Below are 228,402 nucleotides of genomic sequence, written 5' to 3'. Positions count from 1 at the left end.
AAACGAATTACCAAACTAATTGTCTTATTTGAGATTCGCTACGCGGTCTTCTCTTCAAAGCGACGCGCATTGTAGTCATTTATACGAATAGGTCAATAGAAATACTGTAAAAAATTGAATGTTTTTTTATATAGCTGTAGATTAACCTTTTCGTAACAAATATAGTGTTGTCGCCGACATATAGATAGAGCTTTTGTTTAAGGTAGTTTTAATGAATAAAAATTTGGTAAGTTTAGCAACACTGAGTATCTTTGTAATGGTTGCTAAGGTATCGGCAGAACCCAACAAAAGTATGGAACTTAAGGTTGAACCTAGTCATAGCAGTCAATTGTTTGTCAACCAAGTAAGATCAAGCAACTCAGTTGGCACAGCAGTTCGCACTTTTATAGCAAGGTACCCAGAAAAGTCTGTAGATATTGTTAAGATAGCATTTGATACCTACCCAGAGCGCTTTCGTCAGATCTTGTCGGCTGCTGTTTCAACTCAACCAGCTTTTGTAGACGAATTTTTAAAGTTAGCAATAGAGCGAGACCTAGCAGAGCCAACAGAATTATTGAGATTAGCAATAAATGCAGAGCCGAGTTATGCAGAATTTGCTGCTGAAGCAGCTTGTAAATTTTCTCCTGAAAACTTTAATGAACTCGTTAAAACAGCTGTATTGGTAGAGCCCGACTCAGCAGATCAGATTGCAAAAACACTTGTAGCTTCCTACCCCAATAAAGCCTTAGATATCTTGGTTACTACAATTAAAGAAGTTCCTTTGGTAGGAAAGTATGTTATCGATGCGCTTTTAGCACTGTTTCCGATGGACTCTTCCGAATCAGAATCTATGATAATCATATCTGTCGAGCAACTAGCGATGCATCCCGAGGCTATGCATAGATTAACAGAACTGGCTCGTGATAGAGGCATAGAAGAGCAAGCATTTATAGACTCTGCGATGAGGGGTGGTTTGAGTGAGGATAAAGCCCGACAATACACGTCTGTTCACTACTAGGTAGTGATATCAGCAATCATTTATGTTTGGATATACAATCCTAGGCATAAAAAAACCCGCAATTAAGCGGGTTTTTTGTTATTGTGAAGTCTAGTCTTCAACTGTTTCAACTACTTCTTCTTCTGCAGTTTCAACAATAGGACGGTCAACTAACTCAACATAAGCCATTGGCGCATTGTCACCAGCGCGGAATCCGCACTTCAAAATACGCAAATAACCACCTGGGCGAGTTTCATAACGCGGACCCAGTTCATTAAATAGTTTACCTACCACTTCTTTATCAGCAGTTCTAGCCATTGCTAGACGGCGGTTTGCAACGCTGTCTACTTTTGCTAGTGTGATTAGCGGCTCAATTACTCTTCGCAGTTCTTTCGCTTTTGGCAACGTAGTTTTAATAACTTCGTGCTTGACCAATGAACCCGCCATGTTTTTAAACATAGCTTGTCTGTGGCTGCTATTACGATTTAACTGTCTACCACTTTTACGATGGCGCATAGCTATATCCTTCTTTACAAATCAGTCTGAAGACTGATTAATCTTTTTCAGCGATTGACTCTGGTGGCCAGTTCTCTAGGCGCATACCTAGTGAAAGTCCACGAGACGCCAGTACATCTTTAATTTCTGTAAGCGACTTCTTACCAAGGTTTGGCGTTTTAAGAAGTTCAACTTCAGTACGCTGTACCAGGTCACCAATATATTGGATAGCTTCCGCTTTCAAACAGTTAGCCGAACGAACCGTTAATTCTAAATCGTCAACTGGACGAAGTAGTATTGGATCAAATTCAGGCTTCTCTTCTTTCGCTTCTGGCTCAGAGATGTCACGTAATTCTACGAACGCATCTAATTGCTCAGCTAAGATAGTTGCAGAGCGACGAATGGCTTCTTCTGGATCTAACGTGCCGTTAGTTTCCATATCGATAATTAACTTATCTAAGTCAGTGCGTTGTTCAACACGAGCTGACTCTACTGAATAAGCAATACGCTCTACAGGACTGTATGAAGCATCAACTAATAAACGACCAATTGGACGATCATCATCTTCAGAGGAACGACGAGTTGAAGCTGGGACATAACCGCGACCCATTTCTACTTTGATGCGCATGCTGATTTCAGCATCACCAGTCAAAGTACAAATAACATGATCTGGGTTAACAATCTCAACGTCACCATCGTGCTGGATGTCACCTGCAACGACTGCACCTGCACCAGATTTAACTAGTGTAAGTGTCGCTTCGGTTTTTCCTTCGAGAAGTACTGCTAGTCCCTTAAGGTTAAGCAAAATTTCGATTACATCTTCTTGAACACCTTCTTTAGTGCTGTACTCATGTAATACACCGTCAATTTCGACTTCTGTCACTGCACAACCTGGCATAGACGAAAGCAAGATACGACGTAATGCATTACCAAGAGTATGGCCGAAGCCGCGCTCTAATGGCTCTAGTGTTACTTTTGCACGAGTAGGTGAAACGTTTTCAATTTCAACTAATCTTGGCTTTAGGAATTCGGTCACTGAACCCACAATGTTTCCTCTTTAGTTAATCTTTCTCTTTATAATCTTAACGATTACTTCGAGTAAAGTTCGACAATCAACTGTTCGTTAATGTCCGCAGACAAATCCGTTCTTTCTGGAAGACGCTTAAACGTTCCTTCCATTTTAGTGTTGTCAACTTCCAACCATGTTGGTTTTTCGCGTTGGTCTGCTAATTCTAGTGCAGCCACAATACGAGCCTGTTTTTTCGCTTTTTCACGAACAGCAACCACATCTTCAGCTTTAACGTTGAAAGATGGAATGTTAACTACTTGACCGTTAACTACGATAGCTTTGTGGCTAACTAGTTGACGAGCTTCTGCGCGAGTACTCGCGAAACCCATACGGTAAACAACGTTATCAAGACGTTGCTCAAGAAGTTGCAACAAGTTTTCACCTGTGTTGCCTTTAAGACGTGCAGCTTCTTTATAGTAGTTTCTGAACTGTTTTTCCAGTACGCCATACATACGACGAACTTTTTGCTTTTCACGCAATTGAACACCGTAGTCTGACAAACGACCGCGACGCGCGCCGTGTTGACCTGGTGCAGTGTCAATTTTACACTTGCTATCAATTGCTCTTACGCCGCTCTTAAGGAACAAGTCTGTTCCTTCACGACGACTTAGTTTGAGTTTTGGACCCAAATATCTAGCCATGATCTTTCTCCAACTGTCCGTCGATTAAACGCGACGTTTTTTCGGTGGACGACAACCGTTGTGAGGTATAGGTGTCACATCGGTAATATTTGTGATTTTGTAACCCGTTGCGTTTAACGCACGAATTGCAGATTCACGACCTGGACCTGGACCTTTAACGAACACTTCGATGTTCTTAAGGCCGTATTCCTGTGCAGCAGCGCCTGCTCTTTCTGCAGCTACTTGAGCAGCAAAAGGAGTTGATTTACGCGAACCACGGAAACCAGATCCACCAGAAGTAGCCCAAGAAAGAGCGTTACCTTGACGGTCGGTGATAGTCACAATTGTGTTGTTGAAAGACGCATGGATATGAGCCATACCGTCTGCAACTTGACGTTTTGCGCGCTTACGTGCGCGAGCTGGTGCTTTAGCCATAACTTATTCTCCCTCGCTTACTTCTTAATAGGTTTACGTGGGCCTTTACGGGTACGCGCATTTGTTTTAGTGCGCTGACCACGTAGAGGTAAGCTACGACGGTGGCGAATACCACGGAAGCAACCTAAATCCATCAAACGTTTAATACTCATTGATACTTCACGGCGCAAATCACCTTCAACGGTGAATTTTGCAACTTCGTCACGAAGTTTATCAATAGTCGCTTCATCAAGATCTTTGATCTTGGTTGATTCTGAAACACCTGCGTTCACGCAAATTTCTTTGGCGCGAGTCTGACCGATACCAAAGATAGCTTGGATAGCGATAACAGCATGCTTGTGTTCAGGAATGTTAATGCCAGCGATACGGGCCATTAACAGCACTCCTCTAATTAATTGTTGCTAGCCTAAAAAGCCCGATAGGATACTTACCCAGCAACTAAATTGCAAATAAAGGTTTTAAGGCTCGGGCGCCAGTACAGCCCCCGATATTAAAAACCATCTTTTCTCTAATAAAAGAGCTCTTTATAAAAAGAGTTTGATTAACCTTGCCTTTGCTTATGCTTAGGCTCTACACAGATCACTCTTACAACGCCGTTACGTTTAATGATCTTGCAGTTACGGCAAATCTTTTTAACGGATGCACGAACTTTCATTACATCACTCCGTAATTGGCCAACTTAGGACTAGGCGTAGTGCCTAGCCTTTCAGATTGGCTTTCTTAAGAACATCCCCGTATTGATGTGACATCAAGTGGGTCTGCACCTGCGCCATGAAATCCATCACCACTACACAAATAATGAGTAGTGATGTACCACCGAAGTAAAACGGAACGTTAAACCACAATAGTAAGAATTCAGGCACCAAACAAATAAAGGTAATATAGAGAGCTCCAGCTAGCGTTAAGCGTGTCATCACTTTATCGATATAACGTGATGTCTGCTCACCTGGACGAATACCAGGTACAAACGCACCAGACTTCTTCAAATTATCAGCAGTTTCGCGCGGATTAAACACCAATGCAGTATAGAAAAAGCAAAAGAATATAATCGTTGCAGCATACAACATAACGTATAACGGCTGACCTGGAGACAATGCTAGTGATACATCAGTCAAAAACGAGAAAGTCTCATTTTGACCAAACATACCGGCAATTGTTCCTGGGAACAAAATGATACTAGAAGCAAAGATTGGTGGGATAACACCCGCCATGTTCACCTTTAAAGGAAGGTGAGAGCTTTGCGCCGCAAACACTTTGCGACCTTGTTGACGCTTTGCGTAATTAACGACGATACGACGCTGACCACGCTCTACAAACACAACAAGATAAGTTAATGCCATTATGATTGCACCGATGACGAACAAGAACAGAAGGTTGATATCACCTTGTCGTGCTTGTTCAGCAGTTTGACCAATCGCTGTTGGAAGACCCGCTACGATGCCAGCAAAGATAAGGATAGAAATACCATTACCAATACCGCGTTCTGTAATTTGCTCACCTAGCCACATTAGGAACATAGTTCCAGTTACTAAGCTCACTACCGCTGTAAAGTAAAAACCAAGTCCGGGGTTTATCACTAAACCTTGGATTAGATTAGGCAGACCAGTTGCTATTCCGATTGATTGGAATGTTGCAAGTACTAAGGTTAAATAACGCGTGTACTGACTGATTTTGCGTCTACCTGCTTCACCTTCTTTCTTTAACTCCATCAATGGAGGATGCATATGCGAAAGCAATTGCACGATAATCGAAGCAGTAATGTAAGGCATTATTCCTAATGCTAGTACCGAAGCACGCTCAAGTGCACCACCAGAGAACATGTTAAACATCTCTACAATGGTGCCCTTTTGTTGTTCAAATAATTGAGACAACACGTTTGCATCGATACCAGGAATGGGTACATAAGACCCGAGCCTAAACACTATGATTGCTCCAAGAACAAATAACAGACGCGATTTGAGTTCACTCAATCCGCCTTTTGCTCCTGCATCTAGTCCTGGTTTTGCCATTTAGCTTATTCCTCTACCTTACCGCCAGCCGCATTAATCGCTTCAAGTGCACCTTTAGTCACTTTAATGCCTTGCAAAGTAAGTGGGCGAGTTACTTCACCGCTCTTCATCACTTTAACAAACAGAACTTCTTTCTTAATAAGTCCTGCTGCTTTTAAAGTTTCTAAAGAAACGATATCACCTTCTACCTTAGCAATTTCACTAAGTGTAACTTGGTCAGATACAAACGATTTACGTGACGTAAAACCGAATTTCGGTAAACGGCGTTGAATTGGCATTTGACCGCCTTCAAAACCTGGCTTAACAGACCCGCCTGAACGAGACTTTTGACCTTTGTGACCGCGACCACCAGTTTTGCCTAAGCCAGAACCGATACCACGACCAACGCGCTTACCTGAATTTTTAGCTCCTTCGGCAGGAGCAAGAGTATTAAGTCTCATGAATTACTCCTCTACTATCTCAACCATGTATTGAACACGGTTGATCATGCCACGAACTGACGGAGTATCTTCCAACTCACGTACTTGTCCGATCTTACGTAAACCTAAACCCACTAATGTAGCTTTGTGCTTAGGTAAACGGCCGATTGAGCTTTTAGTTTGCTTTACTTTGATCATCTTAGACATGTTCGATTACCCCAAAATATCTTTGACTGACAAACCACGTTTAGCAGCAATTTTCTCTGGTGAATTCATCTCCACTAGAGCATTAACTGTTGCACGAACAACGTTGATTGGGTTTGTAGAACCGTAGCATTTTGAAAGTACGTTCTGAACACCAGCAACTTCAAGTACTGCACGCATTGCACCACCGGCAATAATACCAGTACCTTCTGATGCAGGTTGCATGTAGACTTTAGAGCCTGAATGACGACCTTTAATTGGGTGTTGTAGCGTATTGCCGTTAAGGTCAACGTCAACTAAGTTGCGTCGTGCCTTTTCCATTGCTTTTTGGATCGCAGCAGGCACTTCACGTGCTTTACCGTAACCAAAACCAACACGGCCATTGCCATCGCCAACCACTGTCAAAGCTGTGAAACTAAAGATGCGACCACCTTTAACAACTTTCGATACACGGTTAACAGCGATAAGCTTTTCTAACAAGTCACCTTGTTGTTGAACTTCTACTTTAGCCATAATTAACTCCTAGAACTGAAGACCGGCTTCACGCGCGGCATCAGCCAGTGCTTTCACACGACCGTGATATTTAAAACCACTTCTATCGAAAGCAACTTTTTTAATGCCTGCTTCAATAGAACGTTCTGCGATTGCTTTACCCACTGCCGCCGCTGCTTCTGCGTTACCTGTGTAGCTTAAAGAACCTTTAAGGTCTTTTTCTACCGTTGAAGCTGACGCTAACACTTCAGAACCGCTTGGAGCGATTAACTGAGCGTAAATGTGGCGTGGTGTACGGTTAATAACCAAGCGATGCGCAGCTAATTCACTGATCTTCTTACGAGCGCGAGTGGCGCGGCGTAAGCGAGCTGATTTCTTATCCATCGTATCACCTACCTACTTTTTCTTAGCTTCTTTACGACGTACATTCTCGTCTGCGTAACGAACACCCTTACCTTTATAAGGCTCTGGTGGACGGTATGCGCGAATGTTCGCAGCAACTTGACCTACAACCTGCTTATCAACGCCTTTGACGACGATTTCAGTTTGTGTAGGAGTTTCGACAGTAATGCCTTGAGGCATTTCGTAAACAACCGGGTGTGAAAAGCCTAGAGTCAGGTTAAGTTTGCTACCTTGTGCTTGAGCACGGTAACCAACACCATTCAATAGAAGTTTCTTTTCAAAACCTGCTGTAACGCCTGTAACCATTTGATCTAATAATGCGCGAGCGGTACCAGCTTGAGCCCAGTTATTAGCGAAACCTTCACGAGGAAGTGCCTTTAACTCTGCGTCTTCTTGTACAACTTCTACAGCATCGTTGAATACACGGTTAAGCGTACCTTTTGTGCCTTTAACTGTTACTTCTTGCCCAGCGATAGTAACTTCAACGCCAGATGCAACGGTAACAGGAGCTTTTGCTATACGTGACATATATTATCCCCTTGTTATGCTACATAACCGATGATCTCACCACCCATGCCTGCATTACGCGCAGCACGGTCGGTCATCACACCTTTTGAGGTAGACACGATAGCAATCCCAAGTCCGCCCATAACCTTTGGTAACTCATCTTTTTTCTTGTAGATGCGTAAACCGGGACGACTGACTCGTTCGATTGTATCAATTACTTTTTTACCTTCGAAATACTTCAACGTAACAGTAAGAGTTGGCTTAACGCCTTCTTCTACGCTGAATCCTTCGACATAACCCTCTGCTTCAAGTACTTTTGCGATAGCAACACGTACTTTTGATGAAGGCATAGAAACCGCAACTTTAGAAGCCAATTGGCCGTTACGAATTCGGGTAAACATATCCGCGATAGGATCTTGCATGCTCATAGTCTGCTCTCCTTACCAGCTAGCTTTTTTAAGGCCAGGGACTTCACCACGCATTGCAGCTTCACGAAGCTTAATACGAGAAAGACCAAATTTGCGTAGGAAACCATGTGGACGACCCGTGATACGGCAGCGGTTGTGCTGACGTGACGGTGACGAATCACGTGGAAGTTGTTGCAGCTTAAGAACAGCGTCCCAACGCTCTTCTTCAGAAGCATTTACGTCGTTGATGATTGCTTTTAAAGCAATGCGCTTCGCCGAATACTTCTTAACCAGCTTGGCACGTTTTACTTCGCGCGCCTTCATTGATTCTTTTGCCATAACCCTACACCTTATTTTCTAAACGGGAAGCTGAATGCGCTTAATAGTGCATGTGCTTCTTCGTTATTTTCAGCGCTGGTAGTGATAGTGATATCCATACCGCGTACTTTATCCACTTTATCGAAATCGATTTCAGGGAAAATAATTTGCTCGCGTACACCCATGCTATAGTTGCCTCGACCGTCAAAAGATTTCGGGTTAAGACCACGGAAGTCACGGATACGTGGAATTGTGATTGAGATTAAACGCTCAAGGAATTCCCACATACGCTCGCCGCGTAAGGTCACTTTACAGCCAATCGGATAACCTTCACGGATTTTAAAACCCGCTACAGATTTTCTTGCAACAGTGACAACTGGTTTTTGACCAGTGATAGCCGCCATATCAGCTTGCGCTGCTTCTAGCACTTTCTTGTCAGCTACTGCTTCACCCAAACCCATGTTTAAGGTGATTTTTTCAATCCGAGGGACTTGCATGACGCTTTTGTACCCGAACTGCTTTGCAAGTTCAGCTACTACTGTTTCTTTATAGAAATCATGCAGTTTCGCCATCGTACTCTCCAATTAATTAAACTAGTTCGCCGTTTGATTTGAAGAAACGAACTTTTTGCTCGCCTTCCAAACGGAAACCAACGCGATCTGCTTTACCCGTAGCTGGGTTAACAATCGCTACATTAGACACATGAATGGTTGCTTCTTTATCAATCACGCCACCTGGCTCACCCAATTGAGGGTTAGGCTTAGTGTGCTTCTTGATAATGTTGACACCTTCAACTACTAAACGGCTTTTAGACGGAAGGACTTTTAGGACTTTGCCTATTTTTCCTTTGTCTTTACCCGCTAATACGACTACTTCATCATCACGACGAATTTTATTAGCCATTATCGTGACTCCTTATAGTACCTCAGGGGCCAATGAGATGATCTTCATGAATGAATCTCCACGAAGTTCTCTTGTGACCGGGCCAAAGATACGCGTACCAATTGGTTGCTTGTTTGCGTTAAGCAAAACAGCTGCGTTGTTATCGAAACGAATGGTCGAACCATCAGCACGACGAACGCCTTTTCTAGTACGCACCACCACTGCATTCAGGACATCACCTTTTTTTACTTTACCGCGAGGAATTGCTTCCTTAACAGTAACTTTGATGACATCACCGATATGTGCATAACGGCGATGCGAGCCACCAAGAACCTTAATACACTGAACCCTGCGAGCGCCGCTGTTATCTGCAACGTCCAGGTTAGTTTGCATTTGGATCATGTTAGTGCTCCGCTGTTAAATATTAATGACTCAAATGAGTCTCTAAGCTGCTATATGCGCCTTGATTTTTAAAGAATTTTTAATTATCAATGACAACAAATAGACCATACCCCCACAAAAAGGGCGCGAAACTATAACAGAAAATATGACTTAGTGATAGTTTAATTTGAAGTACTAAGCTACTTAGTCCTAAGGAATCTTATTTTCCTTCGATATCTTTGATATGTGCTCATCTTTCGTAAATTCAATGGGCAATTTTGTATAGGAGGAGGGTATGGTGTTGGAAAGTCGAGAAATCAAGATCTAAGGCGTCATCATCATATAACCACTTCCACGAATCGTTTTTATCAACTGTTGGCATCCGCTCATCGACATTTTTTTCCTCAAATTACTCAAATGCATATCGATACTGCGGTCATATTTTTCTAATGACCTCTTAAATACGCGTTCACTAATTTGTTCTTTGGAAACAATAGCTCCGCAATTAGTTGTCATTAGTTCTAATAAACAATACTCTGTGTCCGTCAGTGGGAGCGGTTTTTTATGAAAGTAAACTTCTCTTGATTTGCGTAATAGGGCTAGCGCGCCAATATGAATATCCTGAGTACTATATTGCTGCTTTGCATAAAGTTCTCTCCTCAATATCGCGTTGATTTTTGCCAAGAGCTCTCTTTCATTGATGGGTTTATTGATAACATCGTCTGCGCCTGATTCAAGGTAAGTAATTTTCACTTGTTCACGTTGGGCATTCGATAATACGATGATTGGTAATTGACTCCTCATTCTTAGTTTAGTGAGCGTGTCAAAGTTCATTCCCCCGTCTAAATTCATGTCTAATAAGCAAATATCAAAACATGATCCTTTTACTGCTTTGAGCCCTTCAGCTTGACTACTGGCACAATGAACAAAATATCCTTCTAAACCAAGCAAATTACTGAGCCGAAATCCAAGGGATTGATCATTTTGAAGCAGTAGTATTTTTGTTTGTTTCTTCATGCACAATTCTTCTTTGCGTTGATACGCCTGGTTCTAAGCTTACTATTAAAAGTAGCGCTGAATAAGTATTCAGCGCATTGTTAAAGACAACATCTGTCGGGATTAGTTAGTTATTTTGAGAAAATAAAGTGAGAACGTATCCGCTTCCCGCATCATCGTCTTGCTCTAGTAATAGAAATTGATCTTCAGTGTCCTCATCTAAGGTAAGCGTCAATTCATCCAAAATGATTTCATTTCCATCGATTTCAGCAACTGCGAAAACAGAATATGTATTGTTAAGTAATGTGATTGAACTAGACACACCTTGCGCTAAACGGCGAACATTACTTGTGGTGCTGATAATCTCATTTGATTTAACAAAGTAGATTGCCACTGTAGAAAAATCATCTGATTGTACTAAATTTAGCAATGTAATCTGCTTGTCATACAAGCGCTGAAGCTCAGAGTTGTCGACTAATACAGAACTCACAATCGGTCTAATTTCATCTATTATACCATCGTCGTTTTCATCGACATTACCATCTCCATCTTCGTCAACGGCTTCCTCTGTCCAGTATAAAAACAATGACTGATTGGTATTTTGAGAGAGACTCAACAAACGATTTTCTAACATAGCTAATTGCGTATCATCATTTGTCACACTGAAACGATAATCGCCACTATCAACCTGAAAAGACTGACTAAATTCGCTATAGTTAAGAGCATCGATTAATGGTATGTCTGTCACACCCTCTATCACAACGTCGACGGCTCCATTATAAGTCAGGTCGTTTTCATTTAAATTTAGGCCATTAAATACTGTTATTTTAGCAAGTGATTCTGCTGACGAATATTCTGTTATTGATGTATTGGTGATTACATCAATAACAAAAGGTGCCCCGCCACTACCTTGGTTTTCACGCAACGAAATAACGTATTGCGCATTAAAACTAAAACTAACATCGTCAGAAGAAAACAACACTTCATCACTGCCCGCCGCGGTCAAGTAGATAAGATATTGATCTTGAGCGATTTTCATATTTTCACCCAACGCTGAAAGGGTGGCAGTATTTAAAAGTGTTGCTTCATTAAACGTTTCATCAGTATCCGAAAAATAAACATCAACGCTGCTGTAATCAGGGTGTAGATTTAGTAATCTGAGATTAGACACATCGCTATCCGCATCCTCATCGATTTCATCTTCATCTCTATCAGCAATTGTAAATATATCAACGGTTGGTGATTCGACAGAGCCACTCATCACCACCCAATAAGTATTATCATCTTGAATATCAATTTGATCTTGAAAGAGTATTTCTAGGTCGCTTCTTTCGCTACTATCCTCATCTTGCCAAGCCAACTCTATATAGTACTGATCAGATTCAAGCTCAATTCGTGACCCAGCATTCCCATAACTTATTGCACTAAAGGTAGATTCGTATTCCTCATCGTCTTCGCTGTCTAGCTCTTCATCAATTGTCATGAAAATACCAGGGGAGTTGGGAGAGGCATTAAAAAACTTGATATGACCAGTGTTGTCACCATCATCATCGTCGCTACTTGAACAAGCAGATAGGGTTATCAACATAAGGGTAAAAAAACATATTTTAAAAAAGGGTGAAAAATTTGATGGCATGGCCATTGAGACTCCGTAAATATACAAAACCCGAGTGGTTTTGTTCGTATCATATGAAGTCTAAGGGGCCTAAAATAAGTGATGGTTCACAATCTTTACAGTACTTTACAAAGCCTTACTTTGGCTTTACGAAAGTATCAAAAAGATTAACGAATAACTGGCTTTACCAGCCCTTTACGCCTCCCGTTGGCGCACAATTTCATATAAACAAACACCTGTGGCAACCGAGACGTTGAGACTAGACACGGAGCCAGCCATTGGTAATTTAACCAATTCGTCGCAATTTTCTCGCGTGAGTCTACGCATCCCTTTACCTTCAGCCCCCATCACCAAAGCGATAGGCCCCGACAATTTACATTCGTAAAGCGATTGAGTAGCTTCACCTGCAGTACCTATAACCCATACACCGCTGTCTTGTATGCTTTTGATCGTCCTTGAGAGATTAGTCACTTGTATCAAGGGAATAACTTCCGCAGCACCGCATGCGACCTTTCGAACAGTTGGATTTAAGGAGGCAGACTTATCCTTTGGCACGACTACTGCGTTGACACCAGCAGCATCCGCAGTGCGAAGACAAGCACCTAGATTGTGCGGATCTGTGACACCATCGAGTATTAAAATGAATGGACTTTTTGAATGACTTAAAATACGGGCGAGATCATTTTCATCTAATACTTTTCCTGGTCTGGCTTTTGCCACAATACCCTGATGCTGTTCACCCTTAACTTTATCATCGAGCGTTTTTCGATTACAAAATTGTATACTTACACCCATTTTGCGAGACAGGTTAATTATATTATTTAAACGCTCATCGGTTCGCCCTTTCAAAACGAATAATTCTATGATTCGTTCTGGCTCTTGCGAAACGACAGCATCAAGACTATGTAAGCCATATAACCATTCATGTTGTGCCACTAATAAATTCCTTGCGGTTTGTTATGGATTTGTTTAACGGCTTTCGCAATTAAACCAAGCATATTAGTTTATCAATATTCAAAGGGGAATTCTTCCAAAAGGTATAAAGCAACGAGGGTTTCTCATGCTTAATTATAAATACACATACTAAACCACTGTTCAAAGTTAGTTACTCTCAAGAAATTAGTATTTAAGTATCCCTGCAACACGACAAATATGACAATTTGAAAATAAACATAAACTTACCCTTATAAGACACGCATGTCGTCCGATATAGAATAAATGAACGTATTACTTGATAAACAATGAATGATTTTTATTAGATGACCGAACAAATAGAAAAGTATCAGTACCTAATAGAAACGCTTGCACCCATGGCTCATGAAGATGATTTCCATGAACTTTTAGCGGAGAAAGCAAAAGACTGTAGCGAAGAGACTCGCTTTTTATTGACCATGGAGATCAAGAGGCTCGCACAGCCGTGTATAAAGTCGATAGATTTGAGAACCTTAGTCGATGATGAATGCACACTTCGAGAGTCAGATGGAATTGAACATTACATTTCAGATGAAGGATTTGAGCTTTATCAGCATCTGATGGCACTTTATAAATATTACGCAGTGGGTGTGCGTGATGGCGTAATAGGATATTTTTCTAAACAACGAGATATAGCGCTAGGCAAAACAAAGCGTGAAAAGCCCAAGCATGAAAATACGGCATTTTCTCACACCTATATTAGCCCCATAGAGCAATTGTTAGACTTTCCTCAAAGGCAAGATGAACGCGTACAATTAGAAGTTGAAATTCGTGTTTTTTTGTCAGCCTCGGTTCTGATTTGTGGTAAGACACTGGACATCTCCAAACGAGGAATAAAAGCGCGTTTGGACGACGAAACCGAACTAACGTTAATTAAGGGGTACCGCCCAGTTCAAATTGTGTTTGTCGGCTTAGACAAAGAGACTAAACTGCAAAGTACAGCAATAGGGTATCGTGTTGCTGGTATTTCGAAAGGTCAATCGCAAGCTGAAGTTCATTTCATCAGAGAGTGGGACGAAGGGCCTAAGTTATTCAATAATTTCATTGAAAGTTACTTAGCAGAACAAAAAACGCCTAAACTTATTGATACCGAAAACACCGAAGCAGCAATCGAAACTAAAATATATGAGCAAGCATTTTCAGTAAATTGTCCAAGCATGAGCCTTTTTGTCAACACTGAAAAGATATCTCGTCCCTTTGTTCAGTTTGCTTGTGTCAACGATATCAACATTGAGATTCTTGATTATTGGCAAGATGAGAACAATAAATCAACCATCGGTTATTTGTTCGACAAGGAAAGGTTAAAAAGGCTTATCCTTGAGAGCGACTCTGATAAAAGCATATTTATATACTGCTTTAGTCATACGAGCGGTGGAAAGGTGTATTTCTATTCAGCAACGGATTACGAACTAGAGAAAAACGCTATATTGAAAGATGTATTTTTGAGTTATGCATCTAGAAAAGCCAGTTGGCGCGTATACAAAATAGTATGTCATCAACTTAATACAAACGACGCTCATCTACCAAGTTCACTTCCCGATGGTGCTAGCAGAGAGTCCTCGCAGCACAATCGACCTATGGTTCCTAAGTTAGTAAGCGCATTGTCTCCATTGTCACACTTGTTGACGCTTTCGGATATTACACATATTCCTGGCCAACAATGCTACCAACAACGCGAACTTGAAAAAGATAAAATAAAGCTCCTATCTGTATTTGGTCACGCAAAAAACCGACTTCCAGCTGAGATTGAAACGTACAAATTCGCCCTACTCGACCTAAGAAGAGAGAGACGGTATCAGCTTCGCACGGATGTTGTGGTCAAAAACAAATCAGAAACGACACACGCCGTCACTGAAGACGTTTCTGTTCAAGGTTTAAAAATAGAACTAGACGATGCCATTGGAGCGACTAAAGGCGCCACAGTGCTTGTTTCATTTACGCGTTTGCAAGAGCGAACGAAAGACTATGATTTACAAGAATTACCCTACAGAGTGATGCATGTAAGTGATGATGGGTACATATTACATTTACAAGCAAGTGAAAACGACAAGTCAAACATGACCAAATCGTTCTTCAAGATGCTTATCAACAAAAACAGAGATAAGCTTTCGGTTTTATCAAGTGATAACGCGACACCAGGTTTAAGGCAAGCTCTAAGGGTCTTGCAAGCAAGGTTTAGCCCACAAATGTGCGTATTTACTAGCCAACAGAAAAACCTCCACATTCCGATAAAGGTCGCAACGAATCGGCCTAGAGCTGCAATTTATTCCTATCTGTATCATCGTATGCCCTCTGAATATCATAACTTTAGTCGGATATTCGATGCTCATTATCAGGGTAAACAATCAATCGGCGTGTTGATCAATCAAGCGAGAAAGCATCACATTGCACAGAGCAGTGAAGTATTTATTTTTTATGATAGCAGTAAAATAGAAATAGAAGATGCAGTGACCGTAAAATGGGAACACGATGTTCCCACACATGTAGAAAAATATAGATTTATTAAGAATGCGATCGCAAATGGAGAATTTTTCGCATGCAAGATAACCGCGCTCGAAACTCAAAAACCCATTACGACCCTCTACGATGACGAATTAAATTACGTTAGACGTGGCAAACCCAAACTAGGAAGTAGACTTGAAGCACTCGCTTGGAATTTCAGTGGTCAAGTATTCTTGACGGATATCACTGAAGAAGCGCTCCATCGCTATCGCCTATTTCAACAGTGAAACAGGCTAGTTCTATAAGTTTTATTTTTTACCCGCTTTGCCTTTTGATTTAGATGGGCCTGCTTTTTTCCGTCCCTTTTTCGTGGGTGGTTTCGCCCGACCACTTTGAGTTTTTTGCTTTTCCGAACGACTTGGTTTTTTATTACTCTTTAGATTTTTTCGCGGTTTATTGGGAGGACGTTTTTTTGTAGATTTGCGCGCGCCACGTTCTTGCGACTCAGAGCCATCAATCAACAAATCGATTTTTCTATCATCCAAATTGACCGCCGCAACTTTTACGTTGACCTTGTCACCTAACCGATAAGACAGTCCACTGACTTCGCCCACCAGACACTGTTTGGTATCCTCAAAATGATAAAAGTCTTTTCCCAAAGAAGTAATGTGAACTAATCCATCGATTTGATATTCAGTAATTCTGACAAACAAACCAAAGTTGGTCACTGAAGCAACGACGCCTTCATATACTGAACCAACGTGGTCTTGCATGAATTCGCACTTAAGCCAATCGGCTACATCGCGTGTCGCATCATCAGCTCTTCGTTCTGCCATAGAACACTGTTCACCTAGCTGCTCGACTTCTTCAATGGAATATGACTTTCCTCCCGTTTTTGATGTTTGTTGAGCTAAACGGTCGTTGATCGCTTTAATTGCTCTGTGAACTACTAAATCAGGATATCTTCTAATCGGGGAAGTAAAATGAGCATAGGCTTTTAATGAAAGCCCGAAGTGACCAATATTATCAGGTGAATAAACTGCTTGCTTCATTGAACGCAACAGCATGGTTTGAATCAATTCTTTGTCAGGTCTATCCTGAATTTTTTGCATGACTTGAGTAAACTGTGCAGGTGTTGGTTCAGATTGAATAAAGAAAGGTATTCCTACTTCTGCTAAATATGCCTTAAATGTTGTTAACCTATCTTCATCAGGTTGATCATGTATTCTGAACAAAGCGTGAGCATCGTGTTTTTCGATGTACTGTGCAGCACACACATTTGCCATGATCATACATTCTTCAATTATCTTATGCGCATCGTTGCGTTCAATCGGAATAATATGAGAAATTTTTCGTTGCGCATTAAAAACGAACTTACTTTCAATCGTTTCAAATTCAATCGCGCCGCGCCCCTTTCGTGCATGATTTAATGCATGGTACAAACGATATAGCTCTTCTAAATCCTGAACGCGATCTGAATAACGCTCGCGTAAGGTCTCACTCCCGTTCAGCAAATCCCAAACTTTATTGTAAGTCAAGCGAGCATGCGAGCGCATAACCGCTTCATAGAAGCTATATTCTTCAAGTTGCCCTTGAGCATCAATACTTATCTCACACACCATGCATAGGCGATCTACATCAGGGTTAAGTGAGCACAATCCGTTAGATAACACTTTAGGTAACATGGGTACGACTTGTTCAGGAAAATAAACAGAAGTCCCTCGAGTCTGCGCTTCTTGGTCTAATGCAGTACCGATTTTCACATAAGAACTTACATCGGCAATAGCAACCCATAACGTCCATCCACCCGACTTGTTAGGCCGACAATGAACAGCATCATCAAAATCGCGAGCGTCTTCCCCGTCGATAGTAACAAGCGGAAGGTCTCGAAGATCTTTTTTACCCACTTTGGCTTCTTCTGGTACTTCTTCAGTTAAACCTTCAATTTGCTTTGTCACGCCCTTGGGCCATTGGTGAGGAATATCAAAATTGCGCAAGGCCATTTCGATTTCCATTCCCGGAGCCATATGCTCACCGAGCACTTCGGTTATTCTACCAACGGCATTTTTGCGACGGTTAGGGCGTTGATGAATATCAACCACCACCACGCTACCTTGCCTTGCACCATTTATCGACTCTGGTGGAATGATGATTTCATGACAAATGCGATTATCATCAGGAATGACGAGACCAACTCCCTGTTCATTATAGAAACGTCCGACTATTGGCTCTTTCCGAGGGTCAATAACACGATTAATACGAAACTCCGTACGTCCTCTGCGATCTGGATGCCCCACCGTCCCCTCTACGATGTCATCGTGCAGTAAAGCCTGCATTTGAGCTTGATGAATAAAGTAGTCTTTCTCGATTTCAGAGTGCTTTAAAAAACCATATCCCTCACGATGACCAATAACGCGCCCACGCACTAATTCGTCTTGCTTTTGGACGATATATTTCTTCTCGCGGGTAAACTTTACTTGGCCTTCTCTTTCCATCGCGCGCAATCTGCGCTGGATACCAATGCGGCTATCTTCGTCATGCGCAGAAACAAGTTCACAGATTTCAAGAAATGACAGAGCCTTAGAGGCATTTGCTAAAGTTTGGAGAAGATATTCGCGGCTTGCGACAGGGTTTTCGTATTTTTGTTTTTCAGTTTTGTAATTCGGATCTTTGGACATTCATTCTTTGTCATTATTAAATTCACCGATAGTATAGCAAGCTTTGCGCGTTAGGTCTGTGATTAATAAAACAACAATGAAGAAAGTTAACTGTCTCTTGGTTTTCGTGCATTTCGAACGGCTCTTGGGTGCATCAATGCTTCAAGCTCTGCCATATAATTCGCTATTTTTAGATGTGTGGGTCGGTCGTCAGTAATCGCGTTATACAACCAGTGATACAAATCTTCAAAGTCATATGGACTTCCATAGCCGTCGATAAAAAGCTCAGCAAGTTGCAATTGCGCCTTTAAGTTACCCAGTGCGGACGCTTCGCGCAAGAAAATAACGGCACGTTTTCTATCTTCCTGCACCAAAACACCTTGTGAGTAATAGCGTCCAAGTTGCTCTAGGGCGCCAGCCAGACCATGGTCTGCAGCCTCACGCATAAAGTACACACCCAGTTGAGGGTCTTTATCGACACACACCCCCCATGCCAACATATCTCCCCATAGAAACTGATAAGCAGGTACTTGCATCACTTCAGCTCTCGCTTCAATGTCTTGAACAAGCTGACAACGGTCTGCAACAACACGCTCTAAATGTTGGTTGTTATTTATCAACCTAATTAATTCATCTTGCGAGTAAATTTGAACGGCTTGAAGTTCTTGTGAATTAACGCGTTGGTTATACATAGCCAAACCAACAAAAACCAGAAGAGAAATTAATATTTTCAATATCTTACCCTTTTTAATCGCCAATAAAGTGTTTAGCTTAACTTAGTCAAAACAAGCCATGGATGTTAAGTTGTATCGGCAAACAAGTGGTTTTCGTGACACATTTTAATAAACAAAAGAGCAAACAAAACTAGTAGGTTATGGTGCTATTAATCACTCCAAGTTTGATATTTAGCCATAATGAACAGCGCATATTTTTCCCCATAACTGATCAATCACACACAAACTGTTGTACTATTATCTGAATCAAATATAGCCCGCCTCTGCACTAACAGAACGAATGGCAATAGCATGTGCCGGTAAAAACGATAAAGGTTGAAATGAAATACAAAGATTTAAGAGACTTTATTGCCCAGTTGGAAAAAATAGGGGAATTAAAACGCGTCAGCATGCCGATTAGCACCGAGCTAGAAATGACAGAAATAGCAGACCGTACACTGCGCGCAGGAGGTCCTGCCATTTTGTTTGAAAATCCGATCGGTTCAGATATTCCAGTACTCGCTAATTTGTTTGGCACGCCTAAAAGAGTAGCATTGGGCATGGGACAAGAATCCGTAGGCGCTTTGCGAGAAGTAGGAAAACTTTTGGCTTTTTTGAAAGAGCCTGAACCCCCAAAAGGAATAAAGGACTTATTCAGCAAAATTCCCGTGTTCAAACAAGTGCTAAATATGCCTGCAAAAGAGGTCAAAAAAGCGCCGTGCCAGCAAAATATAATTACGGGTGATGACGTTGATTTATCCAAATTACCCATTCAAAGGTGTTGGCCAGGTGATGCTGCGCCACTAGTTACATGGGGGCTGAGTGTGACTCGCGGGCCACATAAAAAACGTCAAAATCTTGGGATCTATAGACAACAAGTAATTGGCAAGAACAAAATCATAATGCGTTGGTTGTCTCATCGAGGGGGCGCGTTGGACTTCAGGGAGTGGTGCCAAACTTATCCAGGAGAGAATTATCCGGTCTCGGTTGCATTGGGTGCAGATCCAGCCACGATACTAGGTGCAGTTACCCCTGTCCCTGATACTTTGTCAGAATACGCATTCGCTGGTTTATTGCGAGGCGACAAAACCGAGGTAGTAAAATCGATATCAAACGATTTACAAGTACCTGCCAGTGCTGAAATAGTTTTAGAAGGCTACATCGCGCAAGGGGAAACCGCACCAGAAGGGCCTTATGGAGACCATACTGGCTATTATAATGAAGTTGATGAATTTCCAGTCTTCACCATTACGCATATTACCCATCGAGACGACCCAATCTATCATTCTACATATACAGGTAGACCACCTGATGAACCAGCAATTTTAGGTGTTGCGCTAAACGAAGTATTTGTGCCGATTTTGCAAAAGCAGTTTCCTGAAATCGTAGACTTTTACCTACCACCAGAAGGGTGCTCCTACAGAATGGCCGTTGTTACAATGAAAAAGCAATACCCTGGTCATGCTAAGCGCGTTATGATGGGAGTGTGGTCATTCTTAAGACAGTTTATGTATACTAAATTTGTTATCGTTTGCGATGATGATGTAAACGCTCGCGACTGGAATGATGTCATTTGGGCAATCACGACTCGCATGGATCCAGCCCGAGATACGACACTTATCGAGAACACGCCGATTGACTATTTAGATTTCGCTTCACCCGTTTCTGGCTTGGGCTCAAAGATGGGTATGGACGCAACTAACAAGATGCCCGGAGAAACGGATAGAGAATGGGGAGAACCTATCGTGATGGACCAAGCGATAAAAGACAAAGTTGATAGTATTTGGGATGAACTAGATCTTCTTTAACAAACCCACAAACATTTCTATTTGCGCAGTTTAAAACGCACCAAGCCAATAAATAATTTAGCTTAGTGCGGCTCTGTGACATACAATACGCGCGCTTTATATATTTTTATACAATTGTGCCGATACATTGTTAAGTAAACGGCACGTCGAATAAACGGGAAAGACATGATCAGCACATTATGCAAAGTGGAACGTATCGAACAAGTTTCTTCCACTGTGCACAAAATCACCTTAACGCCCCCCAATACCGTTGAGTTCAAAGCAGGGCAATACCTACAGGTAGTAATGGGGGAAAACGACAAGCGCCCGTTTTCTATCGCCAACGCACCTCATCAAAATAAATTTTTAGAGTTGCACATTGGTGCGACACCGGAAAATGCTTACGCCTACGAAGTTTTACAAGCATGTAAAAATAATGGGGAATTAAACGTTGAAATTGGCCTAGGGCTTGCTCATTTAAGAAATAGCCCACTTCCAGCGATCATTATCGCAGGTGGAACGGGTTATTCCTACGCAAAGTCGATTTTGTATTCAATCTTGGAAACCCAGCCAGAACGTCAAACAATATTTTATTGGGGCGCAAATAGGCTCGAAGATTTGTACGAGCTTGATGAGCTTCTAAAGCTGGAAGTCGCTCATTCAAACTTAAAAATAAAGTCCGTTTTAGAGAACCCACCCGCTGATTGGCTTGGTCACACTGGCTGGGTACACCTAGCTGTTATGAAAGATTTTTCAAGCTTTGAAGCTACACAAGTATACACAGCCGGACGATTTGAGATGGCAGCAGCGATACGAAACGACTTTGTTCCAAAAGGTCTTGATACTGAGCATTTGTTCGGTGACGCTTTTTCATACATCTAAACAAAACTGCATAGGTGCGCTAATTGCAAAGCTAGTTGCAAATATGAAGCGCACTTGTATATCTCCCCTCTGCTAAGACGACACTGGTTGCAAAACATCGACACTTTTCAGACCGCTAAAGTGAACTAAAATACAATTTTCGATGAATTAAGCTAGTATCTAAGTGATTAAACTTTAGCAACGAAGAGGTTTAGAGTGTTTGTCAGTCTATATAGCAATTATCGTAAAGAGATATCCGCTCAATATGGAGCAAGTTTTGTTCGAAAGGGTATTTTCACGCTTGTTCTAGGTTTAGCGTTGGTAGGTACAAGCAAATACACAGTAGCTGATGACATAGCGCTTGCCTACGAAGATAAAGAAAAGCTTCATGAAATCGCGAAAGCCGTATCCGCAAAAAATATCGAACAGGATATTAAAACACTGGTTAGTTTTGGAACTAGACATACGCTTTCTGAGACGGAATCGGAGACGAGAGGTATCGGTGCAGCGCGTCGTTGGATCAAGTCAGAGTTTGATAAAATATCCAACCAGTGTGGTGAATGTTTGGAGGTGTTCTACCAGTCAGAAGTCATCTCTGGAGAGCGCAGAATACCTAACCCGACTGAAGTAGTCAGCGTTATTGCTATTCAAAGGGGAAGCACTGATCAAGACCGATATGTGCTGATGAGCGGTGATATAGACTCTCGAGTCAGCGATGTCATGGATTTCACGTCTGATTCTCCTGGCGCAAACGACAACGCATCGGGAGTCGCTGGCACACTAGAAGCTGCGCGAGTGCTAAGCCAATACAAATTTAACGGCAGTATTGTCTATGCAGCTTTGGCGGGAGAGGAGCAAGGCCTATTTGGTGGTCGTATATTGGCCGAGTATGCTAAGGAGAATAATTGGCAGCTCAAAGCGGTTTTAAACAATGACATGATCGGCAACATTGAAGGTATTAACGGCATCGTAAACAACACCACCGCACGGATTTTTGCAGAAGGTACACGTCAAACTGAGACCGCTCAACAAGCGAGACTCAGACGCTTCACAGGTGGTGAAGTGGACTCTCCAAGTAGAAACTTAGCCCGTTATATAGACTTAATCGCAGACCGCTATATCGAGAATTTAGATACTATGGTGATTTATCGCTTAGACCGCTTCAGACGTGGTGGACACCATAGGCCATTCAATGACCTTGGGTTCCCAGGCGTGCGTATAATGGAAACAAACGAACATTATGATAGACAACACCAAGATTTACGCACTGAAAACGGCATCGTCTACGGCGATACTATCGATGGTGTTAATTTTGACTATGCAGCTAAATTGACGTCCTTAAATGCAGTAAGTTTGGCAGCTATGTCTTGGGCCCCTAAACCACCTATAGAGGTATCAATTTCAGGGGCAGTGCAGCCATCAACGACTCTCTCTTGGTCAGCGTTGCCTAAAGATAAAAACCCTCAACTGAAAGGTTATAAAATATATTGGCGTTATACGGATGCCCCGCAATGGCAATTCAGTCGCTATGTTGGAAATGTAACAACCGCGACACTCGAAAACATCGTGATTGATAATTATTTCTTTGGCGTCGCAAGTGTCAGTGAGGATGGTTATGAAAGTCCTGTGGTTTACCCAGGAGCGGCAGGTGCATTCGGCGAATAAACCAAAGTACGCTTAGTACGCGTATAAACAACGGATTTTAAATTAAGGTGGTGCAATGAAATTGATCAAAAACTTGTGTGTGTTCACAGCGATTTTAGTATCAGGGGCTGGGCTAGAAGCTTACTCTCAGGAACTAAAGCTTGTTGGCAATAAAGTAGAATCATATATCAACGACCATAATCTACCTGCGAGACAGATAGATATTGTAAAAGCTGCTCTTTCTGATGTCGAACTTGAAGTTACCGCCACCACTCAAGCATGGTATGGAAGCGGCTTAAGAAACGGAACATACAACGGCTTTATTGACCATTACTCGTTAAATGCTAAAAAAGATGAGTACCTTTATTCAAAACCGTATATTACCTTTGAATTACATTTAGGCGCTAAGACTCCAGGGATCAAAGAGATTGCCTTATTAGACCAACTGGGTCGGGCAAGAGTCGGCATTGAAACTCGATTTGCAAATACAGATACTGTGAGAGGTGAACGAAGTGTCAGTTGGGCACGATCTCAAGTGTTCTATGAAAACATTCGTCAGTTTGCTGATAAAAGAGTCGACTTTATACTTGCTGACAAAGATATGATTATGCAGTTTAATAACCTTCTTAGCCTGAAAAACGAAGAGTTAATCTACTTATCTAACGAACCAATGTATGTAGTTGAGGTAAGCTTGGGACTGTCAAAATCCGTTCAAAATGCTGCTTCGATTATTAATCAGTTCAACCAAAACATAGATAACTTGAAAGCCTCCGGTGAATATCAAAAGTTACTAACAGGCGATACTTCAAAAGATAGTCTGCTAAATCCCGTTGTCTATGAGGACATTTTAAGAAAGTGGTGAAACGTTAATCTTCACAGTTTTATCAAAAACGAGGCTATAAGCCTCGTTTTTTTACCTAAGCGTTCAATGTTACTCATGCCCAACCGATACAATAAACAATGGCGTAAAGACAAATCTGATAAATGAGTTGGCATCAATGAAAATAACAGGGCTTAGGTTAGGCAGGATCAAAGTACCACTTACAACCCCGTTCAAAACTGCAATAAGGACCGTTAATGAAATAGATGACTTGATTGTTATTCTAGAAACCGATGGCCCTTTATTTGGTATTGGTTCGACGCCTTCTACCCCTCACATCACAGGTTGCGATCACAAGCTAACAAGCCAAATGATTGAACAATTTGTCTTTCCAGCAATTAAAGGGTGCGACATCACTGAAATAAGAGAGAATACCAAACGCGTTCAAGCAAGTACTGAAAAAGCTAATAATGCTAAATCAGCAATAGAGATTGCATTATACGATTTATGGTCAAAACAACTCAACCTACCCTTATCAAAAGCACTAGGAGGATCCTTAGAAGAGATTCAAACGGGAATTACGATCAGTGCTAACCCTGTATTTGATATGATTGCAGATATCGAAAAAGCGATAGCTAAAGGCTATCGACTTATGAAGCTCAAGTGCGGAACGGAGCCTGCGGCTGACCAATCTAGACTCACTAAAATATTTCATTTTGTTGCCACGCTTAGACAAAAAACTGAACTGATGATTGATGCGAATCAAGGTTGGACTACCGAGCAAACGCTTTACATTATGAGACAATTGGAAAGCGCTGGTATGGTTTTTAAAGCCCTTGAGCAGCCAGTAAAACACAATGATTTAAAGGGATTATTAGCCATTAAGGAAGCAATCACGACTCCTTTGATGGTGGATGAAACGTGCTTTAACTTAAAGCAGGCAACTTACCTTTTAGATAAGGGCATCGCCAATCAGATCAATGTGAAACTCGTGAAGAGTGCAGGAATTTCAGAAGCAATAAAAATAGGCCAGTTAGGTGAGCAACGCCTCATACCTTGTATGATGGGGTGTATGCTCGAGGGCGCAATTGGTGTTGCAGCGGCAGCGCATGTTGCAGCTGCCTTTCCTGTTCAATTCAAATATGTTGACTTAGACGGCCCAACGCTTGGACAATACAACCCTATCGACCAAGGCACACGTTTTGAAAAATCAAAGGTTTACCTTAACAAAACGCCGGGCTTGGGAATTAGCAAAATACCCACATTAAGCCCAAATCGATGCTAAAGAATTCTAACCTCACGTTGTGGAAATGGCATCTCAATACCTTGTTCTCGCAAGGTTTCAAAAATGATTAACAGTAAATCGCCACCGACTCTATTTTTTCCATCATCAATTCCCATCATCCAGAATTCAACGAACAGATTGATACCAGAATCACCAAAGCTGTCTATTTCGCAATCTGGTCGATCCTCGATAGGTAATTCATCTCCAGAAAGTACTTGAGGATGTTCTGCGACAGCTGCCTTTATTACTTCAACGATCGCACGAACATCGGTTGAATAAGGTACCGCAAAATCAACGCGATATCGTTGTTTTGGGTCTTTATGCGTCCAATTGACAAACAAGTTAGAAATAAAGCGTTCATTAGGTACAACAATATCTTTACCATCGTACGTCTCCAAAACGGTATAGCGCATTCTAAATTCGCGCACAAACCCTTTTGGACCGTCATCTAATTCAACGTAATCGCCGACTGTTAAAGACCGGTCGAGTAATATAATGATCCCGGATATGAAGTTTGAAGCTATCGTTTGAAGGCCAAGACCCAAACCTACACCTACCGCACCACCAAATACAGCCAGAGCAGTTAAGTTGATTCCCATGACATTGAGTATTAGCAAGCTAATAATACAGAACAAGCCTACTTCGAATAATTTTGTAAAGACTTCTCTCGTTCTGATATCCAAAGACACTTGTTTGCGAATAATATCTTTACCAAAGGTATTGGAGGCTCTCCCCAACCAAAATAAAAGCGAACCAAATACCAGCACCCTTGCAAAACCATAAGCCGACACTTCGATGTTGCCTACGTTAATTGATATCGATTCTAGTGCGCTGATTACAACGACTAACTTTCCGGTAAGGTGCAAAAATAAGATGGGGAGGCCAACCCACCTAAAATAGGTGGCCACTATATGATTGGTAACGAAAACCTTAATTAGCGAGTTGAAGAACATCAGCAGCGCAAGCACCATCGCTATATTTAACAAATAGGCTGAATACTCAAAACCATTGCTAATCCCTACCGATAAACGCAAGAATACTATTGCCAAAAAAGGAAATAAAATACTACCCACTCGATACAACAAGCATTTTAACGGATGAATACTAGGCGATAGACTCTGCGGCGTTATACCAATACTTGCATTGATCCGCTTCGCAACTAAAAACGCACTCAAATAGATACTGGCAATAATGCCAATTTGAATATAAAAATCCGGACTCACAATTGCTTCAATACTATTCGCAAACCAATCAGCAAACAGGCTCTGGAGCTGTTCAACCGTAAGCATTATGTGATTCCTTTAGGTTTTTATAAGCATATAAGTAAGCGCCATACTCAGCAGGATTTGACGAAGTTAGAAGTGGTAGGTCAGACTTACTTCGCAAATATGGAAGATAAGAGCTGCTCAAACCTCCTACCACAAAGCACGGCTCACTTGCGTCTGACCGCTTGCTTTGCAGCATAGTCAGAATATATTCGCAGGCTTCGTCTATTAGGGACAAGGCTACCTTGTTTTGTTGGTTTGCCAACGCAAATATCAATGGCGTTATTTCAGCAAACCTAGCCGGTGCCGCTTTTGCATATCGCTGAACGATCTGAGCACTGCTTTTAACATCATGTGTTTGTGTTATTTGGTGAACAAATTCAGTTGTATCGTTGACCAATATAGAATCATTATTACTACTATGCGTATTTCCGCCAGTAGCATCAAAATAGGCTAGACAAACTTGCAAAGCACGTTTCCCTAAATGGGCACCACTGGCTTCATCACCGAGGAGAAATCCATGCCCTCCATATTGCCTGCATTCACCTTCCCTTAACACGGCAAAAGAAGAGCCCGTTCCAAGAATAACCAAGGAACAGTTTTCTCCGTTATTTGCAGACAAAGCACTTATGTGCAAATCGCTTGTTAATACTTTATGCCTGAAAGGTGACTGCCACTCGGCAAAGGCTTTTGTGGACTCTTCGATGCCCGCACCAGCGCAGCCAGCGCTTAGGACTAGATCGCGTAAATCATATGATGAACGAAGGTTGAGTTGATTAATACATTGAGTTGAGGCATCAATAATTGAATGACATGCTTGTTTAAAGTCTGAAAATACATTTGCTGACCCAGATGTTGCAGAAGCTAACGCCTGCCCTGAAAAATCGTAGATAGTCGCGTTACATTTGGTACCACCACCATCAATTGCGACAATTAGCTCACTCACGACATTCCCCAATGTAGACGCGTGGAACACGCTTTGAAATGCGGGTCATTAGCTCGTAGCCAATGGTGCCAACGTGGCTTGCAATTTCATTTATTGCCAGATTTTTTCCCCATAACTCAACTTCCATTCCCAAGGTAATATCCTTTATATCTGTGACATCAAATGTCAGCATATCCATTGATACTCTTCCAACCAAGCCAGCGCGTTGACCATTAAACAATGCAGGCGTTCCAATTGGAGCATGTCTAGGGTAACCGTCTGCATATCCTATCGCAACAGTTGCTATTGATGTCGCGCGCTTTGCTACCCAAGTATCACCATAGCCTACAGACTCCCCAACCTCGATTTCTCGAATAGCAATAACTTGTGAAAGTAGTCGCATGACAGGCTTTAAATCAGGTTTGATTTCATTTCCCTCAAACGGGCTGCTTCCAAACAACGAAATACCCATCCTGTTCCAATGCTTTCTTGCTTTATCAAGATGAATGTTTGCCGCAGAATTGGCAATCGAAAGCTTATAGCTGGTAGATGCAAGCATAGTTGAAAAACGTGCTAACTGTACACTACAACTATCTTTAGCTGGCTCATCAGCAGCTGATAGATGAGTAGCAATCACAGTGCGCTCGTTAAAAAGCAATGGAAAATCACGCTGATACTCGTTGAATTCTTTCGGCATCAAACCCAAACGATGCATCCCCGTATCAAATTTCAACCAGTGATTACACTTTATAATATGCGCTTCTTGTATCGCATGATGAACCATACTCACTTGTGAGTGGTTGTGTAGCATCCAAACAACATTGAGCTCATCTGTAAGTAAGCATTCACTCTTATCGTATGGACCTTGAAGTACTAAGATTTCTTGTGTGATCCCAGCTTGCCTGAGTTCGTAAACCTCATCTAGAAACGCGACAGCGAACATGCTCACTTGAGATGCGAGTGTCTGAGCAACTTTTACTGCCCCATTCCCATAGGCGTCGGCTTTAATAACCACGACTTGCTGACTATCGGGCGCTAGTGATGACATTGCATCATAGTTGTGTAGTAGTGCGCATAAATCAATTACAGCACGCGTCTTTCTAGGCAAGGTTTTGCTCCATATGTTAATGCATCGAATATTAAAGCACTCTCTCTCTATTTTCATCCTGATTATTTGTTATTTTGTGGTTATACTCAATATGAGCTTCCTAGCAAAGCAGCTTACTTCGCTAAAGCACGTTAAAAAGAACAATAAGAATACAAAGGATATCCAGCTGATATGATTGATCAGTTCTCGGCCTTAGATTGGGCAATTTTTGCAGCATATGGTTTACTGCTCTTAGGCAGCGGTTGGTTCTTAAATGCTAAAAGTAATACTAGCGAAGAGTACTTTTTAGGCGCTAAAAATATGCCCTTTTGGGTGGTCGCAATAAGTGTGCTCGCGACCTCACAGTCTGCAGCAACCTTTTTAGGCGGCCCTGATCAGGGCTACCGCGGAAACCTAACCTACATTGCGACTAATTTAGCTGGTTTAATAGCTGCCGTATTTGTCGCAGCATACCTTTTACCAAAATTTTATCAACATAGGGTATTTACGGTCTACGAACTGCTGGCTAAGCGCTTTGGTGAGCGAGCAAAATATCAAGCAAGTACGGTTTACCTCATCGGTCGGTTGTTTGCCAGTGGAGCCCGTTTGTATATGGCTGCGATCGCCGTCTCAATGATATTATTTGGAGACATCGAATCTTTTTCAGTACTATCGTCTATCTTGTTAATTGCTTCAATTGGTTTTGCTTATACCGTGGTGGGCGGCATTAAAACGGTAATTTATTCTGATGTTATCCAATGTGCAGTTTATATTGGCGCGGCAAGTCTAGTTTTGTATTTTCTAATCACGAGTATTCCGACCGATTTGTCAACGGTTTATCACGCACTTAACACGCCATCAAACGGTGATCTATCTAAACTTACCTTTTTTGATTTTTCGCTTGATTTTGGACCAAGCGGTGTATTTACATTTTGGTCAATTATAACCGGTTTTGTTTTGCTCAACATCGCTGCATTTGGCATGGATCAAGACGTTTCACAAAGAATGTTAACGTGTAAAAATGCTCGACAGGCTACTAAAGCGCTGGCAAGTTCAGTTTTAATGGGCATCCCAGTGGTATTGCTATTTGTCTTCATAGGTATGCTTCTTTACATTTACTATCAACGCCCAGATTTAATGATGCAGGCAGATAATGGAGAACCCACGCCTGTATTTGTCGGAGAAACTGTGACCATATTCATGTACTACGTACTCACCGACCTGCCTAATGGAGCAAAAGCAGTAGTGACAATCGGCATAATCGCAGCTGCTCTATCGACGCTTAATTCTGGACTTAACTCTATGTCCTCTGTTGCCGTTCAAGATATTTATCGCAACTTGTCATCTCGGCGAGGAACCTTCACACAAGCTTATTTGGTTAGAGCAGGGCAAATATCAATGGCCCTTGTTGCGATTGCCTTAAGCCTTATGGCAGCGCTTTGTTATTATTGGCAACAACATTCTGATATGCCATTGCTCGCGTTCGCATTAAGTGTCATGGTATTTTCTTACAGTGGCCTACTTGGTGTTTATTTCACTGCATTGTTTACTCAACGAGGTTCAGCTAATTCAATACTCGCTGCGCTTTTGGTCGGCTTTGGCAGCACCGCTATGATGCAACCATACGTTATGCAAGCATTATTACCCGAATCACTTCATTTCAGTTTAGGCTTTGGTTATCAGCTAATTGTAGGAACATCGCTATCTTTCACAGTATGTATGATCGGAAAGCAGTCTGTATTCAATAAAGACTGGGAGAGCGCTTCATGAACGAAGAACAAAACGCAATACTTGCACAATTGGATGCCATTGTTTCAGAGAGTAGAAATCCAAATACAATGGATATTGATCTGCTTGAACTCCCTCAGATTCTTGAAAAAATAAACCACGAAGACAGCGTCGTTGCGCATGCGGTCAAACAAAACATAAACGCTATTAGCATTGCAGCACAAGCCGCTCTCAAAGCACTAAAAAATGGCGGAAGGGTAATCTATATAGGTGCAGGCACAAGTGGACGGTTAGGTATTTTAGATGCTGTCGAATGTCGTCCAACGTTTAGTGTTCCAGATGGCGTGTTTATCGGTGTAATAGCAGGAGGAAACAAGGCAATTACCGATGCAGTCGAAGGAGCTGAAGATAATGAAAAGGCGGGACAAGAAGACTTATCAAAGCTCAAGTTAAATCAAAATGATTTCGTATTAGGCATCGCCGCAAGTGGCCGAACACCATATGTGATCGGCGCATTGACTTATGCGAATTCATTATCGTGCTCGACAGCTTGTCTTGTCTGTAATCCACAAACTCCGCTGCTTAAGGTAGCTGACATTGGTATTTGCATCAACGTGGGCCCAGAGTGTTTAACGGGATCTACTCGAATGAAGTCAGGCACCGCTCAAAAGTTGGTTTTAAACATGATCAGTACTAGCGTGATGATTAAAATGGGTAAAGCCTATGAGAACCTCATGGTCGATGTAAACGCGAGCAACAAAAAACTGATTGCTAGAGCAGTTCGTATTGTCATGCAAGCGACCCAATGTGACGCAGAACTTGCTCGTCATTATTTACAACTTGCAGATAATAGCGCAAAACTTGCGATTCTGATGATATTGACCGGACTTGAAGTAGATAGCGCTAGAGATTTGTTAGCCAAAAACCAAGGTTACTTAAGATTGGCTCAAAATTCAGTATCATCAATCAACGAGCAACACGCACGGAATAAAGAGGACATGTAATGTCACTTTCTGGTTTAACGCAATACATACGATATCCAGAGCTGAACCAAGGGCACTTAAAATACGCTGACATCGCCGATATTCTTGATAGCTTCAAATCAGCAAAATACATCAGTCACAAGCTTGCCGGTAGCTCTTTTGAAAGACGCAGTATCCATTTATTTACCGTTGGAAATGGTCCTATTTCCGTTTTTGCTTGGAGTCAGATGCATGGTGATGAGGCAACTGCAACTGCTTCACTCATAGACTTGATGAGCTTAGTTGAAGAGCAAAGTCCACTGCTTCCAAGCGGGTTTGAATCTAAGGTGACTTTTCACATTCTTCCTATGTTAAATCCTGATGGTGCAGCAAATTCCACTCGGGAAAATGCGCAATCTATTGATATAAACCGAGATGCCCTAGCGCAACAATCGCCAGAAGGGCAATTATTAATGTCTTTAGTCGACAAGTTAAAGCCTAATATCGCTCTAAATCTGCATGACCAATGCGCATACTACCAATGTGGTGAGAGTGGCATGCCCTCCACATTGGCTTTTCTTGCGCCAGCGTTTGATACTCAAAAATCTGAAAACAAAAGTCGTTTATTTGCTATGCAACTGATTGGCAAATTAATAGAGAAAGCAGAACCTCATATTGAAGGTAAAATAGCGAAATATGATGATACCCATTCAGCACGGTGCTTTGGGGATCAAATTGCAGGAAAGGGAATTAGTACGATTTTGATTGAATCAGGTGCTCACCAACGTGACCCAAATCGGCAAATTGCACGTGCGTTGAATACTAAGTGTATGATCGAAGTGATCAAACAATGTGAGCATAACCCTGTGCTTGATGTAAATGATGAAACATCAATCGAGCGATACAAGGAGTTGCCATTTAACCAAGCAAGGAAAATCTGCTCGTTATTGATCAAAAACCTAAATTTTTGTAGTAACTATCAAGCCGACGTCAGCATCGTTCAAACTCGCCGTCATTCAGCAGACTTTGTTATTGAATCCGTTGGTGACCTTTCGGTCATGGCAGGGTTAGAAGAATTAAACGCTAACGGATATCGATATCAATCAGGAACGCCCTTTTTATTAAGAGAAGAATTAGTTTTAGACAATGCCAGCTACCTTTCTCTTCTTGATGAAGGCTACTCACACTTTGTGGGAGACGAGTTTTTATTAATCAATAATAGCGATTATGACATTTTAATAAACCCTCGTTTTTTTCACTCAAACCGTGCCTTACTCTTAAATACCCCAGCGTACGGCCTGTTAGAAAAAGAGGGAAAGATTGACTTCGCGCTGCTGAATGGGAAACTAGTTAATCTCAATAAATCAAAGGATCCTAAGCATGACTAGAGGTTTATGGATAATTACGAGCGTTTTCTTTCTGATGAGTTGCAATAGCTCTACAAAAATTGAACAGCTACCCTCAGCGAACTCTAGCTATAGAATAAAGTCATTGATTATGCACTTTACAGCCGTTGATTATGCAAATTCTAAGCGCCTGCTTGTTGAGGAAGGTGGATTGAGTGCTCACTATCTCATTCCACAAAGAAACGATCCTAGTTATCCACACAAAACCCTAAAAGTAATTCAATTGGTAAACGAAAATGAGCGCGCTTGGCACGCGGGTGTCAGTCATTGGCAGGGAAGAAACGGATTAAACGATTCTTCAATTGGCATTGAGATTGTAAATGTACCTCAATGCAATGAACTGATTGAACATGCTGAAGATGAGCATCATGCTCCAGTATTAAGTGATAAACATGTTAAACCTTTTTGTATATATCCAGATTTTGATCCTCAGCAGATTGAGTTGTTGATTGAATTGAGTCGAGATATCTTAGGTAGAAATCCAGATATATCACCTACTGCAGTTGTTGGACATTCTGATATTGCACCGTCTCGTAAACATGATCCGGGACCACGGTTTCCTTGGTACCAGCTTTATCAAAATGGGATCGGTGCTTGGTATGACAATGCCACAATTGCCAAGTATTGGCGCTTATTTAAGCAAGTCCCGCTATCGACAAAGCTTCTTCAGCAGGCACTTCGGGACTATGGCTATGACCTCAAACCCAGTGGCGAATTTAATCAAATTACGTATGACACTATTGAAGCGTTTCAAATGCACTTCTTGCCATGGCATGTAACCGGGGTAAATAACCCGAGAACATCTGCTGCAATCATGGCCTTGTTGGAAAAATATTTTCCAAATAAAGCCAAAGCGATATTAGACCAATATGAACGCGATAATATTGATGAAATGCGCTCTGTCTCTCCCTCTTCGGCGAAAGTCGCTGAGCCCAAAGGACAAATTAATGGCACCTTTCCATTACAGTATGAGTCTTCAAGGTCGGCAGTAGAAAACAAAGTGCGTTTTAAAGCTTATGAGGGACGTGGTGAGATTAATATTTTAAGTACGCAACCCACCAGCGCGGATTTTTATGTAAATGGACAAAAACTAACGCTCGACAAGTTATTTAGTGAAAACGTTCAATATCAATACTCTCTTGGCAAAAGAACCCAAGACGGCGTCAATACGCTTTTTATTGATAATATTAATCCACCTGACGCTCGACTAATGATCAACATACCCTATCCATCTTTAGCATACGAGATTGACAGCAAAACAAAAGGGGATTTTGCCCGACTTGATGAACTGATAGAAAATGAAATAGAAAATGGCTTCCCCGGATTGGCATTGCTGGTTGCTCACAAAGGCAAGGTCATCAAAAAAGAAGCATGGGGGCACGCAAAAAAGTTTGATGCTAAGGGCAACGAGTTAACTCAACCCTTAGCGATGAAGCCATCTAGTTTGTTTGATTTAGCTTCAAATACCAAAACAGTTGGCACCACCTTAGCAATAATGCATCTAGCATACCAAGGAATAATAGATGTAAACGCGCAAGTAATCGATTACTTACCTGAATTTAGCGGCGATCTGCGCGAGATGATAAAAGTGAAGGATCTACTTCGACACAATACTGGTTTTCCAAGTGACGTTAAATTTTTTGATAACAATGAAACCGTCAATAATGGACTGTTTTCGCAAAATAGGATTCATACTCATTTTTTGATCACGCAACGATTATCTCCAAGCGTAAACAATCTAATCGATCAATATAGCTCGTATAGCGATATTAACTTTATGATTCTTGGAATGTTGATAGAGCGCGTGACAGGACAAACGCTCGACAAATATATAGAAAAAACAATCATGGCTAGTTTAGGTTTAAAAAACACCTTGTTTAACCCTTTAGAAAAGGGTGTTGCATTAGAAAATATAGCAGCGACTGAGCTCGCTGGGAATACACGCGGTGGTCTAGTCAATTTTATAAACATTAGAACCGATGTTATTCATGGAGAAGTTCATGACGAAAAAGCATTTTATTCTATGCAAGGCGTTTCGGGTCATGCTGGTCTCTTCTCTAACCTGGACGACTTAAGTGTTATCGCTCAATTAATATTAAACAAAGGTGGTTACGGAAATACGCGATTATTTGATGAAGATATATACCGCGAATTCCTTACATCAAAAAATGCTAGTGAAGAATATGCGCTTGGGTGGAAAAAAGCCACCGAACAAAACAGATGGATGTTTGGTCCGTATGCAAGTAGCCAAGCAATAGGGCATAGCGGTTGGACTGGTACCCTTCTGATAATTGATCCTCAACATGATTTGGTCATTGTTATGCTCACAAATAAAAAACATTCACCAATAACCATAAACGATACCCGTGTCGACTTTGCTGGCGATCATTATGAATTGGGTAAGTATGGCAGTATAGCTTCATTGATTTACGAAGCGATCTTGCACTGAGCAAACAAAGATAAGAACCTCAAGGAAATATGATGGATTGGCTAAGTATACTACCTCCCCTTATTGCGATTGCTGTTGTGCTATGGAAAAAAGAAGTTATTTTGGCACTGCTGTTAGCCGTTTTTAGTTCAGAGTTACTGTTAATACTCAATCAAGGGGCTACGACAGCATCTGTATTCCTCGCCCCTGTGAATACAGTCGACAGATTAATTAGCACAGTAGGTGAAGCAGGGAATGCTCGTATTCTGATTTTCAGCTTATTGGTCGGCGCATTGTTGGCTTTCATGCGTGATTCTGGCGGAGTAACTGCAACTGTTAATAAGCTTATTAACTCCGGAATAGCACGTAGTAAACGCAAAGTAGGCGGTATTACTATGTTTACGGGTATCATAGTCTTTATCGAGTCTAATTTAAGTATATTGTCTTCTGGTATTCTTGCGCGCGGGCTTTTCGATAAATATAAAATGAGCCGTGCTAGGCTCGCCTACGTTATTGACTCTACGTGCGCACCGATTTGTATCCTTATTCTATTAAATGGTTGGGGGGCCTATATCCTTGCGTTAGTATCTAATTACCAAACTGAACAAAGTGCGTTTGAAATACTTTGGGGGACCCTGCCCTACAATATTTATGCTTGGTTAACTGTGTTAGTGGTTGCTTACACAATTTTTAGCGATAAGGTCCATGGGCCTATGCGAGCAGCAGAATCAGCATTAGAATCAATTGATACCGAGCTAAATGCGGCCAGTCCCACAAAATCCAGATTTATGCTTTTGCCCTTAGCGGTAATGATCATTGGCATGTTAGGTTTTATGCTGTGGACAGGCGGTGGGGATATCACCAAAGGCAGCGGAAGCCGATCCGTTTTATATGCGACGTTTTTAGCAATCATCATTGGATATTTTCAGTTATTGTGGCACAAACGTTTTGATCACCAGCAAAGTGTTAAAATAGGCTTTAAAGGGATGTCAGAACTGCTGCCTCTGGTCACTATCGTCATGCTTTCGATTGCCTTAGGTGCAAGTCTAAAAGTATTGGGTACAGGCTTATTTGTAAGCTCTATAGTTGGCGAGTACTTACCTACATTCTTAATTATCCCCATGCTCTTTATTGCTGGCGCAATTATTTCTTTTACCACGGGAACTTCATGGGGAACGTTTGCGATCTTGATACCGATTGGTATGCCACTGGTGAGTAGTTTAGGTTTGCCACCTTCTTTGGTATTAGCTGCAATATTGGGAGGCGGTATTTTTGGCGACCACTGTTCACCTATTTCGGACACAACCGCAGTTTCATCATTGGCAGCAGGTTGTGATCTGCTAACGCATGTAAAAACACAATTACCGTATGCTTTGTTTGTCGGTAGCGTAACGGTAGTAAGCTATATCTTTATCGGTTTGTTATTGTAGGTGCTTTTATGCACGCTTTGTAAATTGCACCTGCGTTTAAACTTTAAACTTCTCTATTAGTTTCGCAACAGACTCACTCATGGTCACAATTTGTTGATTGATCGTAGAGCTCTTGTTTGCTATTTCTAAGGTCTTTTCATTAGCGTGATGGATATCCTCTACATTATGACGGATATCACCTAGCGTCTGTTTCTGGGAGTCAGCTTCTTGAGCAATGGTTTTTGCGCCTTTCATATTTTCATTGATCGCCGTTTGAATTTCACTAAAAGTTTGTTCAGCAAGCTCAACTGACGCAACGTTGTCTTCGGCCATTGACTGACCGTTTTTCATCAGGCTGAGTGTTTGGGTAGATTGCGACTGAAGTTTCTCGATGATTTCGGTAATTTGGCCCGTAGAAACTTGTGTACGCTGTGCGAGTGTTCTGACTTCATCAGCAACAACGGCAAAACCTCGGCCTTGATCACCTGCTCTGGCTGCTTCTATTGCTGCATTTAAAGCCAATAAATTAGTTTGTTCTGCTATCTCTTTAATAACATTGATAACCGTTGAAATAGATTGAGAATGGGATTCTAAGAACTCAGTTTGGTTTGTCGATTCTTGTATACTCTCTGCCAAGCGCTTCATCTTTTCGTTGGCACTATTTACCGATGTGACCCCTTGTGAAGCTAAATCACTTGTTTGTTCTGTGATTTTGGCAGACTTTTCAGCCTGCATAGCTACATCTTGGGACGTGTCACTTATTTCGTTGATCGCCGCTTGGATATGGTTAACGCGCTCATTAAGCTCCGTCACTTGACTTTTTAACTGTTCAACATTCGCGTGATTATCATGGGTATTAGTATCTAGTGCGCTGGATACCGCAGCTACTTCTTTTATAATTGTATGGATATTACTGATAAAGGCGTTTATTGATTCTGAGAGTTCGCCTAACTCATCTTCGCTTTTGATGTCTACTCTAGCGGTTAGGTCTCCGTCACCTTCTGCAATCTCTTTTACTCTTTGATTAATTGAATCTAGAGGTTGAATGATTAATTTGTTTAGCATGATGCGCATCATGACAAGAAGCGCTGCAGTCAGCACTGCCAATTGAATAAGTGCACTTATAATGTCACTGACAAATGCTTGATTGGCAGTCTTGTTTGAAAACTGAAGAGTAACGGCACCCGCTTTTAACATATCGCCTTGATCATTAAATTCGATGTCTTTATCTATGCTGTATTTAACTTCGCCACTGAATTTTACATCGTTGATACTTTGTGAATCTTCATTCCACGATAGTTCAAATAATACCTTTCCTTCCGTATCAAAGGCAGCGACTCCGACCAAATCATTACTGCCTAATTCAGCCCCTAAAATTTGTTGTGAAGCATCAACGTTATAGTTCCACATTGCATTGGCAACTGTAATTCCGATGCGTTGAGCGGTGTTATTAGCGGTTTGTTGCAAGCGTGTTTGCAAGCCTTGCTGGCTAATGAAAATACTAAGTATCGAATAAATCATTAAGGTCACCGCGATGACAGTAAAAATACTAATACCCAGTTTTTTTCTTAGCTTCATTATTAACACCTAGTTCACATTTGCCGATACATCTCTATATCGCGCTATTGGATTAATTCTTAAGTGCTATGTTTAGTAGTAAATTGAAGAAAATGAAAGATTTATCTTTGTAGCATGGGTTACCACACCTTTAAACTTAAAATGGAAACCGAATATGTTTAGCACTCGCAAACTGATTTTAGCAATAAGTAGCTTAGTGATAAGCATATTCAATGCTCACGCTGAAACGGTCACCATTGGCGTTTTGACCTCGGCAGGTATCCAAAAGACTGTTTTTCTGCGGCATAAAGAAACGTTCGAACAGAAAAACCCGGGGATCACCTTAGAATATCTATTTAGGTCAGATAGCGAATTTAAAGAGGATTTACCCAAGTGGTTGGCTTCGAATGATGGGCCGGATATTTTGACTTGGCAAGGCGGTCGACGAGTATATCAGTATGTTGAAAAAGGACTTGTAAAAGACATCAGTGACTTTTACCAAACTCATCAATTGCACAATAGCATCGCTCAGGGGGCTATTGCGGCTGCCAGTCTAAATGGCAAGCAATATGGAGTGCCCTACTCATACTATCATTGGGGATTTTATTATCGCGCATCTGTGTTTGAAAAGCTCAATCTAACAGCACCTCAAACATGGGATGAGTTTATTATGGTTGGCAAAACACTAAAACAAAATGGGATTGTCCCCATCACAATTGGCGCCACCAATAACTGGCCAAGCGCCGCTTGGTTTGATTACTTAAACTTGCGCATTAATGGGCTAAGCTTTCACCAATCTCTGCTCAATGGTGAAATTTCATTTAAAGATAATCGTGTTATCAAAGTATTTGAGCACTGGAAACAACTCGTCGACAATGGTTTTTTTACTGACCGATTAAATGGCTGGACGTGGCTACAAGCAATGCCATTCACTTATCATAAACTTGCTGGCATGACCTTGATCGGCAACTTCTTTGCCGGCGAGATGCCTCGCGTTTTAAGAGATGACTTTCGCTTTTTTAGATTTCCCATTATCGATCCTACGGTCGATTTATATGAAGAAGCGCCTATGGATCTTTTTATGGTACCAAGCAATAAACAGATGACATCTGCGATCAAAAAGGTCTTACTGATGCTTGCAAGCGTGGAATTTCAACAAGACTTTAATGAAACTTCAGGCATGATAGCGCCACATTTAAAAACGGCAAAAAACAATGACTATTTTATTCAAGAAGGCCAAAAAACCTTAAATCAAGCCAAGGGTGTTGCGCAGTTTTTTGACCGCGACACCACCAGTGATCTTGCATCGATTGGCACTGTCGCATTTACTGAGTTTATCAATGACGGCGACATAGATAAGGTCACGACTACGCTAGAAAATGCACGTCAAAGATATTTTTAACCCGCATCGAAAAGGCTATTCATATCTTTGAAGCCCTTAAATTCAAGGGCATTTCCGCAGGGATCAAGTAAAAACAAAGTTGCCTGCTCTCCCGCTTGCCCTTTAAAACGGATGTAAGGCTCTATTACGAATTCGACCTTAGCATCTTTTAACTTGTCGGCGAGCAACTGCCAGGAAGGCATATCAAGCACTACACCAAAGTGCGGAATCGGCACTGCCTTAGCGTCCACTTGATTGGCTGCTGGCTTTTCAGGCATCTTGGCAACTTTATGGGTGACTAGTTGGTGGCCATATAAATTCCAGTCTATCCATTGCTCGCTACTGCGCCCCTCACTACACCCCAAAAGGTCGCCATAGAACTTCCTAGCATTGTCTAAACAAGAAACCGGAATTGCTAAGTGAAATGGATTGATAGACACGCCTAATATCCTTCTAGTTGATCAGTTTTAATATGGACAATTTAAACTTGCTAAACGGGGCATAGCGAATAGATGCATCCAATTTGTAACTTCTGTGCATCACGGCTTTACTATGACTAAAAGTATCAAAACCCGCTTTACCGTGGTAAGCCCCCATTCCACTTGTGCCCACGCCGCCAAACGGTAAGTCATGACTTGCCATAAAAATACTGGTGTCATTGATACACAAAGAACCACTTGAAACCTGATCAACAAACGCTTGTTCAAAGGCCTTGTCTTCGGTAAACACATAAGCAGCCAGTGGCTTAGGGCGTTGTCTTACAAAATCGATTAGCTGATGTTTATTGTCGAGCGCTAAAACCGGTAATAATGGACCAAATATCTCTTCATTCATAATAATTGAATCAAGTGAAGGATTTTTGATGATAGTAGGTTGTACAAAACGATTATCTAGATCAACCTCACCGCCAAACACCACTTCTTGGCCTTCGATATAACTGGCCAGTCGTTCTGCGTGTCTACGATTGATAATTCTACCGATGTCTTTGTTGTCTTTGTGACATTCACCATACTGCTCCTTATAGGTCTTAACAAGGATGTCGATGAACTTGTCTTGGTACTCTTTTTCGATAAGGACATAATCTGGGGCGACACAGGTTTGCCCTAAATTCATCATTTTGCCCCATACAATCCTACGCGCAGCCACTTCTAAGTTAGTCTTACCGTCTATTACACATGGGCTTTTTCCACCTAACTCAAGTGTAACAGGTGTTAGGTGTTTGGCCGCGGCTGCCATTACAATTTTACCAACTTGTTCGCCACCAGTGTAGAAGATCTTATCAAATGGAAAAGTCAGCAGTTCAGTGGTTTCATCTTTTGCGCCTTCTACAACGGCGAATGCCGATTGGTCCAAATACTTGGGCAGTAACTCTGCAATCAGACTCGAAATCGCGGGTGCGAGCTCTGAAGGCTTCACGATTGCGCAGTTACCTGCTGCAATTGCAGCCACAAGGGGTGCTAGCGTCAGTTGAAAGGGGTAGTTCCACGCTCCGATTATCAACACTGTGCCCAAGGGCTCGGCTTTCACATAACTAGCACCCGGTTGAGCAAGCATTGGCATTGGCCGCTTTTGCGGCTTCATCCATTTTTTTAAGCGTTTTTTCGTGTCTTTAATATCCGAGATCAAGAAACCCGCTTCGGTTAGCCATGCTTCGGTTTTGCACTTGCCTAAATCTGCAAACAAAGCTTGTTCGATCAAAGCTTTGTTGTCTTCGGTCATCTTTTGAAGTTGAGAGAGTTGCTCTATTCGCCATTCGTAGGTTTTAGTCACTTGTGACATAAAAGTCGATTGCAGTGCCAAAAACTGCTTGTGACTTTCTGAATCGCTCACGCGTTGAGTAACTTGACTGATGTTTACCACGTTTTGTTCTAGCATCTGAGATCCTCTTAACTGCTTTATGGTAAAACACTAACAAAAATGCCGACAAAAGTCGGCATTTTTCAAGAATCACTTGCTAAGTTGTGGTTTGAACCAATTACAGTAATTTAGCTAGCTAGTCGATGCTTAGTCTTTCAGTATTTAACTACCGCAACACTCGCGTCAAAAACCACTTATGCAAATGGGTTGCGCAGTACCATCGTTTCAGCTCGGTCCGGCCCAGTTGAAACAATATCAATGGGTACTTCAGTAAGCTCTTCTAGGCGTTTGATGTAATCGCGTGCAGCTTGTGGCAGTGCGTCAATTGAAGTTGCCCCTACTGTATTGTCACTCCAGCCTGGCATATCTTCATAAACGGGTGTCACCAATTCGTAGCCTTCTGCCGCAAGTGGTGGAACCGCACTGACGTTACCATCAGCATCTTTATAACCAGTACATATACGAAGCGTCTCTAGACCGTCTAAAACGTCTAGTTTTGTCAAACAAAAGCCAGTGATTGAGTTCAGTTGTACTGCACGTTTCATGGCAACTGCATCAAACCAACCAGTGCGACGTTTACGACCCGTTGTCGCACCAAACTCATGACCTTTGACACCCAAATGTTGGCCAACTTCACAATCTAGTTCAGTTGGAAAAGGACCAGAACCAACACGTGTTGTGTATGCTTTAACAATACCCAACACATAGTCGATGTTTAATGGACCAAAGCCAGCACCTGTGGCAACACCGCCAACTGTTGTATTTGAAGATGTAACATATGGATATGTGCCATGATCGATATCAAGCAAGGTGCCTTGGGCGCCTTCAAACATGATTGCTTTATCTGTCTTGCGGGCTCTTTCCAATAAATCAGTAACATCAACGACCATAGATTTAAGTAAATCAGCAACATCTAGCGCTTGTTTGAGTACAGTATCGTAGTCGACTGCTTCAACTTTATAGTACTCGGTTAGCATAAAGTTGTGATAGCTAAGCACTTCTTTTAACTTGCTTGCGAATAATTCTGGATTGAATAAATCACCAACGCGTAATCCGCGACGAGATACTTTATCTTCGTACGCAGGACCAATGCCACGGCCAGTCGTGCCAATCGCTTTATTGCCACGAGCCGCTTCACGAGCGAGATCAAGTTCGATGTGGTATGGCAAGATAAGAGGGCAGGCTTCGCTGATTACCAGTCTTTCTTTCACTGGTACGCCACGTGCTTCAAGCATTGCCATTTCTGTTAGCAGGGCTTCTGGGCTCAGCACCACCCCGTTGCCAATCACACAGGTTACGTTTTCACGCAAAATGCCTGATGGGATAAGGTGTAATACGGTTTTCTCGCCTTCGATTACTAGGGTGTGACCTGCGTTATGTCCGCCTTGGTAGCGAACTACATAAGAAGCTTGATCAGTGAGTAGGTCAACGACCTTTCCTTTACCCTCGTCACCCCATTGGGTGCCGAGCACAACAACATTTTTAGCCATGAAATATAACAATCAGAAAATTAGGCGCGAATTCTACAAAAATCCGCGCAAAAAATCATCCTGAAATCACGGCTAATACGCTAAAGCCCTAAATAAAATAGAATTTAATATAACAGGCTATAGATCTTGCGTCGGTATTGAGACTTTAATGGCTCTCCGTCTGGCAATGCGTTGATCATATCCAGTGTCACTTTTTTAGCATCACCAAAATTGAGATCTTGTTTTAAAACAGCAAGCAATAAAACCAAAGCGTCTTCTGTTTTGTTTGCTTGATGTAATTGAATCGCTAATTTTACTTTTAGTTCAAGGTTGTCAGGTTGTTGGGCGAGCTCGGCCTCTAATGCTTTGATTTCTGGTGATTCTGCTGCTTGTTCAGCTAGCTCGACTTTCCCGACGATAGACTGATAGTAGGTATCTTGGTCAACCAAAGTAATCGTCCCTAGTAGCGTTTTTGCTTGGGTAACTTGACCATTTTCGATAAAACAATCAGCCATCAGCAATTTTGCGGCCCCTAACTCAGGTGCAAGCTCGTATGCTTGCTTTGCAATACTGTATGCTTGTTGATAGTCGTTGGCTTGCACCAGTTCTTGTGCTTGGGCTAATAACAGTTCTTCAGGTTTAGGTAGGTGCTTTTCTAACAATTCGCGCACTTGTGCATCAGTTTGAGGACCTGCAACACCATCAAGTGGCCGACCTTCTTTGACTAAAATCAGTGTCGGAAGACCTTGTACGCCAAATTGTCCGACTATTTCTTGTTGCTGCTCGACGTCGACTCTGGCAAGTATAAGTTGCTCACCATACTCAGATGCAATACCTGTTAAGATGGGGGTAAGCTGCTGACAAGCTTCACTTTGTTGTGCAAAAAACTGCACTAAAATCAGCTTACTTTGACTGTCTTCCATCATCACTTGCTGAAAATTTTCAAGCGTTAAATCAATTATATTTGAATTCATAGACTCGGCTTTTGTTTGGTTTTTTATCTGCTTTACAGTATTGTGATAAAAATAAGTTTTTCAATGTCTATTTGTTGCTAGGACATTGCTAAAGGAAACACTAGTGACCATTAAGCTTGAATAAAAGAAGCGAGCAAAATAAGAAATAAAGAAGAGGCAATCATGGACAACAAATTTCAAAGCTTTAAAGAATTTTATCCTTACTATCTGCAAGAGCATAGCAATCCCACCTGCCGATTAATGCACTTCATAGGTTCGTGCCTTGTGTTGGTGACAATTTTTTATGCTGTCTACACCAACCAACTCGTTTATTTATGGCTTATTCCGGTCATCGGATATGGATTTGCTTGGGTGGGGCACTTTTTTTATGAGCACAACAAACCGGCTACTTTTACGTATCCGTTTTATTCGCTATTGGGCGATTGGGTGATGTTTAAGGATATACTGGCAGGTAATATCGATTTTAAACGATAAGCGTGGCTATTGAGGTTTAGCTCTCAACAGATTGAGCTTGCTCAATAGCCTTAAATAAATGGCGCTTAGTGAACGGCTTTTTAAGATGTTGATGCATACCAACTTGTTTACACGCTTCTATCGTTTCATCAAAAGCATCAGCAGACACGGCAATTATCGTGGGTTCTTTTTTGAGGTTGGTTAAGCTTAAGATTTCCGTAGAAGCTCTGTAACCGTCTTTGACCGGCATATTTAGGTCCATCAATATAACGTCATAGTCTTTATTCAATATTGAAAACGCCAGCGCCTCTTGCCCATCGGCTGCCAAGTCAATGTGAGAGCAATGTCCTTGTAGCATGCTATTGGCTATTTCACGGTTGATTTCATTGTCGTCAACGACAAGTACTTTGCCAAATTGCATTTGTTTTTCAGTTTGACTCTCCTCTTGATCACTGTCACCAGAATCTATACGCTGTGCTCGCAAAATTAGCGGACAAGAAATGGCCACCGATGTCCCAACGCCAGCCTCAGATTGCACATCTAAACCATGTCCTAATTCGCCACATAAACGATTCACGATTTCTAAACCTAAGCCAGTACCAGCTTCATCTTCTCGATTCTGATTCTCTTGTTGATAAGGTTTAAAAACGCCATCAACATCATCGATACCACGACCAGAATCAATCACCGATATCAGCACATTTTGCTCTTGAGTAACCACTTTTAACTCGACAAACCCGCTGCTGGTAAACTTAATCGCGTTATTGACCAAGTTAGAAATGATTTGCGTCATCCTAATTTTGTCGGTTTGAATCGCTAATTGCTCGATTCTTTTAGGCCCAGATACTTTAAACTCAAGTCCTTTTGCATGCGCCCTAGCTTGATACAAGTTAGCAACGTAGTTAATTATTTCGTTGACTGGGACGGGCTCGACGCTTACCGATAATTTATCATCATTCAGTTTTGATAAGGTCAGTAGATCATTGAGTAAGGTTAGTAACTGGTCACCGCATGCAGATATCGTCTCTAATGTAAGCGATAGCTCAGTGTCTTTATTCTTTTCTTTTAAAATGTCAGTTAAACCAATGATACCGTGCAAAGGTGTTCTGATTTCATGTGACATTCTGGCAAAAAACAACTCTCTGGATTTAATGGTTTCGAGTAGTTTTTCTTCTGTGTGTTTGAGTTCGGTAATATCGGTATGTGCACCTAGCATACGCACGGCCTGGCCGTCATCATTTCTTATCGCGATGCCACGACAGCGAACCCACACGGTATGGCCTTTTGCATGGGTATATCTGACTACTTGGTCGTAGGGGTGGTTAGGATCTTCACAATGCTTAGTAAAGTTTTCAAACGCGACCTGCAAATCTTTCTGATTGATGATGTGCTGCCACTCAGAGGCTAGGTGTTGTTTTTCGCTGGGATCATAACCCAAAGTTTGCCAAAACTTTGGGCTCATCCACTCGTGCTCAGGCATCTCAAGGTCCCAGTACCACATACCGTCAAGGCTTGAATGTTCGATAAATTCAAAAATATCGGCATTGCTTTGTATCAGTTGATACAGTTCTTGTTCAAGCCTGTGTTGCATAGCGCCACGTTTCCTTAATATAAAATACTGCTTACAAAACTATCCTTTTGTAAGTTTAAGTACTTTGCCGTCAGGTGCATCTGTCAGTAAGTATAGCGCACCATCTGGCCCTTGCACGACATCTCTGATTCTATCTTCACGTTCCGTTAATAGCTCGTTTTGAGCGACCACTTTACCCTCTTCCATTTTCACGTGATGCAGGTGTCTGAATTTTAACGATCCCATAAATACATCCCCTTTCCATTCGGGGAATTCGTCACCAGTATAAAAAGTCATGCCGCTGGGTGCAATAGACGGAACGTACTTTACTAACGGTTGTTCCATACCATCCATTTCTGTTTTATCTGTAATGATAGAGCCATTGTAGTTAACACCATAGGTAATGGTTGGCCAGCCATAATTTTTACCAGCGCCTAAGATATTGATCTCATCGCCACCTTTTGGACCATGCTCATGAGTCCAGACTTCACCTGTTTGTGGGTGTAAAGTCATGCCTTGTACGTTTCGATGACCGTATGAAAAGACTTCAGGTGCTTTGCCATCTAAAAATGGATTATCGCTTGGTACAGTGCCATCTTTATTCAGCCTGACGACTGTACCGATATGATTGTCTTTATTCTGCGATTCTTCTTTTTTAGAGCCACGGTCGCCTAACGAAATAAACATGTAACCATCGCTATCAAACACAATCCTGCAGCCAAAGTGATGCGCACTATCTACTTTTGGCAGCATCTCAAAAACTTGCGTCACATTTTGCAAAGATGCGCCATTGAGTGTGCCTCTAAAAACCTCGCTGCCTCTGCCATCTTCACCTTCCACTGACATGCAAATATATACGTGGCGATTACTATTAAAATCCGGATCAACAGCAATGCCTAATAAGCCGCCCTGCCCAACTACCGCGGCTTTAGGAACTCCTGAGATCGCTGGGGAAAGTTGACCGGTTTTTGACATCAAACGCACCCCACCAGCACGTTCAGTAATCAATGCATCGCCACTTGGTAAAAAAGCCATGCCCCAAGGGTGCTTTAAACCAGAAGCGAGCTCTTCAACTTTAATTTGAGTTGCAAAAGTAAGTGCACTGAACACACATGAGACAGCACATGCCGCTAGGCCAATAAATTTTTTCACCGATTAAACTCCAAATTTTTTTCTTTTAACTGTTGTGGGCTACTGAGCTCTTGTAAATAGCATGCTCTTATAAATAGCATGCTTCGAATATGGCTTACAAAGTTGCTCTTAACATCCACGCTGTTTTTTCATGAACGCGCATTCGATCACCAATTAGGGCTGCGCTAGATTCATCATCTGCTTCTTGGGCTAGTACTAATGCCGAACGGCATGTCTTTACGACAGACTCGTGAGCACGGGTTAAAATAAGTACCATATCACTTGCATCGGGTACACCGTCGACCTCTTTGATGCTGCTTAATTCTGCAAAGGCTCTGTAAGTCCCTGGTGCGGCCACGCCTAATGTGCGGATACGCTCAGCGATATCATCTACAGCAATTGCTAATTCTGTATAATGCTCTTCAAACATCAGGTGTAGCTCTCTAAATTGAGGGCCGGTCACGTTCCAATGGAAATTATGTGTTTGTAAATAAAGGGTGTAAGAATCCGCCAACAGTTTTTTCAATCCCTCAGCAATGGCTAAACGGTCTGTTTCGGTAATACCAATATCAATTTGACTCATTATTCGTCCTTTAGAATTAATTTAGGTTTCTTGCGTCTTTTACGTTGACCAACAAAGTTAGTTCATCACGGTTTTTAAAACGAAGTGTTAGCTCAAAACTATCACCGTCGTTCAATGGTTTTTTTAGACCTAGTAACATAATATGCTTACCACCAGGCCGAAATTCAAGCGTTTCGCCGACATCCACGTTAACGCCATCGACCATCTCTTGCATTTGCATCATACCGTCATTCATCGCCATATCATGCAGTTGAACTTCATCTGCCAAATCGCTTGGCACCGAGGCAGATAAAAGCGAAACGTCTGTTTCGGTCTGATTGTTAAGGGTTAAATATACTGCTCCTGTTTGAGCCATTGCAAAAGTTGCTCTTGCCCACACATCGGTCACTTCAAATGTTGATGTTTTGTTGGCGCTAACTGCGTCTGTATTCGCCGTGTGTTCACTACTCTGTGGTGAACAGGCTGTCAGCAATAAAAATACAAGCCCGCAGATAAAAATTTTTGCCATCAAATTACTCCTTTTTGATCACTGTACTTAAAACAACATACTCAAGGCCTAACCATAAGTTTAGTCGGTTTTGTATGTTCTACAAAAAAACGGCCAAGCTAAATTAGCAATGGCCGTTACACACTCTACTTAGGAATCACATATTCTGACAAGTCTTAAGACAGGCTATTTGTTTGCATGGTCTCTTACTAATTGGTCCATAAATCGAACACCCCAGCCTTGACTGCCTTTAGGTGCAATGTCTTTGCTTGCATCTAACCAGTCAACGCCTGCAATATCCAAGTGCACCCAAGCTAAGTCTTCATCGACAAAGGTACCTACCACCGCTGCGCCAATACTCGCGCCAGGGTTACCCGCGCCTGAATTTTTAATATCTGCGATCGGTGACTTGATTTGTTCAAAGTGATTTTCGTGCAAGGGAAGCGGCCAAACATGCTCGCCTGAGCGCTTGCCCACGTCCATCATCTGTGTGGACAATTCGAAATCTCGGGTGATCACTGCTGCATATTCATCACTAAGTGCCCTTGCTGCAGACCCCGTTAGGGTTGCTATATTAAGCAACAAACTAGGTTTAAATTCTTGTTGAGCGTAATAAACAGCATCGGCCAAAATTAAGCGCCCCTCGGCGTCTGTACTCATAATCTCAATGCTTGTTCCTTGCATCGTTTCAAGCACGTCACCTGGGCGGATTGCATCTTGGCTTGGCATATTTTCAGCAAGTGGCATCACACCTACTAAATTGATGTTTTCACCTCGTTGAGCAGCGGCATACAAAGTACCCGCAACGGCAGCAGCACCAGATAAATCAGACTTCATTGCCCACATACCGGAGTTGCTTTTAAGACTAATTCCACCGGTATCAAATGTAATGCCCTTGCCAGCAAGTGCGATTGGTGCAACGTCTTTATCCGCACCTTTATATTCAATGACTAACATACGCGGATCGTTGATTGAGCCTTTTCCAACGCCCATCAATGCCCCCATGTTGTTCTTTTTCATGTCACGAACATCTAATACATCGATATCGACATTTTTGACGCCTTTAAACTTGGCTTTTACTACATCAACAAAGGCTTGCGGATACATATTTTTACCGGGTTCGGTTGCTAAATCACGAGCCAGATGTACACCATCTGCAACGTGAATCAAGTCTTGTTGAAACAGCTGATTTGCTGCTTGCGCTTTTTGTGTGAGTAAATTTACCTGTGAAATGCCTTTACTTTTTTCGTTTTATAACGATCAAAGCTATAGTGACGCAAATCATAGCCCAATGCGATATAGGCACTGGGGGTCGCCACATCTGTCATCAGGTTATCCACTGCAATATTGATATTGAGCACTTCATCAACTGAAGCCAGCTTACCAGCAATCACGCCGCCTAAATCTTGTAACTCAGGCGCATCTAATCCATCTTCATCGTGCGAACCTACTAACAAGACGGAATCAAACCCTGCGACCATTTGAAGATGTAAGGTACTTCCCTTTTTTGCTTTAAAATCATTCAATTCAATTAGCTTGGAAATAGCGCCTTGTGATGCTTGGTCAAGCTTGGCTGCTTCACCGTCTAAATTGCTGACATCATCAACAAACACAACGTGAGTGGTTGCAGCCGCAGCCGCTTCATTAGAAAACGTAAAACTTGCCTCACTGTGAGCGAAGACTGAAACAAAAGATAAACCTAACGCAACTGCTATTGGCTTTAAACTCATGAAAGCATTCCTTATTAGTAAATTTTAAAAATTTGACGGACGAATCGTACAAATTAATCACACTAATAAAAATACTGTTTAAATTGGGAGAAGGATCGGGAAAACCGAAGTATTCTAAAAACAAGAAAATTAAGGAATGGTGCCGACTGCCGGAATCGAACTGGCGACCTACTGATTACAAGTCAGTTGCTCTACCAACTGAGCTAAGTCGGCACACAAGGTGCGCTTCGTTGTAGCGAAGCGATGCGTATTGTATTCAAGCCACTCAAAGAGTCAAGCATATAAATGACTAAAATGACTGTTTAACTATTTTTTAAACGTTTTGCTTCTTCGTTTAGCTGCGGAAAATGCGTCATGGGTAAAAACTTTGTTAAGGCTAGCAGGCTTGCACCCAAATTTTGATGTGAATCTGCGACGACATTAATGTGACCCATTTTTCTTTTAGCTCTGACTGTTTTGCCGTATAAGTGCAAATGGGTATTATCAAGCCCCAACAATCCATTATCGATATCATCACACCCGATAATATTTACCATTGCGCTGACGCCATAGGTGCCAACACTGCCTAGTGGTAAGCCAAGCACTGCGCGAATATGTTGCTGAAACTGGCTTGTGTGGCAACCTTGTTGCGTCCAGTGGCCTGAGTTATGTACCCTTGGCGCAATTTCGTTGACCAATAGTGTTTCACCGCACTGAAATAGCTCAACAGCTAGCACCCCAACATAATCCATTGCTTCACTTAACTTAGTGAATATTTCATTAGCTTGAGTCTGTAAGCTTTCATCAATTTGCGTAGCAGGTGCGACTGAGACATGCAGTTGGCCTTCGTGGTGAAGGTTTTCAGCGATACTAAAGCATCTTATTTGTCCCTGCTTATTTCGCGAACCAATCAAAGAGATTTCGCGATCAAAAGCTAGCATTTTTTCGGCGACTAGCGGCACTTTATCTAAATCAAGTGCTTGAAATTCTTTAATTAATGCTTGAAGTTGGCTTTTTGAGGTCAGTCTCCATTGACCGTATCCATCATATCCATCTCGGCTCGCTTTAAAAATAATGCGTTCGCCCAAGCGTTCAGTTATTCCGTCCAGTTGTTGGACAGTGCGGATAATTTCATGCTCACAATTAGCGATACCATAAGCTTGTAAAAGCGCTTTTTCTCGAACGCGGTCAGCACCTGCGAGGATAGAGTCGATATTAGGGTATAGTTTTCCACTATTAGATGCATGCTTTAAGAGATGCTCAGGGACATGTTCAAACTCAACTGTAAGCGCATCTGCTTGAGTAATCGCATCGTTTAAGGAGATATCCAAGATGCTTTTGTCGAGTGGATTAACAACGCTTTCGGTGTTGACGTCTACCGCTTGTACGCTTACGCCTAGAGGCGCAGCCGCAAGGTACATCATTTGCGCAAGCTGACCAGAGCCGTAAACTAATACTTTCATGCATCTAATTCCAAGGTTTGATTGGCTAACACGGTATCCGTTTGTTCCTTCCTAAACTTAATGATGTTGTCGCGTACCGTTTCATCGTGTAAGGCAATCACTTGCGCAGCAAGCAAACCTGCATTTGCAGCACCTGCTTCGCCTATAGCCAAGGTACCAACAGCTACCCCTTTAGGCATTTGTACAATTGAAAGTAAGGAGTCTAAACCGCTTAATTGACTTGAACGCACTGGACAACCGAATACAGGCAAATGTGTGTGAGCAGCGATCATACCTGGTAAGTGAGCTGCGCCACCTGCACCGCCAATAATGACTTGAAAACCTTGTTCAGCCGCAGTTTCGGCAAATTCTGTCAGAAGGTTGGGTGTTCGGTGAGCCGACACCACTTTAGCTTCAAAAGAAACACCTAAGGTTTTAAGCATCAATGCAGCGTTTTGCATGGTTGGCCAGTCTGAGCGAGAGCCCATCACGATTGCAACTTGTGGCATAGTTTGATTTCACTTTTTTGCTTGTATGCGACTTAGTTTATCGCAGTATTAAAAAAGCACGTTATTATACTGAATAACGTGCTTTTGGATACTTAAAATTGTTAGTTCTAGCACATCAAGGCTAAATAAGACTTATTTGTTCGCGTTCATATAGTCCATGGTCATATTAGTTAGCAATTTAACACCTAACTTCATACCGCTATCATCAACAAAAAACTCAGGGGTGTGATGAGCCGGAGATTCTTCCTCAGGCACGTCAAGCGGTTTTCCACCTACCCATAAATAAACACCTGGCACTTTTTCTTGGAAGAAAGAAAAATCTTCTGCCCCTGTTACTGCTTTTGAATTAATCACATTTTCAGCACCAGCGGTTCTCACTAAAGTTGGCAGGACTTCATCCATTAGCTCATGGTCGTTAAAGGTAATTGGGTAGTTGTAGTCCAATGGCAAGGTGACTTCGACTTCAGCTCGCATGCTATCAGCAATACCTTTAGCCTTGCGCGGTATCGCTTCATACATATGATCACGTGCCGCTTTGTTTAACGTACGTATTGTGCCTATCATCGTGACTTCATTTGGAATAATGTTTGAGCGATTACCACCATGGATAGATCCCACAGTCACCACAGCAGCGTCGTCGATTACTTTAATTTCACGGCTGACTACTGTTTGTAAGCCCATAATGATCTGGGCTGCCGTCGTAATTGGATCAACGCTTTTCCAAGGGTAAGCACCATGAGCTTGCTTGCCCTTTACTACAATTTTGAACGGATCAACGGCCGCCATAATGCCGCCATGACGATATCTAACTTTTCCTACATCTGTATTTGCACTGATATGTAGGCCAAATATCACGTCAACATCTGGGTTTGTAAGCACGCCCTCTTCGACCATAACCTCAGCGCCACCGCGCTCGCCAGCCGGCGCTCCTTCTTCTGCAGGCTGAAAGATAAATTTAACCTTGCCATGTAAATCCTCTTTCATTTCAGTCAGTATTTTTGCAGCGCCCATCAACATAGCCATGTGTGTATCGTGACCACAAGCATGCATCACTGGGACTTCGTTACCATCTAACATGCCTTTTTGTTGTGAACGAAACGGTAAGTCATTTTGTTCGGGTACAGGCAGGCCGTCCATATCGGCGCGAAGCGCAACGGTAGGGCCAGGCTTTCCTGAGTCAAGTACCGCTACCACACCCGTAATAGCCACACCTGTTTGTACGTCCAAGCCCAAAGAGCGCAGATACTTTTCAATATACTTTGCCGTTTCAAATTCGCGGTTCGATAGCTCTGGATATTGATGCAAATGATGACGCCACTTAATAACTTGTGGTTCAATTTTATCCGCCATTTTTGCAACAGGGTCGGCGAATGCTGAAAAACTTGAAAAAGTCATCGCAACAGCGATAGGTAATAGACGTTTTAGCATAATAATCTCTGCGTTGTTTTTATTATTTCAGTAACAATATCGCAGAAACTGTTACTTTAACAGTCTGCTGAATGATGAGCGTAGTTTAATGTATTTAGAGTTGGATATAAGTCAAGACAACGCTAAGTGAATACAAGCGGCGCCAAAAAAATCGCGATGCACGATAAAATGACCAATCCCATTAAGTTGAGAAGTACACCTGCTTTGGCCATATCAGGGATACGCATTACCCCTGTTGAGAACACAATCGCGTTAGGCGCTGTTGCAACGGGCAACATAAAGGCACAACTTGCCGCGAGCGTGACAGGAATACACAAAATAAGAGGGGAGATATCCAGTTCAAGCGCAACGGCAGCCACAACAGGTAAAAATGTCGCTGCGGTTGCTAAATTACTAGTCAATTCAGTCAAGAAAATTACCATCGCAGTTGCCGCTATTATCAAAGCAAAAATACCAATGCTGCCAATAGGTGAAATTGCGTAACCAAGCCATTGAGCCAATCCACTTTGCGAAACCGCGGCAGCCAATGACAGTCCACCACCAAATAGGATAAGCACTCCCCAGGGAAGTTTAGAAACATCCTCCCACGCAAGTAAAGATCTACTATTTGGCATACCTGAAGGAATGACAAATAAAAGTAGAGCGGCTGTCATGGCAATCCCAGCATCTGATAAGTTGGAAAGCCCTAAGTATGACGAAGCAGGTTTTCTCAACATCCACGCCAACACCACCAGAGCAAATAAAAGTGCAACGCGTTTTTCTGCTGTAGTCATCACGCCCAAAGACTGCTTTTGCTCACTAAGAAAACGCATGGCAGCAGGTGAACTTGGCATGTCGACTTTAAAAGCAAGCTTAGTCAACACCCACCATGCCAGTGGAAGCATACAACACATTAGTGGCACACCAACCATCATCCATGTAGCAAAGGTAATCGTCATTTGATAATTTTCTTGCATAAAAGCGGCGAGTAAGGCGTTAGGAGGCGTGCCTATTATTGTGCCCATTCCACCAATGGTTGCGGCAAATGCGATTGACAAGAGCATTGCTTTTTTAAAATCACTATGTTGTTTAACATTTAATTGAGGGTTGTTATCAACCAATACTTTTGCGATAGAAAGCGCGATAGGCATAAGCATCATCGTCGTTGATGTGTTTGTCATCCACATCGACAATATCGCTGTCACCACCATAAAACCTGCAATCAAGCGAACGCCGTTTGTGCCAGTTAAAAGTAAAATATTTAACGCAATACGTTTGTGTAATTGCCAACGTTCGATAGCAATTGCTAGTAGAAATGCCCCCAAAAACAAATAGATAATTGGGTTAGCATAAGAAGATGCTGCTTCAGAAATAGGTCTGATATTTAAAAATGGTAATAAGACCAATGGCATAAATGCGGTAGCGGGTACAGGAATAGCTTCTGTCGCCCACCAAATTGCCATCCAAAGCGCTAACGCTGCAACTTTCCATGCATCACTTGGCATAATTGACTGCTGCTCACTAAATACAAGCATAATAATTGCTAAAACTGGCGCTAAAACCAAGCCTACTTTTTGATAAGTAGCCATTTGTTCATGATTATTGTGCTCAGCTTGTTGCTGAGTCGATGCACGTAATGTTGGATTCAAAATGTAGCCCAGTAATTCGGTTAAGCTAACACTATCAATAGTTCAGGTGGATTTCAAAATATCCATTTTTAATTCAAAGCGACGGTGCTCCACCTTCAATTTCCCTTAATACACATTGACACTATTCTGTAATACTTTAGCCACCAAATTGTCACCTAAGCGTCTAAATTTATTCAAATTTTGTTAAGCAAACTGCCACATAAACTCATTATGGTTAGCGCCGTTAAAACACACTATTTACAATTTAGGGACATCACTATGAAAATCAAATTGAGTTTAATCTCACTTGCATGCCTGAGTGCATGGCAACAAAGTGCAATAGCAGAAACATCTGAAATGGAAACCGCCAAAGATGATGTTGAAATAGAAAGTATTCAGGTCATTGGACGCAGTGTTTCTTACGCTAACAACGAAAGCACGCAAGATATGGTTAAGCAACAAAGCGCAATGACAAGTATCTTAGCAGCAATTGATAATTTACCCGGGGTACTTATCAATGAAGGCGATACCTTCGGTTCTGATGATTGGTCAACAACTGTCTCGATCAGAGGTTTTCAAATTAGTTTAGATGAACAACAAGTAGGCATCACCGTAGATGGCATCGCAAATGGAAATTCAAACTATGGTGGCGGAGCAAAAGCAAATCGCTATATTGATACTGATAATTTAGGCTTTATCCAAGTCTCTCAAGGTACAGCTGATATTGCATCACGTTCGAACGAAGCCCTAGGTGGAACGTTAAACTTTACCAGTATTAACCCCACTGAAGATGAGCATTTGGTTACCAGTATCACCTTAGGAGATTTTGATGCTCAACGATATTTCATGCGCTACAACAGTGGTGAGATATTCGGCAATACGCGTATGTGGTTAAGCGCCTCTAACCAAACAAATACAGATTGGGTCAACCAATCTGGAGAAAACAAGAAGTTGCATATCGCCAGTAAATTTATCAGCGAGCTGAGTGATGACCTCACGTTAACAGGTTACTTTTCTTATGACGATGCTGAAGAAGACAACTATCAACGTGTTTCAAAAGCACAATTTGAAACCAATCCTGAATCAGATGGTTTGTTGGCAGAATGGACGGGCATCCCTCATATAGATCAAGTCTATCGTAAAGGCTGGTCAACACTCAGAGAAAACACTAAGCATCTATCTATCCTACACAGATAATGAATCAACATATAAATCAGTTCCCGATGCAGTCGCGACACTACTGGGCATAGAAGTGGGAGAAGAAGTACATGGCTCAGTAAGTGATCAGTTTGTTGTATCACTTGATTGGGAACGCAATCAATATTTTGCCGGCTTATCTACAAAACATGTGGGTGAACGCGCAATCAATAGCGCGACGACAGCTGATGCCTATACAGTCAGCGATGCCTACTTAGGTGTAGATGTCGAAACTGGCGTAAGTGGAATAAAAAATATGCAGATTCGAATGACGATTAACAATTTGTTTGATGAGAATTATCTAGGTGGTATTGCCGGTCAATCTGCTTGGATAGGAGCGCCAAGAACTGCAGCAGTTAACTTACGATTCGAGTTCTAATAGGATCCAAGTATTTAATTTTTGCTAATAAACTCAATAAAAAAGGAGCCTTAGGGCTCCTTTCTTCGAGACTTTTGACGCTTATTCTGCGCTAGTGTCGTCTACCAATACTTTGATATCGTTGAACGACTTAGAAAAATCAGAGATGTCTTTACCGTTACACTTGATAGACCCGTTCAAAATGCCGTGCTTTTGACGAGCAGCTTTTTCGCCCATTACAACTGAATCTAAGCAAAGCTGAGACTCAGGGCTACGGTCTACAGAAGTCAAAGACACGATACGAATCGCAGTATCTTCTTTTAGTGCCAATTTATTTTGATGTTTTTTTGCAAAAGACTTAAATGTAAGGCCGTTGCACGACGTTGTAGCAAACAAGCTTCTTATATTTACATCATTCTCTTTTGCCAAAGCACGAACGGCATCTAAACCTTCGGTCGCTGCGACATAACACGCGTTAGTTTCAAAACGATCATCTGCCTTTTCAAACTTAGCCGCGTTAGCGTTTAAAGATGCGAAAGAAAGAGTTACGGTTGCTGCCAGTGCTAAATACTTCATATGAACCTCAAAAATTATTAATCAACATTAGTTTTTTCGCCTGAGCGAATAGAGCGCATTATCAACATAATTTTTGAAAAGAGAAGTAAGGATGGGCGTGTAAAAATATACCTATGTATTAGTGAAAAATAAAACTTAAGTACTATTTTTGAATTTTTGTATATAAATCAATAAAAAAGCCCGCTGATGTGGGCTTTTTGTATATTCGCTTAATTAAGCTCTTAACTCTTTTGTCGCTTCATTGCTTCAAAGAATTCATTGTTCGTTTTGCTCATTGACAAACGTCCAATTAAAAATTCCATCGCATCTATCTCTGTCATTTCATGCACAATTTTACGCAGTATCCACATTTTCTGTAGCTCTTCTTGCGTCGTCAAAAGCTCTTCACGGCGAGTACCAGAGCGATTAAAGTCGATTGCAGGGAATACACGCTTTTCCGCAATTTTGCGATTTAAGTGCAGTTCCATGTTACCCGTCCCTTTAAACTCTTCGTAGATAACTTCATCCATTTTTGAACCAGTATCTATTAGGGCCGTTGCGATAATAGTAAGACTACCACCTTCTTCCACATTTCTTGCCGCGCCAAAGAAGCGTTTTGGTTTATGTAGGGCATTTGCGTCAACACCACCCGTCAACACTTTACCAGATGATGGTATCACTGTGTTGTAGGCGCGAGCTAAACGCGTAATAGAATCAAGCAAAATCACAACATCTTTTTTATGCTCAACTAATCGCTTAGCTTTTTCGATCACCATCTCTGCAACCTGCACATGACGGCTAGCGGGTTCGTCGAAAGTTGAGGCAACTACCTCTCCTTTCACCAATCGTTGCATTTCAGTAACTTCTTCTGGTCGTTCATCAATCAATAGCACCATCAATTGACATTCTGGGTGATTTGCTGAGATAGATTGGGCAATATTTTGAAGTAGAAGTGTCTTACCTGCCTTTGGTGGGGCGACGATCAAGCCTCGTTGACCACGGCCAATTGGGGATGCTAAGTCCAAGACACGCGCCGTTATATCCTCTGAACTGCCGTTACCACGCTCAAGTCTAAAGCGCTCATTCGCATGAAGCGGCGTCAAATTTTCAAACAAAATCTTATTGCGAGAGTTTTCAGGCTTATCAAAGTTAACTTCACGTATCTTTAATAGTGCAAAGTAACGCTCACTATCTTTTGGCGGTCTAATCTTCCCGGCGATCGTGTCACCAGTGCGCAAATTAAATCGCCTAATTTGACTCGGCGATACATAAATATCATCTGGACCAGCTAAATACGAGCTATCTGCAGATCTTAAAAAACCAAAACCGTCTTGAAGAATTTCTAAAACACCATCACCAAAGATGTCTTCACCACCCTTAGCATGTGATTTTAGAATTGAGAAGATAATATCTTGCTTTCGTGCCCTAGCTAGGTTTTCTAAACCCATATCTTCTGCTAATTTGACGAGTTCGCTGATTGGTTTGCTTTTGAGTTCTGTTAAATTCATAGTGGTGGGGTCTTTTTGTTTCGGCTAGCCTTGCTGAGTCGTCTTTTGAGTTACTTGCAACTGCGGTAGCCTTTTCAAAGATATTTCTCTTTAGTTAATGACTTAATTGAAGTTTTTAAACTTGTAGTGTTTGCACTCTAAGTAACAAAGGCAGCTTTACCGTGTTATTTAATGTACACAACCGCACGATGCGACTGGAATCATTACTGAGGATGCGAAAATAGGTTCACTCGGATGAGTATGGTGTAACGTTAGCACCTAAAGAAGTTATCGTCCAGCTTTACAAAAAAATAACTTTTATTTGGCGTTATTTTTATCATCACTCAAACTAAATGATTACTGAAGCAAATAAAGAAAAACCATTTCACTACGAGAGAGAAATGGCTTTATCACATCGAATTGCTATGAACTTAAATGTTTTCGTTCAAGAATTCTTCTAATTGCGTTTTAGATAAAGCACCGACTTTGGTAGCAGCAACCGCACCATCTTTAAACAGAAGTAATGTTGGAATACCGCGAATACCGTATTTTGGTGGTGTTTCATTATTTTCATCGACATTGAGCTTACCAACTGTTACCTTGCCGTCATAGTCGGTCGCGATCTCTTCTAAGATTGGCGCGATCATTTTACACGGGCCGCACCATTCAGCCCAAAAATCAACCAGCACAGGACCGTTAGCATTGATTACATCGGCTTCGAACTTATCGTCACTTAATGTGATAATTTTGTCGCTCATTCTTTTCTCCAAATTTGGTCTTTTGCTGACTTCTTTCAGCATTACCTGTAGTGTTAATAGAAACTGTTTTTAATGCAAGCAATGATAAGCTATAAGCTATGCCAACAACACATTTAACTGATACGTCTTTTTCTGATTTACCGATTCATCCAACTGTATTAGCAGGCTTGGAAGAAGCAAACTTCAACCAATGCACACCGATACAATCGATGAGCTTACCTCAATTATTAGTGGGACAAGACATTGCTGGGCAAGCCCAAACAGGTACCGGCAAAACCATCGCATTTTTGGTCGCTACCTTTCATCACCTGATGACAACGCAAGCCAGACCTGCAAATCCAAACAAACCCACGCCAAGAGCCATCATCATGGCACCAACGCGTGAATTAGTGGTGCAGATATTTAATGATGCTGAGTTACTTAGCAAACACACCGGCTTGTCACTTGGTTTGATTTATGGGGGCGAAGGTTACGAAAGTCAACGCGAAAAACTAAATTCTGGTGTTGATATCGTAATTGGTACTACTGGCCGTATCATCGATTACTACAAACAAGATATATTTTCTCTTGAAAACATACAAGTAGCAGTACTCGACGAAGCTGACCGCATGTTCGATCTTGGGTTTATAAAAGACATTCGCTACCTATTTCGTCGTATGCCACAACCTAGCGAACGCTTGAGTATGCTATTTTCAGCGACCTTGAGCTTTAGAGTGCAAGAGCTCGCATATGAACACATGAACAATCCAACACATGTGCAAATCGAACCTGAAAAGAAAACTGCCACTCGCGTAAGCGAAGAATTGTTTTATCCATCAGACACAGACAAGCCTTTGTTATTACTAACGCTTTTGGAAGAAGAGTGGCCAGATAAAGCAATTGTTTTTGCCAATACAAAATATGGCTGTGAAACAGTGACAAATTGGCTGCTTGCCGATGGTCATCGAGCAGGAATGCTAAGTGGCGATGTTCCACAAAAGAAACGCCTAAGCATTTTAGAAGACTTTACATCCGGAAAGCTTGATATTCTTGTTGCGACCGATGTCGCCGCTCGAGGTCTTCATATCGATAAAGTAACGCATGTATTCAACTATGACTTACCTGATGATGCCGAAGACTATGTTCATCGAATAGGTCGAACAGGTCGCGCAGGTGAAAGTGGAATAGCAATCAGCTTTGCGTGTGAAAAATATGCAATGAACTTGACTGCGATCGAAGACTACGTAGAGCATCAAATTCCAGTAACGGATTACAATCCAAATAACCTTCTTGAAGACGTTAAGGCACCGAAGCATAACGCAAGAAGACCAAGAGGCAGAACAGGGAATCGTTCAGGTGGAAGAGATAGTCGCGGCGGTAAACCAAGAAACCATAATCGTAATAAATAGGCACTAACGTGGTAATTCAGTCATTGCCAAGCAGCTTTATGGAAGATGAATATTACGCGGCTGTCGATTTAGGCTCTAACAGCTTTCATATGGTGATTGTGCGTTTATTGGGCGGCAGTGTTCAGATTATCAGTAAAACCAAGCAAAAGGTGCGTCTAGCCGCAGGCTTGGATGATGATAACCGCCTAAGCGACGAGGCCATTGCTCGTGGACTCTCTTGCCTCGAAACGTTTAAAGAAAAGCTCAGCGATATTCCACCTGCCAATGTCAAAGTTGTCGCAACTGCAACTTTGCGGCTGGCTATCAATGCAGAGAAATTTTCTAACGAAGCGGAAAAAATCCTTTCCACACCAATTAACATCATTAGTGGTGAGGAAGAAGCTAAGCAGATTTACCTTGGCGTAGCCTATACGTCGGCTAATCAAGGTAACACATTAGTGATTGATATTGGCGGTGCAAGCACCGAAGTAATTATTGGCAGAGATATGCAACCGGTGCACTTGGCCAGCTTCAACATGGGTTGCGTCACCTTCATGGAACAGTTTTTTGAAGGTGGAATTCTCAATCAGGAAAACTTTACTGCGGCTGAAGCTAAGGCCAATGAACTATTGAGCGCTCAATCTGATATGTTTTTGTGTTTCGATTGGCAGCAGTGTTTAGGTGCTTCAGGAACGCCACAAGCGGTTACTAGCATACTGATAAAACAAAACATTAATGACGCTATCAAGTTAGATTACCTATATAAACTCAAAGCACAGTGCATCAAATGTGGCCATATTGACGCGCTCAAAATTGAAGGCTTAGAAGAAAGCCGTCGAATCATATTCCCAAGTGGTTTGGCTATCCTAATCGCTTTATTTGAAACACTAGCAATTAAGAATATGCAAATCGCTGGCGGTGCACTTCGCGAAGGCATTATTTATGGCATGCTTGATAACTTCCAACGAACAGACCGAAGAACTCAAGGAATTGAGAGCCTTAGCGAACGTTTTCATATCGATCGAAAACATGCTAGACGCGTCAGATTAATGTCAATCAAGCTAATACGTCAATTGTGCGGCCAAAGTGACTTTTGTGATCTTGATACCGAATCGATCGTTGCAACTGCGGCCTCATTGCATGAAGTAGGCTTGCATATTGGCTACAAAAATCACAATGAACATGGTGCATATATACTCACACACACAGATTTGACAGGTTTCACCCAACTCCAACGAACTTTTATCCGAGACCTCGTTGGTTTACATCGGCAAGAAATTGATATGGCAGTGCTTGAAACCTACGAAGATGATATGCGGAAAATGCTAGAAAACGCTTTACGAGTACTCAGAGTAGCCGTTATCTTGTGTACGCGACGAAAAGACGAGCACATACCTCAACCAGACTTAATTATCGACGCTCAGGGTAACTGGGGGCTGAAATTTGCAAAAGGTATCCTTAGTGCTCATCCAATTGTACAAGCTGAATTAATTCAAGAAACATGGTTACAACATAAGGTAGGTTGGACCTTAAAGTGCCATTAAGGTATAGAAAATGGCTACTGCGACGCATTACTCACCTTATACCAAGTCACTATCCAACCCGTCGATGCCAATGCACCCAGCGCTAATACTTCGTAGTAAGGCCGCTCAGAAAGGGCAAATATGCAGGTTATAAGGGTAATCGCTAAACTGACCTGCCCTAAAAACTGCGTCTTGCGACTTCGCCTTACAGCTTGCATATATTGCTCGTGTTGCATTTGGCTTTGCAGTGGTAATGATTTTACTGTGCGCAAACTATCGTGCAACAAGTCTGGCATATCAGGCAGTTTTTCAGACCAAAAAGGGAGATTTTCGTAGATACGTTTATACAGTGCTTTTGGCCCCATTTGATCTTTCATCCAGCGCTCTAGAAACGGCTTTGCCGTCTGCCACAGATCTAATTGTGGGTACAACTGACGCCCTAGGCCTTCTACGTATAACAACGTTTTTTGCAACAATACAAGCTGTGGCTGAACGACCATATTAAAACGTCGGGCTGTATTAAATAGCTGAAGCAGTACATTACCAAAAGAGATATCTTCGAGAGGTTTCTGGAAAATTGGCTCGCAAACGGTGCGGATCGCCATTTCAAAGTCATCTATATTGGTTTCGGCGGGTACCCACCCGGAATCCACATGAAGTTCAGCAACTTTGCGATAATCTCGATTAAAAAATGCCAAGAAATTTTCTGCGAGATAGCGCTTATCCTCTTTATTTAATGTGCCTACGATGCCATAGTCAATGCCGATATACTTGGGGTTTTCTGGGTGCTCTGTAGAGACAAAGATGTTACCCGGATGCATGTCAGCATGAAAAAAACTATCTCGGAAAACTTGAGTAAAAAAGACTTCTACTCCCCGTTCAGCAAGTAACTTCATGTTAGTATTTTGTGCATGTAAAGCTTTGACATCAGAAACAGGGATTCCGTAAATACGCTCCATCACGACCACATTTTTGCGACAATAGTCACTGTAAAAATGGGGGACATACAACGCGTCGGAATCCTCAAAGTTACGTTTAATTTGGATGCCGTTGGCGGCTTCCCTAAGCATATCTAACTCATCTAGGATCGTTCGTTTATATTCTTGAACAACTTCAACAGGCCTCAATCGTCGCCCATCAGGTAACCACCGTTGTACAACCTTAGCGACACTTGCCAACAAATCAACGTCGGCTTCAATGGTTTGTCTGATATTAGGTCGGAGCACTTTGATCACAACGTCTTGCTTATCAAGCTTCAATTTAGCACTGTGAACCTGAGCTATTGAAGCTGATGCCAGTGGCTTTTCATCAAATTCGGAAAATAATACACTTAGATCACTGAGTTCTAGCGAGTCTTTTATTATTTGCTCTGCGATTTTTGAATCAAATGATGGTACATCATCTTGAAGATGAGAAAGTTCATTAGCAATATCTGCATTTAACAAATCACGCCTAGTAGAAAGCATTTGACCAAATTTAATATATACAGGCCCCAGCGCTTCTAAAGCCAAACGTAAGCGCCGGCCCTGAGTGTCTTTTTTATGTTGATTAGGTATCCAGAATATACACCTTCTAGCAAACCCTACATACCAAGGCCTAAATCGCTTTGGGATCAAGTCGTCTAGACCGTGTTGAAGCAACACTTTACCGATGTGATAAAATCGTTTTATTCGCACTAATGCTTACCTCTGACGCTAACACTCTCCAAGCGCTTAATTCTTGCTTCTAAACGCTCGGTATCACGTTTTATTTCATCAACTTCTTGATTAAAATTTTCAATCATAATGGCTCTCACTGCGACTGGCTTTTCATCTAACATAGCGTCTGTCAGCGTATCGATACCCAATTTGGCTTTGTTGAGCATGGCTTGATGGAACTGTTTGGCATTTTGAACAACAGTGTGCGCAGCCGCATCACCCAAATATTTTGAAAGTTCTTCTTCTAAATCGATATTCAGTGATTTAAACAACTCACCAAACTCCTGAGCAATTGATAGGTTGCCCTCAAAATCAAGTTTGTCAGCTTTGATGAGTTTTGTGATGTTATCTGTATCTTGAAGCTCAGGTATTGCAAACAACGAGAGCTTAATTCGACACTCATTACTGTTTAATTTTTCTGACGAATCAAAACTTTCTGGGGCACTAATCAATACCTGAGATTCTGTAAAAAGAAATTTAAGGGCAAAACCCAACTCGATTGGCAGTAACTCGCAACTTTTTCCAGCCAGCGCTTTCAAGCGCGTCTCGCTGCATTCATCCAATAACAATACTTTATTAACTACAAGCTCTAGGCCAGCAGATATTATCTGGGCAGTTGGCATTAAAACTTGAAGCCTCTGTGCAATGCTACGATCCCGCCGGTCAAGTTCTTATAAGAGGTCTGTTCAAAGCCGACTTCTTTCATCATGTCTTCGAGTGTTTCTTGGTCGGGGTGCATGCGAATAGACTCAGCCAGATACTTATAACTCTCAGCATCGTTTGCGACCAACTCCCCCATTTTGGGAAGTAAATGAAATGAATATGCATCATAGACTTTGCTCAACATTTCATTGGTTGGTTTTGAAAACTCCAACACTAACAAACGCCCACCCGGCTTAAGCACCCTAAAAATTGAAGCAAGAGCATTGCTCTTTTCGGTAACATTTCTCAATCCGAACGCAATCGTAACAAGGTCAAAGTGATTATCTGGAAAAGGCAAGGCCTCAGCATTTGCTTGTACATAATTTAGGTTGCCTAAAATCCCCATATTTGTCAGTTTTTCTTTGCCAACCATCAACATTGAGTGATTAATATCTGCCAGCGTAACCTGACCTTTTTCGCCCACAATACGACTAAATTTAGCGGCTAAGTCTCCTGTACCGCCTGCGAGATCAAGTACCTTTTGTCCAGCTCGCACGCCACTGCAGTCGATAGTATAACGCTTCCAGATACGGTGGATTCCAAGAGACATTAAATCGTTCATCACATCATATTTTGCCGCTACTGAGTGGAAGACTTCCGCTACCATGTTGGCCTTTTGGTCTTTGGCAACTTGTTTAAAACCAAAATGAGTTTTGTCATTATTGTCGTTGACGTTTTCTACGCTTATATCTTGATCTGTCATTGAATACTCATTGTCCGTGCAGGTGACTGTCTAGTCTATTCTTTAAGTTTAACTGATAGCGCTACTAAGCTGTAGAAATTACACGAAAAAAATCAATTTATTTATCTCGTAATGACTTTCAACTTTATTCAAGTAGACTACAGCGCATCATCTCATATATATAACGATCAAAGCGGATAAAATTTGCATGCAAACCTTAGATGAACTCATATCATTGCCATACGAACGACGCAAACAAGCTTTTGTTAATATAATAAAAGATACTCACGAGCTTTGGATATTAGCAGATCAAGACGGCGCGGTAATGCTAGTAGCTGAAGATGAAGACTGTATCCCAGTGTGGCCAAGTAAAGAAACAGCTGAAGTGTGGCAAGATTCTGAATGGCAAAACTGCACACCTCGTTGTATCAAGGTGAAAGATTGGCAAGAAAGGTGGACCAATGGCATGTTAGAGGACGATTTGTGTGTCGTGGTCTTCCCTGTTCCAGGCGAGTCTGCCATGACAATGTTTCCGGACGAATTTGATGCAATGCTCTCACCGCCCTAGCAAGTTGTTAGGGCGTATTCTTTCAGCGAAGCGCCTAAACTAGCCCTTTTTCATGCATTAAAATTTCGATCTCCGTCAAACTTGAAGGATCATCAATCGTCGAGGGAACCTTATATTCCATCCCATCAGCCATTTGCCGCAAAGTATTGCGCAATATTTTACCTGACCGCGTTTTAGGAAGCCTAGGCACTATAATAGCCTGCTTAAAACATGCGATGCGGCCTATGCGTTGATTAATCATATCGGTGAGCTCATTTTGCAAGGCTTGAGGATCGATACTTGCTCCATCTTTTAAGATGACTAAACCGATTGGCAATTGGCCTTTTATACGGCATCTAACCCCTATTACGCTGCACTCTGCCACCGCCTGGTGAGCGGCGACAACTTCTTCCATCTCACCGGTACTTAATCGATGCCCAGCGACATTGATCACATCATCTGTTCGGCCCATTACAAAGACATAACCGTCCTCATCGATATATCCACCGTCACCAGAGCAATAGTACCCTGGATACTCATCTAAGTAACTTGATTGAAAGCGGTGATGATCTCCCCAAACCGTGGGTAAGCAACCGGGTGGCAGTGGCAATTTAATCGCAATTGCCCCCTGATGGCCCACTTGAACTTCGTCACCTGCTGCATTTAGTATTTTGATATTAAACCCCGGAGAGGGGTATGTTGCCGATCCCGCCTTAATCTTACTTTGCCCAAATCCAAGATAATTGCCACATATCGCCCACCCTGTTTCTGTTTGCCACCAATGATCGATCACCGGTTTCCCCGTTTTTTGTGTGGTCCAATCGTAAGTAGGAGGATCTAGACGTTCTCCTGCCATAAAAATCGTATCAAGCTGACTGAGATCATAGTCTTTGATCAAATCACCATTTGGATCTTCTTTTTTTATCGCTCTAAACGCGGTTGGTGCAGCAAATAAGACTTTGACTTTATGCTCTTCACATACACGCCAAAAAGCACCAGCATCAGGAGATCGGATAGGTTTTCCCTCATACATAATTGTGGTACAACCTGCCAATAGGGGACCATATACAATGTAGGAATGCCCGACCACCCAGCCGACATCTGAAGCAGCCCAAAACGTATCACCCGCACTCACGTTATATAGTGCGCTCATCGTATAATTTAGCGCAACAGCATGCCCCCCATTGTCTCTCACGACACCTTTAGGTGCGCCAGTAGTGCCTGAGGTATATAAAATATAAAGAGGATCTTCGCCTTTCACGGGGGTAGCACCAACAGGGCTGGCGTTTTGCATTTCATAAGACCAGTCGCAATCATGGCGTCTATCTAAAGTCGCTCGCGCCTGTGTCCGCTGCACAACAATAACGGATTCTGGTTTATATGAAGCGCTGTCGATTGCATCGTTGAGTAAGGGTTTATATTCAATAATTTTACTAAGTTCAATCCCACAACTTGCTGAAACAATTACCTTAGGCTGTGCATCATCTATACGCACCGCCAGTTCAGTGGCAGCAAAACCGCCAAACACAACAGAATGAATCGCCCCCAAACGTGCACAGGCTAACATCGCCACTGCGGCCTCAGGGATCATCGGCATGTAAATCAATACGCGATCTCCCTTTGTCACCCCCTTACTTTTTAATACCCCAGCAAAATTCGACACCTTATTTAGCAAATCATTGTAAGTTAATGAGCGCTTACTTCCACTGGCTGGAGAATCGTATAAGATGGCCACTTGATTGCCGCGACCAGAATTAACATGATGATCGATAGCCATAAATGATGTGTTCATCATGCCACCTGCAAACCACCGTTCAACGCCATTATCGTCTTTGCTAAGTATTTGTTTGGGAAAGTCGAACCATGGGAGTGCCCTAGCTTTTTCCTGCCAAAATTTTTCAGGATGTTCGATAGACTGCTGGTATTCTTTTAAGTAGTGCTCACTCATGGCCTTGCCTCCACATGTCACAGTAATGACATATCTAGTTAACGTCTTATTAACCAAATAATAGGAGCGAATACATCACTAAAGCAATGCTTTAAGACTAATGGATTAATTCACATTTTGGTAATCAACGGTTTGCAAATTATTGCAACAAATTAAGTATCGCCCACATAAATTTCTGGGACTGAAGATAAAAAGCATATATGTACGGAAAACTTTATGGCATCCTAAGAGGTGTTGAATAAAACGAATTATATGTACATGCTTTTAATAAGCTTTCAGGTTTCGAAACTTTCTTGCGTTAATCGGATATTCACTTTTAATGTATAAATTAAACTCAATTCCAAATATTGCAATTAGCGCAGCGATACTGTTGATTGTATCCTCATTTATACTCGTACAAGTCTCTCTTTCATATCTAAAAAATCACGTCTTGTCTGACTTTGAGAAATCATTAAATACAGTCTTGGACACGTCGACCAGCGCAGTTGGAATATGGGCGAAGCAAAAACAAGACCTACTCGAGAACATCAGCAACAGTGATGTCGTTTTAAAAGTAATTGAAACAAATCTTGATAGCACTGGCTTTGTTGCGCTAGACAGAACCGACGTTGATCGAACTTTCGAACGTTATCTAAGTGGTAAAGCAATTGATGATTTATTTATTATCAACGATAGAAGTGAACTCATTTATGCACTTTATAATAGAGAATCTGCAGGAGCCATTTGGTCTAACTTTAAAGGCAAGTATTCAACTCTTGTTAGCAGCACTGACAATATAAGTGCAAGATTTTTACCACCCGTCCAAGGGAAAGTTAGTAATAGTGAGAATCAAAGCGAACTAACCTATAAGTATGCAAGCTTTATACGCACTATAGAAAATAAAGGAGAGCGTTATTATATATTGGCTTTGATCAAACCTCAGGCAGAATTAAGCCAGATTGTAAAACTTGGTCGTATAGGAGAGACAGGTGAAACCTATCTTTTTGACAACGATGGTTTTATGACTACCGATTCACGATTCAGAGATGAACTAATACGTTACGGCGTGTTAGAGAAAAACTCTGACGCAGTCTTAAATATCAAATTATACGATCCTGAAGTTAACCTTTATTTAGAGCCTAACGCTCAAGCGAGCAGAGAAAAACTAACTAAAATGGCGACATCTGCCATTCGAGGAAACAAATCCTTTGATGTAAATGGCTATAATGACTATAGAGGCATCAAAGTTATTGGCGCTTGGCAATGGATTGACTCACTCAATATTGGTATCACGACCGAAGTAGATTTACACGAAGCGCTATCAAGCTATCGAAGCTCAAGAAATATCTTGCTCGCGCTACTCTCTTTGAGCCTATCACTCGCGCTCTTGTTGGGCCTTTACGTTGTCAGAGTATCCTACGATACAACAAAAAAGTTACAAAAAGCCGCAGATGAACTTGAGGATAAGGTAGACGAAAGAACCTTTGCACTAGCGGACGCACTTGCTGAGTTATCTACTGAAAAAGCCGTGCTCCAATCTCTATTCGACAATATTCCTGACCCGATCTTTTGCAAGGACCATGAAAGACGTTATATAAAAGGTAATAAAGCGTTTTTTGAGATCTTTGGTAAAGTCGAGCAAGAAGTTATCGGCTCAACCGATGAGGAGTTAGCAAACGCAAAAGACTTGGATGCTTTTAGAGACAGTGATTTACAGGTCTTACAAACAGGTGAACCAGTCGTGTTTGAACGGGTCGCTAATCATGAGGAAGGAAAATATAGTATTTTCCTTTCCAGAAAATTCAAAATCGATTTTCCTAACGAACAACCTCCGGGCATTCTATGTATTGCACAAGATATAAGTGAACAGAGGTCAACCGAAAAGTCATTGATTCAAGCAACACTTGCGGCACAGGCTGCTAGTAAAGCAAAAAGTGAATTTCTTGCACGAATGTCACATGAAATCAGGACACCGATGAATGGCGTAATTGGGATGTTAGACCTTTTACGTGACTCAAAAATAGATTCGCAACAGCAACAACAAGTTGAAATAGCGAAGAGCAGTGCAGACAGCCTTCTGGGCGTAATTAACGACATCCTTGACTTTTCTAGAGTCGAAGCCGGAAAATTAGAACTAGATATTGTTGATTTCGATCCAATTAAACTGATTGATGACAGTATAAAAGCCTTAGCAGTTAAAGCAGATGCTAAAGGCCTTGAACTCATGCTTGATACCACAAAAATAGAGTTCAATTTTGTTAAAGGAGACCCTTTACGTATTCGTCAAATCATCACCAATTTACTCAATAACGCTTTGAAGTTTACAGAGCACGGACAAGTGGTGGTCACTGCTGACATTATAAGACGTAAGTCAAGTTTACGTCTTCATTGCCAAATCCAAGATACTGGCATTGGTATTAACGAGGAAAAAATTCCCTTGCTGTTTGAATCATTTTCACAAGTCGATTCATCAACAACCAGAAACTATGGTGGAAGCGGACTTGGCCTAGCAATTTGCAAACGCCTTTGTGAATTAATGGATGGCGATATTTGGGTTAAAAGTAAAATAAATAAAGGCACTACTGTTGGTTTTGATATCAAATTGGAGGAATCTGAAGTATCGCCCCAAGAGCAACCAATCTTAGATGTTCAAGGCCTTTCCGTTTTAGTTGTTGATGACAACCCCGTTAACTTAGACATCATTCAAAAACAATTGGGTTTAATTGGCCTTGATTCGACCATATGTGCATCAGTAAACGAAGCGCTAAAAATACTCTCAAAGCCAGAAAACCAATTTCAAATTATTATCACTGACATGAATATGCCTCAGCGTGATGGTTTGGAGTTAGCCAAAGAAATCAGGTCAAAATCAGAGTTTGCTGGCATCAAAATTATCATGCTTAGTTCAATGACCTTTACGATGGATCGTATTGAGCTCAAAGCAAGTGGTTTAGACGCAAGTTTACTAAAACCTGTAATTACCGAAGATCTATATAATACGCTTGCACTGGTCACCAAACCACAAAATGACGATGAATTGATCAACGAGCAAAATTTGCTCCAATATCGCCATGCAACACAATCTAAATTTGTTGCGGGAGAGCACCATCAAATATTGGTTGTTGAAGATAATGCAGTCAATATGTTGGTTGCGGAAGGCTTATTAAGGAAACTAAAAATTCGTTTTCAAAAAGCGTTTAACGGGCAAGAATGCTTAGAAATATTGCGTAAAGAAGAAAATGAAAGGCCGTTCACCGCTATTTTGATGGACTGCCAAATGCCAATTATGGACGGATATACCGCAACAGCCAAAATAAGGGCAGGTATTGTTGGCGAGCAATATAAAGACATTCCTATCATTGCAATGACTGCTAATGCACTCAAGGGAGATAAAGAAAAGTGTTTCAGCTACGGGATGACAGGATATGTCTCAAAACCGATTTCACTAAAAACACTTGGTGAACAACTCCAACTTGCGTTGACCGAGCAAGGATTCGAGAATCTAGCATGTCAAGAGCAGACATCCTTCAAAAGTGAGCTAGACTTAAGCGTACCGCATGATAAATTAAAAACAATGGATTGGGTAAACTTCACCCCTAGCTTGCATCAAACGCCGGACTTGTACCTCAAAAGCTTGCGTCTATTCATCGCTGAGAACAAAGGCGTGTCATTCATATTTCCGAAAAGCCTCGATGAACAAGAAGTGCTTAAATCGAAGATTCATACATTGAAAGGAAGTGCGGGCAATATGGGCTTTTATTCGTTGTACAAAGACTGTTTGTCACTAGAAACAGCGCTTAAGGAGCAGGATGTTCGCACCTTAGATTTAGCCACTATAAATGCAACACTTAATAAGGCGCTTAATGACGCTGATTTAATCCTTTCAGCGAATATTGAACAAAGTCGACCTGAAATATCGGCACGCAACATTAAGACCTTGTATTCAGAAATCTACAAATTTACCGAAAACAGTGAGTGGGTCCCAACTGAATTAATAGACGAAACTCATGCTATCGCTGCAACTTTGCCTGATGATGATAAAGTTCATGCGATTATTGGCGCACTCGAACGCTTCGATTACGAAGTAGTCAATCAATTATTAGCTGAAGAAGATTAATGACAAATGATGAAGTAAGACCGGTTATTCTAGCGGTAGATGATGATCCAACGACAATCAGCACCATTGTGTCGCAGTTAAAGACACTTAACCCTAAATTTCTGATTGCCAATCGAGGTAGACAAGCACTAGACGTTCTACAAAAGACTAAGGCCGACATCATCATACTAGACATCAATATGCCCGAGATGTCGGGGCTCGAAGTATGCGAAAATATCAAGAACAATCCATCGTTTTGCGATATTCCTGTATTATTTTTGACCGGCAGTCAAACTGATATTGGAGCAGCATTTGATGTTGGTGGAGTCGATTATATTTTAAAGCCTGTCAAGTCAGACGAACTTATGGCAAGAGTAAAAACTCACTTGGAACTTCATCGCCTAATGCGCTCACTAGACAATGCTAATGCACTCTTAGAAAGTGTGAACGAAAGCCTTGAAGACAAGGTACAAAAGCGCACACTAGAGCTCGTTACTGCGAATAAAAACCTGCGAAGAGAAATCGACGAGCGCAGGCGCTTACAAGACAAACTCAGCTACCTTTCAAGCTATGATTTTATTACGCGTATGTACAATCGAAACTCGATGGAAAATGAGCTTCGGATCAAACTAGAGCAACTGCATATCAACAGCGAGAAGTGGTATCTATACTTTATTGATATGGACCAATTCAAGGTAATAAATGATACGTGTGGACACGTTGCAGGTGACGAGTTATTACGTCAACTGGCAGACTTAATAAGGGGTTTTCAAGTCAATGAAATTCTTTGCGCCCGCATGGGAGGGGATGAATTCGCAATACTGTTAACCGCAAATGATTTAGATGGTGCTATTCAAAAAGGCATGCAGCTTAAAATGTTGATCGAAAATTATCGATTTGAGTGGGAAGGAGAAGTATTCAAGCACAGTATTAGTATGGCACTTGTCGAACTTGATGAAAGCGTAGATTCTGCTTCACACCTATTAAGTATCGCCGAGCGCACTTGCTACGAAAGCAAGCGCAAGGGCGGGGGCGAAATATCGGTTTATAACCACTCGAAGGACTATATCGACAAGTCACAGCAGCAAATGAAGATTATCCCAATCATTCATCACGCGCTTGAAAATGACCTTTTTCTACTCTATTACCAACGAATCAATGCACTGCAAACAGACGGCACTCCTCCCAAAAAGAAAGTCGAGCTTTTACTCCGTTTAAAAGACTTAAATGGTCGAGTAATACCCCCAGGCCACTTTATACCTATCGCAGAGCGCTATCACTTGATCAGTGCGATCGAAAAATGGGTCATTGATGCTTCATTTAAATCCATGGCTGGTTTACCAGAAGACCTTGCAGTCGCAATCAATCTTTCTGGGGAATTTATCGTTAAAAGTGGCGCTTTTGAAACGATACGAAATGGGTTAGAAAAATATAAAATAGCCCCCAAGCGTATCTGTTTCGAAATCACCGAAACATCAGCACTAACAAATCTTAGCGCTACTCAAGAATTAATTGAAAAAACCGCCAGCTTAGGTTGTGAGTTTGCACTTGACGACTTTGGAACAGGCACCTCTTCATATGAGTATCTGAGACAGTTAAAAGTCGATTATGTAAAAATTGATGGAATGTTCGTTAGGGACATTGAAACCGACCCGATCAATCGAAAGATGGTCGAATCAATTGTCGGAATTGCAAAGGCAAAAAACGTAAAAGTTGTTGCGGAGTGTGTTGAGACCCAAGAAGCACTAACGGTGCTTAAAACTTTGGGCGTAGACTATTATCAAGGGTATGTAAGCCACCGGCCGGAGCCACTATCAGGATATACATCAGAATGAGTCAATCGATTGTATAACGCAAAACAAAAGCTTTCGAACTCGCCTAAAAGCCTACATAGTTATCGCCACAACTAAACGAGACAAGTTGACTGAGCTCTTGTAAGCTTCTTCCACTTTGTTGCTGCCACGTTAAAAAGGCATTTTGAATAGTGTTTAAACTGCGTTTTGAGCGCACTGACCCCGTAATTAAACCGTGTTGTGTGAAATAGGCCTCTACATCCCTGCTTAACAAGAACGTGTCTTTACCTAAAAACCTAAGCGCATATGGCCCCGTATTTCCACCTAATCGAGCGCCATGCTTTTTTAAATACTCCCACAGACCAATGATGTCATCACTTGGCCACTCTGCCACAAATGCCGCAAAGCTACCGTGGCTTCTGCGCACCTCGTCAATCATGACGGCGTTATCTCTAATTGTCTTGACCTTGTTTAGATTGCGAATAATGGCTGGGTTTGTCGCCTTTTTTTCAAGCATTTCGTCCGGCATTAGCAGCATTTTGTCGATATCAAAGCCAAAAAACACCTCTTCAAAATCAGGCCATTTTTGCCTAACAACTCGCCACACAAAGCCAGATTGAAATACCTTTTTGGTAAACTCGGCTAAAAATCGGTCATCAGGAATACTTTTTAACTCGCTATTGCTTAGAGGTGTCGATAACAAATCCTCGACCATTTGCGCGCTGCCTTTGCGCTGACAAACGCGATCGTAAAGACTCGCGTATGCTTCTAAACCTACATCGGTATCTATTTTAGTGCTCACGCAGCAATACCTGAATGTCTAAGTAAGGCATCGACTTTGGGCTCGCGTCCTCTGAACGCAACGAAAAGCTCCATAGGCTCTTTAGAACCGCCCATTTCAAGAATATTGTTCAAGAAGTCTTTACCCGTTGACTCGTTGAATATTCCTTCTTCTTCAAAACGCTCAAAGGCATCTGATGACAAGACTTCAGCCCATTTATAACTGTAATATCCCGCAGCATAGCCACCTGCAAAGATATGACCGAAACTATTTTGGAATTTATTGAATTTGGGCGGCATCACAACGGCGACTTCTTTTCTTACCCCATCTAACACTTGTTGAACCGACAGACTATTATCAGTTTGCATATGTAATACAAAATCAAACATAGAGAATTCTAACTGCCTGACCATTTGCATAGCTGATTGGTAATTCTTCGCCGCTAGCATTTTATCAAGCATGCTTTGAGGTAAGGCCTCACCTGTTTCATAGTGACCTGAGATAAAGCTCAAGGCCTCTGGTTGCCAGCACCAGTTTTCTAAAAACTGGCTCGGAAGTTCAACCGCATCCCACGCCACGCCATTTATACCAGACACACCACCAGCAGATATTTTGGTCAGCATATGGTGAATACCGTGTCCAAACTCATGGAATAAAGTCACGACTTCGTTATGAGTAAACAGTGCCGGCTTGCCGTCGACCGGACCGTTAAAGTTACAGGTTAGATAAGCGACAGGGAGTTGTAATTCACCATTAGCCTTGACTCTGCGTACTCGGCATTCATCCATCCATGCACCGCCTCGCTTTTTCTCACGTGCGTACAAATCAAGATAAAATGATCCGCGATGGGCATTGTCTTTGTCATAGATCTCGTAAAACTTAACGTCTTTGTGATACACATCTGCGCTTTCGTTTTGCTTAATAGTCAGTCCGTATAGACGAGAAACCACTTCGAACAGACCACTAACGACTTTTGATTCCGGGAAGTAAGGGCGTAACTCTTCATCTGAAATTGCAAATGTCTGTTGTTTGAGTTTTTCACCGTAATACGTGTAATCCCAAGCTTGCAAATCACTCGCCCCATATTGCTCACGGGCAAAGTCTTTGACCGCTTGAAGCTCTTTTTCAGCTTGCGGCTTTGACTTGGCCGCTAAGTCTGTTAAGAAGCCGATGACTTGCTCAGGCGTTTGCGCCATTTTAGTTGCCAGCGATAAATCAGCATAGTGATTAAAGCCCAATAACGAAGCAAGCTCTTGTTTAAGTGTGAGCATCTCATCGATATAAGCGGCGTTATCAAACTCACCTGCATTGGGCCCCTGATCAGACGCTTTGGTAGCAAACGCAGTATACATTTCTTCGCGTAATTCACGCTTATCTGCATACATCATTACGGGTAAATAGCTAGGAATATCGAGGGTAAATAGCCACCCTTCTTGTTCTTTTTGTTGAGCGGCTTGCTTGGCTGCCGCTTTGGCAGAATCAGGTAGCCCCGCCAACTCAGCTTCGTCGGTCACAAGTTTGCTCCACGCCATGGTGGCATCCATCACATTATTACTGAAACTAGAGGACAGCTCTGACAATCGGCTTTTAATTTGCGCATATCGTTCTTTTTTGGCGTCTTCTAATCCAACCCCAGATAAAGAGAAGTCACGTACTGCGTTGCTCACCACTTTTTGCTGAGCTGTATCAAGCGTTGAAAATTCATCGCTGTTTAATAACTTTTCATAAAGTTTAAACAAGCCTTGATGCTGCCCAACCCACGTTGAATATTCGGATAGTAAAGGTAAACAAGCATCATGAGCTTCTCGCAATTCATCCGAACTAATCACCGAATTCATATGCCCAACAGGCGACCATATTTTACTGAGTCGATCATCGCTATCTTCCAAAACTTCAACCAAACCCGCATAGTTGGCATCGCCAGACGCGACTACTCGGTTAATAGCCTGCTTACAGGTCTCAATCGCGCCTTTGATAGCAGGGACGATTTGTTCGGGGGTAATTTGTGAAAACAACGGAAGTCCGTCGACTTGTTCGATAGCTGAACTCATTTTTTATTCCTAACTTTTTGCTTATTTATTAGGTGGGGATCGTCGATAAGATCACAAGTCTTTACGGCTTGATTTGAAATAAAAACTGAATGAAAACTTGATAAATACGGTCTAGTAGGCATATTTAAGGGATAGGCTATTTTCCCAAGCACATTAATGACGACTTTAGGAAGCAAATGAAACATTTTGATTATATCTGTATTGGCGGCGGCAGCGGTGGAATTGCATCAGCTAATCGCGCATCTCGTTACGGCCAAAAAGCCGCAATTATTGAAGCGAAAGACATTGGCGGCACCTGCGTCAATGTTGGCTGTGTTCCAAAAAAAGCCATGTGGTTTGGCGCACAAGTTGCCGAAGCCATTCATCGCTATGCACCTGACTATGGATTTGATGTGACGGTAAATCAATTTAGCTGGGAAAAGCTTGTTGAAAGTCGCACAGCATATATTGACCGAATTCACGCTTCTTACGACCGCGTTTTAGGCAATAACGGCGTTACCTTAATTAAAGGCTTTGCCAAATTTATTGATAACAAAACGATTGATGTTGACGGCGAAATCTATACCGCAGATCACATCACCATCGCCACAGGCGGTCGCCCAATAAAGCCCCCCGTGCCAGGCGCAGATTTAGGCATTAATTCGGATGAATTTTTTGACTTAAAAGAACAACCCAAGCGCGTTGTTGTGGTCGGTGCTGGCTATATTGGTGTCGAACTAGCGGGTGTGATGCACTCACTGGGTTCAGAAACGCACTTATTGGTGCGCCGCGAAAAACCACTTCGCAACTTCGACGATATGCTATCTGACACGCTCGTTGAGATCATGGCTGAAGACGGCCCAACACTGCACCCATTTACCGAAGTAACCGCGATTGAAAAACAAGCCGATGGTTCACTTAAAGTCAGCTTAAACACAAAGCACTCAATCGAATGCGACGCCTTGGTATGGGCAATTGGCCGAGAGCCAGCAACTGACAAGATTAACCTAGAAAACACAGACGTCGAACTAGACAAACGTGGATATATCAAAGTTGATAAGTATCAAAACACCACCGCAGAGGGTATTTACGCAGTGGGCGATAACATCGGCAAAATAGACCTAACACCTGTTGCAGTTAAAGCAGGTCGTCAATTATCTGAACGCTTATTCAATGGCAAAACAGACGCCCACATGGATTATGATCTTGTACCAACGGTTGTGTTTAGCCACCCAGCAATAGGTACAATGGGCCTAACCGAAAAAGAAGCGATTGAGCAATACGGCGAAGATAATATCAAAGTCTATAACTCAAGCTTTGCAGCCATGTACACTGCGGTCACTCAACACCGCCAAGCTACTAAAATGAAGCTCATTTGCGCTGGACCTGACGAAAAAGTGGTTGGCTTGCATGGCATTGGTTTTGGAATGGACGAAATTCTTCAAGGCTTTGGTGTTGCCATTAAAATGGGCGCGACAAAAGCTGATTTTGATGCTTGCGTGGCAATTCATCCGACGAGTGGGGAAGAGTTTGTGACGATGTAGGTATAAGTTAAACATAGTAAATAAATGCAATCTCAAAAGAGGTCTATGGTTATCACACCATAGATCTCTTTTTTTTCGAGAAGGGTACAAATTGCGATTATGGCACTGCTGGTGTAATATCGCACCAGATACAAGTGGAGAATAACATGCCTAGACAAAGTGTTACATTGACAGAAAGCAATAACAGTTGGCTTAACGCACATGTAGATAAACTCGGGGACTATGCAAATAAAAGTGAATTGATTAATGATTTAATCCGGCGTGCAAGGCGAGCTGAGTATATAAATCAAAAGTTGTCAAAAGCAGAAAACAGCAACTTCGTTACTCAGTCAGCAGATGAAATGCTTGCTGAGTTCAAAGCGGACCTACAAAAGTAAATGGGCAAATACCGCTTAACGGAAGAAGCGAAAGAAGATTTGCGAAGAATTTACGAGTATGAATATAAAGAGTTAGGGGAGCGCTCAGCCGATGAATACTTTTACAGCTTCTTCGATGCTTTCAACAAGCTCGCAGACTCTCCTTTACTCTATCAATCAATCGACGAGATTCGGCCAGGCTACAAACCTTGCCCTCATCGCTCGGACGTAATTTACTACCGAATTAATCAAGGTATCGTTGAAATTATGGCCATTATTGGTGGCCAAGATATTGATGTTTGGCTGTAGAAGTACGCAAACGACTACCTTTCCTAACTTTCTTCCTTAACAAAAACATATACAGACCAGTCAGCATCAACAGAACTGGGAAACTGGACTTAAGCGCACAAAACACAAAATAAGCTTAGATCAAAAACCCACGAAATAAATAATGGGAAATATTTATAGGCGATAGATACTCAGACTATCAGTTCACTAAGCTTGACATCACAAGCACAGCAAACCAACCTTATTGATAATCATTATCATTTAGGTTTAAATAAATGTACTGCTATCAACTAGACTGCTACGAACGTGCAATAAGAGAACCCCACCAGCAATATGGTAAGGAAATTATCAATTGTTACGTGCACTTATCATTAGAGGAAGCCAAAAACGCGCCCTCTTTTGAAAATGCAAAACACGTTTATTTACGAATGATCAAAACCTTTGAAGAAGTCTTATGTGATGATTTGCTCAGTCAGGAATGGAGACATCACAGTTACCGAATTTTCAAACAGGTGAAACCCGTGTTGTATGAGGTATTAGAAAAACCTAATTACCTAAGCATGTGTCAACGTTTTGAAAGCCTTGCCACGTACTTTATCAAAGACAAAACCTCGCAGTTAAATAATTCAAAAGGATGAATCATGTCTCAATTGCAATACTATTTGCTGTTTGACTTATGCGTGATAGTTTTGGTGTTAGCGCTTTATTACTTGGCAAAACTGATATTTTGGCAGTTTAAAAGAGCTTAACTTATTGCATTAACTCTTCTAGTTTATCGCGGTTTCTTCTAGACAGTGTAAGCGTGTCACCATTTTCGAGCATGACCAAGTAATCCCCTTTATCATTAGGCCTAAGCTCGACTATGCTTTTTCGCTTGGCAATGGTAGACCGATGAATCCTCACAAAATCATCTGGGTTGAGTTGTCGCTCTAATTCGCAAAGGGTTTCGCGATGCAAAACGGTGCGCCCATCTTCTAAATGTAACTCTGCGTAATTACCCGCACCAGCAATATACTGAATACAATCCACATCGATTAGCCTTATTCGGCCTGGATCTTTGACCACCAAACGCTTTTTATGAACGTCGGCGTTTCTTGAAGTTAGTTGTGACAATGCTTCTTGTAACCTAGGATTATACGCTTCCTTTTCTTGGCAACGTTGAACCGCTCGTTGAAAGGAAGCTAAGAAACGGGTGTCTTCAAACGGCTTTAACACATAATCAATTGCATTGAGTTCAAAGGCTTCAATTGCATAGTTGTTATAAGCTGTTGCGAAAATCACAACGCACTTTTTGGGTAAATGACGAGCGACATCAACACCTGAGATGCCAGGCATTTCCACATCCAAAACAACAATATCAGGCTGATATTCGATCGCTTTCTGCAATGCCTGATGACCGTCATTAGCTTCAAAGATATCACTTATATATGGAATGTCCTCAAGGAGTAGTTTTACAGATTCTCGTGCAAGGTTTTCATCGTCTGCAATAAGAACATTAAGCACATCGGCCTCCTATTGGAAGTTTAAGTGTGGTTTGAAATAGCTCATTATTTAACTCATCAAGTTCAAGTTTAAAATCACCGTATAGTCGCTCAAGTCTTGCGCGTGTGTTTTTAATGCCAATACCAAAGCCTTTGTGATCTGACACTTGGGCGACTTTGTTTATCATTACAATATTGAGTATGTTGTGTTGTTTAAAAATCTCGATATTGACTGGATTATTGTTAGACTCAAGTTGTGAGCCATGCTGAATAGCATTTTCAACCAAAGGTTGAAGCAGCATATTTGGTATCTCTAGTTCCAAACAATCATCATTAATTTGCATACTCGTTTGCAATTTATCTCTGAACCTAAGCTTTTGAATCTCGATGTAGCTTTGAATGAAAGCAACCTCGTCTTTCACTTTTACGTCTTGGTCATTTTTACTTTCTAATACCTGCCTAAGCATACTACTGAGTTGAGAGAGGGCAAAAATAGCCTGCTCTTGTTGCTTAAGTCTTATCAAACTTGCAATGGTATTGAGAGTATTGAATAAAAAATGAGGGTTAAGTTGAGAACGAAGCGCTTTGAGTTGCTCTTGCGCAAAAGCACCTTGTAAACGCTTTAACTCAACACTTTTGCTTATTGCATTGTGATAAAAGCGCAATGCAAGTGCCAATGCGAGCACTGCAGCAAAAATAATAAGATCTAATTGGGCACTGCTCATTACAATATCAACCAGATCTGTGAGTAACTGGCTGTATGGCAGATCGCGGATATACTGTCGCACTGCCGTTGCAAATAACCAATATAAAGGTAAGAGCAATACACAGGCCGCAAAATAATGCAGCGCACTTCGTATCTTTGAAAATTGCTGCTTGTCGCAATAACGGACTAAACTGAAAATAGCGCTGGTTAACGGGATCCACGAAAGATACCAAGGACTCAAGCGCAGCCAAGTTTGAACCCAGGTCAAACGATATTCTGTCTCGAAAATCGCAGTATATTGAACATGCGTCATTACGCCCAAAACGGCCAACCAAAACAGCGTATTGGTAAACCAAAAATATCGCAATGATTGAGTCTTATCGTGAAGCATAGTTCTGCTTTTTCGTCCTTGTATGATTTCAAAATACGCTTATTTTGATGATAAATCCACCTAAAAAAAGTAAGCATTCGTAACACCAAACCTGCATTTGGTAACAAAGTATTTATAAATTATTGGGCTAAATGGGCACCTGTTATAGCGAATCAACTATCCAATACTCATGATGCCCCATGTTTAGAAAAAAGTTCTCCCCGCTTAACACTGAGTCCCCCCAAGTCATCACATAATCACGGCTGCTTAAGTAATCACTCTAGTGACAAAGGACTTTACGACATAACGTTGCGATGAACACAAGTTAAAACAAGCCTCAACACAGCTCATCTTTACCCTCGGAGCAAAGGATGAGAAAGGGAGAATTATATGTATAAAAAGTCTAATCTATCGCTTGCTGTCAGTCTCGCTTTAGCGATTGCCGGAACAAGTGCGTTATCTACAACCGCAAACGCAGCACAACAAGGTGAACCTGACGGCGTCAAACAGGTTGAAAAAATATCCGTCACGGGTAGTCGTATTCGCGAGCCAGGCGTTGAATCGACCAGTCCGATAATTTCAATCGGCGAAGAAGCCATTGAATTTGCGGGGACCCCAGAATTTGAAAGAGTACTTAGGGCACTCCCAGCGACCATTCCCGCAGATGGCAGTAATGCAAACAATGGCACAGCAGGTGCTGCAACAATTGATCTAAGAGGATTAGGCGCTCAACGTAACCTTGTTCTTTTAGATGGAAAGCGCATGGTGCCGTTTAATTTTAATGGCCAAGTGGATACCACAAATATTCCAACCGCTTTAATTGAAAGAATAGACGTGGTGACCGGTGGTGCATCTGCGGTTTATGGCTCTGATGCGGTAGCAGGAGCAGTCAACGTCATCCTTAAAAAAGACTTTGAGGGCGTTGAATTTAGTGCCAATCACTCACAAACAGATGAATCAGATGGTGACCAAGACAGTATGTCGCTTACCATCGGTGGAAACTTTGCCGAAGACAAAGGCAATGCAGTTGTTTCAATCGGTTGGTTCGAGCGTGAAGCAATTAGATTAGGCCAGCGACCACTTGGGCAATTAGGCATCAATTCAAATACAGGTGCAGGCTACGCTGAGTTTTTAGCCGGGCAAGCACCCGCTGAACCAGTTGCAGGCTGCGGCGGACCAAATGTAGTAGACTTTGTAAATGGCAGTGGTTCTACAACTGCAATCCCTACCCGCTTTGAATTGATCGGAACCGGTGTTAGTGGGCAATTTAGAGATGACCGCACGTTAGATGAGCAGTGTAGTCGATTTAATTTCAACCCGTTTAATTTTTACCAAACACCTGCACAGCGCTACTCTGCGACGGCTATCGTAAACTATATTATTAATGATTATGCGGAAGTTTATGGTTCGTTTAACTATTCAAATAGCTCAGTTGATCAACAGGTTGCACCATCAGGTACATTTGGGGCTCAATTTACTTTGCCGTTGTACAACCCATTTATTAGTGACCAAGCGCTATCTTGGATCCTCGATGGAGCAAATAGCGCAGTTAATGATGGTTCACTAGTTAATGGTGGCAGTTGGACCGATACCAACGCCAATGGCGTGGTTGATAGTGAAGACTCAATTAACGTTAGGTTAAGACGTCGAACACTAGAATTAGGCCCTAGAACAGAGCGTTTTGATTCTGACATTTGGCAACTTAACCTTGGTGTTCGAGGATTCATCGGTGAGAGTTGGGAATATGATGTATCGTATCAATATGGTGAATCGAACCGCACCACGATCCGGGATGGTTATACCAATCTGCCAAATATTCAAGCTGCGCTTGATACCAGAGACGGCGTAACCTGTGCATCAGGTGGTACATGTGTTCCGATCGATTTGTTTGGCGGATTTGGCACTATCACCGAAGAAATGGCAGGCTTTGCAAGAGCAATCGCGATTCAACAGCAAAAGTATGAGCAAGAAATTGGATCGCTTATATTTACCGGCCCGATCGACATGCTTGAATTGCCAAGTGCAACAGCACCATTAGCTGTGAGTGTAGGCTTTGAATTTAGAAATGAAACGGGCCTATTGGATCCTGATGAATGCTTGAAACTGGCCCCCGCAAGTTGCCAAGGCGGCGCAGGTGGTAATTTACTTCCAATCGAAGGTGGCTACAGCACTCAGGACTTCTATTTTGAAGGTATTTTGCCGATTGCAGATGGCTTAGCGTTTGCTGATAAACTGGATTTCGAATTTGGGTTTAGAACTTCTGACTATGACACTATTGGCACCACGGATTCTTGGAAGTACGGCCTTAATTGGCGACCAGTCGAAACTCTGCTTGTTCGTGTAATGAAACAACGCGCCAACCGCGCGCCAAACGTCGCTGAGTTATCATCACCTGTCACATCAGGCCTAAGCAATGCGACGCAGGATCCTTGCTCCGTTGCAAATGCCGGTAATATCGATGCAACGTTAAGACAGCTTTGTATTTCGACGGGCATGTCGGATGCTCAAGTAGGCGTCATACCCGATATTATCTCAGGTCAGATCAATACCTTTGCGGGCAGCGATCCTACTTCGCCTCCAGGTCCAGAAGAAGCTGACACAACGACGGCAGGTTTTGTATGGACGCCCAACTTTGAAATGTTCAGCGAATTTACACTCTCTGCTGATTACTATGACATTGATATTCAAGACATCATTGGTAACTTTTCCGCTCAGGAGGTATTGGACTCTTGCTATATTCAAGGCCTGCAAAGCGAGTGTGACAAGATTAATCGCGTAGGTGGAGATTTAACGGGCTCTTCGGCCGGCGTTAATTTATTTACCAGTAATTTGAAATTCTTGCGAGCAGAAGGCGTCGAAATATCCCTTAACGTAGGCTATGACCTAGAAGACTACGGTGATTTATTCTTTACCGCTAATATCAATAAGTATTTGACCCAAGAGTCTCAAAGTTCTGACAATGTGCCGGTGATTGATTGTAAAGGTTTTTACGGCACAAGCTGTACGCCTATTTCTGACTTAAGATGGATACAACGCACAACGTGGAAAATGAATGACCTTACCGTGTCACTTCAGTGGCGTCATATTAACTCTGTTGATGTAGAGCTGCCTGAAGCATCACTTAGATTTGAAGCGTTTAGAAGTGTTGAGTCATACGACTACTTTGACTTGTTCGCAAGTTATAACGTGACGGATTGGGCGGTAGTTACTGCAGGTGTGGATAATATGCTAGGTAAAGAGCCACCCGCTTTGGGTAACCAGATTGGCGCAACGCGCGCTAACTCTGGTAATACCTTCCCAAGCCAATATGACACATTGGGTAGAATTTATAAGCTTGGTGTGAACTTTCGTTTTTAATGAAACGTTCATGAACGAAAAAGCTGAGGCAGTTGTCTCAGCTTTTTTATAGCTTTTATGTGCATTTCATCCCAGCAAAACCGCCGTTTATCCCACGTCACTTAACATCTGAATACAAGCCACGTAGCCTATTTATATATCTTAATGCTCTCCCTAGACATTGGATATATTAGAAGGCGATGTTCGCCTTCTTTTTTTTGCTTATTTTTTGCCTTAATTGATCCCTAACAACTTCGCTATTATCAACATGACTCAATATTCACACTTTATAGCGTTTAATATTGTCTAACATCTGTTGAGCAACCGATGATAGCTCCAATGATACAGAGGCGACTTGTTCTGCCGATTCTCTATTTTCTGCGCTTGCCTCACCGATTAATTTAATTTCTTTGGTGACATGAACAAGGGAAAAACTCTGTTGCTCTGCTGATTGAGCAACGTTTGCAACCAGCCCTTCAAGATCATTCATATTGCCGCTAACTTGCTGTAATACTTCGCTGATCTCTTCTGCAAAAGACACTGACTCACTTGCGGCAGTGGCACTTTCAGCTATCGAATTGAATGCAATACTAGAAGATTCATTTAACTTATCAACGACTTGAGCAATCTCTTCTGTTGTGTCTTGTGTGCGTTTGGCTAGCGCTCTGACTTCATCAGCGACGACAGCAAAACCTCTCCCCTGCTCTCCAGCTCTTGCTGCTTCTATTGCCGCATTAAGTGCAAGAAGATTAGTTTGGTCTGCTACTGAACGAATAACATCAACCATTTTCAAAATATCATCAACGCGTTCATTGAGTTGTTCAACGACCTGACCGACCCCTTCCACCTTGTCAGATGTTACGCGAATACTATTCACTGCGGAAACAACCTTAGATGTGCCATCAACAACCATTTCATTGGATTTTTTTGCATATTGAGTGAGCGACGATACCGATTTCATATCTTCATCAATCGCTAGACTGACACCTTCTGCTGACATCAAACTCAATGACAGACTTTGCTCTTGTTCAATAAGCGTTCTATTAGTGCGATCCGCCGACTGGGCGCCTTGTTCACTTGCCGATGCGATTTCATTCGCCGAATTTTGAAACTCTTGAAAATCATGTCTGAATTCAGCGATGAGTTGATTGATTAGTTCAACTACATTGCCTAAATCATCGTTAGAACGTTTATCGATCGTGATAGTTAAATCATGATGACTGGTGATGCAGTTTAATTTTTCTTGAAGTTCTTGCGATTGTTTCTTTCTCAGATTAAGTACCAAAGCAATCGCGACACTTATAATAATCAGCAGTAAGATAAACATGATATCAAGCACCACAATAAACATCGCTTGAGAACTTGCTTCACTCGCATACTTTTTTAGTAGTTCAAACAAATCGCGCTTAATTTGAGATAAACCATTTATACGCTCTGTTGCAGCGTTAAACCAATCTTCACTCGTCACCTGATGTTGTTCGAAATCTCTGGAGAATGCTATGTCTCTGAATTTAGACACTAATTGCGAAGCGGGCCCCTCTTCAAAGGCTTTCATTGAAGTTAAAAATTCACCTCTAGATAGTACTTCCAAGTCTTCAATAAGTTGATCTTGGATATAGACTCTCTTTTGGATATCGATGTTTAATTGCTCAGGTAGCGACCGACTATTAAACACCGTTGCCAACATCGCTCTCTCTAAACCGGCATTCTCTTGCAACAGTGCCATTTCAAACAGTAACATCATTTTTTGCTTACTGTCTGAACTATGTGTTAACTCGATTAGTGAGCCGCCATAGTTAATCAAAAAATGGGTTTTGTCTGAGTACTTTGCGATAACCTGTTTACTAGTAATCGATTTGGCGTCAATAGACTTACGAGCTTGTTGAACGTCTTCGGTCAATGCTAATAGCGGCGATATAAAACTCGTATCAAGGTTGGGTATTTTACTTTCGCGAGCAACCGATAAGACATTTGAGATTTCCACATCAACCTTGGCCCGCTGTGCAACTAAATTTGCTGGAATGTCTTGATTTAAAGAAGAAACAAAACTAGCGCTCATTCCTCGCTCAATTTGTACATTCGAAGTTAAAGCATGAACCCTCTGATTGAGTTGCGCAGCGTGTTTTGTAAGATTGGCTTGTGATAGTTCATCAAATGACTGAACTAATGTGTACACTAATACTATAAATAACAGGACCGGTGCTGCCAAAGATAAACTGACGATTCGTTTTGATAACCAAGCTTGCAAGTTAATTTCCTTATCTAGTCTAGTTGCACTTATTGTCTTCCAGCGGATTGAAGTAGGCATCAAACTGACATTATGTTGTTTAGATATCGGCTTCGCATGATGAAGCTTGAACGTTATTCGAACAACGTTCCGTTTTTTTGAAGTGACTTTATAAAGGTAAGTGAGTATGTGTGGCTACATAGAAATAAATGGCGAGCAACAGGGATCAATTATGCAAGATCCTGACTTTTCCGATTATTTGCCCTTTATGCATCCCCCCAGTTTTAGGCACTTCTACCCTGCCTTTGGTCAAGATACGAATAAAACGCTAGATATTGTTATCCAAACTAAGCGCTTTAAACATCAGGTAAGTGCGACTTGGTGGTTTGATTGTATTGAAAGCGGTGAAGACTTGTTAACAGGTGCTCGAACAACGTTTAATGCTCGAAATTTAGAAAGCCCTTACTGGCGACGAGCACTAAAGTATCAACGGGCGGTCGTATTTGCGACTGGCATTGGCGAATCTAAACTGATAGGCAAAACAAGACATCGATATTATATGCAGTCAAACGGTGTATTTGCGCTCGCCGCGCTTTATCGAGCGTTCGAAAACCGAAAATATAGCTGTGCAGTGATAACACGTGATGCTCATCCCAAAATGGAACCTTATCACGATAAGGCATTCCCGTGCTTTTTGCCGATGGATGCAAAGTTTCTAAATATGTGGTTGGATCCCAATATTGAAACACACCCTGAAATTGACTATTTACTCGCAAATCCTGTGTTGTATCCAACCTTACATGTACAGCGAGTCAAAACCTACAGAGACAAACAAATAATGAAATCAACACCCGCGGCCACACTCATCTCGGACATTGCCTAATTTATGCATCGCAACAATATTCACAAAAATGGGTATGACTTCGAGGCACTTAGCCAGCACTACCCAGATTTAAAGCCGTTTCTCACAATCAGTACCAAGGGCAAGACGAGTATAGACTTTGCAAATTCAAAAGCGGTAAAAGCACTAAATTCAGCTTTGTTATCGCGTTATTATGCGATTCACTTTTGGGATATTCCTGATGGCTACCTGTGCCCTGCCGTGCCTGGAAGAGCAGACTATATTCATCATATCGCTGAGCTATTAGCCAAAAATCAAACGCTGGGATCTCCAAAACGTAAAATTGTGGGCCTAGATATCGGCACCGGTGCGAACCTGGTGTACCCGATCATCGGCAGTCAAGCGTATAAGTGGCATTTTATCGCCAGTGATATTGAGCAAGTATCATTTTCTAGTGCCAAAACGATAATTGAAGCAAACTCGCATCTTAAGAAACGCATCAAACTGCGCCTTCAGACAGACAAACAATGCTTTTTTAAAAACATTTTAAAGGAAAGGGAGTACGTTGATTTTACAATGTGTAACCCACCTTTTCATAGCTCGCGACAAGCGGCGCTGTCTGGTAACCAAAGAAAGCTTAGAGGGCTTAAGCACAATCAACGAAAACGCAGCAGCAAGAAAGCCGTATTTTCATCGCATAACACAACAAGTGAACTAAACTTTGGTGGGCAAAATAATGAACTTTGGTGTGATGGAGGGGAGCTCAGATTCATCACAAATATGATTAAAGAGAGCGTCGAAGTAGGTTCACAAGTTGGCATATTCACTTGTCTCGTATCCAAAAGCGCGAATTTAAAGCCGCTTCTCAAACTACTACAGCATATAGATGCAAGGGAAATAAGACAAATCGACATGTACCAAGGCAATAAAATAAGTCGGTTTATTACATGGACCTTTAAAGAATAAAAGACTCACGTAAATCAATATACAACCGTTAACCTAGTTAGTTGTGGGTGAATGAAATTGATATGAGTGCAAAATTAGATCCGTATGCCAAACCTGAAAGCGAACCATTAATCGCCGAAGATGAGTTGCTGAAATACTTATTAGCATTTGAAACGCTACTAGATGAGAAACAAATTCGATACGAATGGAGTTTTACTGACTACCATTTAGTCAATGCGCCACCAGAGAGCTTTCGTTCTATCATTGAGTATGTGTTAAACAAAGCCACCGTAAACTTTTACACGCCAGATTACATCTTAGTATTTTCGCACTCATATGAAGATGAAATGGTAATAGAGTTTGAGATAAGCCACGCGATGGAACAAATCGACGAATTTTATTTTCAACAGTCTGATATCGATATTTTAAACCAAATTTATGCTCACCACGGTTGGCGTTTGAGCTGTGAAACAAATCACGTTGGGTCCTTACTTACATGGAACATTTCAAAATTTGAGTCAATTGAAAGAGAGCTATCTCCCAGCATTCGGCAAATGAAAGCTCAACACCTAACACTTGCCAGTCTTCAAAATGAAGTGGATTTCAATCAGCATGCAACAGCTTTGTATATTGACTTAGACGAGCGGCCTCTCGCCCAACTTCCCATAATTTTGGCCAAGCACTATGAACTTAAGGTATATAATCTTAATAACTTGCATGAATTTAATTCAGAGCAATCTGAATTACTGGTGGTGCGGGGTAGCGTTGATAAAGTAATAGCACTATTGGCAGAAGATAGTCCTTTTAAACAAGCTAACATTCCTATTTTTGTTGTTGTACCCGAATTGGAAATCGAATCAAAAATTAAGTTACTAGAACTTGATGTATTAGATGTTATCTCTGAGCCGATAAGTGCACTTCAAATCATCAGTACGATCAAATCGAACAGCAAAGCACAATATGCACTGTTACAAAACTCGAAAACAGGCGCAATCAATCGGCCGTCGAGTGTAAAAAGTGAGAGCAATTCAAAAGACCTTGATAACCAAATACTGGACCTCGTTAGGCAAAATGTGGCAGATAACTACCATAAGCAGGACTTTAACGCACATCAATTGGCAGAACTGCTGAATATACCGCTACCCAAGATAGACTTTTTATTAAATAAACGAATCGTTCATACAACAGCGCAGTACATTAGCAGTTGTCGATTGGCCGAAGCATATGAACTAATAGAAAAAGGAAATTTGCCAGAGCAAGTTGCAATAGCATGTGGCTTTGAGAACCTCGAAACATTTAATCAAGCTTATCAAAACAAATATGGCCAGAGCGTTATCAAAGCATGATTTGATAACGCTCTTTTCACCTGCACAATAGAATTAAAACTAGGTTTACCCTTTCATTTGCTCAAGTGTTAAGCCTTTGGTTTCATTCACATATTTAAGCACGAAGGCTACTGATACAAGTGCGCTAATTGCATAAAAGCCATACGCACCAGCAAGACCAATACTCGCCAGCATGACCGGGAAGCTCATAGTGATTAAGAAATTAGCGCCCCATTGTGACAATCCAGCTACTGCTAAACCCGAACCTCTAATTTGATTAGGGAACATTTCTCCTAACATGACCCACATCACGGGGCCCCATGAAAGGTTGAAGAAAAACACATATGCATTTGCTGATATCAGCGCCAAGGTACCTAATTCGCCTAAATCAAGCTGATTAGTCTGAGCATTAAAATCAGCGCTAGCGAAGGCAAAAACCATCATTGCAAGCGTTACGCTCATGCCGATAGAGCCAATGACTAAAAAGGGTTTACGTCCAATTTTGTCGATCAAAAAGATGGTTATGATACATGCCGCAATACTCACGGCGCCACTGATAATATTGATCATCAATGAGTCTGCCTCTGAGAAACCAACAGCTTGCCACAATACTGCACCATAGTAGAAAACAACGTTTATCCCCACCAATTGCTGAAAAACAGCCAACCCGATACCTACCCATACAATATTGCGTACTTTTTGAGTTTTATCGTCGATTAAGTCACTTAGCTTCGGCTGTGTCTGTTGGCTGATTGAAGCTTTGATGTCAGTTAACATCTCGTTAGCGGATTGTGCGCCAAACAACTTACTTAGTACGCTTGCTGCCTTATCATCCTGTTTGACAAGGGCCAAGTATCGTGGACTTTCAGGTATGAATAACAATAAGACTAAAAATACGACTGCTGGGATTAACTCCACCCAAAACATCCAACGCCAAGCTTCATATCCCAACAACCATTCAACGGTTGAAGCTCCTGCAGTGTTTGCAATGAGGTAATTGCTAACAAATGCACAAAACAATCCAGATATAATGGCAATCTGTTGAATGGTCGTTAAACGTCCCCTTATGTGTGCAGGTGCAATTTCCGAGATGTAAGCAGGCGCCATTACAGATGCCGCACCTACAGCCAAACCACCTAGAATGCGATAGACGATAAATTCCATTGACGACGAGGCGATACCTGAACCCCAAGCGCTTGCGATAAAAAACACAGCAGCCACGATTAAAAGGCTTTTGCGGCCATATTGGTCTGCAAGCTTACCCGCAAAAAAAGCACCTATTGCGCAACCTAAAAGCATACTGGCTACATTGAACCCAGTGCCCATTTCATTTGAGTCAAATGCAGCTCTCAAGCCATCGACCGTTCCATTGATTACACCGCTGTCATAACCAAATAAAAATCCACCTATAGTGGCAACACAGCTTATTAAAATGATAGAAAAGGTATTTTGTCGACTATCAGTCGCACCAGTGGAATAAGACATTTTACATGCTTCCGTTCATTAATTGTGAACGGTATGTTAACGACTAAATACTGAGATGTCGAAAGTAAAAGCTTGCAAATTGCCTGAATTTATAGCGAATTCGGCAAGCTGTTACCTAAATGGGATAAAAGGGAATAGCAAAGTAAAATTTATTAACTGGCAGACTCAATTGCCAACAAACTTTCGGTGAGTAATTTAGTTAATTGAGCTTTGTTTTGGAAGCCATAAACCAACTTATATTGGTTTTTATACACCACTACTAATGCCGGTGAACCTAGCAAAGATAAGGCTTCACCACGCTCATCTTTTAAATCAGACAGTTTATTGGGAAAAAGTCCAAATGATTTCATATTTACTGGCTTAAATTCTTGATTGATAAGCTCGATGATCTCAGATTGGTTAAAAACTTCCTCCTTCATTTTTTTACATGCACCACAAAAGTGTAATTCAGCAAATACAAAAACGGGTTTATCCATCCCGCTTGCCCGAGCATCTTCATAATTCTGCCAATTAATATCCTGCCAATCATTAGCGTTAGCAGAGGCAATACACAAGGTAAAGCTGAGCACAATAAAAAACCTGTAGAAAAGGCTTTGAAAAGAAAAAGTGAGTACAGACTTTAAATTAACAAACAAAAAGGCCATGCAAGTTCTCATAATTTATGTAATTGATACAATATGAGACCGAGCGTGGCCTATTTTTAATTCAGAACTTTTAACTTTATTAAGCTAATACACTAAAAGTTTGCTCTAACACCTAATACGAAACTGCGTCCAGGTAGCGGAGCCAAGTCCTTCAAGAAAGAAGTGTGAACTCTTGCATCTTGGTCAGTAAGGTTTCTTGCCTTAGCGAAAAAGGTAAGTTCGGAACTTCCCATTGGCATGTAATAGTTGAAATCAAAATCAACTATCGTATATCCATCGGTGGGTGTTTCAAAACTCGCTACGTCTTTTTGCTCGAAGTAACGCATCGCTTGCAATGATGCATTCCATGCTGTGTCAGAGTAATCAATCGCTAAGCCAAATCGTGCAGGTGGCGTACGAGGTAAATTCTCATCACCGCGGCTAACTATTTTAGTCTTGACAATGTCGCCCTGAGCCTTAACAGCAAAGTTATTTGAAACACGCCAGTTGAACTCTGCTTCTAGACCATATAACTCAACATCTTCACTTACATATGCAAATACAGGTAACTCATCGCTGTGTCCATGCTCATCGTGACCTTCTTCACCGTGCTCTTCATCTGCATGCTCGTCGTCATGATGCGCCTCATCATCATGCATGTCTTCGTCATGCTCGTCGTGCCCATGCTCTTCACCTAATAAAAAGCCTGTGTCAGCCGCATAGTAATAATCATCAACACTATTGAAAAAAGCGTTGATAACAAAGCCGAAATCACCTTTGAATTTTCTTAAAGAAATATCGATATTTTGCGACTTTTCTTTTCTTAGACCAGCAGGGTTAATCTCAATTTCGCCTTCGTCTTCTACTTGAAACAAAGCGCCTAATTCATATGTTGACGTACCAATATGGGGACCAAATGCGTATAGCTCGGCTGTAGAAGGAGCACGTTCTGCGGCAACGTAGGAGATACCGAAATTATAGCCTGGTTTAAAGTCCCAAACTGCACCAGCTGATAAACTAAAGGGGGTATAACTGGCTTTTGAAAAACCACTTAGGTCACCTAAGTCACCATGCTCGTCATCGTGCTCGTCGTGGCCATCTTCACCATGCTCGTCATCGTGATCTTCTTCATGTTCGCTGTGCAGTTCAATATCTGCAAATTGCAATGCCGGCACATCAATTTCAACTCGCTCAACTCGCGCGCCTAGTTGAATTAACCAATCGCCAAAATGCTGCTCTTCAATGATACCTAAACCAAGACTTTGGGTATTCGAAGGTGGAGTAAATGCTTCTTCACCAATTGCTTCGAAGTCTGAATCTTTATAATGCAAGCTTAAGCCACCACGCCATCCCATAATGGGTTGATGCAATAATTCAAAACGCCCTTCTAAAGAATCATTCGAAAAGCGCGTTCCTTCTTCTCCATCTTCGATCTCGGCGTGAGTATAGTTGGTAAAAGATAAGGTGCCATTAAACTCATTAAAAATAGAGTTATCTAAATATAGGCGTGACGCAATTTGGTATCGATTTTGTTGCATATCGCCAAGAATGATTTCTTCTTCGCCCTCTTCATGCTCTTCTTCACCATGTTCATCATCGTGATCTTCTTCGTGTTCGTCTTCATGTCCATGAGCATGCCCGGGTATTCCGTACAAGCTTGACTGATGTTCAACAGACGCACCAATAAATCCGTTGTCTAACAAATAGCTACCGCCAATCGTAAATCCTTGTGTTCGTGACTGAGTATTTTCTACAATCCCTTTTGAACCCTCGTGTTCTTCATCACCGTGTTCGTCGTCGTGCTCTTCTTCATGCTCATCATCGTGAGCTTCTTCGCTTTCAGCATAGCCAGGTATACGGTAGCTATCGCTGTCACGGTAGAAACCTTGCAAATTGAAAGCGAAGTCACCTACAGCTGATTTATATTCACCTGAGAACGCTTCTTCAGAATTATTGGTGTTGCGCGAGACGGTCACTTCACCCTCGGTCTGATTGTCACTGGGTATGCGCTCATCGACTATATTGACAACACCGCCAATAGCACCGCTTCCATAAAATAGCGTCGCAGGGCCTCTTAGCACTTCAATTTGTGTTGCTGTAGAGGCTTCAGTTGAGACTAAATGGTCAGGGCCAACCCGTGATGCATCCCCTGCATCCATGCCATTTTGAGTAATCAATACTCTAGGGCCATCTAAGCCTCGGATAATGGGCGAACTCGTTACTCCTGCGTAAAATGTGCTGTGAACGCCCACTTCATTTTTCAACGTTTCTCCCAATGTTGCACTTTGCTTGGCCTTTAACTCATCGCCTGCTAACACATTTACGGGGGCTGCAGACTCAATGCTTGATGCATGAAATGCACTTGCAGTAACGTCCAAGATCTCAATACTGGCGTTACTCACTTCAATTTCCAAATCATCAATACCTGCAGTAGTAAGCACTAACTTAGCGGTCGAGTGAACATAAGCAGGGGCAGATACATGAAGCTCTATCTGACCGGCTTCAAGCCCAGTGATTGAAAAACTACCGTCTTCTTGAATAGGCACTCGCTTGTTCGTGCCCATGACTTGAACGACACCCTCATTGAGCATCTCACCGTTTTCTGTTTTGACAATACCGTTGATATTATTTGCCATTGCAAACGAGCTTAGGCTGCATGCCGAAATAAACAAAATATGTTTTGAAACTACCGCTGACTTCATTATTGAATCCGTTTTATATATTTTAGTTCTGACGTTTAACTATTGCGTAATGTTATAAAATAACATCATGAGTGTAAAGTTATACTATAACGTTGATAGGCTAAAGCTTGGATCACAAAATGGAACACACGTCGGAAAATATGAAAACAGTGAGATAGAGAAGAGGGTGCTATATGGACGTAGATTTAACCGCCGATATAACTATTCGAGACTGTTGAGTTCATCATAAGCTGGCCTAAAGTCATTGCTAATTACACAGTTTCTGCCCGCTCCCTTTGCTTCATACAGGCATTTATCAGCAAGCTTTATCAACGCGTCTTGATCAATAAATTCGTTAGATGGTCGACTTGACGCCACCCCGACACTGACGGTCAACACCTTATGAATACTAGAGTACTTATGCTCGATATCTAAAGCTTCGACTAACTCTCTCACTTTTTCACCGACTAACGCGCCATCTTGTGGGTGAACATCATTGAGCAAGATAATAAATTCTTCTCCACCATATCGAGCCACGGTATCAAACGGACGTCCAGCACCTAGCAATAAGGCCTTAGCAACTTTGACGAGTACATCATCTCCCGCTGCATGCCCGTAATTGTCGTTGTACTGCTTAAAGTAATCAATATCGATTAACATGATAGATACAGCGCGCTTATTCCGTTGTGCGTAACGACACGCTTCAGAAAACTTGGTATCAAACATTCGACGATTCCAAATTCCCGTTAGTCCGTCAACCCAAGCCATTTCCTCTAGCTGACGGGTCTTTTTGATAAGTTCGATTTGATTTTTTATACGCGCGCGCACTAAGGCGGTATTGAAGGGCTTTCTAAAATAATCAATCGCGCCCAAGTTTAAACCGGTTAGTTCATCTTCTAAGGCGTCTTTTCCCGAGACAAAAATGACAGCAATTTCTTTTGTTTCAGGATCGTCTTTGAGCGCTCTGCATATCTGATAACCATCCATGTCCGGCATCACGATATCAAGAAGTATCAAGTCGGGCCTTTCTCTTTTCGCGACGTCTAGGGCAATAACACCTTCCTTAACCGCAATGACTGTGTACTGATCTTTAAGGCTGTGGTGCAGCAGCTCTATGTTCATTTTCTCGTCATCGACAATAAGAATCTTAGGCTTATTCAATTGACTTACTTCCTGTCTAGCAGCACCACAGTGCGCGCATTATCTTTAGAGTTTTTCTTCAGCAAACTGCGCTAAACGGCTTCGAACAACCCCATCCAGAGACAAAGCAGCACTACCAGAGAAGTTTTTAAACTTTTCTACGATATATGTCAAACCAGATGTAACCGCGTTTAAATAATTACTATCAATTTGCGCTAAGTTTCCACCGCAAATGAGTTTAGTTCCTTCTCCACAGCGCGTAATGATAGTTTTTAATTGGGATGCAGTAAGATTTTGAGATTCGTCTAATATTACAATTGCATTTTGAATACTCCGCCCGCGCATAAAGTTAACGGACTTAAACTGAATATTTGCTTTTTCCATGATGTAATTCATCGAACCTTTTGTGTTTTCATCATGCTTGTGAAGCACTTCTAGAGAATCAGTAATAGCCGCTAGCCAAGGCGCCATTTTTTCTTCTTCAGTACCCGGTAAAAAGCCAATCGATTCTGCGATTTCAGGTGTGCTGCGCGTCACTATTATTTTGTCGTACATGTTTTTTTCGACAACCATTTCTAGTGCGGCGGCTAAGGCCAATAGGGTTTTACCACTTCCCGCTGGTCCACTGAGAATCACGAGGTCAATGTGTGGGTCAAGCAACGAATGCAACGCCATAGCCTGACCAATGTTTTTGGGTGAAACGCCCCATGCTCTTCTTGACATTAATCTTTCATAACCAAGGTCCAGCACATCGACTGTGTCTTCATGTATATCTTCAACTAGGCCAGCAAACTGCTGCGACTCGTCGATCAAAAATTCATTAATATAAGCATCTGGTAAAATTGATTTATGTATACGATGAAGCGTATCGCGACCTTCGGTATGGCTTTCGAGGCAATTCGCTTGATCCCAGAAATTTCCTTCAAACTCGTGATAACCTCGAGACAGATATTTAACATCACTGATGAGTTGGTCAGTTCGATAGTCTTCTACATGCGCCATGCCAGCACCTTTAGCCTTCAAGCGCATATTAATATCTTTCGTCACTAATACGACTTGTCTGGGTGCCATTGAAGCCTGCAAATGTAAAGCGGCATTGATAATACGATTATCGTTCTCATTGCTGGTAAATACTTGTTGTTCTTCATTTAAGCTTAGGTCTGCAAAAATTGATAAATGGCCAGTTGGAGCCGATTCGCCAGTTGTTAACCCAACCATGCTGATGCCAGCTACCATCTGCTCTGGTGAAGCTTCATGAAGTAAGTCTTCCATTGCTCTAATGGACATACGAGCATCGCGAGCAACGTCTTTTTTACTGTCTTTTATGTAGTCAAGTTCTTCTAAAACAGTCATAGGAACAACGACATCGTTTTCTTTGAAAGACATAAATGCGAGAGGTTCGTGAAGTAAAATATTGGTATCGAGAACGTAGATCTTTGTATTGGTAAGAGAAATAACTTGTGCGTCTGATGAGTTTTGCATCCGTGTCTCCATCCGTCCCCACTGCAGGAGGCAGTGAGTGCTAAAAAAACGATGCTGTCACACGGGGCATCTAAAGCAACTTCGGCTTGCAACACGATGCTGCTGAATAACCATATTCGTCTGATAACATCGACGACATATCTACCATAATCCAGAATGAAAGATTATTCACCCACTTTTTGTGTGATTTTTTATGAGGTATTTATCAAAGCAGGCTGACACGACAAATCTGAATCAGTACAATGTGCGGTCTCGCTTAATGATGGATGTGTTTTATGACGATTTCTTCTGACTTTATGACTGGACAACGCTGGTTGAGTAATACTGAACCAGACTTAGGTTTAGGCGTACTGATGGCCAATGATAACCGAACAATCAACGTGTTGTTTCCAGCGGTCAAGGAGGATCGTACTTATGCCGTAGAGCATGCTCCCGTCACCCGATTACTGCTAAGCGAAGGTGAAATAGCAAAGCATACCGATGGCTGGCAACTAAAAATCGAGCATGTCGCTCAGCAAGATGGATTGCTAGTTTACTCAGGCACGCGTTTAGATACTGAAGAAGCCGCGACGATTGTTGAAGTCGCGCTTGATCACTCGATGAAATTAAATCAACCCGAAAAACGCTTATTTTCAGGACAATTGGATTCACCAAAATGGTTTGACCTTCGTTATCAGTGTTTGGAAAAACAGTATGAACACGCCACCTCCGGAGCAGTAGGATTATTGGGAGCTAGAGTCGAGCTCATTCCCCATCAACTGCATATTGCCAATCAAGTTGGGCAACGTCATGCGCCCAGAGTATTACTCGCCGACGAAGTAGGGTTGGGTAAAACCATTGAGGCCGCTTTGGTACTGCACCAACAGATTTTAACAGGTCGCGTCAAACGAGTTCTCATTGCGGTACCTTCTAGTCTTGTTCACCAATGGTTGGTCGAAATGCTTCGTCGAGTAAGTCTGCATTTCTCAGTGTTTGACGAAGAAAGACTCGAAGCAATGAAAGAATCGGGGGAAAACCCTTTCGAACAAGAGCAGTTAGTCCTTTGTAGTATTGACTTGGTAAAGCAATCGCAAGTATTGGAGCAAGTATTAGCAGCCCAATGGGATATGTTAATAGTAGATGAAGCTCACCATTTAAGTTGGTCGAAGGAGCATGTTTCTGATGAGTACGCCGCTGTCGAAAAAATATGTGAAATTGCTAAAGCAGTTCTGCTGTTAACAGCGACACCTGACCAACTTGGCCATGAGAGTCACTTCGCAAGACTCCGCCTACTAGACCCCAATCGTTTTCACGACTATCAAAGCTTTTTAGACGAAGAAAAGCACTATTCTGAGCTAGCCGATGCAGTTGCACCACTAATTGATAATCAACACCTTAGCGAAGAGCAAATAGAAAAGCTTAGGGCATGTGCACCAGAAATCGATATCACTGATCACATGCTTGCCAGTGGCGAAGAGAAAGAGCACCTACTTTCGAAATTAATTGACCAGCATGGCACAGGGCGCCTGCTTTTTAGAAACACTCGCTCGAATATTAAAGGCTTCCCAGATCGAATCGTTCACCCTAGTCCTTTAAGTCTGAATAAAGAATATGCAGTGACTATTTCACTTGAAGAAGACATCGATCTAAATCTGCATCCTGAGAGAAACCCACTGGTTAATGACGCATGGACGGGGATGGATCCTCGTGTAGACTGGTTAATAGACCTACTAGAAGCGAACAAAGACGAAAAGGTCCTCGTGATTTGTGCTTATGCGTCGACTGCTTTGCAACTCGCAGAGCACATGCGAGTTAAAACAGCTATTAGACACACCGTTTTTCACGAAGGTATGTCTATTGTCGAGCGAGACAAAGCTGCACATTTTTTTGCCACAGATGAACAAGGTGCTCAAGTATTGCTTTGCAGTGAAATTGGAAGTGAAGGCCGTAACTTTCAGTTCTCAAAACATCTTGTCTTGTTTGATCTGCCATTAAATCCTGATTTGTTAGAGCAACGCATTGGTCGCCTAGACCGTATCGGTCAGAAATTTGATATTAATATCCATGTTCCGTACTTTAAAGATTCTGCCCAAGAAGTCTTGTTTGACTGGTATCACCACGGACTGAACGCTTTTGAATCGACATGTGCAGTGGGTGGCGATGTTTATCAAACAGTTAAAGAAGATCTTCATTGCGCATTAATGAGTGCACAAGACAAAGAGCTTAAAGACGATATCATTGATCAAACTCAACAACTGACACAAACTTTAAAAGCACAAATTGAAAATGGCAGAGATCGCCTGCTAGAACTCAATGCATCGGGCACGGGTAAAGTGGAAGAAGTGTTGGATAATATCATTGCCGCGGAAAATCCAGTTCCCACTATGCGCTTCATGACACGATTACTCGATGCGCTAGGAGTAACCCAAGAAGATAAAGACGACTATAGCTTTATTTTGAAGCCAACCGAAAGTTTAGTACATCAAATTCCCGGCTTAAACGAAGATGGCTTAGAAGTTACTTATCATCGCAGTACCGCAACTAAGTTCGAACAAGTTCAGTTTTTGAACTGGGATAATCAACTTGTCCAGCACTGCCTAGATACGGTTACCACTGACGTATTAGGTAAAAGCAGTATCGCGTTTTGCAAAGACCCTGCATTACCGACTGGTGCATTTTGGATAGAATGCACTTCCGTATTAAGCGCCTCAGCTGAATCTTCATTACAGCTCTACCGTTTTTTACCGCCAACGCCAATGCGCATTTGTATTGATGCAAAAAACAAAGAGTCAGAAATTGAATTTTCGAATTTATTTAATGTGAAAAGAAAGGTTGCCCTGAAGCTTTTACAAGCTTTAGCAGACCCCATTGCAACCGGAATAGAAACAGCGTTAGCGATTGGCAAACAAAGACTACAAGGGACTCAAAAAGCGGCATTGATTAACATGCAATATGAGTTAGACGAAGAAATTCAGCGCTTGGAAGAGTTAAAGCAAAATAATCCTTCTATCAGACAAGAAGAAATAGATTTTATTCAGCATCAACGCGATACGCTTAGCAAGATCATTGAGCAAGCAGAACCATCGTTAGATAGCGTGAGAATAGTTGTGAACAACCCGTAAGCTTGGTAGAAATTGATGGCTCTTGACGATAAATTAGTTTGACGACGTTAATTTGGCTTTATTAAATTATAAACCGCCAATGAATCCGTATCTCGATATTCTGTATCGCGATAATGACCTTCTTGTACTTAACAAACAAGCGGGGCTGCTGAGCGTTCCTGGTAAAGCACCGGAGCATAAGGATTGTCTGCAGTATCGTGCCCAACGAGCCTTTCCTACTGCAACAGTTGTGCATCGATTAGATATGGCTACTTCTGGCGTCATTATTTTCGCTTTGAATAAAAGCGCACATGTGAATGTTTCCAGACAACTCGAAACAAGGCAAACAGACAAAACTTATTTTGCGCGTGTTTATGGCATGCCACTGGAAAATGAGGGCATTGTCGATTTGCCTTTAATTTGTGATTGGCCGAATAGACCCAAACAAATGGTTGACCATGAAAGGGGGAAACCAGCGCAAACTCATTGGTCTGTCGTTGAATCAGATGCTCATTCCAGCCTCATTAAGCTGAAACCCATCACGGGCAGGTCACATCAACTAAGAGTACATATGCTGGCCTTGGGCTACCCAATCTTAGGCGATAAGCTTTATGCTCACGAACAAGCCAAATCAATGAGTGAGCGACTGTGCTTGCATGCGCAGTCACATACAATTACTCACCCTACCAGCGGGCAAACCATCACGTTTTCAAGTGAGTTTATCTTTTAACCGATATTACCTGATGTCGCTACTCGCATCAAAAAACGTCATTCTCGCGCATGCGGGGACCTTCTTGGAACATTGCAAACCTAACATCAACTTCCGCTCTCCGAAAGTAATAATCAGCTTTTGCCAATCAAGCCTTTCCCCTTTATAAAACCACAGTGCGGCATCCATGCTCGTTTCTAGTAGTTTTGGTCCGATAGTTTGACTAAACATTACCCCATTACTTCCGATAACTATATGTCTAGTTTCGGTGTAATCAGTGTGCAAATCATAAAAACTTTTTTTCTAAATAATACTTCAACTATCAAAAAGCATTTAAAAAAAGCGATTAAATGTCGTCTTCCGTTACTCATAATATTAGTAAGTACTTGCATATCAGCATCCGCACAAAACATAACATCATCTGAACTTTTTGAAACAGATATAAAACACACCCAACTATCAGACCTCTACACGCTTATAGAAACTGACAAAGAAAGCTTTTCTGTTCAATTCAAGCCGTCGCAGCAAGCGTTGAATAAAGGACTAGTGGTCTTCATTCCAGATGCAAATAGTCAGTTAGGTCAATCGACTTCATTGATGGCGCTAGCCCATAAACTACCGCAGTTCGGATGGTCGACTGTTTTGATGTCTAGTAGTGACTTGGCAGATAAGGTCGATGAACAGCAGGCGCCATCTGAGAATCAGCAAACACAAGAAAATCAAACCGAAGAAAAGTCGTTGATAAAAGAGCTGATGGCGAAAGTAGACTTTAATCCTTTTCAAGAAGAGGCTTACGAAAGCTTTGAAGAAATGCTCTCTCAAAGACTCCTTGCAGTTGAAAACAACTATCAAAACGTTTTAGGTCGGCGGGTTATTGTCACTCAAGGGGTAAGCGCAAGCGCTTTACTCATGCAGCTTCAAGAAAGTAGTGGCGAACAAATTCCCGCAGACGCTCTGATCATAAACAATCCTTATTTCCCTGTTTACGAAAAAAACAAACAAATCCCAAATCTTGTTGCGCAGATTTCATTGCCCATGTTTGATATTGTGAGCAGTGGTGACAATCGTTGGAGCAATTCTACTCAAGACAAGCGCCGCATCGCAGCCCGCATCGCGCTGAGACAAAACTATCGCCAACAAGCACCTTACGGGCTTTCAAAACACGAAGATGAACTAAATAGGCTCGCTAAAGACATCTATGGATGGACCACACATCTAGGCTGGTAAAGGTTCAGACTGAAATTCACTTAAATATAAAAACCTATATATATCATAAACTTATGATTTTTAAAAAATCATGCCCTGCAACCTTCAATTAGCACACTATACTCTAGATATAATTTTAATTTCGGTAGAAACGCGTGAACGTGCGGGAATTCATAGATAACAAGTCGCCACAACTTAGTTATTATTTACGGTCATATTGGCAACAAGAGCTCCCTTATAATGAGCTTGAATGTTTTATCTGGGATACTTTGGAAGAATGGACACAAATTGAAAATCAAGCCACTGAAGCTTACAGTGCAAAAGAAAGAATTTTTTGGCATGTATTACAACAGGCTCATTATTGGCAAGAATATGAACTGACCAACGAACAAATTAAGCCTGAATTGGAGATGTGTATCCTTCACCTTGAAAAAGACGGCTTATGCCCATTTGCAGTAGTAGGTATCAGACCTTAGCCAAACAGACTCTATTTCGCCCCTCGTGTTTGGCCGTGTACAGAGCTTGGTCGGCATCTTCTAACCAAGTAGTAGTGTTAGCATAGTTAGTTGAAAACTCAGCAAGCCCAATACTGATAGTGAACGAAATCGTTGTGTCCTCATGGACAACTGGGCAGCGTTCACTCTTTTCTCGCAAACGCTCGGCCACGATTTTAGCATTTGTTAAGTCTGTATTTGGAAGGAAAACAACAAATTCTTCACCGCCGTAACGACCAATAATATCGGTTGTTCGCATCGTTTCGGTAATAAGGTCTGCTAATACCCTAATGACTTCATCACCTGCTTGATGTCCATAGGTATCGTTTACTTTCTTAAAATGATCTATATCCAAAATCATTAAAGAGCTAGGCGTATTCTTATTCCTGATTGATAAGCGGTATTCTCTTTCATAACGCTCTTGCCAGTAACGACGGTTAAACAACCCCGTCAAGCCATCAGTCCGGCTGACTTTTTCCAATTCGCTATTCAGTGCTTGAATCTGTTTTTTGCCTATTGCTTGGTCTGTTACGTCATGGATCAACACACATAAACGTTCAACCTCGTCATTGGCGTCTTTAATTGGATAAATCGTGACATTTTGAAACATGTATGGCGTAGAAGAAGTAATCGGTCTTGTACTATCAAACTTAACCAAATAAGGCCGTTGTTCCCATAAAATAAACATCGGTGTTTTTACCGAAAAAACGGGCTCACACTTACCTTTGAACCATGGCTTGTCGATCTCCGGAAAAATATCAAAAATGCTTTGATTGAGGACTTCGCTTGCGACAAGTCGACTGTGGTTTTCGATAAACCTATTCCAGTCCAAAATATTATACTGTTTATCGAGCATTAAAATACCGAGATCTAATGTTTCCAATAGTTCTAGCGGCCACCCGTCAACATGCGATTGAGTCTGTATTTCTTGCATGCTATGCAACCTCAGTATTTGTCATTTTGATATACATGCCATCTAGGTACTGCTGAGGTATTAACAACAAAAGCTCAAATGAAACCTCAACGTCAGGAATTGAATAATCGATTTCAATCATTAGCACTTCATTGACGGATAAGCCTCCTTTTACCATTGTCGAAGCTTCGCAGTGCATGCCCAAGATGATTGGAGAGCTGTAACTTAATTCGAGCCTTAAAGCCGAAGACAAGGCATTTAAGCATGTTCCAATGATAATATTGCCTATATCCATCAAAGACTCTATACCTGTTGTATCAGTCTGTTTTGTGTACCCTAGTAATCGGCTGATAGCTTCAGAGTTTCGGTCGTCAAACATGATGATAGCTTCGCCGCTTAGTCCATTGCTGACAAAGCCTTTGGAAACAGCCGATATTTTCTCGTTGTTATATCCTTGCAATAGTGCCATTTGTAATTCATTAGGGTGCAACAAGGTTACTCTTGGCACGGGTAAGCCAATAAATTTATTTAGTAATTTCGCTAGAGACTCGCCGGCACGTCCCATTGCCAAATTTGCAAGCTCTTGCACGGCATCGAGTTTATCCTCTAATGTGCTTTTTGTTTGGGTCGGAAGTTTTGTAACGCTAGAGGGTTTTGAATCACCTGAGAAAATACCAAACTTAACTAGAATTGCACTGAGTTTTTCATTGTCGATTGGCTTTTTGATGAAGTCTAATGCACCGAGGGATACCACTCTTTCTTTTGCTTGGGGCTGTACGTCACCTGATACTACTATGACCATACAAGGTAAATCTTCTTTTCGGATAATCTCAAGTACTTGATAACCGTCCATGACAGGCATATTGAGGTCCAAAAACATTAAATCAGCATTGCCAGCATGAATTTGTTTTATGCCCTCTTCTCCATTATCCGCAAACGAGATTTCAACATCCCATGCATCAGGAAGCGAGCCAGCCATCATTTTTCGAGCTAGCTTTGAGTCATCACAAATAGTTACCTTAATTGTCACTTAAGATCCTTTTTAGTCACTTTATGCATCTACTCATATGGCAACCGGTGCCTTAATGTGAGGATGCGATTGATAATTTAACAATTCAAAATCATCAATTGTAAAACTAAATATGTCTTTAACATCTGGGTTAATCTGCATCGTAGGTAAATCAAAGGGCTTTCTTGCCAACTGAATATCTACTTGCTCAAGATGATTTGAATAGAGATGCGCGTCACCAAAAGTGTGTACGAATTCTCCTGGTTGCAATCCACAAACCTGTGCGATCATCATCGTGAATAATGAATAACTGGCGATGTTAAAAGGCACGCCTAAGAATATATCGCCACTTCTTTGATATAGTTGACAAGAAAGTTTGCCATTTAGCACATAAAATTGAAACATAGTATGGCAAGGAGGCAGTGCCTGCTTGCCCTGCGCCGCATTTTCTTTGGGTGAAAAATTTGTATCGGGTAGCACTGTCGGGTTCCATGCGCTGATGATCAAACGCCGCGAGTCTGGATTTGTTTTAATTTGTTCTATCAACTCGCTAAGTTGATCAACGACTTCACCATTAGCACCTTCCCAACTTCTCCATTGTTTACCATAGACAGGTCCAAGTTCACCCTCTTCGGTTGCCCATTCATCCCAAATAGAAACCCCGTTATCTTTCAAATACGCAATATTGGTTTCACCTTTTATAAACCATAGCAATTCGTGAATTATCGACCGCATATGGCATTTTTTTGTGGTCACCAATGGAAAGCCTTTACTTAGGTCAAAACGCATCTGATAACCAAAAATACTAAGGGTACCGGTGCCTGTTCGGTCTTCTTTTTTAACGCCGTTTTCTTTAACGTGGCGCATTAAGTCAAGATACTCTTGCACTTAAACCTCTCTCTATACTTATTTTTGGCGTGTTGCTTGGTGTTTTTTAAAGCTGTACGCGATTAAACCAATGCCTGCCAAGATCATTGGCACACATAAAAGTTGTCCTTGTGATAACCCAAAGGAATACAGACCAAGATGGGCATCTGGTTCTCTGAAGTATTCTACAATAAATCTAAATGAACCATAACCCGCTAAGAATAATCCGCCAACACTGCCAACAGGCCTTGGCTTGACTGAATACAACCACAAAATAATGAACAACAATACCCCTTCGAGGGCGAATTCGTATAATTGAGACGGATGTCTGGGTTCATTGCCAGCGCCAGGAAAAACAAATGCCCAGGGCACATCCGTGGTGCGCCCCCAAAGCTCGCCATTGATAAAGTTTCCAATACGACCAGCCCCAAGCCCAATAGGAACCAGAGGTGCTATAAAATCTCCAACCGCTAAAAATGACCAATTTTGTTTTTTTGCATACAAATATGCAGCTAGGATCACACCTATACAGCCGCCATGAAACGACATGCCACCTTCCCAAATGCGCAAGAGATACATGGGATCTTGTAATAGATAAGAGAAATTATAGAAAAATACGTAACCGAATCGGCCCCCCACAATCACACCAACAAAACACCAAAATAAAAGGTCGCTTAATTGCTCCTTTGTCCACGCAGTGCGCGACAGGCGTCGATTAGCAAGAAAAAATGCTGCTGCAAAGCCAACTAAGTACATCAACCCGTACCAACGAAGTGCCAACGGCCCTATCTCGAAAATGATCGGATCTATGTCGGGAAAACTTAAATGTGAGGAAACACTCATGAAATTATTCTATTCCTATAATCATACGCAGGCTTACTAAGACCAGAAAGCCTGCGAAAACCTTCTTCAATAAAGTGGTATCTAACTTTTGCCCTAACCTTGCGCCAATAGGGGCGAAAAACATAGAGCTTGCGACAATCCCTAACATTGCCGGCAAATAGACGTAACCAAAGGACCACTTTGGTAAACTAGGGTTAGTCCAACCAGTATACACGAAGCTAGCAGTCCCAAAGACCGCTATGACAATACCCGAAAAGGCCGCACAACCAATCGCCTTTCTAATATCAACTTTAAACCAAACTAACGCAGGTACAATTAAAGCACCACCGCCAATGCCCATCATCGCAGCAATAAAGCCGGATCCCAAGCCTATGCCGCTCAATCCTAATTTCCCTGCATCATTCTTTGAAGAGTAACGACCTCCAAATACCATTTGCAATGCGATTAAAATGACGAAAACAGCAAAAATCCGCTTCAACGTAACCCCAGAAATAGCACTCGCGAATTGCGCGCCTAACGTAGCGCCAATTGCGATACCTAGCGCGCAATAAAACACAATATGTTTATCGAGGTTGCCTATTTTGTAGTGGGACCTTGCAGATGAAAACCCTGTTAAAATGACCGTCGCCAGTGAGGTTGCAATAGCAATCGGCATCAAAACGTCGAGGTCGAGGTTTAAGAAAAAATGAAGCATATAGACCAAGGCAGGTACGATGATTAAACCGCCACCTATACCCAGTAGACCAGCCAGAATACCCACAATCGATCCCAACGCGGCACAAAGTAGAAAGATTAGAAGAGTTGCTTCCATTAAGCCTAACTTCCCGCTCTTACTAGTCCACCTAGTCCCTTGGCTTCCAAATGACTATCCACCAAGCTTTTAACGTCGCTAGGAGAATCACAACTTAATATCGAAGGTAATAAGGACTCGATTTCAGACAATACTAGATTCCTAATTACCCAATTGATTTTACGCAAGCTGTGAGCGTTCATACTTAATTTGCGATAACCCATTGCCATTAAAATAACCGCGCCGTTTGGGTCTCCTGCTAGCTCACCACAAACGGTTACTGGGATATTGCACCTCTCTGAGGTTTTTATAATGTGATATAGCGCCTGCAGAACGCTTGGGTGATAGGAAGAGTAAAGGCCCGCTACCCTCGCATTATTGCGGTCTACAGCAAGTAAATATTGAGTTAAGTCATTGGTACCAACTGAGAAAAAGTCTACGCGCTTTGCTAGTTGGTCGAGCTGAAAAATAACCGCAGGGACCTCTAGCATCACACCAATAGCGGGCTTAGAGAGCATTTCTCCACGCTTGATGGCTTCTTCTTTAACCTCTAAAAATGCTTGTTTTATTAGTCTCTTAGCGTCATCAATCTCGCTTAAAGTCGAGATCATGGGTAGTAAAATATGTAAATTTGTTAGGCCTATACTGGCTCTTAACATCGCCCTGACTTGAACGAGAAAAATATCAGGATGATCTAGTGTCATTCTAATACCTCGCCAGCCAAGAAACGGGTTGTCTTCTACAATTGGAAAGTACGGCAAAGGTTTATCACCACCAACGTCAAGCGTACGCATGGTAATTTCTTTATTTGGACAAGAACTTAATAAGCCCCTATAGAGTTCAAACTGCTCTTGCTCAGAAGGAAAGCGTTCGCGCAACATGAAAGGAATTTCTGTTCGGTATAAGCCGACTCCTGCTCCTTGCTCATACTGCGTGACCTCTACTTCTGCAGATAGGCCCGCGTTAACGAGCAGCGTCATCTCACAGTTATCTTGACTAACAGAAGCTGCATCTGATTCGCTTTCAATGCGTCGATATAGCGCTTCTTCTTCGTCAATGAGTTGTTGATATTCTGACTTCACCTGAGGCTCAGGTGACACGACTACTTGGCCTGAATAACCATCAACAAATAGCTCTTTACCGTCTAACAAACTCAAAGGAATAGTACCCAAACCCATTACAGCGGGCACACCCATGGCGCGTGCAAGTATCGCGGCGTGACTATTATTTGAACCTTGAATTGACACAATTGCTTGTAGATTTAAATGTTGAAACTCAGCCAACATTGAGGCTGTAACCTCTTTTGCTACTAAGATCGTGCCTTGCTTTAAGTCTTTGGCGATATCGATAGCAGAAGTCGCGTTGGAGGCACCAAGAATATTCGCCAAAATACGGTTTGAAAGATCAACGATATCAACCGCTCTTTCTTGCATATAAGCATCATCCATATTTTTAAATCGGGTTGCGTATAGTTCAACCACTAATTTAAGTGCGGATGCTGCACTCCATCCCTCACGAATCTTTTGTTCTACCTCTCTGCCTAGGCTGTTAGCGTCTAAAAGCTGGTGATAAAGTTGAAAAATCGACTTAACATCATCGGGTATCGTATTGCTCAATCCATCGGATAAATGCGTCACTTGAGCACGAGTCAACTCAACTGCATGGCGATAAGAAGCGATTTGCTCATCAGGGTCGTCTGTTTTATTGACCATAATTTGACTGAGTTCGTACTTAACATTCTGAACCACACCAATACCAAGGGCCAGGCCCGAAGAACCCGGAATACCATTGATGGTCTTTTGAGAAACCGAAGAAAAGTCATCTGCACTGTTATTGTTGCCAAGCATTTCAGCATTTGCAATTTCAAGCCCAATTTGAGTAGCCAGCGTCACCAAGAATGCTTCTTCATCCTCGCTGAATCGTCGAATACTTTTTTGCTGCATAGAAATAACACCTAGCACTTTGCGCTGGTGTATAATGGGCGTCCCAATAAAAGCAAAAAAGCTTTCTTCTTTTACTTCGGGAAAATGTTTAAAACGAGGATGAATCTGAGCATTTTCAATATTCAGCGGCTCTTCGCGCTGGCCGACAAGACCTATAAGGCCTTCATTGAAACCAATCTTCACGGTATTGATGGCTTGTTTGTCAAAGCCTTCTGTGGCTTTTAAAACGAGTTCTTGAGCCTTATAGTCAGCGAGATACAGCGCACAAGCATCAACTTGCATAGTCTCTTTTACCAAGAAAACAAGACGTTCTAGGGCATTTTCAAGGCCTGGAATTTGATTCACTTCTTGAACAATTCGCTTGAGGGTGGTTAACATCCTGAGGGCCTCTATTACAGACTAAGTGCTGGTTTTACTATGATTATTATTTCGATTTCGCCTTCGTTTATTTCGGCGAGATGACGTGTTATTGGATTTGCCTGTTGCTGGTTTATGGTTCACCAATACAAGCGTCGAAAACTCTTTCATTACACGACGATAAACTTCGCGTTTAAAGGATACGACATTACGGATCGGATACCAGTAGCTGACCCACCGCCAGTCATCAAATTCGGGGTGGCCGGACTGCAACAAATCGACGTCTTTTTCGTCGCACGTCAATGACAACAAAAACCATTTCTGTTTTTGCCCAATACATACAGGAGATTGTCCCTTTCTTACAAGGCGTTTTGGCAATTTGTAACGAAGCCAATTTCGGGATACGCCCATAATTTTGACATCTTTCTCACGCAAACCTACTTCTTCATAAAGTTCGCGATACATCGCCTGTTCAGCTGTTTCCCCTTGGTCAATTCCGCCTTGTGGGAATTGCCATGAATGTTGACCGTAACGCCTTGCCCAGAAAACTTGGCCCAGCTTATTACATATTATAATGCCAACATTCGCGCGGAATCCTTCGGCATCAATCACTTTGACTATCCAGCGCAATTATTCTTTTATCTATCGCCATTCTTCCATAAACTATGCGTTATTCAAAGCTTTAGCGTAAATTATTTGTGAACAAGGCAATCCCCAAGCGCCATCCCCCATCGAGCGAGGCTGAATTACTGCAGCGAGTCGATGCTATATCAGGCTTAACCATCGCAGAATTAGCTGATCAGTTCGGACTAATAATGCCAATGGATTTGAAGCGACATAAAGGATGGGTAGGTCAATTAGTTGAACATTGTTTGGGCGCCCATGCGGGGTCAAAGCCTATCCATGACTTTCCAGAACTAGGGATTGAACTAAAAACGCTTCCTCTATCACATCATTTTACACCACTTGAAACTACATATGTTTGTTATGCTCACCTTATGGGTAATCAGGGGGTAACATGGGAGCAGTCTAGCCTTAAGAATAAACTCAAACGGGTACTATGGATTCCATTAGAAGGCGAGCGCTATATTCCACTTGGCCAAAGGCTAATCGGCAGTGGCTTTATCTGGACACCTAGTAAAACTCAAGACTTACTGTTAAAGCAAGATTGGGAAGAACTTATGGATATGATCAGCCTAGGCCAAGTAGAACAAATATCTGCCCGAATTGGCGAAGTGATGCAACTTCGTCCTAAAGCTGCCGATGGCCAACAATTGACTGATGCAGTTGGTGAAGATGGTTCGATAATAAAAACCAGACCAAGAGGTTTTTATTTAAGAAAAAACTTTACGCAAACTATCCTCGATGAACATTTTTCGTGAGTTTATTGACGAAGGTCAAATGAAGCACTTTTTGCCATTGAATAAGCGTTAAATACTGATAGTTTTATCAACAAAACAGAGATTGTTGAATAAAACTAAACAAGGTGAACGACATGGCGCTTCTGATTGACGAAGAGTGTATTAACTGTGACCTTTGCCCCACTGAGTGCCCAAACGAGGCGATATCTATGGGTGAAGAAATATTCCAGATTGACTCAAGTAAGTGCACCGAATGTGTTGGGCATTATGATGAACCAAGTTGCGTTGCGGTCTGTCCAGTCGAATGCATCACTCCAGACCCTAAGTGCAAAGAAACCGTTGAACAGTTAGCTGAGAAGTATACTGGCCTATACGGGTAAAAAGCGCTGTTTATAAACGGTATGTTCACAAAAAACGCTTTTTTAAATTAGTACACAATCCGCCTTAGCTTTTGGGGATGGCACCTTTCACGCCGTAGAATACTATATACAGGTAACAAAGTACGGGAATAAAAAACGAAACCTGCAAAGTGGATATATCTGCTATCAAACCTTGAACTGGAGGAATGAGGGCACCACCGACAATTCCCATACACAGAACACCCGATCCACGGCTACTTAGTGCCCCTAAACGATTTATCGCTAGGCTGAAAATAGTTGGGAACATAATTGAGTTGAATAAGCCAACGGCTAGAATTGCATACATCGCAATCTGCCCCGTCGTGATCATGGTTATAACTACAAATAAAGCGGACATAGTTGCATTGAATGCAAGCACCATGTTTGCTTTTACTTTTAACATAACATAAGCACCGATAAAGCGACCAATCATTGCCCCGCCCCAATATAAGCTGACATACTTAGCAGCCTCATGCTCGGGCATTCCACCAATTTCAGGTTGAGCAAAAAAGTTTGTTAATACACTCCCAATAGCGACTTCTGCGCCGACATAACAGAAGATAGCAACAACCCCTAAGACGAGATGGGAATGCTTCCATATGGAATCTGAACTATCTATCGTTTCAGAATTGTCTTGTGCGATTGTAGGCAGTTTCAAAAACGAAAATACTAATGCCAAGGCTCCCAGCGCAGATGCGAGCATAAAATATGGCAGCATTACCGCCTTGGAACGCTCTAAATTGTATGCTTGGAGTGCTTCATCAGTCATTTGTTCAAGTTCAGCAGAAGAAAGAACGGCGACTGACAAGATTAAAACCGCGCCAAAGTATGGTGCAACAGTTGTCCCTAAAGAATTGAATGCTTGAGTCAAAGTCAGTCGGCTTGATGCGGTATGCTCCGGTCCCAGTCTGGAAACATAGGGGTTGGCAGAAACTTGTAACACCGTAATCCCGGATGCCAATACAAAAAGAGCGAGTAAAAACACACTGTACTCATGAATATTGGCCGCTAATGCAAAACCTACACACCCAATAGCAGCAATCAACAGGCCAATCACTAAGCCCTTTTGGTAGCCAACCTTTTTAACCATTATTCCTGCTGGGTATGAGACTACAAAATAAGCACCAAAAAATGCGGAGTTAACAGCCATTGCTTTAAAATACGTTAAGTCAAAGACCGCTTTTAGATGTGGAATCAAAATGTCATTAAGACTCGTAATAAACCCCCACATAAAAAACAGTGATGTAAGCACGATCAAAGGTACTGTGTAGTTGGTATTTGTATTATTAGGGTTAGAAACTGTCATCTTACTCTCTTAATATTGTCGAATATCGCTATCATTAAATAGCGCTCTTTGTTTGTTTTCAGAACAATCGTTCGCTAACTTGTCTATGCTAGAAAGTGCAAAATTGCGCTATGAAATCGTTTTCAACAAACTACTAATAAAAGCGCTTACATGCAAGGTAATTTGTAAATTTTGTTAACATATAGCAAGTGTATAATTTACAAACAGAAAAAATACGCCTAATATGCACAAAATGATGTAATCGTTTGCATTGCATGCTTTGTACACATTTCAAACAAAAAGCTCATCAAAAAACGAAAAAACATAAAGATAAAAGGAAGGCAATGTGGCAAAAATAAGTATCAAAGACATTGCGAGCATTGCTAGTGTATCGTCTGCGACTGTCTCTAGAACATTGAGTAATCCTGATTTAGTCAGTGAAGAAACCAAGAGGCGAGTGTTAAAAGCAGTTGAAGAAACAGGCTATACACCTAATCGTTTCGGCGCTTCTCTGCGCACCCAAAAAAGCGGAAATGTGTTAGTTGTGATGCCTGATATTACCAACCAAGTGAATGCAGGGATAATAAAGGCAATCGAAAAAGAAGCGCATAAAAAAGGCTACTCTGTTTTACTGGGGGATACACAAAACGACCCCTCCAGAGAAAAACACTATGCAGATCTATTGACATCTGGGCAAGCTGACGGAATGTTATTATTTACACCGAAACTTCCATTCAACGTTAGCAATAAAAAGCCGCTGTATGAACAAATACCGCCACTTGTTAATTCCTGTGAAATGATTGCTCATGAAGAAATCTACACCGTCTCAATCAATAATTTTGAAGGAGCGAAAGCTGCCGTTAATTATTTAATAGAATTGGGGCACAAAAAGATCGCGGCAATTATGGGGCCCTTAGAAACACCGAGCGCGCTAAATAGATTTGATGGCTATAAAGCAGCACTCAGTGATGCAGCCATTGAGCTAAACCCTCAATTTGTCATTAAAGGTGACTATCTAGTTGATACTGGCATTCAGGCAATGGAGAAACTTTTAAAATTGAAAGAGCGCCCAACTGCAGTGTTTTGTTTTAGTGATGATATGGCTATTGGGGCAATGAACGCACTTCGTGAATATGGCTATGACATCCCTCAAGACATGTCAGTCATCGGATTTGACGACATCACTTATGCCGCATTAATACACCCCAAATTAACCACTATTAGTCAACCACTTGAGCAAATAGGCGTGCAATGCATGAAGCTCTTGGCCGCTCAACTCAACGGGAATCCACCAGCTCAGAAAGCCTATGAATTGCCATTCAAACTAGTTGTGCGACAAAGCACATGTGCATTTAAAGAAAGTAGCTGAGTGTATCTTCAGCCAGAAAACTGTAATCGATTTCATTAACAAGCCTGAGCACTCTTGACTATTTTAATTTAACATTTACTTTTTTTGTTTTACTGATGTCATCGAAAATTCAAAAAACAATCAAATTAACACCCTATATCATTGTATTAATTAAATAAAATATGAAATTGTTGATGCCTTTACTTGTTTTTTATGGTTATCGAATTGTTAATAAAGTGTTGACATGCAATTTACACAGGCTTATGTTCGTTTATGAAACGCAGTGCAATTTTTTTATTTCCACCTGAAAGCGCTTTCATTGGTTTTCATTTTATAAATAGAAATAGTAAAAGGTAACCCAATTACAGCACAGCGAATTACTTTGGCCTTGATCAACATAAAAACAACTATAAGACGTGTTGGCGACGGCTCTTGATTAACCTTTCACTGGTTTAACGTTAACATCAGTGAATTATGCACAATTAGGATAGGTAGATGTTATCAAGGCACACAACCACCAATAAAAAAGCAGTTCACCCAGTCTTTAAGTATTCGCTTATTGCATCAACAGTCATCGGTTTGACAGCGCAAAACGCATATTCGCAAGAAACTGAAGAGCAGGCAAAAGACGATACTGTCGTTGAGGTAATTGACGTACGTGGCGTTCGTGGCGATTTAATGAATGCTCAAAACATGAAGCGTGAAGGCGATACCCTATTAGACGCAATCTCTGCAGAAGATATCGGTATATTACCTGACCGAAGCGTTTTAGAGGCAATATCACGCGTCCCTGGCGTATCTATTGGCCGTTTTGCTGCGCCAAATGACCCAGACCATTTTGGAACTGAAGGAAGCGGCGTGGTTGTTCGTGGCCTAACGCAGGTTCGAAGCGAATTTAACGGCCGCGATACTTTTACTGCAAACTCGGGACGCAGCTTAAGCTTCGAAGACGTCCCGCCAGAACTCATGGGATCAGTAGAAGTCTTCAAGAACCAAACAGCTGATATGGTTGAGGGTGCAATTGCAGGTACAGTTAACCTAAATACAAAGAAGCCATTCGATTCTAACGGCCGTGTACTAGCCTTCTCTGCAGATGCTACTTATGCTGACTTTATTGAGAAAACAACACCTACTTTCTCTGGTTTGTACAGCGATATATGGGAACTAGATGATGGTGGACGTTTAGGCTTATTACTCAACGTTTCAAGCTCAGAGTTGAAAGCTCAATCTGATGGTACGCAAGTAGGTCGATATGATTTACAAAATGCTCAATACAACGGTGCTGATGCATTTGTGCCTCGCAGCACTCGCTTAACACGCAAGCAAGATGATAGAACGCGTAAAGGTTTTGCGGCCGTTGTTCAATGGGAAAACGCAGACAACACCTTAGATGTAACGGCTGAATTTATCCGTTCAGATTCAAACTTAGCATGGACTGAAAACGCTATTGAATTTGCTGACGATGATCGTATCGGCGATTCAGTACCTGCAGATGGCACTACATACGAGTTTGATGACGAAGGTTATTTCCAACGCGGTATCATTAGTTCAACAGCAGGCTGGCGCGGCAACGATGCACAACAACCAGGTGGTATCTACGGTCAACAACACGCCATGGTCTCTCGTTATCGCGAAGATGATTCACTTGTGGAAGATTTAAGCCTTAATGTGGTTTACACGCCAACCGATCAACTAGCAATAAATTTTGATGTCCAAAAAGTCAAAGCAGACACACAAATACTTGATTTTAGTGTCATGGGTGCAACTCGCATGGCAGTTGACTTAGATCTTACAGGTTCTGGTATTCCGAAAGTCGGTTTGCTTAACCCAGGTTATACTGCGGCTGATCCAACCAATGGATTAGCCGATCACTTTACTAATCCAAATCAATCTTTCATGCGCAGCGCGATGGATCATATTTCGGATAACGAAGGCGACCAATTTAGTACTCGTTTAGATGTAAAGTATACCTTTGCCGAAGGTGCATTTACATCAGTATCAGCCGGTGCGCGTTATGCAGACCGTGACCAAACAACACGTGAATCAACCTATAACTGGGGTAACGTGTCTGAAGCATGGGCAGCTGGTGGTAGCGCATGGTTTGATGATCCGCGTGCAGAAGGTGTACCCACTGACATCGTAAACTTTGATAACTTTGCTCGCGGTGGAGTGCTGTCGATTCAAGGTGGAAACAACGTATTGTTCCCTGCCATGTCAATCGCTCAAAACTATCGTGATGCAGTTGATACACTTTCTGGTTATAGCCCAGCGTGGACGCCTCTCAATCAACGCGATGGTGCGATTGGTGATCATTTACCAAACGAAATCAACCGCACACAAGAGTCTTCAACTGCCTTTTACGTGAAAGCAAACTTTGAAGGCGATTGGGGCGACATGGATTACCAAGGTAACTTTGGTCTTCGTTATGTCAAACTAGAAAACGATACTGACGGTTTCGTAGTATTCCCAGACTTGTTCCCGGATACACCAGAAGATCCAAACAACTTCTTGCCTGCTAATCAATCAGCCTTTGGTAATGCGGATTCGCGTCAAGAGTTCTCTTCAAGCGAATACACGAATGTGTTGCCTTCATTTAACATGAAGCTAAATCTTAGTGATGAGCTACTCATGCGAGTCGGTTTTTCTGAAGGTATATCGCTACCACAGTTAGGATTGTTGAGAAACTTTGTGAATATCACAGCTGAAGATCTCAGAACAACGCTTGATCCAAATACTCCACCGGGAGAAGAACCAACGACTGTCGCTGCTGAATATGGACGTTTTACAGCCAATTCGGGCAACCCATTCTTAAAACCAATGGAGTCATATAACTACGACTTGACGCTTGAATGGTACTTTGATGACGGTGACGGTGTTGGTTCATTAACAGGTTCATTATTCTACAAAGACCTTAAAAACTACTTCATCAACGACGTATCGCTTCGTCAATACACCAACAATGGTGTGACTGAAACGGTTCAAGTTCAAGGTGCGAGCAATGGTGAGAGTGGGCGTATTCAAGGTTTCGAAATTGCGTTTAGTAACTTCTTTGATTCACTTCCAGAGGGTTGGGATGGTCTTGGTTTACAATTCAACTACACATTTGTTGATGAAGAAGGTTCACCGAACACTAACTTATCTCCAGATAGAGAAGCAGGTGCCGAGCAAGCTTTCCAAGCATTTGAAGACTTGCCGTTAGAAGGCTTATCGAAGCACAATGCAAACATCGTGGGTCTTTATGAGAAATATGGCTTCACTGGTCGTTTAGCTTATAACTGGCGTTCGTCGTATCTGCTAACTACACGTGACGTTATTACGACGCTACCGATTTATAACGAAGACAGTGGTTTCTTAGATGGTTCTGTATTCTATGACATCAATGAGAACTTCAAAGTGGGGTTACAAGTCACAAACATCCTCGATGAAGTTACCGAAACCACGATGCAAATCAATGAAGAAGGTGACAGACGTTCACGTAGCTTCTTCGTCAATGACCGTCGAGTAAGCTTTATCTTACGCGGTAGTTTCTAAACTCGGTCTCCCTAGCGAGGTGTACACGCACCTCGTATTATTTTGATTGGCCGGTAGCAGTACCGGCCAATTTTTTGTTATTGTGACACTCAGACAATGTGATTTAACGACAAATAATCCAGCAGTCTAATAGGAGTATTTGATGCTACAACACGTAAACAAAGTGGTTATTTTAGGCGGTGGATCAGCCGGTTGGATGACTGCAGCCGCAATTTCCAAAGTATTCGGAAACAAACTCGACTTAACGCTTATCGAGTCAGAAGCGGTCGGTACCGTGTCAGTGGGTGAAGCCACCATTCCGCAAATTTCCTTGTTCAATAACTTACTGGGTTTAGACGAAAATGAATTCGTCAAAAAAACCAAAGGGACATTTAAACTCGGTATCGAATTTGCGAATTGGAAAGAAAAGGGACATTCGTACATGCACCCTTTCGGCACGTTTGGCACAAATATGGATGCCATTCAGTTTCATCACTATTGGCTGAAAATGTTCTTAAAAGGGGATGCGCCTGATTTAACGAAATACTCATTACTTTGCCAAGCAGCATACAAAGGCAAGTTCTGTCGTCCACAAGCCATTAAAAACTCTCCGTTATCATCTATTCCTTATGCATTTCATTTTGACGCGACACTTTATGCCAAATACTTAAGAGAGTTTGCTGAAGCGCGCGGTGCAAAGCGCATCGAAGGTAAGGTCCAAGATGTATTTACGCGCAGCAGTGATGGGTTTATTGACTCACTTTTACTAGAAGACGGGCAACGCATTAATGCAGATCTATTTATTGATTGCAGTGGTTTTAAAGGGTTATTGATAGAGCAAACCCTTAAAACAGGCTATGAAGACTGGGGACATTGGTTACCTTGCGACCGCGCCGTCGCCATGCCCTGTAAGGCGGCTAAGGAAAACTACCCTTACACTGTTTCAACCGCTCAAGATGCCGGCTGGACATGGAGGATTCCACTTCAGCACCGTGTTGGTAACGGTTATGTTTATCCAAGTCGCTTCGTCAGTGATGAACAAGCCCTCGAAACACTTAAAGGACAAATGGAAAACGAGCCACTCAACAAGCCAAATTTCTTGAAATGGCAAACCGGTCGCCGCAAACAAATGTGGAATAAAAACTGTATTGCCATTGGTTTATCGGCAGGATTTATTGAACCTCTTGAGTCAACAGGTCTGCACCTTATTCAAACTGCAATTTCAAGGCTGATGGGCTTCTTTCCTCATCAAGGTTTTAATCAAGTGGATATTGACGTATTCAATAAACAAACCCAGCTTGAGATGGAACAAATTAGAGACTTCATTATTTTGCACTATAAGCTGACCGATCGTGAGGATACCGAGTTTTGGCGTTATGTTAAGAACATGGACGTGCCTAAGGGTTTAGAAGAAAAACTAGCCTTGTATGCAACAAACGGTCGTATCTTTAGGCAAGACAATGAATTATTTGATGAGACCTCTTGGTTAGCCGTAATGCACGGCCAAGGTTTACGCCCAGAAGGTTATCATCCGCTTGTTGATACATTTGAAGAGGCTGAAGTTGAGAGACGTCTCAAGCATATTGAGTCAGTCATTGCTAAATCTGTTGACACCATGCCTACACAGCAAAGCTTTATTGATCAGTATTGCGCTGCAATGGCTGATTAATTTCGAGCCGTTGCTACATAAGCTTCGTATGTAGGCAACTGCACCAATAAGGCTTTTAAGTGGTGTTGAAATGACATCACTTTTTGCTCTGCATCACTGATATTTAAAGACAATGGGTGCGTACTTTGTGGTATTACCCCAAACCCAATCAAGAAATTAATCCATTTTCTTTCGGCAATAAACTGATTTTCGAATTCAGGGAAAATTCCCGTTTGTTCAAACAATGCTGTTAAATGACTTAAGTTTTCAGAGCCCTTTGTCTGTCGGTTATCGAGCCAACACTGGCTAGTTTGTGTTTGATTTAACTGATAATGACAAATAACCATATCGAGTAAACTCAAGCACTGCTCGTGAATATTACGGTTATAAAAGTTAACTAAATTTTGCTGAGCTTTGCGGGATGGAAAGACCTGAAACAAAAGTCTTAGTTGCTCATCCAAGATATCTAAAAGATCATGCGTCAGGGTATCTATATCGCAGATCTTGCGACCTATAAATAGACAGTTTTGCTGCCAAGGTTGTTTTAGCATGATCTGCTCTACTCTCTCGACGGCGTGTTCGTCACACTCTTGGCATTCTATTCCTTTTTGGGCCAAGTCAGATAATACTTGCTCGAGCGTCACAGTGTCATCAAACTGGCATTCAATCATCGTCTTGGAAGCGGTGTTTATAGTTTTTGACCAACCAAAAGCGTGAGGCTGAAGGATATTCAATAAGCGGTTGCTAGATTGAGTGACCGCGCACAAGCGCAGCTTGTTTTGTTGTTTAATAGGCGAGCTTTCTAGCTTCATTTTATCAGGTAAAAAACACTGATATATAGCAGAAGACTTAGATGCACAATCAATAAAAAAGTCCGCACTTAAAGACCTTTGTTTGCCACTGTGACAAGACGCATTAATTGACGCTAAACCATTGTCGGACATAGTTGCTTCGAGACTATCCGCAGTAATCGCCTCAATTTTGAACGCCGCTGCGCACTGAGAAAGCAATTTTGCGAAAGAATAAGCATCGACATTCAAACCATAAGTGAAACTAGACAGTAGAGAGCTTGGGTCGTTATTTGGGTGAACAAATCGCCCCTGCCTTGCCATTTGCGCAGCAATCGCAAACTCATCATACGAGAACTTGTCTAAACGCTCGATAAAGTGATGAAATTTGACCTTGTCAAAAGGCACACCGTATTCACCTTCAACTAATACAAAATCCTGTTGATCACTGCTCCAATTTAAATAGCGCGTACCCAAGGTATGTTGAGCATCACAAGTATTCATTAAGCGCTTTTCATCAATTCCTAGGGAACGTAAAAATGCTAGTTGATGAATATTCAGTGATATAACGCTAATTATCTGTTTGAATGACTCGACCTCAGGACAAACATGAGTAATCGACATATCACAGGCAGCAAGATTCACCTTAAGAGATATGGCAGTAAATAAGCCACAAATAAGATCGTCTAATTGTTGATGACAGGGTTTAACGCTGTCATTAGATAAATCGGGATTGTTGAGACTGTTGACTATAATAGTTCGGATCGCCTGATTTTCGTTTTCCGAATGAGTAGAAAGTTCTATGTTAGGTGAAGTCATTACAAACGCTTTCCGTATAAACCGCTTTGTAGCAAACCATCGTTCTCAATGCCGCCAATTGTACAATATTGATGAATGGTATCGTTGTGCGATGGCATTCGCTTCACCGCGTCAGCAACTTCTTGCTTAAACTGTTGCATGCCTTCAATATACGCACTTCTATCAAGTGTATTTACTCGTTGGTCGTAGCTGTTGGGAATGAAGCGCTGCCCCAGATAAACCGCTACCCAGCTGGGCTCTAAAAACAGTCCATATCGGTAGTTTTGCACATGCCCAGTTGCTTTAAACATATCCATTTTATCTTGTAATGAATCGGGAATTTGCATCGTTCGAATATAGTCCCAAAAAGGCGTATCGTCTCGCTCTGTCGCGTGATAATGAAGAATCAAAAAGTCTCGGATCCTTTCCATTTCCATATCCAAACTGCGATTGTATTCAGTCGCCTTAATTTGTAAGTTGCTTTGTTGAGGGATGAGCTCAACTAATTTCATGATTGCACTTTGTATTAAGTAAATGCTGGTTGATTCTAAGGGTTCAAGGAAACCGCTCGACAAGCCAATCGCTAAACAATTGTTTATCCATGACTTTTTGCGACGTCCTGTTTGAAATTTCAAGTAATTAGGCTCGGTTATCGCAGGGCCAACCAAGTTGGATTGCAAAGTATCTAAAGCTTGTTCACGGTCAATAAACTTATCGCAATAAACATAGCCATTGCCGTGGCGATGCTGCAAGGGTATACGCCACTGCCATCCCGCTTCGCGCGCAATTGCTTTTGTATAAGGAATCGGGACTTCTTGTTGGGCTGTTGCGATTGCAATCGCGCTATTGCAAGGCAACCAATGAGACCAATCTACATAGCCAGATTGATAGACCTGTTCAATCAGTTGTGCTCTAAAGCCGGTGCAATCGACAAAGAAATCAGCTTCAATACGTTGTCCGTCTTCCATTATTAATGAATCGATATGATTATCGCTACTTCGAGTAATAACCTCGACTACTTTTCCTTCTATACGGCGAGCACCCCGTTTTTCTGAAAATTCGCGCAAAAACTTCGCATAAAGACCCGCATCAATGTGATAAGCATAAGAATAGGTTGAGTCCACACTCGTTTCATCTTTTGATGGAAAGGTAAACTTGTTTGCTTGGCAGGCCTTTACCGGCAGTGAATAGTCGTCAATTTTAGTGGTATCGCCGTTTAGCTTTTCTTTGGTCCAAAAGTGATGAAAAGGCACCCCAGCAATCTTGTATCCATAATCACCGAAGGGATGAATATAGGCATCACCTTTTTGCCCCCAGTTTTGAAATTCTATACCCACCTTGAATGTTGCTTGGGTCACGCGCATAAACTCAGCTTCATCAATGCCGAGACGTCGATTAAAAGCGCCTAAATGCGGTAACGTAGCCTCACCCACACCGACAGTACCGATAGCATCTGACTCGATTAATGTGACTTTGAAATGCTGAGATGGCAGTAGTTTAGACAAAGCAGCAGCCGTCATCCAACCAGCAGTACCACCACCTAAGATCACGATATCTTCTATTTCTTTTTTTCTGCTATTCATCGGTATACAACTATTTTTCAATTACTCACAATGTCGTTTCGGCCAAATAAAAATGGTTTAAAAAAATCGGTGCATTGCTAGTCGTCAACATACTATTAGCAAATATGAAAGCGCTACCGTTTTCTTTGTATTATCGTACGTGAATAGGCTCGTTTTTGCTAGCAATGCAGAAACAAGCTCATATTATCCTCACTTTTGGAATTTACACTCTCGCAAAGCAATACATGAGCATTTAAGTTTGTTATTTAAAATCATTATTAGTTTTTTGGTTGTTCTAACGACATTCTCTTTTGAATGCATAGCGACAAGCCAAACTCACTCTATTTCTCGTCAAGACTCGGTCGTAAAACTGAACGTTTTAGCTTCTGTATACAACAATATGGGTATCATCCATCAAAAACTAGGCAAGCTTGAAGAAGCATTAATTCAAGAACTAAGTGCGAGCTAAGGATTCGGTATTAATGAACGAATCAATGGCGGCCGCAGACAAATACTGGCTATAGAGCATTAGTGTCTGTTCACAATAACAACTGGTTGTTAGCAGAAAGATTTATCGTTATTCTTTTAAGCAATCAATTAAATCAACCAGGGCAATTTGATTTGGGAGGCGTGGAATTAGTCGTGGACCTCCCCGTAATTACTGAATAATTACCATGGAATTTATGAGAAAACACATACTAGTAGTAGAGGACGAATTAGAGGTCGCCAAAAGCATTTGTATATTTTTAAGGAACGCAGGCTTTAGGGTTTCTCATTTGGAGAGAGGAGACGAGGTCGAACTCTTTTATGAACAACATCAAGTTAGTCTTATTGTATTAGACGTGATGTTGCCTGGGCTTGATGGAATGGAGGTATGCAGGCGAATCAGAACTAAATCAGACGTTCCCATTTTTATTTTAACGGCATGTTCGGATGAATCACAACGTCTAAGCGGCTTAAAACTAGGTGCAGACGACTATATTTGTAAACCGTTTAGCGCCCCAGAATTAGTCGTACGAATACAAAACTTTTTACGCCGTTTCGACTCGGCAAACCTTAATGATAGTCTGATTTTGAATAAGGACTCCAATTCAGTTAGCCGAAAAGGAAATTCAGTTACAATGACCAAGTCAGAAATAGAGTTGGTTATGATGCTTAAGAGACGTCCCAATCAAGCCTTTACTAGAGAGCAAATTCTTGACGGGATATATTCTGACTATCGCGATGTAACTGATCGAACAGTAGATACACATATCAAAAACATCCGTAAAAAACTAAAAATAATCTCCCCAAATCATGAGTTCATTCAAGCTGTCTATGGCGTTGGTTATCGATTTGTTCGAGAAGTAGGGGGACAGCAAATAAACTCATAATTTCCTCAATTTGTTGGAATACTATTATCGCCATATAAGAACAAGCGGTAGGAATCTCAATTGAGATTAGCTAATTGCACGGGCGCCGACAAACACTAGAATGAATAAAATACTAGCAATCATTTTTTTAAGCTTTTTAACAACTAAAATTCAAGCCGAAATAATCGAAGCAAATTATACTTTTGACGGAGAAAGACTATCGTTGAAAAATGGCGCTGATATTTTCTCTGTCGAATTTACAACTGGTGACACATTAGAATTAAGATTTTCGACAGAAGGCGAAGGAGCTTATTGGGACTTTAGCGATCAAAAGTCTCGTTATTATGCTGGTTTCGATATTGGTTTCGAAGAACGCGCATTTCGTGGTATTGAAGGAAGTTATGAATTCTATCATCAGGGTAAAGTTGTGCACTCTAGAAAACACTACTACAGTGCAGAAACTGGCCAATACGGTGGGCCGGGAGTAGTAAATGTGCAAGAAATCGATCAGTTTGATGCTGTTCGTATTAGTTATAAATTAACAGTTTCACTGGCAGATAATGACACGTTGATACATCATGACGGAGTTCAGACATCTTGGTCCATTTGGGACTCACTTGGAAACAGTGAAAGAAGCATTCGCTTTTCCAATGGTAAAGCAGAAAAGACAAACCTCCCCAAACTGCTTATTATTTTTGGCATCGCCATTTTTTTATTACTACTGACAAAAAGAACACAAACCTTGCCAGCACAAATTTAGGACAAACCCTATCATTGATTTAACTTCGTCTAAGTGCCAAGACAAGATCACGCGATAAACGTCGAATTCGAATCAATAAAACTCCCTTGATAGCAGCTTGGTTCACGAGGGCAAGAGGCCCCTCTTGAGCATATTAGCCTCGCAGGGCTATCTATACTTCTTTCAACCCAATTAATATTCAAAATGCGCGCAATACTCGAAAGCTTAGCTCTCAATACTGGAGGAATGTCGGCTGAACCACCGCTTTGAACGCAAACCTTTTTTAGGTCCTGCGCTATTGTGAGCGCATCTTCTCCCTGCGCCTCAATGGCGGGGTTGAGATCAATTCCAGTACACAAAACGTGATTGTTCTCAGCTAAATCTTTGGTATTGGTTGACTCACAGCAGTAAATTCGGGGTTCATCGCCAACGTTCAGAATTGACAGCTGAGCCGAAGTACCAGAAACAGGCTGATTAATCATCCGAAATACCGCCCAATGCTGACATGGATCCTGTACTTCTCGCATATTCCCCCAAGGCAAAGGAATACCATTACCTCGATAAACAGCCTTTAGCTTACCCGGCGCATAAGCATCAAAATAGTGCCAATGACGATAAGGCGAAACAGCCGTCATTCTACGCATAGCCACTGACGCAGATACGTCTAACTGTTTGTGAACACTCACTTCATACCCTTGGCGATCAAGTAGTTGCCTAAAGGGCACCTTAGGGCAAAGTAAAGCACCCGCAAAAAAGCTAGATTCAAAGTCGCGCCACGCTTGCAAAATATCTTGCGCATCAACCGTAGAAGAATGCGCAGATGCTCCTTGCGAAACCGAGTATTGATTTAAACCAGTAACAAGTACACTTTTTAGGCCCTCACGGTTGTGCAGAACACTATGACCAATATGCACAGCCAAATCATACTTAAGGCGTTTGCTATGGTTTTGTAGCTTTTTATTAATATGAATTTGATTGGGTGCGCCAAAGAAAGAAGTCACAATACTGGTTGAGTTTACCCCAAGCTCATTTAATAAGGCTTTAGGTAAAGTATCAAACCATTGAATTTCTAAGCCTTGTTGTTGAGCAATTTCGATAAGTTCGTCAACAGACAAAGGCATGCGCTTTTTACCAATTTCCTCTGCTGCTCGTTCTAAATCAGGGAAATGATTTTGATGGTGCTCTTGATGAGCGCGGATAAGCAAATGTGCAAACTGGCGACCACTAATACCTGTTTGCGAAAGCATTTCTGGGATGGCTATCTGGAGTATCTCATTGGTAAATAAGAAACTCGGTTCAAGTGCCATACCATTAATTCCGCCTCGGCTACCTTTATCAGGAGTAATAGCACTTTGCTCAGGAACATCGTCTAAAAACCAATTTACTTCTTTTTGAAAAACCGCCGCAATCACTTCTAGCATGTCACTGCTTGGCACTCGTTTACCGCGTTCGATCATAGATAAGTACGATACTGATGGCGCATTTTCTGGATTGACCCGAATGCAACGAGCGGACAAATCTTCCATGGTTAGATTATTCCGCTTACGTAAGTTGCGGATTTTCGTCCCCATCAAATGAGACTTTCTGTTTAGGCTGACTGTGCTTTTCATAATTTTATACTTTGGTATTGGCTTTTGTAAAATTTACACTGTGAAATTTTAATTGTGAAATTATAATTAAATTTATTCTATGCTTAAAATCAAGCAGACGCTACTAATAACACACACAAACCTAACGCCGACGCTTGGAATCTGTTAAAACAATGAGGATAATAAAAATGAATATGCCAGCACTGAAACACAGCCAAATCCATCAAGGTTTTTATAACTTTGTTAACGAGGATGTATTGGCTTCGGTGGGTATCGCACCAGCTACTTTTTGGCAGGCATTCGAACAAATTGTCCATGAATTTACCCTGCTGCAACCTACTAAGCATAGTATGGGTGGCCCTATTGCCATCAACACCATGGATAGAAGTCAGAAGCCAATTATTGCTGAGATCGACAACAAAGATGCAATTGTTGACGCACTAAACAGCCGATGGACCAGCGTTTGTAATCAACCTAACCAAGCTAAAGACATACTAGACCAGCGTTTTCCACTAACTGAAGGTAGCCATAAACAGGTAAAGAACTATGTTGTTTACTATCACCATTTATTGGCATTTTTTGCAGACGGGAGTCAGTCTGGCTTGCAAAACCCAAGTCAATTTGTTGCCTTATCTGGTCATAAATGTTCGCCAAATTCTATTTTACTAAAAGAATCGGGCCTACATGTCGAAATAATTTTGGATGCAAGTGGCACGATAGGCAGGCAAGACCAAGCTAATATCCAAGATGTTCAAGTAGAGAATACAAACTGCACTATCATTGAATTTACGCCTACAAGTAATATGAGTACAAACGCCAAGTTAACGTCATATAAGACATTGATGGAAGTGATGAATAGAACTATCCACGGTACACAAAAGAGCGGACATCAGACAAAAGCTAAAGGTTTACGACACAACCAAACCTTTACTGATGTCGAGGGTAATGATTATACAATACAAGGAACCACTCCTTGTTATATTTCACATAGAAATAGCATGCAAACGAGTGAAATGATGAGAAACGCAGAAGGTACTTATGCGCCCCAAGATATTATTGATACAGTCATGATTGCGCTTCTCGATACAGCTAGTCAACAGAGCGAAAGCTTACACATCTTGCAGCCTGCATCCAAAATGGCGTCAGATATCGCTACCACAAATAGCTTGTATAGAAAAATCGAGAAGATCCTAAATAGACAAGCAAACAGCATCAAAATGGTCTTATCCAATCACTAAAAACCTTTAAGTGAGAAGTAAAAAGGCGTTGATATTTATTTTCAACGCCTTTTTTATGTTCAGCTCTAATGGCCTACTTAATAGACTTTTTTGATGACTCTGTCGCTACTTCATAAGCTTTATCTCGAGCTTCACAAGCAGTCGTCAAGCTATAAGTAAATACAGCCCCTAACAACACCACAATCCAACTTAAATAAACCCAGACAAACAGTATTGGGATAACCGCTAGCGCGCCATAGATTACTTGGTAAGAATCGAAATTTGATACATACAACGCAAAGCCTTTTTTTGACAACTCAAAAAGTAACGCGGCTAGTAAGGCACCACCGAAGGCATATTTTGCTTTGACTGGTCGATTGGGTACTACCATATAAAGAATCATGAATGCTCCAATTGCCAAAAAACTAGGCACTAACTTTAGGAAAAATGTTCCCAAACCTGGCGTATATTCCTCAGCAAACGCTGCTAGCCCAGCTAAATAGGAGCTTACGGCTATACTCGAGCCAATTAGTAATGGCCCAAGAGTGATAACCATCCAATAAATGGCAAAGGTGTAAACCACCGGCCGGTCAACCACGGTCCTCCACAAATGGTTTAACGTTTTATCTATATTTGAAATGAGTAACAGTGCGACAACTAATAAAGTAATTATACTGATCGCGCCCATACCAGACGCATTAGCAACAAAATCAGCCATATACTGTTGAACAACATCACCCGATGTTGGTACAAAATTGCTAAATATAAATGATTCGACTTGCTCCCTTGCTTCTTCAAATGCGGGAAAAGCAGACATGATCATAAAAAACACCATGATCACTGGCACAAGTGATAACAAAGAAACATAGGCTAAATGGCCAGCTGACACTGTTATGCGTTCGTTTTTTAAATGATCAAAAAAGACACGAGCAGATTCAATAAGCAAAGGCTTGTAATAGTTAAACCATTTTTGAAAGGTGTTTGACAAAGCTAAACTCAATATTAAGTAAAATACACGTTCAAGTTTAGCTTGATGAAACGCTTACGCCAAGTATAGCTTGTTAAGCTTATGTGCGAAGCCCCAACATATGACATATCGCATAGCTTAACTCTGAACGATTCAGCGTGTAAAAATGGAAATGTTTTACACCTTCTTTTGCTAATACCTTGACTTGATCCATCGCGATACTCGCCCCAAGCAGGTTGCGAGTGGTTTGATCATTTTTATCTAAACCGTCGTACATTTTGTGAAGCCAGTTAGGCACATGTACGTTGGTAAAGCCCGCAAATTTGACTAGCGTTTGATAGTTGGTCACCGGTAATATTCCCGGAACAATATCTAAATCAATGCCAGCCGCAGCTGCCCGATCTCTAAAACGCAAGAATACACTACTATCAAAAAAGAATTGTGTAATCGCTTCATTAGCGCCCGCCTCTGCTTTGCGCTTTAGATTTAACAGGTCAAATTGATCGTTAGGTGCTTCAGGGTGCTTCTCTGGGTATGCAGCAACAGAGATATCAAAATCGGCAACGTCTTTTAGTAAAGTCACTAAGTCAGAGGCATACATATCAGTTTTTTCAACACCTTGGGGTAAATCTCCACGTAAAGCGACGATACGCTTGATCCCTGAATCCCAATACTCTTTTGCAATACTTCTCAATTCATCAGGCGTCGCATCTACACATGTTAGGTGGGGAGCAGTGGCGATACCTGTTTCTGTATTAATACGTTTAACGACCGCATGCGTTCTGTCTCTTTCACCAGAATTGGCGCCATAGGTAACCGACATGTATTTGGGCTTTAGCGGTGCTAGTCTTTCAACCGACTTCCAAAGCGTCGTTTCCATTTCTGGCGTGCTTGCAGGAAAGAACTCAAAAGACACTTCTATATCGCGAAGTTCTGAAATTGTTTGATTCAGAGCATCAATGCCCTGTGCATAAGAAACCATGTTGCACTCTTAAATAGCCGTTTAGACGTCCAAAATACGAAATATACTGATAGACGTCAAGAAGTTTACACTGCTAAAATGGTGGTTCTAATATATTTGTTAGAAGTTTCATATATCAAAATAAAAAAATAAAACTAAAAGAACCGAAAATGGCAAACTGGAACGGAAAATACATTCACCCTTACGCAGAGCACGGTAAGAAAAGCGAGCAAGTTAAAAAAGTAACTGTCTCTATACCGATCAACGTATTAAAGGTATTAACGGACGAGCGCACGCGCAGACAAGTGAACAATTTGCGTCACGCAACTAACTCTGAATTGCTGTGTGAAGCATTCTTGCATGCGTTTACGGGGCAGCCTTTGCCAAATGATGAAGACTTGAAAAAAGACAACCCTCACAGAATCCCGCAAGACGCACGGGATATCATGTTAAAAATGGGGTTATCGATAGAAGACGCCGAAGATAACGACTAATTAGCCTCGGATACTCGCAATGAACTCGTCAGACTCTTTGATTGCAGCGTTCATTTCTTTTATCAGCACAGATACATCAGATTTAATTTCGTTAAATTCACCTTGTAAAGAGCCGATCGCGTTAGCATTTAAATTATGCTTTAAATACAATACGTTATCTTGAAGAGCCTGCAAGACGGGCGGCATACTATCCTCAACATTTCTCATTGAGCGCAACAAGTTGTTGTATTTGCGCTGCGTGTCGATCAGTTTGCGCTGGCTGTCTCGTCTTAAATTTGCATTCGAAATTTGAGTTAGCTCTGATTCCCACTCGCGAAATAAAGAATCAGCAACGCTTTCGACTTTGTTGATTCTATCGCTAACTGATGCCGCACTTGTTTGGCTCGCTAAGAACTGGTCGTTTAACTCGTTATAAACATCTTCAAGCTCGCCACCTTTAAAGTTGATTAATGCACTGAACTCTTCCAGCGCGCTTGAAAACTGTTCTTGCGCTTCTTTCTGAGAATCTTGAGCATCCTCAACACGGTCAACTAGAATGTCTCGTTTTTCTACGCCTACTTTTTCCCACATATTAAAATACGCGTCTTGAACCGTACTTTTGCAGCCACTAATGGCGAAGGTAGCAACAAGTATTGCTGCGAAGAGTTTCATATTTTATTCCCTAAATTATTGTTTAACTTTTATATCTTGCGGCATCTATGATAGACCATAGATGGAAAATAGCACCCACAATCCACATAAAGAATAGTATAACGGTTGCAACTAACGCATATGAAACGCTAGCACCGATGAAGAAAAACAAAGCCATAAAAATACGGCCTTGTACTAATTGCCCAAGGCCTGGAATAAAGATATTACAAATTGCGGCAATGACATTTCCACCTGAACCTTGTCCTGACATAAAAACTCCTTGATAGTAGAGGTTGGTTAATTCCAACATATGTGTTTAAACTAATAAAACAAACGGAGTTTGACAACTAATAATATGCATGGGAATCACTCAAACCAACTGATTTATGATCACCAACATTTAGATGTTGGGCATGGTCACCTTATCTCAATCGAACAAAGTGGAAATCCAAATGGGATACCCGTTTTATATCTGCATGGCGGGCCTGGCGCGGGCTTAGGCAAACATTATCAATGGCCATTTGATTTAAAAAGGTATCGCGTAATAGGGTTTGATCAACGCGGTTGTGGTCGTTCAACTCCAACTGGAAATATCGCTCACAATAACACAGATTATTTGTTACAAGATATTGAACAGCTAAGAGAGTACTTACAAATTGATAGTTGGATAGTGTTTGGCGGCTCATGGGGCTCGACCTTGGCACTTCTATATGCAATAAAATACACTCAACGCGTAAACGCCCTCGTATTGCGTGGCATATTTTTAGCACGCAAAGAAGACTTCGAATGGTTTTTGATGCCCAACGGTGGCGCAGCACAAGTTTTTCCAGATATTTATCAAAATTTTCGTCGAAATTTTAAATCGTCCGATTCCTTTTTAGATGTTTGCGAACAATACATCAGACTGTTTCAAGATGAACACAAGCACAAGTCTGCGTTGCAGGATTGGTATAACTGGGAAGGCCATATCTCAAGGTTACAAAGCTCAGCAATCGATGCAAGCGACTTATCAAGTGAGAATCAAGTGAGAAATTTAGCGCTACTTGAGTGTCACTATTTGTTGAATCATTGCTTTGTTGAAGAGAACTTTATCATTGATAATATTCAAGCTATCCGACATATTCCATGCCATATCGTTCACGGGCGCTATGATATGGTCTGTAAAGTTGAATCGGCATTGACACTTCACCATCACCTTCCCCAATCCACACTTGATATTATTGATAATGCAGGACATAGCATGTCAGAGAACGGTATTGCTAAACGGTTAGTAGAAATCATGTGTAACGAGTTTTAGGATATCCAATGACATGAAAGCCCTTGTACAACGCGTTTGCCAAGCCAGTGTGAGTGTAGATGGTCAGTGTATTGGCGAGATAAAAAGCGGAATGATGGTGCTCTTAGGTGTTGAAGCAACGGACACCGAAACCATTGCCGAAAAACTAGCCAACAAACTTCTCAAATACCGTATGTTTAATGATGAAGCGGGCAAGATGAATCTCAACCTCACGCAAGTCGACGGTGAGCTTCTCGTTGTATCACAATTTACCTTGGTGGCTGATACACAAAAAGGAAACCGACCTGGCTTTTCCAAAGGTGCTCCGCCTGAGCTCGGAAAACACCTATATCAGCATTTTATCGCGCATATAGACACACAATATAAAGCATGTAAAACTGGTCAATTCGGAGCGGATATGCATGTCAGCTTAATAAATGATGGGCCAGTAACATTTATGCTCGAAGCTTCTTAAAGGGTGATTTTTCAATATAAAGAAAGCACCTATAAACCATAATAAGAGAGATACCTTTGTTTACGATTGCCACCCCAAAAACCGAACAAGAACTCACTGACTATTTCGAATTTAGGTGGCAATGGTTGCGTGAACCTTGGGGTTTCCCGATAGGCTCCGAAAAAGACGAATACGAAACGGTCAGTGAGCATCGCACTGTACTAAACACCTCGGGGAAAATTGTGGCATGCGGACGAGTCCATTTAAATACGTCTGAAGAAGCGCAAATAAGGCATATCGCGGTCGACAAAAATTACCGCCGCAAGGGCATAGGCGAAATAATACTCGGCGCGTTAGAACAAGTTGCTAGAGATTTAGGTGCAAATACTGCAGTAACCAACTCTAGAGAAGCATCTACTGACTTTTTTGCTGCGTGTGGATTTGAGGTTGAAAAAGAAGCACCCAACGAACTGGGCAAACTAAAACGCAAACAAATGCATAAACGCCTTATTGACCACTCAGCCCTAGTTCTTCACCCCAAATGGTGTGCAGAACTTCAAAAGACATGGCATGAAAAAATTCCTATCAGCGAACACATGGGAATTACCCTGTATCAATATACTGAAAAAACCATCGAAACCCGAGCATCTCTAAATAAGAACGTTAATTTACATGGCACGATGTTCGCCGGTAGTATTTTTTCTCAAGCGACACTGACGGGTTGGGGCATGATATATCTGCAACTCAAACAAAAAGGCCTATCAGGTGAAATTGTATTAGGAGATGGTAATATCCATTACCACAAACCGGTAACAATGACCCCAAGAGCAAGGTGCAATATTGAATCTGTCAATGCTAAATTTGAGTGGTTAGAAAAAGGCAAAAAATGCCCAATCTCTCTGTCGGTTGATATCATTGATGGAGACAATGCCGTCGCAAGCTTTGAGGGTAAATTTTGGGTGTTACCTGTGAGACCTTAATAGTTGGTGCAAGCTTTGAAGCAAAAACAAAAAAACGGCTTATCGCCGTTTTTTGTTTTTAATCGACTAACAGTATCATCAAGCCATTGCAGCTTGTAACTTCTTCATTGCATTCTTTTCAATCTGACGTACGCGTTCGGCAGAAACATCATACTCGTCCGCGAGATCTTGTAATGTTGTTTTTTCATCAGCTAACCATCTGGTTTCTATGATGTGCTGACTGCGCGCATCCAATGTCTTTATAGCAGAGTATAAACGAGCAGATGCGGTTGCATCATGGTCGTTATTGATAACTTCCATTTCAACATCAGTAGTCTTGTCTTCTAAGAACTGAGCCGGTGCAAAGTTACTGTTTTCATCATCGTCAGCCGACAAATCAAACGCTGCATCTTGGCTACTCATGCGTGCTTCCATTTGAAGCACTTCTTTTGTGCTCACACCTAACTCATCTGCAACTTTTTGCACTTCATCATGTGTAAACCAGCCCAAACGCTTTTTAGCTTTACGAAGATTGAAAAATAACTTACGTTGCGCTTTAGTTGTTGCGACTTTAACAATACGCCAATTCTTGAGTACAAATTCATGGATTTCGGCTTTTATCCAATGCACAGCAAACGAAACCAAACGAACACCCACGTTTGGATCAAAACGTTTGACCGCTTTCATTAAACCAATGTTGCCCTCTTGTACAAGATCAGCTTGGGGTAAACCATAGCCAGCATAAGATTTTGCAATATGTACAACAAAACGAAGATGCGACATAACAAGTTTACGCGCAGCCTCTAAATCGCCTTCATCAAAAAGACGGGTAGCTAAAGATTTTTCTTCTTCAGCTGTTAGCATTTTTATGCCGCTTACCGCTTGTATGTAGCTTTCGATACTGCCACTTTGCGGAACGGACAATGCAAGTGATTGCACTTTTGAATTCATCATGACCTCTTACTATGTTCGGCTCAATTACGTCGAATAATACAAACTATTCATTCGACTCAATATATGAACGGAAGTTCGTAAAAATTATTACAGTAAATATAAGGATAAATAAGCAGAACTCAAGCCTAAGTTTTAAATTATTTTGACCGATAAGCTATTTATGTTCGTTATTTATACCAAGTAGGTAAATTAGCTTTTTAAAAGCTGCTTTAATATCGGAAGTTCAATACGAAAACCTAAGTAGTATTGTTCATTTTATAACTGTAGATAAGTGAGAATACATGTTCGCATACATCGCCAGGCAGGCTATATATGATCTTGAGAAACAAGTTTATGCATATGAACTTTTATTCAGAGACGGAGTGAGCAACTGCTTTCCTGATATATCGCCTGATGAAGCTACTAGCAACATGATTGCCAATAGCCACTTAACGATGGGTGTCGAAGATATAACACTCAACAAGCACGCGTTCATTAACTTCCACCAAAACACCCTACTCTATCGCTTTCCATCAACTTTAGACCCTCTAAATGTTGTAGTAGAAATCGTCGAGACTGTTGAAGTTGATAGTGAATTATTGAAAGCATGTGAACACATCAGGAACCTTGGCTATCGGATTGCTTTAGACGATTATGATTTTGCTCCTCGATGGGAGCCATTAATTGAGCTCTGTAACTTTATTAAAATTGAAGCAGAATTAATTGAAAACGCAAACCTGAAACAACTAAAAAAAATCAGAGAGCTTAAAGATAAAGGTATCAAGCTCGTCGCTGAAAAAGTTGAAACACTCGAACAATTTCAAAAATACAAAACCATGGGCTTCGATTTGTTTCAAGGTTATTTTTTGGCAAGGCCGGAAGTCGTTAAGCACAAAAGCTTGGATGCCGCATTGACCTCAATTATAGAGTTAGTGGGTATCAGTACATCACCTGACTTTGATATCAATAAAGTAAATGACGTTATCGAAAAAGACGTTGGCTTGTCGTTTAAATTAATGCGATTTATCAATAACCCAACGTTCAATAAACGCAATAAGATTGAGTCTCTCAGTCATGCATTGAAATACATGGGCAGCGTTGAGCTTAAGAAATTCATCGCGTTACTAGCTTTGGCAAATTTAAAGGGTGAAAAACCCGAAGATTTAATTACGTTATCGCTGATTAGAGCCAAATTTTGCGCACTCATGTCTCTTGCCGCAAACCAAAAAGACAATCCACCTAATAGCTTTATACTGGGCTTATTTTCATATTTAGACGCGCTGCTTGACCAGCCAATGGAAAGCTTAATGCCCAAACTGCCTGTAAGTGATGTAATTAAAGATGCATTACTCAATCCTAAATCTGTTTCCAAACTAGCGAATCAGCTTAGGTTATGCCGAGCCTTCGAACTGGCAGACTGGGAAAACATAGAAAAGCTCTCGACTACTATAGAATTAGATACAGAAGAATTATATGAAATGCACTATACAGCTATGAAATGGACAAACGACGTTAAAAATAGTTTCTAATTAAGGATAATCTAATATGCGTTTTGCATTTTTCGCTAGACAAGCTATCTTTGACAGACATGAGCGAGTATTCGCATACTCTCTCGCATTTAGGGATGGAAAAAACGCTCAAATCCCTTATCACCCAGAAGAAAAACAAAAGAGCATAGAAAAGCGTCTTGAAACGCTTAGTTTAGCTGATATTTCTAGTGACAAGCTCGCATTTATTGAATTTTCTGATCAGGCTCTCATTAATCACTTAGTCGGTTTTAATCGAAGCTTGCCCTTCGTTATTCATATTACGCTGGAACAAATCAATAACGCAGCGGTCTTTGCTTCTTTGACTACCTTAAAAGAACAGCATCAAATTTGTTTGCAACACACATCAGTGTGTCATATTACGGCTGAACAAAGAAACCTACTAAGCTATATCGCTCTCCCCTTTGACGGCTACCAAAGCTCAAAAAGCAACAGTGCTTCACAACTAGAATTAAACGAGTGGAGAAAAGCAAACATAAATCTTCTTATCACGGATATTGACTCTCTAGACGCATACACATCACTCAAATACGATGACGTTGATTTTTTTCAGGGTAAGTTTTTTCTACAATTAGACAAAAACGAAAAGCGTGAATTACCAGCGTCAAAAGTTAATGTACTCGCGCTACTAGCTGCCATTAATGATGATGAATTTGACTTAACTAAAGTTGCCAAGCTTACCGAGCGCGATGCGTCGATCTCATATGCTCTGCTTCGATTTATTAATAGCCCATTCGTTAATAAACGCACAAAAATAAGCTCACTAGAACATGCCATTACATATCTTGGTGAAATAGAAGTGAAGAAGTTTGTCGCCTTAATTGCGGTCGTGAATTTAGCTAATCAAAGCACCGAGGAGCTGCTGAACATTTCGTTAATACGCGCAAAATTCATCGAGCTCATGTTGGAAAAAACGGGGCAAAACTCACTAAAAATGACAGGATTTATGCTTGGCCTTCTTTCACTCTTGGATATTATATTAGAGCAACCGATGCAGGATATCTTGCACCAGATACCAGTCGCCGCTGAAATAAATGATACCTTATCAGGCGAGGAAACAGTCCTGAGCCCTTTGATAACCGTCGTGAAGGGGTTCGAGAGCGCGCTTTGGCAGAATGTAATTAAATACTCTATTGATAGTGGGCACTCACAAATTGAAATTCACCACACATTTAACCAAGCTATATTGTGGGCCAATGAAATCAATCAAGCTAGCTCTGCCTATTTCCCAAGAACAAAACCAAGTTGAGGTATTTCTTTATTAATAGTTTAAGTGGGTTCTATTTCTCTCACGTGACGCTGAACAGACAGCGCAGAGCCAACTAACCCCAGTGTAACGGATGTGCCTAGCATCATAAACACCATACCGGTATCCATTTCAGTGATATCAAAGTTCATTTGATAAAGTTGCATAAAACCTTGCAAGCTGGCATCCACCCACAGCAAGATCAACGCGACAGTCACCCAAGCCATTATGCCTCCTAATAAACCATACCAAAATCCGGTATATAAAAAAGGCCTTTGGATAAAACTATCGGTGGCGCCAACGAGCTTCATTACCAAAATTTCATCACGTTTATTCATGATACTCAAGCGTATGGTGTTGCCGATAATTAACGCCACCGCAAAAAATAGTAACACCGCAAGCATATTGACTAGGTCTTTGGTTATATTCAGTAAGGCATACAAGCGCTCTAACCACTCGATATCCAACTTACCGATATCTACTTCGCGCTCTTTTCGCAATTTATCGAGCAACAAACCTGCCGCAGTTGGACTAGAGTGTTTAGAGGTTGGTACCACCAGCAAGACCGAAGGCAAAGGGTTTTCATCTAAATAATTTAATGCATCCCCAAGCCCCGATAGTGCTTGAAACTCTTTTAGTGCATCGTCTGCCGGTATAAATTTGACATCTGCAACTTCTGGCAATAATTGCAATCGTTTGATTAGTTGCTGAGCATTTGCGTTTGATACTCGTTTATGCAAAAACAATGAGATCTCGGAAGCTTGTTGCCATTGAGCACTGATTTGTTCTGTATTTTTAACTAAGATATACAAAGTACTTGGTAATGTAATACTGAATCCCAACACACCAATTGTCATAAGTGATGCAAACGGAACTCTATACAACTCGCCAAGACTATTAATCGCTTGACGTAAATGATCAACAAAAAACATTAAGAAGCGTTGAAGCAATCCAACTTTATGTTGTGCAGCACCTTGTTGACGACCTCCAAATAAAAGACTCATGGGTTGCCAATCTCCTGCGAGTCATCGAGGCCATCAGTGATCATTTTTCCGTCTTTGAGGGTCAATGTGCGATACTTCATTCTAGCAATCAAACCAAGATCATGTGTCGCGATAAATACAGAAACACCAGCTTGATTAAAGTCTTCAAATAAACGCATTATCTCCATCGATAATTTGGGATCTAAGTTTCCTGTAGGCTCATCTGCAAGTAATAATGGAGGGCGGTTAACGACGGCTCTGGCAATCCCTACACGCTGTTGCTCGCCTCCTGAGAGGGTAATAGGCAAATTACGAGCTTTATCTGCCAATCCGACCATTTCGAGGGCCGCATCAACGCGTTTAGCTATGGCTTTACGAGTATAGCCTTCGATAACAAGAGGCAAGGATACGTTATCAAATACTGATTTATCCATTAACAATTGATGGCTTTGAAAAATCATGCCTATGTCACGACGTATATAAGCAATTTGTTTGCGTGTAATTTGATTGAGATCGTGGCCATTAATAAGAACGCGCCCAACACTCGGTCGCTCCATAATACTGATCAATTTAAGTAAAGTACTTTTGCCTGCGCCAGAATGCCCCGTTAGGAAGGCCATTTCTCCTTGCTCGACATGAAAATCGACCTTTCGCAAAGCCTGTTGGCCACCGGGGTACGTTTTACTGACTTGCTCAAATTTAATCACAAACGGCCTTTATTATGTGTTTAGTTAGCTTCGTCTGGCGTGGCCTCATTACTACTAAATAAGGCCTCTACAAATTCATTGGAATCAAAAGGCTTTAGATCATCGATGCCTTCTCCAATACCAATGTATCGCACTGGGATTTTAAATTCATCTGCAAGCGAAAAAATCACGCCACCTTTGGCAGTGCCATCTAATTTTGTCAAGTTAATACCTGTTATGCCAACGGCCTCATTGAAAATTTTGGTCTGGCTGACAGCGTTTTGCCCCGTACTTGCATCAAGCGTGAGCATGATTTCATGAGGTGCTAATGGGTTTTGCTTTTTCATCACACGCACCACTTTCTTCAATTCTTCAATCAAGTTGTCTTTATTTTGAAGACGCCCTGCAGTATCAGCAATAAGCACATCAGCTCCTTTTGCTTTTGCAGATGCCATCGCGTCAAAGATAACCGATGCACTGTCAGATCCTGTTTGTTGAGCAACAACCGAAATATCGTTGCGCTCCCCCCAAACCTGCAATTGCTCGACAGCGGCAGCTCTAAAGGTGTCCCCTGCTGCTAACATCACTTTTCTACCGTCTTGTTGAAACTGCTTTGCTAACTTGCCGATGGTGGTAGTTTTTCCTACCCCATTAACGCCCACCATTAAGATAACAAATGGGTGTTGGCTTTCGTCTTCACTCGTGGCGATATTTAGGTCAAGAGGTTGACTTACGGGCTCCAAAATATCTCGCATTTTCGCCTTTAACAGCTCATAAAGGGCTTCGCCATCTTTTAGTTCTTTGCGTTTCGCATTTTCAGTCAAACTATCAATAATACTGCTGGTAGTTTTTATCCCGACATCAGCGACCAGCAATTGTGTCTCAAGGTCTTCATATAGCTCATCGTCTATTTTTTTTCCTACAAACAGATTTGCAAAACCGCTTCCTATGTTTTCTTTAGTGCGCGATAAACTTTGCTTCAAGCGCGAAAAAAAGCCAACTTTTGTTTTTTCTACAGTCGTTACCTCAACATCATCGGCCAATTCGATTGAAGTGTCCACTGACTCTATAAGCTCTGCACTGTCTGTCATAGAAGGTGCTACAGCAAGCGATTCTTCATCATCTAGTTGAGTGAGATTGTCAACGACTGCCTTTTCGCTGTTTACAGGTTCTTCAGGCGTGGTAGGCGTGTGTTCGTCATTAACTTTTTCCGCATCATTGCGAAACCATTTAAATAGCTTTGACATTGAATATAAAAATCCTTAACAGAAGTGCGCTTGGCTCGGATATAATCCTTAATAATAGCGATATGTTAGCATTTTGGATAGGCATGGCGAAAGCAAGAAAACCACAAGGCAAGTCAACAGGACAATTACGTGTGATCGCAGGGGTTCATCGCGGTCGTAAATTACCGGTGTTGGACATACAAGGATTGCGCCCTACAACAGATAGACAAAAAGAAACGCTGTTTAATTGGTTGATGATGGACGTGCAGGGTGCTGTTTGCTTGGACATGTTCGCAGGTGCAGGCTCTTTAGGAATTGAAGCATTATCCAGAGGCGCTAAGCAAACTTTTTTTGTCGAAAAAAACAAAGCTGCTGCACTCAACATTCAAGATAATTTAAGCTTGTTAAAGTACGAAAACTCACAAGCAAAAGTATTTCACAATGACGCATTTACAGTATTGAGCACTGAGCTTTCAAGTTCAGTTTTTGACATCGTTTTTATCGATCCGCCTTTTAACGCATCTTTGGTACAGCAAAGTATCGATATGATAAATGCCCATATTACGCTTGCAAAAGACGCTAAAATCTATGTTGAATGTGAACACACTGCCGCAAATTTTAACTTTCCTTCTCACTGGTCTTTGATAAAACAATCAAAATCACAACAAAGCTGTTCTCAGCTGTTTCAAGTCAGTTAATTATATCAATATGCGGAAATGTTAAACCTTTGCCGATAATCCAATATTAGACACTAGTTCGTCAGTTAAAAATGCTTTGAATGAATCTAGGTCTATTGGCTTGCTCTGTGACAATTCGACAAGGTACTGTTGAATAGCTATCTCAAACTGCATTAATTCATGTTGTTTGAGGTCAACGCCGGTTAACTCTACCTCTTCAGTAGCATTGATATAGGCCTCGGTGCCTCCTTGGCTAAGCTTGGCTATCATGACAGCCCCACTGGGTTCTTCATCTGCGACTATCTGTAAAGCAACTTGCAAGCCCATGCAAAAGTCTAATGCAGGGAAAACACCATAGTTATCAAAGTCTGTGATGTCAGGTGTAATTTCTTCGATTTTTTCACTTTGCACAGTGCAGTTGATTTTAGCTTTGGGTGCTTTGACGTATTCCCAAAGTAGGTTGATTAAGTTTTTTGCCTGAATCGGATCGCCATATTCATTGAGTTCACAAAAAAGTTGGTAGTTAATCCACATACGTTCTAGCAGGGCAGCAGAAAACGCTAATGCTCGCTTTTTGGGGAGTTCTCTTACCTGTTGAAATGTATTTAGTTTTGGCGATTGAGCATTTGACATTTATTTGCCTTTCGTTTGTTTTCAGTCACTAGTGTCTTAAGCTTGTGCAATGATGACCTGGATGTAAATACCAATGCCATTCAACAGCATTTGAATGGCCACCATTATCAGAATCATTCCCATGAGTCTTTCTACGGCATTTAAGCCCTTCTCACCTAATATCCTATGCACAACATTAGACATTGACAAAATTAGCGCACTCACTAACCAAGCTGCGCAAAGTGCAATGGTCCACTCTGTCATCATGTTGGGTTTCTGGTTAGACAGCAGAATCAAAGCAGCCATCGTTGATGGGCCTGCAATCATCGGTACAGCTAACGGAACAATAAACGGTTCTCCGCCAGCGGGTAAACCCATCACTCCACCAGGTGGAGGGAAAATCATTCGCAGCGCAATGAGAAATAAAATGATACCACCAGCGATACTTACCGTTTCTTGTTTTATTTGTAAAAAGTCGAGTAAAACTTGTCCGCTATGCAAAAAGATTAGCAATATAATTAATGCAATACAAAGCTCACGAATGATAACAATGCGACGCCTTTTGGGTTCGATTGTTTTTAATACCGACATGTAAATGGGTAAGTTACCAAGCGGATCCATAATCAAAAATAGCATGGTTGCCGCTGCAAGAATTTCAATCATGTGATTCTGGGTTGGTTACTAAAATATTGGGCGAGATGGTACACGACTATTGACGCAAGCAAAATGCGTGAACACAAAAAATTAATATCTAAGCCTTTTTCGCTAATTTTTTTGTCGTTATTGTCGTTAACTAACTAGAAGCAAACAAAATTATTGTGCAACGCACACATTCAACACATATATTGGAGTAACCAATGGCCCTAATGACAGTAAGTGAAGTCGCAGAATTTTTAGCTATTCAGGATGTAAGAGTCGAGCGACTTGAAAGAGAAAGTCTTTTGATGTCAAAGGATAAGGATGCAGATGGCAATCCATTGTTTGATAAGGGCGACGTAGAAAGATATAAAGAACTTGCCGAAAGACTAGGTGGTATATAAACCACCTAGCTACTCAATGGTCTTTTCTAATGCACGTTTGCTAATCGAGTAAACACGCAGCAATCGTTAACACCCCTTGTGCAGTTGCGCCATTCGGGTGAATGTCACTTCCACTTCGATTGTATGCAGCTGCCAAGTCCACATGCACCCAAGCCGCTCCATCGTTACCTGCAAAACGCAGTAAAAACCCAGCTGCATTTGAAGCACCACCAGCACCACCGCCTTTAGCCGGACGACTGTTTGCCGTGTCAGCGAAGGGAGATGGACATTGTTTTGCGTGCCATTTTTCTAATGGTAGACGCCAGTGTAATTCGTTGGTTTGTTTTGCTTTATTCAATAAGAATTCGACAGCCGAATCATCGATACCGAATACAGCATTATATTCCTTACCTACGGCCATCATTGCTGCGCCTGTCAAGGTCGCAGCGTCAATCGTAAGCTTAGGCCGGTCTGCGGCCGCTGCCATTAAACCATCAGCAAGCACTAATCGTCCTTCGGCATCTGTATTTACGATTTCGACAGTGGTCCCGTTTTTATAAGTGATAATATCGCCAAGCTTATAGGCATGGCCACTGATTAAGTTTTCTGCACAGCAAAGATAGAGCTTAACCCGTTTTTTTAACCCCTGCATAATTGCTAGGCCAAGCGCGGCAGTTACCGTCGCGGCGCCCCCCATATCGCACTTCATATCGAGCATGCCTTCACTACTTTTGATACTATAACCGCCGCTATCAAACGTAATACCCTTTCCTACCAAAGCAACATCTACATCTGCTTCTTTCCCAGTAGGATGATAGTCTAATTCAAGTAGGACAGGAGGCCTAATGCTGCCTCTCCCTACTTCATATATGCCTTGCCAACCCTCTTCTTTTAAATCTTCACCGACAACAAAACGCGCGCTTACGTATTCACTATCAAGTGATTTTATCCAATCATATGATTGTTGTGCTAGTTTCTCTGGACTAATATCCTGTGGCGTTTGATTGATGATATTCTTTGCAAACAATAACGCTTTTAACTGATTGTTCAACTTACTTTCATTACTGCTTTTTGCCCAACTAAATTGCCCTTTGTGATCAACACCACAAAAAGAAGACACAAAGCTCCATTGCGCATTTTCGTCCCATTCACCTGCAAATTTAATATTTGCTACTCCAAGAGAGGCGATTTTTCGAGCTGCCTTTTGAATGCCTCTAGTCTGACAGTCTTCATTTTGTAAATGGATCATTGCGCCATTGCCAATTACCGAAACAATAGCCGAGTCTGAATAGGGGGCTAAAGCCGGTTTGTTGGCAAGTGTTACTTCAAAATAACTCATGACATCTCCGTTAATTATACGTTGCCACTATTATTGGCAACTAAATTCCATTGACTCCGCTAGGATTCACGCTTAAAACGACTGTGCATGCGCGGAAAAACTCAGCAAAATCTATGAACTACCCGATCTAGTATAGTTTTTTTTAGTGCGCTTTCGCTAGATTCATGTTTATCTAGATGAATAAAAAACAGTGACTGAAAAATAATTCACAAAAAAAGATTGATTTTTACGTAAAAAGCACCATATTACCCCGCTGTAACGTAAGTGCTTTCGATTTTTAGCGGTACAAGATGATGCGCTAAAACAAATGAGGCTTGTGTGAACTTTGCCGAAAGCTTGGATGCAAAGCGCCAAGAGTCGATGTTTAGGAGAATGGCAAATGCCAGAGAGTAAAACAAAACAATTAGGGCTATTAGCTCTAGCAGGGGTCCAACCTTATCAGGAAAAAGCTGATGAAGAGTATATGGGCGAGCCTCAAGTAGACCATTTTAGACTTATTTTAAAAGCTTGGCGCAATCAACTTCGCCAAGAAGTAGATCGCACAGTGCACCACATGCAAGATGAAGCTGCTAACTTCCCTGATCCAGTTGACAGAGCTGCTCAAGAAGAAGAATTCAGTTTAGAGCTTAGAGCACGAGATAGAGAGCGTAAGCTAATCAAAAAAATTGAAAAAACACTAAAGCGTATTGAAGAAGACGACTTTGGTTTTTGCGATTCTTGTGGCATCGAAATCGGTATACGTCGCCTTGAAGCTAGACCAACGGCAGATATGTGTATCGATTGTAAAACGATGGCGGAAATAAAAGAGAAGCAGCTTCAAGGTTAATCCTTTTATAATGCTAACTTCTCAGAAAGCCACTTTTTCGATAAGAATGCAGTGGCTTTTTTATTCGCAATAAGCACATTTTAAAATGGCTATCCCACCAAATACTGAATATAAGGGGCGATTTGCGCCTTCACCATCGGGCTTGTTGCATTTCGGTTCACTCGTCTGCGCAGTGGCTTCCTACCTTGATGCAAAAGCCAATCATGGTAAATGGTTAATTCGTATAGAAGACATTGACACCCAACGTTGCCGCCCAGAGTTGCATTCCGTTATTATCGACAGTTTGGCGAGCCATGGTTTGCTCAGTGACGAAGTCATTTTGACTCAATCTCTAGAGCTCGATCGTTATGAAAACGCACTAGAGCAACTCAGCAAACGCAACCTAATATACGCATGCGACTGTTCCCGCAAACAAATCAAAAGCCGCTCACCACATTACGATGGCTATTGTAGCGCCCGCAATTTAAGTTTCACCCAAGGTCGAGCACTACGCTTGAATAACAAAAATACATATGAACACTTTGTCGACCGTATTCTTGGCCCTTGTTACATTGAAAATAGTATGAATATTGAGGATATTATCCTCAAACGCACAGATCACTGTTTCGCGTACAATCTAGTCGTCGTACTCGATGATATTTATCAAGGAATTTCGCATGTCGTTCGCGGGGCCGACTTACTGGAAACCACCACTTTACAAATGTATCTTCACCGTATTTTCGACGCGCCATTATTACAGTACGCGCACATACCGGTTGCTTCAACTAAACCAGGCTTTAAGTTAAGTAAACAAAATCATGCAAAAGAGATTGACCCTAAAAAAGCATTGAATAATCTTGTATCCGCGCTTATTTACTTGGGCTTTTCTCATGAACAACTAAAAGCGTTTGAAAAGATCGAAACACTTTTATGCTTTGCAATTGACCAGTGGCGGATTAATTTAGTAGCAAAAGAAAGAGAATTTATAATTTCTGGTGCAAATGACGTATACTCCGATTTTATCAGCGAGTCATTAGCAAATTGAGCGATAACAAAATACAACCATCAAGGTAAATCTTGGATGTCAGAGTTAGTAAGTCCTAAACAACGAAGTTTACAAGCCAAAGTGATCCCTGCGGGCAAACACCCAATGACATTTGATGACATTAGCGATAATGCGCTGTCAGTTTTGCGACGCCTAAACTCAAAAGGCTACGATGCTTATCTTGTGGGAGGGTGTATAAGAGACCGCCTGATGGGCAAAACACCAAAAGACTTTGATATCGCAACTAATGCGACACCTGAACAAATAAAAGCTTGCTTTAAGAATTGCAGATTAATTGGTCGAAGGTTTCGCTTAGCCCATATAGTATTTGGCAGAGATATTATTGAAGTAGCGACTTTTCGTGGTCATCATGAAGGTGAAACCGGTAAAGACAATGATGACAAATCAAGCAAACCCGTCGAAAAAGCTGCTGCTATTAGTCAAAGAGATAAGAAAGTAGACCGCCGTGAACGCTTTGATGGTATCAAATCAAAAACAGATACCCATGGCCAACTGGTTCGCGATAATGTGTTTGGCAGTATCGACGAAGACGCAGAAAGACGCGATTTCACCTTTAATGCCATGTATTTCAGTGCTAAAGACCAATCCATTATCGATTTTGCGAATGGACATCAAGCGATTGCCGAAAAACGCATTGAAATGATTGGCGATAACCAAACGCGCTTCAGAGAAGACCCCGTGCGCATGCTTCGTGCTGTTCGTTTTAGCGCAAAACTTGATATGCAAATCCCCGAAGAGATGCAGAAAGACATTAAGGAATGTGCACACCTGCTTGCAAATATTCCACCTGCTCGCTTGTTTGAAGAAGCCCTAAAGTTACTTTTATCAGGTTTTGGTTTGCATGCATTCAAACTACTTCACGAACTGGGTTTGTTTAATCTGCTATTCCCTCAACTGAGTCACTTATTAGTAGATGATAGTTGTCGTGAGAGAAAGTTAATCGAAAAAGTCTTAGTAAATACTGACAATCGAATCAATAACGATCTAAGAGTCACTCCTGCATTTATTTTTGCAGCGTTTTTGTGGTACCCCGTTGAAGAGCGCACTCAACAAATAATGTATGAGTCTGGCATCAGTGAATACGATGCATTCACGATTGCAGTTGGCGAAGTAATGCATCGCCAAGTTCAGCGTATCATGATACCCAAACGCTTCAGTATTCCCATCAAAGAGATTTGGCATTTGCAAAAGCGTTTAACTAGACGCTTTGGCCGTCGCCCTTATGTACTTTTAGGGCATAGCCGCTTCAGGGCTGCATTTGATTTTCTGGAAATCAGGGGACAGATCGAAGGTGGCGACCTGTTAGAATTAAGCCAGTGGTGGCACGAATTCCAACAAGTGCAACCCGAGCAGCAAAAAGTCATGATCGCTGCACTAAGGGGCGGTAGCAATGGTAGGCCTATCGGCGCAAAAAAGCGCAGGCCCAAGAAAAAGAAAGCTAATTAATGCCTTTTAGTACTGTATATATTGGCTTAGGCAGTAATATCAAAGACCCAAGCAGCCAAATTCAAAGAGCACTTCAAAGCTTGGACGATCATGACAGCATAAAGCTTCTTGCTAGCGCGCATTTATATAGCAGTGCGCCAATGGGACCTAAAAATCAGCCGGACTATACCAATTCAGTATGTAAAATTTCTACCAACCTCCCCCCCATTGAATTGCTCGATGTCACACAAGCGATTGAGTTGGAACATGGGCGAGAAAGAAAAGCAGAAAGGTGGGGCCCTCGCACACTTGATTTAGATATATTGTTGTACGACAAGCAACATATTGATACTGAACGCCTCGTTATACCTCATTATGGTATGGCAACCCGCGAATTTGTATTGGTGCCGCTTTTTGAAATTGAACCAGACTTAATCATGCCCGACGATCGACCATTGTCTGCCTGGGTTGCAGAGTGCAGCCTGGTAGGACTGCGTCGTCTATCTACACATCGCAACTATCGCGAAATTAATAATTGAGGAAGACAAAGTGAAAAAAGTATCGACTTCAACCTTACTAAAAATGAAAGCAGAGTCTGAAAAAATTGTTGCGATTACAGCTTATGACGCCAGTTTTGCAAAGTTATTCGATGAACAAGGTGTGGATGTAATTTTAATTGGTGACAGCTTAGGTATGGTTCTCAAAGGAGATGACGATACCACGACCGTCACTGTTGACGAAATTGCTTATCACACGCGCAGTGTTAGCAAGGGTGCATCACGCTGTATGATAATCGCCGATATGCCATTTATGTCTTATGCTAGCCCTCTTCAAACCTATGAAAACGCCGCTCAATTGATGGCTGCGGGTGCCACTATGGTAAAGATGGAAGGTGGAAAGTGGCTGCTCGATACCATCCAAGGCTTGGTTGAGCGCGGAGTGCCCGTATGTGGTCATCTTGGCCTAACACCGCAGTCTGTTCATGTCTTCGGTGGATTCAAAGTTCAGGGCCGTTCTGAGGAGCAAGCTACAAGACTACTTAACGACGCAAAAGCACTCGAACAAGCGGGTATTCAACTATTGGTGCTAGAATGTGTACCTGTTGAAATTGCGGAAACTATTTCACAAAGTCTGACCATTCCAGTTATAGGCATCGGTGCTGGAGCGGGGACAGACGGTCAAATTCTAGTCATGCACGATATGCTTGGGATCAGTGCTAACTACATGCCTAAGTTTTCGAAAAACTACCTTGAGCAAACGGGCGATATACGTAAAGCAGTTTCGTTGTATATTGACGAGGTGCAATCTGGTCTATTTCCGAGTGAAGCTCATTCGTTCAAGTAATCAAATATTTGTGTGAAGTATTGATCCGAATATAGTTAACGTAGCGTTAACATCTGACTAGAAAATAAGAGAACTGTGGCTATGCAAACCGTTAGTGATATCACCCAGTTGCGCGAAATACGCAGGCAATGGAAAGTTGAAAACAAAAGTATCGCATTCGTCCCAACGATGGGCAACCTTCACCAAGGCCATTTAAAATTGGTCAAAGAAGCCAAGAAGCATGCGGATATCGTGGTGGTTTCAATCTTCGTTAACCCATTGCAGTTTGGCGCAGAAGAAGACTTAGATGCCTACCCACGTACCATCGAAGACGATAAGAATGCACTTAATGAGCTGGGTGTTAACTTGTTATTTATGCCTAAAGCTGAAGATATTTATAGCCGTGGCTTGGAGCAACAAACCTTTGTTGAGGTTCCTGGATTGTCATATATGATTTGTGGAGCAAGTCGGCCAGGACATTTTAGAGGTGTAGCGACGATCGTATGTAAGCTGTTCAATATGGTACAGCCCAACAACGCATTTTTTGGTGAAAAAGACTTCCAACAATTACAAGTTATTAAAGCCATGGTTACCGATTTATCGATGAATTTAAGTATTCATGGTGTACCCACCGAACGCGAAAGTGATGGGCTGGCAATGAGTTCGCGAAACAATTACCTAAACACTGAGCAACGGGCAATCGCGCCAGCCTTATATAAGACAATTCAAGCGATGAAATCTGATATCCAATCAGGCAGACGAGACTTTAGTGTACTATGTGCCGCCTATAAAACTGAGTTAGCAAAAAGTGGTATCAAACCTGATTATATAGATATCCGCTCCTCAGTATCATTATTACAACCGAGCCACGAAGATACTGTATTAGTTATCTTGGCCGCGGGCTTTTTAGGTAAGACTCGGTTGATAGATAATATACAGGTGAGTATATAGGTGAATCACTCCCTAGGTTAGCAGACTAGCTTTTGTTCAACAGAATAGCGGCTTCTTTCGCAAAGTAAGTCAATATACCGTCTGCACCTGCACGCTTAAACGCAAGTAATGATTCTAAGATAACTTGCTCTTTGTTAAGCCATCCATTTGCGAAGGCAGCTTGGTGCATTGCATATTCGCCACTCACTTGATAAGCAAATGTGGGTACTTTGAGCTCTGATTTACAACGCCTAACAATGTCTAAATACGGCATACCCGGCTTAACCATCACCATGTCTGCGCCCTCTTCCAGATCTAATTCAATTTCGTATAGAGCTTCATCACTGTTTGCAGGATCCATCTGATATTGCTTTTTATCACCACCCTTGATGTTAGCCGCAGACCCAACCGCATCTCTAAAGGGTCCATAGTAACTTGAAGCATATTTTGCAGAATAGGCCATGATACATGTATGAATAAAACCATTGCCCTCTAGTGCTTCTCTTATCGCACCGATACGACCATCCATCATATCCGATGGTGCCACAATATCTGCACCGGCTTGGGCATGGGATAAAGCTTGTTTGATGAGTACTTCGGTGGTCTCGTCGTTTAAAACATAGCCATATTCATTGATGAGCCCGTCTTGACCGTGAATAGTAAATGGGTCAAGTGCGACATCAGTAATCACCAACACATCCGAAAAACGGGCTTTAATGGCTTTAGTCGCTCTCTGAGCCAACCCTTCAGGATTAAAAGCTTCACTCGCACACAACGTTTTTTTATCTTGGGGTGTCACAGGAAACAGAGCAATAGAACGCACGCCAACTTGGTTTAGGCTTTCTATTTCTTCTAACAGCAAGTCGATACTCATGCGAGTTACGCCGGGCATCGATTCGACTTGCTCTTCTTGATTTGTGCCTTCAAGCACAAACATCGGATAGATAAGGTCTGCGGTTTTTAAACTACTTTCACTGACTAAATCTCGCAAAGTTTGATTTCGACGAAGACGTCTGGGACGAACGTAGGGGAAACTAGACATGCTTATCCTTGTGTAAATTATGCTGATGCGGAATGAGAAAGACTAAAAGTTGGCTGCAACGACTCTGTTACGTCCACCGTCCTTGGCATTATATAGTTGCTTATCAGCATATGAAACCATCAACTCATGATCTGTATCAGTACTTACTACTCTTGCTGTTACACCTGCACTTGTTGTGATTAAAATTTCCTGAGACTCAAACTCTATAGTTGTCTCACTTACCTTAATTCTGAGTTGTTCCATAAGGGTCTTAGCTGCATCGAGTGTGGTATTAGGTAATATCACCACAAACTCTTCACCGCCGTATCGGCAGAGCACATCACTGGGCCGTTTTATAATTTCCCGCATCAATTTAGCAAATATGCGTAAACATTCGTCGCCGGCTTGATGCCCATAGGTATCGTTGACTTTTTTAAAGTGATCAATATCAAGCATGGCCACGGCCAAAGGCGTTCTCTCCCTTCTACTTCGTCGTGACTCTGCTAAGATACGTTTTTCAAATGCACGGCGATTCATCAAGCCCGTCAATGCATCTATCGCGCTTAGCGCTTCTAGCTCATTATTAACCTCAGACAGTTCTCGTAAAGCAATTTCGAGCTCTAAGGTACGTTCATCAACAGCATACTCAAGTTGCTCTTTTGCTTCTTGTTGCATTTTGAGCAACTCATCTTTAGCTTTCGCCGCCTCTTTTTCACTTTCAAGTACTTGTCGTTGGGCCTGGTTGGCTTTTTCCCGCTGGTTGTCGAAGCTCATTGCCAAGGCTAATGCCAGTAATAAGGTTTCGATTGTTGCACCGACCATGAGCACATAACTCGCGTCAATTGGAAAATTGAGCCACTGAAAACTATCAGCACTGGTCATAATTCCACTTAATAGGAGTACTCCCCATGCAGCAGCGAAGAATCGAGCGATCTGACTTCCTTGAAATGCCATCATAATACTGACATAAAGCAATATAGGAATGCTAAGCAGCATCATTACTAATAAGACCTTGATCATAACTGAATATGGTAAGGCTAAACACATCACCGCTAAGACAAAGTATATTTTCTGCAGAATGCTAAGCACTTTCGACAGCTTAGGTTGTTGCTGGTCGAGGTCTAGTATTTGTCGGGAAAACAGGACGACTAAGCCCAGCATAACATACGCAAACAAGGCAACTGCGCGCTCTTGTAACCATGTGCTTTCGGGCCAGAGAAATCTAAAACTGATTCCTTGCAAACTAGCGATAACAACGGAAAACATCAAAACGTAACCGCTATAAACCAAAAAAGTCGGAATACGTGTCGATACGTACAAGAATAGATTGCTGAGCGCCATCGCAAACATATAGCCGAAAAAGATGCCCATAAACAAACGATGAGCAGACACATATGCAATATAGGATTCTTTACTCCATATGTTGACTTCCCCTTTTAGAGGCCCCGTCGATTGAATTCGCGCAATCATAGTAATGTCTTCGGAGGCTTCTGGAACCGAAAACAACCATCTATCGTGATCAACAGGACGCTGTGAATACGCCAAAGAGTCTCCAACCGAGTGTTGGTCTAGTACAATGGGTGTACCGTTTCTCTTTGTTACAAACCAAATATCAACCTTGTCAGTCAGCGAATAAGAAAACTCTATAATTTGTGGCTTTCCGGATTGATTATTGGGAATGTCAGTTTTTAACCAGTGAGGATGCTCAGTGATCCCAAAACTCATTGTGCTAGGTACTTTCAACCAACTTTTGCTTTGCACAGATTGAATGTCATCTACAGTAAGCTCGCCGGTTAAGTCGACAAATACATCGGTAAACTCAGCAAGTGAACGCTCGTTTGTCAATTGGGTCAGCTTATAAGTTACAAACAACAGCAAGGCCGCCAGTCCTAGGACTAGTGTAATCAACCTACCAATGTGCTTGCTGCCATTATTGCTCAAGCTTATTCTGCTACCTATTTTTTGCTGCTTGCCAACTTTTTTGCATTGTTGAAAGCAGCTAATTCGATTTCACTTACCGAAAAAGCAGTAAGCTCACTTAGTTTATCTGCAATCGCGCAAATGTGTTTAGGCTCATTGTTACGTTTTCTAGGTCTTACGTTTTTTGGAAACAAATAAGGAGCGTCGGTTTCCAATAAAAGTCGTTCTAATGGTAAGCCTTTTACAGCAGATTGTAAGGCTTCAGCTTTGTTATCGTCGCATAACCAACCAGTAATGCCAATATAGCACCCTAAACTAAGATAACTATCAAGTTGTTCGCGGGTACCCGTGAAACAATGAGCTATAGCGAAGGGAAGAGCATGAATGTATTTTCGTAATATTGCGGTTTGCTGATCAAACGCATCTCGTTCATGCAAGTAAACACCTAATCCATGTTTTACTGCTATTTTTAACTGTTGCTCAAACACAAATAGTTGCTTGTCTGGACTAGAAAAATTGCGATTGAAATCAAGACCACATTCACCTATCGCAAAAAATGCATTGTCAGCACACATATTAATTAATGCATTCAAGTCTTGCTCAGTGCATTGGTCTGCATAATGCGGATGTATACCCGCGGTATAATGTAATTCAGGTAGCTTTACATTTTTGAAATCGGCGCCAGAGGAAAGAGTGTTGTAGTGAGAAGCGCATTTTTGTGCCTTGAGTGATTCTTCAACATCCGAGCTAATAATCAGGATGTCTTCCACATTTGCCCGCTTGGCATTGACTAATACTTCTTCGATATTAAAGCGTTCATCTAATAAATTAACACCTGAATCAAACCATGCCATTATCAGGGTCTTCTCTTTCGGACTCGGCAGTTTCGTTTTGTGACTTCCGTTTGCTATAGATTGCACCGATTACAATTCCCACCTCAAATAGCAACCACATGGGGACTGCTAATAGCGTTTGTGAGATAACATCAGGTGGTGTAAGGAGCATACCAACAACAAAAGCGCCAACAAACACATACGGACGTTTCTTGCGCAAGTTTTCAGCCGTTGTCACCCCCGTCCAACACATAAGGATAATTGCAACCGGAATTTCAAATGCCAAACCAAATGCAAAGAAGAGTTTAAGAACAAAATTAAGATAGCTGCTAATGTCTGTGCTTACCGTAACGCCTTCGGGCGCGACGCTATTGAAGAATGCAAAAGCAATCGGAAACACCACAAAGTAGGCAAACGCCATACCGGCATAAAACAACAAAGTGCTAGAAAATAACAAAGGGGCAATTAGCTTTTTCTCGTTTCGATATAAACCCGGAGCAACAAATGCCCACACTTGGTAAAGGACAGCGGGAATAGCGATAAAAAATGATACGACTAGCGTCAGTTTAAATGGTGCAAAAAAAGGAGAGGCAACATCGGTAGCTATCATTGATGTATTTTCAGGCATGCTGGCGAGAAGCGGTTGAGCGACAAAATGATAAATATCTTGGGCAAAGTAAGCCAACGACAAAAACACAATGAAGACAGCCAAAAGCGCTCTTAGTATACGACTGCGCAGCTCAATTAAGTGAGCAACAAAAGTGCTTGTTTCACTCATTTTCTTTCTTCTTATACGGCTCTTGTACTGACGCTGCAGCCTGCTTTAACTCTTCTACACTCTTGGCCACATCGGGGCTGACGTTTTCAATACCAGCTTGCTCAGCTTTTTTTAGGTTCTCGTGCAACTCATGCACTTTAAGTTGCTGTTCGACCTCCTGCTTAAAGCCACTCGCTACACCCTTAACACTCCTTATCGTGTTTACCGTCGAGCGAATAGCACCAGGCAAGCGTTCTGGCCCCAACACCAAAAGCGCCACGATACCGATCAACAGTAGTTCCCAGAAGCCAATATCAAACATCAGATTAGTCTTTAGTGCTAGTTTGCTGTGCAGTGTCTTTTTGTTTTAACGGAGGCTCAACTACTTTTTCTTCTACTGCTTCAAAGTCTGCATCTTTCTCATTTTTTGAGTCTTCTTCACTCATGGCTTTTTTAAAGCCCTTCAGTGCACCGCCCAAGTCTGTGCCTACGTTGCGTAGTTTTTTTGTGCCAAATAACAATATGACAATGACCAAAATGATCAAAATTTGCCAAATACTTATACCGCCCATGTGAAACTCCAATATAAATCCCGACTATATTTTGGTAACGTATTCATCCACTTGCTAAATCGGGAACAATTCAATTTGTATTCTCATTATACGTGGCTTTACTTAAATATCACTGGTTTTAATCAATATCATGATTAATAGGGTGTTTCGCGATCATTCAAAGGGTTTTAAGCTGTTTATTATCGGCAGTATTTCATGCGCATGTACGCTCGCCAGTAACAAATTACAAGCCAATGATTTAGAAGCCGAATCTACAAAAGTAGAGCATTATCAAAGCATTTATTATTGTGACTATCCCTTATGGTACGACGATTGGTATTGCAACTTTAATAAACAACTTGACGAGACAGTCAACGACCTAAATCGATGGTTCTATGTTAAGACAAAGCAACCTGCCCCTTCTGCCGCAGTCGCTAGTGGTAAAATAAGACTTGGCTGGGAACCTAGAAGTGGCGATTTGAATCAATTTGACACTCGCTTTAAGATCCGCGTAAAACTACCTGCACTAAAAGATCGGGTGGAACTACTTTTTACTGATGAAGAAGATGATATTAACCAACAATCCGTCAAGGCTGCACGAAACAAAGAATTAGGTAATCAAGAAGAGACGACTGTTGCCATTCAATTTAGAGAGGATGTCAAATCGCCAATGAGCTATAGAGTTGGTTTTGGCCGAGGAGGACAACTTTACACTCGAGCAAGGTATTCCAAGGGGCAAAACTATGGCAACGATGGCAAACTTGCTTATTTTAGTGAGCTTCACTATTACTCTGGAGACAAATTTGGGGCTGAACTCAACGCTCGCTATACGCATACGTTTACGGACTCACAAGCATTAGAGTTTAGTAATAGCTTTCGATATCGGGATAACAGAAAAGATTGGTTTTGGCGACACGAACTCAAATACTTACACATGTTAGGCGCCGAGCAAAGCCTCTTGTTTACCGCAATGATAGATGGATTAAGCAAACCTTCTTACAGAAGCGAGCAAAGATTGCTCAGTATTCGGTATAAACGAAATATACTCAGACCATGGTTATTTGTCGAGTTGGAGCCATTTATGCTGTGGTTGAGAGAAGAAGATTTTAGAACATCATACGGTGTAGCACTTCGGCTAGAAATACACTTTCCAGATGATAGCTTGTTGTATTAAATAAAAAGCATTAGAGCATTGGCGTCGTTAATACAACGCCATTAGAACCAACTTAGATGCTGAAACTTGCACCACAACCACAGGTTGTTTGTGCATTAGGGTTATTGACTAGAAAACGAGATCCCTCTAAACCCTCGGTGTAATCGACGATTCCACCTACCAGATATTGCAAGCTCATTGGGTCAACGACCAGTGTTACACTTTCCTTCTCGATCGTCATATCACCGTCATTTACTTTTTCGTCGAAGGTAAACCCATATTGGAAGCCCGAGCATCCACCACCTGTCACGTAAACACGCAGTTTAAGATTCGGATTTTCTTCTTCCTCAATCAATCCGCGTACTTTTTTTGCAGCCGCGTCTGAAAACTCAATTGGCATTGCCGTTTCAACTGACATAAATACCTCTATATAAAATACTGCGCGGATTATCTAATACCTGAGTAATTTAATCAAGTATTATGCTTTATTCCGCAAAAGCAGTTTCCCAGCTTATTTCAGTGTTATATGAACCTCGTTTTCTTCGATATTTGTACACATCGGTGCTGATCGCTAAACGCTCTGGCTCAAAATTTTCAGGAAGGGTGACCCGTATATCCATGACTTCAAAATACTTGAAAGAAAAAGCTAAGGACTGTTCTTTGTCTTCCAATAAGTCTGTGATGTTATAGCTCACTGGATTGCCGTTTAAACTACCAAAGAGTCTTATGTTCAGTGTGCCCTTGATGACCGCTTTTATATTTTCATGCTGGAGCATCATCAATTTGATAGTGTAATTGTTAGTGGATGCATTTGTAGAGATCTCTGCATTTTCAATGACAAAGCCATCTTGAGTCATCTCAGGTGCCATTACCTTTTGATAAAAACTAATTTGTTGACGTAACTCATTTTCAATTTGCATGAACCCTTTAATGCTTTCCTGAGCCTTTTCGTTAGCTATACTCGCGACTTCTAATTCTACTTTTTTCACATTTAATCGTGAGTTTATTTGTTGATTTTCTTCAATTAAATTATCAACCGATTGCTGTAAAAGATCGGCTTTAGCAACAAGTAAATGATTGCGTTTGTTGGCAAACTCGTGGCCTGCGTAAAAAACGCCAGCGATGACTAAAATAACGACCAGGTAATAGCGCACAAAGCCAAGTTGCTGTTTAATTTCAGGTAAATTCAAAGGGTTATCCCAAGTAAAAACGATTGTTTAGATTGCACAAATTTGCATTTTATACGATATTAACAAATATAACTGCTTGAATATGATAGTCTTTACAAAAAGAACATCATTTAATCTCGATTAAACAATGATACTTCAATCACTACGCCAAGAATTAGCCTACCCTCGCACCTCGGTACAATTGTGTATCCTTGGTATAGCCGGAGGGGTGTGTGCAGCGTCACTCATCATTCTTTTTCGATTGGCTATTGAATACATTCAAATTTATGCTTACGGCGGCATAGCCAGTTACAACAAAGCCAACCCTATCACGCTCTTTCTATTACCCATTTTTGCAGTCATTGGGATGCTACTGTTAGCGACACTAACTCGCTATAAACAATATCGAATGGGTATCCCCTTTGTGATTCACCGCTTCAAACGATTTTATGGCCACATCCCCTTTAAAACCACGATAAATCAATTTATTGGCGGCGTATTAGCATTATCCAGTGGCTTTGTTGTCGGCCGAGAGGGTCCAAGCGTTCATATAGCTGCTGCTGGTAGTCATTTTATAGGAAGCTGGTTGAGGTTACCTTTCAACAGTTTAAGAATATTAACCGGTTGTGGCATTGCCGCGGGTATCGCAGCTGCATTCAATACACCTTTTGCTGCCGTTATCTTTGTAATGGAAGTCGTGCTGCGCGAATACAAGGTTTACTTATTTGTACCAGTGATGTTGGCCGCAGCATGCGGCACTATGCTAAGTAGGGCTGTTTTCGGTAACGAAAGTGAACTTAGTTTTCTTAATTTTCAAACTCTGGAACCTAGCTTACTTTTGTATTTACTCGTGTTTGGATTTTGTATGGGCTTAATAGGATCTGCATTTAATGTACAGTTAATGTGGATATTACGGCGCTTTCGCAAAGTCAATATGCTGTATCGATTTTCATTGGCCGCGCTGATTACCGCTAGCGTCGGTTATTTTATTCCTGATGCACTTGGCGCCGAATTTATCAATGTACAAAATATGTTTAACGAGCACCCCAGTATTGCATATCTATGTATGTTGTTTCTTTTAAAATTTATGCTCGCAACGATTGCCCTCGGCTTGGGAATTCCCGGTGGCATTATTGGTGCAGTAATGACAATTGGCATGCTCGCGGGCGTCATACTTTTACAACCGCTGAACGGCTTAGATAAAACCTCAGATTTAACCGCTACCTTTGCGCTATTGGGACTTGCTGGCATGCTAGCCTCTGTGCTTCACGCCCCGATGGCTGCGCTATCCGCAGCGATGGAGCTGTCCTCAAGCCCCGAAGCAGTAATGCCATGTATTATCGTTATAGTAAGCGCTTACGTTACAGGTAAGCAACTATGTAAAAACCAATCTATATTCATTCAACAACTAGAGTTTCAAGAACTCAAATACACCAGTTCATCAATACGAGATGTCCTTCAGAAAACTGGGGTTTTAGCGGTTATGAAGAGGGATTTCGATATTGTAAAAGATGCTAGCGAGACCCTACTCTATGCTCGGCTTCAAGCGTCTCCAGAAACATTTTTAATGAATAAAATAGAAGCAAATATCGATGCGAGGTTTGAACAAGTTGAGCTTAATGTTAGCCTACAGGAAAATGTGCATCCGACACTCAGTCATGTGATGCTAGGGGTATCTCACCAAGCAACCATGGCGGAAGTACATGAAATATTGCATAAACAGCGCCAAGGGGCAGTTTATATTTTTGAATCTGATGAGCATAAACCCATAGGCATAATTACTTGGAATATGCTGCATAGTTACCTGTTTAGAGAACAACATTAATTAGTGAGATAGAAAGGGCTTAGTTTTGAGTATTTTGTGGATTAAAGCATTGCACGTTTTCTTTATGATTGCATGGATGGCGGGGATTTTTTATCTACCACGCTTGTTTGTATATCACGCACAGGCAACAAATAAAGAAATGCATGCACAATTTGTGGTAATGGAAAGAAGACTATGGTTTTTTATCACTCCTTTTGCAGTATTAACCTTAGTATTTGGTGTTTGGACTATCTATCTTTATGGCGGTGAATGGTTCAAAGCTTCCGGCTGGATGCACGTTAAATTGCTCTTGGTCAGTCTATTTTACGCATATCACATTTATCTTTATGTGTTATTGAAAAGATTTGCGGCGGGAGAAAACAAACACTCCTCTAAATTCTACCGTTTTTTGAATGAGGCCCCTGTACTTGCATTGCTTGCCATCGTGGTCTTGGCGATTGTAAAGCCGTTTTAAGGCTGAGAAATTGCTCTTGTTTGACCGGGTTTAAAAAAATAGTCTGCGCCGCTTAAGATTAAGTCTAATGGAATCGTCTTCGGTACATGCACGCCTACACTTTCGTGCGCGTTGATTCGGTACTCGAGTATATTTTTGCCACTTCTAGACAGAAAAAACCAATATGGCGGAAAAGCGATGTCTGTTTTAACTGCTTTAAAAAACGAGGATAGCGGTAAAAAATGACGGTCATTTGGATCGGCGTCTCCCATGTGTATCACACTGGCATATCCGCGATTGTGCGGAAGTGATACTCGATAGACTAAATTACTTACTTCACTGCGACTAGGCCACCCTGCATGGGGAATACGTACTGCGTCAAATTTTACAGGCCCTATCTGGCGACTTTCTGGCTGTTCTTGATAAGCTAAATCAATTGCCAACAGTTGTGTTTGTATTTGCTCAAAACCTTCTAGATCTTTTAATTGCTCAATAGCTTGAGTGGGCGCGACTAATTTAATGTTATTAAAGGTCAATAAATAATTGAGCATGTCTTGCGCAGCAAAATGGTCCTCATGAGCGTGACTGACAAATACAATAGACACACCATCATAAGGTGGCCATCCTTTTTTAATCGACTCAATAATGGAAGTGGGCACCAACTGATATTGACCATAGTCATTGTGAAAAAAAGGATCGAAGAGGACCTTAACATTGCCACTACTTATCATAATACCTTCATTTGCTAGATAAGTTGCTAGAGGCTTTTCTTCTTTATGATGATGGAACTCATGGGCAATGACTGAAGATGAAAACCATGTACTTAAGATCAGCAGAAAAAAACGCTGTAAGTTCATCTAAATTCCTTTTGGCTAGCATTAAAAAACAAACTAAAGACCTAGTACTAAAGGTCGATAGCACTAAATATCAAACCGATGCATTAACTTACACTAAACCACCAAAGGTTGCATACGTGTTCCAATTTAAATCAATCAGCACACAAATAACGGTTGCTACCGGCATTTCTCTTTTAGGTGCAATTCTAGCAATGGGAATCTACGGCGTAGTTGCAAGCACGGTTCTTTACGATACCACATCAAAAAGCATCATAAATCACAATGAGCATATGGTTGCAGAAGCATTGAAGCAGGTCTCAAGTAAAGTCGAGCGCATCAATCAAGATATTTCTAACAATATTATCATCGCAAAAAATATTGCATCAACTCAATCGTTTATTATTCAGAATGACCTTGTAGAGACTATTGATAGAGATACGTTTAGTCAGTATTTAAAACACATTTTGAGTGACAACCAACAAATCTCGGGCACTTATATAGCGTGGGAACCAAACGCTGTGGACAACAACGACGCTAAGTATATCAACGATGGTCGCCATTCTGATTCATCTGGCCAATATGCCCCTTATTGGACGCGTGCGAGTTCTGGCGAACTAAATGTTAGACCCAGTAATATGCCCCTTGTTTACAACAACAGAAAGCCAAACGAACACGGTTTGCGTCCTGGTGAATGGTATTTGTGTCCTTTTGAAAGCCGTAAATCATGCGTATCTGACCCGTCAGTATGGGAGGTTCAAGGTGTTCCTACATTAATGACTTCAATCACCACTCCCCTGATAGTCAATGAGCAAGTAATAGGTGTTAGCGGTGTTGATGTGTCAGTAGCATTCATCCAACAACTCGCATCGACCGTTAATGATGCGATCTTTGAAGGAGTTGGAACACTTAAAATAATCAGCTTTAACGGCGCCATTGTTGCCGACACATCCCATCCTGAGCAGGCGGGCTTATTCATGGATAAAAACGAGTGGGCATCAATTAAAAGCAACGTGCAATCTGGAATTTCACGCATCAAAATGGCCAGTGATAATATCGAAGTATTACTCCCTCTCAACTTTGCTAACACTGATACAAAGTGGTCGGTAAAACTACTCCTTCCCACTAGTGTGGCCATGCAAGATGCATCGAACCTCAACTTATTGATTAATGAAAGCTTTACCACAAATGTACTCGGCCAACTTTTTGCTGGTATTCTCGTTGGACTAGCAGGATTTTTAGTTGTTTATTTCGTGGCTGGAAAGCTATCCAGGCCGATCAAAAAAGCAGCATACTTGGTGTCAGAGTTATCTAAATCTGATGGGGATCTTACCCAGCGTATTGACCTTGAGTATGGCGCAGAAATTGGTGTGATGGCGGATGGCCTAAATTCGTTCTTACACAAAACTCATCAAACAATTAAAGACACCTCGGATTCAGTAAACAAAATGACTGAATCTGCAGAAAAAAGTAGCCAGCTATCCGAAAAAACAAACAAAAGTGTCAATTCTCAAAAAAATGAATTGAGTCAAGCGACCACCGCCATCTTGCAACTCTCTCAAACCGCTCAACAGGTCGCGCAAAAATCAGAACAAACCGCAAAATCCGTGGATAGTGCCTATCAAAAGGTTAAAATTTGTGCCCACGAATTAGACGATACCGTCGACAGCCTTCAAGAACTAACCGATAAAATGAGAAACACCGCGCATGACATGAATCAGTTGGAATCATCAACTCAAAGTATCAGTGGAATATTAGCGGTTATCAAAGAAATCTCAGAACAAACTAATTTACTAGCACTCAATGCCGCTATTGAAGCAGCAAGAGCAGGCGAACAAGGACGAGGGTTTGCCGTTGTAGCCAATGAGGTACGCAACCTAGCCAATCGAACGCAAGAGTCAACAGAAGAAATAAATAAGCTCATGCATAGCCTGACAGTCAGTGCTGAGGTGGCCGTCAAGACAATGCGTGAAGGTACTGACACTTGTGAACACAACATGCAACGTGCCAACATTTCACAAACTCAGTTACAAGAAATAGTAAGAGAGACACAAGACATCAGTAACGCATCTGTTGCGATTGCAGAGGCTATCGAGCAGCAAACGCTGGTGTCGACGGAAATCACAAATAATATCAATAACCTAAATCTCGCTGTCGATAAAGTTTCATCTTATGCTTCAAAAGGTAAGCAGCAAAATGAAGAACTTGAACAGCGCGCTGATGATATACGCTTGAAATTACATCAGTTCAAATTCTAACATTCAGGGTTTATGCTGTTGTTATATATGGGCTTATCCCCTTTGTTGATGGGGAAGTTCAATGCCTTGCTTCTGATTAAGCAGTTTGAACAAAACATACACATAAAACGTTTTTGATGGTGATTTAACTTGAGAAATCACCATTAATCATCTACGATCCGATATCAAAAATTAGCAGTGATCGCTAATTTAATGCTAAACAAGGAAAGTTCATGCATTTCTTCAAGTCGTTTGTGATTTTTATTGCTTTCATCTTATTTGCGTCTTTTGCGCATTCCCAGCATTATGCAGAAAAGTTATCTATTGAAGTACCGGCAAACAGCTTTTATGAACTCTACGATGTATCACAAAGCGGTAACTTGCTTTTGTTCGCCTCTAATTATTTGGACGAAAATGGTTCGGTTACCAGTTCTCCAAATAATATTTACTTCTATATTCAAGACATTGCACAAGACACTGTTGTGCGTGTTTCTCTTGCAAATATTGGCGCCTACTTTAGCGCGTTTAATACTAAACCATTCTTCTATAATAATGATAAAAACGTTATTTTTTACGCTCAAGATTCAAACATAGCGGACAGCGTATTTAGCTATGATATTGAAAGTGGAGAAGTTACCAATATTGAATTCACAAGCAATAGACAATCTGAATATCCTTTATCACTGAAAACTGATGCAACTGATAGCATATTAGTTATTGGACTTGGCTACGATATCTATAAGAAAGAATCACCCAATGCTGAGTTTGAGAAGTTAGCACTCGAGGGTGAACAGAATATAAAGGTAGTATTAGGTGTCGGCAGCGATCAAAGTATATTAATTGGCGAGAATTGCTGGGAAGATTCATGTTCCGTGTTTAATTATTTTTCGACTGGCTCTGGACTAATATCATTAAAAGATAACACTAATAGATATCAAAGGTATAGCGCGGCTCTATCACACGACGGCTCGCTTTTTGCTCGCTGGAATTCAGATAAAAGCACGATAACGATAAAGCATTCCGAAGACCAGTTTGAAAGTGAAAAAACAATTGGATTAAAGGGAGCCTTTTCGTCTGACGGGCAGTTTGAAAGCTTAACCATCAGCTCTGACAATAGATATATAGGATTCGGCGCCCAATTAACTCGAACACTCGATCAATTGAAAGCTGGGGTAAGGCAGTCGCTTGGGGTTTTCGTGGTAGATATCACTACTGAACAAACTGCGCTGGTCGGCTTACACGATAATTTTGATGTTTTCGACTATTCGCTAAGCGGTATAAGCGCGATGCACTTCGCAACAACCGAGAATACTTTATACTGGAGTAGAAGTAATGCGAATCGAGGAACTTACCGAGCTGAAATAGCGACCTCTGTTTTTGATATACCAAATACGCCATTGCAGGCAGCTATCACCAGCAATGCTCCTTTTTCAGCGACGATCAATTTCGCATCCCAACAAAACACGGTGATTGAAAGAAAGTCGCAGCACTATGATGAGACGCCTCTCAACATGCTGTCTTTTGAGACCTTACTGGTTGATAGTTCAACGGGTTTACAATCTGGTGATACCTTTTATAAGATTTCGAAGTGTAACGAAAATTGGGCCTGTAACCATAATGCGGTCACTAGCTTATCAGTTGAAGTGCTTGACTTCGAAAATAAGATAACCGTTGAAAAACTGTTTAGCGAGGGAACGAATAATACAACCTTATTAACGCTCTCGGCTGAACTAGATAACGCCGCTGATTCTTATAAAGTTCATAGTTTGTCATCAAACCAGCACTTTTATAGTCAGATAATTTCAGAAGGAAATACCTTTAGCAATGAGGTCGGTTTTAGGGGCTTTGTAGCAAAGATTACGCAGTGTTTGTCGAGCTCCCTTAGAAATCAACCTAGTTGCTCAAAAGAGTCCGAATTACTCACCCTAGCGCCTCCAATCTTGCAAGAAAACGGGCGCTTTGATGCTAAATTCTTACCGGATTTCAGCGGTATTAGGATTCGATGGGATAATATTAAAGACCATCAATATAAGTTGAGCAGAAATGGCGTTTTGCTTCAAACGGACGAACAACAAAATACATATATAGACACAGAACTCGACTTCGGTGCTACATATCAATATGAGCTAGAGCAGTGCCTGGATAAGTTGTGTCACACTCAAAGAATAAATTTTAAATTAGACCGACCTCGTAACTACGAAAACCTCTCAGTAGATTCCAGGGACGCAGAGAATACTCTCTTTATTACGTACTCAGCAAACCTTGCCTATGATTCCTTTAAGCTTTATAGAAGCGTTGGCAATGAAAAAGAGCAATTGCTAGCGACACTAATGGACGAGCGTGAAGTTTATATTGACGATACAGTGATCGCACCCCGATCCTATCGCTATCGTTTAGAAACTTGTTTTAAAAACATCTGTGACAAACTAGGCGGCGATCTTAGTCGCAGTAGTACGCCAAACTCACCTTTTATTAATGGTGAGCGCTTATTAGCTCCAAACAATCTAACAGTATCTACAGACCAATACTTTGGAAGACTTGTGCTTGGCTGGGACAAGGTGCCAAACGCAACTCATTACCGAATAATTTACAACTTCTCAAATAACTATTCTACTCACAAAGAAGTTGATGCAAGTGTAAACGCCATAGTCTTAGACGATTACGAGGGTCCGTATGCAGATATTAGCATCCGAAGCGAAAACGCAGCAGTATCCAGATATCAAAGGCTTGATTCTCTAGCAACCACAATAAAGAAAGTAAATTTATTGCCTCAATTCAAAAACGAGCGACTTCAGCCTCCGCAAGAATTAACAATAAATTATCGAGTATCAAATTCTGATGAGCCAGCCAAAGCAATTGTCAACTGGAGTGATTATACATTTGCTGATTTTTTTGAACTGGTCAAGTTAAGCGATAATGGCTTTGACGTTATCGAACAAGGAGCGGGTAGATATTTCCGGGAGTTTTTGGTTTCCTCAACTGAAGCTAACCAAGGGTCTGGTGATTACGCGATAAGAGCTTGTTCGACATTCACAAATACATGCTCAGAAATTAGTGACAGTGTGACAGTTGATTTTGATTCCCTTGTACCCTTACCTGAGGAATTACCAGCCCCAATTGTTACTTTTAATACTGAAACTGCTGAATTCGATATAAGTATTAATTTACCAACTAATCCGATAGTTCGTTTAATTTCAATGTACATGGTTGATCAAAACGGATATCGAAGATTTGTGTCTTCTAAAGCACAAAATGATGGCTTTGCATATGCGCCTAACAATTCTGAACAGGCTGATACATTTCAATTTCAATACCAAATAAGAACTACAGACTATCAAACTACTGAATTCAGTGAATTGAGCACTGCAGTATCTATCCCAGATGACTTCTTGACGATACCTAATGTGCCTACTCTTTCAAGCAGAAGAGTCTTTGAAGAGGAAAATGAACTTAAAGCTAAAATAGGTATTCGATTTTCACTAAACGCAATTAAACCTGTTGAGTACTTTGAGGTATTTAGGGCCATCGACAATAATGAATACACTTCCGTAGGTTCGTTTACGCTAGAGTCTGGCGATAGCTATGGAGAGTTTATAGAATCTATTGCGAGTGGCAAGTTAATAACATATCAGTTTACAGCGTGTAACTCTGCAGGTTGTTCTGGGGTGAGTCAAAATGTAAACGTATATGCTGACACACCATTGGAAGAACCAACTGAACCACCTTCCATACCCACGAATTTTAAGGTAGTACAAAACAATGAACTGAGAAGTGTTACGCTTTCCGCACTTGCACCGACCTCAGCTAACGATCTCGTAGTAACCTATGGTCGAGATCAACAAAGTCTTAACACTCAGAGAATAATACGGATCGCGGGTGATTTTGAAGAAGTTAGAACTATCGAAATTAATAACTTGGAACCCGGCAAAGAGTATTTTTTCCGAATGCAAGCTTGTAATAGTTATAGTTGTAGTGAACACACGCCAACGCTTTCACTGATCACTTCGACACATCTCGCCTCTAGCATTTCTCTATCGGGCAAAGATATCCGACAAGTAAGCAGGAATAGTCGGCAAACCATGAGTTTTACTAGCAAAAACATTAGTGTTGGAGCTAGCAATGGCAGCCTGGATACCTTCACCGGTACTCTTTACTTAGAGCGTTTCTTTCAAATTGGTGAAGGTGCATTTTTCAGTACAAGTATATTCCCGAAGCTAAGCACCCCATCAGCTTGTAGTACATTGTTTAAAAACACCATGCCTGTCATAAGACAACGCTATAGTCAGCTAAGTTATAATGAAGAGTATGAACAAGATTTGTTTGAGTTGATCTACACAGGAAATGGTTGTGAAGAGCACCCTGAACTAGAACCATTCTCACTCTTTATCGTTTCTCCTTTCTTAAACGAAGCTTTGCATTTGACTGATCAAGAAAGTTGGCTTGAGCAATGGTTAGAACTGCGCATAGATTTTGACGAAAAAGGCGTTTTTACACTTTCAAAAAACGAAGAGATAATCGCCACTGCCGATTACCCGCTTGATCTTCAATTATTTAAGCTAACTAGACTTGCATGGCATGCAGAGAATGAATCTCCGATAAGAAGCTTATTTATCGTTTCAAATAATGATGAGACCATGAATCTTAATGATTTTTATGTTTCTGAAATTCGCATTTCAAGACCAAGCCCTAGGTTTGCTAGGCTATTCATGTTTGGTCACGACGCCAAGGCCAATACAGAGGTTAAGATTTATGAGCACGGCGGAATAAATTCTGAACAAGTTTTGAGCTTTGAGATCGAAGACCATGAAAATAACTTGCAAGGCTTTATAGAAGATCTTGGAATAAACAAAGACTTAACTCTTTTTATGCAACGGTGCAAAGGAGAGCTCTGCGGACCAATCACTGAAGCAACTTTTATCGCTTCAAACAATCCATTTAGGGAAATTACCTATTGGCCTAGTCCGGGTGTATATATGCACTCTCAAGCAGGTAGAATATCAGTGGAACTAGACCCTGACTATAGACCGGTTGATAACTTAAAAGTGTTTCTACATAGTGAAGACGGAAACGAAACTCAGGTTTTATACGATGACAGCTTACTTAATACGCTTAAACAAGATAATGAAAATTATTCTCGGGTTTCACTAGAGTTTGACGGGATAACAACGAACAAAGCTTACAATGTTAGTTTAGAGGTTTGCAATCCGATAGGTTGTTTTACCACTGAAGAGAGTAATCTCATTTTATTACCCCCTGACTCTGACGGTGATGGTATCCACGATGGTGCTGATGCGTTCCCTGATGACCCAACTGAAACGCATGACACTGATTATGATGGCATAGGAAATAATGCTGACGAGGACGATGATAACGACGGAATTAGCGACGCAGCCGAACTTGCTGCAGGCTTAAATCCTAACTATGCTTTCGACGCTCGCGGTGATCTAGATAGAGATGGTTTTTCAAACATTGCAGAGTATGTAACTGGCTCGTCAATCACTGACCCAGAAGTTACACCTGATACTGAAGGTAGCTTTATTTCTTTTGAATCGGATAATGAAAAAGTTGAAATAATCGGTGATTACTCTTTATATCAAAGATATTCTTCTTTTTACCATGGATATTCTTTGATTTATGTTGATCCGGTTGATGCTACCAAAGAACTCACAGTGCGAAAAACGGGATATTTGAGAGATGGCTGGGTATCGTTTGCTTATCGGTATGATCGGTATAGTCGCGCCTTGTTCGATCTTTCAATTCATATTAACGGCGAAAGATTAGAAAATGTAGAACGTTTTGTGGCTGGAGATTTTTACTATTACCGAGCACCTGTTTCGGCGGGGCCTGCAACGGTCGAGTATAAATTTACCATTGACTCGGAAAGTGCGCCTATTCTATTGGATGGCTTTTTTACGCCATTTATCAAACGAAATACATTGGGTGATAGGAATGGAGACAACAAAGCCGAGCTTATTGTTAGAGACCCAATTAACTTCATGAGCTTTACTAAAGATATTGAGACTCAGAAAATCGAAAAAATCCGATTTGGTCTTAATACAAATGACATACCTCTAGCAGGTGATTTTGATGGCGATGGTTTAACGGATGTAGCTGTTCGCCGCCCCTCCATCGGCACATGGTTTGCGCGTAACTCTAGTGGCCTAAACATAAACAGTGTTAAGGGAGACCGTATTCAACGAGTTTACTTTGGTGTCAGAGCTACTGATATTCCAACACCAGGTGATTTTGATGGCGATGGTATCACCGACTTTGCCGTAAGGCGGAGCAGTGATTCAACATGGTACATACTTAACTCTAGTGGAACAAACTATAACAGCTATCGTGGTGACAAAATTCAACGTATTAGATTTGGTTTAAGCAAGGATGATATTCCTGTTCAAGGAGACTACGATGGTGATGGCATTACCGATATTGCTATCAGGCGCCCTTCGTCTCATACATGGTATGTCTTGAATTCAAGCGGAACCAATTTTAATAGCCAACGAGGTGACAAAATTCAACGGGTCAGATTTGGCCTACGTGCAGATGACATACCTGTTCCTGCTGATTATGATGGTGACGGTATTACTGATTTTGCCGTACGTCGAGTAGCAGACAGATCGTGGTACATCTTACAATCAAGCGATGGTGAGATTCGCCGAGTAAGATTTGGTCTTAGCGAAACAGATATTCCTGTTGTTGCTGATTATGACGGAGATGGCAAGGCCGATATTGCAGTGAGACGCCCATCATCAACGATGTGGTTCATATTAAAATCTTCAACCGGAGAGATAATCAGAGAAAAGTTTGGATTGAAATCGCACTATATCCCCGTTTTAGCGCCTATTGGCATGAGAATGAAGATGGCAGAGGGTAGTTATGACTTTGGTTCCGCGGTCACCAATAGTATTGATGATGGTCTCGAAGACTTAATAAATGAACAAGCAAGTTACTTAGACGATATGGATTTTAACCGTTCAGAGCTTGAAGAAGTTTCGACAGAAATAGATGCCCTAGAATAGCGATGTATCCTCACAGGTTTATCGGGCGCTTATTGTTATTAACGGTGCCCGATATCCAATGAAAAAATAAAACTCATATATAGTTTTTTCGAGAACTAACAGTCTGACAGCGGTAACAATCTCAAATATGCTTGCAAACTATTCCACTCTTCATCCTTAAAGCGTCGGTCCGACTTAATAAATTTGCTAATCCGATCAATCCTAAAATTACGAAAATCCTGCCGAAGTTCACACCATCCGGTCAAAAGCCAGACAGGGCTGAAAGAGGTCAAGGCTAATGGACGAATAGTTCTTTCGCTTTGTTTGTCATTTAAATCTACATACGTAAATGTGACAAATTGCTTGCGTCTAATGCATTCTCTTACTTCACTAAAACTAATTTCCCATGGTATTTTGTAATGACTAGGCGCTGAGAATGTAGAAATTTGTGTGAGTTCATGCAGCATCTGAGCAGACAGGGTAGCTTGTATTTTAAGGTAGGCACTTTCTGCTTTTTGAGCAAAACTATCATCTGTCCAATTTCGTACCATGCTAATTCCCAAAGCAATTGCTTCTATTTCGTCAGCATCGAACATAATAGGCGGCAGGTGATAATGCTTATCTATCATGTAGCCTACACCCGCCTCGCCAAGTATGGGAACGCCGTTATCTTGAAGGTCCTGAATGTCTCGGTACATCGTGCGCACACTTACTTCAAAATATCCCGCAAGCGTTTCTGCTGTCACAGCACGATGCATACGGCGAAGATAGTGTACGATTTCATTTAGTCGCTCTGCCTTTCGCATAACGCTGATTTACTCGTTTAGACTACGTATTAGAATAATAAATCAACAATACTGACACTAGTTGTCAGTAGTCAATGCTTATTATGAGTTTGCTTTCGATTATCAAACATCAACGGAGATTAATAATGATTGGATATATCACGCTAGGTACAAAAGATTTGACGCGCGCGAGTAAATACTATGATGAATTACTAACAACCATTGGCGCATCTCGTTTTATGGAAGAGGAGAATTATTTCGTAGCATGGTCGAGAAAACCAGAGGAGTGTGCATTATTCCTCACAATGCCGTTTGATCAAAAAGACGCCACTGTTGGAAACGGTACGATGGTAGGAATGGCATTAGAGACGCCTGCTCAAGTGGAAAGTTTCTATCAAAAAGCGATTGAACTTGGTGGAACGTGTGAAGGCAAACCTGGTTTTCGTCCTGAAGGTGCGACTAAAGGTTTTTATGCCGGATATTTTAGAGATGTAGACGGTAATAAATTAAATGCTTTTTGCATGGTGGAATAGACTGCTTTGGCGACGGCATGTATAGACATTTGAAGCTGTCGCCATTTTTTGTGTGAACAATATTAATATCATCGCTCATACTAGTGTTTCTTCTGCTCAAATGTCTCGAATTGATTGGGCAAATAAGCCGCTAACTCACCCGATATATCGATATAAATTTGAAGGGTATTGGGCAAGCTTTTGGCGATGACCGGCAGCTTTTCTTCTAATTGATTATCACCGCGCTGCTTAGCTTGTTCAATTGCTAAAGGCACATCGGCAAACGTACTAAACACTGATAGACAATGTTTAAGGTTTTTTGCTAGTTTTGGCGCTTTTTCAGGGGCTTGGTTTTGCATCTTGTGCCAAGCATTTTGCCAGACTTCTTGCATACTAGTATGTGCAGCCAGAATGCCTTTAAGCCACCATGCAAGTGCATCTTTATTAGCTTCATCATAAGCTGCATATGGTGGTAATTGGGTATTTTCGTCTCTCATTTGGCTCAAGCACCATTTAAAGTACGAAAACAGTGTTTCTGTCATTGCATCGGCCTGCTCATTACTTTTCATTTGCCCGTGATGCTCAATGGCCCACGGTAACCAAACGTCTGGCATGGGAATTTCTGGGCATGCGCTGGCACCAAGTACCGCGCCCTCGACATAAAAGCGGGGGTATAAAATAGATGCATTGTCGGGGTTTTCATATAAGCTAAGTAGATTCATGGGTGTTTTGCGTGAGGTTTAATGCCTAGCCTTTAATGATGTAATTTCTATGCTCTAACAATAGCTAATGCATTTGGCACAGTCAAAACAAAACTACAATAATAATCAATAAGTTACCATTTATGAATTCAAGTAAAACTGGCTTTATCATCGCTGCTGCCTTTATTGGACCTGGTACGGTGACCACTGCTTCTTTAGCTGGTGCTCAGCTCGGCTATGGCTTATTTTGGGCGCTCTTATTCTCTGTTTTTGCTACATTTATTGTTCAGGAAATGTCATCTAGATTAGGTCTGGTGACGGGCTTAGGTTTATCTGAAAACTTGATGAAGACATTTGATAATAGGACCTCAAAGTTTTGTTTGGGTGCACTTGTTGTCATTGCACTCGGTATCGGCAACGCAGCCTACGAAGGAGGTAACATCGCTGGGGCTGCGCTAGGCTTAGCTAATGTAGCTGAAATCAAACAAACTACTTGGGTATCAATTTTAGGCATAATTGCCTTGGGACTTGTTTGGAGTAATAGTTACAAACTCATTGAGAGTGTTTTAGTTTCATTGGTTGCAGTCATGAGTACTGTCTTTATCGTAGTGATGCTAATTGCCGGGTTCGATTTTTCGCTATTTATGGATGGGCTTGTTGGCAAGGGGCTGTTTTCTAATAATACGCTCTTATTGGCTATTTTAGGCACAACGATTGTGCCCTATAACTTGTTTCTCCATGCAGGTTTGAGTGCACAACATGCTCAAGAAAAAATGAGACAAAGTGAAGCTTTTACTAACACTGATTTAAAATCTCATCAAAAGCAATTGTTCACTTCAATAGGCATAGGTGGATTGGTTACGTTTGCAATTATGTCTTGCGCAGCCAACGCATATTTTTTGAGCCAAACCGCATTGTCACCTAGCAATATTGCAAATCAGTTGCAGCCGCTTTTAGGGGAGTTTGCCAATTCATTTTTTGCTTTAGGCCTATTCTCCGCAGGTATTACGAGCGCGCTGACTGCGCCGCTCGCCACTGCATATGCACTTTGCGGTGTATTTGGCTTTAAGCCTGATATTAAAGCAATGCCCTTTAAAATCATTTGCACAACAATTATTGCGATTGGTGTCCTAGTCGCCTTATCTGGGTATAAGCCCTTTACAATTATCGTTATTGCTCAGGCTTCAAATGCTCTACTCCTGCCAATTTCCTTGATACTCTTGCTTTACTTGGTGAATCAAAGTTCACTCATGCAGCATGCCAAAAATACTGTGATCAGCAATGCACTTTCAACTGTAATTATCCTAGTGGTTGTTGGACTTGGTATCAGCAAATTAATTTAACATATTAACAAGAAAGAGCATTAAATGGATTCACTCACTCAAATCGCTTTGGGTAGCGCAGTTGGTTATGCTGTTTTAGGGCATAAAGTGGGTCGTAAGGCAGCTATATACGGCGCGGTGTTGGGAACACTACCTGACTTAGATGTGTTCATCCCATTTGGTGGTCCAGTCGAAGACTTCACATATCATCGCAGTTTTAGCCATTCATTTATTGTGCAATTGTTGGTCAGCCCAATCATTGCGTGGTTAATCACGAAGTTTCATCCGACTACAAAAGTTCATTTTAAAGGTTGGTTTTGGCTTTTTTTCCTAACGCTTTCTACACACGCGCTTCTGGACAGTTTCACCGTTTACGGTACTCAGTTTTTGTGGCCAATTAGCGACTACCCATTTGGTTTTTCGACGCTTTTTATTATCGATCCCATTTATACGATTCCCCTACTGGCAACCTTATTTATATACCTTGCACCCAGAGTGAGTACACACACACGATTAAAATCGACCTATGTAGCCCTAACTGTCAGCAGTGTTTATATAGTGTGGAGTTTCGTAGCCAAATGGCATATTGATTCATTAAACAAAGAGGCGCTTGCCATACACCATATTGATCCAGCGATATACATGAGTACACCCGCACCGTTAAATACATTTCTGTGGAGAAGCGTAGTTGTTCAAGAGAATCGTTATTTTGAGGTTTACACCTCTGTCTTCGACCAAGTGAGTGATGTCAGCATAAACGAATACGCTAGTTCAATCGAATTACTCAATGATCTGCAGAACCAGTGGGGCGTGCAAAGATTGCAATGGTTTACTAAAGGGCTCTATGCCGTAAAACTTCAAGACGAGAAAGTAGTCTTATCTGACCTACGCATGGGCATTGAAGGCAGTTATGTTTTTAATTTTGTGGTTGGCAAACAAACCGGAGACAAGGTTATCCAAGGCTCCTATGAAAAGCTGACCCAGCGACCTAAGTTTGCAGATTTACCTTTGTTTTGGCAACGGATATTCGATCCAACGGTCAACCTACCACCAAGCACATCTTCGAAATAACTTGTTATTTAGCTACCTAAAATACGACGGAGCTTTTGTTAAAATTTATATTATTTTTTGTAAATAATATGTATAAATCTATACTCTATTGATAGCGTCCAAAAACAAACGTTTGAATCTCGACTTATAACAAGCAAAAGAGAGTACAGTATTATGTCTAAGCAGCGAGTTGATGGTAATGTGCAACCGGGAATAAAGTGGGGCCCATTCACAATGCGAATCCCATTTGTTCATTTACGATTTTCTCTGCCTGATATGCTCCAAGGCTTTGCAGTTGCAGGAGCGACAGGCTTAGCCTTAGTGCCTTACTTTATGGCCCTACTAGGGCTAAGCTTCGAAGAAGCTGTCGTCATGGCCATGATTCATAGTTTACTCATATCTTTTTCTTGGATGTTTTTTGGAGACCCGTACGCGCCTGGTTGGCTAACGCCTGCTATTCCTTTTGTTGTAGCCTTCATTACAGCGCCCGCCTATTTAGGAGACCACACTTCTCAATTTCAAGCCATGACTGCCCTGTCACTTAATTTTGCGTTTATCTTAGTGATTTTAGGTGCAACAGGTTTAGGAGCTAAGTTGATAAAGATTGTTCCAAATGTATTTAAAGGCGGAATTATTTTAGGTGCGGCTATCGCGGCATTTCTTCGCGTAACAAAAGATGGTGATGCAGCTAACGTATTCCAGTCAGCGCCAATTGCTGGCACTCTTGGGGTCGTGGTGTGTTTGGTATTCGCTTTCTCTAAACCGCTCCAAGCAATTGCATTGAACAAACCTCTTCTTGCAAAGATATTAGGGTTTGGCCTATTACCTGGATTTATTATTGCTGGCACTGTTGGATATTTTACAGGAGAGTTCACATATAACATCAGATGGGAAATCTTGGATATCGGAGCAGCGACAGTATCACTATGGGAGAAAGCTTCGCCGTTTGCGATAGGCTGGCCTCCTATTGAAACCTTCATCGCATCCTTTCCACTTGCGTTAATTACCTACATCTTATTCTTTGGTGATGTTGTCACTGGCAATGAAATGATCGAACATGCTCAAGCTCAGCGCAGTGATGAAAAGCTTGAAATTGATAGCAGCCGCGCACATATGGCCACCGGCATCAGAAATGCATTGATGGGCATCACGGCTCCATTTTTTGCTACACAAGGTGTTTTATGGACTGGTATTCAAGTTGTATTACTGAAGCGTTGGGCAGAGGGCAAAGACAAACTCAATTCAATTTACGATAGCATCGGTAGCTTCTATTTGTTTGGCTTCCCGTTTTTATTTATGTTGTTGCCGATAGTCACTTTGCTAGAACCGCTGTTACCCGTTGCCCTAGCAGTGACCTTGATATTAACTGCTTTTGCTTGTGCAACCTTAGCATTAGCACTTGTAAACGATGCCACAGAACGAGGGGCTATGGTGATTACTGCAATGGCCTTTAGCCTGTATGAACCATGGCAAGGTTTATTAATTGGGATTTTTACAATTATTGCACTGTGTGGTGTGAGTGCTTTTAAGCCGTTAAAACAAGACAAAAATTCTTAGTTTTCGGCTTCAAACTGTTGTAACTAACTCTAGTTACACCAAGTTAAGCGATTGATTTAAAAAACTTTACATAGATTCCTGCTGTGTATTCGCTCAATGCGCTTACATTTCTAGATTTTTCTATCTCAGTGCCAAATTATTTAATTGAAGCATGCTTTTTAAAGCGTAATCATTACTTCAATTTTTACGTTATTCGCCGATAACCCACAAAAGAAACGAGTTAGTTAATTAGAAACTGGAAAAGTATTATGTATCCATGGCATTTAAACGGTCATCGAGTTTTTCAAGGCGTACTGCTCGCGCAGGTGAGCATGGGCGTGGATTTGCTGTTGTTGCCGATGAAGTGCGACAACTCGCGATGCGCACAAAAGAAAATACGCAACAAATCAGTGACATAACATCTTCGTTGATTGCTGAATCAAAAGCATCTGTAAATAGTGTAAATGGTTGTGTGGAAAGCTCCAAGAATGTTGCTGAATCATCGGAATCAGCAAAAGAAATTATAGGTTCAGTCGTTGAAAAAATTGCAGAACTGTCCGCAGATATGGCGTCGGTTTCATTGGCGATAACAGAGCAGTCACAGGCATCAGATGAAATAGCTCGATCAACAAACTCTTTGTCAGTGACCTCTAATTCTTTAACCACTAACGCTGAAAGCTCTGCTCAAGCAGTAGACAGACTTAATATGGAAGTAAACAGTCTTGAAACTGAATTGAGACGTTTTGCGTAAGCTTGAGAGATTAAGCCTGATTAGCGTCGTAACCACTGACTAGGATTGAGTGCTTTACCCTTATGTCTCAGCTCAAAATACAGGCCTGTTGAGGCCTGTCCACCGCTGTTGCCAACCAGTCCAATGGTTTCGCCTGCTAGTACGGTTTGCCCTGGCTCTTTCAGTAGTGCCTGATTACGACCGTAAACTGTCATGTAACCCTCTCCATGATCGACAATCGTAACCAAGCCAAACCCTTTGAGCCAATCAGCATATAGCACTTTTCCATCATGTACAGCCTGAACTGGAACGCCTTGTTCACTGGTGAAGATAACCCCTTTCCAGCGCACCTGACCTTGACGTCGTTTCCCAAACAGAGCCCTCATTTTACCCGCGGTGGGTCGGTCTAACTTTCCTTTCAATGATTTAAGTCCATTTAGGACTATTTCAACATTTTCACTGACCTCTTCTTGTGCACGAGCACGCGCTTGTGCAGCGATTTCTGCTTGTTCTATCGCATCCAACAATGAGCGCTCTTCTTGTTGAAGCGTTTTGACTCTGGCGGTATCAGTTTTTATTTGTGTGTCGAGTGTTTGCAACTTGATATGCCTTGCTTGTTGCTGACCTCTCAACTTATCTGCTTGGGATTTTTGCGCTGACAAAAGCTGATCTAGCGTAACTTCTTTATCGCGCAATTCCAGCTCAACACTCTCTAAGGCTTGTACAATACCTCGAAATTCATCAATTTGACTTTTTCTCGCTTTGTTGAGGTATTGATAGTAAGTAAGCACTCGCTCAAATCGTCCTGCATCCTCTTGATTGAAAAGCATTTTCGCAAAATCATAATCTCCGGCCATATATGCACTCTTCAATTGATTGGCCAATAATGCTTGCTGCTCCTCAATACCCTTGCGCAGCCTAGTTCGCTCTTCTTCAAGCTTTTGCATTTCTAATCGAGTGTTTGTTAAAGAACGATCAGTCTGATTAAGCTGTGTAGCCGTTTTAGCAATTTCTAGTTCTGCTAATTTAAGCTCTTGTTGCAACCGCTCTGATGCCTCTAAATTTTGTGTAAGAGCTGCTTGTGTTTGCTTAATTAAGTTTTGAATACTCTCAAGATCATTGGCGTGCGATTTCTTTGTAATTGAGGCCGTCGCAATCAAACTCAGCAAAACGACAAAACCCAAGTCTCGTAACGAGACTTGGGTTTTGCGCATAGTGCTAGTTAGCTTAAACATTGAATGCTAGTTGGTTAACTGCATAATTGTCTTACCCGTCATCTCTTTAGGCTGCTCCATGCCTAAAAGATGAAGCATTGTGGGGGCAACGTCACTTAATGTACCACCGGTTCTGGCTGTTGCATTTCTACCGACATAAATAAAGGGCACAGGTTCACTTGTGTGGGCTGTATGAGCAACACCAGTACTCGGATCAACCATCTGTTCCGCATTGCCATGGTCTGCAGTAATAAGACACTCTGCCCCAGTTTCTTCTAGAGCCTCAACGATTCGGCCAATACAGGCGTCGACAGCTTCACACGCTTTAATTGCAGCGTCCAACTTACCAGTATGCCCAACCATATCGCCGTTGGGATAGTTACAAATAATCGCATCGTATTCTCCCGACTTGATTGCAGCCACTAATTCATCAGTCAGCTTTTCCGAATTCATTTCAGGTTGTAGGTCATAGGTTGCAACATCGGGTGAAGGAATCAATATTCTTTTTTCACCTGGGTATTCGTCTTCCTTACCACCACTATAAAAAAACGTGACGTGCGCAAATTTTTCAGTTTCTGAAATCCGTAACTGAGTTTTATCGTTCTTCGCTAGCCAATCACCCATTACGTTCACAAGCGGTTCTGGCGGATAAGCGCATGGTACGTCAAGATTAGATTCAAATTCAGTCAACATAACAAATTCGGTAGCTGGCTGACGATTTCGTTCAAAGCCATCAAACACTTTATCTACCATTGCATGTGACATTTCACGCGCTCTATCGGCTCTAAAATTCATGAACAGCATAGCATCCCCATCTTGAACACCGTTGTATCCATCCACTTTGGTCGCTTTTACAAATTCATCATTTTCATCACGTGCATAGGCTTGCTCTAGCCCACTTTCAGCGGATTCGACTGTAAACTCCGCTTTTCCGTCAATAATGAGATCGTAGGCCTGCTGTACGCGGTCCCAACGATTATCGCGATCCATTGCAAAGTATCGCCCAACCAATGTTGCAGTTTGGCCCACTCCGACTTCTGCAAAGACCGCGTCGGCTTGGTTAATTGGATCAAGTGCGCTTCGAGGTGGGGTGTCACGCCCGTCTAAAAAGCCGTGGAGATAAATTGATTTAGCGCCCATTTTGGCAGCTAGTTTTATCGTGGCGAACATATGGTCTTGATGCGAATGTACGCCTCCAGGAGATAAAAGCCCCATAATATGTACTGCTTTATTGTTATCTACTGCTTTCTTGATAGCGGAAACAATTACATCATTTTGCTGAAACTCACCGTCAGCAATATCTTTAGTGATACGCGTAAAATCCTGATAAACAACGCGACCAGCGCCTAAGTTGACATGGCCAACTTCAGAATTGCCCATTTGACCATCAGGAAGGCCTACGTCCATTCCTGAACCCGAAATCAAGGTGCTTGGTTTTTCAACAAAAAGGCGGTCAAGCACAGGTGTGTTTGCTTGAGCGATTGCATTATTGGTGGTTTCTTCTCGATAACCCCAACCGTCTAAAATAATAAGTGCGAGAGTCTTTTTTTGCGCTTGCATGAATAGCCTTTAAAAAAATAGTGGTCGAATGACATAAAGTAACCTGGATCTTGTCTAAGAGGTGGCACTGAGTGGAAAATTTAATTAATCATACAAATTAATTACATGCACCATTCCTTAAACAATGTTCAGGTTAAGTACGAATATGTAATACGAAAGTTATCAGTTTATGCGAAATGATGAAACAGCGAATTGCTTATTTTATATGCGAAAAGCTTGTAAATAGTGGTTTTGGCCGTGTTTTTCTATATACTTTGCGTCTTAATTTTTGCTTTGTTGTTTTTATATTAAATAGGTCAGACATTTCATGCTCGAGTTCTTTCAAGAAAACTTTTTATTATCAGCGGTTTGGTTAGCTCTCTTTGCTTGGTTGATATACTCGTTTGTCAGTGATGCACTTTCACCCGTAAAACAAATTAATACTCATGAAGCAACTTTATTGATGAACAAACAGGATGCAGTGTTATTAGATATACGCCCCCAAAAAGATTTTAAATTGGGGCATATCGCAGGGGCTCGTCAATTAAAAGCTGAAGAAATAACAAAAGCAGACTTCAAACGCCTTGAAAAAGAAAAAGCCAAGCCCATTATTGTTGCATGTGCGATGGGTGTATCCGCTAAGAAGACAGCAGCTCAAATGCATAAAGCTGGTTTCGAAAAGGTGACCGTATTGCAAGGTGGCATGAATGCTTGGCAGCAAGCTAACCTACCCACAACTAAATAAGTTGCGTTACGCAGTAAGATTTGCGACTGAAAGAAATTACCAATGCAACAGGTCTGTTAGCTACCTGTTATCAACAGATAACGCTTGCTAACCCAAAGACGAGGAGTCAACGATGCAAAAAGTAGAATTATACACAAAAGGTTATTGCCCATACTGCAAACGAGCAAAGGCGCTTCTTAGCGACAAAGGCGTAACGTTTACTGACTTTGAAATTGACAAACAACCGGAGTTGCGCGACGTGATGATCGAGCGTGCAAACGGTGGCCACACAGTGCCACAAATATTTATTGGTGACACTCATGTGGGCGGTTGTGATGACCTCTTTGCATTAGAGTCACAAGGTAAACTAGACGCTTTATTACAAGCATAACACTCAAAAGAAACACCGAAGGATTTAAAAATGGCTGACGAACAAGCTCCAACACCAGCAGAAGGCGCACAACAACCGGCGCAGGCTGCACAATTTAACATTCAACGCATCTACACTAAAGATATCTCGTTTGAAACTCCTAACTCGCCAGCTATTTTCCAAAAAGAATGGAAGCCAGAAGTTAAGTTAGACATCGACACACGCACGACTGAACTGTCGCCAAACACATATGAAGTTGTATTATCGGTTACTGCTACGGCTAAAATCGGTGAGGAAACCGCGTTTTTATGTGAAGTTGCACAAGCAGGTATTTTCCAACTAGGCGAGATGCCAGAAGCGAATAAAGCACATACTTTAGGTTCTTTTTGCCCTAATATGCTTTTCCCTTACGCACGCGAGACAGTCTCAAACCTAGTGAATCGTGGAACATTCCCACAGCTTAACCTAGCGCCTGTTAACTTTGACGCGATTTTTGCTGCCTACATGCAAAAACGTCAACAGGAAGCCCAAGCAAACGCAGACGCTCCTCAGCCTCAACTTGACGCATAAGTCAAAAGCAATGAGCACCGATTCAATTAAGACTCACAAGTTTGACGGGTCGGTGACTGTGATAGGCGCGGGATCATATGGTACCGCGCTTGCTTTTTGTCTAGCTCGTAATCAGCAAAGAACATATATATGGGGCAGAAATGAAGCACACTGCACTCAAATGGCCGAGCAAAGACATAACGAAAAATACCTTTCAAATTCTAACTTTCCCAACAATTTATTCGTAAAATCAGATCTTCAAGAAGCGGTTGAAGCTAGTCCTGACTTGCTAATTGTTGTTCCTAGTCATGCATTCAATGACACCTTACTTGCTATCAAACCATTTTTAAGGCCTGAACAGCGAGTTATATGGGCGACTAAAGGCCTTGAACCAGAAACGGGTAGGCTATTGTCCGAAGTGGCAGCGGATATTCTAGGCAACGATAGACCATTGGCGGTCGTTTCTGGACCTACATTTGCTAAAGAGATGATAGCGGGTCTGCCTACTGCAATCACATTGTCCTCAGACAATCTCATGCTATCACATGAGTTTGGTAACAAACTTCATAACGCACAAGGCTTTAGGGTGTATCAAAACCAAGACCTCATTGGTGTTCAATTAGGTGGTGCCGTCAAAAATGTCATCGCCATTGGCGCAGGCCTTGCCGATGGCTTGGGTTTTGGTGCAAATGCTCGCACAGCGCTGATTACAAGGGGTTTGGCTGAAATGTGTCGTTTAGGTGCATCTTTGGGCGCTAAACCTGAAACGTTTATGGGTATGTCTGGGCTTGGAGACTTAGTATTAACATGCACCGACAATCAATCGCGCAATCGACGTTTCGGTCTAGCATTAGGAAAAGGACTTAGCGCACAGGCTGCTATTGACGAAATAGGTCAAGTTGTCGAGGGCTTTCGAAATACCGATGAAGTCAAACTTTTAAGCACCCGTCAAAACATCGAAATGCCGATTTGCGAACAAATCTATCAAGTGCTTTACCGTGGCAAGTCTGCCAGAGAGGCGGCAATGAGCCTATTAAGTCGCACTCCTACCTCTGAATAAATGAACACGGATGAATACGCACATTTAAATGGAAAACCACCAAAAGGTGGCAATAGAGTAGCTGCGAGTTTTGGCGGCTTCCTGCTTAGATTGTTCAAATGGAAAATACAAGGACAGCTTCCCCACTACAAAAAAATGGTCATTGCCGTTGCGCCACACACTTCTAATTGGGATTTTTTCTTAGGCGTTGCAGTTTTGTTCGTGCTGCGTATCCGCATTAAGTTCTTGGGTAAGCACAGTATTTTCATCCCTGTATTCAAGCAAGTATTAACGCGATTAGGTGGTATACCTGTGGATCGACGCGCTACACACGGCGTTGTCGAACAGATTACGCGCGCGTTCAATAGTCATGAAGCAATGATTTTAGCTGTTGCTCCAGAAGGCACTCGATCACCTGTTTACCCATGGAAAACAGGATTTCTTGCGGTTGCTCAAGAAGCCCGAGTTCCCGTTCTGCTAATTGGCTTTGATTTTAAACTTAAGACAGTGATCATCGGAGAGATAATTTATCCAAGCGGGGACCTAAATAATGATATGCAGAAAGTCTATGACTTTTTTAAATCCATCAATGCTAAATACCCTAGCAAGGTAATTACCTAGCCCCCTCGTAACCAAACTGTCGCCAAGCTTCGTAAACAAACACTGATACGGCATTCGATAGATTCATACTCCTGCTATCGGGTAGCATTGGAATTCTTAATCTCTGTGCTTCGGGTAAACTCTGAATAAAATCATCGGGGAGGCCTCGGGTCTCAGGTCCAAAAATTAGTGCGTCACCATTTCGATACTGAGCATCAGAGTGAAATTGCTTTCCTTTTGTCGTGCACGCAAATATACGTTTCGGCGATCTATCAGCAATATACGCATCAAGGTTAGCGTACTTTTTTACTTCCGCAAATTCGTGATAGTCCAAACCTGCTCGCCTGACCTTTTTTTCTTCCCAATCAAACCCGAGAGGCTCAATTAGGTGAAGTCTGAATCCGGAGTTCGCGCACAATCGAATGATATTCCCGGTATTTGGCGGAATTTCGGGCTCAAATAGCACAATGTCTAACATGTTTTTAATATTCCTAACATTCTTAAATTTAGTTCAACTTTGCTTACAATTGCATTGAATATCGTGATTTTAAGTATTTATCAAATTAAGCCAACATAAACGCTTCAATAGAATTAAGGCATTGTTCTCGCATTGCATCAGATTCAAAAAATAGCTCGTGCATAGCTCCATCAACAGTAACTAGGCGACTATCTGCTAGTTTTTGATGTACGTCATCGATGGCGTCATTACTGACGATTAAATCACCACCTGATTTCAAGACTAGACAAGGTATCGTAATTTGATCTGCATTGTCATGTATGTATTGAAGCGCGGATAATGCTTGCACGACCCACCAAGATGTTACCCCCCCCAATTGCACGTTTGGATTCTCTGAGTAAGCCGTTTTGAACAAATGATATCGTATTTCACTGTGTGTCAGTCTGTTTTTGTGGAACGGAAAAGCCTGATAATTACTTTCACCAACAAAATAGCTCGCCTTTTTCCCACTTAGCTTAGTAAAGAACAGGTTTACACTCAGCAGCGTTTTTGCCATCCAAATAGGAACCGGTGGTGCGATGCCAAACATAGGAGAAGAAAATACGGCTTTAGAAAAGTATGATTGTCTTCTGAATAGCACAAGTGCAGCAATTGCCCCCCCCATAGAATGTGACAGCAAATACCTTGGAAGTTCACATTGACCATTCTGCACTAATAACGGTTGCAGCACATAATCGATAATAATTTCAAAGTCATCAGCATAATCACTGAACGAATCTACATAGCCATGATGGGGATTATCGGTTAAACGCGAAGACTCTCCTTGACCACGATGGTCATGAATAAAGACAGAATAGCCATTAACATAAAAATCATGTGCCAGTTCAGCATATTTGATAGCGCATTCAGAGCGTCCTGAAGAGAACACGACTACTCCACGAGGATGGGGGTGGAAAGCACTGTAATAAACTATTTCAACGCCATCTGAAAGTTGCCAAATACCTCTGGCCATTTGCGTACTTAAAAAAGGCATTATGATTGATTCATGTTTTGCCTCTACTTCATTTTCTTTCAATAATTTCATCTAAGCATTTTTTGTCTGGTAGTAGGAGTTCAATCTTTAGGCAGAATTATTGTCATATTCAAACCGCCAAAGGGGCTTTTTTGTGCTTCAATGCTTCCATTGTGAGCATCGATAGCTGCTTTTGCAATTGCTAACCCCAATCCCGTACCATTGTTTTCAGTATTTTGCTCACCAACAGATTTAGCCCGATAAAATGGTTCAAACAGCAAGGCGAGCTGTTCATCACTTACCCCACACCCGTCATCATCAACAACCACACACACGTTTTCACCATTTTTTGACGCATAAACTTGAATGTTAACGCTAAACTTAGCAAATTTAAGTGCATTGCGAATGATGTTTTCGATAGCACTTCTCACCGCAGCTTTGTCAATTGAACTGTAGATATTGTCAGTAATTTGCAGGTTAGTCTGGATATGTCGATTGCTCGCTTCGAGTTGAGTCTCTTCAACGATTTCGGTCACTAGTTCAGAGATATTTTCATGACAAAAATCTAATTTGGAATGAGAAGATTGTGCCTTACTAATATTTAAAATTTGCTCAATAAGGCCGTCCATCTTGCTTATGTCATTACTGAGGCGGTCAATGTTTTTCTGCAGAATATTAGTATTGCCCTCTGCCCCCTCCAATAATGCAAGCGCTAGTTGCATACGTGTCAACGGCGTCCTTAGCTCGTGAGATACATTAGCCATCAACATTCTTTGGTTATCTATCGTGTTTTCGATTTGTGCGGCCATTTTGTTAAAGTCTTTGCTTAACAAACCGATCTCATCTTTGCGCTTATCATAGCCATTGACCCTAGTGTCAAGTTTACCTTTTGCAAACTGTCGACTCGCTTCACTAATCTGTTTGATCGGACGTGTGAGGTGCCAAACTAGTACACCACAAAACACAGAACCCAAAATAAGTACGATAATTCCGCCGTAGATAAATATGGGCGCTCGGCTTACGCGTTCTGCTTTGGGTAAGACTCTTCCAATAAATAAAATATTGACTTCACCATTGGTTGTTAATTCGAATGGCCCAACAAAGTCCGCATTTTTATTACGTAAGCGAATGAGTTTGTCCGATAATGAATAATCTGCAAATACTTTTAAACGTCCCGCAATTGGCCTTGGAAAACCAATATTTACATGTTTGGTATTCGGATCGACACGCACCACCAGCCAATTATTCATGCGAGCGAGTTTTTTCATAATCTGCCGAGTACTAAAGTCTGATGCCTCAATTTTCTCAATTGCCGACTCAATTTTTACGACCATTTTTTGTTGCGACTTAGTTAAGGGCAAGACTTCTACAGGATCAGAAACCCGATTAACGACTAAAATCACCGCGAAAACCATCAAGCCAGTCGCCAGCCAAAACCAAACAAAGATTCGACCAAATAATGAATTTGTCGGGTTCAAACGGCTAAATATACTCATATACATTGTTCACTCATGAATAAGTAACCACTGCCTCTTATTGTCTTGATTAAATTACTTGCCCCTGCCTGGCTTAGTTTTTTTCTAACGTTACTGATATGCATATCTAAACTTCTATCGTGTGGGCTTAACCGTTTACCCAATGCAGACTGACTTAACTGTTCTTTTGTCAACATCTCTCCAGCGTTACGCATTAGTAAAGACAATAATTGAAATTCTGTTGATGTCAATTCCACTAACTGCTCGTTGACATGAGTGCTTTGTGTGGCGGAATTTACCCTAACCCCCATAAGCGTTAGGCTTGTTTGTTTAGTGATGCGTCCATTCTCACTAAAGCGCCTCGTATTAGCCTTTATGCGCGCTAATAGCTCTCTGTGATTGAAAGGCTTTGCAAGGTAATCATCTGCGCCAAGCTCTAAGCCAAGCACCTTATCATACGCATCACCTTTGGCAGTCAACATAATGACAGGCGTTTGATTGTGTTGCCGCAATCGACGCAATACTTCAAATCCATCAATTTCAGGCATCATGACATCCAGGAGGATCAGGTCGTAGTCATTTGTTTTTAAGTGTTCAAGCGCTTCACTCGGCTGGTTAACGACATTAGGTTTAAGATCGTTTTGTTCAAGGTACTCACACAGCACTTGACCCAATTCCTTGTCATCATCAATTATCAATACCGTGTTCATCGTACGCACCTTAATACTATTGTACTCTCTACCAATTAATATCTATATTTTGACATGTTTCTGCACAGTCACTAAATTGAAAAATACTAACTTTACAAAAGCTTTACACTGTATTTGCGTTGCTTTGCATTGCACTTGCTAATCTATAATTGTCAAAACAACGAAGAGTAAATTCACATGCAAAAATTATTAGCTACATTAACCATTGTTTCATTGATTACTTTTGCACCGATAACATTAGCTCAGAAATCGGGTCATAAAAAATCTCAGGAAATCTTTAGCCAACTTAGCTTAAGTGACGCTCAAAAAGAACAAATAAAAACGATCAGACAGAATAGTCGTGAAGAGAAAAAAATATATCGCGAGGAAAGAAAAGCAGTAAAAGAAGCGTTTAAAGCACTTATGAAAGCGGAAATATGGGACGAAAATGCGGTAAACGCGGCAGTTACGACTCAAACAATTGCCTCTAAGCAATTGAGACTGATAGAAGCTAACGCAAAACACTCGGTTTATCAGGTATTAACTGACGAGCAAAAAGCCGAACTTGATGAGTTGATAGCGAATCGTCCTGAGCGCCCTTCGCGCTTAGAAAAACTGAATAAAAAAATGCAAAAGCTCAACTTGAGTGATGAACAAACAACTGCGATAACTGCACTGATTAGCTCGCATGAAGCCGAAGTGGCAACTTATCAAGCTGACAAAGCAGCCGCTAAAGCCGCTCAAAGAGCATTAATTACAGCTGAAAGCTTTGATCAAAGTGCATGGAGTCAACTTTTTGATGACAACCTAGAGACCATGATTGCCGCTAAAGTAAGCAGTGCTAAGTTCAAATTTGATCTTAAGAACATACTGACTAAAAAGCAGCTTAAACGCTTAAAAAAGCTAATGAAAAAATCCAAGCGCGGTAAAAAGTCTGAGTAACAAGTAATCTTTTTCTAAAAAAACCTGATGCAAGCTTGCTTTGTATCAGGTCGTCTGTTTTGTAGCGTTGTAGAAAAAACAGATAAGTGCTACAACTACGGCATGACTCCTTGCAATATAAGCTATTTCTACAACATTCATGACCTTTTCAAATCAAAGTATTGAAATAAATCATCTTAGCATCACTGATATTGTATTCACCCCTCTGTCAATTTCTTATAGAAAACTCAACTTATGGCTGACATTTGTGACTCACACTATTATTTTGTCTGTTCCGGTTTTTCTAAAGTTTCAGCATTTCTTTGACATGCCTGAGGGCTTCCATCAGTACTTCTTTTGGGTAATAGCAGTATTGTTATCAATCGCTGTCATCGAACTTAGTTATCACTGGTTTGCAGATCAAATCAAAGGCTATGCTTTGCGTGAGCAAGACATCCATTACCGCTCAGGGCTTTTCTTTCGCAAGCATGTTTGTCAACCCTTGTTGCGTGTTCAACATATCGAAATAAAGCGCGGGCCATTTGAAAGAAAGGCGGGACTCGCCACACTACAGGTCTTCAGCGCAGGTGGTTCAATGCAGACTTTCAATATACCAGGATTAGAGCACAAGACGGCGATTCGGCTGCGAAGCTTCATTCTTGGTCACGAAGATCTTACGATTGACGAGTAATTACTAAGTGCCTAATACTCATCAATTATCTTCTATCAGCGAATGGTCGCGAGTAGCGCCAATAGGGATCGTATACTTCTTAGTGAAAGCGATCACGCTATTTGTGACACGCTTCTTGTTATATTTGATTCCCGCTTTCGCACTAAATTTTGAGAAAATCCAAGCCCACACCCACTATATTTTCGTTGGATCTTTATGCTTGATATTGATTTTTGCCACCGGAGCACTTCTACACTATTGGTTTTATACCTTTCGCGTCAGTGGTGAGCGCGTTGAGATAAAGCAAGGAATTTTTAAAAAGCGTTTTTTAGACTTGCCGTTCAATAAAATTCAAAACGTTAAAATTGAAGAACCCTTTTATTATCGTCCCTTTGGCTACGCCAGTATTGAGTTAGAGTCAGCCGGTTCTGCGGGGCAAGAAGCAAAGGTAGTCGCAATGAAGCTTGAAAAAGCGCAAGTATTCAAGCAACAAATTCTCGATAAACGAACACAGCAGACTAATCAGCCTTTAAATACGGTACCCGAAAACCGTGAAACGGTCATCAATACGCGAAGTGTTATGGATTTAGTGATTCATGGTATCACCAATAATCGAGTCTGGCTGATTCTGGGGGCAGCTGCACCTTTTTACCAAAGTATTGCTGAAAACCTAGGTGACATTTTGTTGTACTTGGGTATGGACATCGAGGCTTACCTTAACTACAACACGCAAAGCTTGGGTGTTTTCATACTACATGTACTTTCGGTTGTTATGTTTGTCATGTTACTGATCGTCTCTTTTTCCGTTTTAGGTTCGATTTTAGTGTTTTACGATTACCGTTTAAGTCGACAAGATGACCGCTATGTGAAGCGCAGTGGCTTGCTATCAAAGCAAGAAGTCACGATGAAGAAGAGTCGAATACAAGTGGCGATTCAACAACAAGACTGGTTAGACTTACTGATTGGACGAGCCAATCTACAATTAGAACAAAATACAACGGGTATCAATGCCGCCAATAGTAATCATGATCTGGCAGCGGCTAGTAAATTAATTGTACCTTCAATTACACCTTCGCAAGCAGATGAGATTATCGAAGAAGTATTTACCTTTGAACAACTCAACCAGCTCGAATTTAAAAAGGTTAGCAAACGCTTAATAGTCAGGCTGATTGCTTTTCCGGTGCTTCCGCTAATTCTCATGTTATGCACAATCGCATACCTAGCCAGCGTAAACTGGCATGTCTGGGTTGCAATTGTTTCTGTGAGTGTCTTATTAATTGGGTTGATTGTACTGCGGTGGTATCGGTGGGGATATCACTTCGACAAAAATTTTATATGTATTCGAAAGGGGTTGCTCGGAAAAGACTACATTATCTTCCCAAAAGCCAAAACTCAGCAAGTGGCTTACTCACAAACACTTTTTATGCGTCAAAAAAATATAGCCAGCATTAAACTAGTGTTAGCTTCAGGGGCCCATCGCGTGCCTTACATTGAAGATAAGGACGCGATGAGTATGCTTGATGAAAGCTTATTAATTGTGGAGCGGAATAAGCCCGCTTGGATGTGATCTATTTAACGCGTGATACTCTGAATCGTTTTCCAGTGTCTTTAAGTTCCATTTTATAGCCAAAAAAGTCTTTGTTTATATAGGCTAGGAAATTACAGTCTTTAAAATTTAAGCGCTTGTCACTGAGTTGATTCCAAATTTGCCCGCCTTCTAAATGCAGTCTAAATTTATTCTTACCCGCAATTTTCGTGCATTTAACGACTCTTACTAGGACAGATTCAGGCTCTTTATTTTTGTTCGAACCCACACCCTTGCGATCTGCGCCAAGTTCATCTGGGGGGATAGTATTTGGAATAACGTCTTTTGCGACTTCTATTTCTCTTACCTCAACCTTCTTGGTGACGACAGTTTTGGTTAACTTATCATAGCAATCTAGTCTATCAGTGGCAGATTCGATAATGGCACACGACTGAAGCTTTACTTCTAAATCACCAGTAGCAAGGACCGATGCAGATTGCATAATCATACCCAAAAAGCTCGCCAACAATACGCCTGTTTTTTTATTCATTATTATTTCCATCTACTACAATGTCATCTCTCATGGTATCAGCATTTGTTGTTCAAAAATACGCTTGGACAAACGCTTAACCTGCGCTCGCATTTTTAATACCGCATGAGCGTAACCGTCTTCCTCTAGTTCATCTTCAATATAAAAGGGAATGGTCATGTTACTATCTTCGATTAGCCAATGTCCGGCCAGTAACACCTTACCTTGACTGTTTGGGTAGAAGTGATCGACATGCACCATAATACTCACACAATCATGGCATGTTTGAACAAATTGAATATGTTCGCTTTCAGAATTTAGGTCATTGAGTAAGGCTCGTTTGATGGCACTCTCTAGACCATCAGCCCATAAATGAAAATTTGCAGGCACCACATTGCTAGCTTCGTCAAGCATGATCAAATTCGACGTTTTTAAATACAAAGCTAAACTCACGTTTGAAAGTTTAACTTTGGTTGCTGAAGACTTAACAGGAAGTTGACTAGGATTGGCATCAAATAAATAGTACACCGTTTCTGGCTGGTCTGAATCAGTTGAAGAACATGCGCTGATGACAAATATCACTAGTAATGAGCATAAGGCATGTGCAGGAAAACGCTTATTCATTTTTTTCATCCCTTTGTTTTTCAATCTCACCTTGTGTCTTTGGCAATGCGTTGGGTTCTCGATCGGCAGGAAGCGTGGGAGAGAACAACAACTTGTTTGGTTTATTACTAATATCATTAATCAGTGGCTTGATCTCGGCTAGTGTCACTTCTAACTGCTGAATTGACGAATTTACAGACTGATATAACTGTGAGTTCGGTTGTAAGCCTTCTAGTGTTTCACGTAATTCTACTAGGCTTGACTCTAACGATGTCGCCGTGGCGCCAGCTTTGTCGATTGCGTTTTGCGCACTAATAAAGGCGGCATCTGCGCTTTTAAGGGTAATTTCGCCCCGATCAATCAAGTCATTGATATTATCCACTGTGCGCTCTAACTCTAAATTATTGATTTTATTCAGCACACTTTCCATGCTCTTAGTAAGCGTTCCGATCGCTCCGGGCTTAAATGGAATAATTGGATATGGCCCAAAATGTTCAACGCTATTTTTTCGCTCATTGCTTGGGCTCAAAGAGACTTTAAGCGATCCTGTCAAAAGATTCTCGGTGGCTAATGACGCATTAACGCCATCTCGTATCCACTTGTCCATCATCATTTTGAAAACGTCTAATGTCACTTCTTCATTTTGAGATAATCGCTCAGGTTCGATTTTCAAGATAACAGGAATACGTGTTTCATCTATACTTCCCACAATCGCACGAGTTTTATCAAATGCCATAAATGGTTCGGCAACGGTGCCAATACGAATACCGCGATAATCAACAGGGGCACCTTTATATAAGCCCTCAACTGAGTCTTCCACTAACACTACATATTCTAAATATTCATATACTCTATCTTGGGCAATGCTTTCTTTAGAGTCATAAACCTGAAAGGTATGATACTGAGGCACTCCTAGGCCAGGCGAACGCCCTTCCAACAAATCGAATTCAATACCTCCGGTAAGCAGTGTCTCAAGCGAAGCAAACTCCAAACTAACGCCCTTTGAATCTGCTTTAAAAGCAACCCCACTGCTATTCCAAAACGATGTATTTGCTGTTACCAAGTTGTGAAACGGCGCATTGACGAAAATATCATATTGAGCTTCATGCTCAATATCATCATAGGTTTTACTTTCGACAGCACCGACCTCAAAGCCTCTATAAATAATGGGCATACCAATGTTTAATGCAGTGTTTCCTTTAGATACCAATTTAAGGTGAATTCCGTCGGCATTGCTCGGCGTGATTGGAGGACTTTCAAGACCCACAAAATGTTGTGCAAACTCATTGGATTCACCAGCAGATACCTCAATATATGCACCGGAAAGCAAAGTATCGATTCCAGTGATTCCTTTGGCACCCACGCGAGGTCGAACGACCCAAAACAAGCTGTCTTTTGCAAGGAATGACTCCATTCCCTTTTGCACCTCGATACTGACAATAATGGTTTCTTTATCATCACTAAAACTAATGTTTTTCACCAAGCCAATATCAACATTTTTGTTTTTAAGTACCGTTTTGCCGCCCACTAACCCTTCGGCAGTATTAAATTGTACATCTATTTTTGTGCCCATGTTTTGGTAGTGGTTGTAAATCATCGCGATACCAATTAACAAAGATATCAAAGGTAATATCCAGATCTTTGATACACGGCTCTTAGGGGCCAAAATTAAATCTCTACTTTCAGCTTCATTGTCTTGCATATCTATCCTAATTTGTCCCAAAGTAGTCGAGTATCAAAGCGCTGAGCGCTAATCATGGTGAGGATAACCACTAGTGCAAAAGCTGTGGCAGCCAGCCCTACTTTGATAGACATTAAATCCCCTAATTGAATAAGCGCGACTAAAATCGCGACTACAAACACGTCTATCATCGACCATTTACCAATAAACTCGGTCACGCGATAAAGTATCGTTAGTTCTTGTTGTTGAATACCATGGCGAAACATCACGCTGTAGCAAAGCCAAGCAAGCGCTGTCATTTTAGCAAGCGGTATAATAATGCTAGCGATAAAAATGACTGATGCAATCAAGTAAGATTCAGAGTCTAAGAAAAGAATAACACCACCAATTATTGTGCTCTGAGTTTCTTCTCCCAATACAACTGTCGTCATGATTGGAAATATATTCGCGGGAATATACAGGAGCATAGAGGTAATTAATAAACTCAAGGTAATCTGCACACTATTAGGTATTCTTACTTCAATGCGCGCCCCACACCCTTGGCAATGAGAGTTCTGCTTGATATTGAGCTGATAACACACTAAGCAATTGACCAGGCCGTTGGCTGCTGCTGTTCCTTTTGGATACATATTACTGCCCTTTGAGTCGTTCATTTTGAAGTACTCTCTAACTTTACCCACATCCATAACCGATGTGCATCAGCCAGAGTCACTATATAAGTAAATAATGGAGCAAAAACAACGTAAGCCCAAAACGAGACCTCTAGCGTAACATCAGCCAACGCGATTACCTTTATCAAAGCGACCAGCACTCCTGCCAAAAACACCTCTGCCATTGACCATGGAAGTACGTAAATAATAACTTTTACCAAGCGAGCTTTGGTGGCTGGGGAAAATGATAAGACTGTGCCAGCGATTACAGTTAATAAAAACAGTAAATATAAGAGCGGGCATACTAAGATGAACATGCCAACCAGCAATGAGACAAAATAGTCTCCCTGCAAATAAAGCTCGCCTATTGCTTGCAACAGTCCAATCGTGCGGACCTGCCCATTTGCGAAAAATGAAATAAACGGAAAAGCACAGGCAATGACAAGCACCATAATGGCTGTTAAAGATAAAGCAGCGATAACTTGGCGAGCCCTCAAATGGCCAACGGTAATCACATGAGCGCATCTGGGACAGACAGCTTTAAAACGATGCTCGATATTTTGGGGCATTTTAATGAGTAAATCGCACTGCACACAGGCGTGTGTATTTGCATCTTGCATCACTTTCCTTGAAAGCTTTGGGCGACCATTTGTATGAAAAGCATAAACTGAAGAGTACTACTATGCAATTAATCTCAAAGTGAGTTTATCTGCCAGCAATAGAAACGGGGGTTTCGCAGTAACAACCGTAAGCTTCACTCATAATTGTCGCTTGGGATGGCGCACCTTCTTCAAATACCGGCTTAATGACAGTATCGACTAAGCCTTCACTTTGCAAACAGCCTGCACCTTCGGAGTAGGGTCCAAAATAGACTAGCTGGCTTTCGTTGTCTATCACAGCTACCGCAGGGGTTGAAGGAACAAACGCAGATAGTTGCGGATAGTCTGATAAACTGAGTTGAGTTTGATCAACTTGATGTTGTTCAGCCCACTTATTCAGAGAAGAACGGTGAATATTATTCACGAAAGCACAAGGGCAAGACGAGTCAATAATGTGGTAAATTTTAGCGGTCGATGAATGGGGTAATACACTGACTAATTTTTCTTCAAAATCTAGATCCATTAACGTCATTGACAGGCGTAGGTTTGGATCAAACTCTTGTAATCCTTTATTACCGAAAAAAATAATCGCGGTAGACGAGGCTATAAACCATATAGCCACTAGCCCACCGATTACTCTAGGCCGCATATTATTGGTTAAACCGCAAACCTAGCTAATTGTTTGCGAAGCTGTTCAGCCAAACCATTGAGCTCGTTTACTTCAGACTTTAAGCTATCGACTTGCTGCTTTTCTTCTGCAAACATTGCATACAAACTTTGCGCTGAATCACTGATTTGTTCCGATGTACTCGCTTGTTCACTAGCTGAGCTTGCCACGTTAGTTACATTTTGGTTAACGATATCAATATTTGACAATACGCTAACCATGTTTTCAGACGCTTGTGCCGAACTCGTGACCGCGTTTTCTACCATTTCAACACAACTATTCATGTTTTCGACAGAATTATTCGCGCTTTCTGTTAACTGTGAAGTAATTTGTTCAATTTCTTCTGCGCTCTCTTTGGATTTGATAGCAAGGTTTCTGACCTCATCAGCGACAACAGCAAACCCTCTTCCGTGCTCACCTGCTCGTGCAGACTCAATTGCAGCATTAAGGGCTAATAAATTTGTTTGCTCAGCAACCGCTTTGATCGATTGCATCACATCAGCAATGTTTGTGCACTTAGCACTCAAGTCTGCAATAGCAGTAGATGTTGTTTGTAGCGTTCCTTTTAACTGTCCAACGCTCGCACCAGACTGAGCCAGTGTTTCTCTGGTTGAATCAGTGCTAGCTTTGGCATCACCAGCAACATCATTCGCATTTTTAGATAACTCAGCCACATGCTGGATACTTTGCGTGATGTTTTGCATCGAATCGCTTATCTGACTGACTTGCTTATTCTGCGTATCAACTGAGTTATCAAGTGAATCCGATGAGCGAGCAACTTTGTCAACCACGCCAAGTAAGCTATCTCCTGCTTCATTAACCTCTCTAATGAGAGATTGCATCGAACGTATTAGTTTATTGAAATCAGCTAAAGTCTCAGCGTCTTGTAGATTTGATTCATTCAAATCGATCAGGCCGTCTTCACGCATAATTTTAACCACAGACGCTCTAAGCAAATCTGCACCGATTGCTTCATGGTGCGATTTATGCGCCATATAGCCTAAAACCAAGGCTTCAGCAATTGCAAATAGAGCATGAATCACCAAAACATAAAATATTACACGGCCTTCTTCGAATGCGTAGAATCCCTCCACATTGAAATATTGTAAGCCAAAAAAACCGATATGGTGTAGCGCAACCACAAGGGTACTAGATACCACAACTCGCCAATCGCGAAAAAAGAAAAGGAATGCAAGCATTACAAAAACTTCAAAATGAAGCTCGGTCATGCCATAGGTTTGTTGGATATGCAGCGCAGCCATCAATTGCGTTGCAATTCCAACGGTATGTCGACTAACTGGGTGATGTGGCATGTTCATGCCTAAATAGATAGGAATAACCACAATTGGTATTCCGATAAATAGCGCGGTCATCACGCTATTGGTTGCTAGTCCAATACCCAGGGCAATTACAAACTGAACCAACAATATCCATTTAAAAACAGCGTGAGCCTCGAGCGTCCATGAATATTCTTTTACTGATTGCATCAATTACCAGCCTCATATTAAGGGATAAAACTACTTTATCTATTGGCCAGATATCGGCCAAGAGTAAATACAACTTTAGTAAACTAATAGCTAAATGCCAGTTTTATTCCAAAACAGTGATAATAAGTCTAGTACTCAGGGAGGACCCTAGATTGATGTTCTTTTTCAAATAATGGTGAGGTAACTAACAATGAAGCGGTCGATAAGTTGCATGCAACAGGTACATTCCACACTGAACAAAGTCGCAGTAAGGCCTTCACATCAGGATCATGGGGAGCTGGGTTCATGGGGTCCCAAAAAAATACAAGTAGATCCAATTTTTGCTCCGCAATTAGCGCACCAATTTGCTGATCCCCTCCTAACGGCCCGCTTTTGTATCGATGAATATCTAAACCGACTTTTTCGCTAAGCAATCCGCCCGTCGTCCCTGTCGCAACGAGATTATGATCTTTAAGTAGATCTCGGTGCTTACTCGCCCATTCAATTAAGTCTGGCTTTTTATGGTCATGCGCAACAAGGGCAATAGTTTTCATCAATAATAATTCCAGTTTTGTAAAATAAGTGCAATGAGCATAAATCATACTAATATTTTATAAATCACACAAAAGAATATTTATACATTTTTATTGAATAGCTATTCATTTGGTATTATTATGCAAGCTCACAATCTCCCGTGACATTACTAAGCCGGTATTTTTGAAGTTTTAACCCGTGTTGAATTGAAATATTTGTATAGTAGTTATGCCTTTGAAGCGGTTTAACACCGCTCAAAGGCTTTTTTTATTAGGGAACACGTTTTAGGAATGAACATTAAAAGTTGTATTTTAGGCGCAAGCGGTTATACCGGCGCTGAACTCGTCAGATTATTAGAACAGCATGCTCACTTTGATTTGCAGGCATGCTTTGTGTCGCCCAATAGCCAAGATGCCAACAAAGCAATAAGCGATGTGCATAAGCAGTTACTTGGCGTCAGTAAGATCGTCACACAAGCAATAAACGAAGACCTTATTAGTGAACTTGCTGATGAATACGATGCTATTTTCTTAGCGACACCACACGAAGCAAGCCACGATTGGGCAAATAAATTGGCATTTAAGAAAGCCAAAGTATTTGACCTATCTGGCGCATTCAGACTCTCAAACCCGAGTACTTTCGAGCACTACTACGGGTTTGAACACACACAAACAAATGTGCTCGAACATGCGGTATATGGGTTAGCAGAATGGCATCAAGACGAAATTAGCCATGCTAGTTTCGTTGCGGTACCAGGCTGCTACCCTACCGCTTCTTTAATGGCGATAAAACCTATCGTCGCTAACGGATTACTCGATACTGCTCACCGTCCAATTATCAACGCAACTTCGGGCGTGACTGGCGCAGGCAAAAAACTGTCTCAAACGACTCACTTTTCTGAAGTCAGCTTGCAAGCTTATGGTGTGCTAGGGCATCGTCATACACCAGAGATTGCAGAATACGCTCAGACTCCCGTTATTTTTACGCCACACTTAGGTCAGTTCAAACGCGGGATTCTAAGCACTATCACAATGAAGCTTAATGAAAAAGCGAGTGAACAAACAATTAGCCAAGCCTTTGAAGGTGCGTACGCTGACAAACCACTGATAAGACTCAGAAACACCATGCCCAAAGTTGATGACGTGGCCTACTCACCTTTTTGTGATATTGCCTATAAATTTGATGCAGATTCAGGCTATTTGGTTGTTTCAAGTGCAATCGACAATTTACTCAAAGGCGCGGCCTCGCAAGCGCTTCAGTGTGCTAACTTGGCTTTCGGGATGAAATCAACTCAAGGATTATTGTGATGCAAAATGACATACAGAGCCGTCCAATGGTACTTAAAGTCGGTGGAAGCTTTTTTGAAGATGAGTCAGCACAAAAAGACTTTTTTTCAGCATTGTGCATGCTTTTGGCGCAAGAAAAACAAATTGTTGTTGTTCACGGTGGCGGCACTCAAGTACAAACTCAATTAAACAAGCTTGGCTTTGAAAGTATTAAGCACAATGGTTTAAGAGTGACCCCTAAAGAGCACATGCCAATTGTCTGCGGCGTGTTATCTGGCATACTCAACAAGCAACTTGTCACCAGCGCACAAAAAGAAGATATTCAAGCGATTGGATTCTCGCTTGCTGATGGTGATTTTTGTACTTGCAGCCAAATTTCGGAAGATCTCGGTTCAGTGGGCAAACCCCACCCGCAAAATAGTTTCTTATTGCAAACGTTACTTAACGCACACTACATGCCAGTGATCAGTTCAATCGGCTCTGATTTGAATGGCGAGTTGTATAATGTGAATGCTGATCAAGCAGCAACATGCGTAGCACAAGTGTTAGATGCTGACCTATTTTTACTCTCTGACGTGCCTGGCGTGTTAGACGAAAATAAACAACTTGTAGAAAGCCTGTGTCATCAACAAAGCGAACAAATGAAAAAAGACGGTGTGATCACCGATGGCATGATAGTCAAAGTAGACGCAGCGCAATTAGCTGCTGATGAACTAGAACGCCCTGTTATTGTGGCTAGTTGGGCATCTATGTCAAAAATTGCCATCAGCAAGCAACAAGAAATTGGCACTAAAATCTTGCCTCAATTTAACCATTTACCTACTGCCTCATCTGGTATAGAACACACACTCTAAGGGAAAGCCATGCAAGCAAGTTTATTAAGCTTCAAAGACTGGAGCCATGAAAGACTTTCTAATTTATTGAGTCTGGCGCTTGAAATAAAGCAGCAACCACAAAAGTACAATCAAGTGTTGGCTGGTAAGTCAATTGTCGGTTTATTCGAAAAACCCTCATTGCGAACCCGTGTAAGTTTCGATATTGGTGTCAATAAATTAGGTGGTCACTTTGTTTATGTAGACAGCCGTGGCGAACCGCTTAAAAAGCGCGAAGATCCAGTAGATGTAGGTGCAAACCTAAGTTGTTGGGCAGATGGCGTAGTCGCCCGTGTATTTGAACACCAAACACTAGTCGAGCTTGATAAAGGCGCTGATATCCCCGTGATCAATGCGCTTTGTGAAATGTACCACCCCTGCCAAGCACTTGCAGATTACTTAGGTATGCTAGAAACCTATGGCAGCGTAAAGGGCAAAACAATGGCCTATGTTGGTGACGGTAACAATGTTACTCATTCACTATTAATAGTCGGGCTGATTCTAGGTTGCCACCAAGTAGTGGTTACGCCAAAAGGCTTTGAAATAGACAATAGCATTGCTCATTTAGCCAATGCGCTGGCTACTAAACACGGTGCTAACTTAACTATCACCAACAACATTGAAGAATTAACGCAAGCAGATATTATTTATACTGATACATGGATTTCCATGGGTGATGACACACCACTCGCCGAAATTAAACAGACTTTTGCGCCCTATCAAGTCAATGAGGCTCTTATGGAGCAAGCAAACGCTAAACACGTTATGCATTGCCAACCCGCCCATCGAGATTTAGAAATAACAGGTTCATTAATGGATAGCGACGCCTCTTTACTTATGCTGCAATCTGAAAATAGAATGCATGCTCAAAATGCAATCATGGCTGCGCTAATTGGCAAAGTCGAAATCTAATTGGCCTTATTAATTAACACTTTATACAGACTGATTCAAAACACTTGCGAAACAAAAGCAACATATATCGGTCTTTATAAAAAAAGAAATAACAAACGTTTAGGAAAATCATGAGCACACAAACTCCAACGGTTAAAAAAGTAGTCTTAGCATATTCGGGAGGCCTTGATACGTCGGCCATCATCCCTTGGTTAAAGGAGAATTATCATTGTGAAGTGGTCGCATTTGCCGCCGATGTGGGTCAAGGTGATGAAGAGCTTGAAGGATTGCATGAAAAGGCCATCGCCTCTGGTGCAAGTGAATGTTACATTGTTGATTTAAAAGAAGAGTTTGTTGAAGACTTTATCTTTCCGACCATCACTACGGGTGCTGTTTACGAAGGTGAGTACTTACTAGGCACTTCAATGGCAAGACCTGTCATTGCAAAAGCACAAGTTGAGATTGCTAGAAAAGTAGGCGCTGATGCACTGTGTCACGGTTGTACCGGTAAAGGCAACGACCAAGTTCGCTTTGAAGGCGCGTTTGCAGCCCTTGCACCGGACCTACAGGTTATCGCACCATGGCGTGAGTGGAATATGGTTTCTCGCGAAGACTTACTCGATTATCTAGCAGAACGTAATATCGAAACGACTGCCTCTGCCACCAAGATTTACTCACGTGACGCCAATGCATGGCATATTTCGCACGAAGGCGGCGAACTAGAAGATCCTTGGTGTGAACCTACCAAACAAGTCTGGACAATGACAGTCGATCCTGAAGATGCACCCGATAAGGCTGAAGAAGTTTCACTGACATTTGACCAAGGTCGTTTAACTCACGTTAACCAAGTTGAGCTTTCCCCTTATAACGCCCTAGTTGAGCTAAATAATTTAGCTGCCCCTCATGGCGTCGGTCGTATCGACATCGTTGAAAATCGCCTAGTAGGCATGAAGTCACGTGGTTGTTATGAAACACCAGGGGGCACCGTTTTACTAAAAGCATACAAAGCATTAGAGACCTTAGTACTCGACAAATCAGCACTCAAATTCAGAGAGCAGCTCGGCCTAGAGTTTGCGCATGTGATGTACGATGGTAGGTGGTTTACTGCACTTAATGACGCATTACTTGCAGGTGCAGCTAGCTTCGCCAAATTAGTGACTGGCGAAATTGTCGTTAAGCTATATAAAGGTCAAGCAACCGTGACTAAACGCAAATCGGTTAATAGTCTTTATTCAGAAGATTTCGCGACCTTTGGGGCAGACGACGTATATAACCAACAACACGCAGAAGGCTTCATTCGTTTGTTTAGCTTATCTAGCAGAATCAAAGCCCTTAAAGCACAAGAAGGAAAATAGGCATGGCATTATGGGGTGGCCGTTTTGCGGGCGGCAGCAGTGACATGTTCAAACAAGTGAATGACTCACTTCCATTTGATTATGTGATGGCTGAACAAGACATTTTTGGTTCAATCATTTGGTCTCGTGCTTTGCAAAAAGCGGGCGTGCTATCTGTTGAAGAACAACAATCACTCGAACAAGCGCTTAGCGATTTAAAAGCGCAAGTTAGCAAAGGCGAAATTGACTTTGCAGTCTCTACAGAAGAAGACATTCATAGTTTTGTAGAAGCAGCGCTTACCGAAACACTCGGTGACACTGCGCGTAAACTGCATACTGGTCGAAGCAGAAATGACCAAGTTGCGACTGATTTTAGACTGTGGTGCCGTGAGCACTTACTATCTATTAAACAAGATGTATTACAAGTCATTAAAGCACTATTATCTTGCGCTTCTCGCCATGAAAATGCGGTTATCCCTGGCTACACTCATCTACAACGCGCACAACCCGTGTATTTTGCGCATTGGTGTTTAGCCTATGTTGAAATGCTAAAACGCGATTTATCCAGATTAGAAGATTTACTTGTACGTCTTAATCAATGCCCGCTGGGGTGTGGTGCATTAGCGGGTACGACTTTCCCAGTCGACCGCTATGAAATTGCTGAAGAACTCGGCTTTGATGGACCTTGTTTAAATAGCCTTGATGCAGTTTCAGATCGCGACTTTGTGCTCGAGCTACTGTTTGTTGCCAGTACTAGCATGATGCATATTTCCAGAATGGCAGAAGACTTAATTTTCTATAATTCTGGTGAAGCTGGATTCTTGTCATTAGGTGATAGCGTAACCTCTGGGTCGTCGCTGATGCCACAAAAGAAGAATCCTGATGCGCTAGAACTGATGCGTGGCAAATGTGGACGTGTGTTTGGTAATTTACAAGGTTTGCTAGTCACGATGAAGGGACTGCCCTTAGCGTACAACAAGGACATGCAAGAAGACAAAGAAGGTGCCATTGACACCGTTAATCAATGGCATATTTGCCTATGCATTAGCGTTGAAGTACTCGATAGTATGAGCCTGAATGAAGAGCGTTGCAGAACAGCCGCTCAACAAGGCTATGCTAATGCCACTGAGCTAGCAGACTACTTGGTTGATAAAGGCATTCCGTTTAGAACCGCTCATGATATATCGGGTCAAGCCGTAGTGGCTGCGATTGCTAAAAAGTGTGCTTTAGAAGAACTTCCTATTGAAGACTTACAGGCGATTCATCCAGAAATAGACTCGGATGTTTATCCAAAGCTTGCGCTTGAAGCAGTGCTAAATAAACGCAACATTCTTGGCGGCACGAGTAAAGAAATGGTCACAAAAGCACTGTATCTTGAGCTTGAACGCCTAGATACCCTATTGGCCTAAACTACGATCCGAAAAATGCCGAAACCTGAATTAATGAGCGTTAAACCATAATGGGATTATCACACGAAGACAGCATCAAGCTTTTTAGAAGCTCTGCACCCTACATCAATGCACATCGTGGTAAAACCTTTGTGATTATGTTTGGTGGCGAAGCCGTTGCAGATGAACACTTTGCGCGTATTATCCAAGATGTTGCACTGTTAAATAGCCTTGGTGTGCGTTTGGTTCTAGTGCACGGGGCTCGTCCACAAATTGATGAAAGATTGGGCCTTAGACAGCAAGTATCTGTTTTTCATGAAGGTGTGCGCGTTACCGATAAGCAAACACTTGAGTGCGTAAAAGATGCCGCTGGCTCATTGCGCAGCCAGATCGAAGCATTGCTGACAATGGGTTTACCTAATTCGCCTATGCACGGTGCACAGATAAGAGTGTGCTCGGGCAACATGGTGGTCGCAAAGCCGATAGGCGTCAAAGACGGACTTGATTTTGAAAACACGGGCTCAGTTAGGCGAATTGATTCAGAAGGTATCAACGATCACCTCAATGACGGCTCGATAGTCTTGCTATCGCCAATGGGATACTCGCCCACTGGCGAGGTCTTCAACCTCTCTCATGAAGATGTTGCGACACAAGCCGCTATTGCACTCAAAGCTGATAAAATCATTACTTTATCCGAACAAGACGGTATTTACCAAGACACCGGTAAATTGCTACGCACTAGTGAATTAAACACTATTAAGCAGTTACAAGAAGAAGGCAGATTGGTAGCCGAATCAACCTGTTTGTCTGCGATGATCGCCAGTGTAGAAGCAGGCGTTGAACGCGCTCACTGCGTCAGCTACAAGGTCGATGGTTCTATTTTAAAAGAGTTATTTACCCGCGATGGAGCCGGTTCGTTGGTTATGCAAGACCACTACGAAAAACTGCGTACAGCCACCATCGACGATGTAGGTGGGATTTTAAAACTCATCAAGCCTTTGGAAGAAAAAGGTGTGTTGGTCAAGCGTTCACGCGAGCGTTTAGAAAGAGAAATCACTCAATTCACGGTTATCGAACGAGACGGCATGATCATCGGTTGTGCCGCTTTATACGTGTATGAAGACGATCATAGCGGCGAAATAGCCTGTGTCGCCACGCATCAAGATTATCGCGGTAAGAATAGAGGCGAACGCCTGTTAGAAGCGCTAAAACGCAAAGCCACGCTTTACAAGTTGGACCGCCTATTCGTACTGACCACGGTCACCGCACACTGGTTTTTGGAACAGGGTTTCGAACCACAAAGCATCGACGTATTGCCAAGCTCAAAACAAGAGATGTACAATTTTACGCGTAATTCAAAGGTGTTTATGTTGCCTTTGTATCCTAGTTGATTGGTTTGAGTTAATATCAAACACTTCTTACTAAGGAAGGTAGAGGTGGCGATGTTACTATTTTACATGTTTCTAGGTTTTGGCATTTTAGGGTTAGTATTTACTTACTTTCTTGCCAAAGGTAAAACTGACAACTTATTTTTAGTTGTGTTACTCGGTTTTGTTATCAATCTATTTATGCCAGTCATTGGTTTGGTATATTGCGCATTGTGGGCGTTCAAAGATAAACGTGCTGTAGGTGAATCTTTGTAGTTTGTCTTATTATTTACCCAGCTTACTTCAGCACAAATACAAAGTAAGCTGGGTGTGTTCTTAAAGCGAAACTCGCTTATAAGGTCGATACTCAGCTCGCCAGAAGTTACTCTCAATTTTTTGCTCTAATAAGGCATCAGGCATACCTAAGGCTAACTCTTGTTCGATTGCTGTTTTAGCTACCGCAAAAGCAATTTTACGGCTCAATTCACCAATTTGCGTTAGTGGTGGTAATAACTCACCATTCGGATCATTTACCATTGGCGATGCATCCGCTAATGCGTTACTTGCTGCCATTAGCATTTCATCGCTGATACTGCTTGCTTTAGCTGCAATCACACCAAGGCCAATCCCCGGGAAGATATAACTGTTGTTACACTGTGCAATCGGGAAGGTCTTACCCTTGTATTCCACTGGATTGAAAGGGCTACCTGTTGCAATAACGACTTCTCCTTCAGTCCATTCGATCACTTGCTCAGGTCTGGCTTCGACTTGTCGTGAAGGATTGCTCAATGGAAATATAATCGGTTTTGACTCATAAGACTTCATGGTTTTAATCACTTGCTCAGTGAACAAGCCCGGTTGCCCTGATACACCAATGAGTATTTGTGGTTTCGCGCAGTTAATAACATCCAATAGGGACGCGTATTCACCGCTATAATTCCAATCGCTTAAGGCCTCTTTAGGTTGTTGTAAGGCTTGTTGGAAATCTCGTAAATCAGCCATACCTTCGGTCAACAGGCCATAGCGGTCGATCATAAACACTTGCTTGCGCGCCGCTGATTCGTCTAGCCCTTCAAATACCATTTGTTGAACGAGCATTTCAGCAATGCCACATCCTGCAGAGCCAGCCCCCACAAACACGACTTTCATGTCTTTTAATTGTGCGTCTCTGACTCTACACGCTGATAATATCGTGCCTAAGGTAACAGCAGCTGTTCCTTGAATATCATCGTTAAAACAGCACACTTCATTGCGATACTTCTTCAATAAAGGCATCGCATTGGGTTGCGCAAAATCTTCAAATTGAATCATCACTTCAGGCCATCGTCTTCTAGCGGCCTTAATAAACATATCAACAAATTCATAGTACTGATCTTGTTCAATACGCTCGTGACGCGCTCCCATATACATAGGATCGTTAAGTAGTTTTTTGTTATTGGTTCCTACGTCAAGCATCACCGGCAGTGTATAAGCGGGACTGATCCCACCGCAGGCAGTGTAAAGCGACAGCTTACCAATTGGGATACCCATGCCACCGATGCCTTGGTCACCCAAGCCTAAAATACGCTCGCCGTCGGTAACGACGATTACCTTAACCTTGCGTTTTGTTGCATTGCGCAAGATATCATCAATCAAGTGACGCTCTTCATAGCTAACAAAGAGTCCGCGCGAACTGCGATAGATATCAGAAAAGCTTTCGCATGCATCGCCTACTGTAGGTGTGTAGATGATGGGCATCATCTCTTCGATATGCGCTTGAACCAATCGATAAAACAACGTTTCGTTGTTATCTTGAATCGCGCGTAAATAGATGTGTTTATTTATGGGGTCGTTAAATGATTTATATTGTTTATAGGCTCTGCTCACTTGCTCTTCAATCGTTTCATAACGAGGTGGCAGTAAGCCCAGTAGATTAAAGTTTTTGCGTTCTTTTTCGCTAAACGCGCTTCCTTTGTTTAAAAGGGGGGTTTCAAGCAAAGAAGGGCCTGCATATGGAATATACAAGCATTTTTCTTGACCAGTATCACTCATGTGTGTGTGCCTTTAAGAGATATTTTTATATTTATATAGTCAGTTTAGAAGATATCTTCGACTTCTGTCGTCTTTTCCTCTTCTTCTATCGGCAATGATAACTCATTATCTAGTACATAAGTGGTTGGTTCAGTTCCTTTTTTGAAGTATTCAAACAAACTGGTATGGTCGGTTTTATCAGTTAGCTTGCCAGTAGCACGGTCAATTCTGACGCTGACGATACCTTCGGGAATCGGTTTGCTTTTTTCTTCAGTGCCTTCAAGTACACTTTGCATAAACCTGATCCAAGCAGGTTGGGCGCCTTTCGCACCATCTTCAACGCCAATCAAAGCATTTCCAATCCAATTAAATTTTTCTGGATCTTTGTTGACCAGGTTTTGGTTTCTGGTCACACGCCCAAGTTGTCGAGCGGGATCATCAAAGCCGACCCAAGAAGTGGCCACTAAATCACCGCCATAACCGCTGAACCAAGTATCTCTAGAATCGTTGGTTGTGCCGGTTTTACCGCCAATATCGGTTCTTTGCAAAATATTACGCGCTCGCCAACCCGTGCCTAGCCAATACGTCTTGTTATTCCAGCTACCATTCGCACGCACTGCGGTTCTTAGCATGTCCCGAACTAAAAATGCGGTTTGTTCGCTGATCACTCTTTCAGCAGGACGCTTTACGGTAGCATCATTTTGCTCGGGTAGCGTGTTCGCAAATTCTGCCGCTAAAAGCGCTTCGATGTCATTTTCGTCAATGACTTCGTTTACTTGCTCATCTTCACTTATGCAAGGGTCGCACGCATAAACAGGATCGGCTTCCCAAATTAAATCACCAAGGTCGTTTTCAATACGTTGAATGAAGTAAGGTCCGACCGCAAAGCCACCATTGAAAATAGACGCAAAGCCAGTGACGACCTCAAGCGGTGTGTGCGAACCGGAACCAAGTGATAGGGTTTCGTCTCGCGGAATGTCTTCTTTTTCAAAGCCAAAGCGTTGCACATATTCAACCGATTCATCCAAACCCACCCCACGTAACAACCTCACTGAAACTACGTTTTTTGATTTGCCCAGCGCAACGCGCATACGAATAGGTCCATCGTAAATCGCTGGCGAGTTTTGAGGGCGCCATGCGACACCAGAGTTAGCATCCCACTGATTAATCGGCGCATCGTTTATAATACTGCCAATGGTGTATCCGCTATCAAGTGCGGCTGCATAAATAAAGGGTTTAATATTTGAACCGACTTGGCGCTTAGCCTGTGTGGCACGGTTAAACTGACTTTGATAAAAACTATAGCCGCCCACGACAGCTTTGACGGCACCATTCTCGGGTGACATAGCTACTAGCGCGCCGGTAGCATCTGGAAATTGTGCTATTTGCCACACTTGGTCTTGTTTTCGCTGGCGCACATAAATTAAAGCACCTTCGGTGACGACATGCGACGCAACTTGCGGATCAGGCCCTTGACTTTGGTCATTGATAAAAGGTCTTGCCCAGTCTAATCCATCCCAAGAGATAGTTTGGGTTAACAATTGATACTCATTATCGTCAAACTTTAAACGTTTAATTTCAACTTCTTGTTCAAAGACTTGAGTCACCACCGCAGGTATTAATTGACCATATTCTGTTTCCTGCTTCAAGCGCTCGATAATCTGCTCTTGCGTCCAAGGTTCATAAAAGCCAAACTCTTCTTCAAACTTTTGAGCGTCTTCAACAGATAGTGGCAAGCTATATCCTTGCTCTTCCATCGCGTTCACATCAAGTGGCTGCCATAGTTGCTCGATAGGACCTCGATAACCATGTCGTTCATCGTAATCATGTAAATTTTGAATGACTGCTTCTTGTGCCGCTTTTTGTGTTTCATAATCTGCGGTCGCGTACACATTGAAACCGCTGGTCTCAGCAATTTCTTTACCGTAAATTTCGACCATTTCGTTGTATATGAGATCTGCCAAATACGGTGCATCAAGATCTAATTCAGCGCCATGTTTTTTTGCAGTTACTGGCGCAGAAACAGCCTCATCATATTGTTGACGAGTAATGTAGCCTTCATCCAACATTCTTAATAGGACTATTCGGCGTCTTTCAACTGAGCGGTCAGGACGACTTATCGGATTTAATACAGAGGGCGCTTGTGGAAGACCTGCAATGGTGGCGATTTCTGCCAAGGTCAATTCGTGTAGATCACGGCCGTAATAGACTTGCGCGGCTGCACCCACTCCAAATGCACGATGCCCCAATTCGACTTTATTGAGATAAAGCTCGAGAATTTCACGTTTGCTAAGCTCTTGCTCCATATGCAAAGCAATAAAGATTTCTTTTATTTTTCGAGAATATACTTTTTTGCGAGTAAGGCCGAAAAAGCCACGAGCCATTTGCATCGTCAGTGTGCTTGCACCTTGCCCTTTTTCTCCTGTTACCACCAGGTTGACAAAGGCGCGCAAAACACCGATGGGATCGACACCGATATGATCGTAAAAACGACTGTCTTCTGTCGCGATAATAGCCTGCACCAAGGTCTCGGGGACATCTTCTAGCGAAACAGGTATTCTTCTTTTTACCCCGTATTGCGAGATTAATTTACCGTCTTGAGTAAAGACACGCATGGGGGTTTGCAGTTTGACTTCTTTTAATACATCAACACTAGGCAGGTCATCTTTGAGATATAAGTACATACCTAAAACACTTGCAACACCTAGGATAAACCCTAGCAAGGATAGTAAAAATAAGGTTTTAAGTAACTTCACTGGCAATTATTCACGTTGTTAGATTGCATTAAAATATTCATTATTTATACCTATGTGTCGTTAACACAACAGTATAAACAAAGAAAATCAGTATTATTAACGACATATCATACTAGAACTAACTCAGAGCGACTATTGAATGAACTCGCTTTTTAAGAAAAAAGCTAAAAGCATTATCGGTTTAGACATTGGCACACGTTATATCAAGGCTATTTGTCTAGATAGAATAGACGATTCCGTAAAAGTAACGGGCTTTGCTTGCGAGTCGATAAATGGTAATGCTTTCAATGAGCGAGAAATCAAAGATTACGATGCTGTTAGCCGCGCACTTAAAAAAGTCAAACTGTCACTTAAAAACAAGCATAAATTGGTCGCTATTGCAGTTGCTGGCCCTTCAGTTATCAGTAAAACAGTTTTCATGGAACCAAACCAAACAGATTTTGAATTAGAAAGCCAAATAGAGATCGAAGCTGATAGTTTGATTCCGTATCCAATTGATGAAGTCTACATTGACTTTGAGGAAATAAGAGAAAGCTCAGCACACGTCGGCAAAGTAGAAGTGTTGCTGACGGCCGCTCATAAAGAACTAGTTGATAGCCGCATAACACTCGTTAGAGAAGTGCCATTTGAGCCAAAGGTCGTTGACATCGAAACCTATGCATTAGGCAATGCAATAAAGTATTTCAGTGACATACAGGACGAAGAACCTCAGTGCTGTATATCGGTTGGCTCAAGTATGCTTCAATTGTGCTTTGTAAAGGATGGCTTAGTCACCTATAGCAAAGACTATCCATTTGGCATCAATAAATTTATCCAAGATTTATCGGTCATTCACAGTTTAGACACTCAAGAAATCGAAGATCAATTAGCTGCAGGGACAGCACCAGAAGCTTGGTTCAACGATACTCTTCCCTTATTTATTTCGGCGTTACAACAGCAAATTCAGCGCGCGTTGCAAATGTATTCATCAAGCACTCATCAGCTTCAACCCACAAAAATATTGCTAGCGGGAGGAGCAGCCGTACTGCCGGGTATCGCTGAGGAGCTAAGTAAAGACTTAGGAATCGAGGTCCAAAACTTCAACCCATTATTGAGGGCCTCGATATCAGACAAATTAAATGCCGAAGAGTTAATCAAGCTCTCGCCACAAATGGCTATCGCACTTGGTCTTGCGAGTAGAGGTTTTAACGAATGGCACATGTAAATCTACTCCCTTGGCGTGAGGAACAGCGTCAAAAAGATAAAAAACAATATTTGGGCTCTCTGATATTTATCGCCTTAATCGTGTTTTTAGCATTTTGGTTACTCGGCGAATTCATTGAAAAGCAAATTCGAAATCAAGAGTTTCGCAATAATTATCTAAATCAAGAAATCAGTATTCTAGATGCCCAAATTGCAAGAATTAGAGATATTAAGACTACAAAATCGGCCATTTCACAAAGAATGGCATTAATTGAACAACTGCAAGTTAGCCGAAACGTATCCCCCATCATGTTCGACGAACTTGCGCGCATCGTGCCTAATGGTGTGTCTTTTGAAAAGATGTCACGCAATGGCAATCGTATCGAACTGGTTGGGATCAGCGAATCAAATAACCGGCTATCTTCTTTTATGCGTAACCTCCAAGCCTCGGAAGTGTTTACCAATGGTGAATTATCGTCGATAAAAGCCGATGCGGCATCACTTAATGCCGTAAGTAATTTCAAGTTAACCTTCTCTTTGAGTGCAAAGGTGGCCCCAGTGACAATCGACGAGCAAAACGAGGGGACAAACTAAATGGCTTTTGATTTTTCTAAACTCAAAGAAATCAACGAACTCGATTTTGAACAAGTTGCCATTTGGCCTAAAGAAATCAAAGTAGTGGTTGCGCTGTTTTGCGTCATATTGGTATCGGCTATCTGTTACTACGGCATTATAAGTAGCAAACTTCCGATTTTAGAAGCGACCAAAAAGCAAGAAGCTGAGTTAAAACAAACATTTGCAGCAAAGTATCGCGTTGCAGTTAATTTAAGAGCTTACGAAGAACAACTTGCTCGAATTGAAGAAGACTTTTCTTCAATGCTTAAATCACTTCCCACAAGCAACGAAACTCCCGGTTTGCTAGATGATATTACGTTTGTAGGCACCGATGCAGGCCTGTCATTTAAACTTTTAAACTGGCAACAAGAAATTCCTAAAGAGTTTTACACTGAATTGCCGATACAAATAGAGGTAAGCGGTAAGTATCACGAGTTTGGTCAATTTGCTTCGAACATCGCAAACCTACCACGTATTGTGACGCTGCATGACTTCGATATTTCGACTCAAAACGGTGAGTTGTCATTGAAAATGCAAGCTAAAACCTATCGTGCAGCTACGACGGAGTAGGAGTAAATAATGAAAAAAATACTCATATTACTTACCGGTGGCACCATGCTTAGCGGTTGCGGTGCAAAAGTTGATGATCTCGTCGTGTTTACCAATGACATAAAGCAAAACACTCAAGTGAGTATTGAGGCTTATCCTGAATTCAACAAGCTAGAGCCGGTTGAATATGGTGCAAGTGATCTAAGAAGCCCTTTTGAACGCAAACAAAACCTTGGACAAAGCGCAGAAGTCGTAAATAACAACGCTAATTGCTTGCAACCTCAACGCAATCGTCAAAAAACAAAACTCGAGTCATATGGTATCGATGCACTAAGAATGGCGGGCGTGTTTAGTATTAACGGTCAACAGTGGGCGTTAATCAAGGCGAATGACGGTAGCCTCCATCGCGTTAAGCGTGGCCAATATATAGGCCTGTTTAATGGCAAGGTGACGAGTATTAACGATACACAATTGGTTATTCAAGAATTGCTCCCAGATGGAGCAGGCTGCTGGAAAACAAAACAAGCAACACTGACAATGTCTTCAGTGCCTGGGGAAAATGATAATGTATAGTCGAGAAAAACTTCATGCCGGAAACACGTTTACAAGATTAATTGCTTGTCTATTTTGCATTAGTATTTCTGTTGGGGTTACTCATGCACAAGTATCTGAGGTTCCACTATCTAACCCAGCTGCGTATGAAAAAAATGAAAGCCTTAGCACCCTTAACAATATTGATTTTACAAGAGATGGAGCAGCTGGCGTAGTCGAATTAGGCTTTACATCCTTGCCCGCTCGCGTCAACCTGATTGAAGCACAAGGAAAGGCAACACTCAGTATCGAAGGTGCAAGCTTGGCTGATGAACAGTTTGTTGAAATTGATGTAACTCAGTTTGGCACGAATGTGACTGCAATAGAAACATTTCAAGACGAAGATGTGATTCGTGTTGAAATAACTTACAGTGACCAAGTCAAAGTCAATAAAACGGAAAATGAAAATACAGTATTGGTCCGTATTTCACCGTTAACCAAAGACGAAATTGAACAGGTGAACACACCTCAATACACCGGCAAGCCTATTTCACTAGATTTTCAAGATGTACCGGTGCGCCAAGTCCTTCAAATAATCGCCCAAGTAAATGGGTTTAACTTAGTTACCACCGACACAGTCAACGGAAATGTAACGATCAGTTTAACTGGCGTGCCATGGGATCAGGCGCTGGATATGATTTTGAAAATCAGAGGGCTTGATAAGCGCTTGGAGGGAAATATTTTACTAATCGCACCTTCTGAAGAATTAGCGGCAAGAGAAACTCAGCAACTACAGTCTAAACAGCAAGTGCAAAATCTTGCAGAATTAACGTCTGCCAACATTAGCGTCAATTATGCAAAGGCAGCTGAGTTAGCAAGCATATTGAAATCTAGCGAAGGGGGTATTCTAAGTAACCGTGGCAGTGTCAGCGTGGATGAAAGAACGAATACCTTGCTTATCAGAGATACATTAGCTTCAATCGATGAAGCCAGAAGGGTTATCAAATCACTCGACGTCCCAGTCAAACAGGTATTAATCGAATCTAGAATGGTGACAGTTCGAGACAATATCGATGAGCAATTGGGTGTCCGCTGGGGCTTTACTGGAACGGGAAATGATAGCAGTGTCTCCGGCTCTGCAGAAGGCGCTAATTTAGCGGGCGCAGGACTTGTTCCCTCTTTAACAGAACGCTTGAACGTCAATTTACCCGTGTCTAATAGCGCAGGGCGCATTGGTTTCCAAATAGCGAATTTGCTTGATGGCAATATACTTGACTTAGAGTTAAGCGCGTTAGAGTCAGAAAACAAGGGCGAAATTATCGCGAGTCCACGCATTACAGTAGCTAACCAGCAAGAGGCTTACATAGAACAGGGAACCGAAATTCCTTTTGTACAAGCCACATCGAGTGGTGCAACATCTGTAGCATTCAAAAAAGCGGTACTTAGCCTAAAAGTCACTCCGCACATTACGCCTGATAACAGGATAATTTTGAACCTAGTTGTTACTCAAGATACTCGCGGCGAAACTGTTTCTACCTCGACAGGCCCTGCCGTGGCAATTGACACGCAAGAAATAAGCACACAAGTCTTAGTCGAAAATGGCGAAACCATCGTACTTGGAGGAATATTTCAACAAATTAGTACAGATGCTGTTTCGAAAGTTCCGCTATTTGGTGATTTACCAATTGTGGGTAATTTGTTCAAAAGATCATCTACACTAGAAGAAAAAAGAGAACTTCTGATCTTTGTAACACCAAAAATAATAACCGAGTGAATTAATTAAAAAATGTGTAATAAAATGAGTGACTAAGTACATTCATCAGCGCGTTGACCTCAGATTAAATAGACAGTGCTACAGGCTAATTTTGACAGTTTTTCACACAAAGCTTGCATCTATTCATCATTACTTGAGATAATCCGCGTTCCAGATTTTCCAATGGGGAAACTATTCGCCCGTTTTTTAAGTTAAATCAATTACTTATTAAAACGAACATAGGTGGTTCATCAAAAATAAAGACACCGAACCAGCTTCATTTATAGATATATTAGACTGTGAAATAAGCAAACATGGCTGAAAAACGTAATATCTTCCTTGTCGGTCCGATGGGAGCAGGCAAAAGTACTATCGGTAGGCACCTTGCAGACGAACTGCATCTAGACTTTTATGACTCTGATCAAGAAATTGAGCGACGAACAGGCGCAGATATCGCATGGATATTTGATCTTGAAGGCGAAGACGGTTTTAGAAAACGCGAAGAAGGCATCATTAACGATTTAACCGACAAGCAGGGTATCGTGCTTGCAACGGGTGGCGGGTCAATCGTGTCTAAAAATGTTCGTAATAGATTGTCGGCGCGCGGTATTGTTGTGTATCTGCAGACAACAATTGACAAACAAGTAGCACGAACGCAACGCGACAAAAGGCGTCCGCTTCTTCAAACTGAAGACCCAGAGCAAGTATTAAGAGATTTAGCTAACGAGCGCAACCCATTGTACGAAGATGTAGCCGATTACGTCGTTGAAACTGACGACCAGAGTGCACGCGCCGTTGCAAATCAAATCATAAATAAAATTGGCTTGTAAATTAAAGCGCGTAAAAAACAATCGCGCAGACAAAGAAAAACAGCCACACGCATAGACATTGAGTAAGGAGACTACGAAATGCCCACTTTGAACGTAGATTTGGGAGATCGTAGTTATCCCATTTATATCGAAACCGGTTTGTTCAATCAGGCCGGTTTTTTAGTTTCTGAGATAACGACAAAAAAAGCAGTTGTGGTTAGTAATGAGACTGTCGCACCGCTTTATGCAAAAACGATTATCTCGGCACTTACCGTCGCTCAATTAAAAGTTGAATTGATTGAACTTCCCGACGGTGAAAAATACAAAACACTTGATACCTTTTCACATATTCAGACCCGTCTCATTGAACTGGGTTGTTCACGCGACACAACCATTGTCGCACTAGGGGGTGGAGTCATCGGTGATATGGCAGGGTTTTCTGCAGCCTGCTTTCAACGGGGTATCCCATTTATTCAAGTTCCTACTACGTTGTTATCGCAGGTCGACTCATCGGTAGGTGGAAAAACAGGTGTTAATCATCCACTTGGCAAAAATATGATCGGTGCATTTTATCAGCCCAAAGCCGTATATATTGATACAAATAGCCTTTCAACGCTCAGTGAACGTGAGTTCAATGCTGGTATGGCGGAAGTCATTAAGTACGGCATTATGTACGATTACAATCTGTTCGAATGGCTAGAACGCAATGCTGTGACCATTAAAGCAAGAGACCCAGACGCGTTACGTCACATAATATACGAATGTTGCAAGATAAAAGCTGAAGTTGTCAAATTGGATGAGCGTGAAAATGGTGTGCGTGCCTTATTAAACCTCGGGCACACATTTGGGCATGCAATCGAAGCAGAAAAAGGCTATGGCGTCTGGCTTCACGGTGAGGCTGTCGCTGCTGGAATGGTTCTTGCTGCAAAGCTCTCAAACATGCGTAACTGGCTTGATATGTCAAAGTTTGGGCGAATTCAAGAATTAATATCCTACTTTCAACTGCCTATTACAGGGCCAGCAGAAATGGATGCGAACGCTTATATTAAGCACATGAAACGCGACAAGAAAGTCCTCGATAGTACGATGCGTTTTATATTACCGTCTGATATTGGTAAGGCTGGCGTTTATGATGATGTTACGTCCGACGAGCTAACAGACCTACTTGGCTAGTACTTTTGGTATCAAATACAACGAAATTCCGTTTGTCGATTAAATGAATAACACAAAAATTGGTCGAAAATAGACTCACTAGGTAAGAAGATAGGAAACAACATAATTGACAGAATTGCAAAACAGGCTTGAACATTTGGTCAATTATTCGTCGCAACTCATTTTTGTGAGTGGTGATACGATAGCGCAACAACAGAAAAGCTTAGAAGACTTCTTATCAGTACAAAAAGAAAACACTGAAATTTCTTATATCGAAGCTCAAGAGTCAATGGATGCAAGTGACTATCGCCGTCTTATCTGTCGTCAACTGATGGGACAAACGGTAGGCAGCTATGTTCGCCCGTTAAAAGAATTACTCAAATCACTTTCTCAACAGTCCGGACCTTTCTTGGTGTGTATTAAATTTTCAGAACACCTGCCAAATGACTTTCTGCAGGAGCTTTGGGAGTGGGTAATACACAGCCGAAAACATGCTAAAGATCAGCACCTAAATATAATATTGTTCGGTGAAACGAAATGGGCAGAACACGCTAAACAATGGTTACCGAATAAAAATAGCGACAAACCAGTCTTGTTGTCCAACCACTCAATTTCTTCTACTGGTTTTGATCCCAAAGCACTTGAAAACTTGATGTCTCAAAGCAATGCGAGCTTCAGAGGTCAGTTCTTCGGCCGTGGAGAAGCAAATAGCGCCAATCTTTTGGGTAACAAATGGTTTATTTCAGCCGTACTGGTTATTTTTTTCGCAAGTTTCATAGGCATGATTTCATGGCAATATCCCGGGTATGTGAGTGAGTTCTTAAAAACTGGCAAGCTTCCTGACGTTGCTGAAGCAAAAGATACACAAGATATTACAACAACCTCTATAGACGAAGCTGAGCAAACCAGCAATCTCGAAATACTGCCGCAAACACAGCTTGAAGTGGTCGAAGAGATGCCTTTTGAAGCCAACGAAATTTTGGTCTCTGATTGGCAGAATCGAAATACAGAGCGCAAAGTGGAAGATAGTCCAGAAAGTGTTGAAGACTCAGCGACCAACGGCGATTTTGCGGTACCGGATATAATAAATGTTGAGCAATTAGATGCCGCGCTTGGTGTGGGTTTAGAGCAAGAAACCGCTGAAGAATTAACGCCAGCCTATTTGTTCGATGAAAATATCATTTTAACGCTTGAAGATGATGCTGTGCTATTACAACTATCCGGTATACAAAACCCATCGGTTTTAGCAACGTATATTGAATCTAACAAGCTCAAAGAAAATACATGGATCTATGAAACCAATCGGTATGGAGGAGCGTGGTATGTTGTCTTATATGCTCAAGCCTTTAACTCACTTGATGAAGCCAGGAGAGCCGTTCAAGATTTGCCGGCTAATGTTCGCAATGCAGAGCCATTTGCAAAAGTAGCAGGGCAAATAAAACAAGAAATACAAAACAAGTCTTAAATTATGTTAATCTCTGCACCACGAAATACGCCATCAAAACATCAGTGAATACAAAAATAATAAAAAACGCAGATGCCAACCAGCAAAGCCTAAACACAGAACGAAAATCCCCCTTAAAATGGGCTGGCGGTAAGAAGCGTATCATTCATCACATAAAAGACAATCTTCCCAGTGACAAGAAGAAGCGTTTAATTGAACCATTTGTCGGCGGTGGCTCTGTATTTTTAAACCTTGAGTTTGAAGAGTATCTACTTGTTGATACAAACCCTGATCTTATCAATCTATTCAAGTTGATAAAAACTAAACACCAGTCACTTCTCAACAAAACGCAGAAGCTATTTATCAGTAAAAACAATACCCCCGAAAACTACTATGCCTTGCGTGAGCACTTCAATAATGCGTCCAGCAAATTAGAAAGAGCGAGCCTATTCATATTTCTAAACCGCCATGGTTACAATGGATTATGTCGATACAATGCTAAAGGCGGGTTTAATGTGCCTTTTGGTAGCTATAAAAAGCCTTATTTTCCTGAACGAGAAATAAACCAATTTAATGTGGTTGCGCAAAAAGCAGAGTTTCTATGCGGTGATTTTTCCAAAGCTTTCAAGCTTGCTCAAGTAGGTGATGTTATATACTGTGATCCTCCATATGCTCCGATTAATCAAACCGCTAATTTTACGGCTTATGCTGGACACAAATTTAGTGAACAAGATCAAAGACGAATAGTATTAGAAGCTCAAAAAGTACAAGAGCGTGGTGTGGCAACACTCATTTCAAATCATGACTTAGCTATTACCAGAGAAATTTATCAACATGCAGATTCAATTTCATCGATTGATGTTCAGCGAAATATCAGCTGCAAAGGTGCGATCAGAAATAAAGTGACCGAAGTATTAGCCTTGTACCATGCAAGATAAGCACTTAATGAACAATAAAAACAGGAAAAGATGTCAATAAAACTAAATACTTATTTTTTCGCTAAAAATGTTCTTAAAAATCATTTCAAATTTAAAAAATCATACCATTACCCACTATGAATTAGACTTTTGTATCGTTAACATGAACTCAGTAGAAAAATAAAAACAATAAGATAGCCGTATAAAAATGATAAGAATAAAGGGCTTGCTGCTAAAGACCTTAGTGACAATAAATATTGTTGCTTTAGTATCTCTTGCCGCCTCGTATGGCTTTGTCAGCAGCCAACAAGATCATCAACTCAATAATCAATTAAGTGAGCTAAAGCAAAGCCAAACTGACTCTCTTAAGCTCTTATTAGACAAAGCTATCGAAGCTCAAATCAATGCCTCACAAGAATTATTTACTTTATACTTATTAAATAACACCGCACCTAACAACGAGGTAGCACTTCCTGCCACTGAATTTTTCAAAGCTAACTGGTCGAAACTTAAGCTTAGTTTTTCGCTAGATGCGCTTGTCGTTGAAGAAAAAAACCAAAAATATTACTTGGGAGATAGAATTAATGGACGTTTACAAGAAAGCGTTAACCAATTAATTAGCGATAGCAACCAAGTGTCCGGAGTAGTTTGCGAATCTAGGTGTTACTTGATGGTTTCTAGTTTGTATAGGGGTAACAATGGAGAAGGGATTAGCTTCACGATTGCTTCGGAATTTACGCCCACACTCGACTATGTTTCATCTGTTTTAGGTGTAAACGCTTTTTTAGTTAGTGACATCCTAAACTTAGCAGATGAACAACGAACCATATCGTCAATGCTTCAAAACACAGGTAATGAACTACAAGTAATCCCAAGCTTTTTTTCTGAGACGCTATCAATCGAACAATTCGATAGTATTTCGACAAATGGTTTACTGCTTAGCACCACGCAGGAGCATCTTTTTGTGTGGAAAAATCGACTTCAAGGCATTCATCAAGATCTCAACTTGCTACTGGTTAGCAACGTTAATCAAGTAGTCTCTCTCAAACAAAAGCAAAAACAATATGTCATTATTTCTTTTATTACCTTAACACTGGGTATTTTAATCACGATTATATTGTTTTCGATTATTCCCATTTCTCAAATAAATAAGCTAAGAAAAACCATTAAGCTGATAGGCGATAAACAATATGATCACGCTCGTTTAAAGCTAGGTAACATCAAGCACTCCAAACATGTCGACGAACTCAATGACCTCGAAAATGAATTTAGAAATGCAATTGATCTACTCGAAAACTATCAGAATGAATTAGAGTACTCGCAGCAAAAACTGGTTCGCCAAGCTACGATAGACTCGACAACAGGCCTATTTACTCGAAACGTGTTGATAGAAGATATTTCTAGAATTAAACAGCATGAAAAAATTGCCATCTTTTTTCTAGACTTAGATGGATTTAAACCCGTCAATGATAATTTAGGTCACGAAGCCGGTGATATCATCCTTAAAAAGATTGGTTATCGATTGAAAGGAGTTTCGAACAAGTATATTAAGGTCTACCGCATCGGCGGTGATGAATTTGTAATAGCTTACACGAGCTATTCTAGCACCAGTTCACTCCTAAAGATGGCAAAGGCTATTGTCGAATTATTTAATTCACCTTTTTCGGTTTACGACAGTAACATCAACATGACTGCAAGTATTGGCATTGCAATACAAGAACAAGGTCTTTTGAAACCAGATCAATTGCTTCGTTACGCTGATATAGCCATGTATCAAGCAAAAGAAGATGGTAAAAATAGATATAGATTCTTTGACGCTTCAATGCGAGCAAAGGCCAAAGAACGATTTTCAATCAAACATGACTTTCTAAGTAGCCTTAATGCAAATCAACTCAGAATGGTTTATCAACCGATTGTTTGTGCACAGACGCAGGACATAACTAAACTTGAAGCACTGTGCAGATGGGAGCACCCTGTGCTTGGTAATATCCCGCCTTTAACCTTTATTGATGTATTGGAAGAAAGCGAAAATATGACTATTTTATTTGATTGGATTGCAACTGAAGTAGTCAACGAATTAGAGCGCCTTGATGAATTGGGTTACAACAGACTCATCATGTCAATTAATATCAGTTCACCTCAACTAGAAGATGACAAGGCGCTGGAACTAATTAAAAACAAACTTGACCTACGTAATATCTCACCAAATAGAGTGGAGCTAGAAATTACTGAGACCACCCTTATTACAAACTTTTCACGGGCAAGTCAGTGGGTTCAACTTGCTAATCAATTGGGTTTTAGAGTTGCCATAGATGATTTTGGTGCCGGTTATTCATCACTATCTTACTTAAGTTCATTTGGTTACGACACTGTAAAATTAGACCGTTCCCTACTCGACCGAATTGATACAGATAAGAAGCAGCAACGCATTATTAGCTCCTTAACTCAAATGATTCATAGTTTGAGTGTACCGATTGTTGCTGAAGGCGCAGAAACTGAACAACAACTCAATATGCTAGCTGGTCTAGGCTGTGATTACATTCAAGGGTATTTTATCTCTCGGCCTGTTAGTCATCATCAACTAATCGAATTCTTTAACTCATATAAGCAGCACCAGGGCACATTGAGCTTGGTGTGACACTTTTTACATTAACCTGCTAAGAAACCAACGAAACCAATGCGATTAAAGATAATACGAAGATCGTTACGAACACCACACCCACGACAATGAAAGGTAAGGGAGAGGGGGATTCAGTAAAATCTTCTTCGTAATTTCGCTGTGATTGCACACCCAAGAAGCTACTAATAACGCTTTTAACTGCTTTTTTCCACTTATTGGCAGACACTGACTAATCAGCTTTTCTAGATAAAAGCTCAAGTAAGTCTAAAAAATGGAATTGACTTGATTTGGACTTATTAAGTAACCAAGTCGACCAACTCACTCTATTTTGCAGAGTTTGCTCGCAAACAAACGTAGATGATGATTCGGCCGTTGCATAATGTTGTGAACAATGAGAAGAGGCTTGAAAAGCCTTTGGCAGTATTAAAGCACTTGAGCATACTAACACCGTCACTACAAGTGTCTGCAAAGGTTTGTGCTTTAATTTGAGTATTGTAGAGAACAAATCACTGCCCCAAGGACTTAAGAAATTACTGGGTAGTATACTATGTATACAAAAATGAACAAGCCGTCTTGGCTATTTTTCTGTGGACCGAAAATAGCTACGGACAAAGATTTCTAACCCACAATAAAAAACAGCCTCTTTTATGAGGCTGTCCTTAGATACAACGTAAAACGAATTACAAATCGTTTTTAGAAGCTAGCAGACCAACTTGCAATGAATTTTATGTCATCATCGCCGGCTTCTTCTTGCGCTTTTGAAATACTGAAAGTGAAATCACCCTTGCTGATATCAGCTTGGAAGTGAGCATAATCAGCGTCTGAGTCCGCGTCAAAAGTATAAAGACCTGCAGTTAACGCCAATTCAAAATCACTACCCAAAGCAATACCGCCGTAGCTAGCTGAGTAGTAGATGTCGCCTGAATCGAATAAAGAACCTTCAGCTACTTGGCTGTTTACAGTATAAGCAACGCCAACACCGAAGTTACCCAAACCAATGTTTGCGTAGATTTCACCAAAATCAGAATCGTCTAGTTCAGTGTATGCGTAATAGATATAACCAACGTCATAGCTGAATGTATCTGTCTCGCCGCCGAAACCAAGATAGAAGTCAGTTTCTGTGCCGTTGAAACCAGAATCAGCATCGCCTAAAGAACCAACCCAAGTTCCTGCGTAGAACCCGCTTTCGCTTGCATAATCAATACCGCCTGATACTGATGCAGCGTCTGCACTTTGTGAAACACCACGCCAAACGTAGTTAGTCGTCGCGCCGATGTTAGCAGAAACTTCTGCGTTTGCAGCTTTACTGATACCGAAAGAAGATGCTACAACCGCAGCGGCCAACGTCAGTTTAGTTAAAGTTTTCATTTGTGTTCTCCGTAAAAAGTGTACAAGTTAATAAATGATTACTGTCATTATTTATTCTTATTGTTTGATTGTACTTAGCAAATGCAGTGCCCATTTTACAAAAACCAAAAATAAACACCTAAGCAATTGAATTAAAAGATAATATTTAATTGGCAAATGTTTAATTAGATTTCATTTGTAGTGTTCAGTTACTTAAATGTGACCAACGGTTGCACCACGGCAATGCATCGGCATCAATATAGGGCAAAACATTACCTTTTGAAGCTAAAGAGAATTTAGTAGACTACCCGCTTTTGGAAGATGACAGATGAAACACTCCCCGCTAATTGCACCCTCGATACTCTCTGCAGACTTTGCGAAACTTGGCGCTGAAGTAGACGCTGTGTTGCAAGCTGGGGCAGATATAGTGCATTTTGATGTGATGGATAACCATTATGTGCCGAACCTTACGTTTGGCGCGATGATATGCAGTGCATTGAGAAAACACGGAATAACAGCGCCAATTGACGTCCACCTAATGGTCAAACCCGTTGATGAAATGATCACTCAATTTGCGACAGCGGGTGCCTCAATGATAAGTTTCCACCCCGAAGCATCGGAGCACGTAGACAGGAGTATTCAATTGATAAAGAGTCATGGTTGCAAAGCAGGGCTAGCACTGAACCCAGCCACACCATTGACTGTTTTAGATCATACCCTGCATCAACTTGACTATGTATTGGTAATGTCTGTCAATCCAGGTTTTGGTGGACAGTCGTTTATTGAGCATGCACTAACAAAGATCAAAGCGATCAAAAAGCGTATCGACGACTTAGGTTTGGATGTGCGTATCGAAGTTGATGGCGGTATAAAAGCTAGTAACATCGCAGACGTGCGCCAAGCTGGTGCAGACATGTTTGTCGCTGGCTCTGCAATATTCAACGCAGATGATTATGAACATGCTATCAACGAGATGCGCTTAGCACTCAAATAAACAAAAAGCATCAATTAGATTAAGAACCTTATAGGAATAGAAAAAAATGAAAGCTAGAAAACCTGTTGTATTAAGTGGTTGCCAACCGTCGGGCCAGCTTACCCTAGGCAACTATATGGGCGCGCTTCGTCAATGGGTTGATATGCAAGATAATTACGATTGTTACTACATGCTTGTAGATTTACATGCGATTACGGTGCGCCAAGATCCTAGCGCGCTGAATCAGGCTTGCCTGGATGGTTTAGCCTTATACCTTGCGTGTGGAATCGATCCAGAGAAAAGCACTATTTTCATGCAATCACATGTGCCAGAGCATGCTCAGTTAGGGTGGGTGCTTAACTGCTATGCTCAGATGGGCGAACTTAATCGCATGACCCAGTTTAAAGACAAATCGCAAAAGAATGAGAATAATATTAATGTGGGACTATATTCGTACCCAGTTCTTCAAGCGGCCGACATTTTATTGTACCAAGCCAACCAAGTGCCCGTTGGTGATGACCAAAAACAACATCTTGAGTTGACACGAGACATCGCAACTCGCTTCAATAATTTGTACGGAGACATATTCACCCTACCCGAGCCCTTCATTCCTAAAACGGGTGCTCGCATCATGAGTCTTCAAGAGCCCAACAAAAAGATGTCGAAATCTGATGACAATCCAAACAACATCATTGGATTACTAGAGGACCCTAAAAAGCTCACGAAGAAAATAAAAAAAGCGGTGACCGATAGCGATGAGCAAGCTCGCATTTATTTTGATATCGCAGAAAAACCGGGTGTGTCGAATCTACTTTCACTATTGTCGCTAGCTACGGGGGAAACGGTCGATTCATTAGTCCCTAAATATGAGGATAAAATGTATGGGCATTTAAAGGGTGATGTTGCAGAAGCCGTAGTTGGCATGTTGCTGCCCATACAAGAAGAATACAAACGGATTAGGCAAGATACCGCTTATTTAAATTCAGTTATGAAGGCAAGTGCAACTAAAGCTTCAGCGACTGCATCCGATACCTTGGATAAGGTTTATAAAGCATTGGGTTTTGTAAGCAGATAGGTGCGAAAAAGCATGGTGGTAATTATCGATAATTATGACTCGTTTACGCACAATTTGGCGAGGTACTTTGAAGAACTTAACTGCCAAGTTTGTGTGTTCAAAAACGATGAATTATCGGTCGACGATATTGCCCGTTTTTCACCGACACATCTGGTTATATCACCTGGGCCTTGTACACCAGCTCGATCCGGTATTTCAATTAAGGCAATTGATGAATATAAAGGCAAGATCCCGATTTTGGGAGTGTGCTTAGGTCATCAAGCGATAGGCGAGTTGTTTGGTGCGCGCTTAATTAACGCGCCAATCATTAGACACGGTAAAACTTCTAAAATTGAAGTGTTATCCCAAACGGGGCTTTTTAAAGCAATACCCGAACAATTTAGTGTCACGCGCTATCATTCGTTAATATTGGAAGAGATTTCGCTGGCGAAGACCGAATTAAAGATAACAGCAGTTTGCACACAACACGGACAAAAAGAAGTCATGGCGATCGAACATGCACAATACCCCATATATGGCGTGCAGTTTCACCCTGAGTCTTTGCTTAGTGAATATGGACATGAAATTCTGCAAAACTTTATTGAACAGTAGTTAATCACAATAGGTCATTATGAAAGTCAGTGTTTCTCAACTTGCACGCACTATCAATTCAAGATTTGAGCATCTATTAGCAGATCTCGATGAAGCGATCATTTTATCGGGCCAGAAAACTGCACATATGAAAATGCTTGAAGACTCTGAACAGGCTGAGGCTAGACGTGAGTTATTACTAGTCGAAGAAGTGGCCAATAAAGCAAGAGAAGAAAAAGCAGACATCACTAAGGGCCATTTAAAGCAGGCTGAAGCTGAATTTCATCAAAGTTACATAACAGATCTACGTAAACATTTCGAAGACCCTGAATTTTTACTAAACGAAGTGCTCGGAATACACCCCAGTGTGGGAAGAGTGCTTGATGTTCTCTATACCGAAGCGTGTTCAATTTCTAGACTCGAATCGGCCATGGAGGAGCTTGATTGGCTTTCCGCATCACTTATCAAGTTTGTTCGACAGCCTAAATATAGAAGAGTAGATTCAACAGGAAGTCCTATTGTTATTAACACCACGCGAGGAGCTTTGAGTTTCGTTGGTATAGAAAGCCTTCGGATTTTACTACCAGCACTGATTGCCAAGCGTTCTCTCCCTCCCAAAGCCCAGCAATTTCCGCAACTTGTCAAACACATGTGGGAATACTCCCTTGGCTCTGGAAAAGCCTGCCAAGCCGTTGCAGAGAAAGAGGGTATTAAGTGGTACTTAGGATATAACATTGGACTGATGAGCAGTTGGGGCAGAAGCGCAATTGCGAAACTTTATGTGAAGCATTTTGACCATCACCTTCAAAAAATGATTGTCGAAACCCGTAAAAAGAACAACCCCAACAAGGCTAAACTACTTGCAGAGCTTAAACCAAGCACAAAATACCTAATTGCACTTTGGAAAAAACATGCAAGTCACGTTAACAGTGATATGGTCGCTCATTTAAAGTGCCGTTGGTTAACAGTAGGCATCGGTTTAGAAGACTACGCACGGATAAAAGAAATCAGTATTAAGTCGGTTGACGAGGCGAAACTTCACCCTCTCGCTCGTTTATTGTTCCAATGTCAAGGCTACATGCAATTTAAAATGATGAAGAATAACGGATTGTTATCTAAAAATGCATCCATGCTTTATTTGCGGAATTTTGGCATCAAATCGGAAGACGTGGTCTTGCTAACCAAGGTAAATCTGACCGGACTTGAGATTAAAATCAAAGAAGCTGACAGTAAAGAGTAAAACCCTCCAATTCTCTCTGCATGTTTATGCAGCTTTCATGCAAATACGTGCAAACCCCTTGAATATAAAGGGCTACAGGCAAATTTAACCACGACAAAGCTTTTTTATTCTGGCATACTACTCGGCCATATTAGGTGATTGTTTATACAAGACCTAGGATTTACTCGACATTCTAAAAGGTGCAATATGCAAGTAACTCGCGATACGTTTAACGATGTGATGGTTCCTAACTATAATCCAGCCGCTATGGTGCCTGTTCGAGGCGAAGGCTCAAAAGTTTGGGATCAAGAAGGCCGAGAATATATCGATTTTGCAGGCGGGATCGCGGTTAACGTACTTGGACATTGTCATCCTGAATTAGTCAAAGCGCTTAATGAGCAAGGTAACAAGATTTGGCACTTAAGTAATGTCTTTACCAATGAGCCGGCTCTGCGTTTAGCTAAAAAGCTTACCGATGCTACTTTTGCCGATAAGGTTTATTTTGCAAATTCAGGCGCAGAAGCCAACGAAGCAGCCTTAAAACTAGCGCGTAGATATGCAATAGACCATTTTGGCAACGATAAAGATCAAATAATCTCTTTCAAACAAGGTTTTCACGGTCGTACATTCTTCACAGTAACAGTCGGTGGTCAACCTGCGTACTCTGACGGCTTTGGTCCAAAACCCGGTGCTATCGAACACTGCGATTATAATAACCTAGAAATGCTTGCGGACATGATGTCTGATCGCACTTGTGCAATTATGATGGAACCCTTACAGGGAGAAGGTGGCATCATCGTACCAGACCCAGCGTTCGTCAAGGGAGTAAGAGAGCTCTGTGATAAACACAACGCTTTATTAATATTCGACGAAGTACAATCTGGTGTCGGTCGAACCGGTCATCTCTATGCTTATATGGGCCTGGGCGTTGCGCCGGACATCCTGACCACTGCAAAATCTTTGGGGGGCGGATTTCCAATAGGCGCAATGTTGGCAACCGATAAAGTATCAGCAAGCCTCAAGCCTGGTACCCATGGCTCGACTTACGGTGGCAACCCCCTTGCCTGCGCAGTCGCTGAAAAGGCCTTAGATATCATTAATCAACCAGAAGTGCTTGAAGGTGTATTGCGTAAAGAGACGCTTTACAGAGACATCCTAAAGAAGATAAACGATAAATATCAGGTTTTTTCTGAAGTACGCGGTAAAGGCATGTTACTTGGTTGTGCAATGAACGAAAAGTATCAAGGCCGTGCACGAGACTTCATGATTGCGGCTAATGACAACGGGCTAATGTGTTTGGTTGCGGGTATGAACGTTGTGCGTTTTGCCCCTTCGTTAGTGATTCCAGATGAAGACATCATCGAGGGACTTGCTCGCTTTGAAAAAGCAGTTGCATCAGTTGTTGCTTCAGAACAAGACAACAACTAAATAGCACTGATATTAGGAGCGGCTTGTGAAAATCATACGTCCCATTACAAGGGCTGACTATTCAGCCCTATATGACATTGCAGTAGAGTCTGGTATCGGGTTTACATCCCTACCGGTCAATGAAAGCTTGTTAACTAGTAAAATTGAACGAGCGGAAGCTGCTTTTCAAAGCACAACGGAAGTACCTGGCATCGAAAGCTACTTATTCGTCATGGAAGATACTGAAACCGGTGAAGTTGTTGGTACCAGTGGTATTGAAGCAACAGTAGGATTAGACGATGCATTTTACTCCTATCATGTCAGTAAGGTCGTGCATGCTTCTAGAGAATTGAATGTCCACAATACTGTCGAACTACTTACTTTGTGTAGTGACTATACGGGCGTTAGTGAGATTTGCACTCTGTTTTTGCGTGAGTCGGCTCGTAGCGGGCTAAACGGTAAACTGTTGTCGAAAATGCGTTTCTTATTTATGGCCGAGCACAAACATCGGTTTGCAGATACTGTTATTGCTGAAATGCGTGGGATCAGTGATGAGGCCGGACGTTCGCCTTTTTGGGAATGGCTAGAAAAGCATTTTTTCTCAATGGATTTCCCAACGGCTGATTACCTATCAGGTATTGGCAAAAAGGTATTTATTGCCGAACTCATGCCGAAATACCCCATTTATGTCAATTTGCTCAGTGAAGCCGCTCAAAATGCCATTGGCAAGGTGCATGAAAAGACTGCACCAGCACTAAGATTACTTCAAGACGAAGGTTTTATGTGCAGAGGATATGTTGATATCTTCGATGGTGGTCCAACGGTAGAGGCAAATGTTGCGCAAGTCACGACTGTGCGCAATAGCAAGAAGCTACCCGTCAAAATTGTTGAGACAATTGCAGATACTGCGCAATCTTGTTTTGCTATCAATACCTCTATCTCTAATTTTAGAGCATGTACCGCAGACTTGGTCATCGCTGACAAACAATATGTCGAAATTAGTCAAGCTCACGCAGACGCACTAGCAATAACTGATGGCGATTCAATCAGATTTTGCGTACCACAAAAGAGAACAAGCTAAGTATGAACACACACACACATTATATTGATGGTACTTGGATAGCTGGAAACGGACACGCGATCACGTCAATTGACCCAGCAAAAAACCAAGTTATCTGGGAAGCCACTTCTGCAAGTATTGAACAAGTAGATCTAGCGATTAAAGCCGCTCGCAAAGCTTTTTTAACATGGCAGCACACGTCACTGGATTGGCGATTAGACATTATAAAACGATTTGCAACTCTGCTGACCGAGCATAAAACTGAGTTAGCAAAGATCATTGCCAAAGAGACTGGAAAACCCCAATGGGAAACAGCGACCGAAGTAGGTGCAATGATAGGTAAAGTGGCAATTTCTGAAAAAGCGTATCACGAACGCACTGGAACAGTTAATAACTCCATGCCTGTCGGACAAGCAGTAATAAGACACAAAGCGCATGGTGTGGTGGCTGTATTTGGTCCGTATAACTTTCCAGGCCACCTGCCCAATGGCCATATCGTACCTGCATTAATTGCCGGCAATACAATTGTCTTTAAACCAAGTGACCTGACACCGCTAGTCGCGCAAGAAATGGTTAAGCTGTGGGAAAAAGCAGGTTTACCAGCAGGGGTTCTTAACCTAGTTCAAGGCCAGGTAGAAACAGGCAAGGCGCTTGCGTCTCACCACGGCATCGATGGGTTGTTTTTTACAGGGAGTTCGCGAACAGGCAAAATTCTACACGAGCAATTCGCAGGTCATCCAGGCAAAATCTTAGCATTAGAAATGGGCGGTAATAACCCCCTCATCGTGAAAGATGTTGAAGATACCGATGCGGCTGTACACGATATTATTCAGTCTGCATTTATTACCTCAGGACAACGTTGCACTTGTGCACGTAAATTATATTTGCAGAACAATGCACAGGGTGACCAAATCCTAGCGAGACTTATTGAGGTGACTAGACACATTAAAGTCGACCATTATGATGCAAATGAACAACCTTTTATGGGCGCGATGATTTCGAGCAACGCTGCCGCTGCAATGGCAAGTGCACAAGCCGAATTAATTAAAATGGGGGCGACTTCATTACTTAGCTTGGTACATAGAGACCCCACTACCGGATTTGTGACTCCCGGCATCATCGATGTCACTTCTATCGAATCCAATATGCCTGATGAAGAGCACTTTGGACCGTTGTTAAAAGTTATTCGCTTTGATGATTTCGATAAAGCGATTGAAAGCGCGAATAAGACTTCATTTGGGCTGTCAGCAGGATTACTAGCTGATGATAAAGCAGATTACGATTACTTCCTTGCTCGCATAAGAGCCGGCATCGTGAATTGGAATCGTCCGATAACCGGAGCGAGCAGTGCCGCACCATTTGGCGGAATTGGCGACAGTGGTAATCACAGAGCCAGTGCATACTATGCTGCCGACTACTGCGCTTACCCCGTGGCCTCGGTCGAATTAGAAAAAGTGACACTTCCAACAACACTGAGCCCTGGCTTAACACTTTAATCATTGAGAAACACACATGCACAAAACGATAGAATCTTTGTTTGCAGGATTATGGCAAGACTATATTCAAATCACGCCTAGCGCGTTCAATATTCATGAACTGCTTGGTAATACATCGGGGCAGTCGGATATAGTAAATGATCACATTGCACTTCGTACGTTTAATTTCGAAAAAGTGAACATTGAAAAGCTCGCCAAACATTTTGTTAGCCTTGGTTATGAGCAAAAAGGCGAGTATAACTTTGAGGCAAAAAAACTCAGTGCAATTCATTTAGAGCACCCCAACCCACTTGCTCCCAAAGTATTTATCAGTGAATTAAGAGTTGAAGAGTTAAGCGAGGCATCACAAGTTATCATCAAAGCTATGGTGGAACAACTTGATGAACGAACGCTTGATAACGAAAACTTCCTGTATTCCGGCACTCACTGGGATGTATCAATAGCCGATTACAAGACCCTTAGAGATGAATCAGAATATGCAGGTTGGATGGCTGCTTGGGGATACCGAGCAAATCATTTCACGGTATCCGTAAATCATCTAAACTCAATAAACGAACTCAAAGAAGTGAATAACAAACTGATCGAAGCTGGCTACAAAATGAATGAATCTGGCGGTCTTATTAAAGGCGGTCAAGACGTATGTTTAGCGCAATCCTCAACCATGGCTGATACTGCAACTGCAAAGTTTGCAGACGGTGAGTTAAGTATTCCAAGCTGTTTCTACGAGTTTGCACAACGTTATAAAATGTCAAATGGCGAGTATTATCAGGGATTTGTAGCAGCATCTGCTGATAAGATATTCGAAAGTACAAACGCAAGTTAAACCAGTATGTCAATCGGGGAAGCAAATGCTTTCCCGCCTTATTCCCAACCAAAGTTACCGCACTTAAGAAGTGCGTAGCGGTTTAACTTGGTTCACTTCTCAATCAATTTGATCACTATTCAAAAGAAGTAGCTCAACAAGCGAAAATCTTAAATAATTGATTTAATTATATTTTTAACTCTTTCATAAAAAAACACTGCTGATGGCTTGATCTATGCAAATAGCAAGTTGAACCAGCCCGTATATGTTGTACGGGGCTTGTGATAAAAGGTTCAAATCGACAACGACGTCCATAAACTTACTGCTTGTTTGCCAGTAAAGTTATGGACGTTTTTTTTGCTCTCGCATTTTCCAACGGAAAACGCATAAAACAAACTAGCTTAAAGCCTTTATAGATGATCCAAGTAATCTAAGCGCTAACAGCTAAATAATATCGACAGATATCAAGGAATCAAAATGTCATATCTAGAACCTTCTGAATTCGCCAAGAAAATGGTAGACCAAGGCGAACAAAAAATATTCATGTCAACCAAAGACACACTTGTTAGAGCTTTTATGGCCGGTGCAATACTCGCGCTTGCGGCCTTTTTTGCCATAACAGTTAT

The 228,402-nt window shown here is 41.6% G+C and carries 207 protein-coding genes, 1 tRNA gene and 1 pseudogene (1 of these 209 only partly in view); 100 read left to right on the top strand and 109 right to left on the bottom strand.

The annotated features are described in order from the left end of the window. The first annotated feature begins 211 nt into the window (after positions 1-211). Positions 212-997, top strand: a complete 786-nt coding sequence (locus KUL10_RS06170) for a hypothetical protein (RefSeq protein WP_199509192.1) — start codon at positions 212-214, stop codon at positions 995-997. A 90-nt stretch (positions 998-1,087) separates the two neighbouring features. On the opposite strand, the gene rplQ is transcribed toward KUL10_RS06170, so the two are convergent. The 20 genes from rplQ to rlmB form a co-directional block, all read right to left on the bottom strand. Next, positions 1,088-1,492, bottom strand: a complete 405-nt coding sequence (rplQ, locus tag KUL10_RS06165; protein WP_110428007.1) for a 50S ribosomal protein L17 — start codon at positions 1,490-1,492, stop codon at positions 1,088-1,090. A gap of 37 nt (positions 1,493-1,529) precedes the next feature. Continuing rightward, positions 1,530-2,519, bottom strand: a complete 990-nt coding sequence (locus KUL10_RS06160; RefSeq protein ID WP_110428006.1) for a DNA-directed RNA polymerase subunit alpha — start codon at positions 2,517-2,519, stop codon at positions 1,530-1,532. A gap of 41 nt (positions 2,520-2,560) precedes the next feature. Next, a complete protein-coding gene (gene rpsD, locus KUL10_RS06155; protein WP_110428005.1) occupies positions 2,561-3,181 on the bottom strand; it encodes a 30S ribosomal protein S4 in 621 nt (206 codons plus the stop codon). Positions 3,182-3,205: 24 nt separating this feature from the next. Continuing rightward, entirely contained in the window at positions 3,206-3,595 is a 390-nt protein-coding gene (rpsK, locus tag KUL10_RS06150; protein WP_110428004.1) for a 30S ribosomal protein S11, read from the bottom strand. Between the two features lie 17 nt (positions 3,596-3,612). Further along, positions 3,613-3,969 (bottom strand): 30S ribosomal protein S13, encoded by a 357-nt coding sequence (rpsM, locus tag KUL10_RS06145; protein WP_110428003.1) that lies wholly within the window; start codon positions 3,967-3,969, stop codon positions 3,613-3,615. Between the two features lie 167 nt (positions 3,970-4,136). Continuing rightward, entirely contained in the window at positions 4,137-4,250 is a 114-nt protein-coding gene (gene rpmJ / locus KUL10_RS06140; RefSeq protein WP_075607266.1) for a 50S ribosomal protein L36, read from the bottom strand. 43 nt (positions 4,251-4,293) lie between these two features. After that, positions 4,294-5,604: a preprotein translocase subunit SecY gene (gene secY / locus KUL10_RS06135; RefSeq protein ID WP_110428002.1), complete on the bottom strand. Its 1,311-nt coding sequence runs from the start codon at positions 5,602-5,604 to the stop codon at positions 4,294-4,296. A 5-nt stretch (positions 5,605-5,609) separates the two neighbouring features. Beyond that, the gene (gene rplO / locus KUL10_RS06130; protein WP_110428001.1) at positions 5,610-6,044 is read right to left on the bottom strand and encodes a 50S ribosomal protein L15; all 435 of its coding nucleotides are present in this window, start codon (positions 6,042-6,044) and stop codon (positions 5,610-5,612) included. Between the two features lie 3 nt (positions 6,045-6,047). After that, positions 6,048-6,230, bottom strand: a complete 183-nt coding sequence (gene rpmD / locus KUL10_RS06125; protein ID WP_014107681.1) for a 50S ribosomal protein L30 — start codon at positions 6,228-6,230, stop codon at positions 6,048-6,050. A gap of 6 nt (positions 6,231-6,236) precedes the next feature. Continuing rightward, positions 6,237-6,740 carry a 30S ribosomal protein S5 gene (rpsE, locus tag KUL10_RS06120; RefSeq protein WP_110428000.1) on the bottom strand — a complete coding sequence of 168 codons (504 nt, stop codon included), beginning with the start codon at positions 6,738-6,740 and terminating at the stop codon, positions 6,237-6,239. Between the two features lie 9 nt (positions 6,741-6,749). Then, positions 6,750-7,103 carry a 50S ribosomal protein L18 gene (gene rplR, locus KUL10_RS06115; RefSeq protein WP_110427999.1) on the bottom strand — a complete coding sequence of 118 codons (354 nt, stop codon included), beginning with the start codon at positions 7,101-7,103 and terminating at the stop codon, positions 6,750-6,752. A 12-nt stretch (positions 7,104-7,115) separates the two neighbouring features. After that, positions 7,116-7,649 carry a 50S ribosomal protein L6 gene (rplF, locus tag KUL10_RS06110; protein WP_110427998.1) on the bottom strand — a complete coding sequence of 178 codons (534 nt, stop codon included), beginning with the start codon at positions 7,647-7,649 and terminating at the stop codon, positions 7,116-7,118. 14 nt (positions 7,650-7,663) lie between these two features. Then, positions 7,664-8,056: a 30S ribosomal protein S8 gene (gene rpsH / locus KUL10_RS06105; RefSeq protein ID WP_110427997.1), complete on the bottom strand. Its 393-nt coding sequence runs from the start codon at positions 8,054-8,056 to the stop codon at positions 7,664-7,666. A 12-nt stretch (positions 8,057-8,068) separates the two neighbouring features. Continuing rightward, positions 8,069-8,374: a 30S ribosomal protein S14 gene (gene rpsN, locus KUL10_RS06100; protein ID WP_110427996.1), complete on the bottom strand. Its 306-nt coding sequence runs from the start codon at positions 8,372-8,374 to the stop codon at positions 8,069-8,071. An 11-nt stretch (positions 8,375-8,385) separates the two neighbouring features. Then, complete coding sequence (rplE, locus tag KUL10_RS06095) at positions 8,386-8,925, bottom strand: 50S ribosomal protein L5 (RefSeq protein WP_110427995.1); 540 nt, start codon at positions 8,923-8,925, stop codon at positions 8,386-8,388. Positions 8,926-8,941: 16 nt separating this feature from the next. Continuing rightward, on the bottom strand, positions 8,942-9,256 hold the full coding sequence (rplX, locus tag KUL10_RS06090) for a 50S ribosomal protein L24 (protein WP_110427994.1): 315 nt from the start codon (positions 9,254-9,256) through the stop codon (positions 8,942-8,944). A gap of 12 nt (positions 9,257-9,268) precedes the next feature. Next, positions 9,269-9,637 (bottom strand): 50S ribosomal protein L14, encoded by a 369-nt coding sequence (rplN, locus tag KUL10_RS06085; RefSeq protein WP_110427993.1) that lies wholly within the window; start codon positions 9,635-9,637, stop codon positions 9,269-9,271. A 303-nt stretch (positions 9,638-9,940) separates the two neighbouring features. Beyond that, positions 9,941-10,633, bottom strand: coding sequence for a response regulator transcription factor (locus KUL10_RS06080; protein WP_110427992.1), 693 nt, complete (start codon positions 10,631-10,633; stop codon positions 9,941-9,943). Between the two features lie 106 nt (positions 10,634-10,739). Next, on the bottom strand, positions 10,740-12,248 hold the full coding sequence (locus KUL10_RS06075) for a DUF4397 domain-containing protein (protein ID WP_158525331.1): 1,509 nt from the start codon (positions 12,246-12,248) through the stop codon (positions 10,740-10,742). Positions 12,249-12,422: 174 nt separating this feature from the next. Beyond that, the gene (gene rlmB, locus KUL10_RS06070) at positions 12,423-13,163 is read right to left on the bottom strand and encodes a 23S rRNA (guanosine(2251)-2'-O)-methyltransferase RlmB (protein ID WP_110427990.1); all 741 of its coding nucleotides are present in this window, start codon (positions 13,161-13,163) and stop codon (positions 12,423-12,425) included. Between the two features lie 323 nt (positions 13,164-13,486). Here rlmB and KUL10_RS06065 point away from each other — a divergent pair, with 323 nt between their 5' ends. Then, positions 13,487-15,928 (top strand): PilZ domain-containing protein, encoded by a 2,442-nt coding sequence (locus tag KUL10_RS06065; protein ID WP_110427989.1) that lies wholly within the window; start codon positions 13,487-13,489, stop codon positions 15,926-15,928. A gap of 21 nt (positions 15,929-15,949) precedes the next feature. Here KUL10_RS06065 and rnr read toward each other — a convergent pair whose 3' ends face one another. Beyond that, positions 15,950-18,319 carry a ribonuclease R gene (gene rnr, locus KUL10_RS06060; RefSeq protein WP_110427988.1) on the bottom strand — a complete coding sequence of 790 codons (2,370 nt, stop codon included), beginning with the start codon at positions 18,317-18,319 and terminating at the stop codon, positions 15,950-15,952. 86 nt (positions 18,320-18,405) lie between these two features. After that, positions 18,406-18,990 carry a tetratricopeptide repeat protein gene (locus KUL10_RS06055; RefSeq protein WP_110428053.1) on the bottom strand — a complete coding sequence of 195 codons (585 nt, stop codon included), beginning with the start codon at positions 18,988-18,990 and terminating at the stop codon, positions 18,406-18,408. A gap of 362 nt (positions 18,991-19,352) precedes the next feature. On the opposite strand from KUL10_RS06055, the gene ubiD reads away from it, so the two are divergent. From ubiD to KUL10_RS06030, 5 genes are all read left to right on the top strand, one after another. Beyond that, a complete protein-coding gene (gene ubiD, locus KUL10_RS06050) occupies positions 19,353-20,819 on the top strand; it encodes a 4-hydroxy-3-polyprenylbenzoate decarboxylase (RefSeq protein WP_110428052.1) in 1,467 nt (488 codons plus the stop codon). 165 nt (positions 20,820-20,984) lie between these two features. After that, the gene (gene fre / locus KUL10_RS06045; protein WP_110427987.1) at positions 20,985-21,680 is read left to right on the top strand and encodes an NAD(P)H-flavin reductase; all 696 of its coding nucleotides are present in this window, start codon (positions 20,985-20,987) and stop codon (positions 21,678-21,680) included. Positions 21,681-21,977: 297 nt separating this feature from the next. Continuing rightward, on the top strand, positions 21,978-23,324 hold the full coding sequence (locus tag KUL10_RS06040; protein ID WP_233499734.1) for a M28 family metallopeptidase: 1,347 nt from the start codon (positions 21,978-21,980) through the stop codon (positions 23,322-23,324). Positions 23,325-23,379: 55 nt separating this feature from the next. Next, positions 23,380-24,165 carry an ABC transporter substrate-binding protein gene (locus KUL10_RS06035; RefSeq protein ID WP_110427986.1) on the top strand — a complete coding sequence of 262 codons (786 nt, stop codon included), beginning with the start codon at positions 23,380-23,382 and terminating at the stop codon, positions 24,163-24,165. A gap of 136 nt (positions 24,166-24,301) precedes the next feature. Continuing rightward, positions 24,302-25,408 (top strand): mandelate racemase/muconate lactonizing enzyme family protein, encoded by a 1,107-nt coding sequence (locus KUL10_RS06030; protein ID WP_110427985.1) that lies wholly within the window; start codon positions 24,302-24,304, stop codon positions 25,406-25,408. Here the strand turns inward: KUL10_RS06030 and KUL10_RS06025 are convergent. Genes KUL10_RS06025 through alr form a run of 3 tightly spaced genes read right to left on the bottom strand, consistent with a single transcriptional unit; the run spans position 25,405 to position 28,706 of the window. After that, positions 25,405-26,697: a mechanosensitive ion channel family protein gene (locus KUL10_RS06025; protein ID WP_110427984.1), complete on the bottom strand. Its 1,293-nt coding sequence runs from the start codon at positions 26,695-26,697 to the stop codon at positions 25,405-25,407. The genes KUL10_RS06030 and KUL10_RS06025 overlap by 4 nt on opposite strands. Further along, positions 26,684-27,619, bottom strand: coding sequence for a BadF/BadG/BcrA/BcrD ATPase family protein (locus tag KUL10_RS06020; protein ID WP_158525330.1), 936 nt, complete (start codon positions 27,617-27,619; stop codon positions 26,684-26,686). Before KUL10_RS06020 ends, KUL10_RS06025 begins: the two co-directional genes overlap by 14 nt. Further along, entirely contained in the window at positions 27,612-28,706 is a 1,095-nt protein-coding gene (gene alr / locus KUL10_RS06015; protein ID WP_110427982.1) for an alanine racemase, read from the bottom strand. Before alr ends, KUL10_RS06020 begins: the two co-directional genes overlap by 8 nt. Positions 28,707-28,877: 171 nt before the next feature. Between alr and KUL10_RS06010 the strand changes: the two genes are divergently transcribed. The 5 genes from KUL10_RS06010 to KUL10_RS05990 are packed head-to-tail and all read left to right on the top strand — an operon-like array spanning position 28,878 to position 36,639. Beyond that, positions 28,878-30,455 carry a sodium:solute symporter gene (locus KUL10_RS06010; RefSeq protein ID WP_110427981.1) on the top strand — a complete coding sequence of 526 codons (1,578 nt, stop codon included), beginning with the start codon at positions 28,878-28,880 and terminating at the stop codon, positions 30,453-30,455. Then, complete coding sequence (murQ, locus tag KUL10_RS06005; protein ID WP_110427980.1) at positions 30,452-31,417, top strand: N-acetylmuramic acid 6-phosphate etherase; 966 nt, start codon at positions 30,452-30,454, stop codon at positions 31,415-31,417. The genes KUL10_RS06010 and murQ overlap by 4 nt, the downstream gene beginning before the upstream one ends. After that, positions 31,417-32,763 carry a M14 family zinc carboxypeptidase gene (locus tag KUL10_RS06000; protein ID WP_110427979.1) on the top strand — a complete coding sequence of 449 codons (1,347 nt, stop codon included), beginning with the start codon at positions 31,417-31,419 and terminating at the stop codon, positions 32,761-32,763. The genes murQ and KUL10_RS06000 overlap by 1 nt, the downstream gene beginning before the upstream one ends. After that, positions 32,756-35,230: a penicillin binding protein PBP4B gene (pbp4b, locus tag KUL10_RS05995; protein ID WP_110427978.1), complete on the top strand. Its 2,475-nt coding sequence runs from the start codon at positions 32,756-32,758 to the stop codon at positions 35,228-35,230. Before KUL10_RS06000 ends, pbp4b begins: the two co-directional genes overlap by 8 nt. A gap of 32 nt (positions 35,231-35,262) precedes the next feature. Then, positions 35,263-36,639 carry a Na+/H+ antiporter NhaC family protein gene (locus tag KUL10_RS05990; protein WP_110427977.1) on the top strand — a complete coding sequence of 459 codons (1,377 nt, stop codon included), beginning with the start codon at positions 35,263-35,265 and terminating at the stop codon, positions 36,637-36,639. A 36-nt stretch (positions 36,640-36,675) separates the two neighbouring features. On the opposite strand, the gene KUL10_RS05985 is transcribed toward KUL10_RS05990, so the two are convergent. Then, the gene (locus tag KUL10_RS05985) at positions 36,676-38,196 is read right to left on the bottom strand and encodes a methyl-accepting chemotaxis protein (RefSeq protein ID WP_110427976.1); all 1,521 of its coding nucleotides are present in this window, start codon (positions 38,194-38,196) and stop codon (positions 36,676-36,678) included. Positions 38,197-38,350: 154 nt separating this feature from the next. On the opposite strand from KUL10_RS05985, the gene KUL10_RS05980 reads away from it, so the two are divergent. Continuing rightward, on the top strand, positions 38,351-39,577 hold the full coding sequence (locus tag KUL10_RS05980) for an ABC transporter substrate-binding protein (protein WP_110427975.1): 1,227 nt from the start codon (positions 38,351-38,353) through the stop codon (positions 39,575-39,577). Here KUL10_RS05980 and KUL10_RS18605 read toward each other — a convergent pair. The 4 genes from KUL10_RS18605 to KUL10_RS05960 all read right to left on the bottom strand — a co-directional run bounded on the left by KUL10_RS18605 (position 39,574) and on the right by KUL10_RS05960 (position 43,856). Then, positions 39,574-39,996: a VOC family protein gene (locus KUL10_RS18605; RefSeq protein WP_158525329.1), complete on the bottom strand. Its 423-nt coding sequence runs from the start codon at positions 39,994-39,996 to the stop codon at positions 39,574-39,576. The two genes, KUL10_RS05980 and KUL10_RS18605, sit on opposite strands and share 4 nt — an antisense overlap. A 13-nt stretch (positions 39,997-40,009) precedes the next feature. Continuing rightward, positions 40,010-41,431, bottom strand: coding sequence for an aldehyde dehydrogenase family protein (locus KUL10_RS05970; protein WP_110427974.1), 1,422 nt, complete (start codon positions 41,429-41,431; stop codon positions 40,010-40,012). 176 nt (positions 41,432-41,607) lie between these two features. After that, positions 41,608-42,903, bottom strand: a complete 1,296-nt coding sequence (locus tag KUL10_RS05965; protein WP_110427973.1) for an adenylosuccinate synthase — start codon at positions 42,901-42,903, stop codon at positions 41,608-41,610. A gap of 104 nt (positions 42,904-43,007) precedes the next feature. Next, positions 43,008-43,856 carry a tetratricopeptide repeat protein gene (locus KUL10_RS05960; RefSeq protein ID WP_110427972.1) on the bottom strand — a complete coding sequence of 283 codons (849 nt, stop codon included), beginning with the start codon at positions 43,854-43,856 and terminating at the stop codon, positions 43,008-43,010. 162 nt (positions 43,857-44,018) lie between these two features. Between KUL10_RS05960 and KUL10_RS05955 the strand changes: the two genes are divergently transcribed. After that, positions 44,019-44,330 (top strand): DUF962 domain-containing protein, encoded by a 312-nt coding sequence (locus KUL10_RS05955; RefSeq protein WP_110427971.1) that lies wholly within the window; start codon positions 44,019-44,021, stop codon positions 44,328-44,330. A 16-nt stretch (positions 44,331-44,346) separates the two neighbouring features. Here the strand turns inward: KUL10_RS05955 and KUL10_RS05950 are convergent, their stop codons facing one another. The 11 genes from KUL10_RS05950 to KUL10_RS05905 all read right to left on the bottom strand — a co-directional run bounded on the left by KUL10_RS05950 (position 44,347) and on the right by KUL10_RS05905 (position 54,796). Then, positions 44,347-45,900: a PAS domain-containing hybrid sensor histidine kinase/response regulator gene (locus KUL10_RS05950; RefSeq protein ID WP_110427970.1), complete on the bottom strand. Its 1,554-nt coding sequence runs from the start codon at positions 45,898-45,900 to the stop codon at positions 44,347-44,349. Between the two features lie 39 nt (positions 45,901-45,939). After that, complete coding sequence (locus KUL10_RS05945) at positions 45,940-47,031, bottom strand: PQQ-dependent sugar dehydrogenase (RefSeq protein ID WP_233499724.1); 1,092 nt, start codon at positions 47,029-47,031, stop codon at positions 45,940-45,942. 94 nt (positions 47,032-47,125) lie between these two features. Next, on the bottom strand, positions 47,126-47,593 hold the full coding sequence (locus KUL10_RS05940; protein WP_110427969.1) for a Dps family protein: 468 nt from the start codon (positions 47,591-47,593) through the stop codon (positions 47,126-47,128). A 16-nt stretch (positions 47,594-47,609) separates the two neighbouring features. Beyond that, a complete protein-coding gene (locus tag KUL10_RS05935; protein WP_110427968.1) occupies positions 47,610-48,101 on the bottom strand; it encodes a copper chaperone PCu(A)C in 492 nt (163 codons plus the stop codon). 165 nt (positions 48,102-48,266) lie between these two features. Continuing rightward, positions 48,267-49,250 (bottom strand): M17 family metallopeptidase, encoded by a 984-nt coding sequence (locus tag KUL10_RS18795; protein ID WP_233499723.1) that lies wholly within the window; start codon positions 49,248-49,250, stop codon positions 48,267-48,269. Between the two features lie 50 nt (positions 49,251-49,300). Beyond that, positions 49,301-49,810: a M17 family peptidase N-terminal domain-containing protein gene (locus KUL10_RS18790; protein ID WP_233499722.1), complete on the bottom strand. Its 510-nt coding sequence runs from the start codon at positions 49,808-49,810 to the stop codon at positions 49,301-49,303. 137 nt (positions 49,811-49,947) lie between these two features. Continuing rightward, positions 49,948-50,023 (bottom strand) — tRNA-Thr (locus KUL10_RS05925). An 89-nt stretch (positions 50,024-50,112) separates the two neighbouring features. Beyond that, a complete protein-coding gene (locus KUL10_RS05920; RefSeq protein WP_110427967.1) occupies positions 50,113-51,252 on the bottom strand; it encodes a 5-(carboxyamino)imidazole ribonucleotide synthase in 1,140 nt (379 codons plus the stop codon). Continuing rightward, positions 51,249-51,740, bottom strand: coding sequence for a 5-(carboxyamino)imidazole ribonucleotide mutase (gene purE, locus KUL10_RS05915; protein WP_110427966.1), 492 nt, complete (start codon positions 51,738-51,740; stop codon positions 51,249-51,251). The genes KUL10_RS05920 and purE overlap by 4 nt, the downstream gene beginning before the upstream one ends. Positions 51,741-51,872: 132 nt before the next feature. Then, positions 51,873-53,168 (bottom strand): amidohydrolase, encoded by a 1,296-nt coding sequence (locus KUL10_RS05910; RefSeq protein WP_110427965.1) that lies wholly within the window; start codon positions 53,166-53,168, stop codon positions 51,873-51,875. A 122-nt stretch (positions 53,169-53,290) separates the two neighbouring features. After that, entirely contained in the window at positions 53,291-54,796 is a 1,506-nt protein-coding gene (locus tag KUL10_RS05905; protein ID WP_373415174.1) for a DASS family sodium-coupled anion symporter, read from the bottom strand. A 258-nt stretch (positions 54,797-55,054) separates the two neighbouring features. Here KUL10_RS05905 and KUL10_RS18990 point away from each other — a divergent pair. Then, positions 55,055-55,942, top strand: a pseudogene (locus KUL10_RS18990) (TonB-dependent receptor plug domain-containing protein); the annotation flags it as partial. An 85-nt stretch (positions 55,943-56,027) separates the two neighbouring features. Next, positions 56,028-56,351, top strand: coding sequence for a hypothetical protein (locus KUL10_RS18985; RefSeq protein ID WP_373415173.1), 324 nt, complete (start codon positions 56,028-56,030; stop codon positions 56,349-56,351). An 81-nt stretch (positions 56,352-56,432) separates the two neighbouring features. On the opposite strand, the gene KUL10_RS05895 is transcribed toward KUL10_RS18985, so the two are convergent. The 3 genes from KUL10_RS05895 to trxA form a co-directional block, all read right to left on the bottom strand. Continuing rightward, positions 56,433-56,906 (bottom strand): ABC transporter ATP-binding protein, encoded by a 474-nt coding sequence (locus tag KUL10_RS05895; protein WP_110427964.1) that lies wholly within the window; start codon positions 56,904-56,906, stop codon positions 56,433-56,435. A 221-nt stretch (positions 56,907-57,127) separates the two neighbouring features. Beyond that, a complete protein-coding gene (rho, locus tag KUL10_RS05890) occupies positions 57,128-58,393 on the bottom strand; it encodes a transcription termination factor Rho (RefSeq protein ID WP_110427963.1) in 1,266 nt (421 codons plus the stop codon). 410 nt (positions 58,394-58,803) lie between these two features. Further along, on the bottom strand, positions 58,804-59,130 hold the full coding sequence (trxA, locus tag KUL10_RS05885) for a thioredoxin TrxA (protein ID WP_110427962.1): 327 nt from the start codon (positions 59,128-59,130) through the stop codon (positions 58,804-58,806). Between the two features lie 98 nt (positions 59,131-59,228). Here trxA and rhlB point away from each other — a divergent pair, with 98 nt between their 5' ends. Continuing rightward, complete coding sequence (gene rhlB / locus KUL10_RS05880) at positions 59,229-60,518, top strand: ATP-dependent RNA helicase RhlB (protein ID WP_110427961.1); 1,290 nt, start codon at positions 59,229-59,231, stop codon at positions 60,516-60,518. A gap of 38 nt (positions 60,519-60,556) precedes the next feature. Beyond that, positions 60,557-62,041, top strand: a complete 1,485-nt coding sequence (locus KUL10_RS05875) for a guanosine-5'-triphosphate,3'-diphosphate pyrophosphatase (protein ID WP_110428048.1) — start codon at positions 60,557-60,559, stop codon at positions 62,039-62,041. Positions 62,042-62,055: 14 nt separating this feature from the next. Here KUL10_RS05875 and ubiB read toward each other — a convergent pair whose 3' ends face one another. Genes ubiB through ubiE form a run of 3 tightly spaced genes read right to left on the bottom strand, consistent with a single transcriptional unit; the run spans position 62,056 to position 65,122 of the window. Further along, on the bottom strand, positions 62,056-63,696 hold the full coding sequence (ubiB, locus tag KUL10_RS05870; protein WP_110427960.1) for a ubiquinone biosynthesis regulatory protein kinase UbiB: 1,641 nt from the start codon (positions 63,694-63,696) through the stop codon (positions 62,056-62,058). Then, entirely contained in the window at positions 63,696-64,340 is a 645-nt protein-coding gene (locus KUL10_RS05865) for an SCP2 domain-containing protein (RefSeq protein WP_110427959.1), read from the bottom strand. The genes ubiB and KUL10_RS05865 overlap by 1 nt, the downstream gene beginning before the upstream one ends. Next, the gene (ubiE, locus tag KUL10_RS05860; protein WP_110427958.1) at positions 64,340-65,122 is read right to left on the bottom strand and encodes a bifunctional demethylmenaquinone methyltransferase/2-methoxy-6-polyprenyl-1,4-benzoquinol methylase UbiE; all 783 of its coding nucleotides are present in this window, start codon (positions 65,120-65,122) and stop codon (positions 64,340-64,342) included. The genes KUL10_RS05865 and ubiE overlap by 1 nt, the downstream gene beginning before the upstream one ends. A gap of 187 nt (positions 65,123-65,309) precedes the next feature. Between ubiE and KUL10_RS05855 the strand changes: the two genes are divergently transcribed. Continuing rightward, positions 65,310-65,669 (top strand): DUF2750 domain-containing protein, encoded by a 360-nt coding sequence (locus KUL10_RS05855; RefSeq protein ID WP_110427957.1) that lies wholly within the window; start codon positions 65,310-65,312, stop codon positions 65,667-65,669. 34 nt (positions 65,670-65,703) lie between these two features. Here KUL10_RS05855 and KUL10_RS05850 read toward each other — a convergent pair whose 3' ends face one another. Then, entirely contained in the window at positions 65,704-67,596 is a 1,893-nt protein-coding gene (locus KUL10_RS05850; RefSeq protein ID WP_110427956.1) for a propionyl-CoA synthetase, read from the bottom strand. A gap of 319 nt (positions 67,597-67,915) precedes the next feature. Between KUL10_RS05850 and KUL10_RS05845 the strand changes: the two genes are divergently transcribed. Then, on the top strand, positions 67,916-71,692 hold the full coding sequence (locus KUL10_RS05845) for a response regulator (RefSeq protein ID WP_110427955.1): 3,777 nt from the start codon (positions 67,916-67,918) through the stop codon (positions 71,690-71,692). Next, on the top strand, positions 71,692-73,506 hold the full coding sequence (locus tag KUL10_RS05840; protein WP_110427954.1) for an EAL domain-containing protein: 1,815 nt from the start codon (positions 71,692-71,694) through the stop codon (positions 73,504-73,506). Before KUL10_RS05845 ends, KUL10_RS05840 begins: the two co-directional genes overlap by 1 nt. Positions 73,507-73,549: 43 nt before the next feature. Here the strand turns inward: KUL10_RS05840 and KUL10_RS05835 are convergent, their stop codons facing one another. Both KUL10_RS05835 and prlC read right to left on the bottom strand, forming a co-directional pair. After that, positions 73,550-74,266 (bottom strand): DNA-3-methyladenine glycosylase I, encoded by a 717-nt coding sequence (locus KUL10_RS05835; RefSeq protein ID WP_233499721.1) that lies wholly within the window; start codon positions 74,264-74,266, stop codon positions 73,550-73,552. Continuing rightward, positions 74,263-76,296, bottom strand: coding sequence for an oligopeptidase A (gene prlC, locus KUL10_RS05830; RefSeq protein WP_110427953.1), 2,034 nt, complete (start codon positions 76,294-76,296; stop codon positions 74,263-74,265). Before prlC ends, KUL10_RS05835 begins: the two co-directional genes overlap by 4 nt. A 176-nt stretch (positions 76,297-76,472) precedes the next feature. Between prlC and gorA the strand changes: the two genes are divergently transcribed. The 4 genes from gorA (at position 76,473) to KUL10_RS05805 (ending at position 79,101) form a co-directional block, all read left to right on the top strand. Continuing rightward, positions 76,473-77,819 (top strand): glutathione-disulfide reductase, encoded by a 1,347-nt coding sequence (gene gorA / locus KUL10_RS05820; RefSeq protein ID WP_110427951.1) that lies wholly within the window; start codon positions 76,473-76,475, stop codon positions 77,817-77,819. Between the two features lie 146 nt (positions 77,820-77,965). Continuing rightward, positions 77,966-78,196, top strand: coding sequence for a CopG family transcriptional regulator (locus KUL10_RS05815; RefSeq protein WP_110427950.1), 231 nt, complete (start codon positions 77,966-77,968; stop codon positions 78,194-78,196). Then, complete coding sequence (locus KUL10_RS05810) at positions 78,197-78,484, top strand: type II toxin-antitoxin system RelE/ParE family toxin (RefSeq protein WP_110427949.1); 288 nt, start codon at positions 78,197-78,199, stop codon at positions 78,482-78,484. It begins immediately after the preceding gene. 254 nt (positions 78,485-78,738) lie between these two features. Beyond that, positions 78,739-79,101, top strand: a complete 363-nt coding sequence (locus KUL10_RS05805; protein WP_110427948.1) for a hypothetical protein — start codon at positions 78,739-78,741, stop codon at positions 79,099-79,101. 112 nt (positions 79,102-79,213) lie between these two features. Here KUL10_RS05805 and KUL10_RS05800 read toward each other — a convergent pair whose 3' ends face one another. After that, complete coding sequence (locus KUL10_RS05800; RefSeq protein WP_110427947.1) at positions 79,214-79,966, bottom strand: LytTR family DNA-binding domain-containing protein; 753 nt, start codon at positions 79,964-79,966, stop codon at positions 79,214-79,216. After that, on the bottom strand, positions 79,959-81,041 hold the full coding sequence (locus KUL10_RS05795; protein WP_110427946.1) for a sensor histidine kinase: 1,083 nt from the start codon (positions 81,039-81,041) through the stop codon (positions 79,959-79,961). The genes KUL10_RS05800 and KUL10_RS05795 overlap by 8 nt, the downstream gene beginning before the upstream one ends. Before the next feature lie 369 nt (positions 81,042-81,410). Here KUL10_RS05795 and KUL10_RS05790 point away from each other — a divergent pair, with 369 nt between their 5' ends. Then, positions 81,411-84,377 (top strand): TonB-dependent receptor domain-containing protein, encoded by a 2,967-nt coding sequence (locus KUL10_RS05790; protein ID WP_110427945.1) that lies wholly within the window; start codon positions 81,411-81,413, stop codon positions 84,375-84,377. A 259-nt stretch (positions 84,378-84,636) separates the two neighbouring features. Here the strand turns inward: KUL10_RS05790 and KUL10_RS05785 are convergent, their stop codons facing one another. Next, a complete protein-coding gene (locus tag KUL10_RS05785; RefSeq protein WP_110427944.1) occupies positions 84,637-86,664 on the bottom strand; it encodes a methyl-accepting chemotaxis protein in 2,028 nt (675 codons plus the stop codon). Between the two features lie 106 nt (positions 86,665-86,770). Between KUL10_RS05785 and KUL10_RS05780 the strand changes: the two genes are divergently transcribed. The 3 genes from KUL10_RS05780 to KUL10_RS05770 all read left to right on the top strand — a co-directional run bounded on the left by KUL10_RS05780 (position 86,771) and on the right by KUL10_RS05770 (position 89,715). Then, complete coding sequence (locus KUL10_RS05780; protein ID WP_110427943.1) at positions 86,771-87,466, top strand: SOS response-associated peptidase family protein; 696 nt, start codon at positions 86,771-86,773, stop codon at positions 87,464-87,466. Positions 87,467-87,469: 3 nt separating this feature from the next. Next, positions 87,470-88,390, top strand: a complete 921-nt coding sequence (gene rlmF, locus KUL10_RS05775) for a 23S rRNA (adenine(1618)-N(6))-methyltransferase RlmF (RefSeq protein ID WP_110427942.1) — start codon at positions 87,470-87,472, stop codon at positions 88,388-88,390. 62 nt (positions 88,391-88,452) lie between these two features. Beyond that, positions 88,453-89,715 (top strand): hypothetical protein, encoded by a 1,263-nt coding sequence (locus KUL10_RS05770; RefSeq protein ID WP_110427941.1) that lies wholly within the window; start codon positions 88,453-88,455, stop codon positions 89,713-89,715. A gap of 45 nt (positions 89,716-89,760) precedes the next feature. Here the strand turns inward: KUL10_RS05770 and KUL10_RS05765 are convergent, their stop codons facing one another. The 5 genes from KUL10_RS05765 to KUL10_RS05745 form a co-directional block, all read right to left on the bottom strand. Further along, positions 89,761-91,179, bottom strand: coding sequence for a sugar porter family MFS transporter (locus tag KUL10_RS05765; protein WP_110427940.1), 1,419 nt, complete (start codon positions 91,177-91,179; stop codon positions 89,761-89,763). Between the two features lie 152 nt (positions 91,180-91,331). After that, positions 91,332-91,823 (bottom strand): DUF255 domain-containing protein, encoded by a 492-nt coding sequence (locus tag KUL10_RS05760; protein ID WP_158525328.1) that lies wholly within the window; start codon positions 91,821-91,823, stop codon positions 91,332-91,334. Between the two features lie 92 nt (positions 91,824-91,915). Further along, entirely contained in the window at positions 91,916-94,504 is a 2,589-nt protein-coding gene (locus KUL10_RS05755) for a TonB-dependent receptor domain-containing protein (protein WP_233499720.1), read from the bottom strand. A gap of 201 nt (positions 94,505-94,705) precedes the next feature. Beyond that, positions 94,706-95,644, bottom strand: coding sequence for a diguanylate cyclase (locus tag KUL10_RS05750; protein ID WP_233499719.1), 939 nt, complete (start codon positions 95,642-95,644; stop codon positions 94,706-94,708). A gap of 45 nt (positions 95,645-95,689) precedes the next feature. After that, entirely contained in the window at positions 95,690-97,105 is a 1,416-nt protein-coding gene (locus KUL10_RS05745; protein WP_110427938.1) for a PhoH family protein, read from the bottom strand. A 275-nt stretch (positions 97,106-97,380) separates the two neighbouring features. Here KUL10_RS05745 and rapA point away from each other — a divergent pair, with 275 nt between their 5' ends. From rapA to KUL10_RS05720, 4 genes are all read left to right on the top strand, one after another. Next, the gene (gene rapA / locus KUL10_RS05740; protein ID WP_110427937.1) at positions 97,381-100,206 is read left to right on the top strand and encodes an RNA polymerase-associated protein RapA; all 2,826 of its coding nucleotides are present in this window, start codon (positions 97,381-97,383) and stop codon (positions 100,204-100,206) included. A gap of 52 nt (positions 100,207-100,258) precedes the next feature. Then, a complete protein-coding gene (rluA, locus tag KUL10_RS05735) occupies positions 100,259-100,915 on the top strand; it encodes a bifunctional tRNA pseudouridine(32) synthase/23S rRNA pseudouridine(746) synthase RluA (RefSeq protein WP_110427936.1) in 657 nt (218 codons plus the stop codon). 258 nt (positions 100,916-101,173) lie between these two features. Next, the gene (locus KUL10_RS05725) at positions 101,174-102,121 is read left to right on the top strand and encodes a DUF3530 family protein (protein ID WP_158525327.1); all 948 of its coding nucleotides are present in this window, start codon (positions 101,174-101,176) and stop codon (positions 102,119-102,121) included. Positions 102,122-102,255: 134 nt separating this feature from the next. Further along, entirely contained in the window at positions 102,256-102,576 is a 321-nt protein-coding gene (locus KUL10_RS05720) for a hypothetical protein (RefSeq protein ID WP_110427933.1), read from the top strand. On the opposite strand, the gene KUL10_RS05715 is transcribed toward KUL10_RS05720, so the two are convergent. Genes KUL10_RS05715 through rppH form a run of 7 tightly spaced genes read right to left on the bottom strand, consistent with a single transcriptional unit; the run spans position 102,566 to position 109,928 of the window. After that, positions 102,566-103,528: a diguanylate cyclase gene (locus KUL10_RS05715; protein WP_110427932.1), complete on the bottom strand. Its 963-nt coding sequence runs from the start codon at positions 103,526-103,528 to the stop codon at positions 102,566-102,568. The genes KUL10_RS05720 and KUL10_RS05715 overlap by 11 nt on opposite strands. 1 nt (position 103,529) lies before the next feature. After that, a complete protein-coding gene (locus KUL10_RS05710) occupies positions 103,530-104,537 on the bottom strand; it encodes a response regulator (protein WP_110427931.1) in 1,008 nt (335 codons plus the stop codon). Between the two features lie 33 nt (positions 104,538-104,570). Then, entirely contained in the window at positions 104,571-105,404 is an 834-nt protein-coding gene (locus tag KUL10_RS05705) for a thymidylate synthase (RefSeq protein WP_110427930.1), read from the bottom strand. Between the two features lie 18 nt (positions 105,405-105,422). Beyond that, positions 105,423-106,226, bottom strand: a complete 804-nt coding sequence (gene lgt, locus KUL10_RS05700) for a prolipoprotein diacylglyceryl transferase (protein ID WP_110427929.1) — start codon at positions 106,224-106,226, stop codon at positions 105,423-105,425. Positions 106,227-106,230: 4 nt separating this feature from the next. Further along, complete coding sequence (locus tag KUL10_RS05695; protein ID WP_110427928.1) at positions 106,231-107,037, bottom strand: sulfite exporter TauE/SafE family protein; 807 nt, start codon at positions 107,035-107,037, stop codon at positions 106,231-106,233. 5 nt (positions 107,038-107,042) lie between these two features. Beyond that, positions 107,043-109,337, bottom strand: coding sequence for a phosphoenolpyruvate--protein phosphotransferase (gene ptsP / locus KUL10_RS05690; RefSeq protein ID WP_110427927.1), 2,295 nt, complete (start codon positions 109,335-109,337; stop codon positions 107,043-107,045). A gap of 21 nt (positions 109,338-109,358) precedes the next feature. Continuing rightward, positions 109,359-109,928 (bottom strand): RNA pyrophosphohydrolase, encoded by a 570-nt coding sequence (rppH, locus tag KUL10_RS05685; RefSeq protein ID WP_110428044.1) that lies wholly within the window; start codon positions 109,926-109,928, stop codon positions 109,359-109,361. Between the two features lie 86 nt (positions 109,929-110,014). Here rppH and mutH point away from each other — a divergent pair, with 86 nt between their 5' ends. Both mutH and KUL10_RS05675 read left to right on the top strand, forming a co-directional pair. Next, entirely contained in the window at positions 110,015-110,698 is a 684-nt protein-coding gene (mutH, locus tag KUL10_RS05680; RefSeq protein ID WP_233499718.1) for a DNA mismatch repair endonuclease MutH, read from the top strand. 113 nt (positions 110,699-110,811) lie between these two features. Beyond that, entirely contained in the window at positions 110,812-111,057 is a 246-nt protein-coding gene (locus KUL10_RS05675; protein WP_110427926.1) for a YfhL family 4Fe-4S dicluster ferredoxin, read from the top strand. 64 nt (positions 111,058-111,121) lie between these two features. On the opposite strand, the gene fucP is transcribed toward KUL10_RS05675, so the two are convergent. After that, on the bottom strand, positions 111,122-112,381 hold the full coding sequence (fucP, locus tag KUL10_RS05670; protein WP_110427925.1) for an L-fucose:H+ symporter permease: 1,260 nt from the start codon (positions 112,379-112,381) through the stop codon (positions 111,122-111,124). A gap of 325 nt (positions 112,382-112,706) precedes the next feature. Here fucP and KUL10_RS05665 point away from each other — a divergent pair, with 325 nt between their 5' ends. The 3 genes from KUL10_RS05665 to KUL10_RS05655 all read left to right on the top strand — a co-directional run bounded on the left by KUL10_RS05665 (position 112,707) and on the right by KUL10_RS05655 (position 118,887). Beyond that, complete coding sequence (locus KUL10_RS05665; protein WP_110427924.1) at positions 112,707-113,729, top strand: LacI family DNA-binding transcriptional regulator; 1,023 nt, start codon at positions 112,707-112,709, stop codon at positions 113,727-113,729. A 474-nt stretch (positions 113,730-114,203) separates the two neighbouring features. Continuing rightward, entirely contained in the window at positions 114,204-117,239 is a 3,036-nt protein-coding gene (locus tag KUL10_RS05660; RefSeq protein ID WP_110427923.1) for a TonB-dependent receptor, read from the top strand. Positions 117,240-117,381: 142 nt separating this feature from the next. Further along, positions 117,382-118,887 carry a tryptophan halogenase family protein gene (locus KUL10_RS05655; RefSeq protein ID WP_110427922.1) on the top strand — a complete coding sequence of 502 codons (1,506 nt, stop codon included), beginning with the start codon at positions 117,382-117,384 and terminating at the stop codon, positions 118,885-118,887. Here the strand turns inward: KUL10_RS05655 and KUL10_RS05650 are convergent. Continuing rightward, positions 118,884-120,473 (bottom strand): tryptophan 7-halogenase, encoded by a 1,590-nt coding sequence (locus KUL10_RS05650; protein WP_110427921.1) that lies wholly within the window; start codon positions 120,471-120,473, stop codon positions 118,884-118,886. The two genes, KUL10_RS05655 and KUL10_RS05650, sit on opposite strands and share 4 nt — an antisense overlap. Next, on the bottom strand, positions 120,473-122,035 hold the full coding sequence (locus tag KUL10_RS05645; protein ID WP_110427920.1) for a tryptophan halogenase family protein: 1,563 nt from the start codon (positions 122,033-122,035) through the stop codon (positions 120,473-120,475). Before KUL10_RS05645 ends, KUL10_RS05650 begins: the two co-directional genes overlap by 1 nt. Positions 122,036-122,273: 238 nt before the next feature. Between KUL10_RS05645 and KUL10_RS05640 the strand changes: the two genes are divergently transcribed. The 3 genes from KUL10_RS05640 (at position 122,274) to KUL10_RS05630 (ending at position 124,126) form a co-directional block, all read left to right on the top strand. Continuing rightward, entirely contained in the window at positions 122,274-122,483 is a 210-nt protein-coding gene (locus KUL10_RS05640) for a tetratricopeptide repeat protein (RefSeq protein WP_146216759.1), read from the top strand. A gap of 214 nt (positions 122,484-122,697) precedes the next feature. After that, positions 122,698-123,387, top strand: coding sequence for a response regulator (locus tag KUL10_RS05635; protein WP_158525326.1), 690 nt, complete (start codon positions 122,698-122,700; stop codon positions 123,385-123,387). Positions 123,388-123,487: 100 nt separating this feature from the next. Next, on the top strand, positions 123,488-124,126 hold the full coding sequence (locus KUL10_RS05630) for a hypothetical protein (RefSeq protein ID WP_110427917.1): 639 nt from the start codon (positions 123,488-123,490) through the stop codon (positions 124,124-124,126). Positions 124,127-124,173: 47 nt separating this feature from the next. On the opposite strand, the gene KUL10_RS05625 is transcribed toward KUL10_RS05630, so the two are convergent. Further along, on the bottom strand, positions 124,174-125,715 hold the full coding sequence (locus tag KUL10_RS05625) for a DUF3612 domain-containing protein (protein ID WP_110427916.1): 1,542 nt from the start codon (positions 125,713-125,715) through the stop codon (positions 124,174-124,176). A 167-nt stretch (positions 125,716-125,882) separates the two neighbouring features. On the opposite strand from KUL10_RS05625, the gene KUL10_RS05620 reads away from it, so the two are divergent. Next, positions 125,883-126,932, top strand: a complete 1,050-nt coding sequence (locus tag KUL10_RS05620; protein ID WP_158525325.1) for a hypothetical protein — start codon at positions 125,883-125,885, stop codon at positions 126,930-126,932. A gap of 73 nt (positions 126,933-127,005) precedes the next feature. Here KUL10_RS05620 and KUL10_RS05615 read toward each other — a convergent pair whose 3' ends face one another. Beyond that, positions 127,006-127,857, bottom strand: a complete 852-nt coding sequence (locus tag KUL10_RS05615) for a virulence factor BrkB family protein (RefSeq protein ID WP_233499731.1) — start codon at positions 127,855-127,857, stop codon at positions 127,006-127,008. 121 nt (positions 127,858-127,978) lie between these two features. Further along, on the bottom strand, positions 127,979-128,860 hold the full coding sequence (metF, locus tag KUL10_RS05610; protein ID WP_110427914.1) for a methylenetetrahydrofolate reductase: 882 nt from the start codon (positions 128,858-128,860) through the stop codon (positions 127,979-127,981). Between the two features lie 149 nt (positions 128,861-129,009). Between metF and metJ the strand changes: the two genes are divergently transcribed. Further along, positions 129,010-129,333: a met regulon transcriptional regulator MetJ gene (metJ, locus tag KUL10_RS05605; RefSeq protein WP_110427913.1), complete on the top strand. Its 324-nt coding sequence runs from the start codon at positions 129,010-129,012 to the stop codon at positions 129,331-129,333. Here the strand turns inward: metJ and KUL10_RS05600 are convergent, their stop codons facing one another. Together KUL10_RS05600 and KUL10_RS05595 are read right to left on the bottom strand one after the other, a co-directional pair. Then, positions 129,334-129,984, bottom strand: coding sequence for a DUF2959 domain-containing protein (locus KUL10_RS05600; RefSeq protein WP_110427912.1), 651 nt, complete (start codon positions 129,982-129,984; stop codon positions 129,334-129,336). Positions 129,985-130,006: 22 nt separating this feature from the next. Next, entirely contained in the window at positions 130,007-130,234 is a 228-nt protein-coding gene (locus KUL10_RS05595) for a hypothetical protein (RefSeq protein WP_110427911.1), read from the bottom strand. Between the two features lie 69 nt (positions 130,235-130,303). Here KUL10_RS05595 and pip point away from each other — a divergent pair, with 69 nt between their 5' ends. Genes pip through KUL10_RS05580 form a run of 3 tightly spaced genes read left to right on the top strand, consistent with a single transcriptional unit; the run spans position 130,304 to position 132,673 of the window. Further along, a complete protein-coding gene (pip, locus tag KUL10_RS05590) occupies positions 130,304-131,260 on the top strand; it encodes a prolyl aminopeptidase (RefSeq protein ID WP_233499717.1) in 957 nt (318 codons plus the stop codon). 13 nt (positions 131,261-131,273) lie between these two features. Further along, positions 131,274-131,714: a D-aminoacyl-tRNA deacylase gene (gene dtd / locus KUL10_RS05585; RefSeq protein ID WP_110427909.1), complete on the top strand. Its 441-nt coding sequence runs from the start codon at positions 131,274-131,276 to the stop codon at positions 131,712-131,714. 56 nt (positions 131,715-131,770) lie between these two features. Beyond that, positions 131,771-132,673 (top strand): bifunctional GNAT family N-acetyltransferase/hotdog fold thioesterase, encoded by a 903-nt coding sequence (locus KUL10_RS05580; RefSeq protein ID WP_110427908.1) that lies wholly within the window; start codon positions 131,771-131,773, stop codon positions 132,671-132,673. Positions 132,674-132,751: 78 nt separating this feature from the next. Here the strand turns inward: KUL10_RS05580 and rpoH are convergent, their stop codons facing one another. Next, positions 132,752-133,603, bottom strand: a complete 852-nt coding sequence (gene rpoH, locus KUL10_RS05575; RefSeq protein WP_110427907.1) for an RNA polymerase sigma factor RpoH — start codon at positions 133,601-133,603, stop codon at positions 132,752-132,754. A 284-nt stretch (positions 133,604-133,887) separates the two neighbouring features. Between rpoH and KUL10_RS05570 the strand changes: the two genes are divergently transcribed. Together KUL10_RS05570 and KUL10_RS05565 are read left to right on the top strand one after the other, a co-directional pair. Next, positions 133,888-135,114, top strand: a complete 1,227-nt coding sequence (locus KUL10_RS05570) for an EAL and HDOD domain-containing protein (protein WP_110427906.1) — start codon at positions 133,888-133,890, stop codon at positions 135,112-135,114. Positions 135,115-135,130: 16 nt separating this feature from the next. Next, positions 135,131-136,381, top strand: a complete 1,251-nt coding sequence (locus KUL10_RS05565) for an EAL and HDOD domain-containing protein (protein WP_110427905.1) — start codon at positions 135,131-135,133, stop codon at positions 136,379-136,381. Positions 136,382-136,401: 20 nt separating this feature from the next. On the opposite strand, the gene ftsX is transcribed toward KUL10_RS05565, so the two are convergent. The 3 genes from ftsX to ftsY are packed head-to-tail and all read right to left on the bottom strand — an operon-like array spanning position 136,402 to position 139,294. Further along, complete coding sequence (gene ftsX / locus KUL10_RS05560; protein WP_110427904.1) at positions 136,402-137,382, bottom strand: permease-like cell division protein FtsX; 981 nt, start codon at positions 137,380-137,382, stop codon at positions 136,402-136,404. Continuing rightward, positions 137,379-138,068 (bottom strand): cell division ATP-binding protein FtsE, encoded by a 690-nt coding sequence (ftsE, locus tag KUL10_RS05555; RefSeq protein WP_110427903.1) that lies wholly within the window; start codon positions 138,066-138,068, stop codon positions 137,379-137,381. Before ftsE ends, ftsX begins: the two co-directional genes overlap by 4 nt. Positions 138,069-138,088: 20 nt before the next feature. Continuing rightward, positions 138,089-139,294, bottom strand: a complete 1,206-nt coding sequence (gene ftsY, locus KUL10_RS05550) for a signal recognition particle-docking protein FtsY (protein ID WP_110427902.1) — start codon at positions 139,292-139,294, stop codon at positions 138,089-138,091. Here ftsY and rsmD point away from each other — a divergent pair. Next, positions 139,294-139,971 (top strand): 16S rRNA (guanine(966)-N(2))-methyltransferase RsmD, encoded by a 678-nt coding sequence (gene rsmD / locus KUL10_RS05545; RefSeq protein ID WP_306305325.1) that lies wholly within the window; start codon positions 139,294-139,296, stop codon positions 139,969-139,971. The two genes, ftsY and rsmD, sit on opposite strands and share 1 nt — an antisense overlap. Before the next feature lie 21 nt (positions 139,972-139,992). Here rsmD and KUL10_RS05540 read toward each other — a convergent pair whose 3' ends face one another. Together KUL10_RS05540 and KUL10_RS05535 are read right to left on the bottom strand one after the other, a co-directional pair. Continuing rightward, positions 139,993-140,583 carry a YjaG family protein gene (locus KUL10_RS05540; protein WP_110427901.1) on the bottom strand — a complete coding sequence of 197 codons (591 nt, stop codon included), beginning with the start codon at positions 140,581-140,583 and terminating at the stop codon, positions 139,993-139,995. A gap of 36 nt (positions 140,584-140,619) precedes the next feature. Further along, positions 140,620-141,225 (bottom strand): YhgN family NAAT transporter, encoded by a 606-nt coding sequence (locus KUL10_RS05535; RefSeq protein ID WP_110427900.1) that lies wholly within the window; start codon positions 141,223-141,225, stop codon positions 140,620-140,622. A 194-nt stretch (positions 141,226-141,419) separates the two neighbouring features. On the opposite strand from KUL10_RS05535, the gene KUL10_RS05530 reads away from it, so the two are divergent. After that, entirely contained in the window at positions 141,420-141,602 is a 183-nt protein-coding gene (locus KUL10_RS05530) for a helix-turn-helix domain-containing protein (protein WP_110427899.1), read from the top strand. A gap of 40 nt (positions 141,603-141,642) precedes the next feature. On the opposite strand, the gene pepB is transcribed toward KUL10_RS05530, so the two are convergent. Then, the gene (pepB, locus tag KUL10_RS05525) at positions 141,643-142,920 is read right to left on the bottom strand and encodes an aminopeptidase PepB (protein WP_110427898.1); all 1,278 of its coding nucleotides are present in this window, start codon (positions 142,918-142,920) and stop codon (positions 141,643-141,645) included. 379 nt (positions 142,921-143,299) lie between these two features. On the opposite strand from pepB, the gene dksA reads away from it, so the two are divergent. The 6 genes from dksA (at position 143,300) to panC (ending at position 148,490) form a co-directional block, all read left to right on the top strand. Beyond that, a complete protein-coding gene (dksA, locus tag KUL10_RS05520; RefSeq protein WP_110427897.1) occupies positions 143,300-143,746 on the top strand; it encodes an RNA polymerase-binding protein DksA in 447 nt (148 codons plus the stop codon). Positions 143,747-143,831: 85 nt separating this feature from the next. Then, positions 143,832-144,770, top strand: coding sequence for a tRNA glutamyl-Q(34) synthetase GluQRS (gene gluQRS, locus KUL10_RS05515; RefSeq protein ID WP_110427896.1), 939 nt, complete (start codon positions 143,832-143,834; stop codon positions 144,768-144,770). A gap of 36 nt (positions 144,771-144,806) precedes the next feature. Further along, positions 144,807-146,237: a polynucleotide adenylyltransferase PcnB gene (pcnB, locus tag KUL10_RS05510; RefSeq protein ID WP_373415172.1), complete on the top strand. Its 1,431-nt coding sequence runs from the start codon at positions 144,807-144,809 to the stop codon at positions 146,235-146,237. Next, a complete protein-coding gene (gene folK, locus KUL10_RS05505) occupies positions 146,237-146,755 on the top strand; it encodes a 2-amino-4-hydroxy-6-hydroxymethyldihydropteridine diphosphokinase (protein WP_110427895.1) in 519 nt (172 codons plus the stop codon). Before pcnB ends, folK begins: the two co-directional genes overlap by 1 nt. 10 nt (positions 146,756-146,765) lie before the next feature. Continuing rightward, positions 146,766-147,560, top strand: a complete 795-nt coding sequence (panB, locus tag KUL10_RS05500) for a 3-methyl-2-oxobutanoate hydroxymethyltransferase (RefSeq protein ID WP_110427894.1) — start codon at positions 146,766-146,768, stop codon at positions 147,558-147,560. An 81-nt stretch (positions 147,561-147,641) separates the two neighbouring features. After that, entirely contained in the window at positions 147,642-148,490 is an 849-nt protein-coding gene (gene panC / locus KUL10_RS05495) for a pantoate--beta-alanine ligase (protein ID WP_110427893.1), read from the top strand. A 25-nt stretch (positions 148,491-148,515) separates the two neighbouring features. On the opposite strand, the gene hemB is transcribed toward panC, so the two are convergent. Genes hemB through tatA form a run of 6 tightly spaced genes read right to left on the bottom strand, consistent with a single transcriptional unit; the run spans position 148,516 to position 153,572 of the window. After that, positions 148,516-149,511, bottom strand: a complete 996-nt coding sequence (gene hemB / locus KUL10_RS05490) for a porphobilinogen synthase (protein WP_110427892.1) — start codon at positions 149,509-149,511, stop codon at positions 148,516-148,518. Between the two features lie 42 nt (positions 149,512-149,553). Then, positions 149,554-151,431, bottom strand: coding sequence for a diguanylate cyclase (locus tag KUL10_RS05485; protein WP_110427891.1), 1,878 nt, complete (start codon positions 151,429-151,431; stop codon positions 149,554-149,556). A 14-nt stretch (positions 151,432-151,445) separates the two neighbouring features. Next, on the bottom strand, positions 151,446-152,264 hold the full coding sequence (locus KUL10_RS05480) for a TatD family hydrolase (RefSeq protein WP_110427890.1): 819 nt from the start codon (positions 152,262-152,264) through the stop codon (positions 151,446-151,448). Next, on the bottom strand, positions 152,251-153,021 hold the full coding sequence (gene tatC, locus KUL10_RS05475) for a twin-arginine translocase subunit TatC (protein WP_110427889.1): 771 nt from the start codon (positions 153,019-153,021) through the stop codon (positions 152,251-152,253). The genes KUL10_RS05480 and tatC overlap by 14 nt, the downstream gene beginning before the upstream one ends. Further along, the gene (gene tatB / locus KUL10_RS05470; RefSeq protein ID WP_110427888.1) at positions 153,014-153,322 is read right to left on the bottom strand and encodes a Sec-independent protein translocase protein TatB; all 309 of its coding nucleotides are present in this window, start codon (positions 153,320-153,322) and stop codon (positions 153,014-153,016) included. Before tatB ends, tatC begins: the two co-directional genes overlap by 8 nt. Positions 153,323-153,326: 4 nt before the next feature. After that, positions 153,327-153,572: a Sec-independent protein translocase subunit TatA gene (gene tatA, locus KUL10_RS05465; RefSeq protein ID WP_110427887.1), complete on the bottom strand. Its 246-nt coding sequence runs from the start codon at positions 153,570-153,572 to the stop codon at positions 153,327-153,329. Positions 153,573-153,702: 130 nt separating this feature from the next. Here tatA and KUL10_RS05460 point away from each other — a divergent pair, with 130 nt between their 5' ends. Continuing rightward, positions 153,703-154,725: a hypothetical protein gene (locus KUL10_RS05460; protein ID WP_110427886.1), complete on the top strand. Its 1,023-nt coding sequence runs from the start codon at positions 153,703-153,705 to the stop codon at positions 154,723-154,725. 52 nt (positions 154,726-154,777) lie between these two features. On the opposite strand, the gene erpA is transcribed toward KUL10_RS05460, so the two are convergent. Then, on the bottom strand, positions 154,778-155,122 hold the full coding sequence (gene erpA, locus KUL10_RS05455; RefSeq protein WP_110427885.1) for an iron-sulfur cluster insertion protein ErpA: 345 nt from the start codon (positions 155,120-155,122) through the stop codon (positions 154,778-154,780). A gap of 67 nt (positions 155,123-155,189) precedes the next feature. Further along, positions 155,190-155,894, bottom strand: coding sequence for a DUF6776 family protein (locus KUL10_RS05450; RefSeq protein WP_110427884.1), 705 nt, complete (start codon positions 155,892-155,894; stop codon positions 155,190-155,192). A gap of 127 nt (positions 155,895-156,021) precedes the next feature. On the opposite strand from KUL10_RS05450, the gene KUL10_RS05445 reads away from it, so the two are divergent. Both KUL10_RS05445 and KUL10_RS05440 read left to right on the top strand, forming a co-directional pair. Further along, a complete protein-coding gene (locus KUL10_RS05445; RefSeq protein ID WP_110427883.1) occupies positions 156,022-157,698 on the top strand; it encodes a chloride channel protein in 1,677 nt (558 codons plus the stop codon). Between the two features lie 25 nt (positions 157,699-157,723). Beyond that, positions 157,724-158,152, top strand: coding sequence for a CopD family protein (locus KUL10_RS05440; RefSeq protein ID WP_110427882.1), 429 nt, complete (start codon positions 157,724-157,726; stop codon positions 158,150-158,152). Here the strand turns inward: KUL10_RS05440 and KUL10_RS05435 are convergent. Beyond that, the gene (locus KUL10_RS05435) at positions 158,149-158,988 is read right to left on the bottom strand and encodes an MBL fold metallo-hydrolase (RefSeq protein WP_110427881.1); all 840 of its coding nucleotides are present in this window, start codon (positions 158,986-158,988) and stop codon (positions 158,149-158,151) included. The genes KUL10_RS05440 and KUL10_RS05435 overlap by 4 nt on opposite strands. On the opposite strand from KUL10_RS05435, the gene KUL10_RS05430 reads away from it, so the two are divergent. Together KUL10_RS05430 and KUL10_RS05425 are read left to right on the top strand one after the other, a co-directional pair. After that, entirely contained in the window at positions 158,949-161,222 is a 2,274-nt protein-coding gene (locus tag KUL10_RS05430; RefSeq protein ID WP_158525324.1) for a methyl-accepting chemotaxis protein, read from the top strand. The two genes, KUL10_RS05435 and KUL10_RS05430, sit on opposite strands and share 40 nt — an antisense overlap. A gap of 212 nt (positions 161,223-161,434) precedes the next feature. Beyond that, positions 161,435-168,223, top strand: coding sequence for an FG-GAP-like repeat-containing protein (locus tag KUL10_RS05425; protein ID WP_110427879.1), 6,789 nt, complete (start codon positions 161,435-161,437; stop codon positions 168,221-168,223). 95 nt (positions 168,224-168,318) lie between these two features. Here KUL10_RS05425 and KUL10_RS05420 read toward each other — a convergent pair whose 3' ends face one another. Continuing rightward, positions 168,319-169,008 (bottom strand): YafY family protein, encoded by a 690-nt coding sequence (locus tag KUL10_RS05420; RefSeq protein WP_110427878.1) that lies wholly within the window; start codon positions 169,006-169,008, stop codon positions 168,319-168,321. Positions 169,009-169,133: 125 nt separating this feature from the next. On the opposite strand from KUL10_RS05420, the gene KUL10_RS05415 reads away from it, so the two are divergent. After that, positions 169,134-169,520, top strand: coding sequence for a VOC family protein (locus KUL10_RS05415; protein WP_110427877.1), 387 nt, complete (start codon positions 169,134-169,136; stop codon positions 169,518-169,520). Between the two features lie 80 nt (positions 169,521-169,600). On the opposite strand, the gene KUL10_RS05410 is transcribed toward KUL10_RS05415, so the two are convergent. Beyond that, complete coding sequence (locus KUL10_RS05410; protein WP_110427876.1) at positions 169,601-170,221, bottom strand: UPF0149 family protein; 621 nt, start codon at positions 170,219-170,221, stop codon at positions 169,601-169,603. A gap of 122 nt (positions 170,222-170,343) precedes the next feature. Between KUL10_RS05410 and KUL10_RS05405 the strand changes: the two genes are divergently transcribed. The 4 genes from KUL10_RS05405 (at position 170,344) to KUL10_RS05390 (ending at position 174,859) form a co-directional block, all read left to right on the top strand. Then, positions 170,344-171,543: an Nramp family divalent metal transporter gene (locus KUL10_RS05405; RefSeq protein ID WP_110427875.1), complete on the top strand. Its 1,200-nt coding sequence runs from the start codon at positions 170,344-170,346 to the stop codon at positions 171,541-171,543. Positions 171,544-171,567: 24 nt separating this feature from the next. Then, positions 171,568-172,593, top strand: a complete 1,026-nt coding sequence (locus KUL10_RS05400) for a metal-dependent hydrolase (RefSeq protein ID WP_110427874.1) — start codon at positions 171,568-171,570, stop codon at positions 172,591-172,593. Between the two features lie 153 nt (positions 172,594-172,746). After that, positions 172,747-174,129: a xanthine permease gene (locus KUL10_RS05395; protein ID WP_233499716.1), complete on the top strand. Its 1,383-nt coding sequence runs from the start codon at positions 172,747-172,749 to the stop codon at positions 174,127-174,129. 256 nt (positions 174,130-174,385) lie between these two features. Further along, positions 174,386-174,859, top strand: a complete 474-nt coding sequence (locus tag KUL10_RS05390; RefSeq protein WP_110427873.1) for a methyl-accepting chemotaxis protein — start codon at positions 174,386-174,388, stop codon at positions 174,857-174,859. Between the two features lie 20 nt (positions 174,860-174,879). Here the strand turns inward: KUL10_RS05390 and KUL10_RS05385 are convergent, their stop codons facing one another. Further along, positions 174,880-176,073 carry a murein hydrolase activator EnvC gene (locus KUL10_RS05385; RefSeq protein ID WP_233499715.1) on the bottom strand — a complete coding sequence of 398 codons (1,194 nt, stop codon included), beginning with the start codon at positions 176,071-176,073 and terminating at the stop codon, positions 174,880-174,882. A 6-nt stretch (positions 176,074-176,079) separates the two neighbouring features. Beyond that, a complete protein-coding gene (gpmI, locus tag KUL10_RS05380; protein WP_110427872.1) occupies positions 176,080-177,612 on the bottom strand; it encodes a 2,3-bisphosphoglycerate-independent phosphoglycerate mutase in 1,533 nt (510 codons plus the stop codon). Between the two features lie 307 nt (positions 177,613-177,919). Here gpmI and KUL10_RS05375 point away from each other — a divergent pair, with 307 nt between their 5' ends. The 5 genes from KUL10_RS05375 to KUL10_RS05355 all read left to right on the top strand — a co-directional run bounded on the left by KUL10_RS05375 (position 177,920) and on the right by KUL10_RS05355 (position 180,894). Continuing rightward, complete coding sequence (locus KUL10_RS05375; protein ID WP_110427871.1) at positions 177,920-178,336, top strand: rhodanese-like domain-containing protein; 417 nt, start codon at positions 177,920-177,922, stop codon at positions 178,334-178,336. 112 nt (positions 178,337-178,448) lie between these two features. After that, positions 178,449-178,706 (top strand): glutaredoxin 3, encoded by a 258-nt coding sequence (gene grxC / locus KUL10_RS05370; protein ID WP_110427870.1) that lies wholly within the window; start codon positions 178,449-178,451, stop codon positions 178,704-178,706. Between the two features lie 30 nt (positions 178,707-178,736). After that, positions 178,737-179,255, top strand: a complete 519-nt coding sequence (gene secB / locus KUL10_RS05365) for a protein-export chaperone SecB (RefSeq protein ID WP_110427869.1) — start codon at positions 178,737-178,739, stop codon at positions 179,253-179,255. A gap of 10 nt (positions 179,256-179,265) precedes the next feature. After that, the gene (gene gpsA, locus KUL10_RS05360) at positions 179,266-180,294 is read left to right on the top strand and encodes an NAD(P)H-dependent glycerol-3-phosphate dehydrogenase (RefSeq protein ID WP_110428037.1); all 1,029 of its coding nucleotides are present in this window, start codon (positions 179,266-179,268) and stop codon (positions 180,292-180,294) included. Continuing rightward, positions 180,295-180,894 carry a lysophospholipid acyltransferase family protein gene (locus tag KUL10_RS05355; protein WP_110427868.1) on the top strand — a complete coding sequence of 200 codons (600 nt, stop codon included), beginning with the start codon at positions 180,295-180,297 and terminating at the stop codon, positions 180,892-180,894. Here the strand turns inward: KUL10_RS05355 and trmL are convergent. From trmL to KUL10_RS05335, 4 genes are all read right to left on the bottom strand, one after another. Continuing rightward, positions 180,887-181,351 carry a tRNA (uridine(34)/cytosine(34)/5-carboxymethylaminomethyluridine(34)-2'-O)-methyltransferase TrmL gene (gene trmL / locus KUL10_RS05350; protein ID WP_110427867.1) on the bottom strand — a complete coding sequence of 155 codons (465 nt, stop codon included), beginning with the start codon at positions 181,349-181,351 and terminating at the stop codon, positions 180,887-180,889. The two genes, KUL10_RS05355 and trmL, sit on opposite strands and share 8 nt — an antisense overlap. Before the next feature lie 85 nt (positions 181,352-181,436). Continuing rightward, positions 181,437-182,414 (bottom strand): alpha/beta fold hydrolase, encoded by a 978-nt coding sequence (locus KUL10_RS05345; protein WP_110427866.1) that lies wholly within the window; start codon positions 182,412-182,414, stop codon positions 181,437-181,439. A gap of 29 nt (positions 182,415-182,443) precedes the next feature. Next, positions 182,444-183,838: an ATP-binding protein gene (locus KUL10_RS05340; RefSeq protein WP_158525323.1), complete on the bottom strand. Its 1,395-nt coding sequence runs from the start codon at positions 183,836-183,838 to the stop codon at positions 182,444-182,446. Then, on the bottom strand, positions 183,835-184,527 hold the full coding sequence (locus KUL10_RS05335) for a response regulator transcription factor (protein WP_110427864.1): 693 nt from the start codon (positions 184,525-184,527) through the stop codon (positions 183,835-183,837). The genes KUL10_RS05340 and KUL10_RS05335 overlap by 4 nt, the downstream gene beginning before the upstream one ends. Before the next feature lie 177 nt (positions 184,528-184,704). On the opposite strand from KUL10_RS05335, the gene KUL10_RS05330 reads away from it, so the two are divergent. The 3 genes from KUL10_RS05330 to KUL10_RS05320 all read left to right on the top strand — a co-directional run bounded on the left by KUL10_RS05330 (position 184,705) and on the right by KUL10_RS05320 (position 187,664). Continuing rightward, complete coding sequence (locus KUL10_RS05330; RefSeq protein WP_110427863.1) at positions 184,705-185,448, top strand: Spy/CpxP family protein refolding chaperone; 744 nt, start codon at positions 184,705-184,707, stop codon at positions 185,446-185,448. A gap of 139 nt (positions 185,449-185,587) precedes the next feature. Then, complete coding sequence (locus KUL10_RS05325) at positions 185,588-186,118, top strand: PH domain-containing protein (protein ID WP_110427862.1); 531 nt, start codon at positions 185,588-185,590, stop codon at positions 186,116-186,118. Between the two features lie 7 nt (positions 186,119-186,125). Further along, positions 186,126-187,664 (top strand): PH domain-containing protein, encoded by a 1,539-nt coding sequence (locus KUL10_RS05320; protein ID WP_110427861.1) that lies wholly within the window; start codon positions 186,126-186,128, stop codon positions 187,662-187,664. 1 nt (position 187,665) lies between these two features. On the opposite strand, the gene KUL10_RS05315 is transcribed toward KUL10_RS05320, so the two are convergent. The 8 genes from KUL10_RS05315 to KUL10_RS05280 all read right to left on the bottom strand — a co-directional run bounded on the left by KUL10_RS05315 (position 187,666) and on the right by KUL10_RS05280 (position 194,374). After that, entirely contained in the window at positions 187,666-188,172 is a 507-nt protein-coding gene (locus tag KUL10_RS05315) for a hypothetical protein (protein ID WP_110427860.1), read from the bottom strand. A gap of 30 nt (positions 188,173-188,202) precedes the next feature. Next, a complete protein-coding gene (locus KUL10_RS05310; protein ID WP_158525322.1) occupies positions 188,203-188,775 on the bottom strand; it encodes a membrane integrity-associated transporter subunit PqiC in 573 nt (190 codons plus the stop codon). After that, positions 188,768-190,456: an intermembrane transport protein PqiB gene (gene pqiB, locus KUL10_RS05305; RefSeq protein ID WP_110427858.1), complete on the bottom strand. Its 1,689-nt coding sequence runs from the start codon at positions 190,454-190,456 to the stop codon at positions 188,768-188,770. The genes KUL10_RS05310 and pqiB overlap by 8 nt, the downstream gene beginning before the upstream one ends. A gap of 2 nt (positions 190,457-190,458) precedes the next feature. Continuing rightward, positions 190,459-191,088: a paraquat-inducible protein A gene (locus KUL10_RS05300; protein ID WP_233499714.1), complete on the bottom strand. Its 630-nt coding sequence runs from the start codon at positions 191,086-191,088 to the stop codon at positions 190,459-190,461. Further along, positions 191,085-191,705, bottom strand: coding sequence for a paraquat-inducible protein A (locus KUL10_RS05295; RefSeq protein ID WP_110427857.1), 621 nt, complete (start codon positions 191,703-191,705; stop codon positions 191,085-191,087). Before KUL10_RS05295 ends, KUL10_RS05300 begins: the two co-directional genes overlap by 4 nt. An 85-nt stretch (positions 191,706-191,790) precedes the next feature. Beyond that, positions 191,791-192,306 carry a DUF6436 domain-containing protein gene (locus tag KUL10_RS05290; protein WP_146216758.1) on the bottom strand — a complete coding sequence of 172 codons (516 nt, stop codon included), beginning with the start codon at positions 192,304-192,306 and terminating at the stop codon, positions 191,791-191,793. Between the two features lie 35 nt (positions 192,307-192,341). Further along, on the bottom strand, positions 192,342-193,838 hold the full coding sequence (locus tag KUL10_RS05285; RefSeq protein WP_110427855.1) for a methyl-accepting chemotaxis protein: 1,497 nt from the start codon (positions 193,836-193,838) through the stop codon (positions 192,342-192,344). Positions 193,839-193,966: 128 nt separating this feature from the next. Continuing rightward, entirely contained in the window at positions 193,967-194,374 is a 408-nt protein-coding gene (locus KUL10_RS05280; RefSeq protein WP_110427854.1) for a methylglyoxal synthase, read from the bottom strand. 267 nt (positions 194,375-194,641) lie between these two features. Here KUL10_RS05280 and argC point away from each other — a divergent pair, with 267 nt between their 5' ends. The 7 genes from argC (at position 194,642) to KUL10_RS05245 (ending at position 201,765) form a co-directional block, all read left to right on the top strand. Then, positions 194,642-195,658, top strand: coding sequence for an N-acetyl-gamma-glutamyl-phosphate reductase (argC, locus tag KUL10_RS05275; protein ID WP_110427853.1), 1,017 nt, complete (start codon positions 194,642-194,644; stop codon positions 195,656-195,658). Further along, the gene (gene argB / locus KUL10_RS05270; RefSeq protein ID WP_110427852.1) at positions 195,658-196,491 is read left to right on the top strand and encodes an acetylglutamate kinase; all 834 of its coding nucleotides are present in this window, start codon (positions 195,658-195,660) and stop codon (positions 196,489-196,491) included. The genes argC and argB overlap by 1 nt, the downstream gene beginning before the upstream one ends. A 9-nt stretch (positions 196,492-196,500) precedes the next feature. Continuing rightward, complete coding sequence (locus KUL10_RS05265) at positions 196,501-197,421, top strand: ornithine carbamoyltransferase (RefSeq protein ID WP_110427851.1); 921 nt, start codon at positions 196,501-196,503, stop codon at positions 197,419-197,421. Between the two features lie 110 nt (positions 197,422-197,531). Further along, complete coding sequence (locus KUL10_RS05260) at positions 197,532-198,755, top strand: argininosuccinate synthase (RefSeq protein ID WP_110427850.1); 1,224 nt, start codon at positions 197,532-197,534, stop codon at positions 198,753-198,755. Positions 198,756-198,757: 2 nt separating this feature from the next. After that, positions 198,758-200,143, top strand: coding sequence for an argininosuccinate lyase (gene argH, locus KUL10_RS05255; protein WP_110427849.1), 1,386 nt, complete (start codon positions 198,758-198,760; stop codon positions 200,141-200,143). 50 nt (positions 200,144-200,193) lie between these two features. Beyond that, on the top strand, positions 200,194-201,513 hold the full coding sequence (argA, locus tag KUL10_RS05250) for an amino-acid N-acetyltransferase (protein WP_110427848.1): 1,320 nt from the start codon (positions 200,194-200,196) through the stop codon (positions 201,511-201,513). A 51-nt stretch (positions 201,514-201,564) separates the two neighbouring features. Then, complete coding sequence (locus KUL10_RS05245) at positions 201,565-201,765, top strand: hypothetical protein (protein ID WP_146216757.1); 201 nt, start codon at positions 201,565-201,567, stop codon at positions 201,763-201,765. A gap of 60 nt (positions 201,766-201,825) precedes the next feature. Here KUL10_RS05245 and KUL10_RS05240 read toward each other — a convergent pair whose 3' ends face one another. Both KUL10_RS05240 and KUL10_RS05235 read right to left on the bottom strand, forming a co-directional pair. Next, entirely contained in the window at positions 201,826-203,520 is a 1,695-nt protein-coding gene (locus KUL10_RS05240) for an NAD-dependent malic enzyme (RefSeq protein WP_110427846.1), read from the bottom strand. A gap of 44 nt (positions 203,521-203,564) precedes the next feature. After that, positions 203,565-206,255, bottom strand: coding sequence for a penicillin-binding protein 1A (locus KUL10_RS05235; protein ID WP_110428035.1), 2,691 nt, complete (start codon positions 206,253-206,255; stop codon positions 203,565-203,567). Between the two features lie 139 nt (positions 206,256-206,394). Between KUL10_RS05235 and pilM the strand changes: the two genes are divergently transcribed. The 10 genes from pilM to KUL10_RS05185 all read left to right on the top strand — a co-directional run bounded on the left by pilM (position 206,395) and on the right by KUL10_RS05185 (position 217,845). Next, a complete protein-coding gene (gene pilM / locus KUL10_RS05230; protein ID WP_110427845.1) occupies positions 206,395-207,459 on the top strand; it encodes a type IV pilus biogenesis protein PilM in 1,065 nt (354 codons plus the stop codon). After that, the gene (locus KUL10_RS05225; RefSeq protein WP_110427844.1) at positions 207,447-208,031 is read left to right on the top strand and encodes a PilN domain-containing protein; all 585 of its coding nucleotides are present in this window, start codon (positions 207,447-207,449) and stop codon (positions 208,029-208,031) included. Before pilM ends, KUL10_RS05225 begins: the two co-directional genes overlap by 13 nt. Next, complete coding sequence (locus tag KUL10_RS05220) at positions 208,032-208,622, top strand: type 4a pilus biogenesis protein PilO (RefSeq protein ID WP_110427843.1); 591 nt, start codon at positions 208,032-208,034, stop codon at positions 208,620-208,622. A 9-nt stretch (positions 208,623-208,631) separates the two neighbouring features. Continuing rightward, positions 208,632-209,174 carry a pilus assembly protein PilP gene (locus KUL10_RS05215; protein WP_110427842.1) on the top strand — a complete coding sequence of 181 codons (543 nt, stop codon included), beginning with the start codon at positions 208,632-208,634 and terminating at the stop codon, positions 209,172-209,174. Continuing rightward, positions 209,167-210,906 (top strand): type IV pilus secretin PilQ, encoded by a 1,740-nt coding sequence (locus tag KUL10_RS05210; protein WP_110427841.1) that lies wholly within the window; start codon positions 209,167-209,169, stop codon positions 210,904-210,906. Before KUL10_RS05215 ends, KUL10_RS05210 begins: the two co-directional genes overlap by 8 nt. 293 nt (positions 210,907-211,199) lie before the next feature. Then, positions 211,200-211,715, top strand: a complete 516-nt coding sequence (aroK, locus tag KUL10_RS05205; protein WP_110427840.1) for a shikimate kinase AroK — start codon at positions 211,200-211,202, stop codon at positions 211,713-211,715. Positions 211,716-211,793: 78 nt separating this feature from the next. Beyond that, positions 211,794-212,867 carry a 3-dehydroquinate synthase gene (aroB, locus tag KUL10_RS05200; RefSeq protein WP_110427839.1) on the top strand — a complete coding sequence of 358 codons (1,074 nt, stop codon included), beginning with the start codon at positions 211,794-211,796 and terminating at the stop codon, positions 212,865-212,867. Between the two features lie 106 nt (positions 212,868-212,973). After that, positions 212,974-214,311, top strand: coding sequence for an SPOR domain-containing protein (locus KUL10_RS05195; RefSeq protein WP_110427838.1), 1,338 nt, complete (start codon positions 212,974-212,976; stop codon positions 214,309-214,311). Positions 214,312-214,355: 44 nt separating this feature from the next. Then, a complete protein-coding gene (locus tag KUL10_RS05190) occupies positions 214,356-215,228 on the top strand; it encodes a Dam family site-specific DNA-(adenine-N6)-methyltransferase (protein WP_233499713.1) in 873 nt (290 codons plus the stop codon). 187 nt (positions 215,229-215,415) lie between these two features. After that, on the top strand, positions 215,416-217,845 hold the full coding sequence (locus tag KUL10_RS05185; RefSeq protein ID WP_110427837.1) for a bifunctional diguanylate cyclase/phosphodiesterase: 2,430 nt from the start codon (positions 215,416-215,418) through the stop codon (positions 217,843-217,845). A gap of 19 nt (positions 217,846-217,864) precedes the next feature. On the opposite strand, the gene KUL10_RS05180 is transcribed toward KUL10_RS05185, so the two are convergent. Beyond that, positions 217,865-218,053, bottom strand: a complete 189-nt coding sequence (locus KUL10_RS05180) for a DUF2970 domain-containing protein (protein WP_110427836.1) — start codon at positions 218,051-218,053, stop codon at positions 217,865-217,867. 467 nt (positions 218,054-218,520) lie between these two features. Further along, positions 218,521-219,195: a TorF family putative porin gene (locus KUL10_RS05175; RefSeq protein ID WP_110427835.1), complete on the bottom strand. Its 675-nt coding sequence runs from the start codon at positions 219,193-219,195 to the stop codon at positions 218,521-218,523. A gap of 307 nt (positions 219,196-219,502) precedes the next feature. Here KUL10_RS05175 and rpe point away from each other — a divergent pair, with 307 nt between their 5' ends. The 9 genes from rpe to KUL10_RS05130 form a co-directional block, all read left to right on the top strand. Continuing rightward, positions 219,503-220,168, top strand: coding sequence for a ribulose-phosphate 3-epimerase (gene rpe / locus KUL10_RS05170; RefSeq protein WP_110427834.1), 666 nt, complete (start codon positions 219,503-219,505; stop codon positions 220,166-220,168). Positions 220,169-220,214: 46 nt separating this feature from the next. Continuing rightward, a complete protein-coding gene (trpS, locus tag KUL10_RS05165) occupies positions 220,215-221,222 on the top strand; it encodes a tryptophan--tRNA ligase (protein WP_110427833.1) in 1,008 nt (335 codons plus the stop codon). A gap of 12 nt (positions 221,223-221,234) precedes the next feature. Then, the gene (locus KUL10_RS05160) at positions 221,235-221,813 is read left to right on the top strand and encodes an aminodeoxychorismate/anthranilate synthase component II (RefSeq protein WP_110428033.1); all 579 of its coding nucleotides are present in this window, start codon (positions 221,235-221,237) and stop codon (positions 221,811-221,813) included. A 19-nt stretch (positions 221,814-221,832) separates the two neighbouring features. Beyond that, the gene (locus KUL10_RS05155) at positions 221,833-223,032 is read left to right on the top strand and encodes an HDOD domain-containing protein (RefSeq protein ID WP_110427832.1); all 1,200 of its coding nucleotides are present in this window, start codon (positions 221,833-221,835) and stop codon (positions 223,030-223,032) included. A 186-nt stretch (positions 223,033-223,218) separates the two neighbouring features. Further along, on the top strand, positions 223,219-224,439 hold the full coding sequence (locus KUL10_RS05150) for an aspartate aminotransferase family protein (protein WP_110427831.1): 1,221 nt from the start codon (positions 223,219-223,221) through the stop codon (positions 224,437-224,439). 25 nt (positions 224,440-224,464) lie between these two features. Then, complete coding sequence (gene astA, locus KUL10_RS05145; protein WP_110427830.1) at positions 224,465-225,499, top strand: arginine N-succinyltransferase; 1,035 nt, start codon at positions 224,465-224,467, stop codon at positions 225,497-225,499. Between the two features lie 2 nt (positions 225,500-225,501). Then, positions 225,502-226,974 (top strand): succinylglutamate-semialdehyde dehydrogenase, encoded by a 1,473-nt coding sequence (gene astD, locus KUL10_RS05140; protein WP_110427829.1) that lies wholly within the window; start codon positions 225,502-225,504, stop codon positions 226,972-226,974. Between the two features lie 16 nt (positions 226,975-226,990). After that, entirely contained in the window at positions 226,991-227,797 is an 807-nt protein-coding gene (locus tag KUL10_RS05135; protein ID WP_110427828.1) for a DUF1338 domain-containing protein, read from the top strand. A gap of 456 nt (positions 227,798-228,253) precedes the next feature. Continuing rightward, positions 228,254-228,402: the 5' portion of a formate/nitrite transporter family protein gene (locus KUL10_RS05130; protein WP_110427827.1), read on the top strand. 661 nt of this gene lie beyond the right edge of the window; the window shows 149 of its 810 coding nt (coding positions 1-149); its start codon is at positions 228,254-228,256; its stop codon lies beyond the right edge, outside the window.

Origin of the sequence: Glaciecola sp. KUL10, from assembly GCF_003203515.1 — a bacterium.
GTDB lineage: Bacteria > Pseudomonadota > Gammaproteobacteria > Enterobacterales > Alteromonadaceae > Glaciecola.
This window is presented reverse-complemented; position numbering and strand designations above follow the sequence as displayed.

Excerpts from the sequence above, each read along its gene's own strand:
- dtd (WP_110427909.1), top strand. The coding sequence starts at position 131,274 with ATGAAAGCCCTTGTACAACGCGTTTGCCAAGCCAGTGTGAGTGTAGAT.
- KUL10_RS05215 (WP_110427842.1), top strand. The coding sequence starts at position 208,632 with ATGAAAAAAATACTCATATTACTTACCGGTGGCACCATGCTTAGCGGT.
- KUL10_RS05980 (WP_110427975.1), top strand. The coding sequence starts at position 38,351 with ATGTTTAGCACTCGCAAACTGATTTTAGCAATAAGTAGCTTAGTGATA.
- KUL10_RS05625 (WP_110427916.1), bottom strand. The coding sequence starts at position 125,715 with ATGAAAAGCACAGTCAGCCTAAACAGAAAGTCTCATTTGATGGGGACG.
- rplF (WP_110427998.1), bottom strand. The coding sequence starts at position 7,649 with ATGTCACGTATAGCAAAAGCTCCTGTTACCGTTGCATCTGGCGTTGAA.
- KUL10_RS06075 (WP_158525331.1), bottom strand. The coding sequence starts at position 12,248 with ATGCCATCAAATTTTTCACCCTTTTTTAAAATATGTTTTTTTACCCTT.
- KUL10_RS05805 (WP_110427948.1), top strand. The coding sequence starts at position 78,739 with ATGTACTGCTATCAACTAGACTGCTACGAACGTGCAATAAGAGAACCC.
- rpoH (WP_110427907.1), bottom strand. The coding sequence starts at position 133,603 with ATGAATTCAAAAGTGCAATCACTTGCATTGTCCGTTCCGCAAAGTGGC.
- KUL10_RS05435 (WP_110427881.1), bottom strand. The coding sequence starts at position 158,988 with ATGAACTTACAGCGTTTTTTTCTGCTGATCTTAAGTACATGGTTTTCA.
- KUL10_RS05785 (WP_110427944.1), bottom strand. The coding sequence starts at position 86,664 with ATGCCTACTTCAATCCGCTGGAAGACAATAAGTGCAACTAGACTAGAT.
- folK (WP_110427895.1), top strand. The coding sequence starts at position 146,237 with ATGCCTTTTAGTACTGTATATATTGGCTTAGGCAGTAATATCAAAGAC.
- KUL10_RS05810 (WP_110427949.1), top strand. The coding sequence starts at position 78,197 with ATGGGCAAATACCGCTTAACGGAAGAAGCGAAAGAAGATTTGCGAAGA.
- panC (WP_110427893.1), top strand. The coding sequence starts at position 147,642 with ATGCAAACCGTTAGTGATATCACCCAGTTGCGCGAAATACGCAGGCAA.
- argB (WP_110427852.1), top strand. The coding sequence starts at position 195,658 with ATGCAAAATGACATACAGAGCCGTCCAATGGTACTTAAAGTCGGTGGA.
- KUL10_RS05815 (WP_110427950.1), top strand. The coding sequence starts at position 77,966 with ATGCCTAGACAAAGTGTTACATTGACAGAAAGCAATAACAGTTGGCTT.
- rlmF (WP_110427942.1), top strand. The coding sequence starts at position 87,470 with ATGCATCGCAACAATATTCACAAAAATGGGTATGACTTCGAGGCACTT.
- rplR (WP_110427999.1), bottom strand. The coding sequence starts at position 7,103 with ATGGATAAGAAATCAGCTCGCTTACGCCGCGCCACTCGCGCTCGTAAG.
- rpsH (WP_110427997.1), bottom strand. The coding sequence starts at position 8,056 with ATGAGCATGCAAGATCCTATCGCGGATATGTTTACCCGAATTCGTAAC.
- KUL10_RS05325 (WP_110427862.1), top strand. The coding sequence starts at position 185,588 with ATGACCTTTTCAAATCAAAGTATTGAAATAAATCATCTTAGCATCACT.
- rpe (WP_110427834.1), top strand. The coding sequence starts at position 219,503 with ATGAAACACTCCCCGCTAATTGCACCCTCGATACTCTCTGCAGACTTT.
- KUL10_RS05265 (WP_110427851.1), top strand. The coding sequence starts at position 196,501 with ATGCAAGCAAGTTTATTAAGCTTCAAAGACTGGAGCCATGAAAGACTT.
- KUL10_RS05390 (WP_110427873.1), top strand. The coding sequence starts at position 174,386 with ATGGCATTTAAACGGTCATCGAGTTTTTCAAGGCGTACTGCTCGCGCA.
- purE (WP_110427966.1), bottom strand. The coding sequence starts at position 51,740 with ATGCCACAAGTTGCAATCGTGATGGGCTCTCGCTCAGACTGGCCAACC.
- KUL10_RS05160 (WP_110428033.1), top strand. The coding sequence starts at position 221,235 with ATGGTGGTAATTATCGATAATTATGACTCGTTTACGCACAATTTGGCG.
- KUL10_RS05955 (WP_110427971.1), top strand. The coding sequence starts at position 44,019 with ATGGACAACAAATTTCAAAGCTTTAAAGAATTTTATCCTTACTATCTG.
- KUL10_RS05990 (WP_110427977.1), top strand. The coding sequence starts at position 35,263 with ATGGATTGGCTAAGTATACTACCTCCCCTTATTGCGATTGCTGTTGTG.
- KUL10_RS05425 (WP_110427879.1), top strand. The coding sequence starts at position 161,435 with ATGCATTTCTTCAAGTCGTTTGTGATTTTTATTGCTTTCATCTTATTT.
- fre (WP_110427987.1), top strand. The coding sequence starts at position 20,985 with ATGATCAGCACATTATGCAAAGTGGAACGTATCGAACAAGTTTCTTCC.
- rpsN (WP_110427996.1), bottom strand. The coding sequence starts at position 8,374 with ATGGCAAAAGAATCAATGAAGGCGCGCGAAGTAAAACGTGCCAAGCTG.
- KUL10_RS06000 (WP_110427979.1), top strand. The coding sequence starts at position 31,417 with ATGTCACTTTCTGGTTTAACGCAATACATACGATATCCAGAGCTGAAC.
- KUL10_RS05310 (WP_158525322.1), bottom strand. The coding sequence starts at position 188,775 with ATGAATAAGCGTTTTCCTGCACATGCCTTATGCTCATTACTAGTGATA.
- KUL10_RS05540 (WP_110427901.1), bottom strand. The coding sequence starts at position 140,583 with ATGTCAAATGCTCAATCGCCAAAACTAAATACATTTCAACAGGTAAGA.
- rplX (WP_110427994.1), bottom strand. The coding sequence starts at position 9,256 with ATGGCTAATAAAATTCGTCGTGATGATGAAGTAGTCGTATTAGCGGGT.
- ftsX (WP_110427904.1), bottom strand. The coding sequence starts at position 137,382 with ATGAGTCTTTTATTTGGAGGTCGTCAACAAGGTGCTGCACAACATAAA.
- KUL10_RS05405 (WP_110427875.1), top strand. The coding sequence starts at position 170,344 with ATGAATTCAAGTAAAACTGGCTTTATCATCGCTGCTGCCTTTATTGGA.
- aroB (WP_110427839.1), top strand. The coding sequence starts at position 211,794 with ATGCCCACTTTGAACGTAGATTTGGGAGATCGTAGTTATCCCATTTAT.
- KUL10_RS06025 (WP_110427984.1), bottom strand. The coding sequence starts at position 26,697 with ATGCTTACGGTTGAACAGCTCCAGAGCCTGTTTGCTGATTGGTTTGCG.
- erpA (WP_110427885.1), bottom strand. The coding sequence starts at position 155,122 with ATGTCAGTTGAAACGGCAATGCCAATTGAGTTTTCAGACGCGGCTGCA.
- KUL10_RS05970 (WP_110427974.1), bottom strand. The coding sequence starts at position 41,431 with ATGCTAGAACAAAACGTGGTAAACATCAGTCAAGTTACTCAACGCGTG.
- tatC (WP_110427889.1), bottom strand. The coding sequence starts at position 153,021 with ATGAGTGAAACAAGCACTTTTGTTGCTCACTTAATTGAGCTGCGCAGT.
- KUL10_RS05445 (WP_110427883.1), top strand. The coding sequence starts at position 156,022 with ATGATACTTCAATCACTACGCCAAGAATTAGCCTACCCTCGCACCTCG.
- pepB (WP_110427898.1), bottom strand. The coding sequence starts at position 142,920 with ATGAGTTATTTTGAAGTAACACTTGCCAACAAACCGGCTTTAGCCCCC.
- KUL10_RS05950 (WP_110427970.1), bottom strand. The coding sequence starts at position 45,900 with ATGCAACACAGGCTTGAACAAGAACTGTATCAACTGATACAAAGCAAT.
- KUL10_RS05985 (WP_110427976.1), bottom strand. The coding sequence starts at position 38,196 with ATGAAGCTAAGAAAAAAACTGGGTATTAGTATTTTTACTGTCATCGCG.
- KUL10_RS05745 (WP_110427938.1), bottom strand. The coding sequence starts at position 97,105 with ATGCAAAACTCATCAGACGCACAAGTTATTTCTCTTACCAATACAAAG.
- dksA (WP_110427897.1), top strand. The coding sequence starts at position 143,300 with ATGCCAGAGAGTAAAACAAAACAATTAGGGCTATTAGCTCTAGCAGGG.
- KUL10_RS05695 (WP_110427928.1), bottom strand. The coding sequence starts at position 107,037 with ATGGAAGCAACTCTTCTAATCTTTCTACTTTGTGCCGCGTTGGGATCG.
- KUL10_RS05765 (WP_110427940.1), bottom strand. The coding sequence starts at position 91,179 with ATGTCTTATTCCACTGGTGCGACTGATAGTCGACAAAATACCTTTTCT.
- argH (WP_110427849.1), top strand. The coding sequence starts at position 198,758 with ATGGCATTATGGGGTGGCCGTTTTGCGGGCGGCAGCAGTGACATGTTC.
- KUL10_RS05210 (WP_110427841.1), top strand. The coding sequence starts at position 209,167 with ATGTATAGTCGAGAAAAACTTCATGCCGGAAACACGTTTACAAGATTA.
- KUL10_RS05285 (WP_110427855.1), bottom strand. The coding sequence starts at position 193,838 with ATGCAATCAGTAAAAGAATATTCATGGACGCTCGAGGCTCACGCTGTT.
- aroK (WP_110427840.1), top strand. The coding sequence starts at position 211,200 with ATGGCTGAAAAACGTAATATCTTCCTTGTCGGTCCGATGGGAGCAGGC.
- murQ (WP_110427980.1), top strand. The coding sequence starts at position 30,452 with ATGAACGAAGAACAAAACGCAATACTTGCACAATTGGATGCCATTGTT.
- trxA (WP_110427962.1), bottom strand. The coding sequence starts at position 59,130 with ATGAGCGACAAAATTATCACATTAAGTGACGATAAGTTCGAAGCCGAT.
- astD (WP_110427829.1), top strand. The coding sequence starts at position 225,502 with ATGAACACACACACACATTATATTGATGGTACTTGGATAGCTGGAAAC.
- KUL10_RS05760 (WP_158525328.1), bottom strand. The coding sequence starts at position 91,823 with ATGGCCTTTTTGTTTGTTAATTTAAAGTCTGTACTCACTTTTTCTTTT.
- KUL10_RS05935 (WP_110427968.1), bottom strand. The coding sequence starts at position 48,101 with ATGGCAAAAATTTTTATCTGCGGGCTTGTATTTTTATTGCTGACAGCC.
- KUL10_RS05150 (WP_110427831.1), top strand. The coding sequence starts at position 223,219 with ATGCAAGTAACTCGCGATACGTTTAACGATGTGATGGTTCCTAACTAT.
- KUL10_RS05920 (WP_110427967.1), bottom strand. The coding sequence starts at position 51,252 with ATGAAAGTATTAGTTTACGGCTCTGGTCAGCTTGCGCAAATGATGTAC.
- KUL10_RS06170 (WP_199509192.1), top strand. The coding sequence starts at position 212 with ATGAATAAAAATTTGGTAAGTTTAGCAACACTGAGTATCTTTGTAATG.
- KUL10_RS05335 (WP_110427864.1), bottom strand. The coding sequence starts at position 184,527 with ATGAACACGGTATTGATAATTGATGATGACAAGGAATTGGGTCAAGTG.
- KUL10_RS05135 (WP_110427828.1), top strand. The coding sequence starts at position 226,991 with ATGCACAAAACGATAGAATCTTTGTTTGCAGGATTATGGCAAGACTAT.
- rpsM (WP_110428003.1), bottom strand. The coding sequence starts at position 3,969 with ATGGCCCGTATCGCTGGCATTAACATTCCTGAACACAAGCATGCTGTT.
- lgt (WP_110427929.1), bottom strand. The coding sequence starts at position 106,226 with ATGAGTGTTTCCTCACATTTAAGTTTTCCCGACATAGATCCGATCATT.
- KUL10_RS05875 (WP_110428048.1), top strand. The coding sequence starts at position 60,557 with ATGGAAGATGAATATTACGCGGCTGTCGATTTAGGCTCTAACAGCTTT.
- KUL10_RS05415 (WP_110427877.1), top strand. The coding sequence starts at position 169,134 with ATGATTGGATATATCACGCTAGGTACAAAAGATTTGACGCGCGCGAGT.
- metJ (WP_110427913.1), top strand. The coding sequence starts at position 129,010 with ATGGCAAACTGGAACGGAAAATACATTCACCCTTACGCAGAGCACGGT.
- rapA (WP_110427937.1), top strand. The coding sequence starts at position 97,381 with ATGACGATTTCTTCTGACTTTATGACTGGACAACGCTGGTTGAGTAAT.
- KUL10_RS05340 (WP_158525323.1), bottom strand. The coding sequence starts at position 183,838 with ATGAGTATATTTAGCCGTTTGAACCCGACAAATTCATTATTTGGTCGA.
- KUL10_RS05385 (WP_233499715.1), bottom strand. The coding sequence starts at position 176,073 with ATGTTTAAGCTAACTAGCACTATGCGCAAAACCCAAGTCTCGTTACGA.
- KUL10_RS05420 (WP_110427878.1), bottom strand. The coding sequence starts at position 169,008 with ATGCGAAAGGCAGAGCGACTAAATGAAATCGTACACTATCTTCGCCGT.
- rnr (WP_110427988.1), bottom strand. The coding sequence starts at position 18,319 with ATGTCCAAAGATCCGAATTACAAAACTGAAAAACAAAAATACGAAAAC.
- KUL10_RS06055 (WP_110428053.1), bottom strand. The coding sequence starts at position 18,990 with ATGTATAACCAACGCGTTAATTCACAAGAACTTCAAGCCGTTCAAATT.
- rplQ (WP_110428007.1), bottom strand. The coding sequence starts at position 1,492 with ATGCGCCATCGTAAAAGTGGTAGACAGTTAAATCGTAATAGCAGCCAC.
- gluQRS (WP_110427896.1), top strand. The coding sequence starts at position 143,832 with ATGGCTATCCCACCAAATACTGAATATAAGGGGCGATTTGCGCCTTCA.
- KUL10_RS05795 (WP_110427946.1), bottom strand. The coding sequence starts at position 81,041 with ATGCTTCACGATAAGACTCAATCATTGCGATATTTTTGGTTTACCAAT.
- metF (WP_110427914.1), bottom strand. The coding sequence starts at position 128,860 with ATGGTTTCTTATGCACAGGGCATTGATGCTCTGAATCAAACAATTTCA.
- KUL10_RS05300 (WP_233499714.1), bottom strand. The coding sequence starts at position 191,088 with ATGAACGACTCAAAGGGCAGTAATATGTATCCAAAAGGAACAGCAGCA.
- KUL10_RS05240 (WP_110427846.1), bottom strand. The coding sequence starts at position 203,520 with ATGAGTGATACTGGTCAAGAAAAATGCTTGTATATTCCATATGCAGGC.
- KUL10_RS06010 (WP_110427981.1), top strand. The coding sequence starts at position 28,878 with ATGATTGATCAGTTCTCGGCCTTAGATTGGGCAATTTTTGCAGCATAT.
- gpmI (WP_110427872.1), bottom strand. The coding sequence starts at position 177,612 with ATGCAAGCGCAAAAAAAGACTCTCGCACTTATTATTTTAGACGGTTGG.
- KUL10_RS05965 (WP_110427973.1), bottom strand. The coding sequence starts at position 42,903 with ATGGCTAAAAATGTTGTTGTGCTCGGCACCCAATGGGGTGACGAGGGT.
- KUL10_RS05855 (WP_110427957.1), top strand. The coding sequence starts at position 65,310 with ATGCAAACCTTAGATGAACTCATATCATTGCCATACGAACGACGCAAA.
- KUL10_RS05430 (WP_158525324.1), top strand. The coding sequence starts at position 158,949 with ATGTACTTAAGATCAGCAGAAAAAAACGCTGTAAGTTCATCTAAATTC.
- pqiB (WP_110427858.1), bottom strand. The coding sequence starts at position 190,456 with ATGCAAGACAATGAAGCTGAAAGTAGAGATTTAATTTTGGCCCCTAAG.
- rpmD (WP_014107681.1), bottom strand. The coding sequence starts at position 6,230 with ATGTCTAAGATGATCAAAGTAAAGCAAACTAAAAGCTCAATCGGCCGT.
- secB (WP_110427869.1), top strand. The coding sequence starts at position 178,737 with ATGGCTGACGAACAAGCTCCAACACCAGCAGAAGGCGCACAACAACCG.
- secY (WP_110428002.1), bottom strand. The coding sequence starts at position 5,604 with ATGGCAAAACCAGGACTAGATGCAGGAGCAAAAGGCGGATTGAGTGAA.
- trmL (WP_110427867.1), bottom strand. The coding sequence starts at position 181,351 with ATGTTAGACATTGTGCTATTTGAGCCCGAAATTCCGCCAAATACCGGG.
- KUL10_RS05780 (WP_110427943.1), top strand. The coding sequence starts at position 86,771 with ATGTGTGGCTACATAGAAATAAATGGCGAGCAACAGGGATCAATTATG.
- KUL10_RS05715 (WP_110427932.1), bottom strand. The coding sequence starts at position 103,528 with ATGCAAGAAATACAGACTCAATCGCATGTTGACGGGTGGCCGCTAGAA.
- KUL10_RS05840 (WP_110427954.1), top strand. The coding sequence starts at position 71,692 with ATGACAAATGATGAAGTAAGACCGGTTATTCTAGCGGTAGATGATGAT.
- KUL10_RS05660 (WP_110427923.1), top strand. The coding sequence starts at position 114,204 with ATGTTATCAAGGCACACAACCACCAATAAAAAAGCAGTTCACCCAGTC.
- trpS (WP_110427833.1), top strand. The coding sequence starts at position 220,215 with ATGAAAGCTAGAAAACCTGTTGTATTAAGTGGTTGCCAACCGTCGGGC.
- rhlB (WP_110427961.1), top strand. The coding sequence starts at position 59,229 with ATGCCAACAACACATTTAACTGATACGTCTTTTTCTGATTTACCGATT.
- KUL10_RS06065 (WP_110427989.1), top strand. The coding sequence starts at position 13,487 with ATGACCGAACAAATAGAAAAGTATCAGTACCTAATAGAAACGCTTGCA.
- KUL10_RS05295 (WP_110427857.1), bottom strand. The coding sequence starts at position 191,705 with ATGCAAGATGCAAATACACACGCCTGTGTGCAGTGCGATTTACTCATT.
- pbp4b (WP_110427978.1), top strand. The coding sequence starts at position 32,756 with ATGACTAGAGGTTTATGGATAATTACGAGCGTTTTCTTTCTGATGAGT.
- rpsK (WP_110428004.1), bottom strand. The coding sequence starts at position 3,595 with ATGGCTAAAGCACCAGCTCGCGCACGTAAGCGCGCAAAACGTCAAGTT.
- argA (WP_110427848.1), top strand. The coding sequence starts at position 200,194 with ATGGGATTATCACACGAAGACAGCATCAAGCTTTTTAGAAGCTCTGCA.
- KUL10_RS05655 (WP_110427922.1), top strand. The coding sequence starts at position 117,382 with ATGCTACAACACGTAAACAAAGTGGTTATTTTAGGCGGTGGATCAGCC.
- KUL10_RS05620 (WP_158525325.1), top strand. The coding sequence starts at position 125,883 with ATGAATATGCCAGCACTGAAACACAGCCAAATCCATCAAGGTTTTTAT.
- hemB (WP_110427892.1), bottom strand. The coding sequence starts at position 149,511 with ATGTCTAGTTTCCCCTACGTTCGTCCCAGACGTCTTCGTCGAAATCAA.
- KUL10_RS05410 (WP_110427876.1), bottom strand. The coding sequence starts at position 170,221 with ATGAATCTACTTAGCTTATATGAAAACCCCGACAATGCATCTATTTTA.
- KUL10_RS05400 (WP_110427874.1), top strand. The coding sequence starts at position 171,568 with ATGGATTCACTCACTCAAATCGCTTTGGGTAGCGCAGTTGGTTATGCT.
- rpmJ (WP_075607266.1), bottom strand. The coding sequence starts at position 4,250 with ATGAAAGTTCGTGCATCCGTTAAAAAGATTTGCCGTAACTGCAAGATC.
- rpsD (WP_110428005.1), bottom strand. The coding sequence starts at position 3,181 with ATGGCTAGATATTTGGGTCCAAAACTCAAACTAAGTCGTCGTGAAGGA.
- tatB (WP_110427888.1), bottom strand. The coding sequence starts at position 153,322 with ATGTTTGATATTGGCTTCTGGGAACTACTGTTGATCGGTATCGTGGCG.
- KUL10_RS05330 (WP_110427863.1), top strand. The coding sequence starts at position 184,705 with ATGCAAAAATTATTAGCTACATTAACCATTGTTTCATTGATTACTTTT.
- rpsE (WP_110428000.1), bottom strand. The coding sequence starts at position 6,740 with ATGGCTAAAGTAGAAGTTCAACAACAAGGTGACTTGTTAGAAAAGCTT.
- KUL10_RS18790 (WP_233499722.1), bottom strand. The coding sequence starts at position 49,810 with ATGAGTTTAAAGCCAATAGCAGTTGCGTTAGGTTTATCTTTTGTTTCA.
- KUL10_RS05395 (WP_233499716.1), top strand. The coding sequence starts at position 172,747 with ATGTCTAAGCAGCGAGTTGATGGTAATGTGCAACCGGGAATAAAGTGG.
- KUL10_RS05185 (WP_110427837.1), top strand. The coding sequence starts at position 215,416 with ATGATAAGAATAAAGGGCTTGCTGCTAAAGACCTTAGTGACAATAAAT.
- KUL10_RS05260 (WP_110427850.1), top strand. The coding sequence starts at position 197,532 with ATGAGCACACAAACTCCAACGGTTAAAAAAGTAGTCTTAGCATATTCG.
- KUL10_RS05225 (WP_110427844.1), top strand. The coding sequence starts at position 207,447 with ATGGCACATGTAAATCTACTCCCTTGGCGTGAGGAACAGCGTCAAAAA.
- pcnB (WP_373415172.1), top strand. The coding sequence starts at position 144,807 with ATGTCAGAGTTAGTAAGTCCTAAACAACGAAGTTTACAAGCCAAAGTG.
- KUL10_RS05865 (WP_110427959.1), bottom strand. The coding sequence starts at position 64,340 with ATGCCAACTGCCCAGATAATATCTGCTGGCCTAGAGCTTGTAGTTAAT.
- rplN (WP_110427993.1), bottom strand. The coding sequence starts at position 9,637 with ATGATCCAAATGCAAACTAACCTGGACGTTGCAGATAACAGCGGCGCT.
- KUL10_RS06035 (WP_110427986.1), top strand. The coding sequence starts at position 23,380 with ATGAAATTGATCAAAAACTTGTGTGTGTTCACAGCGATTTTAGTATCA.
- rplE (WP_110427995.1), bottom strand. The coding sequence starts at position 8,925 with ATGGCGAAACTGCATGATTTCTATAAAGAAACAGTAGTAGCTGAACTT.
- KUL10_RS05790 (WP_110427945.1), top strand. The coding sequence starts at position 81,411 with ATGTATAAAAAGTCTAATCTATCGCTTGCTGTCAGTCTCGCTTTAGCG.
- ftsY (WP_110427902.1), bottom strand. The coding sequence starts at position 139,294 with ATGTCAAAGCTATTTAAATGGTTTCGCAATGATGCGGAAAAAGTTAAT.
- KUL10_RS05355 (WP_110427868.1), top strand. The coding sequence starts at position 180,295 with ATGAACACGGATGAATACGCACATTTAAATGGAAAACCACCAAAAGGT.
- KUL10_RS05570 (WP_110427906.1), top strand. The coding sequence starts at position 133,888 with ATGTTCGCATACATCGCCAGGCAGGCTATATATGATCTTGAGAAACAA.
- grxC (WP_110427870.1), top strand. The coding sequence starts at position 178,449 with ATGCAAAAAGTAGAATTATACACAAAAGGTTATTGCCCATACTGCAAA.
- KUL10_RS05460 (WP_110427886.1), top strand. The coding sequence starts at position 153,703 with ATGATTAATAGGGTGTTTCGCGATCATTCAAAGGGTTTTAAGCTGTTT.
- KUL10_RS05315 (WP_110427860.1), bottom strand. The coding sequence starts at position 188,172 with ATGAATAAAAAAACAGGCGTATTGTTGGCGAGCTTTTTGGGTATGATT.
- argC (WP_110427853.1), top strand. The coding sequence starts at position 194,642 with ATGAACATTAAAAGTTGTATTTTAGGCGCAAGCGGTTATACCGGCGCT.
- ubiD (WP_110428052.1), top strand. The coding sequence starts at position 19,353 with ATGAAATACAAAGATTTAAGAGACTTTATTGCCCAGTTGGAAAAAATA.
- KUL10_RS05595 (WP_110427911.1), bottom strand. The coding sequence starts at position 130,234 with ATGTCAGGACAAGGTTCAGGTGGAAATGTCATTGCCGCAATTTGTAAT.
- fucP (WP_110427925.1), bottom strand. The coding sequence starts at position 112,381 with ATGACAGTTTCTAACCCTAATAATACAAATACCAACTACACAGTACCT.
- KUL10_RS05600 (WP_110427912.1), bottom strand. The coding sequence starts at position 129,984 with ATGAAACTCTTCGCAGCAATACTTGTTGCTACCTTCGCCATTAGTGGC.
- gpsA (WP_110428037.1), top strand. The coding sequence starts at position 179,266 with ATGAGCACCGATTCAATTAAGACTCACAAGTTTGACGGGTCGGTGACT.
- KUL10_RS05345 (WP_110427866.1), bottom strand. The coding sequence starts at position 182,414 with ATGAAATTATTGAAAGAAAATGAAGTAGAGGCAAAACATGAATCAATC.
- KUL10_RS05175 (WP_110427835.1), bottom strand. The coding sequence starts at position 219,195 with ATGAAAACTTTAACTAAACTGACGTTGGCCGCTGCGGTTGTAGCATCT.
- KUL10_RS05630 (WP_110427917.1), top strand. The coding sequence starts at position 123,488 with ATGAATAAAATACTAGCAATCATTTTTTTAAGCTTTTTAACAACTAAA.
- KUL10_RS05645 (WP_110427920.1), bottom strand. The coding sequence starts at position 122,035 with ATGAATAGCAGAAAAAAAGAAATAGAAGATATCGTGATCTTAGGTGGT.
- KUL10_RS05245 (WP_146216757.1), top strand. The coding sequence starts at position 201,565 with ATGTTACTATTTTACATGTTTCTAGGTTTTGGCATTTTAGGGTTAGTA.
- KUL10_RS05960 (WP_110427972.1), bottom strand. The coding sequence starts at position 43,856 with ATGAATTCAAATATAATTGATTTAACGCTTGAAAATTTTCAGCAAGTG.
- KUL10_RS05650 (WP_110427921.1), bottom strand. The coding sequence starts at position 120,473 with ATGACTTCACCTAACATAGAACTTTCTACTCATTCGGAAAACGAAAAT.
- KUL10_RS05535 (WP_110427900.1), bottom strand. The coding sequence starts at position 141,225 with ATGATTGAAATTCTTGCAGCGGCAACCATGCTATTTTTGATTATGGAT.
- KUL10_RS05530 (WP_110427899.1), top strand. The coding sequence starts at position 141,420 with ATGGCCCTAATGACAGTAAGTGAAGTCGCAGAATTTTTAGCTATTCAG.
- KUL10_RS05480 (WP_110427890.1), bottom strand. The coding sequence starts at position 152,264 with ATGGCATGGTTTGATTCAGGTGTTAATTTATTAGATGAACGCTTTAAT.
- KUL10_RS05565 (WP_110427905.1), top strand. The coding sequence starts at position 135,131 with ATGCGTTTTGCATTTTTCGCTAGACAAGCTATCTTTGACAGACATGAG.
- KUL10_RS05675 (WP_110427926.1), top strand. The coding sequence starts at position 110,812 with ATGGCGCTTCTGATTGACGAAGAGTGTATTAACTGTGACCTTTGCCCC.
- gorA (WP_110427951.1), top strand. The coding sequence starts at position 76,473 with ATGAAACATTTTGATTATATCTGTATTGGCGGCGGCAGCGGTGGAATT.
- KUL10_RS05220 (WP_110427843.1), top strand. The coding sequence starts at position 208,032 with ATGGCTTTTGATTTTTCTAAACTCAAAGAAATCAACGAACTCGATTTT.
- tatA (WP_110427887.1), bottom strand. The coding sequence starts at position 153,572 with ATGGGCGGTATAAGTATTTGGCAAATTTTGATCATTTTGGTCATTGTC.
- KUL10_RS05755 (WP_233499720.1), bottom strand. The coding sequence starts at position 94,504 with ATGAAGTCAGCGGTAGTTTCAAAACATATTTTGTTTATTTCGGCATGC.
- KUL10_RS05895 (WP_110427964.1), bottom strand. The coding sequence starts at position 56,906 with ATGAAGTATTTAGCACTGGCAGCAACCGTAACTCTTTCTTTCGCATCT.
- ubiE (WP_110427958.1), bottom strand. The coding sequence starts at position 65,122 with ATGACAGATCAAGATATAAGCGTAGAAAACGTCAACGACAATAATGAC.
- rho (WP_110427963.1), bottom strand. The coding sequence starts at position 58,393 with ATGAATTTAACAGAACTCAAAAGCAAACCAATCAGCGAACTCGTCAAA.
- rplO (WP_110428001.1), bottom strand. The coding sequence starts at position 6,044 with ATGAGACTTAATACTCTTGCTCCTGCCGAAGGAGCTAAAAATTCAGGT.
- KUL10_RS05155 (WP_110427832.1), top strand. The coding sequence starts at position 221,833 with ATGAAAGTCAGTGTTTCTCAACTTGCACGCACTATCAATTCAAGATTT.
- pilM (WP_110427845.1), top strand. The coding sequence starts at position 206,395 with ATGAACTCGCTTTTTAAGAAAAAAGCTAAAAGCATTATCGGTTTAGAC.
- KUL10_RS05635 (WP_158525326.1), top strand. The coding sequence starts at position 122,698 with ATGAGAAAACACATACTAGTAGTAGAGGACGAATTAGAGGTCGCCAAA.
- KUL10_RS05375 (WP_110427871.1), top strand. The coding sequence starts at position 177,920 with ATGCTCGAGTTCTTTCAAGAAAACTTTTTATTATCAGCGGTTTGGTTA.
- KUL10_RS05910 (WP_110427965.1), bottom strand. The coding sequence starts at position 53,168 with ATGCTAAAACGTCTATTACCTATCGCTGTTGCGATGACTTTTTCAAGT.
- KUL10_RS06030 (WP_110427985.1), top strand. The coding sequence starts at position 24,302 with ATGAAAATAACAGGGCTTAGGTTAGGCAGGATCAAAGTACCACTTACA.
- KUL10_RS05940 (WP_110427969.1), bottom strand. The coding sequence starts at position 47,593 with ATGAGTCAAATTGATATTGGTATTACCGAAACAGACCGTTTAGCCATT.
- KUL10_RS05850 (WP_110427956.1), bottom strand. The coding sequence starts at position 67,596 with ATGAGTGAGCACTACTTAAAAGAATACCAGCAGTCTATCGAACATCCT.
- ptsP (WP_110427927.1), bottom strand. The coding sequence starts at position 109,337 with ATGTTAACCACCCTCAAGCGAATTGTTCAAGAAGTGAATCAAATTCCA.
- prlC (WP_110427953.1), bottom strand. The coding sequence starts at position 76,296 with ATGAGTTCAGCTATCGAACAAGTCGACGGACTTCCGTTGTTTTCACAA.
- KUL10_RS05770 (WP_110427941.1), top strand. The coding sequence starts at position 88,453 with ATGAGTGCAAAATTAGATCCGTATGCCAAACCTGAAAGCGAACCATTA.
- KUL10_RS06080 (WP_110427992.1), bottom strand. The coding sequence starts at position 10,633 with ATGAAGAAACAAACAAAAATACTACTGCTTCAAAATGATCAATCCCTT.
- KUL10_RS05845 (WP_110427955.1), top strand. The coding sequence starts at position 67,916 with ATGTATAAATTAAACTCAATTCCAAATATTGCAATTAGCGCAGCGATA.